This window comes from Hydrogenophaga luteola (genome assembly GCF_042648585.1).
Classification (GTDB): domain Bacteria; phylum Pseudomonadota; class Gammaproteobacteria; order Burkholderiales; family Burkholderiaceae_C; genus Hydrogenophaga; species Hydrogenophaga luteola.
The window spans coordinates 502685-720137 of sequence record NZ_JBHRXX010000001.1 but is presented as its reverse complement, the minus strand read 5'-3'; the positions used below and the strand labels follow the sequence as shown (position 1 = coordinate 720137).

Below are 217453 nucleotides of genomic sequence, written 5' to 3'. Positions count from 1 at the left end.
AAGGACTGGAAGATCAAGATCCAGGACACCGTGGCCGACAACGCCTCGTGCGGCGTACTCACGCTCGGCGGCCTGCGCAAGAGCCCGCGCGACCTCGACCTCGCGCTGGCCGGCATGGTGCTGGAGAAGAACGGCGAAATCATCAGCACGTCCTGCGGCGCCTCGGTGCAGGGCTCGCCGGTCAACGCAGTGGCCTGGCTGGCCAACACGCTCGGCCGCCTGGGCATCGGCCTCAAGGCGGGCGACATCATCCTCTCGGGTTCGCAGTCCCCGCTGGTCCCCGTGGTCGCGGGCGACAGCCTGTACTGCAGCGTCGGCGGCCTCGGTGGCACGTCCGTGCGTTTCGTCGCCTGAGCGGGAAGGAAACCAGCACATGAAACTCGACAACAACACCCTCGCCCAGCTCGCCGAACACCTGGAAAGCGCCGAGCTGAAGGCGCACGACGTCACCAAGATCACCGACGAGTACCCCGACATGGACTGGGACGACGCCTACGCGATCCAGGACATCATCCGTGCGCGCAAGGAAGGCCGTGGCAACAAGACCGTCGGCCTCAAGTGCGGCCTGACCTCGTACGCCAAGATGAAGCAGATGGGCGTGGACACGCCGGTGTTCGGCTTCGTCAGCGACTACATGGCCTGCGCTGAAGGCAGCGACATCCGGACCGCCGAACTCATCCACCCCAAGGTCGAGGCCGAGATCTGCGTCGTCACCAAGTCGGCGCTCAAGGGCCCGGGCTGCCACGTCGGCGCCGTGATGGCCGCGATCGACTTCGTGATCCCCGGCGTGGAGATCATCGACAGCCGCTACCGCGACTTCAAGTTCGACCTCAAGAGCGTGATCGCCGACAACACCTCGGCCTCGCGCTTCGTCATCGGCGGCCGCTCGCGCCGCGTGGACGAGCTGGACCTGCGCACGCTGGGCGTGGTGCTGGAGAAGAACGGCCAGATCGTGGCCATGGCCGCCGGCGCCGCCGTGATGGGCCACCCGGCCGCCGCCATCGCCGCCCTGGCCAACCACCTGGGCGCACGCGGCCAGGAGATCCCGGCCGGCAGCTTCATCATGACCGGCGGCGTGACCGAAGCCATTGCGGTGCAGGCAGGCGACAGCGTGAACGTGCGCTTCCAGGACCTGGGCACCGTGGCCATGCGCTTTGCCTGAGGAGACACCATGGCCCGGCTCGACCCCCTGCCGCGGGACGCGGCGCCCGAACTGGACGACGACTTTGCGTTCTTCGAGCGCACGCTGGGCTTCGTGCCCAACAGCCTGCTGACGATGGCGCGGCGCCCGTCCCTGGCGCGCGGCCTGATCGCGCTGTCCCGCGGCGTCTACGACCCCAAGGGCGAGGTCGACCTGGGCCTCAAGCGGCTGCTGGGCCACACGGCGAGCATGGCCGCCGGCTGCCTCTACTGCCGCGCCCACACCGGCACCAGCGCGATGCGCCACGGCGTCTCGGCCGACAAGCTGGCCGCGCTGCCCGAGTACCACCGCAGTCCACTGTTCAGCGAGGCCGAGCGCGTGGCGATCGACTTTGCCTTCGCCGCCGCCAGCCAGCCCAATGCGGTGGACGATGCCCTGTTCCAGCGCTTGCAGGCGCACTGGACCGAGGGCCAGATCGTCGAGATCCTGGGCGTGGTCAGCCTGTTCGGCTACTTCAACCGCTGGAACGATTCGATGGCCACCACCCTGGAACGCGACCCCCTGGAACTGGCCGACAAACACCTGAGCGCCAGCGGCTGGCAACCCGGCAAACACGCCCCCGGCCCCTGAGCTGGCCGGCGGCATCCCCCTTTCGATTCAACTGGAAACCTCAACGATGAAGAAGATCAAGTGCGCCCTGATCGGGCCCGGCAACATCGGCACCGACCTGCTGGCCAAGCTGCAGCGCAGCCCCGTGCTGGAACCCGTGTGGATGGTGGGCATCGACCCCAACTCCGACGGCCTCAAGCGCGCCAAGGAAATGGGCATCAAGACCACCGCCGACGGCGTGGACGGCCTGATCCCGCACATGAAGACCGACGGTGTGCAGATCGTGTTCGACGCCACCAGCGCCTACGTGCACGCCGAGAACTCGCGCAAGGTCAACGAACAGGGCGCGATGATGATCGACCTCACGCCCGCGGCCATCGGCCCCTACTGCGTGCCGCCGGTCAACCTCAAGCAGCACGTCGGCCAGCGCGAGATGAACGTGAACATGGTCACCTGCGGTGGCCAGGCGACGATTCCCATGGTCTACGCCGTCAGCCGCGTGCAGCCCGTGGCCTACGGCGAGATCGTCGCCACTGTGTCGTCCAAATCGGTCGGCCCCGGCACGCGCAAGAACATCGACGAATTCACCCGCACCACGGCCGGCGCGGTCGAGAAGGTGGGCGGCGCCAAGAAGGGCAAGGCCATCATCGTGATCAACCCGGCCGAGCCGCCGCTGATCATGCGCGACACGGTGCACTGCCTGGTCGAGGGCAAGCCCGACGAGGCCGCGATCACCAAGAGCGTCCACGACATGATCAAGGAAGTGCAGAAGTACGTGCCGGGCTACCAGCTGGTCAACGGCCCCGTCTTCGACGGCAACCGTGTCTCCGTCTTCATGGAGGTCGAGGGCCTGGGCGACTACCTGCCCAAGTACGCCGGCAACCTCGACATCATGACCGCCGCCGCCGCGCGCACGGCGGAAATGTTCGCAGAGGAGATTCTCAAAGGCGAACTCGTTCTCGAACCCGTCGCCGCTTGAAGGAGAAGACAACCATGAGCCAGCAAAAAATCACCCTGCACGACATGACCCTGCGCGACGGGATGCACCCCAAGCGCCACCTGATGACGCTCGACCAGATGAAGAGCATCGCCTGCGGCCTGGACGCCGCCGGTGTGCCGCTGATCGAGGTGACCCACGGCGACGGCCTGGGCGGCTCCAGCGTCAATTACGGCTTCCCGGCCCACAGCGACGAGGAGTACCTGGGCACCGTGATCCCGCTGATGAAGCAGGCCAAGGTTTCGGCCCTGCTGCTGCCCGGCATCGGCACCGTCGACCACCTGAAGATGGCGCACGGCCTGGGCGTGCACACCATCCGCGTGGCCACGCACTGCACCGAAGCCGATGTGAGCGAGCAGCACATCACCTACGCGCGCAAGCTCGACATGGACACCGTCGGCTTCCTGATGATGGCCCACATGAACAGCCCCGAGGGTCTGGTGAAACAGGCCAGGCTGATGGAAGGCTACGGCGCCAACTGCATCTACATCACCGACTCGGCCGGCTACATGCTGCCCGGTGACGTGAAGGCCCGCCTGCAGGCAGTGCGCGATGCGCTCAAACCCGAGACCGAGCTGGGCTTCCACGGCCACCACAACCTGGCCATGGGCATCGCCAATTCGGTCGCCGCCATCGAGTGCGGCGCCAACCGCATCGACGCCGCGGCCGCCGGCCTCGGCGCGGGCGCGGGCAACACCCCCATGGAAGTGCTGGTCGCCGTGCTCGACCGCATGGGCGTGCAGACCGGCGTCGACGTCTGGAAGATCCAGGATGTGGCCGAAGACCTGGTGACGCCCATCATGGACTTCCCGATCCGCATCGACCGCGACGCGCTCACCCTGGGCTACGCCGGCGTGTACGGCAGCTTCCTGCTGTTCGCCAAGCGCGCCGCCGTCAAGTACGGCCTGTCGGCGCGCGACATCCTGGTCGAGCTGGGCCGCAAGAAGATGGTCGGCGGCCAGGAAGACATGATCGAAGACACCGCGATGACCATGGCCCGTGCGCGCGATGCGCGCGAGCAGCGGCGCGCTGCCTGAGGAGACAACCACCATGCCATTCGCACAGATCTACATGCTCGAAGGCCGCACGCCCGAGCAGAAGAAGGCCGTGATCGAGAAGGTCACCCAGGCGCTGCACGAGGCGACCGACGCGAAGAAGGAAACGATTCGCGTCTGGATCCACGAGATGCCCAAGGAGAACTGGGGCATCGCGGGCGTCAGCGCCAAAGACCTCGGGCGCTAGGGCCCGCGCCATGACCGCGCCCGGCGCGGTGGCCGAGGCCGCCGAACGCATCTGGGCCGCCCGCCAGGCCGGGCGCACGCTGGACGCCGAGGCCACCATCGGCTCGCCCGACCTCGCCACCGCTTACGCCATCCAGCGCGTGCTGCTCGGCCTGCGCCTGGCCGCCGGCGAGCGCGTCGTCGGGTGGAAGCTGGGCTACACCTCGGAGGTGATGCGCCGCCAGATGGGCATTGACCGACCCAACATCGGGCCGCTGACAGACTGGATGCTGCTGGCCTCGGGCGACGCGGTGCACGAGCGCCTGGTGCAACCGCGGGTCGAACCCGAGATCGGGCTGCGCCTGAAGACCGCCCTCGACGCGCGGCAGGCGCCCGTCGACCGCCACACCGTGGCCGCCGCCGTGGAAGGCGCCTACGCCTGCCTCGAAGTCGTGCACTCCACCTGGACCGGCTACCGCTTCAACCTCGAACAGAACACCGCCGACAACTCGTCCGCCGGCCAGGTCGTCGTCGGGCCGCGCCTGCCGGTGACCGACCTGATGGCGCTCGACACCGTGGCGGTGCGCCTGCACGACGGCAGCGACCACACGCTGGGCCAGGGCGTGGGCGCCGACGCCGACGGCCACCCGCTGGATGCTGTGGCGCGGCTGGCGCGGGAACTGGCTGCGTTCGATCAGCGGCTGGAGGCGGGGGATTGGGTGATTACGGGTGGGTTGACCAGAGCTTGTGCGCTGGAGGTGGGTGGGCGGTTGGTGGGGGTGTTTTCGGTGATGGACGTGAGTGCAATTGACCTATCAGTTCACCGTCGCTGACGGTATCAACTACATCAGCAAATCGCTGGCACAATCTGAAATCAATGCGAATAACGCGGTGAAAATTTTTTTCGAAGGTGGCATCACTAACCCATAGCTTCTGGCCAACTTTTGACGTTAAGGAGACATGTGTCAGGTATGTCTAGCACATGGTTGGAACTTCTCGTTCACCCCTTATGGCCGTTCTTACTAGCCTCTCCCCTGACAGAACAGCCCACAAACTCAACCCCTGTTTGAGCGACTAATCCATGCCCATCACTCCTGATCACGAGATACAGGCCTTCATAAAGGCATACGTCAGCGAGCTACAGAGTGACAGCGCAGCAATTTTTGCAGGCGCGGGCATGTCCAAGGCGGCAGGCTATGTTGATTGGCGTGAGCTCCTCGCAGAAATTGCGCAGGAACTGGGCCTAGACATAAAGCTTGAGCATGATCTGATCGCAGTGGCGCAGTATCACGTCAACCAGCGAGGAGGCAATTCCGATGGAGTAGCAAAAAAGATCCTCCAAGAGTTCAGCGAGCAAGCCGAACCTTCAGAAGTCCACCAGATCATCGCGCGCCTGCCTATCGGCACATACTGGACAACCAATTACGACACGCTGATTGAGGAGGCCCTACGTGCAGCGTTTCGTGTTGCTGACGTAAAACACAAGATAGAGCAGCTGACCAGCACCAAGCCCAAACGCGATGCGGTGGTCTACAAGATGCACGGCGATGTGTCAGATGCGCACTCAGCGGTGCTCTACAAGGCGCAGTATGAGCGGTACCACGTCGAGAAGGCACCGTTTATCACGGCTTTGCTAGGCGACCTCGTTTCGAAGACGTTCCTATTTGTTGGCTTCAGCTTTAGCGACCCAAACCTTGACTACGTTCTGAGCCGTCTGCACATCTACGGCAATGCCAAGCGCACACACTACTGCATCATGAAAGCAGTCGTCGCAGAGGACCCAAGCAATCAGGCTCTCGAGGAGCGCCGACAGGAGCTACGAGTAAATGACTTGAAGCGTTTCGGGATTCAAACCCTGCTGGTCGCCGAGTACAGTGAAATTCCAAGGATCCTGAAACGAATTGAAAGCGGGTTCAGGAAAAGGACTGTGTTTTTCTCGGGTAGTGCCGAGGAGTATGGCAGCTGGGACCGGCAGACTGCCCTCGCCTTCGTGCACAACCTTTCAATGGAGTGCGTGAAGCAAAACTGCAGAGTAGTAAACGGATTCGGTTGGGGCGTGGGTAGTGCCGTCATCAATGGTGCCCTCGAAGCAATCTATGGAAACCCCCAGAAATTTTCCGAAGACCAGCTGATCGTGCGGCCGTTCCCGCAACACGGTGGGAACCTGAAAGAACTATGGGAGCAGTATCGCCAGCGAATGATCTCGCTGGCAGGTGTGGCTGTTTTTGTCTTTGGCAACAAGCTGGACGACACGCGCAACCTCGTGCCCGCCAACGGGGTTCACCGCGAATTTCAGATAGCCATGGAAAACGGTCTGGTGCCTATCCCAGTGGGTGCTACCGGTTACGTTGCCGAGGAATTGTGGAACGAGACTCTTAGGGATCCTGCCAAGTACTATCCAGGTATCGAAGGCTGGATATTGCCAATCATTCAGGAGCTTGGACGAAAGGACCTCAGCCCGGACCAGTTGACGAGGCACATTCTGGAAATCATCCGTCGTCTGAACAAGTGATTCATTGGCGCAGCGTATCGTTGCCTACAACGTGACTCTGAAAACTGCTGCGCTCCTTTAACTTGTTACCGCGCAAGTAACTCGATGCTGAAGTATCAGAAGAAAGGCGATACATAGTCATGACTATCAACCAGTCGGTACTACGCGGCGCGGGAAGCTTGGCTACTACCAAGCTCAATGCCAACATCGGTCAGAGGACTGCATTTCTCTGTCACAGCCATCACGACCGGCTGCTCGCCTTAGGACTGCAGGCTCTGCTCAAAACACACGGAATGGATGTCTATATTGACTGGCAGGACAGTGCGATGCCGGACAAACCATCCGCAGAAACGGCTAAGCGGCTACGCAGTCGAATTCAACAGTGTTATTGGTTCCTCTTTCTCGCGACCCAATGGTCTATGAGGTCACGTTGGTGCCCATGGGAGCTTGGACACGCAGATGGCGTCAAAGCAAACGAACGAATCCTTGTTGTACCCACTTTCGACGACAGCGGATCCTATGGCTCCGAGTACATTGACCTTTATCGACGCATTGAATTTGCTAGTGACGGCCGCTTGGCGGCCTTTCCCCCTGGCCAAAATAGTGGCCAATATGTTTTCTCGCTTTGATAGCCATGGCACGAAAAACCTTCTTTAGCTTTCACTACAAACCGGATGTCCAGCGTGCGCAAGTAGTGCGCAAATCGCAGTTCTTCAAGGATCATGGTGAAGCCGGGTTCTATGATGCATCTGCGTTTGAAAAGACGAAGAATGAAGACCCAGAACGCCTCAAGCGCTTCCTGCGTAAGGAGATACAAGGCACAAGCGTAATCTGTGTCTTGATCGGCGCAGAAACCGCATCACGCCGATGGGTGCGGTTTGAGATCTTGCAGGCGTTGTTCGACGGTCGCGGGCTAATGGGCGTCAGGATCCATTCGATCGCCAACTTCGAAGGGACAACGGCCAAGGCTGGTGACAACCCGTTCGATCTCCTGGGTGTCTACTGCAAGGATGACGAGATCCAAGTAGTCGAGCGCAAGACGATAAGCGACAAGTGGACCTACACCTCTGACTTCGGTAAGCAGCTGCTTGATGATTGGCCGTACACATCCAAACTTCCACCAACTGGGTGCACAGCTCTTAGCAAATTCTTTTCCATCTACAGCTGGGCTAATGATTCTCACGAGAGAATTGAGGGATGGATTGAAACTGCAGCTACACAGGCAGGCTACTAGGCTTAGGATGTCTTTGCATTGAAATACCTGTGCCCGCACCATATGTTGGACTCGGTACCTATCGGACGAAACGCCACCAAGGCGTAAAAACAGCCGACCAACAAGTGATTGGATTCTTAACTCGCTCAGTACCCACCCGACGCCGCAGCCAGTCCCTTTGAAGCCCCCACACTGAACCGCTGCACCAACCCGCTCGCCGCCTTCACCAGCAGCGTCGTGTCCACCCCCACCGCCACGAACAGCGCGCCCGCGTCCAGGTACTGCTGCGCCAGCGCCGGGTCGGTGGCGAGGATGCCGGCGGCTTTGCCGGCGGCGCGCACGGTGGCGATGCCGTCGAGGATGACCTTCTGCACCTCGGGGTGGCCGGGCTGGCCGCGGTGGTCCATGCTGGCCGAGAGGTCGGCCGGGCCGAAGAACACGCCGTCCGAGCCCTCGCGTCTCGCCCTGCACCAACAGGCACATCTGGTCGTTGGCTTGGTTGAGATACTTGTACTAAAAACTGTTTTTATATACAGTATTCAAGCACTCTTTCTTGTACCAAACCATTTGGAGGACCCCACCATGCTGGATCACATGACATTTCGCGTGACGAACATCGCCAAGGCCAAGGCCTTCTACAGCGCGGCCCTGGCGCCGCTGGGCTACAGCGTCTGTTTTGAGGGGAACTACGGTTCCAACATGGTCGGCTTTGCCTACCCGGACGCCGCCGAGCCCGACGGCAAGAAGGCCGACGTCTGGTTCATCGACGGGCCTTCGCCCTACGGCGGGCCGGCGGCCACATCGGGTTGCCATCTGGCGTGGCGCGCCAGCAGCCGCGCGCAGGTGGATGCCTTCTACCAGGCGGCCCTGGCCGCTGGGGGCAAGGACAACGGCGCGCCCGGCCTGCGCCCGCACTACCACCCCAATTACTACGGCGCCTTCGTGATCGACCCCGAGGGCAACAACGTCGAAGCGGTCTGCCACCTGCCCGAGTGAGCGACCGCAAACACCGCCCGCGCCTGGTCCACCCGCCGGGCCATGATGCAGCCGGGCACGTGGTCGTTCACCAGGCCCATGGCCTGCATGAAGGCATAGACGGTGGTGGGCCCAACGAATTTCCAGCCGCGCTTTTTCAGGTCTTTCGCCAGCGCCACCGCCTCGGGTGAGGTGGACACGGTTTGAGGTGGCGCGGCTGTGGCGCGGTCCCCCTCGTAGCGCCAGAAGTAGGCCGCCAGTGAACCGCACTCTGCCTGCAGTTCGACGGCACGACCGGCGTTGTGGATGACGGCTTCGATCTTGCCGCGGTGGCGGACGATGCCTTCGTCATGCAATAGGCGGGCGACCTGGCGCTCGCCATAGGTGGCCATGCGGTGAAAGTCGAATCCGTCGAAAGCCTTGCGGAAGTTCTCGCGCTTGGCGAGGATGGTTCGCCAGCTCAGGCCCGACTGGAAGCTCTCCAGGCAGAGCTTCTCGAACAGGCGGATGTCGTCGCCCACCGGAAAGCCCCATTCGTGGTCGTGGTACGGCTCGAACTCCGGCGCGGCTGCGCACCAGCGGCAGCGCGGCTGGCCGTCGCTGCCGTTCACGGTCTGGGCTTTGTTCATGCGATTCCCCCGCTGCTAGCGAGCAGTTCAGACAGGCCTTGCTTCATGACCGAGGGGGCGACGGCGTGGATGTCGGCCGCCACCACGCCGTGCAGCACGAAGGGGTCTTGCGCGACGCGGGCCTGAATGGCTGCGGCATCGGTGCCGGTGGCGATCACCAGGCCACCCTGTGCGTTTTCTAGCGAGCCGGCCATGAGGAAGCTGCCGTCGGCCATGCCGTCCTGAATCCACTGCTTGTGCCCGGCCATCCACTGGCCCGCCTGTGCACGGTTCGGGCCGAATCTCAGAAAAACGATGAACACGGTGGGGCTGGTTGGGTTCATGAGGCGGTCTTTCGTCGAGGCCGTTGGGCGGGCCCCGCAGGAGGGACAAGGGTGGCGAGCCAGGCCGTGATCAGGTCCACCTCGCGCTGGATGAAGGCTTCGTCGTGAAAGGCGTTGGCCAGCGCTGCGATGCCCTGGCTGCGCGCCAGCAGGTGCATCGCCAGCGCGTCGGCGTGTTGCGCCAGGCCCAGCTCATTGAACTGGGTGCGCAGCCAGTCGCGGAACTGACCGAAGATCATGCCGGCGTCGCCCTGCGCGGGGTGGTCCAGCTTGGCCAGCTCGGCACACAGCGTGCCAACCGGGCAACCGTAGCGCTGGATGTCGTGCCGGTTGCGCACCAGCATCTCGGCGAAACAGCGCAAGCGGTCCACCGGCGTGGCGGCGTCCTGCGTCCAGGAGGCCAGCATGGACTGGGTTCTGTCCGAGCGCAGCGCGATGACCGCCGCCAGGATGTCGTCCTTGGTTCTGAAGTGGTAGTAGAAGTTGCCGCGCGAGAGGCTGACGGCGTCGGCGATGTCGGCGAAGGAGGTCTTCTCGAACCCCCGCTGGTAGAACAGGGTGTCCGCCGCTTCGACGATCCGCTCTCGGGTGGAGGGCACGGTTTCAGCGGCGCTCATGGTGGCGTGGGCATCGTGGTTGGGACGTTCTAGGACAGTTGGCCTAGGCAGTATAGGACGATCATCCTAATCCCAGCAATGTACATGACTGCACGAACGATGTCGGTAGGCCTCAACCCACGCCGGCCCTGGATGCATCGACACATCACCCACGGCGAAGCCCCGCAACACCCTTCATCTGAAACCGCCGCTTGTAGTGTCCCGGAGTCTGGCCCGTCTCGCGAGCAAACAGTCGGGAGAACGTCGCCAGGTCCTGATAGCCCACCGTCGCGACGACTTCGGCCATCGGCATGGCGCTGAGCTCCAGCAGGTACTTGGCCCTTTCGATGCGCGCTTTCTGCAGCCATTGCAGCGGTGTCATGCCGGTCTCCTGGCGGTACCGCCGCAGCACCGTGCGTGACGTGACGTGGAACTCGTCGGCCAGCGCGCCCAGGTTGTACGCCTCACTGAGCCGGCTCGTCAGCCACCGGTTGACCTGGCCTGAAAACGGCGCGCGGTTCTGTGGGATCAATGCGTTGTCCACATAGGCGCGCTGGCTGACGCGCCCCCCATCGATCAGCGCCAGCTTGCCCACCGCGCGGGCCACCGCGACGCCGAAGTTCTCGCGGATCAGGTGCTGGCCCAGATCCATCACGCTGCTGACGGCACCCGTGGTAGTCACGCCTCCGTCCGACACGAGCACCGCGTCCTTCTCGATCTGCACGTCGGGATACCGGTCCTGGAACTCGTTGACAAACGGCCACGCGGTGGCCGCACGCCGCCCCTGGAGCACACCCGCTTCCGCCAGGACAAAGCTGCCGATGCAGACCGAGGCCAGCGCAATGCCCTGCCGATGGAAGCGGCGAATCGCCTTCAGCTCCTCACCCAGATGGGCAAAGCGTTCGTCCCATTCACCGAACCGGGACACCTCCAGGCCGGGCACGACGATCAGGTCCGGTCTCCCGCGCAGGCGCTGCGCCACCACGCTGAGCCCGCCGGCGATCGCCACCGGGCTCGCCCGGAGGGTGACGAGCCTGACCCGCAGCGCGTCGACCCGAGCCGGCTGCATGTGGCTGGCCAGGTGGTTGGCCATCAGCACCAGGTCGGTCAACGCAAACACCTCCATGCCCATGCAGCCGGGATAGACGAGGACCGCGACTTCCTTGCCCATGCGTTTCTCCAGATGTCACTAATGCCCAAAATATAGTCGGTAATGACAATGGCTTGCCACGCGCTCAAAGGACAAGATCGTGCCCTCAGCAACCACTGATTCGAGGCACACACATGCGACTGACGATCCTGCTCTTTGATGGGTTTACGGCACTGGACATCGTGGGGGGCTACGAAGTCCTGGCCAACGTTCCCGGGGTTGAAACAGAGTTCGCCGCCGCGCGGCGCGGGCCCGTCTGGGCAGACACCCGGCGCCTCGCACTGACCGCGTTCAAGACCTTCGACGAGATTGACCGGACCGACATCGTCTATGTGCCTGGCGGCCCTGGCGTCACCCCGGCGTTGAACGACCCGACCCTGCTCGACACCATCCAGCGGCTGGCCACCGGCGCCACCTGGACGGTCGGCATCTGCAACGGTGTGGAGCTGCTTGGCAAGGCCGGCCTTCTGCGGGGCAAGCAGGTCACCACGAACTGGGTGGCGCGCGACAAGGTGGCCAGCCACGGCGCGATCGTCGGCACCCGCCGGTACGTCCGCGATGGCCAGCTCATCACCGGCGCAGGCGTCTCAGCCAGCATCGACGCAGGTCTCTTCCTGGCCGGGCTGCTGGCGGGCGAACAGGTGGCCAGGACGCTGCAGCTCGGCATCGAGTACTACCCCGATCCTCCGTTCGGCAACGGGACGCCCGACACCGCATCTGACTTTGCCAAGTCCATCGTCCGGCAGTTCGAAGCCGAAGGTGCCGAGCGCATCCGCAGCCTGACCGCACCCGCCTGAACCGGACACCCACTCTGGAAACCCCATGGACTACTTTTTCTCCCCGCTCGCGTGTTCCTTCGCGGGTCACGTGATCATTCGCGAGGCTTCGCTGCCCATCGAGATGCAACCGGTGTCGCTGCTGCGCAAGCAGACAAAAGACGGCGTGCCGTTCGACACCATTTCGGCCAAGAGTCAGGTCCCGGTGCTGCGCTTTGACGACGGGCGCATCGTCACGGAGAACAGCGTCGTGCTGCAGGTGCTCGCCGACATGGCGCCCGACCACGGCTACCTTCCGCCGCGATCCACCACCGCCGGACAAGCCACGCTTGAATGGCTGAACTTTGTGGCGTCGGAAGTGCACAAGCACTGCCTGTACCCGATCTTCACCAAGGGCGTACCCGCGGAAGTGCGGGCGTGGGCGAAGGACAACCTGGTCAAGAAGCTGGCCTACGTGACCCGGCAGCTTTCGCACACGCCGTACCTCGCCGGCAATGCCTTCACGATCGCCGACGCGTACTTCGGCTGGGCGCTGATGCTCACCCTGCGCGGTGGACTCTTGGAGCCGCAGGGCGACCTGCTCGCCTACTGGGACCGCCTGCTGGCGCGGCCTGCCTTCACGGCTGCCATGGAAACCGAAGAAGCACTTTTCAGCCAATTCGCTTGAACCTGGAGAGACCCTGTGCCCCACCTGATCGAAGCGTTCACGGCCGCCATCGAGCGCTCAAACGCGCTGAAGAGCCGACCCGACAACACCGTGCTGCTCCAGTTGTACGGTCTCTACAAGCAAGCGACCGAAAGCGACAACGCCACACCCAGACCGGGGTTCACCGACATGAGGGGACGCACCAAATGGACCGCCTGGACGGAATGCAAGGACCTGTCCAAAGAGGACGCCATGCAGCGTTACATCGACCTGGTCACCAGGTTGGAATGAAAGCCGCCCGACCTGGCAAATCGGCACATCGACTGGATGGATTCGAGCTCGCGAACAGGTGGACACCTTCTACAAGGCGTCCCTGGCCGCCGGCGGCAAGGACAACGGCGCGCCCGGCCTGCGCCCGGACTACCACCCCAACTACTACGGCGCTTTTGTGATCGACCCCGACAGCAACAACGTCGAAGCGGTCTGTCACCTGCCCGGGTGAGCAGCGCCAGACGCAAGGTTCCGCCAGAAACATCGTCGGTCGGCAGACCGTCGTCACACGACGCCTTCAGGGCACACGCATTCAATCAACAGAAAACCAGAGCGGCTCCGGTTTTGATGGACGCCTCGCAGCCCCGAATCAGTCGGATGCAGCTGAACGACTCAATGCCGAACTGCTGCCAGCGCAACTTCCCTGCCCCGGGTGCGCTGGCGGCCTCCCAAACTTCGTCCGACTCGCAATTCAGGTCTTCCGGAAGCTCAAGCACGCGAGCAAGGGCCTTGCACTCCGCCAGCAGGCGGTGAGCGGATCCGATTGCACCGCCGACATCGTCAAACAGTTCCCCAGGATCGATCACACGGACAAAGTCCACGGGGACATAGAACCCCTCTGCGTCGCCGTGCAGCATCAAGTGCTGAAACGGCAAATCACTGATATCGCCATCGCCTACCGCCTCGTAATACCTCTCCACAACCGGATCGTCGTCAGGGGCTTCGAGAGATGGTGTGTAAAGCGGTTGATCCAGGGCCACATAGGCGGCGAGCCGACGGAGGTGGTGAAGGCCTGAATATCCAACCATCTCACAGGAAAACCAATCGTCTTCCGGTAGATCTGGTGGTTCGGAATATCCCGAAAGTCCCTGGCGTTCCAGACATGCCTCGACTGCTTTGATGCGCCCAATGAATTCATCAGCAAACTCTGGATCTTCTTGCCGTACATCTGCAAGATAGCCCACCATCAAACCAAGCCCCATCACGCTCCCCTTTCGAAAACTGGCTGGAAGCGCGAAGTGTGCATCAAGGCCGCCAGCGTCCGTTCCAGAGGTGATCTAGGTCACGCGGCAGTTCAGTACCCGCCCGAAGGCGCAGCCGGCCCCTTGGTGGCGCCCGCGCTGAACCGCTGCACCAAGCCGCTCGCCGCCTTCACCAGCAGCGTCGTGTCCACCCCCACCGCCACGAACAGCGCGCCCGCGTCCAGGTACTGCTGCGCCAGCGCCGGGTCGGTGGCGAGGATGCCGGCGGCCTTGCCCGCGGCGCGCACGGTGGCGATGCCGTCGAGGATGACTTTCTGCACCTCGGGGTGGCCGGGCTGGCCGCGGTGGCCCATGCTGGCCGAGAGATCAGCCGGGCCGAAGAACACGCCGTCCACGCCCTCGGTCTCTGCGATGGCCTTCAGGTTGTTCACCGCGGTCACGGTCTCGGCCTGCACCAGCAGGCACATCTGGCCGTTGGCCTCGTTGAGGTAGTCGTCCACCTGGTTCCAGCGCGAGGCGCGCGCGAGCGCCGCGCCCATGCCGCGGATGCCTTCGGGCGGGTAGCGCATGGCCTGGACCATGAGCGCGGCCTGCTCGGCCGTGTCGATCATCGGGATCAGCAGGGTCTGCGCGCCGATGTCGAGGTACTGCTTGACGAGGGCCACGTCGGCCTGCACCGCGCGCACGACGGCGTGGGTCTTGGTGTACGGGGCGATGGCGCGCAGCTGGTCGAGCGCGGTGCGCGGGTCGTTGGGCGCGTGTTCGCCGTCGATGAGCAGCCAGTCGAAGCCGCAGCCGGCCAGGGCCTCGGCCACGTCGGGCGAGGCGAAGCCGACCCAGCAGCCGATCTGGGGTTGGCCAGCTTTCAGGGCATCGCGGAAGGTGTTCTGGGGGATCTTCATTGCGGTGTCTTCGTCGGTTCGGGGTAAAGGCCGCGCATTTGCCCCATGAGGCGCGTGAGGCCCATGAGCGCGTCCATGTTCGGCGTGGCTTCGCCCAGGTGCTGGCCGATCTCGCGCACGGCGCCGACCAGCGCGTCGAGTTCGATGGGGCGGCCGGCTTCCACGTCCTGCAGCATCGAGGTCTTGAACGAGCCGAGCTTGCGCGTGAAGCCGTGGCGGTCTTCGGGGCTCTGCTCGATGGGGATGCCGATGCGCGCGCCAATGGCCTGCGCCTCGCGCATGACGGCGCTGCAGAAGCCGCGCACCAGGTCGTCATCGAGGATGCGGTCGCAGGGCGCGCCGGTGATGGCGGAGACCGGGTTCATGGTCATGTTGCCCCAGAGCTTGAACCAGATGTCGCGCTGGATGCGCTCGCTGACCGTGACGGCGAAGCCGGCCGCGCCCAGCAGATCGGCCAGGGCCTGCACACGCGGGCTCACGCCGCCGGCTGGTTCGCCGATGATGAGCTGGTTGTTCTTGATGCGCTCGATGCGCGCGGGCTGCGGCGCGGCGGCGCTGGCGTGCACCACGCAGCCGATGACCTGCGATGTGGGGATGTTCACAGCGGTGACGCCGCCGGGGTCGACGGTGTGGAGCTGCAGGCCGGCAGCTTCACCCGGCAGGCCGTCGAAGAACCACCAGGGCACGCCGTTCATCGCGACCAGCACGACCGTGTGCGGCCCCATGAGTGCGCGCACGGCGGGGGCGACCACAGGCATGGCCGGGCCCTTGACCGAGACGACCACCAGGTCCTGCACGCCCAGGCTCGCCGGGTCGTCGCTGGCGTGGACCGGCACGGTGTGTTCCGCGCCGTCGGCGTCCACCCAGGTCAGGCCCTGCTCTTGCAGGGTGTGCAGCGTGTCGCCACGCGCCACGGCGGAAAGCTGGATCTGGCCGGCTGGCAGGCGCGAGCCGAGCCAGCCGGCGAACAGGCCGCCGATGGCACCGACGCCGACGATGGCGACCTTCTGGAATGGTTGTTCACTCATGCGCGATACCCCGGGTCAATGCGGTCGATCAGGCGCTGCATGGCGGCGAACGAATCTTCGCCCGCGCCGTACTTCGGATTGAAGTTCAGCGAGTCTCGCACGCAGCCTTCCAGCACCGGCACCGGGATCTGGCGTTGCTGGCCCAGCGTGGCCGAGGCCACCTGGATCTCGCAGGCGCGCTGCACCAGCCACAGGAGGTTGAAGGCCTGCGGCAGCGTGCCGCCAATGACGACGGGGCCGTGGTTGCGCAGCAGCAGCACGCGCTTGCCACCGGCTGAGGCCAAGATGCGCGCGCCCTCCTCGCGGTGCACGGTGATGCCCTCGAAGTCGTGGTACGCCACCTGGCCCCAGAGCTGGGCGGCGTAGAAGTTGGTGAAGGCGAGGCCCTCTTCGCTGCAACACACGGCCATGGTCGGCGTGGTGTGCACGTGCATCACGCAATGCGCGTCGGGCAGGGTGGCGTGGATGGCGCCGTGGAAGGTGAAGCCGGCGGGGTTGATGGGCCAGTCGTCGTTGCCGATGATGTTCCCGTCCACATCCACCTTGACCAGGTTGGACGCGGTGACCTCGGTGTAGTGCAGGCCGAAGGGGTTGATGAGGAAGTGGGCGTCCGGCCCCGGCACGCGCAGCGAGATGTGGTTGTAGATCAGCTCGGCCCAGCCCAGGTGGGCAAAGATGCGGTAGCAGGCGGCGAGTTGCACGCGCGCCTGCCATTCGGCGTCGCTGAAGCGGGTGGGCTTGAGGAAGGCGTCGGCCATGCGGGGTCTCCAGTCTCTATATATATGTGTGTGCTCAGACGAAGCGGAAGCGCAGGCAGCCGAGCGGGCCGTAATCCGCCTCGAACAGGTCGCCCGCTTTGGCAGCCACGGGCCGCGTGAAGCTGCCGGCGAGCACGATCTCGCCGGCCTGCAGCGTCTCGCCCCATGGCGCGAGCTTGTTGGCCAGCCAGGCGATGCCGATGGCGGGGTCGCCCTGCACGCCCGCGGCCAGGCCCGTCTCTTCGACCGCGCCGTTCTGCCGCAGGATGGCGCCGCACCAGGGGCGGTTGGTGCTGTGCGGGTCGGCGCGGAAAGCGGGGTCGCCCGCGCCGATCACGATGCCGGCGTTGGCCGCGTTGTCGCTGATGGTGTCGTAGACCTTGCGCATCACCTTGGTGTGGCGGTCGAACTGTTCGATGCGCGCGTCGATGATCTCGATGGCGGGGGTGATGTAGTCCGTCGCGGCCAGCACGTCTTCGATCGTGGCGTTCGGGCCGGCCAGCGGCGCCTTGAGCACGAAGGCCAGCTCGACCTCGACGCGCGGGGCGATGAAGTTCTTGACCGGAATCTCTAAGACCTCGCCGGCTTTCGCGGTGTAGAGCATGTCGTCGAGCAGGGTGCCGTAGTCGGGCTCGTCGATCTGGCTGCTGATCTGCATGGCGCGGCTGGTCAGGCCGATCTTGTGGCCGATGACCTTCTTGCCGGCGGCCTTCTCCAGATCCACCCAGGCGCGGCCGATGCGGTAACCGTCTTCGACGGTCATGCCGGGGTGGCGCTTGGAGAAGTGCTCCACCTGGGTGCGGGTCTGCTGGGACTGCTGCAGCTCGGCGGCGAGCTGCTGAACGAGGGCGTCGTCGAACATGGTTGTTTTACGTCTTGTTGAAGAGCGGGTGCAGGGAGCTGTTCTTGGCGTCGAAGACCTCGTGGCCTTCGTCGACCTGCACGGTGATGCCAATGGGGCGCTTGGCCAACTGTTCGGCGAAGCGCTCCCTGACGCAGGCGTTCAGCGCCTCGCCCACGCGCTGGTGCACCACGGCACTGCGGCCCTTGGCCATGCGCAGGTTCATGTAGACGAAGGCGTAGTCGCCGCCCAGACCCGCAGCGATGCCGGCCGCGCCGCCGTCGGACACCGCGCAATGCGCGGCGGGGTAGGCCAGCACACGCGTGCCGCCGGTGGGGAAAACCTGGCGGTCCTGCTCGTCGCGCACGGCGAGCATGGTGTCGGCCAGCGCGCGGCAGAGGCCCGTCATGTCGACGCCGCCTTGCGCTGCCGGCTTGTCGAGGTTGGGGGTGTAGAGGATGACGAGGTGGGGCATGGGGTAGCCTTGATTCAGAGGCGCGAACTCACGAGGCTGAAGCCATCGGCGGCCGAGGCCTGCGCCTTGGGAATGGCTTTGCCGGTGACGGGCGTGACCGGGAACACGGCGTTGATCTGGCCGGTGCCCGACGCGCCGAAGTACGGCGTGATGACCTCGGCCTTGCCGTCGTACTCGCTCCAGCCCAGCACACCCATCATCATCGCGGTGTCGTGCATGAAGCCTTCGCCGTGGCCCTTGGATGCGTACTCCGGCAGCATCTCGCAGAAGTCCTTCCACTCGCCGGCCTGCCACATGCGCACGACCTCGTCGTCCAGGTGCTGGAGGAAGGGACTCCAGACCTTGAAGGCGAATTCGGGCGCGAGGCCGTTCTGCGCGAAGCGGTGGCTGAGGCTTCCACTGGCGAGAAAGGCCACGGTGCCGTCGTAGTGGTCCTCGACGGCCTTGCGCATGGCCCAGCCCAGGCGCGCGCTGTCGTTGAGGTAGTGCACGGTGCACAGCGCCGAGACCGAGACGGCCTTGAAGTGCTGGTCTTCGTTCATGTAGCGCATGGGCACGAGGGTGCCGTATTCGGGCTGCAGCGTGGTGGCGTGGTGGGCGAGGGTTTCGACGCCGTGTTCGTTGGCAACTTTGGCGAGCAGCTGGCCCAGCTCGGGGTTGCCTGGGATGGCGTAGCCCATGTTGCTGATGAAGTGGGGCAGCTCGTTGCTGGTGTAGGTACCTTGCCAGTGGGGGGCGCAGTTGAGGTGGTAGCTGGCGTTGACGAGCCAGTGGGTGTCGAAGACGACGATGGTGTCGACGCCGAGTTCCTTGCAGCGACGTGCGATTTCTTTGTGACCGTCGATGGCGTCCTGGCGGGAGCCTTTGCGAGGACCGTCGAGTTCGCTGAGGTACATCGAGGGGACGTGGGTGATCTTTCCTACGAGTGCTACTTTGCCCATGGCGTCTGTCTCCGTTGGTGCTTCGTTGTTTGGTTGCCGTTGGTTGGCTGACTGGTGTGGGGAGAAGGCGGCGACGGGTGTGTGCCTCCGCTCATGTCCCCCGGGTTTTGCTGTGCAAAACCCTCCTCCTTTACTTCGCTGCGGCACACACCCATCACCGCCTTCTCTCGCTGCGCATCGGCGCTCCAACCGTTGAGTGCCAGCATCACTTCTGGCTGGGAGGACCGGGGTACCCGGTGCAGCGAAGTAAAGGAGGAGAAACGGGCAAAGCCCGTTTCGGGGGACATGAGCGGAACCGGGTACCCCGGTCCTCCCAGCCCGCCCAGGCAGCTGCGTGAAACAGCAGAGGGGAGCAAATCAAACTCCCCAATGAGGAATGTGATGCGAACCCAGAGAAACGGCGACGTTCTTGGGCTCCAGGAACACCTCGTAACTCCAGGTCCCGCCCTCGCGCCCCGTGCCCGATGCCTTGGTGCCGCCAAACGGCTGCCGCAGATCCCGCACGTTCTGCGAGTTCACGAAACACATGCCCGCTTCCACGGCCGCCGCCACCCGGTGCGCCTTGCCGATGTTCTCGGTCCACACATAGCTCGACAGACCGTAGGCGATGTCGTTCGCGATGCGGATCGCGTCCGCCTCGTCCTTGAACGGAATCAGGCAGGCCACCGGGCCGAAGATCTCGTCCTGCGCGATCTTCATGCGGTTGTCCACGTCGGCGAACACGGTCGGCCAGACGTAGTTGCCGGCCTGCACATGCGCCGGCAACTCGGCCGCGTACGACGGCCGGTCCAGGCCGCCGCACAGCATCGTCGCGCCCTCCTTCGGCCCCAGCTCGATGTAGCTGCGCACCTTGGCCAGGTGGCCCTGGCTGATCATCGGGCCGATGGTGGTCTTCTCATCCAGCGGGTCGCCCACCACGATGCGCTTGGCGCGCTCGGCGAACTTCGCGGCGAAGTCGGCGTAGATGCTCTGCTGCACCAGGATGCGCGAGCCGGCGGTGCAGCGCTCGCCGTTGTTGCTGAAGATCATGAAGATCGCGGCGTCCAGCGCGCGGTCCAGGTCGGCATCGTCGAAGATGACGAACGGGCTCTTGCCGCCCAGCTCCATGCTGAACTTTTTCAGGCCCGCGGCCTTGACGATGCGGTTGCCCGTCGCCGTGGAGCCGGTGAAGCTGATGGCGCGCACGTCGGGATGGGCGCACAGCGGCTCACCCGCTTCCTTGCCGAAGCCGTGCACCACGTTGAGCACACCGGCCGGTATGCCGGCTTCGAGCGCCAGATCGCCCAGGCGCGCCGCGGTCAGGGGCGAGAGTTCGCTCATCTTCAGCACCGCCGTGTTGCCGAAGGCGAGGCAGGGCGCGACCTTCCAGGTGGCCGTCATGAAGGGCACGTTCCAAGGGCTGATGAGCGCGCACACGCCGACCGGGTGGAACAGCGTGTAGTTCAGGTGCGTGGGCGTGGGGTAGGTGTGGCCGTCGACGCGGGTGCACATCTCGGCGAAGTAGTAGAAGTTGTCCGACGCGCGCGGGATCAGCTGCTTGCCGGTCTGCGCGATCACCTGGCCGGTGTCTTCGGTTTCGGTGCGGGCGATCTCGGGCACGTGCTTCGCGATCAGGTCGCCTAGCGCGCGCACCTTCTTCGCGCGTTCGGTCGCGGGCAGACCAGCCCAGGCGGGGAAGGCGTCTTTCGCGGCCTGCACCGCGGCGTTCACTTCCGCTTCGGTGCCCGAGGCGACTTCGGCGAGCACGCCCTGCGTGGCCGGGTTGATCGTTTCGAAGTAGTCGCGGCCGGCGACGGTCTTGCCGTTGATGAGGTGGTCGATGCGTTGGGTCATGCTTTGCTCTCAGAGGTGATCGTGTTGGTCAATGCGCCGATGCCGTCGATCTCGGTGACGATCACGTCGCCGGGCTGGCAGTCGACCACGCCGTCGGGCGTGCCGGTGAGGATGAGGTCGCCCGGCATCAGGGTCATGAAGCCGCTGAAGTACTCGATCAGCGTGGCGACGTCGAAGATCATGTCTTTCGTGCTGCCCTGCTGCGTGACGTTGCCGTTGACCGTGGTGCGCAGCGCCAGCGCCTGCGGGTCGGGCACATCGGCCGCATCCACCAGCCAGGGGCCGATGGGTGTGCAGGTGTCGCGGTTCTTGACCTTGAGGTTGGGCCTGTACCAGTTCTCCAGGTAGTCGCGGATCGCGTAGTCGTTGGCCACCGTGTAGCCGGCCACGTACTTCAAGGCGTCGGCCTTCTTCACGCGTTGGGCGGGCTGGCCGATCACCACCGCGAGTTCGCACTCGTAGTGCATGAACTGCACGCCGTCGGGCCGCACGGTGAATGCGCGGTGGCCGATCAAAGAAGCCTCGCCCTTGACGAAGGCCAGCGGCTCTTCGGGGGCCTTGAACGCGAGCTCCTTGGCGTGGTCGGCGTAGTTCAGGCCCAGCGCGAGCACGGTGCGCGGACGGTTGATGGGCGCCAGCGGCGGCAGCCAGACCACTTCGTCGAATCCGACGCGGCGGCCTTTGAAGGCTGGCGTCAATAACTCCAGCTCACCGTTGTTCTCGACGGCGTCGTGGACCGCGCCGGCCCATGCGATGCGGGCGTGTTTCATACCGCCTCCTGCACAAAGTGGTTGACCAGCGGCGCGAAGCCGGTGGCGGTGATCTCGACCGAATCGCCGACCTTGGCGCGCGGTCGTGAGCCGTCCTCCAGGCAGTCGGTGCCGACCATCAGCACATCCCCCGGCCGCATCGACTGGAAGGCGTTCACGTCGGCCCACAGCGTGGCCGCGTCGCGCACCAGGTCGGCCAGCGCGGTGCGCTGGCGCATCACGCCGTCCACGCGCAGCTCCAGCACCAGCGCGGCGAGTTCACCCAGGTCCGTGAGCGGCCGCAGCGCATCGCCCACGCCGAGGAAGCCGTCCACGCAGCGGAACTTCACCGGCGGGCGGTAGTAGCTCTCGTGCGGAATGGCCACGTCGTTGAGCAGCACGGCGCCCGCCACGCGGCCGCCGTCGCCCGCCACCAGACCCAGGCTGGCCGCAACCTCGACCTCGGCCACGCCCTTGGGCAGCGCGATGGCCTGGCCGCAACGCGTGAAGGTGTTGGCGGTCTTGATGTAGAGCACCGGCGCGTTCGGCGGCGCCTTGTATGGCGCCTCGTGCATGCGCGGCGCCCACAGGGCGTGTTCGCGCCGGAAGTTCAGCAGCGTGCCGTAGACGGTGCCGCCAGGTAGGTAGGTGTGGGTGTTCATGGGTGGTTTATTCCTCGATGTCGTCGGCCTCGACGCCGCCGGGCGCTTCGAGCGCGATCACGTCGTCCAGCAGGTCATAGAGCTGCGCCAGGCGCTGCTTGCCCAGCTGCGCCTCCATCCACTGGTAGTGCGACTCGATGGTCAACGACAGCTTGCGCACCAGCTTCAGCCCCGCGGGCGTGGCGCGCACCACGGTGCGGCGCGCGTCCTGCGGGCAGCGGTTGCGGGTGATCAGGCCGTCGCGTTCCATGCGGGTGAGCACGCCCGTGAGGCTTGGGCCGAGCAGCAGCGCCTCGCGCGCCACGCGGCCGGTCTCCACGCCCGCCGGGTCGCGGGCGTGTTCGCCCAGCACGCGCAGCACGCGCCACTGCTGGTCGGACAGGCCGTGCTCGCGCAGGCTGGGCCGGGTGTGCTGCATCACGGCCTCGCGCGCCTCCAGCAACAGGCGCGGCAGGTTGCGGTGGACAAAGGAAGGGGAGTTGTCGTCGATGGCCATGGGTCGGTGCGATTTATTTAATATGTTAAATGTTTTTCCAGGATTCACAAAACCGGGGTTAACCCGAAGGCTTTGGTGGCGGCCGACAATTGCGGCATGAACACGCTCGCCCAACGCCTGAACGTCGATCACCTGCTTCTGCAGGCGCCCATGGCCGGCTCTCAGGGCTCGGCCCTGGCGCTGGCGGTCTGCCGCGCCGGCGGCATCGGCGCCCTGCCCGCCGCCATGCTCACGCCCGAGGCGCTGGTGCAGGAGCTGACCGCGCTGTCGCAGGGCACCACCCGGCCCTGGAACGTGAACTTCTTCTGCCACACGCCGCCCGCGCCCGACGCCGCGCGCGAGGCCCGCTGGCGGGAGGCTCTGTCCCCCTTCTATGCCGAGGCCGGGCTGGACATTGCCGCCGTGCCGGCCGGCGCGGGGCGTGTGCCGTTCAGCCACGCGGTGGCCGATCTGGTGGAGCCGTTCCGCCCGCCCATCGTGAGCTTCCACTTCGGCCTGCCCGCGCCGGATTTGCTGGCTCGGATCAAAGGCTGGGGCAGCGTGGTGCTGTCCTCGGCCACGACGGTGGAAGAAGCCATCTGGCTCGAAGCCCAGGGCGTGGACGCAGTGATCGCACAGGGCTCGGAAGCCGGGGGTCACCGCGGCATGTTCATGACCGACGACCTCACGACCCAGGTCGGCACCTTCGCCCTGCTGCCGCAGATCGCGGCCACCGTGCAGGTACCGGTGATCGCAGCCGGTGGCATCGCCAACGCGGCGGGCGTGCGCGCGGCGCTCGCGCTGGGTGCGGCCGGCGTGCAGGTGGGCTCGGCCTACCTGTGCAGCGACGAAGCCCTGACCTCGCCCATCCACCGCGCCGCGCTGCAGAGCGATGCCGCGCGCCACACGGCGCTGACCACGCTGTTCAGCGGCCGGCCGGCACGCGGCATCGTCAACCGCGTGATGCGCGAGCTGGGGCCCTTGAACCCGGCTGCGCCCGCCTTCCCCACCGCCACGGCCGCCATCGCGCCGCTTCGCGCGCACTGGGAGAAGCAGGGCCGCGGCGACTTCTCACCCCTGTGGAGCGGCCAGAACGCCAGCGGCTGCCGCAGCGCACCGGCGGCCGAGATCACGGTCGCGCTGCTCCAGGGTTTCGTTTAGATCCAGCCGGGGTCGCCGTCGCTCGGGCGCGTTTCGCGCAGGCGGTTCAGCCAGCGCTTGAGCCCGGCCGGTTCCTGCACCTGATCCAGGTCCTGAGTCAGCCGGGCCACCGACGACTCCAGCGCGGCGACCTGGTTCAGCAACTGTTGCCTGAGCGTGTTCGGGTTGGCCACCTGGCCGGGCGGCAGCTCGAACTCGGCCGCGAGCTGAGCTTGCCGCGCAGCGCGTTCGCGCTCCAGTCCCGCCACCTGCTGCTTGAGCAAGAGCGTCAGTGCGGCCAGCCGGTCGTCCGCCAGACGCGAGACCGCGGCGGGGTCGGCCAGTTCGGCGCGCAGCTGGATCTGCATCAGCGTCACCAGGTCCTTGCGCGCGTAGGCGGTGTTGGCCTCGCTCATCAACGCGGTCTTGCGCTGGCGCTCGGCTTCGTCGGGCTCACGGTCGGGGTGCAGGGCGCTGGCCAGTTGGCGGAACAGGGTGCGCAGCTGGGTCTCGGCGTCGGCCGCCTGCGCCTGCACCTCGGCGGGTCGGCTGCCCGCCTTCTGCCGGGCCTTGCGCGCCTGCGCCCTGGCCTGGCGGCGCGCCTGCTCTTCGTCGCGCGCCTCGCGCAGCCGCGCCATGCCGGCGCGCACCAGCTCGTCCATGGACAGCTCGTCCCCGTCGGCGGCCAGCGGCTCGCCCAGGGCGGCCTCCAGGCGCGCACGCATCGCATCGGCCGCGGCCTGCTTCTTCTGCGCCAGGGTCTGGCGACTGTGCCGGTCGTGCAGGGCCACCATGTCGGTCTCGCCCTCGTCGGCCAGGGTCTGCGCCAGCGCGCACAGCGCCTCGGTGGCCGTGTCCTGTTGCAGTCGGCTCAGCGCCTTGCCCTGCAGGTGCCCCTCCAACGCCAGGGCGAGCGCACGCATCTGCTCGCGCTGCTGCCGCTTCAGAGGCGAAAGCCAGCGGTGCCGCTCGGTCCGGTGGGCCTGGCCCAGAACATCCAGCTCGTCCAGCTGCGCCCGGAGCTTGTCGACCCGGGTCAGCTGCAGGTTGAAGGCGCGGGCCGCGGCCGACAGCGGCTGCTCGCCCGGCGCCAGGGCCTGCAGGGCGGCCGCGGGGGCAACCAGGCTCGAAGAAGAGGTTTTGCGGGCGGAAGACACAGGGTGCGGCGGGCAGGTGGGATCGGCAGAGACGGACCCTGCGGGGTGTCGACTATATTGCCGGCCACATGGCCAAAGAAAAGACGATCTACACCTGCAACGAATGCGGCGGCACCAGCCCGCGCTGGCTGGGCAAATGCCCGCACTGCAACGCCTGGAATACGCTGATCGAGTCGGTCGCCGAATCCAGCGCCCCCACCAAGAACCGCTTCGCGGCGCTGGCCAAGACGGCCGAGGTGACCACCCTGGCCGACATCGAGGCCACCGACGTGCAGCGCACGCCCACCGGCCACGACGAGCTGGACCGGGTGCTGGGCGGCGGCGTGGTGGAGGGCGGCGTGGTGCTGATCGGCGGCGACCCGGGCATCGGCAAGTCGACGCTGTTGCTGCAGGCGCTGGACGCGCTGCAGCGCGCTGGACAGAAGACCCTGTACGTCACCGGCGAAGAGTCGGGCGCCCAGGTCGCGCTGCGCTCGCGCCGGCTCGGGCTGGACGGTTCGCAGGTCCAGGTGCTGGCCGAGATCCAGCTGGAGAAGATCCTGGCCACGCTGTCGGCCCACAAGCCCGCGATTGCGGTGATCGACTCGATCCAGACCGTCTACTCCGAGCAGCTCACCAGCGCGCCGGGTTCGGTGGCGCAGGTGCGCGAATGCGCGGCCCACCTCACGCGCGCGGCCAAGGCCAGCGGCACCGCCATCGTGCTGGTGGGCCACGTGACCAAGGAAGGCGCGCTGGCCGGCCCGCGCGTGCTGGAACACATGGTCGACACCGTCCTGTATTTCGAGGGCGACACACACAGCAGCTTCCGCCTGATCCGCGCCATCAAGAACCGCTTCGGCGCGGTCAACGAGATCGGCGTGTTCGCCATGACCGAAAAAGGCCTCAAGGGCGTGAGCAACCCCAGCGCGATCTTCCTTTCGCAGCATTCGGAACCCGTGCCCGGCAGCTGCGTCATGGTGACGCTGGAAGGCACGCGGCCCATGCTGGTGGAGATCCAGGCGCTGGTGGACAGCGGTGGTCCGTCGCCGCGGCGCCTGTCGGTCGGCCTGGACCGCGACCGCCTGGCCATGCTGCTGGCCGTGCTGCACCGCCACGCCGGCGTGGCCTGCATGGACCAGGACGTGTTCGTCAACGCTGTCGGCGGCGTGCGCATCAGCGAACCCGCGGCCGATCTGGCCGTGATGCTGGCCATCACCAGCAGCCTGCGCGGCCGCGCCCTGCCCAAGGGCTTCATCGCCTTCGGCGAAGTGGGCCTGGCTGGCGAGGTGCGCCCCGCGCCGCGTGGCCAGGAGCGGCTCAAGGAAGCGGCCAAGCTGGGCTTCTCCGTCGCCGTCGTGCCCAAGGCCAACGCGCCGAAGAAGAACGACAAGGCCTTCGAGGGCCTGACCATCCACGGCGTGGACCGCATCGAAGAGGCCATGGAACTGGCCCGCAGCCTGGCCTGACGGACCGGTCTACGCAGATTCCGCAGTTTCCGGGCGCAACACCCCACGGACAATGGCAGCATGAACCTCCAGCGCATCGCCGTTCCCCTGCTCGTCATCGGTTTGCTCGTCTTCGCAGGGCGCCAGTACGGCTGGGCGGGCGTCGCCGCCGTGGGCGGGGGGCTGGTGATGTGGCTGCTGCTGCACTGGACGCGGATGATGACGGTGATGAAGCGCGCCGCGGAACGGCCCATCGGCTGGGTGGCCAGCGCGGTCATGCTCAACGCCAAGCTCAAGCCGGGTGTGAACCTGATGCACGTGATGGCCATGACGCGCTCGCTGGGCGAACGCCTGAGCGCCGAGGGCGAACAGCCCGAGCGCTACCGCTGGACCGACAACGGCGGCTCGACCGTCACCGTCACCCTGCAGGGTGGCCGGGTGACCGCCTGGGAACTGCATCGCCCGCCGGCCGAGGGCTGACAGCACCCGGGTCCGCGCCGGGGCGGGCACCTAAAATGCGTGTTTCTGCGGCGCCAGACCGCGCCTGAGACACCCCATTTTCAAAGGACCCCGCATGAGCCCCGTGATTCCCTCGATGTCCGACCGCGACGGCAAGATCTGGATGGACGGCCAGATGGTGGACTGGCGCGACGCCAAGATCCATGTGCTGACCCACACGCTGCACTACGGCTGCGGCGCCTTCGAGGGCGTTCGCGCCTACAAGACGGCCGACGGCAGCACCGCGATCTTCCGCCTGGAAGAACACACCGACCGCCTGTTCAACAGCGCCAAGATCCTGCGCATGGCCATCCCCTTCACCAAGGAACAGGTGAACGAGGCGCAGAAGGCCGTGGTGCGCGAGAACAAGCTGGAGAGCTGCTACCTGCGCCCGCTGACCTGGATCGGCGACAAGAAGCTGGGCGTTTCTCCGAAGGGCAACACCATCCACCTGATGGTGGCGGCCTGGGCCTGGGGCGCCTACCTGGGCGAAGAGGGCCTCAAGCGCGGCATCCGCGTCAAGACCAGCAGCTACACCCGCCACCATGTCAACATCACCATGACGCAGGCCAAGGCGGTGAGCAACTACACCAACTCCATCCTGGCCAACATGGAAGTGACCGACGAGGGTTACGACGAGGCCCTGCTGCTGGACAGCTCGGGCTTCGTGTCCGAAGGCGCGGGCGAAAACATCTTCGTGATCAAGAACGGCGTGATCTACACGCCCGACCTGTCGGCCGGTGCCCTGAACGGCATCACCCGCAACACCGTGTTCCACATCGCCAAGGACCTGGGCCTGGACATCGTGCAAAAGCGCATCACGCGCGACGAGGTCTACATCGCCGACGAGGCCTTCTTCACCGGCACCGCCGCCGAAGTCACCCCGATCCGCGAACTCGACCGCATCACACTGGGCGAAGGCAGCCGCGGTCCGGTCACCGAGAAGATCCAGTCGGCCTTCTTCGACATCGTGGGTGGCCGCAATCCCAAGTACGCCCACTGGCTGAGCAAGGTCTGAGGAGCATTCCCATGAGCACTTCTTCCACCATCGAACTGGCCGCCAAGGACCTGAACCCGCAGGGCGGCGTGTTCTGTCCCAACCCCAAGGCCGACATGAAGCTCTGGAACAGCCACCCCCGGGTGTTCCTGGACGTGGCCCGCACGGGCCAGGCCCGCTGCCCGTACTGCGGCACGGTGTACGCCCTGAAGGCCGGCGAAGTGGTGGCGCACGGACACTGAACATGAGGACGGTGGGCAGCGTCGAGGTGGTGGTCTCGACCTACAACCACCCCCGTGCGCTGGACCTGGTGCTGCACGCGCTGCTGCGGCAGAGCCAGTCGGACTTCCGGATCTGCATCGCCGACGACGGCTCGGGGCCGCAGACCACCGAACTGATCGCCGCGTGGCAGCAGCGCCTGGGGCCCCGGTTGCGCCACATCTGGCAGGCGGACCGCGGCTTTCGCAAGAACCGCATCCTCAACAAGGCCATCGCCAGCTCCACCGCCGATTACCTGGTCTTCCTGGACGGCGACTGCCTGCCGTCCGAGCACTTCGTGGCGCGCCACCTCGCGCTGGCGCGGCCCCGGCGCTTCTGCACCGGCGGCGTGATCCGGCTGACGCTGGCCGCCAGCGAAGCAGTGCAGGCGCCGGGGGTGGACTCGGGCGAGGTCTTCACGCCATCCTGGCTTGCCTCGCACGAGGCTCTGTGCAGCACCAGCGCCCGGCTCAAAGCCGGGCTCTACCCACCCTGGGCCTCGCACCTGGCCGAGCGCCTGACCACCGTGCGTCGCACCTGGAACGGAGGCAACAGCTCGACGGCGCGCATCAACCTGATCCGGGTGAACGGGTTCGATGAGAACTTCGGCTACGGCGCCGAGGACATCGAGCTGGGTTTCCGCCTCAACAACGCAGGCATCCGGGGGGTCCACCTGCGGTACTCGGCCCCGGTGCTGCATCTGGAACACCGGCGCGACTATGCCCACCCGGACGAACGCGTGCGCAACAAACAGGCGGCGCGCCAGGCCCTGCGACAGGGCAAGACCACCACGGCCCACGGCATCGTCGAGCTCTGAGCGGCCGTGCAGCGGCCAAAAAAAAGCCACCTTGCGGTGGCTTTGAAGTCCTTGGAAGGACGTCGTTGGGAGACCAGTGCGAGCGACGTTTTGGATTTGGATGTAGGCCGTCACTCGCTTTGTTGTGACAGCAACGTTGAAATTGTGCGTTGCGACACGATTTCCGGCCATCCCCTGTTTGGGGGAGAACTGTGGACCTTTGTTGCAATTCGCTCAAATACGAGGCAGCAAATCAGCACGAAATGCTGCCAAGGTCACAGTAACGTGACAAATTGCACACTCTGGCGACCAACAAAATTTACAGCCAGTTACAGTGGCAATTCGACCACAAAGCGAGCTCCGCCGCCGGGGCGGTCTTCGCAGCGCACGCTGCCCAGGTGCCGCAGGGCGATCGACCGCACCAGCGACAAACCCAGACCCACCCCACCCACGCTCTCGCTGGCGCCCGGCAACCGGTAGAACGGCTCGAAGATGCGTTCCCGCAGTTCGGCAGGTACGCCCGGCCCGTGGTCCTCAACGCTCACCCGCACCAGCGCCTGACCACCCGGCGCCGTGATCCGGTCGATGCCCAGACGGGCCGGCTCAGCCGCCCCTCCCGATTCCGGCCGGTGGCCGTAGCGCCGTGCGTTCTCCAGCAGGTTGCGCAGCAGTCGGCGCAGCAGCTTGGGATGGCCCTGCACCAGCACCGGCGAGATGCCGTCGGCCACGTCCAGGTCGGCCCCGGTGCGCGCGCACTCTTCGGCGGCCAGCCCCACCAGGTCGACCTCCTCGGTCGGCCCCAGCGCCGAAGCCTCATTGGCATCGCGCAGATCCAGCCGGCTGGCCATCAGGATCTCGTCGATCAGCTGGTCCAGCTCGTCGATGTTGCGCGCGATCTCGGCCCGCTGTGCGGCCCGCGCCGGGTCGTTGCCCAGCAGCTCCAGTCCGATGCGGATGCGGGCCAGCGGCGAACGCAGCTCGTGCGAGGCATTGGCCAGCAGGGTCTTGTGCGAGAGCATCAGGGTCTGCACACGCTCCGCCGCCGCGTTGAAGCGCTCGGCCAGGAACGCCACCTCGTCCTGCCCGCTGACCGGCAGGCGGGCGCTGAGGTCGCCCTGCCCCCAGCGTTCCACGCCGCGCTGCAGCCGCTCCAGCCGCTGGGTCAGGCGCCGCACGATAGGGTAGGCACCCAGCGCCACCGCCAGCCCGACCAGGCCCAGCAGCCAGGCGAAGCCGATGGGCGACTGCAGGCCGAACAGGCTGCGCCGCCCCGGCGCTGGCGCGCCCGGCTGCCGGTTCGGGCGCGGCAGCTGGATGTACAGCGTCTGGCCGTCCTTCATCTGCACCTGGAACTCCAGCCCCTGACCAGGCACCCGCACCGCCTGCGCCGGCGCCTCACCCACGATCTCCCCGGCGCCATTGCGCAGCACGATCTCGCGCGCGATCCGCGCGTCGCGCTCCTCGCGGTCCCGGTCCAGCGCCATCTGCCAGAGCCAGCCGACAACCAGGGTCAGCACCGCCACGGCGGCCACGATGGCCAGCCAGATGCGCAGGTAGAGCTTCTGACCGAGCAGGCTCTTCATTCAGTCCTGCTGCTTGGCGAAGACATAACCCACCCCGCGCACCGTCAGGATGCGCTTGGGCTCCTTGCTGTCGGCCTCGATGGCGTTGCGAATGCGGCCGATGTGCACGTCGATGCTGCGGTCGAAGGCTTCGAGCTCGCGTCCGCGCACCGCCTCCATGATCTGGTCGCGCGTGAGCACGCGACCCGCGCGTTCGGCCAGCGCCACCAGCAGGTCGAACTGGTAGGAGGTCAGCTCGCAGGCCTTGCCCGCCACCTGCACCGTGCGCGCATCGCGGTCGATTTCCAGCGAGCCGAAGCGCAGCACCGGCGTGGCGCGGGTCGTGGCCGCAGCGGAGGTCGCCTCCCCGCGGCGGCGCAGCACGGCGCGGATGCGGGCCAGCAGCTCGCGCGGCTCGAAAGGCTTGGGCAGGTAGTCGTCGGCGCCGAGTTCGAGACCGATGATGCGGTCCATCGGGTCGCCCTTGGCGGTCAGCATCAGCACCGGCACCCGCGCATTGCCGTTGGGCAGGGAGCGGATGCGGCGGCAGACTTCCAGCCCGTCGATGCCCGGCATCATCAGGTCCAGGATCACCAGCTCGGGCTGCAGCAGCGGCAGCTGCTCCAGACCCTTTTCGCCGTCGGGCGCGTGGGTGACCTCGTAGCCGGACTGGGCCAGGTACTCGGTGACCATCTGCGCCAGACGCGCATCGTCTTCGATCATCAGGAGGCGGGTGGGGGTCGGGGCGTTCATGCAGCCAGTTTAAGGTGCCCCCAGGGGCCGCCGCTTTGCGGGCCGGGGACCCCGCATGGTCACCCAGGCGCGTGAACCCTTTGTCTCGCTCACGTAAAGTTGCCGCCATGTTCACGCCCGACGCCCCCGCCCTGCCCGCCCGCTCGCTGCCCGGTCTGCTGCAAGGCCTGACACGGACGCAGCCCGACACCCCGGCCATCCGCTGGCTCGACACCGCAACGGACACCCGCAACGAGTGGAGCTTTGGCCGGCTCAACGCGGTCGCCGATGTGCTGGCCCGCTGCTTCATGGTGCTGGGCGTGCGACCGGGCGACCGGGTCGCCTGGCTGGGCCTGAACCACCCTGCGCTGATCGCCGCGCTGTTCGCGCTCGGGCGTCTGGAAGCGGTGCTGGTGCCGCTGAACACCCGGCTGGCCGTGGCCGAGTGGAGCGCTGTGCTGGACGACTGCACGCCGAAGCTGCTGGTGCACGACAACTCATTCAACGAGGCGGCCGGCGTCCTCTGCGACGGCCCGGGCTGCCCGGTCGACCTCACGCTCGACCACCTGCTCGCGTGCACACCGTCCACCCTGCTGCGGGAAGCGCGGGCCGAGGCCATGGACTGCCCGGCGCTGCTGGTCTATACCTCGGGCACCACCGGCACGCCCAAGGCCGCGGTGCACACCCAGGGCAACCTGCTGGCGAACATGGCCATCGCCGCGCAGGTGCAAGGCCTGACGGCCGAGGACACGGTGCTCACCGTGCTGCCGCTGTTCCATGTCGGCGGCCTGTGCATCCAGACCCTGCCAGCGCTCTCGGTCGGCGCCACCGTGCTGCTGCACAGCCGCTTCGACCCGGCGGCCACGCTGCGCGCCATCGCACAGGAGCGGCCCTCGCTGACGCTGCAGGTGCCGGCAACCTTGCAGGCGCTGACGGGCCACCCCGACTGGGCTTCGACCGACCTCACCTGCCTGCGCACGGTCTGGGCCGGGTCCTCGGCGCTACCGCCAGAGCCGCTGAAGGCCTTCATGGCGCGGGGCATCCCGGTCAGCAACGTCTATGGCAGCACCGAAACCGGCCCGTTCTCCATTGCCCTGCCCCCGGAGCACGCCGCCACCCACATCGGTTCCTGCGGCTGGCCGGCGCCGGGCGTGCAGATCCGGCTGCTGGGCTCCGATGGTCGACCCGTGGAACCTGGCCAGGTCGGCGAGATCGCGGTGCGGGCGCCCAACGTGGTCGCGACCTACTGGCCCGACCTGCCCGCGCTCGACGCAGACGGCTTCTTCCGCAGCGGCGACCTGGCGCAGCAGGCGGAGGACGGTAGCTTCACCGTGGTCGGCCGCGCCAAGGACATGATCATCTCCGGCGGCGAAAACATCTACCCAGCCGAGATCGAGAACCTCATTGCCCAGCACCCGGCGGTAGCCGAATGCAGCGTGGTGGGGCAATCCGACGCGCGCTGGGGCGAGGTGGCCGTGGCCGTGGTGGTGCTGCGCGACCCGCAAGCTTCAGCCGACGGCTGGGACGCGCCGCTGCGCGCATTCCTGGACGGCCGGCTGGCGCGCTACAAGTGGCCGCGCCGCTGGGTGCGGCTGGAGACCTTGCCGCGCACCGCGCTGGGCAAGGTCCAGAAAGCGGCGCTCAAGGCTTTGCTGGAGACGCCGGCGCCGAACTGACCCGCGTGGCCAGCCAGATCAGCACCAGCACCGGCAGGCCCAACAGCGAGGTCGCGGTAAAGAAAGTCGGGTAGTCGTAGGCATCGACAAACGCGCCCGAATAGCCCGCCAGCCATTTGGGCGCCAGCAGCATCATCGAGCTGAACAGCGCGTACTGCGTGGCCGAATAGCTGACATTGGTCAGGCTCGACAGGTAGGCGATGAAGGCGGCCGAGGCCACGCCCGCGCTCAGGTTGTCGGCCGAGACGACGGCGATCAGCGCGGTCACGTCGTGGCCGTGACCCGCGAGCCAGGCGAACAGCAGGTTGCTCGCCGCCGACAGGATGGCACCCAGCATCAGCACCCGCATCACGCCCAGCCGCAGCGAGAGCGCGCCGCCGATGAAGGCGCCGACCAGGGTCATGATCACGCCGTAGACCTTGGTAACCGCCGCCACCTCGTCCTTGGTGTAGCCCATGTCCACATAGAACGGGTTGGCCATGATGCCCATCACCACGTCGCTGATGCGGTAGACACCGATCAGCGCCAGGATCAGCAGCGCGTGCGTGCCGTAGCGTTTCAGGAAGTCGGCGAAGGGTTCGACGAAGGCGCCTTTGAACCACTCGGCCGCATTGCGGCTGGGCGGCAGCGCCACCTGCGCCGGCTCACGCGAGAACAGCACCGTGACCACGCCGACCAGCATGCTCGCCGCCATCACCAGGTAGGCCGTGGTCCAGGCGGCGTTCTGGTAGAGCGCGCCGGGCGCCGGCTTCACCGCATCGACCACAGCCGCGGCAGCCTGGGCCACAGGCGCCACCTCGGCCCGCGCCGCCAGCCAGAGCACGCCCGCGCCAGCCCAGATCATGGCCAGCCGGTAGCCGGTCTGGTAGGTGGCAGCCAGCGCACCCTGGTGGGCGGCGTCGGCCGACTCGATGCGGTAGGCGTCCAGCGCGATGTCCTGCGTGGCCGAGGCAAAGGCCACGGCGAGTGCACACCAGACCACCGTGTCCAGCTGCGCGCGCGGATCGGCGAACGCCATGCCCGCCAGCGCCACCATGATCGCGAGTTGCGACAGCAGCAGCCAGCTGCGGCGGCGGCCCATGGCGCGGGTCAGCAACGGAATCGGCAGCCGGTCGACCAGCGGCGACCAGACCCATTTGAAACCGTATGCAAGACCGACCCAGCTCAGGTAACCGATGGTGGTGCGGTCCAGGCCGGCCTCGCGCAGGCGGAAGCTCAGCGTGCCCAGCACCAGCAGCAGCGGCAGGCCGGCGGAAAACCCGAGTGCGAACATGCGCAGACTGGCGGGCTCCAGGTAGGCCCGGAGCGTGTCACCCCAGCTGGGCCGGGGCGCTGCTTCGGAGTGGGTGTCTGGCGACGCCGGCGTGACGGATGACTGGTTCATGAACAGGACGGGCGCGTGGCCATGGTTGAGGCCCGTGGCAAGTGACAGGGGCTTTGCCTATTATTGGCTCATGTGTTTTCTCTGCGACCTCAAACAGCGCTCACCCGATGCCCCGGCCGCCGGCCCCTGGCAGGCCCGGCGCGCCTTCCTGCTCGCCGCATCTGCGGCGGCGGCCGCACCGGCCATGGCCCAGGTCGACGTCGGCAAGGCGTCGAGCATGCGCAAGCTGGTGCCCGCCGAAACGATTGAAAAAGCCGGCGCCCAGCAGTTTGTGGCCACGGTCCAGGAGGCGAAGAAGCAGAACGCGCTGAAGCCCGCCGACCACCCACAGACCAAGCGCCTGCACGCCATCGCCAAGAAGATCATCCCGTTCACCGCCGCCTGGAACCCGCGGGCGAAGGACTGGCAGTGGCAGGTGGCGCTGATCAACAGCGACCAGATCAACGCCTTCTGCCTGCCCGGCGGCAAGATTGCCTTCTACACCGGCATCCTGAACAAGCTGCAGCTCAGCGACGACGAGACCGCGATGATCATGGGCCACGAAATGGCCCACGCACTGCGCGAACACGCGCGTGAGCGGCTGGCCAAGAGCAGCGCCACCAACCTGGGCCTGCGCCTGGGCGCCGAACTGCTGGGCCTGGGCAACCTGGGCGCGGTCGCCGCCGACATGGGCTCGCAGCTGCTGACGCTCAAGTTCAGCCGCGAAGACGAGAGCGAGGCCGATCTGGTCGGCCTGGAACTGGCGGCGCGCGGCGCCTACCAGCCCAATGCCAGCGTCAGCCTCTGGCAGAAGATGGCCAAGGCCGGCGGCGGCAACGGCATCGCCTTCCTCTCCACCCACCCCAGCGGACCGGAACGCATCAAGCAGCTGCAGGCGAACGTGCCGAAGGTGCAAGGGCTGTACGAGCAGGCCCGGCGGGGCTAGCATCCGCCGGTCGGCGACCGCCGACGCCCACCCGAAGGAGACACCCCATGAAAGCCCTGGTGACCGCGTCCGCCCTGCTGTTCTGCTCGGCGGCCTTTGCCCACAACTGCCCCAACGAAATGAAGGCCATCGATGCCAAGCTCGGCGCCAGTCCGAGCATGTCCATGGCCGACATGGACAAGGTGAAGTCCTTGCGCGCGCAAGGCGAAAAAATGCACAAGGAAGGCAAGCACGACGAGTCCATGAAGGCGCTCGGCGAAGCCAAGAAGATGCTCGGCATCTGAGCCGCCGCGAGGGGGCGGCCGCTCAGGCCGCCTTCACGTAAGGATTGAACCGCCGTTCCTCGCCCAGCGTGCTCTCCGGCCCGTGCCCCGGGATGAACACCGTGTCGTCCCCCATCGGCCAGAGCCGTTCCTTGATGCTGGCGATCAGCTGCGCGTGGTTGCCCTGCGGAAAATCGGTGCGGCCTATGCTGCCGGCGAACAGAACATCGCCGACGAAGACCCGCTGCGCCTCGGGCGAGTGAAACACCACGTGGCCCGGCGTGTGGCCCGGGCAGTGCCGCACGTTCAGCGTGCAGCGCCCGATCTGCACCGTGTCGCCGTCGGCCAGCCACCGCGTCGGCGTGAAATGGCCCGCTGGCGGGAAGCCGAACATCCGACTCTGCTGCGGCAGGCCGTCGATCCAGAACTGGTCGCCGGGGTGCGGGCCGATGATGGGCAGGTCCAGCCGCTCGGCCAGTTCGGCCGTGCCGCCCGCATGGTCGATGTGGGCATGGGTCAGCCAGATGGCCTTGAGGGTGACGCCCAGCTGTTTCGCCGCGTCGAGCAGCCGGTCCAGATCGCCGCCCGGATCGATCACGGCGGCGTTGCGGGTCTCATCGCACCAGACGATGGAGCAGTTCTGGGCGAAGGCGGTGACGGGGATGGTCTGGTAACGGAACATGGTGGGTCGGCGTCGCAAAAGACATGGGGCGGTGGCCCCGCACTGGATTCTCCCTCACGCCGGTCAGCGAACCAGGGAGCGCGCGCCGGCCCACTGCCCCTGGCGACAGAGCTGCTGCATCGTCTCCACCGCCAGTGCGGCCACCGCCTGGCAGGCCGTGGAGCGCGGAATGTGCGCCGAGCTGCACACAGCCAGCACCCGCTCCAGAGGCGGATGGCCCACCGGCGTGGCACGCAGCTGGCCCGCGTCGATGTCGGCTTGCAGGGGCATGACCGGCAGCAGCGTGCGGCCCAGGCCGGCCAGCAGCGTGGTGCGCAGGATGCTGATGGAACTGATGTCCGCCTCGACCCGCGGCGGCGGCAGGCCCGCAGCGGCAGCGGCCGCCTCGATGATCGGGCGCACGCCGTGCGGGCTGGCCGGCAGGATCAGCGGCTGAGCCAGCGCCTGCTGCAGGCTCAGCGTGCGACTCCGGCGCCCCGTTCTGGGCGCACTGGCCGGCTCGATCAGGCAGAGCTGCTCGCTCAGCACTGGGGTCACCGAAAAGCCCCCGAGCTGGCCATCGTCAAACAGCACCGCCAGCTGGATCTGGCCGGTGCGCAGCTGGCGCGACAGGTTCCCGGTCAGTTCCTCGGTCAGCTCCAGCGTCACCCGGGGAAAGCGCTGACGCACCTCGCGCAACAGCGGTAGCGCCAGGGCGCTGGAGGCGCTGTGTGGCAGGCCGAACACCACCGTGCCTTCGGGCTCCTGGCTCGTGCTGCGGGCGCTGGCCACGGCCTCCTCTGCCTGGCGCAGGATCGACACGGCGTGCGGGAAGAAGCGCTGCCCGGCTTCGGTCAGCCCGACGCCCCGCCGGGAACGCTCGAACAGGCTCACACCGAGCTCACCCTCCAGCTGCGCCAGCTGGTGGCTCAGCGCCGACTGCGCCACGAACACGCGCTCGGCCGCTTTGGTGACGCTGCCACTGTCGGCGATCGCCACGAAATAGCGCAACTGTCTGAGTTCCATCGCATGCACCGATCCATCTGTTTTCAAGATGGTAGTGTGAATGCTCTGTATTGGACAGATGACCCCGCCCCGCGTTCAATACACCCACCCCAGCGGATACCCGTCCTGCCCGCCACAAGTGGTCAGTCAGCGCCCCACCCGGCCAGCACGGTCGTCAGCAGCACCGCTCACCGGCGGTGTGGCCCCGGGTTTTGGGCTGCGACTCAGAGCTTGAAGTCGTATTCGATGGTGATCGGGGCGTGGTCGCTGAACTTCTCGCCCTTGTAGATCGCCTCGCTGCGCGCGGTCTCGGCGAACGCCGGGGTCGCGAGGTGATAGTCCAGTCGCCACCCCACGTTGTTGGCATAGGCCTGCCCCCGGTTGCTCCACCATGTGTAGCAGGTGTCGGTGGTATCGGGCTGCAGCCGGCGGTAGACGTCGATCAGCCCGCCCTCGTTCAGCAGCTTGGTCATCCAGGCGCGCTCTTCCGGCAGGAAGCCGCTGTTCTTCTGGTTGCTGCGCCAGTTCTTCAGGTCCTTTTCCTGGTGGGCGATGTTGACGTCGCTGCAGATCACGAACTCGCGCTTCTTCTTCAGAGCCATCAGGTGCGGGTACATCAGGTCCAGGAAACGGTACTTGGCCTCCTGCCGCTCGGGGCCAGACGAACCGCTGGGAAAGTACACGCTGATGACCGAGAACTTGCGCTTGGGCGTGTCGAAGCGAAGCTCGGCCCAGCGGCCCTCGGCGTCGAATTCGCCACCGTCAAAGCCGATGACCACGTCGCTGGGCTCGTGCCGGGTGTAGACCGCCACGCCCGAATAGCCCTTCTTTTCCGCGAAATGGAAGTGCCCTTTGAGGCCGACCATCTCCTCGAACCGACCGGCCACGTCGGTGGCCTGGGCCTTGACTTCCTGCACACAAATACAATCCGGCGCATGCCCGGCGAGCCAGTTTTCCAGCCCTTTGTTGCTGGCCGAACGGATGCCGTTGAGGTTGAGGCTGGTCAGTTTGAACAAGGATTTCCCCATGTCGTTGGATGCGGGCGCCACAGGCGCCGGTGCAAAAAAGGATTCGCTGGCCCAGGACTTCGTGCAGTTCTGTGTGGACTCGGGCGTGTTGCGCTTTGGCGAGTTCAAGACCAAGGCCGGTCGACTGTCGCCCTATTTCTTCAACGCCGGACTGTTCGACGATGGCGCCAAGCTCGGCCGGCTCGCGCAATTCTATGCACAGGCCCTCGTCGACAGTGGCATTGAGTTCGACATGATTTTCGGCCCCGCCTACAAGGGCATTCCGCTGGGCGCCGCCGTGGCCATCGAGCTGGCCCGCCTGGGGCGCAACGTGCCCTTCGCCTACAACCGCAAGGAAGCCAAGGACCATGGCGAAGGCGGCACGCTGGTCGGTGCACCGCTCAAGGGCCGGGTGCTGATCGTCGACGACGTGATGAGCGCCGGCACCGCCGCGCGCGAGTCGATCGCGCTGATCCAGGCCGCCGGCGCGACGCCGCACGCTGTGGCCATCGCTCTGGACCGGCAGGAGAAGGCCACCGAGAAGGCGGCTGACGGCACGGTGCGGGACGTGGACCACAGCGCCGTGCAGTACGTACAGAACGCCCTGGGCCTCAAGGTCTGTGCCATTGCGAGGTTGGAGGATTTGCTGCAGTATCTGACGAGCCATACGGGAGCCGAACTGAACCAGCACCGGGACCGCGTGCTGGCCTACCGCGAACGCTACGGCGTTGCCTGAGGAAACGCCTTGATCCGATCTGTGCCCACCGCCGCCACTGCCTGTCGCCACTGCCTGGCTGGTGCAGGCCTGCTGTGGCTGGCCCTGGCGGCCCCGCTGGCCGCGGCCCAGGAGAAGAACAGCGGCGGCATCTACAGCTGTGTGGACAGCAAGGGCCGGCGCATCACCTCGGACCGCCCCATCGTCGACTGCCTGGACCGGGAACAGAAGGAACTGGGCTCGTCGGGCACGGTCCGGCGAGTGGTGCCACCCAGCTACACAGCCGAAGAGCGAGCCCGACTCGAAGAACAGCGCCGGGCGGAAGAACTGGAACGCTCGCGGCTTGCCGAAGAGCGGCGGCGCGAGCGGGCCCTGCTGATCCGCTACCCCAACCAGGCCATGCACGACAAGGAGCGTGCAGAAGCGCTCAAGCAGATCGACGAGGTCATCGAAGCGGTGAAAAAGCGCGTGACCGAGCTGGGCAGGCAGCGCCAGGAGATCGACCAGGAGCTGGAGTTCTACCAGAACGACCCCAAGAAGGCGCCTGCCTGGCTGCAGCGCAAGCTGGAGGACAACGTCCAGCAGATTCAGGTGCAGAACCGTTTTCTGAACGACCAGAATCTGGAAAAGCAGCGGGTCAATGCGCGCTTCGACGAAGAACTGGTCAAGCTGCGCGCGCTCTGGGGGAAAAAGTAACCCCCTGCGCCGCTGACGCGGCTTCCCCCCTGAGGGGGGGACAACACCAGTGGACCGGCGGAGCCGGATCCACGGCGTTCACTTGAAGCAGGCACGCGCTCCAGGCGCGCCCCATAAGATGGAGCGCGTTGGACCTCTCAACCCAGCTTTTGCTTCAGCAGCTCGTTGGCCTGTTGCGGGTTGGCCTTGCCCTTGCTGGCCTTCATCACCAGGCCGACCAGGGCGTTGAAAGCCTTGTCCTTGCCGGCGCGGAACTGCTCGACCATGGGGGCGTTGGCGGCCATGACCTCGTCGATGATTTTTTCCAGCGCGCCGCTATCGTTCATCTGCTTGAGGCCCTTGGCTTCGATGACAGCGTCGACGTCCTGACCATCACCGGCCCACAGCGCGTCCATCACCTGCTTGGCGGCGTTGTTGGAGATGGTGCCGTCGGCGATGCGTTTGAGCAGCGCGGCCAGCGTCTCGGCGCTGACGGGCACCTGGGCAATGTCCTTCTCTTCGTTGTTCAGGCGGCGCGAGACCTCGCCCATGATCCAGTTGCTGGCCATCTTGGCCTGGCCGCTGGCCTTGGCCGCCGTCTCGAAGTAGGCCGCCATGGCCGGGCTCTGCGTCAGCGTGGTCGCGTCGTACTCGGGCAGGCCGTAGTCGGCCACCAGGCGCTCGGCCATCTGGCGCGGCAGTTCGGGCATCGCGGCCTTCACCTCGTCCACCCAGCTGCGCGCGATCACCAGCGGCGGCAGATCCGGGTCGGGGAAGTAGCGGTAGTCGGCCGCGTCTTCCTTGGTGCGCATGGCACGGGTCTCGCCCGTGTCGGGGTCGAACAGCACCGTGGCCTGCTGGATGGCGTGGCCGTCCTCGATCTGCTCGATCTGCCAGCGCACTTCGTAGTCGATGGCCTGCTGCATGAACTTGAACGAGTTCAGGTTCTTGATCTCGCGGCGCGTGCCCAGCGGGGCACCGGGCTTGCGGACCGAGACGTTGGCGTCGCAGCGGAACGAGCCTTCCTGCATGTTGCCGTCGCAGATCCCGATCCAGGTCACGATCTTGTGCAGCTCTTTCGCGTAGGCCACGGCTTCGGCACTGGAGCGGATGTCGGGCTCGGTCACGATTTCCAGCAACGGCATGCCGGCGCGGTTGAGGTCGATACCGCTCTGGCCGATGAAGTCCTCGTGCAGGCTCTTGCCCGCGTCTTCTTCCAGGTGGGCGCGCACCAGGCGCACGGTCTTCTTCTCGTCGTCGAGGAAGAAGCTCACCTCGCCGCCCTGCACCACCGGGATCTCGAACTGGCTAATCTGGTAGCCCTTGGGCAGGTCGGGGTAGAAGTAGTTCTTGCGCGCGAACACGCTCTGCTCGGCGATGTGCGAACCCAGCGCTAGGCCCAGGCGGATGGCATGTGCCACCGCTTCGCGGTTCATCACCGGCAGCGTGCCCGGCAGCGCCAGGTCCACCGCGCAGGCCTGCGTGTTCGGCTCGGCGCCGAAGGCCGTGGGCGCGCGGCTGAAGATCTTGCTCTTCGTCGCCAGCTGGGCGTGCGTCTCGAAGCCGATCACGACTTCGTAGCCTTGCACCAGCAGGGAAGCTTGTTTTTTCTCGCTCATGTTCAGAAGCCCTCCGGCGTCTTCGTGTGCCAGTCGGTGACGCGCTGGAACGCATCGGCCGCCTGCAGCAGTTCGGCCTCACGGAAGTAGTTGCCGATAAGCTGCAGGCCCACGGGCAAATGGCTTGCACCGAAGCCAGCCGGCACGCTCATGCCGGGCAGGCCGGCCAGCGAAGCCGGCAGCGTGAAGATGTCGGCCAGGTAGTTGGCGACCGGGTCGTCGCTCATCTCGCCGATCCTCCAGGCGGTGGTCGGCGCGGCGGGGCCGGCGATCACGTCGCACTGCGAGAAGGCGTCCTGGAAGTCCTGCGCGATCAGGCGGCGGATCTGCTGCGCTTTCAGGTAGTACGCGTCGTAGTAGCCGTGGCTCAGCACGTAGGTACCGATCATGATGCGGCGCTGCACCTCAGGGCCGAAGCCCTCGCTGCGCGACTTCTTGTACATGTCGATCAGGTCGTCGTACTGCGCGGCGCGGTGGCCGAACTTCACGCCGTCGAAACGGCTGAGGTTGGACGACGCTTCGGCCGGCGCGATGATGTAGTAGACCGGGATCGACAGCTCGGTGCGCGGCAGCGAAATGTCGACCAGCGTGGCGCCGAGTTTTTCGTATTCACTCAGCGCGGCGCGCACGGCGGCGACCACGTCGGGCGCGCAACCTTCACCGAAGAATTCTTTGGGCAGACCGATGCGCAAGCCCTTGAGCGGCTGTGCGGAGGTCGCGCCTTCGCGCGGCGCACCGAGCAGACGGGTGTAGTCCTCGGCCGGGTGGTCCAGACTGGTGGAGTCGCGGTCGATGTCGGGGCCGGCCATGGCGCTCAGCAGCGTGGCGCAGTCGGCGGCGCTGCGCGCCATCGGACCGGCCTGGTCCAGGCTGGAGGCGAAGGCGATCATGCCGTAGCGCGAGCAGCGGCCGTAGGTGGGCTTGATGCCGGTGACGTTGCAGAAGCTGGCGGGTTGGCGGATCGAGCCGCCGGTGTCGGTGCCGGTGGTGGCGGGCGCAAGGCGCGCGGCCACGGCCACCGCCGAACCGCCCGATGAGCCGCCCGGCACACGGTCGGTATCCCAGGGGTTGCGGGCCACGCCATAGGCCGAGTTCTCGTTGCTGCCGCCCATGGCGAACTCGTCGCAGTTGAGCTTGCCCAGGGTCACGGCGCCGGTCTTGGCGAGGTTGGCGACCACGGTAGCGTCGAAGGGGCTCTGGTAGCCCTCGAGCATCTTCGAACCGGCGGTGCTCGGGAAGCCCTGGGTGACGAAGATGTCCTTGTGCGCCAGCGGCACGCCCAGCAGCGGGCCGCGCTCGCCGGCCGCGATGCGCGCATCGGCGGCTTTGGCCTGCGCCAGCGTTAGGTCTTCGTTGAACGACAGGTAGGCACCCAAGCTGGCGTGCTGTTTCGCGCGTGCCAGCAGGGCCTGCGCAGCTTCTACGGACGAGGCTTGTTTAGCGGCAATGGCTGCGGCCAGTTCGGCCACACCCATTTCGTGGATCTGCTTCTGGCTCATTCGATCACCTTGGGCACGAGGAACAGGCCGCGCTCAACGGCGGGTGCGCTTTGCTGGTTGGCCTCGCGGTTGTTGGGCTCGCTGGCCACATCGGGGCGCAGGCGCAGGCTGACGTGGTCGATCACGGCCGTGGGATGGGCCAGCGGCTCGACGCCGGTGGTGTCCACCGCGTTCATCTGCTCGACGATGTCGAAGAAGCCGTTGAGCTGGGTGAGCATGCGCTCGGCCTGGGCCGGGGGCATTTCCAGCCGGGCCAGGTTGGCGATGCGGCCAATGTCGGTCAGGGTCAGGGACATGACGGGGAGTGTTGAGACGGTCGGTCGAAAAATCAGGCCCGGGCGCAGCGCGAGGCGGCTGAAACGGCCTGTAAGGAGATGATTTCGCCCCCGTTGCGCACAGTTATGCACAGGGGATACGGTATTATCCAAGGTTTGGCGACCCCGACCGCCCATCGGGCCGTTTTTGTCGCTGAATCAAGGACTTAACCGGATTTTCTCCGACCCGCACCCGGCGGCGGCCACACGAAGCGGCGGTCGCGCCCCACAGGATTTTTCGCACCATGTTTGAAGCGTTCCGTCGGAGTTTCTCGACCGACCTGGCCATTGACCTCGGCACCGCCAACACCCTGATCTACGTTCGCGGCAAGGGCATCGTGCTCGACGAGCCCTCGGTCGTCTCGATCCGGCACGAAGGAGGCCCCCAGGGCAAAAAGACCATCCAGGCCGTGGGCCACGAAGCCAAGGCCATGCTGGGCAAGGTTCCCGGCAACATCGAGGCCATCCGCCCGATGAAGGACGGCGTGATCGCCGACTTCACCGTCACCGAGCAGATGCTCAAGCAGTTCATCAAGATGGTGCACCCGCGCTCGATGTTCAAACCGAGTCCGCGCATCATCATCTGCGTGCCCTGCGGCTCGACCCAGGTCGAGCGCCGCGCCATCCGCGAGTCGGCCCTGGGCGCCGGCGCCTCCGAGGTCTACCTGATCGAAGAACCGATGGCCGCGGCCATCGGTGCCGGCCTGCCGGTATCGGACGCTTCTGGCTCTATGGTGGTCGACATCGGCGGCGGCACCACCGAAGTCGGCGTGATCTCGCTGGGCGGCATGGTCTACAAGGGCAGTGTGCGCGTCGGCGGTGATCGTTTCGACGACGCGATCATTGCCTACATCCGCCGCAACTACGGCATGCTGATCGGCGAACCCACCGCCGAAGCCATCAAGAAGAACATCGGCTCGGCCTTCCCTGGCTCCGAAGTCAAGGAAATGGAAGTCAAGGGCCGCAACCTCTCCGAGGGCGTGCCGCGCAGCTTCACCATCTCCAGCAACGAAATCCTCGAAGCCCTGACCGATCCGCTCAACAGCATCGTCTCGGCCGTCAAGAGTGCGCTGGAACAGACCCCGCCCGAGCTGGGCGCCGACATCGCCGAGCGCGGCATGATGCTGACCGGCGGTGGTGCCCTGCTGCGCGACCTGGACCGCCTGCTGGCCGAAGAAACCGGCCTGCCGGTGCTGGTGGCCGAAGAGCCGCTGACCTGCGTGGTGCGCGGCTGCGGCATGGCCCTGGAGCGCATGGAACGCCTGGGCACCATCTTCACCAGCGAATAAACGCGCGCCGGTTCACCGGCCCCGTCGAGAGCCCACCCCGCCATGCCACTGGGCACCCTGGACCGCACCCCACCCCCGTTTTTCAAACAGGGACCGTCGGCCCTGTCCAAGCTCATGGTGTTCAGCGCGATCGCGCTGTTCCTGATGGTCGCGGACACCCGTTTCCGCATCACCATGCCCCTGCGGGCCGCGCTCGCCACGGCCCTGTATCCGATGCAGTGGCTGGTGATGCAGCCGGTGGACGCCGCCCGCCAGGCCGGCGGCTACTTCACCAGCCTGCACACCGCGCAGCAAGATGAGGCGGATGCCCGCCGGCGGCTGGCCGAGCAGGCCGAGCGTGCGCTGCAGGTCGAACAGCTGGTGCTGGAAAACCAGCGCCTGCGCGAACTGCTGGTGATGCGCGAGCGCATCACCACACCCGCCACCGGGGCACAGGTGCTCTACGACGCGGCCGACCCCTATTCGCGCAAGGTGGTCATCGACCGCGGCCAGACCCACGGCATCGTGCCGGGCTCGCCCGTGATCGACGACAGTGGCGTGCTGGGCCAGGTCACACGCGTCTACCCCCTGGTGTCCGAGGTCACGATGCTGATCGACCGAGACCAGGCCATCCCCGTGCTCAACACGCGCACGGGCGTGCGCAGCGTGGTCTATGGCCAGCCCGCAGAAGACGGTGACGGACTCGAGCTGCGCTACACGCTGGCCAACGCCGACATCAATGAGGGCGACCTGCTGACCACCAGCGGCGTCGATGGGGTCTACCCGGCGGGCCTGCCGGTGGGGCGCATCACCAAGGTCGAGCGCCGCGCCGAGTCTTCGTTCACCCGCGTCAACTGCGCGCCGGTGGCCCGCATGCAGGGCGCCCTGCACGTGCTGGTGCTCACGCCCGTGGGGCAGTCGCTGCCCGCGCCGCCAGCGGCCCAGGCCAGTGCCGGCAAGGGAACGCCCCCCGCCACGGCCACCCCATCCGAACGCGGGAGGGCCCCATGATCATGCGCCCCGGGCAGCAGCTGCTGCTGCCGGCCAACCCGGTGTTCATCTGGAGCAGCCTGATCGGCGCACTGCTGATCAACATCCTCATGAACATGGGTCTGCTGGGCCGTGCGGCCTGGACGCCCGACCTGCTGGTGGTGACCCTGGTGTTCTGGAGCGTGCACCAGCCACTGCGCATCGGCGTCGGCACGGCCTTTTTCTTCGGTCTGGTGATGGACGTGCAGCAGGGCGCGCTGCTGGGCCAGCACGCCCTGGCCTACACCGTGCTGGGCTACTTCGCGGTGTTCATGCACCGGCGCCTGCTGTGGTTCGACGTGCCGACGCAGGCGGTGCAGGTGCTGCCGCTGTTCTTTGCGGTGCATGCCCTGGAGCTGCTGGTGCGCCTGATCGCTGGCGATGGCTTCCCGGGCTGGAGCCATTTGCTGGCGCCGGTGATCGAAGCCGTGCTCTGGCCGGTGGCCTCGGTGCTGCTGCTGGCTCCCCAGCGCCGCGCGCCGGACCCGGACGACAACAGACCCCTCTGACATGACCGAACTCAGAAACGTCGAAGCCGACCTGGCGCAGTTCCGCACCCGGGTGGTGGTGGCGGGGCTGGCGGTGCTGTTCGCCTTCGGCCTGCTGGCCGCGCGCATGGTCTACCTGCAGGTGCTGCGCCACGAGGACTTCGACGCCCAGGCCGAAAGCAACCGCACCGCGGTGCTGCCGGTGGTGCCCAACCGCGGCCAGATCCTGGACCGGCACGGCCGCGTGCTGGCCACCAACTTCTCGGCCTACACCCTGGAAATCACGCCTTCCAAGGTGGAGGACCTGGACAGCACCATCGAGGCGCTGGGCGAGCTGGTCGACATCCAGCCACGCGACAAGCGGCGCTTTCGCAAGCTGCTCGAAGAATCGCGGCGCTTCGATTCGCTGCCCATCCGCACGCGCCTGACCGACGACGAGGTCGCCCGCTTCACCGCGCAGCGCTACCGCTTCCCCGGGGTGGACGTGCGCGCCCGCCTGATCCGCCACTACCCCCACGGCGAAGTGGCCAGCCATGTGATCGGCTACATCGGCCGCATCAACCAGCGGGAGAAGGAAAGTATCGAGGAGTGGCCGGAAGAAGACCAGGCCAACTACCGCGGCACCGACTACATCGGCAAGCTGGGCACCGAGCAGCACTACGAGCGCGAGCTGCACGGCGTTACCGGCTTCGACCGCGTGGAGACCTCGGCCGGCGGCCGCGCGGTGCGCTCTCTGGCCAACACGCCGGCCACCCCGGGCAACACCGTGGTGCTGGCAATCGACATCAAGCTGCAGAAGCTGGTGGAGGACATGTTCGGCGAGCGCCGCGGCGCGCTCGTGGCCATCGACCCGCGCAACGGCGAGGTGCTGGCCTTCGTGTCCAAGCCCACTTTCGACCCCAACCTGTTCGTCGAGGGCATCGATTCCGAGAACTGGAAGATCCTCAACGAGTCGATCGACAAGCCCCTGCTCAACCGCGCGCTGCGCGGCACCTACCCGCCCGGTTCCACCTACAAGCCATTCATGGCCCTGGGCGCGCTGGAGACGGGCACGCGCAGTGCCTCCGCCGTCATCAACGACCCGGGCTACTGGATGTTTGGCAACCACCGCTTCCGCAGCCACGGCGACGGCGGACTGGGCGCGGTCGACATGCACCGCAGCATCGTCAAGTCGAGCAACGTCTATTACTACTCGCTGGCCAACGAGATGGGTGTGGAGGCCATGCACGACTTCATGGCGCCACTGGGCTTCGGCCAGATCACCGGCATCGACCTCAAGGGCGAGGTGCGCGGCGTGCTGCCCAACCAGGAGTGGAAGCGCAAGACCTACAAGCGGCCCGAGCAGCAGAAGTGGTACGCGGGCGAAACCATCTCGCTGGGCATCGGCCAGGGGTACAACAACTTCACCATGCTGCAGCTGGCCCACGCCATGGCCACACTGGCCGGCGGCGGCGTCAAACGAACGCCCCACCTGACGCTGGCCACCGAGAACGTGGTGACGCGCGAGCGCACGCCCCTGCCCACGCCGACCGAAGTGAACCTGGGGTTCAAGCGCCAGAACATCGACACCGTGCTGCGCGCCATGCACGGCGTGACCGTCGAAGGCACGTCGACGCGCGTGTTCGCCGGCGCCGGCTACCTCAGCGGCGGCAAGACCGGCACGGCCCAGGCGGTGACCATCGGCCAGAAGGACCGCTACGACGCGCGCAAACTCGAAGAACACCAGCGCGACCACTCGCTCTACCTGGCCTTCGCGCCCCTGGAGAACCCCACCGTGGCGCTGGCCGTGGTGGTCGAGAACGCCGGTTTCGGCGCGGCCGCTGCGGCGCCCATTGCGCGGCGCGTGTTCGACTACCTGCTGATGGACCAGTACCCCAACCCGCAGGACCTGGCGGCGGTGCAGAAGGGCGAAGCCGGCGCCCCCATCGGCACCCCGCTGAAGGCCAGCGAAGTGCCCTGGATCAGCCCCTGAGATTTCAGCGGAGCCAGGCGTCGTAGCTGGTCTTGAGGATCAATGCTGACACGACGACGATGAACGCCGCGCGCACGAAGCCGCTGCCGTGCTTGAGCGCCAGCCGCGTGCCCAGCAGGCTGCCGATCACGTTGGCCGCGGCCAGCGGCAGCACGTAGTGCCACCAGATGTGTCCCTTGAGCGAGAACAGGATCAGCGCCGCGAGGTTGGAGGCGGTGTTGAGCAGCTTGGCGCTGGCGCTGGCGTGCAGGAAGTCGTAGCCCAGCCAGCGCACGAACAGGAACACGAAGAAGCTGCCGGTGCCGGGGCCGAAGAAACCGTCGTAGAAGCCGATGAGCAAGCCCAGCGTGCAGGCGGCCAGCATCTCGCCGCGGGCGGTGAAGCGCGGTGTGTGGTGCCGTCCCAGGTCCTTGCGCATCAGGGTGTAGCCCAGCACCAGCAGCAGGATCAGCGGAAGCGCCTTGCGCAGGAACTCGGGCGAGATCACCGTCACCGTCCAGGCGCCCGCCATGGCGCCGGCAAAACACACGGCCACCGCCGGCAGCAGCGCATGCCAGGGCATCTGCACGCGCTGCGCGTACTGCGCGGCCGCCGCCGCCGTGCCCCAGATCGACGCGCTCTTGTTGACACCGAACAGGGTGGCCGGGTGGGTGGAGGGAAAGATCGCGAACAGGGTGGGCGTGAGGATCAGGCCACCTCCGCCCACGATCGAATCGACGAAGCCGGCGAACAGCGAGGCCAGCGAAACCAGAAACAATTCCATGCGGCGATTGTCGCCGCCCGTGCATCAGGCCCTGGGCAGTTCCAGCACGAACTCGGCCCCGCCGCCCTCGGTGTTGCGCGCGGTCAGGCGCCCGCCGTGCTGCTCGACGATGCCGTAGCTGATCGACAGGCCCAGCCCAGTGCCCTTGCCCACCGGCTTGGTGGTGAAGAAGGGATCGAAGATGCGCAGCAGGTGCTCGGGCGGAATGCCGGGACCGTTGTCGCGCACCGTCACGCACACGGTGGGCCGGTCCGGCTCGCCGGTGCAGCCCATCTCCACCCAGACCATGGGTTCGGGCACCGTGGACAGCGCGTCAAAGGCGTTCTGCAGCAGGTTCATCATCACCTGCTGCAACTGGCCGGCGCTACCGAGCACGGTGCAGGCCTGCAGCGGCACCCAGCGCACCGGCACCGGCGCGGGCCTGCCCTTCTGCACCCAATGGATGGCGCGCTCGATCACCTCGACCAGGTTCACCGGCTTGCGCTCTTCGGGGTCCATGGCCGAGAAGCGCTTGAGCCCGTGCACGATGTCCGCCGTGCGCTGCGCGCCCTCGAGCGTGCCATCGATCAGCGAAGGCAGGTCGGCCAGCAGGTGGTCGATGCGCAGCTTCTCGCGCTGCTGTTGCAGCAGGGCCTCGGGCTGGTGGGCGTGAAAGGCCGCGATGTAGCTGCGCAGGCGCTCGCTGTACTTGCTCAGCGCGTGCACATTGCCCAGCACGAAGCTGATCGGGTTGTTGAGTTCGTGCGCCACGCCGGCCACCAGCTGGCCCAGCGAGGCCATCTTCTCCGAATGCAGCAGCTGCTGCTGCGTGCGCTTGAGGGCCTCGTGCGCGGCGCGCATCTCGTGATACGCGCGCTTGAGCTCGGCCGTCGGCCGTCCGACCCAGACGGTGCCCAGGCGTTTGCCGTTGGCACCGACGCGCGGCGTGCAGTTCGCGTCCACCGGCACCGGCTGGCCCTGGCGGTCCAGCAGGTTGAGTTCGATGCCCTGCCCGCCGCGCGGCGCCTCGCTGCGGTCCATGGCGGTGCGCGCCGCCAGCACGCTGGCCTCATCGGCCAGCAGGTCCGCCAGGCTGGTGCCGCGCAGCTGGTCCTCGCGCCGGCCCACCAGCTCGCACAGGGCCGCGTTGGTCTGTTCGATCAGTCCGCGCTCGTCGCAGACGATGAGCACATCCGACATGGCGCTGAGCACGCTGAAGATGAACTGCTGCGACTGCTCCAGCTCGCTGTTCTTCTTCTCCAGCTCCACCTCGTCGTCGATCAGCCGCGTGTAGACCTCGTCCATCTTCTGGATCACGTCCAGCCAGGTCGATTCGTCCACGCCCTCCATGGGCGCAGTGGGCAGCGGACTGGGCGCGCGGTCCTTGCTCATGTCAGTGAACGGTGCAGACCATGCAAGGGTCGAAGGAACGGACGATGTGCTGCACCGCCACCGGTGTCTTCTCGCCGTCGCGCACCGGCGCATCCACCAGGGCCTGCTCCAGCGCCCCTGGTGTGCCCTGCGCGTCGCGGGGCGAGAAGTTCCAGCTCGTGGGCGCGACGATCTGGTAGTTGGCAATGCGGCCGCCGCGCACCACCAGCCAGTGGCCCAGCGCGCCGCGCGCGGCTTCGGAGAGCCCCACGCCGTGTCCTTCGTCGGGCAGATCGGCCGACACGCAGAAGGCCTCGGTCGGTCGGATCGCCATCAGCCACTCTTCCATCATCGGCAGCACGCGCGCGAGTTCGAGCACGCGGCCCAGCACGCGCGTGAACACCGTACCACCGCGGCGCGCCACCGCATCGCGCAACAGCGGGTGGGCGCTGGCGAGCTGGCGCGCGATGGCGCCCGTCTCGACCACCTCGCCGCCCAGGCGCGGCGCCTTGTTCCAGGTGTAGGCGCCGGCCTTGTCGGGCTCGGGCCGGGTCAGACCGTAGAGCGGATGCAGCGGCTCGCGCGCCTGCGCCAGCCAGGCGTGGGTGGCGTCCTCGGTGATGGCGTGCGCGTCCACCACGTCGAGGCGCTGTGCATCGCCTCGCCACAGGCCCTGCGCCAGCCCATGGGTGCCGTCCGGTTGCGCGTAGGCGCCGTAGCTCAGGTAGCGCCCCGGTCCGGGTCCGAGCGTCTGCAGCGACAGGTCCTGCACCAGCGTGAGGAAGAAGCGCAGGTCGCCGCCCAGCGGGTCGCGCGCGTGCCAGGCCCAGAGCGCGTCCTCGCTGTCCAGCGCGGTGAAGGACTCCAGCGCATCGCCGATCAGCTGCCGCTCCAGGAAGGCGCGGAATTCGCGCAGCTTGGCCAGCAGGCGCACCCGCTCGGCCGCGTCGATGGGGCGCGTCGAGCCACCGGGCTCGACCGACTGCGTGTGCGGCCATTTGCCGCCCAGGGTGCCCAGCAGCGTGAACCAGCGCTGGCGCGCCGCCGTGGCCGCGCGCACCTGCTCGCCGGAATCGGGCGCGAAACGGCGCACGGCCTCGGCGTGCCAGGGGCGGTCCGCGTAGACCGGGCGCACGAAGTCGGGCATGAAGAACAGGTAGAAGTGCGTCAGGTGGTCGGCCAGGTTCTCGGTCGCCAGGATCAGGTTGGTCGCGTGCTGTCCATTGGGAGGCATGGCGATGCCGCCGAGGTCGGCCAGCGCGCGCGCCGCCGCTACCGATTGCGAAACCGAGCAGATGCCGCAGATGCGCGGCACGTAGACCAGCGCGTCGTGCGGCGCCTTGCCCTGCAGGATCTGCTCGAAGCCGCGGTACATGGTGGCGTTGACCTGAGCCGAACGCACGCGGTCGCCCTCGATCTCCAGCGCGACTTCAAGATCGCCTTCGACACGGTTGAACGGTCCGACGAGCAGGCGGGAAGTCATTTGAGGCGCGTCCTTCGGATGGCGGGCTTCTCCACCAGGTGGTCCGCCACCGCGTTGTGCTTCACCCGTTTGGGCGTGGCGCTCTTGGACAGCGAGGCCAGCGCCACGAACCAGGCCTTGGGCATGTCGGTGGGCAGACCGACCGGGATGCCGGCGATCTTGGGCGTCTGGTGGAAGGGATGGCCCGGCTCCTGGAAACCGGGCTCGGTGCAGGCGATGCAGGCGTAGCCGCCGCGGGTGCAGCTGCCCTCGCCGTTCCAGGGCCGGATGTTGCAGTCGGCGTGCACCTGCGTGCCCTTGCAGCCCATGTGCTCCATCATGCAACCCAGATCGGACGGCTTTTCGGCGCTGGCCTTGAACTCGTAGTACTCGTTGCGCGTGCAGCCGTGGTGCACCAGCTGGTCGGCGTAGAAGCGCGGGCGGGCCAGCGGGTCGAGGTCGTCGGCGCTGAACGCATTCGCGGCCAGCGCCATCAGCGTGTCGATCACCCAGCTCGGGTGCGTCGGGCAGCCGGCCACGTTGATCACCGGAAGACCGCTGCCGCTGCGGAAGTCGGCGCCCAGCAGGCCGCCAGGGCGGTCGTCCTCGTACTGCAGGCCGCAGGCGTCGGTGGGGTTGTCGCCGCCGGCGGTGATGCCGCCCCAGGCCGCGCAGCTGCCCACGGCCAGCACGTGTTTCGCTTTCGCCGCCAGCTCGCGCACCCAGTGGATCATGGGCAGGCCGGTGCCCGCGAGCATGTGGAAACGGCCGCTGCCGTTCGGGCCGCGCAGCAGCGAGCCCTCGACGCACAGCGCATCCAGCCTTGTCCTGTCGTCGAGGACCGATTGCAGCAGCTCCAAGACATCTTCACCACTGGCCAGCGACAGCGACGGATGCCAGAGCATGTGGATGCCTGCGTCGCGCAGGTGGCCCTGAAAATCGGTGGTGTCGGCGCACAGCAGCGACATGCTGCAGCCGCCGCAGCCACCCGATTGCAGCCACAGGACGTTCATGCGGGAGCCTCCTCAGGAACGGGCTCGCCTTGCAGCCAGCGCCACACCCAGGCGAAGGAACGTTCCAGATCGGCCAGCGCTTCGACGCTGGGGGCGGCTCCCAGTTCGAAAGCGGAAGCTCGGATGGCCAGCAGGATCGCGGGTGGCGGCGGGTGGCCGTGCAGGTCCTGATAAACATGCAGCACCGCTTCGGGCGCCAGCGCGTGACTGCCGATGCCACCGCCCCGCGCCGCTTGCAACGCGCGCACGGTGAACGGCTCGTCAAGGTCCAGTGCCGCGTCGACAAACAGGATGCGCTCCCGGCCCACCAGGTCCAGCGCGTGTTCCACCTGCAGCTGGAAGTCGGTCAACACCTCGACGCGGTTCGACAGCCCTGCTGTACGCGCATGGTCGAGCAGACGCTCGGCCAGCAGCGGCCCGAGCGCGTCGTCACCACGGCTGGGATTGCCCCAGGCCAGCACCAGCAACGGCGGCACTTCGTTCTTCATTGCGCGCGCTCCATCGGGTGCGGCGTGGCGCCACGCTGCGTCTCGCCGGTGGACGAGCGCAGCACGTGGTCCAGCACCTCGCCATCAGCCCCCCGCAATGTCACCGACAGCGGCATCTGGCCCAGCGCGTGCGTGGCGCAGGACAGGCAGGGGTCGTAGGCGCGGATGGCGACTTCGAGGTGGTTGAGCAGCGGCTCGGTGATGGTCTGGCCGTCCAGGTACTGCAGCGCGACGGAGCGCACCGCCTCGTTCATGGCCTGGTTGTTGTGCGTGGTCGAGACGATCAGGTTGCAGCGCGTCACCAAGTCGTCGTCGCCCACCTCGTACTCGTGGATCAGCGTGCCGCGCGGCGCCTCGATGATGCCCACGCCGCTGCGCTGGCGCTCACCCGTCGCCATCAGCGGCCCGCCGAGGATGGCCGGGTCGTCCAGCAGCTGCGCGATCACTTCGACGCCGTGCAGCAACTCGATCATGCGCGCCCAGTGCGTGGCCAGCACGGCGTGCACCGGCCGGCCGCCGTGCGCGGCCACGAAGGCCTGGCGCCGCGCTTCGGCGCGCGGGCTCGGGATGTGGTCGCAGTTCTGCAGCCGGGCCAGCGGGCCGACCCGGTACCAGCCGGCGTCCGGGCCGAGCGTGCGCCGGTAGGGAAACTTCATGTAGGTCCAGGGCTTGACCGCCTCGTCGATCAGCTCGCGGTAGCGCTGGTCCTCGAAGCCGTCCACGGCAACGCGCCCGTCCGCCTCGCGCAGGCGCAGCGTGCCGTCGTAAAGCTCCATCGCACCGCCGGGGCCGATGAGGGACATCATGGCCGCGGGCGTTTCACCGAAGTGCGCGTAGGCGGGCGGCAAGCCGGTGTGCAGGCGCTCGGCCAGGTCCACCGCGCCCTCGGCCCATGCCAGCACCTCGGGCAGTTGCGCTCGCAGCGCATCGCGATCCTCGCGCGCCACCGCCCGGTTCATGCCGCCGGGCACCGAGCCGGTGCCGTGCACCCGTTTGCCGGATGTAATGCGGATCACCTCCTGGCCGAACTTGCGCAGCATCACGCCCTGTCGCGCCGCCTCGGGATGGGCCATCGCGACACCCACAATGTTGCGCTGCGCGACATCGGCACCGAAGCCGAACAGCAGGTCGGGCGAGGACAGGTGGAAGAAGTGCAGCGCGTGGCTCTGCACGATCTGGCCGTAGTGCATCAGCCGACGGATGCGGTCGGCGGCTTCGGGCACCGGCCAGCCGCCGACCACCCGATCCAGCGCCTTGGATGCCGCCAGGTGGTGCGAGACCGGGCAGATGCCGCACAGGCGCTGCACCATGACCGGCACCTCCCAGTAGGGCCGGCCGACGATGAACTGTTCGAAGCCGCGGAACTCGACAATGTGCAGCCGCACCTGCTGCAGGCGCTGCTGGTCGTCCAGCAGCAGCGTGACCTTGCCGTGGCCCTCGACGCGCGAGACCGGGTCGATGACGATGCGGCGCAGGCCCTGCGGGTCGGCCGCGGTTTCGAGGGAGCGGGTGGACTCAGTCATAGCGAATGAGACCTTTGTTGAGTTGCGGTTCGCGCCCAGCCATCAGGTCCTGCAGCAGCTGCCAGAAAGCGTCGGCCGGCGGCGGACAGCCGGGCAGGGCGTGGTCGATCTGCACCACCTCGTGGATCGGCCGCACGCGGTTGAGCGGCAGCGGCAGCTCGGGGTCGTTCGGAACCTCGCCGTAGACTGCCTTCATCATCTCGCCCACGTCCAGGTGGTTGCGCAGCGCGGGCAGGCCGCCGGTGATGGCGCAGGCACCCACGGCCACCAGCACCCGGCACTGGTCGCGGAAGGCGCGCAGCACCTCCACGTTCTCGGCATTGCACAGACCGCCTTCGATCAGGCCGATGTCGCAGGGGCCGACGGTCTTGATGTCGGTCAGCGGCGAGCGGTCGAAGGTGATGTGCTCGATCAGATCAAACAGGCGCTCGTCGATGTCCAGGAAGGACATGTGGCAGCCGAAGCAGCCGGCCAGCGAGACCGTGGCCACACGCCACTTGCGGGGGGTCGCTGTTGTGTTCATCCGCGCGTCTCCGCATCGTCGAAGGTCCGCTGGCCGTAGGGCTGGGCAAAGCCCACGCGCTTGGGCAGCAGCGCGCCGACCGGACAGATGTGGGCGGCACGGTCGGTCACTTCGAGCGCACTGTCTCCCAGATGGCCGCTGGCGCTGTCGATCAGCAGCTTCGCGCCGATGCCGTGGCCACCGATGGCGAACACCCGCTTGCCGTCGAGTTCGTCGCTGGCGCGCACGCAGAGCTGGCAGAGGATGCAGCGGTTGGGCTCGAACCAGACGTCGGGGTGGCTGGCATCCACCGGACGTTCGGGGTTGAGCGCCTCGTAGTGCAGCTCGGTCATGCCGGCGCGTTCGGCCTGGTGCTGCAGCTGGCAGCTGCCGCTCTTCTCGCAACCGGGACAGAAGTGGTTGCCCTCGACGAACAGCATCTGCAGCAGGTGCAGGCGCCGGCTCTTCAACGCATCGGTGTGGCATTCGACGCGCTGGCCGGCGACGGCGGGCGTGGCGCAGGCCGCCACCGGCCGTCCATCGGCCACCACGGTGCACAGCCGGCAGGAGGCGCTGGCCGAAACGCCTTCGTGCCAGCACAGGTGCGGCACCTCGTGGCCGGCGCGCTGCGCCGCCTGGAGGATGGTGTCGCCTGCTTGCAGCGGGACCGGCTCGCCGTCGAAGTCGAAGGTGCTGCTCATACCGAATGGTCCGTGGAAAGGTGCGCGCCCGCGTCGGTCCGCCCGGTCGCGCAGCGGGCCGAAGACAGCTCGGCATCCAGATCGATCTCGGGCTGGAACTGCGCCGCCGTGCTGCGCTGCGCGTAGGCTTGGCCGAAGTGGGCCAGGGTGTCGCGCAGCGGGTTGCAGGCCGACACGCCGAGGCCGCAGTGCGTGCCGCTGTGCAGCAGTTCGTCCAGCTCGTGCAGGCGCGCGATGTCGAAAGCCGAGCCGCGACCGGCCCCGCGTTCGTTGGCGAGTTTGTCGAGCCGGCGCACCACCAGTTCGGTGCCGACGCGGCATGGCGTGCACAGGCCGCAGCTCTCGTGGGCGAAGAAGCGCGCGAAGTGCCGCGCGACCTCGAACAGGTCGCGGGTGGCGTCGAACACCATCAGGGCTCCGGCGCTGGGCAGGTCCTCGAAGGCGATGGCGCGGCCGAAGCCGCTGGCCGGCACACAGCTGCCCGACGGGCCACCCACCTGCACCGCTTGCGGATCGCGCGCACCGCAGTCGGCCAGGATCTGCGCCAGCGGGGTGCCCAGCGGGTACTCGTAAAGGCCGGGGCGTTCGCAGTCGCCCGAGACCGAGTGGATCTTGGTGCCGGTGGACTCGGCAGTGCCGAGGCCGGCCCACCAGGCGCCGCCGCGGCGTGCGATGTGGGCCACCGCGACCAGTGTCTCGACGTTGTTGACCACCGTCGGGCGGCCGAGGTAGCCGCGCTGCACCGGAAACGGCGGGCGGATGCGCGGCGTGCCACGTTTCCCCTCCAGCGACTCGATCAGCGCCGACTCTTCGCCGCACACGTAGGCGCCCGCGCCGAGGTGGATGGCGATGTCGAAATCAAAACCCGCCACGCTGCCCGCGTTGCGCCCCAACAGGCCCTGGGCACGGCGGCGTTGCAGCACCGCTTCGAGGTGGCCCAGCAGGAAGCGGTATTCGCCCCGCAGGTAGACCAGGCCGGTCTGCGCGCCGATGGCGCGCGCGGCCACGGTCATGCCATCAAACAGCTCGTCGGCGTGGCGATGGAGCAGCACCCGGTCCTTGAAGGTGCCGGGCTCGCCCTCGTCGGCGTTGCAGACCACGCAGCGCTGGCCGTCGGGCGCGTCGGCCTCGGCACAGAAGCGCCACTTGCGCGCGGTCGGAAAACCCGCGCCACCGCGGCCGCGAAGGCCCGAACGCTCGACCTCGACCAGCAGCTCGGCGGGTGCGTGGGCCAGCACGGCGGGCAGGTCCGGCGCACCGGCGAGCAGGCCCTGCAGCAGCACGTCGGCGCGGCGGACGTGGTCCTGCACCGCGAACCACTCGGCCGGCCAGTCCGCGGGCGGCACGCCTGCCAGCAACAAGTCGGCCAGCTGGTCCACGCGCGCAGCGTCCAGCCGCGTGACCACCTGGTGGTGGTTGACCAGCAGGGCCGGCCCCTGGTCGCACAGGCCGGTGCAGGAGCAACGGTCCACGCTGAAGCTCCCTTGGGCATCGGCCTCGCCGGGAGCCACGCCCAGGCGTTCGCACAGCCGCTGCATCAGCGCCTCGCTGCCGGCCATGCGGTCGGTGATGTTGTCGGAGAACAGCACATGCACCCGGCCCACGGGCTTGAGGTGGAAGAAGCGGTAGAAGCTGGCCACGCCCTCGACATGGGCCAGGGTCAGGCCCAGCGCACGCCCGATGTGGGCCAGCAGATCGCGCGGCAGCCAGTGCGTCCGGGCCTGCGTCTCGCGCAGCACCTGCACCAGCGCGTGCGGGTCGTGGTGCCAGCGGGCCAGTACCGTGTCGGCTGCGTGAAAAGCGCTGGGCTGGTCGAAAGCGGTCATGGTTTGTCGAGACCGAAGCGTTGCATCTTGGCCCTGAGACCGACCCGCGAAAGACCCAGTTCCGCCGCCGCTTTGGTCTTGTTCCAGCGGTGGCGCAGCAGGGTCTCGCGCAGCACCATCGCCTCGATCACGTCCAGGCGCTCGGTCAGGCTGCCGCTGGCCGGCAGGGCGGCCGTGAGGTCCCCGCCGCCACCGGCCGCGCGGCCTTGCAGCACACGCGGCGAAAACGCCGCCGGCGGCAGCTCGGTGCCGTCGTGCAGCGCCAGTGCGCGGCCGATCTCGTTGCGCAGCTCGCGGATGTTGCCGGGCCAGGGATAGGCCAGCAGGCAGGCCAGGGTCTCGTCGGTGAGCCCCGCGCCCGGATGGCCGAGTTCACCCGCCACGTCCTGCGCGATCTGGCGTGCGATCGGCGGGATGTCGGCCACCCGCTCGCGCAGCGGCGGCACGGTGAGGGTCACGGCCGAGAGCCGGTAGTACAGGTCCTCGCGGAACAGGCCTTCGCGGACGCGCTGTTCCAGGTTGCGGTGGGTGGCGGCGATGATGCGCACGTCCACCGGCACCGGCCGTGGCGCGCCCACAGGCCGCACCTCGCCTTCCTGCAGCACGCGCAGCAGCTTGACCTGGAAGGCCGGCGAGGTTTCGCCGATTTCGTCGAGGAACACGGTGCCGCCATCGGCGCGCTGGAACAGGCCGGCGTGGTCCTCAAACGCGCCGGTGAAGGCGCCGCGCTTGTGGCCGAACAGCTCGGATTCGAGCAGGGTGTCGGGGATGGCGGCGCAGTTTTCGACCACGAACGGCCCGGTCAGGCGCGGGCTCGCGTAGTGGATGGCGCGCGCCAGCAGTTCCTTGCCAGTGCCCGATTCGCCCAGCACCAGCACCGGGATGTCGTAGCGCGCCGCGCGCTCGGCCATGCGGCAAATCAGGTCCAGCGGACTGCCCGGCGCGCGCACGATGCGCTCGAACCCGAAGTGGCTCCTGGCCTGCGCCATCTGCGTGGCGGTGCGCTGGCGCAGCACGCGGGTGCTGGTGCGCAGCTCCAGGTCGAGGCGCGCGGTCTGCTGCTGCAGCTCCTGGGCCTCCACCGCGTTGCGCACCGCATCGAGCAGGTGGTCGGGCGACCAGGGCTTGAGGATGTACTGGTAGATGCCGGCCTCGTTGATGCCGGCGATGATGTCTTCGCTGTCGGTGTAGCCCGAAATGACGATGCGCACAATGTCCGGCCACTGCTCGCGCACTTCCTTGAGGAAGTTCACCCCGGTCATGCCGGGCATGCGCTGGTCGCACAGGATCACGCTGACCGGCTGACGCTGCAGCAGGCCGCGCGCCTCGTCGGCGCTGCTGGCGGTGAACACGGTGAAGTCCTCGTCCAGCGTGCGGCGCAGCGCGTCCTGCGAACGCACCTCGTCGTCGACCACCAGCACGGTGGGCATCACGTCATGGAGCGGGGGTGGGGTCATCGGTGCACCGCCAGATGACGCGGCGTCCAGGCGTGCGGCAGCTTGTGCACGAAGTGGTGCCGGGCCACGTGGTAGCTCGGGTCGAAGCCGTAGAAGTTGCGGTGCATGCGCGCCAGTTCCTGTTCGCGGTAGCGGGCCAGCGGGCAGTGTGCCTCGTCGGCGGCACGCCGGGCCTGCTTGGCCGCCACCTGTTCGCAATGATTGTAGGAGCCGGCCAGCGCCAGCGCGCGTTCGATGACGCGGGTTTCGTAGCCCTCACGCGGCCCGTCGTCGCAGGCGTCGATGAGGCCGATGCGCTGCGCGTCGGCTGCCCGCAGCGGCAGGCGGCCGGCCATCAGCTCGCGCGCGCCGGCCTCGCCCAGGCGGCGCGGCAGCAGGTAGGTCCAGTATTCCGACCCGTAGAGGTTGCCCATGTTCTTGTAGTGCGGGTTGAGCACCACGCCCTCGTGCGCCCAGACCTGATCCGCAGCGAGCGCGAGGAACACCCCGCCCGCGCCCGCGTTGCCGCACATCACGCTCACCGTGAGGCGGTCGGTGGTTTCCAGCACGGCCAGCGCCACGTCGTCCATGGCCTGGATGTTGCGCCAGGATTCGTCGGCCGCGCTGTCGCCCGGGCGGTGGGCCGCCGCCTCGATGCTGTTGAGGTCGATGCCGTTGCTGAAGAAGCCCTCACCGCCCAGGAGCAGCAGCACCCGGGTCGGGCGCTGCCGAACTTCCAGCAGCGCATCACGCAGGCGCTCGCAGCGCTCGGTGCTCATGGCGCCATTGCAGAAATCGAAGCTCAGGCAGCCCACGCGTGCGCCCTCAGGACCGTGCTCGGTGTAACGCAGCTCCGCCCATTCGCCATCGGCGCGCATCAGCGGCGCAGGGCGCTGCGGCAGCGCTGCTGCTTCGGAGGGGAACAACCCGGCCGCCACCTGTTTGAAGTGACCCTGGCCCGGCGCGGTGCCGGGCGGATCGGCGCGCCGCGCCTGGCCGATCCACACGCCGCCATCGACCGTACGGCGCAGCAGCGCGCCGTCGCGCACCGCCAGCAGCTCGCCCGGCGCGCGATCGGTGAATTCGGCGATGGCCGTGGCGCTGGCCTCGTGGGCATCGCCGAGGTAACAGGCCTGACCCCAGAGTGCGTCGAGCACACCGGGCTGGCCGTCGGCGCAGCGCAGCCGGGCCATCACGGTGGCGGTGTCGTCGCGAGACCAGTGAATGGCGCGGTCGGACTGGCGCATGGCAGGGCGCCATTTCGGCGATGCGAGGGCCGCCGGCGGCGCCTCGCGCTCGCCCGCTGCAAAGCGCTCGACCGCTTCCAGCGTGGCCTGCAGGGCGGCGCGCGTGACCTCGCGCCGGTACAAGCTGCCCTTGGTCGCCGGGCGCATGTCGAAGGCGGCTTGTGCCCAGACCGGGCCGGCGTCGAATTCGCCGTCGGCCTGCAGCACGGTCACCCCCCAGGCCCGCTCGCGGTCGCGCACCGCCCAGTCCAGCGCACTCGGCCCCTGGTCGCCCGGCGGGCCGGGGTGCACCACGAAACACGGCACACGCTGCCAAACCGAAGCCGGGATGCGGCGCTTGAGAAAAGGCGCCAGCACCAGGTCGGGCCGGGCCAGCGCCACGGCTTCTTCGGTCACGCTGTCGGCGATGTCCAGCTCGACGCTGAGCTGGTGCCCGCGCGCGCGCAGCTCGGCGTACAGCCGCTGGCTGAGGCTGTTGAAGCTGTGGCAAAGCAGCAGGATGCGCAGGGACATGGTGTGGCGGTGCGGCGTGTTCAGTGGCGCAGGGCGTCGATCTCGCGCTCGGCCTGCTTGCGGCCCATGTAGATGGCGAGCTTGGCCTGGATGGCGTCCAGCGACGCGAGGTACTGCGCGATGCTCCGCGCGGCCAGCAGGTCCTGTGCGACGGTGGGCGTGTCGGGGCCGAAGTGCGGCTGCAGCGTCTGATACGCGCGGCGCTGCAGGGCCAGCAGGCGCTGCGGCTCGTCGGTGTCGGGCGCCGGGACTGGCGGCGTGGCAGCCGGTGGCGCGGCCTTGGGCGCGGCCGGTATCGGCTCGATCAGGCGCAGCGACAGCAAGGTGTCCAGATGCCCACGCACATCGCCCAGGCCTTTGGCCAGCAGGGTCTGCACGCTGTCCACACCGTTGACCAGGATCAGCAACTGCCGCGTGGCAGGAGCCAGCCCGGCCTGCCGCTGCGCGATCTCCGCTTTGCCGCTCTCCGTCTTGCGAAACACCAGACCAGACATCCCACGTCTCCTCGTCTCTTGTTTTCATTAAGCCCGCCGCGCGCGAGGTACCCCGTCCAGTGGCACCGCGGAACCGGCTTTGCCGGGCCGCCAGTGCCGCCCCCTGGGGGGTGACGCCGCAGGCGGCGCGGGGGGGGTCAACATATTCTGGGCAACTGCTCCCCGCTCAGCCAGTCCACCACCCGCCGCCCGCCGAAGCGCGTGGCCATCTGCACGAATTGGTGCGGATCGGTGGTGACCTCGCCGATGCTCGCGGCGTCCTGCCCCAGTGGATGGGCGCGCATGGCGGCCAGCACCGCTTCGGCCGCCTCGGGCGCCACCACCGCGATCAGCTTGCCCTCGTTGGCCACGTACAGCGGGTCCAGGCCCAGCAGCTCGCAGGCCGCGTCGACCTGCGGCTTGACCGGAATAGCGGCCTCCTGCAGCAGCATGCCCACGCCGGACTGGCGCGCGACCTCGTTGAGCGTGGTGGCCAGACCGCCGCGCGTGGGGTCGCGCAGCACGCGCACCGCGCCGGGTGCCGCCGCGAGCATGGCGGCCACCAGGGTGTGCAGCGCGGCGGTGTCGCTCTCGATGGTGGTCTCGAAGGCCAGCGACTCGCGCTGCGAGAGCACGGCCACGCCGTGGTCGCCGATGCTGCCCGAGACCAGCACCACGTCGCCCGGCCGCGCGTTGCGACCGCTGATGGACACGCCCGGCGGCAGCACGCCGACGCCGGTGGTGCTGATGAACACGCCGTCGCCCTTGCCCTGCTCCACCACCTTGGTGTCGCCGGTGACCACCGGCACGCCGGCCTCGCGCGATGCCGCGGCCATGCTCTGCACGATGCGCTGCAGGTCGACCAGCGGGAAGCCTTCTTCGATGATGAAGCTCGCGCTCAGGTACAGCGGCTTCGCACCACTCATGGCCACGTCGTTGACCGTGCCGTGCACCGAGAGGCAGCCGATGTCTCCGCCGGGGAAGAACAGCGGCGAGATCACATGGCCGTCGGTCGCCATCACCAGCCGCCCCTCGGCGGGGTCGAAGGCCGGCAGCGCCAGCACCGCGCCGTCGTCGCCCTGGCGCAGGAACTCATTGTCGAAGGCGGCCAGGAACAGCTCCTCGATCAGCTGCGCCGCGGCCTTGCCGCCCGCGCCGTGGCTCATGTCGATGCGGCCGTTCTTGATGTCCAGCGGGCGGATGTAGTTTTTCTTCACGGGCTTGGGGGCGGGCGCCTCACCAGCGCCGGCTTGGTCGTGTTCGGTTCTCATGGCGTGACCTCCTCGGAGGCGGTGGCGGCGACGATGGGAATGTCGCGAAAGCGCCCGTAGGTGTAGTGCGCCGCGCAGGCGCCTTCGCTGGACACCATGCAGGAGCCGACCGGGTTCTCGGGCGTGCAGACGGTGCCGAAGATCTTGCAGTCCGTCGGCCGTTTCACGCCGCGCAGGATGGCGCCGCACTCGCAGGCCTTGTTGTCGGGCACCGACTGGTAGGCCAGGTCGAAGCGGCGCTCGGCGTCGAAGGCCGCGAAGGCCTCGCGGATCTTGAGTGCGCTGTAGGGCACCTCGCCCAGGCCGCGCCACTCGAAGCTGGGCCGCAGCTCGAACACCTCGGACACCAGGGCCTGGGCGCGAAGATTGCCCTCGGGCGTGACGGCGCGTGTGAACTCGTTCTCTACATGGGCGGCGCCGCGGTTGACCTGGCGCACCAGCATCAGGATGGCCTGCATCACATCCAGCGGTTCGAAACCCGCGATCACCACCGGCTTGCGGTACTCCTCGGCGAAGTGGTCGTAGGGGGCAGAGCCGATCACGATGCTCACGTGCGCCGGGCCGACGAAGCCGTCGATGGGCACGGTGCCGAACTGACGCACCTCGGGCGATTCGAGGATGTGGGTGATGGCCGAGGGCGTGAGCACATGGCAGCACAGCACGCTGAAGTTGGCCAGCCCCTCGCGCTGCGCGTCGCGGATGGCCAGCGCCGTGGGCGGCGTGGTGGTCTCGAAGCCGATGGCGAAGAACACCACCTCGCGCTGCGGGTTCGCACGCGCGATGGCCAGCGCGTCGGCGGCCGAATAGACCATGCGGATGTCGCCACCGCGCGCCTTGGCCTTGATCAGCGACAGGCTGTCGCTGGCCGGCACGCGCATGGTGTCGCCATAGGTGCAGACGATGGCGTCGCGCTCCAGCGCCAGGCGGATCGCCAGGTCGATGCGGCCGATGGGCAGCACGCAGACCGGGCAGCCGGGGCCGTGGACCATGCGCACGTTGGACGGCAGCAACTCCAGCACGCCGTAGCGGCTGATGGCGTGGGTGTGGCCGCCGCAGAACTCCATGAAGCTGTAGGCGCGTTGCGGGTCGGCCTCGGCGCGGATGCGTTCGCCGATCTGTTTCGCCAGCTCGCCGTCGCGGAACTCGTCGATGTATTTCATGACGGCACCTCCGCGCCGGTCATGGTCTGCATCTCGGCGAACAGCGCCAGGGTCTTCTCCGCCTCTTCCGGGTCGATCATCCCGATGGCGTGGCCCACGTGCACGATCACGTAGTCGCCGACTTCGGCCTCGGGCACCAGGGCGATGGAGATGGGCTTGCGGATGCCGCCCAGGTCGACCACCGCCTGGTCGTGGTCGCGCTTCTCGACGAGGCGCGCGGGAATGGCTAGGCACATGGGACGGTCTCCTCAACGTGGGGTTCTTGTCGTGGGGTCTGAAGCTGCTGCGCGGCCACCCAGGCCTGGCCGATGGCGAGGCCTGCGTCGCCGCAGCCTTGGTCGCCGGTCTGGAACACCTGCAGTCCGGCGGCCTGCAGCCGCTGCACGGTGCGCTCGCGCAGGATGCGGTTGAAGAAGCAGCCACCGCCCAGGGTGGCGGTGCGGATGTCACGCGCGCGGGCCGCAGCGATCAGGGCCTCGCTCAGCGCGTCGGCCAGGGCCAGGTGGAAGCCGGCCGCCGCGGTATCGGCATCGGGCGCGTCGAACAGCTGCGCCAGCACGGGGCGCAGGTCGATGCGGCCATCCGCATGCAACACCGCGCTGGGCAGCGGTGGCAGGTCGGGGCGCGCGGCCAGCGCGGGGGTGGCGGCCTGTTCGAGCGCGATGGCCGCCTGGGCCTCGTCCTGCTGGTGGTGGCACAGGCCGAGTGCACCGGCGGCGGCGTCGAACCAGCGGCCGGCGCTGCTGGTCAGCGGGCAGTTCAGGCCCTTGTCCAGCATCTGGCGAACACCCGCGGCCACGGCCTCGCCCACCACCGGGGCGAAGCGCGGCACGATCTCGTCGCCACGGCCCAGCGCATGCAGCGCGCTCGCCGCCATGCGCCAGGGTTCGCGCGCCGCGCGGTCGCCGCCGGGCAGGGCCAGCGGCTGCAGGTGGCCCAGGCGCTCCCAGCGCGCGCCATCGAGCCACAGCAGTTCGCCGCCCCAGGCGGTGAAGCCGTTCGCCGGGCCGCCCCAAGAACGGCTGTCCCCCTCTGGGGGAACAGGCGAAGCCTGGCAGGGGGTGTCTGTTTTTGCTCCCAGGCCAACGCCATCGAGTGCGAGACCGACCACCGGGCCTTCGATGCCGTGTTCGGCAACCACCGCCGCCAGGTGCGCGTGGTGGTGCTGCACGCCGATGGCGGGCACGCCCAGCGCATCGGCGGTGGCGATGGCCAGCTGCGTGCTGAAGAAGTCGGGGTGCAGGTCGTGTGCGATGGCCTGCACCGGTGCTCCGGCCTCCTCAGCCTGCCGCGCCAGCGCCTGCACCGATCGCTCCAACGCGTCGCAGGCCGCCGGGTCGCTGAGGTCACCGTGCACCGGCGACCAGTGCGCGCGGCCGTTCAGAACGAGGCAGGCCGCGTTCTTGAGCCAGGCGCCGACGGCGAGCACGGAGGTGGACATGGTCAGTGGGTGTGAACGGAGTGATCCAACCAATTCAGCCAGGCGTCCATGCCTTCCCCGGTCGTGGCGGACAACTGGATGACTTCAATCGCGGGGTTCACGCGCCGCGCCAGGTCGATGCAGCGCGCCACGTCGAACTTCACGTGCGGCAGCAGGTCGGTCTTGTTGAGGATCATGAGCTGCGAGGCCGCGAACATGTCGGGGTACTTCAGCGGCTTGTCCTCGCCTTCGGTCACCGAGAGGATGGCCACCTTGGCGGCTTCGCCCAGATCCCACACGGCGGGGCACACCAGGTTGCCGACGTTCTCGATGAACAGCAGGCTGTGGTCGCCACCATGGTGGTGAGGGTGGTGGTCGTGACCATGTGAGTGGTCATGACCATGGTCATGCGTGTGGTGTTCGTGCGTGTGCAGCTGCGCAAACGCCTCGGCCACCATGGGCGCGTCGAGGTGGCAGCCCTTGCCGGTGTTGACCTGGATCGCCGGCGCGCCGGTGGCGCGGATTCGGTCGGCGTCGAAGCTGGTCTGCTGGTCGCCCTCGATCACCGCGACGTGCAGGCCGGGCTGGCGCTGCTTCAACGCTTCGATCGTCGCGCAGAGCAGCGTGGTCTTGCCCGACCCCGGGCTGGACACGAAATTGAGCGCCGTGACGCCATGCGCCTCGAAATGCGCGCGGTTCTGCTGCGCCACGCGGTTGTTCGCGCCCAGGATGTCGGTCTCCAGCTTGATCGCGCGTTCCTGGCTCATGCCGGGCACCGACACCCGGGCCGCACCGGCCCCGAAGTGCAGGTCGCCGTTGGCCGGGTTGACCGCCACCACACCGGCCTCGCCGTCCCGGGTCCGCACATGCCGGGCATGGGCCGGGCTGTTGTCACTGCATCCACACACGACGCACATGGTCGGTCTCCTTCAACGTTGTTTCAATCATCACTCACGCGCATGTCCACCACGCGCAATTCCATGCCGCCCGTGGGCTGCAGCTGGTGACCGCCGCAGGCCGGGCAGGCGTCGCCGCGCTGCGCGATGGCCACGGTCTGCGCGCAGCCCATGCACCAGGCCTGGCCGGGCGGTTCGTCGATCTCGATGCGCGCGCCGTCCAGCAGCGTGCCGGGCGCCAGGCTCTCCAGCGCGAAGCGCAGCGCGCGGATGTCCACGCCCGCCAGCTGGCCCGCCTCCAGCCGCAGCTCCAGCAGCCGCGAAAAGCCTTCGCGCCGCGCCGTGTCTTCCACCAGCTGCAGCACGCCGCCGGCCAGGCTGGCTTCATGCATGGGTCACCTCCCCGTTCACCGCGGGCGCGGCCTCGACCTCGAACGGCACACAGGGGTCGAACGCTGCCATCAGCAGGTTCAGCTGGCGCGTGCGCAGTGCGGGCGGCAGGGTGTTGTCCAGCGCTGAGATGCGGTGCGCCACCTCGCCGGCCGGGTGGAAGTTCCACTCGGTCGGCGCCAGCACGCGGCAAGCGCGCACCACGGGAACATCGGGTTCCAGTTCCACCTGGTGCACCAGCAGGCCGCGCGCCATCTCGACCCAGGCCAGGCCCTGGCCCTCGGCCGTGTGCAGCGCGCCGTGGCGCAGCCAGCCACCGCCCTGCGCCGGCCCGTCCGGCAGGCACAGCCGCACCAGTTCGGCCAGCCGGCTGCCCAGCTGGGCCCAGGGTGTGAGCGGCAGGCCGTCGTCGGTGCTGTGCAGGCGCGCCCAGGGGCCGGTGTGGGCGCAGGCACCGTGCCAGAGCGGCTGCAGGGCAAAGCCCGGTTTGAGCGCCAGCGCAGCGGCCAGGGTGCGCAGGTTGTCGTCGCGGCCGTGCACGCGCAAGGCCAGCCCCATGTCGAGTCCGCGCCCACTGTCGGCCTCGCGCGCGCCGCGCACCAGCGCGGGCAACCAGCCGTCGTGGCGCGTGCTCCAGTCGAGCAGCCAGTCGGCGCCGCAGGCCTGCCAGGCGCGCAGCCAGGTGGCCGCTGGCATCTGCAGACATTCGCGCTGCAGCCAGTCGAGCGCGGCGGGCCAGGGGTCGTCGCCGTGCGCGGCCGGTCGGAGCAAGGGGCAGGCCTGCAGCGCGCGCAGCGCGGCGCCCTGGGCATCGCCGTTTGCCGGCCCCAGCAGGCGCGGCCAGTCCAGCCCGATGCGGCGCACATGCTCCTGCGCGGTCTCGTGGCGCAGGCGCTGCGGCACGTTGTCGGGCGCGGGCCCGGCATCCGGCTGCGCCGCGTTGATCGCGAGCTGGGCGCAGAGCCGGTGCGCGTGGCTGCAGAGGTTGAACAGGCCGGCCAGCAGGCCCGGCAGCGCGGTGGCCGGCTGACCCTGGCCGAGCCGGCCGGCCCAGTCGCGCCGACTGCTTTGCAGCGCCTGCGCCAGCGGCGCACCGGGGCGCACCCGAAGGCGGCCGGCGACATCAGGAATGGTGTTCATGCCGAGGCTCCCGGCGCGTTGCGGCGGCCGGTGAAGAAGGCACGGCGCGCGGGCACTGGTTCCGCGACGGGTGCAGGCTCGGGTGCGGGCCGCACCAGGGCCAGCGAGGCCAGCGCTGTTTCACGCGCCTGCTCCTGCGACTGGAAGCCGCCCATGGGCGAGAACAGCGCGCAGGTCTCGTGGAAGCCCACCGCCGGGTCGTGTGCGCCGATGAACTCGAAGCGCTCGCAGCCGAAGTCGTGCACGGCCTTGCGAGCGACGCGGCCGCCGTGGCCCTCCACCGCCTGCGGCAGGCGCACCAGGCTCATGAACCACGGCGTGATGAGCACGCCCCCGGCCACGGTCCGATCCTCGTCGCACCACTCGAAGCCAACCGCCTCGACCGACAGCGCCGGGTTCAGGATGGGCACGCCCTGCATGCGCTCGGTCTGCACGAGGCGGTAGAAATCAACCAGCGCGGACACCCGGTGTTCCATCTCAGTCGTTCAGAAGAAGAAACTGCTCAGCGTCGCAGTCGCAGTTGGGGCAGCGCCAGTGCGGCGGCAGCTCGGCGAAGGGCGTGCCGGGCGGGATCTGCCACTGCGGGTCGCCGACCGCGGGGTCATAGACCCACCAGCAGATCTTGCACTCCAGACGCGAGCCGGGCCGCAGCACCTCGCGGTTGCCGAGGTAGCTGCCTTCAAAGCCCTTCGCAGACTTAGCGCTCGTTCGATCCGGCGCCGGGCCGCCCCAAGCCGGATCAGCCCCCTCGGGGGGCAATGACCCGCGCAGCGGTGGAGTGTGGGGGTTCATGTTCGCTCCAGATAGCCCACAACGTCCTGCAGCCGCTCGTGCGAGTCGCGCAGGTCTTCCGGCGCCGCCATCGCGACCTCGGGCATGTCCACCACCTCGACCGTGTTGAGGATCACCTTGTCCATGGAGTTGTAGTACACCACGCGCCAGCAGTTCGGCAGCCGCGTGTTCGAGATGCGGCAGTTGCCGTAGCCGCGCGAGAGCAGCAGCACGCGGCCGGTGCCCAGCTGGTGGTCGAGGTAGCCGATGTCCTCGGGCGTGACCGGCAGCAGCGTCAGGTTGATCACATGCGAGCTGCGGCCCAGCTGCCAGCGCGCCACCTGGTCGCGCACCTCTTCCACCAGCAGGGGCGCGTTCTGCACATTGGGCGGCAGGGGGCCGAGCCAGGGCTGGTACTCGCGCTCGGCGTCTTCCGCGGCCACCACCCGCAGCAGGGCCGGCACCGGCCCGACCTCGATCACATCGTCGACCAGCGCGGCGCCGTTGAAGGTCATGAGGCGCCAGACCCCGGCGAACACCGATTCCTGGATGCGCACCTCCAGCGGCGAGGACTCCTCGCGCACGATGGCGCTGGCCTCGCCCTCGCCCATCACCTGGTTGACCAGCAGCCGGTCCTCGGGCGGCAGGTCCAGCAGGCTCACCTGTCCGCCGGCCGCGCCGTCGGCGGCCTGGTCCAGCAACGCCAGCACCCGGACCAGGGCCCCGCGCGCGGCCGCGCGGCCGGCGATCTCCTCGGGCTCGGGCAGCATGGGCGCGCGGTAGGTGTCCATGTCCTTGGGCATGGGCAGGTAGTCGAGGTGCTCGTCCTCGGTCTGGGTGCCGGGGCCGAGGGCGACGACGGGAATGGGGAAGGCTTTCATGCGGTCTCCTGGTGGGGGGTTCGGTCGGCGGGCTCAATGGCAGCTGCTGCCGGCGCCACCGGTCTGGCTGACCACCGGGATGCCGATGGTGGGCGGGCGCGAGGGCGGCATGGCCAGGGCGGCGGCGACGCCAGACAGGTACACGTCCCAGTCCTGCATACCGGCGATGGCGGTGACGTACTGGCCGTCGCGGAAGAACAGCAGCGAGGGCCAGCGCTGCGAGCCGTAGCGGCGCGCCACCGCGTCCTCGCTGTCGCGCGGCACCACGGCCACAGCAAAGCGGTTCGGGAAGGACTTCATCAGCTCGGGCAGCACGGCCGCCACGTCCACGCCTTCGGGAAAGCGCACCGGGTCGCCGGCCAGCAGCACGACGCGGTCGCCGCCGCCGGCGGTCCAGTCGGCCACGCTGGTCTCGTCGACCCAGGCGGCGCCGAAGTCGCGGGCCAGGCGTTGCACCAGCGGTGCGTGGGCTTCTGTGGTCTCAATCATGTTGTCTCCTTGTGTTCAGGCGCCCGTGAGCGCACGCATTTGTTCGGGGCTCATCTGTGACGGCAGGGCGAAGTCGATGCCGCCCGAAAGGTCGGCGCCCTGCATGGCACCGAGCACGAGGTCCAGCGCGACGTTCACCTCGGCCGCGCGGTCGGCGTCGATGGCCTCGCGCGCGTCGTCCAGGAACACCAGCAACCAGTCGCCCGGCGCCACATCGCCGACCAGGGCGGTGTTGATGCGGCGGCGCTCGCCGCGGCCTTCGCACAGCGCGAAGCGGCCGTCGACCTCGATCACCTGCATGGGGATGCCGATACACATGTCAGTGGTTCTCGGGGAAGAAGCGTTCGTCGCCCAGACGGCAGGCGGCCTCGGCGGCGGGGCGCTGCGCCTCGTAGGCGGTCAGGGCCAGCTCGTCCAGCGTCACGGCCTCGCGCGGGGCCAGCGGGGTCTGGCGTTCCACCGGGCGCGCACCCCAGCGTTCGAGTTCGGCCACGCCCAGCGCCAGCGCGGTTTCCATCGCGGCCTTGACGACCGGGCGCAGGCTGCCGCCGTAGTCTTCCAGCTCCTGCGGCTGGCAGCCGATCAGCAGCACGCGCTGCGGGTACTTGCCGGTCAGCGTGGCCAGCGACAGCACCTCCTGGAAGCCGGTCTGGTGCAGGCTCATCTTCTTGGCGCCCATGAAGCGCGGCACCTCGTCGTCGCGCACCTCTTTCAAGGTGCCGGGTTCGAGACCGTAGTCGATGGCGTCGAAGATCAGCAGCGCGTCGGCCTCCTGCACGTGCTGGATCAGGTACAGGCCCTGCGTGCCGCCGTCGATGAGCTGCACATGGTCGGCGAACTCCCAGCGACGCTGCAGCGCTTCGATGCAGCGCACGCCGAAGCCTTCGTCGGCCCAGAGCAGGTTGCCGATGCCCAGTACGACGATGCGGGCCGGCGAGGTGTCACCACCGGGGTGACAGGTGGATTCGGTCGGAATGGCGCTCATGGCAGGCAACCCTGTATGAAATCAGCGGGGGGAAGAGGACTTGGCCGAGCCCGATGACAGGCGCTTCCAGGCGTGGAAGCTGTCCCAGGCGGCCTGCTGCGCGAGCCAGAAGCCGGCGTCGATGCCGAACTGGCGCGCACAACGGATGGCGGTGTCGGGCGACATCGCCCGCTGGCCGTGCACGAGCTCGTGCAGGCGGCGGCGCGAGAGGCCCAGCAGCCGGGCCGCCTCGCTCTGGTTGAGCGAGAGCGGCGCCAGGCAGGTGCGCGCCAGCAGCCGCCCCGGGTGCAGCGGCGCGCGCACCGGCACACCACGCGGGGGAATCGACCAGCTGGCGGCGACCTTGTTCACGACGTCAATCCTTGAAGGTCCGACGGCCGGAAATCATCGTGGACACGATGGACTGGCGGCCCATGATGTCTTCGCGGATCGCGGCGTAGACGTGCAGGGTGATGAAGATGATCATGGCCCACATGCCCAGGCGGTGCCAGGTGTGCACGTCCTGGCTCTGCCCGAACAGCGGGATCACCCAGCCGAACAGCTTGTCCTGCCACGAGCCGGCCTGCGAGCCTTCGCTGTAGAGCGCAAAGCCGGTGAGGATCATGAAGATCATCAGCATCAGGAAGCCCGAGAACATGGCCAGCCGCGCCAGCGGGTTGTGGCCCACGTAGCGGCCAGGCCGCGGGATGATGAAGGCGTACCACTTGAGCATGGTGAGGATCTCGCCCCAATAGGCCTTCTGGAACAGCGGCACCCAGAACAGCTCGCGTGCATGGTGGTTGCCCACCAGCGCCCAGTAGGCGCGCCCGATCAGGCCGATGGCCAGGATGTAGCCGGCCGTGAAGTGCGCGAAGCGGATGTAGCCCATCAGGTAGTTCGCGCTGGCCTCGCCGGGCATGGTCGGCAGGGGTTTGCCGATGAAGTAGCCAGTGAGGCACAGCACGGTGATGGCGGCCACGTTGACCCAGTGCCAGACGCGCACCGGGGCTTCGTAGACGTAGACCGACTTGGTGGACTGGCCGTGCGAGACAGCGCTCTCGTCGATGCCGGTGACATCGGCCAGGCGCTGCTGGGCCAGTTCTTGTGCGGACAGGGAGGACATGGTGATCTCCTGTGCGAGGGGTGGAACCGTCAGGCGGCCAGCTGGCCGAAGAGGACCAGGCCGGCGCCGCCGAGCAGCGCGCCCAGACCACCCAGGGCCAGACCGCTGCGCGCGGCCAGCCAGCGGCGGATGGACAGGCCCACGCCCACGCCGCCCAGGTGCAGGGCCGCGGTGGTGGCCAGGAAGCCGATGGCGTAGCCGGCAAAGCCGGTGGCGGGCGTTTCTGCGCCATGCGCCAGGCCGTGCAGCGAGGCCGCCGCGGCGACCAGACCCAGGCCCAGCGGTGCGGCCATAGGACGGCGGGCCAGCACCAGCATGGCGCCGAACAGCACCACCGACAGCGCCACACCGTGTTCCAGGAACGGCAGCGTCACGCCGGCGGCGCCCAGCGCGGCGCTGGTGACCAGCGCCGCCAGGAAGGCGGCCGGGCCCTGCCAGGCCTTGCCCTGCGGCAGCGCGCTGACCGACCAGACGCCCACGGCCACCATGGCCAGCAGGTGGTCCAGTCCGAAGGGATGCACCAGGCCTTCCATCAGGCTGGTGGTGCCATGGCCCGGGTGGGCCTGTGCGGCGCCGGCCAGGCCGGCCAGCAGCGCGGCGGTGGCCACGCGACGGATGTGTTTCGCTTGCATGTGTTTCTCCTCGTCGTTGTTCCGTGGGCCGCTCAGCGCACCGTGACGCGGGCCATTTCCTGGCCGTCCGGGCTCATCACGTGGGTGGAGCAGGCCAGGCAGGGGTCGAAGCTGTGCAGGGTGCGCAGGATCTCCAGCGGCTGCTCGGGGTTGACCATGGGCGTGTTCATGAGCGAGGCCTCGAAGGCGCCGATCTGGCCCTTGGCGTCGCGCGGCGAACCGTTCCAGGTGGTGGGCACCACGCACTGGTAATTCTCGATCTTGCCGTCCTTGATCTTGATCCAGTGGCCCAGCATGCCGCGCGGTGCAGCGACCGTGCCCACGCCCTTGGCTTCCTTGGGCCAAGTGGCGGGGTCCCACTTCTCGACGTTGGCGGTGGACGTGTCGCCGTTCTTGATGTTCTGCACCAGCTGGCGGAAGTCGTCCATCATCATCTCGCCGCAGTACTGGCTCTCCAGCGCACGGGCCAGGGTGCGGCCGATGGTGCTGGGCAGCATCTGCTTGAGCGTGTAGTTGGTCTCCGGCAGGCCCAGCGCCTTGGGGATGGCGCTGTTGATGGCCACGGCCGAGCTCTCCAGCTGCTCCTTGACACGCTGGCAGTACTTGTTGCCCTGCAGAGCGTGGGCGTAACCCAGGATGTAGCGCGAGAGCGGGCCGACCTCGACCGCGTGGCCGCGCCAGCGCGGCGACTTGATCCACGAGTACTTGGCCGACTCGTCGAGCTGCTCGATCTTGGTGCGCGTGCCCTTGAAGTTCGGGCCTTCGGGCTTGTAGTTGGGCTCGGTGATGCCGTCCCAGGGGTGCAGGCCTTTGCTGTCGTTGCCGTAGGTGTACCAGCTGTGGGTCACGAACTCCTGCACCTGCTCGGGGTCGCGCGGGTCGATCGGTTCGATCTTGTCCCAGTTGCCGTCCAGGATCACGCCGCCGGGCAGCTGGTGCGTGCTGTGGTCGTACGGCACCTTCTCGTAGGTGCCGTAGTCGGCCACGTTGGTGGCCGAGAGGCCACCGCCGTAGAGCCAGCCGGCCTGCTTGTAGATGGTGCCGATGGCCAGCACGTCCGGGATGTAGACGTTGTTGTTGAACTCGATCATTTCCTTGATGCGGGCTTCGACGAAGTTCAGGCGCTCCATGTTGATGGGCGCGCCGGCAGCGCCGTCGCCGTCGAGGTTGATCGCGCAGGGCACGCCACCGACCATGTAGTTCGGGTGCGGGTTCTTGCCGCCGAAGATGGTGTGCACCTTGACCCATTCCTTCTGCAGGTCCAGGGCCTCCAGGTAGTGGGTCACGGCCATCAGGTTGGCCTCGGCCGGCAGCACATAGGCCTTGGAGCCCCAGTAGCCGTTGCTGAACGGACCCAGCTGGCCGCTTTCGACGAACTTCTTGAGACGGTTCTGCACGTCGCGGAAGTAGCCGGGCGAGCTCAGTGGGTGCGAGGGCGAGACCAGGTGCTGCAGGTCGCTGGTCTTCTTGGGGTCGGCGTTCAGGGCCGAGACCACGTCCACCCAGTCCAGCGCGTGCAGGTGGTAGAAGTGCACCGCGTGGTCGTGGACCTGCAGGGTCTTGGCCATCATCTCGCGGATCAGGTGGGCGTTCAGCGGGATCTTGATGCCCAGTGCGTCTTCCACCGCACGCACCGAGGTCAGCGCGTGGCAACCGGTGCAGACACCGCAGATGCGCTCCACGAAGGCCCAGGCATCGCGCGGGTCGCGGCCTTTCAAAATCACTTCCAGGCCGCGCCACATGGTGCCGGTGGAGACGGCGTTGCGGATGACGTTGTTGCTGTCGAGGTTGACCTCGCAGCGCATGTGGCCCTCGATGCGGGTCACGGGGTCGACCACCACGCGGCGGCCGGAGTTGTCGAGCTTGAAGCCCTGCGTTTCGTAAGCACCCATGTCGTGTTCTCCTGGCCTCAGGCGTGGTTCTTCGATTTCTCTTTGGACGTGTCGCGCGCCCGCTTGGCCACCGAGATGGCGGCGTGCGCCGCGACCGCGGCGCCCACCACGCCGGCCGCCGTGCCACCGATCTGGTCGGCGTTGGCCTCGATGCCGAAGGCGTGGATGTCGGTCAGGCGGTCGTAGAACGAGCCCTTGTCCCAGAAGCCGTCTTCGGAGCAGCCGATGCAGCCGTGGCCGGCCTTGATCGGGAAGCTGGTGCCTTCGTTCCACTGCACGGTGGAGCAGGCGTTGTAGGTGGTCGGGCCCTTGCAGCCCACCTTGTAGAGGCAGTAGCCGCGGCGAGCGGACTCGTCGTCCCAGGCTTCGACGAACTGGCCGGCGTCGAAGTGCGGGCGGCGGTAGCACTTGTCGTGGATGCGCTGGCTGTAGAACATCTTCGGGCGGCCCTGGCGGTCCAGCTCGGGGATGCGGTCAAAGGTCAGCATGTAGGTGATCACGCCCGTCATCACCTCGGGGATGGGCGGGCAGCCCGGCACCTTGATGATGGGCTTGTCGGTGATGACCTTGTGGATCGGCGTGGCCTGGGTCGGGTTGGGCTTGGCGGCCTGCACGCAGCCCCAGCTGGCGCACGAACCCCAGGCGATGATGGCCTTAGCGTCCTTGGCGACATGCTTGAGCTTGTCGATGAAGGGCTTGCCCGACTGGATGCAGAACATGCCGTCTTCGTTCAGCGGCGGGTTGCCTTCCACCGCCAGGATGTACTGACCCTTGTACTTGGTCATGATCTCTTCGAGGATCGCCTCGGCCTGGTGGCCGGCGGCGGCCATCAGGGTGTCGTCGTAGTCCAGGCTGATCATGGAGAGCACCACATCCTTGGCCAGCGGGTGGGCCGAACGGATGAAGGCCTCGGTGCAGCAGGTGCACTCCAGGCCGTGCAGCCAGAGCACCGGGGTGCGCGGCTTGTTCTCCATGGCGTGGGCGATCTGGGGCACAAAGCTCGGCGCCAGCCCCAGCGAGGTGGCGGTGAGCGAGCAGTACTTCATGAAACTGCGGCGCGAAATGCCTTTGCGGCGCATGACCTCGTAAAAGGTTTCCATCTGGTGGTGTCTCCGTGGGCTGTGTGGGGCGGATCCGGGTCCCGCCCGCAAACGCTGGGAATGGGCAGGTGTGTGACCGTTCGCAATCCGCGGGCCACGATGTGGCCACCAAGGGAAAACACCGACAATGGCTTGTAAACCGTTGTCAGGAAACAAATATTTTCAAAGACCGGTAGATCGCCATTGCCATCCACCATTCAGGATATTCTTAATCCTTCCATTTCCTGAAACAAAATGGAAGTCAAACTTCCACCCAGATATCCAGCCACCGCTCGCCGCATGGACAAAAAAAAGCCGACCCGCAGGGGTCGGCTGATGATTCGGTGCATCTCTTGGGACGCTGAAGGATTTGTTCTGGATAGGACTGGGTTGTCTCCTCGGTCCCCCGCGGTCGCGGCGTCTGGCGCCGTTTGCGAGTGGCGGTACTGTAGCCGCCCGCACCAGACCCGTGCATCCGGGCTTTCCCTTGGTGCCCGGGACCGATGGCACAGGAAATGCAGCGCAGCGCGCGTCGTTGGAAGAGGAAAACACCATGTCGCAAAACGATGCATTCGCCGCCGCCGCCCACCTCCACGTGTTGCTGCGCCGCAAGACCGGCCGCGTGACCGATACCGAGTGGATGGTGAACAACGTGGAATATGCGCAGGCGGTCGTGAGCTTCGCCCGCGAGCGGGCGCGCGAAGACGGCCTGGACGAGCTGCTGCCCCTGGCCGAGCGGCTGGAATCGCTGGTGATTCCGGTGCGCCGGCCCAGTGCGCCGGTGTCGGCACCGGCGCCCCTGGCAGCGGCCGGTGATCCCAGCGCCCGCTACGTCGGCCGTCTCAGATAACAAGTCCCCACGCTCCACCGCTGCGCGGGTCGCTGCCCCCCAAGGGGGCGCGAATTCAGCTTGGGGCGGCCCGGCGCTGATTTCCTGGCCGCCACGCTCAGCCGCGGCTTCTCAGGCGGCCAGCGCCACTTGCAGCGTCGCCACGAATCCGTCGCCGACGCTGCCCTCGACGGTGGCGAGCTGGCGCACGGCGCCGTCGTTGCCGAACACGTTGTCGCTGGCGAGCGAGACGCCGGCGAAGTGGTTCACGCTGGCCGCATAGCCGGCGGCCACGCCGTACACCTGCTCGCAGGCCTCGGCCGGCAGCGCCAGCTGGGACACCAGGCCATGGTCGCCGGTGACCGAATCGTCCAGTGCGTCGTCCAGGCTGTCGTAGACCTGGAAGTGGATGTGCGGCCAGCGGCCGCTGTAGCAACCCGGAAAGATGGTGGAAAAGCGCACCACGCCGTCCTCGTCGCTGACCTGAACCCCGCGCAGGTAGTTCTCCTGCGTGTGCCCGCCCGAATACAGGGAATAGCTGCCGTCGCGCGTGCAGTGCCAGAGGTAGACCGCCCGGCCGGCCAGCGGCGCGCACGACGCCGCCACATCGACCAGGGTGAGCTGCACCGTCAGGGGCACCCCCAGGGCCAGGCCGTCGGCACCCCCCACGCTGCGGCGGATGTCGCTGCGCACGATGCCGCTGAGCGTCAGCGCGTTCAGGCGCTGGCCGGAGGCGCTGGTGCCGTCGGCCGGGTACGGCCCCGCCGTCTCCCCGGGTGTGGTGCTGCAGCTGCCGGCAATGCCCGAGTCGCTGATGTCGTCGTCCGTGTCGCCGCCCCCGCAACCCGGCAGGGCCAGCAGTGGGGTGGCGCCCAGCACCGCGCCCGAGAGCCAGCGAAGGCTGCCGCGGCGGTCGATGCGCTGACGGGTCAGGGCGTTCAGGTCGTGTCTCAATCCATGGGGGGTCATCGGGTTCTCCGCAGGGTCTGCTGATTCAGTGGTGCCGCTGGGCGGGCGCGCGGTCCAGGGCCAGGCCCAGGGTGAGTTCGGCGCGCAGGCCGCCACCGCCCAGGTCGGCCACCACACGGTCCGGCCGCAGCGTGCGGGTGTGCTGCATGTCCAGGCACGGCGGCTTGCGCAGCGTGGGCAGGGCCAGCGGTGCGATCTGCAGCGCCTCTTCCTCTTCTGGCGGCAATGTGGGCAGCAGCAGGCAGCCATCAGCGCGCGCCACCACGTGCCGGCCGTCGTTGAAATAGACCCGCAGGTAGACCGGCACGCTGTTGTCGAGGTAGCGGCCGGGGTAGACGGTGTGGAAGCAGAGCTCGCCCTGTTCGTCGCTCAGCTGCACACCCCGCATCAGCGCGACGGTGCGCAGGTCGTCGGCGGCCGTGTCCAGGGTCCAGCAGCAGGGGTCGTAGTGCCAGATGTAGACCGCCGCGCGCTGGACCGCCTGGCCACCACTGTCCTGCAGGCGCAGCGCCAGGGTCAGCGGCACGCCGGGGCTCTGGTGGGCCAGGTCGCTGCCCCGCGCCGGTGACGCATCAACGAACTCGCGCACCGGGTAGGGCCGGTGCGTGGGCTGCACCGCCAGCAGCGCCCTGGGCGGATGCAGTGCGACGGCGGGGGCCTCACGGAAAGTGATGGGAGGAAAGGCATGGGGCACGGTGTTCATGCCCCGGATGCTGGTCCGCGCCTGTGAAGCGGATGTCGGCAGTGTGTGTCTGCCCCGACACAGGCCGCCACCCCGGCGGGCGAATCAGGCCGCCGGCAGGACCAGGGTGGCGCGCAGGCCGCCCTCGGCCCGGTTCTCCAGCAGCAGGCGGCCGCCCTCGCGCTGCGCCAGGTCGTGGGCAATCGCCAGACCAAGACCGCTCCCCGAGGCGCCCTCGCCGCTCGACAGCCGCACCCAGGGCCGCAGCACTTGCGGGATGAGTTCGGGCGCAATGCCCGGGCCGTCGTCGTCCACCGTCACCCGCACATGGCCATCGGCGCCGTCACCAGCCAGCCGGACGTCCAGCCGCGCTACCCGCCCGTAGCGCAGCGCGTTGTCGACCAGGTTCTCCACGATGCGGCGCAGCGAGGCCGGACGTGCGAGCACCCGCATCGGTGGCGCCGCTGCCGGGAGAGCGGCCAGCGTCACCGCCTGCCCCTGCTCGGCACGGTCGTCGACCAGCGACTGCAGCAGCGCCCCCAGGTCCATCCGCGCTGGCGGCGCGCCGGTGGACTGCTCGCGTACCACCGCCAGCGAGGCGTCGATCAGCTCGTCCATGGCGCGGATGTCCTGCGCCGCGGCCTGCGCGGCCGCCTGCGGCAGCTGCTCCAGCCGCAGGCGCAGCCGGGTGAGCGGCGTGCGCAGGTCGTGCGAGACCGCCGCCATGTGCAGGCTGCGCTGCTCGAACTGCAGTTTGAGTGCCTGCGCCATGCGGTTGAAGGCCTGCGCCGACGCTCGCACCTCGGCCGTGCCGCGGCCCTCGTCGAGCGCAGGCGGATCGCGGCCTTCGGCCAGGCCCTGCGACAGCTTGGTCGAGGCCTGGGCCAGCCGGCGCATTGGCGCCGAGAGCCAGCGCGCGCCGATGGCCGCGCCCACGCCGATGAGCAGCGCGCGCAGCGCAAAGTCCAGCCAGAGGCTGCGCGTGGGCATGCCCGGCAGCGGCTGGCTGTTGCGCAGCGGAAGGTCCGCCATGGGCACGGGTGGTGGCGCACCCCCGTTGCGCGGCCCGCCGACTTCCAGCGGCCCCACCGGTGGCAGCGACGGCAGCGGCGGCAGGGCCGACACGCCCTCGGACGGCAGACGGGCGACCCAGCCGGTACCGGCCGGCGAGACCACCGAAAAGGCGAACAGGTGGCTGATCACCAGGGTCACCCACATCAGCAGGAACAGGCGCAGGAACAGGGTGTCGATGCGGCGCAGGCGTTCGCGCCAGGCGGTGAGGTTCACGGCGCGGCCCTCCGGGGTGCAAACAGGTAACCCGTGCCCCGCAGGGTGCGGATGAGACCGTGCTGCGCGTCGGGATCGCCCAGCTTGTGGCGCAGGCGCGAGACGGCCAGGTCGATGCTGCGCTCGTTGGCCTCCACCCCCGGCGCACGGGTCAGCTCCAGCAGCCGGTCGCGCGAGAGCGCCTGGTCGGGGTGGTCGACGAAGGCCACCAGCAACCGGTACTCGGCCGCCGAGAGCGTGTGCATCACGCCCTCGGGGTCGTAGAGCCGGCGCTGCACGCGGTCGAAGCGCCAGCCACCGATGCGCACCGCCACCGACGCCTGGGCCTGGGCCTGGGGAGTGGCCCAAGCACCGCGCCGCACGGCGCGGATGCGCGCCACCAGCTCACGCGGCTCGAAGGGCTTGGGCAGGTAGTCGTCGGCGCCCAGCTCCAGACCCAGCACGCGCGAGAGCGTGTCGCCCTGCGCGGTCAGCATGATCACAGGCAGACTGGGCTGCACCCGCTTGACCCACTGGCACAGGTCCAGCCCGCTTTCGCCGGGCAGCATCAGGTCCAGCAGCAGCACGTCGACATCGTGCGACGGCAGGCGCTGGCGCATGGCCGCACCATCGGCGACCGCGTCCAGCCGCATGCCGAAGGGCTGGAGAAAACCGGTGAGCAGTTCGCGGATGCTGGGGTCGTCGTCGACCAGCAGGCAGCGGATGGGAAGGGGGGAAGCAGCGGGATCGGACATGGCGAGTGCAGGCTCGGCGGGCGCGCCTGCGGCGCCCGCCAGGGCGCCAGTGTAGGCAGCCCACCCCGCGGCAGCGAGCCTGTGTCCGGATCTTTACTGACCGGACACGATCCAGCGCGCCGCCTTCTCCGCAATCATCAATGTGGGGCTGTTGGTGTTGCCACTGGTGATGGTCGGCATCACGCCCGCGTCCACCACGCGCAGCCCGGCCACGCCGCGCACCCGCAGGTGGCTGTCGACCACGGCCATGGCATCGTCCCCGCGCCCCATCCTGGTCGTGCCCACCGGGTGGAAGATGGTGCTGGCGATGTCGCCGGCCAGCCGCGCCAGCTCTTCGTCGCTCTGGTACTGCACGCCGGGCTTGAACTCCTCAGGCCGGTACTTCGCCATCGCCGGCTGTTCCACGATGCGGCGCGTCACGCGCAGGCTGTCGGCCGCCACTTTCCGGTCGTCCTCGGTGGCGAGGTAGTTGGGCGCGATGGCCGGCGCGTCCTCTAAGCGCGGCGACTTGATGCGCACATGGCCGCGGCTGCTGGGGTTGAGGTTGCAGACGCTGGCGGTGAAGGCCGGGAAGGGGTGCAGCGGCTCGCCAAACGCATCCAGGCTGAGCGGCTGCACGTGGTATTCGATGTTGGCGTGCGGCTGCGACGGGTCGCTTTTCGTGAAGGCGCCGAGCTGGCTGGGCGACATGCTCATCGGCCCGCTGCGCCGCAGCGCGTATTCCAGGCCGATGGCCGCCTTGCCCCAGAGCGAGTTGGCCAGGGTGTTGAGCGTCTTGGCGCCCTGCACCTTGTAGACCGAGCGGATCTGCAGGTGGTCCTGCAGGTTCTCGCCCACGCCGGGCAGGTGGTGCACCGGCGCCACGCCCGCGGCCTGCAGCACCGCAGAGGGGCCGATGCCCGAGAGCTGCAGCACCTGCACCGAACCGATGCTGCCAGCGCTGAGCACCACCTCGCGCGTGGCCGCCACGCGCACGCGCTGGCCGTGGCTCACCAGATCGGCGCCGGTGCAGCGCAGCGCACCCGCCGCATCGCGCTCCAGCCGCAGGCGCTCCACCTGGGTCTGTGTCCACACCGTGAGGTTGGGCCGGTGCATCACCGGGCGCAGGAAGGCCTTGCTCGCGTTCCAGCGCCAGCCCGACTTCTGATTCACCTCGAAGTAGCCCACCCCCTCGTTGTCGCCGCGGTTGAAATCGTCGGTAGCCGGGATGCCGGCCTGCACCGCCGCCTCGGCGAAGGCGTCGAGCACGTCCCAGCGCAGGCGCTGTTTCTCGATGCGCCACTCGCCCGTGCTGGCCACGCTGCGGTGGCCGTGCAGCGCGGCGAACCCGGCATCGCCCTGGCCTTCGGTGTAGCGGTCGAGCCGGTGGTGGTCCTCATGCGCCTTGAAGTCCGGCAGGCAGCGTTCCCAGCGCCAGTCGCTATCGCCTGTCAGCCGCGCCCACTGGTCGTAGTCGCGCGCCTGGCCGCGCATGTAGATCATCCCGTTGATGCTCGAACAGCCGCCCAGCGTCTTGCCGCGCGGGTAGCGCAGCTTCCGGCCGTTCAGCCCCGGATCAGCCTCGGTCTGGAAGAGCCAGTCGGTGCGCGGGTTGCCGATGCAATAGAGGTAACCCACCGGGATGTGGATCCAGTGGTAATCGTCCTTGCGGCCGGCTTCGATCAGCAGCACGCGCCTGGACGGATTCGCCGAGAGCCGATTGGCCAGCAAGCAGCCGGCCGTGCCGGCGCCGACGACGATGTAGTCAAAGGTGGTGGCGGCTTCGCTCATGCGCGGGGTCTCCTCGTTCGTCATTGGTCGGGCTCATGACGCAGCCCGGTAAACGTTCGGCACTGTGCCCGATTCGCCCTTCGACTTCCAATGAAATCCACCAAGCCTAGGTATAAGCTCGGCAAATAATGAACCCACCCGCCCGCCTGCCAACCACCGACCCGCAGACCCTGCGCGCCTTCGTCGCCGTCGCGCGCGAAGGCAATGTCTCGCGCGCCGCGTTGCGCCTGCACCTGAGCCAGCCGGCGGTGAGCCTGCAGCTCAAGACCCTGGCCGAGGCCACCGGGCTGCAGCTGTTCACGCGCACGCCGCAGGGTATGGCGCTCACTCGCGACGGCGCCGCCCTGCTGCCGCTGGCCGACCGTGCGCTGGCCGCCCTTTCGGACTTCGGCCAGGCCGCCGCCGCGCTGCACCAGACCGTACGCGGCACGCTGCGCATCGGCACCATCCTCGACCCCGAATTCACCCGCCTGGGCGCCTTCCTCAAGCAGTTGGTCGAAACCGCGCCGCAGGTGCACACCGAACTGGGCCAGGGCATGAGCGGCGACGTGCTGGCGCGCATCGCGCGCGGCGAACTCGACGTCGGCTTCTTCCTCGACCTGCCGCAGGACCCGCTCGGCCCACCCTACCGGCTGCGCGCGCTGACCCGCTTCACCTACCGCGTGCTCGCGCCCGCCGGCTGGGGGCCGCAGGTGAAAGGCCGGGACTGGAAGGCGCTGGCCGCCCTGCCCTGGCTCGCCACGCCCCCGGCCAGCGCCCACCACCGGCTGCAGCGCCGCGTGTTCGGCCCGGGGTCGCTCACCGGCATCGAACCGCGCCGCGTCGCGCTGGTCGATCAGGAGGCGTCGATGCTGGATCTGGTGAAAAGCGGTGTGGGCCTCAGTCTCGTGCGCGACGCGATCGCGATGCGCGAGGCGCAGGCGCACGGCCTGGTAGTGGCGGACCAGGTGGCGCTGGAATGCGACCTGGGGTTCGTGTGCCTGGCGGAGCGAGCGGGAGAACCGGTGATCGCGGCGGCGCTGGGGGCGTTGGATGCGGTGTGGGGGTGACAATCAGTTCAGTCCAACACCTCATCAGACCATGCTGTTCGGAGACCGACGCACCTTTGCCATAGAAGCCATGGTGGAGCCACATCTGCAAGCGCCATCGGCGGCGTGGGGTCGCTTGTGTATCTGGTGTGAGGATGTATGTATCGGCGACTTTGCTGAAGAGCATTGCGGCTTGTACGACAGCTATGACGGCTTCCGGTCAGTTTTGGCAAATCTCCATTCTCTGTGGCGCGCCGAATTTGCCGACTTGTCCGACCGAGACCTTTGGAATCTGCTAGACGAAAAACTCTACGGCCATCACGGAGATGTCGCCATCGAAGACAACCGCACGATGGCGCAGATAACCCAGGATGCGCAGACCTATGGCCGATTCAACTTTCTCACCAACTGGGGCGAACAGTTCGATCGGGACGGCAAATCTTTCATCGTGTGTACCCCCGAGCAACAGGTCCGCATCCTGAATCTGTCCCTTCCTCCATCCAAGGGCATCGTTTTGCGCGTCTCGATGTTCCCTGTATCCGCTTCCATACGCGCTTTTCTCAAGTGGTTCGAAGGCGAGGCTGGTCGCCTCGGCCATCCTGTGGCATGAAGCCGGATAGGCCACGCTGCCCCCGACAGCCCAGGTTGAACGCATGACGACAGAGCCTGTCTACTTCTACACAAAGAACGACCCGTTCTACGAACTGTCCAATTTCGCTCCGTTCGGATTTGAATACGACGGCGTCTACTGGCCAACGGTGGAGCATTTCTTTCAGGCGCAGAAGTTCCTCGACCCTGGACCCTGAACACCGCGAACGCATTCGTCGCGCGTCCAGCCCCAGAGATGCGCGAGCACTGGGGCAAAGCCGCGCATTCCCATTCGCGCAGACTGGGAGGCGGTTCGCGAAGACGTGATGTACCAAGCGCTGCGCCTCAAGTTCCAGCGCCCGGCGCTCCAGTCGCTCTTGCTTGGCACCGGCACCCGGCCGCTGGTGGAGGCCTCACCATTCGATCACTTCTGGGGTGCCGGCCAGGATGGCTCTGGGCAAAATCGGCTTGGTCACTTGCTGGAGCGACTGCGCCAGGAACTGACCGCCCACAAACCCAGCTAAGCCTCCTATGAATCAACAAGTTGTATTCATCGATGTCGACGAAACACTGGTGAGATCCGTAGGAACGAAACGGATTCCCATGCCCTCGGTTGTCACTCAGGTACGTCGGCTGCATGCGGAGGGCGCGACCTTGTTCCTATGGAGCTCGGGCGGGAGCGACTATTGCCGGGAGACCGCCAAAGAACTGGGGCTCTCAGACTGTTTCACCGGCTTCCTCCCCAAGCCAACCGCGTACATCGATGATCAGCCTGTTCAAGAGTGGCGCGGTTGCCGGCATTTCTATCCCATGCAAGCGGCCGATGCCTGAACCTGGCGTTCACCCGAGCACCTTCTCTTCTTCACGCCCATGCTCTCCCGCATCCACCACGCCGCCATCATCTGCTCCGACTACGAGCGCTCCAAGCGCTTCTACACCGAGGTCCTGGGTCTGAAGGTCGTTGCGGAGAACTTCCGCGAAGCGCGCAATTCCTGGAAGCTGGACCTGGGCCTGCCGGACGGCTCGCAGGTGGAGCTGTTCTCCTTCCCTGGTGCGCCGCCGCGCCCGTCGTACCCCGAGGCGCAGGGCCTTCGGCACCTGGCGTTCGTGGTGGAGGACGTACCGGCCTGCAAGGCGCGGCTGGAGGCGCAGGGGGTGGCGGTGGAGCCGGTGCGGGTGGACGAATACACCGGTCGGCACTTCACCTTTTTCAGCGACCCGGACGGTTTGCCACTGGAGCTGTACGAGGCTTGAGGCCTATGAATCCAGCGCCGGGCCGCCCCAAGCTGGATTCGCACCCCCTCGGGGGGTAGCGACCCGCGCAGCGGTGGAGCGTGGGGGCCTAGTTCAGCTCCATCACCCGCGCCGGAAAGTCGTAGTTCTCGTCCAGCGCACGCGCCGCCATCACCGGCAGCATGTGGGTGATGAACACCTCGCCGACCCAGCGGCGAACGACTGGATCGACCGGATTGGTCTTGGCGTGCAGGGTGAAGGCGCAGAAGCGGGTGATGCCGATGTCTTCGGTCAGGCCCAGTGGCACGTGCGGTGCGCGCAGCTGGCCTTCGGGCAGGGCGTGGGTGGTCTCCAGCCGCCAGGCGCCGAGCATGCGGTCGAAGTGACCGACGGTGCCCTTGCGCCAGATCTCGGCGATGTAGACGTTCCAGGCGCCGGGCTCCTCGGTGATGAAGCCCCAGTCGAACTCGTGGATGGCGTCGGGCTCGGTGTCGAAAACGCCGACCTCGCGCACGTCGTCGCGCATCGCGAACTCGGTGAACATCGCGCCAGGCCCGGTTGGGCGGTCGTCGATGAAGCGGTTGACCGCCACGGGGTCGGCCACGAACAGGGGCTCGGGCTCGCTCCAGGCGCGTTTGGCGCGGTTGAGCAGGCGCGCGGTGGCGTCCACGCTCTTCTGGGCGTTGATGATCCAGTCCATGAAGGTCTTGCGGCCTTCGGGTTTGGACAGTTGCTCGACCGCCTGGTCGAAGGCTGCGTCGTCCTTGAGGTAGCCGTCTTCTCGCAGGCGCAGCACGATGTCCAGCAGCGAGTTGCGGGTGATGTGCTCCAGCGTGTAGGCCAGATCACCGCCCGGATAGTCGGTCATGGTGCGACGGATCCAGTCCATCGTCGCCTCGTGCGACAGGCCTTGCGGCGCGCGCGGCAGGTCGTTGAAGAGGGCGCGCAGCACGCGCACCGTGTCCAGATCGCTGGCCATGTCGGTCCCGGTGTCAGAAAGAGAAGTGAAAGCCCGTGCCGGCGCGCCACAGCGGCGAACCAAGCCCAGTGGACAGCATAGCCCCGGGCACCCGGGGTTGAATACCCGGAAAAGTCACGTATTTGCGGTTCAAATGCAGGCCATGAACGCTTTGACCCCTTCCCCCTACCGCATTCTTTTTGTCTGCATGGGCAACATCTGCCGCAGCCCCACCGCCCACGGCGTGTTCGAGGCCAAGGTGCGCGAAGCCGGCCTGGCCGAGCGGGTCGAGGTCGATTCGGCGGGCACCCACAACTACCACGTGGGCGCCCCGCCCGACCACCGCAGCCAGGCGCACGCCCAGCGGCGCGGCTACGACCTCTCGAACCAGCGCGCGCGCCAGCTGACAGCGGACGACTTCGAGGCCTTCGACCTGGTGCTGGTGATGGACTGGGACAACCACGTGGCGGCCGAGCGGCTGTGCCCGCCCCGCCACATACGCAAGCTGCGCCGTTTTGCCGAGTTCTGCGAGCGGCACGACAGCCCCATCGTGCCCGACCCGTACCAGGGTGGCCCGGACGGGTTCGAGCACGTGCTCGACCTGGTGGAGGACGGCAGCGAGGGGCTGCTGGCGCATGTGAAGCGCCAGCTGGGCCTGGCGCCTTGACACGTCCTGCCCATCCGTCCGGCCCTATTCCCTGAACGTCAGCTTGGCATCGTTGGCGATGCGCCGGTAGAGCACCATGTCCTGCTGGACCGCGCTGCCCAGCGCCAAGGGCGACCCGCTGGAGGCGGTGATGCCCAGGTCTTCCATCTGTTTGACCAGGCCAGGGTCGGCCAGAGCCGCGTTGACCGCCTTGTTCAACCGCTCCACCACCGCAGCCGGTGTGCCCACCGGTGCGAACAGGCCCAGCCAGGACCCGAGGACAAAGTCCTTGAGGCCGCTCTCGGCCGCCGTGGGGACGAGCGGCAGGCGCGGGTCGCGGTGTTTGCCCGTGACCGCGACGATCTTCACCTTGCCCGCGTCGGCGTAGGACTTGGCGGTGGCGTCGAAGGTCAGGTCCAGCACCCCGCCGGCGACGTCGATGATGGCGGCCGCGGTGGACTTGTACGGCACATGGACCATCTCGGTGCCCGTCAGGCTCTGGAAGAACTCGCCAGCAAAGTGGGCCCCGCTGCCCATGCCCGCGCTGCCGTAGCTCAGCTGGCCGGGGTGCTTCCGGGCGTGGGCGATGAACTCGCCGAGGGTGTTGACGGGCAACCGGTTGCTCACCACCACGGGCAGGCCGTAGGTGCCCACCAGGGCCACAGGCGCCAGCGCCTTCACCGGATCGTACTTCACCGCCGTGTCCGTGATGGGCAGGATGCTGTAGCTGGGGTTGGTGAACAGCAGGGTCGTGCCGTCCGGGTCGGCGCGCATGACGGTCTCGGAGCCGATGCGCGAACCCGCCCCAGGGCGGTTCTCGATGACCAGGGTCTGTGCCAGCGACTTCGACACGCGGTCCAGCACGCCCCGCGCCACCTGGTCGGTGATGCCACCGGCCACGAAGGGCACGATCACCTTGATGACGTTTGCACCGGATTGCGCTGACGCCGCGGCTGTTGCGCCGAGCATGGCCGCGCCGGCAAGTGTCTGGAGCAGGCGGCGCCTGGAGGGATCAAACATGGGAGTCTCCTGGTTGTGAATCGAGAGCTGGACGATCAGTGGTTGTCGATGCCGTCCCAGCACAGGTACTTGATTTCAAGGAATTCGTCGATGCCGTACTGGGAGCCTTCGCGCCCCAGGCCGCTCTGCTTGACGCCGCCGAAGGGCGCGACCTCGGTGGAGATCAGGCCGGTGTTGATGCCCACCATGCCGGACTCGATGGCCTCGGCCGTGCGCCAGATGCGCGAGGCGTCCCGGCTGAAGAGGTAGGACGCCAGGCCGAACTCGGTGTCGTTGGCCATCGCGATCGCCTCGTCGTCGGCGCTGAAGCGGATCAGGGGCATCACGGGGCCGAAGGTCTCCTCGATCGCGACGGCCATCTGGGGCCTCACGTCGGCGAGCACCGTGGGCTCGTAGAACCCGCCGCCCAGGGCGTGTCGCCGCCCGCCGGTGAGCACGCGCGCCCCCGCTGCGACGGCGTCGGTCACGTGCGCCTCGACCTTGCGCACGGCGGCCGCGTCGATCATCGGACCAATCTGCACGCCCTCCTCCAACCCGTGGCCGACCTTCAGGTCTGCCACCCGCTCGGCCAGGCGCCGCGCCAATTCGTCGTGGATGCCGTCCTGCACCATCACGCGGTTGGCCGCGATGCAGGACTGGCCGGTGTTGCGGAACTTGGCCACCAGGATGCCTTCCACGGCCAGGTCCAGGTCGGCGTCGTCGAACACGATGCAGGGCGCGTTGCCGCCCAGCTCCATCGAACATTTCTTGATGGTGGCGGCGGACTGCTGCAGCAGCACACGGCCGACTTCCGTCGAGCCGGTGAAGGTGAGCTTGCGCACCAGGGGGTGCGCGGTCAGCACGCCGCCGATAGCGCGCGTGTCGCTGCCGGTGACCACATTGAACACGCCGGCCGGCACGCCGGCACGCAGGGCGAGTTCGCCCAGGGCCAGCGCCGTCAGCGGGGTCTGGCTAGCGGGCTTGACCACCATGGTGCAGCCCGCGGCGAGCGCCGGGCCGGCCTTGCGGGCGATCATCGCGGCCGGGAAGTTCCAGGGCGTGATCGCCGCGCAGACGCCGATGGGCTGCTTGAGGGCGACGATGCGCTGCGTGTCCTTGGGAGCGGGGATCACGTCGCCGCGCACGCGCTTGGCTTCTTCGGCGAACCACTGCACGAAGCCGGCGGCGTAGTCGATCTCGCCGCGCGCTTCGGCCAGGGGCTTGCCTTCCTCCAGCGTGATCAGCGTGGCCAGGTCGTCCTTGCTGTCCACGATCAGCTGCCACCAGCGGTACAGGATCTGCGAACGGTGTTTGGCCGTGGTCTTGCGCCAGCCGCGGAAGGCTTTGTCCGCCGCTTCCACGGCGCGGGTGGTTTCGGCTTCCTTGCAGCGTGGCAGGCGGGCCAGCAGCGAGCCATCCGCCGGATTGAAGAGGTCCGAGGCGCCGTGCGGCGTGTCGGTGATCCAGTGGCCGTCGATCAGCGCGGCTTCGCGCCAGAGGCCGGGGTCCTTGAGCAGGGTCTTCATGGTGCGCATCCGTTTCAGGGTTCGAGCCGCTCGTAGATGAGCACCTCGGTCGCGCAGACGAAGAACGACTGCGCGGGGTCGTAGAACGCGCACCCGGCTTCGGCATTGATCGCCAGCAACGCGCTCTCGTACGCCCGGAACGTGCCCACCGAAGCGGTGCTGTCGAACCACAGGCTGCCCACGCCTTCGTAGATGGGCACGTCCTTGGCGCCGAAGTACGCCAGCATCGGATTGAACTCACTGACCTGGCGGTTGTGCACGCAACGCCGGATCGAGGCGGCGGCCAAGGGCGACGCGGCCAGCGCGCGTTCGTGCGCCCGCGCCCAGCGCTCGAAGAACGCCGGCAGCGCCAGGCCTTCGGCCATTCGCAGGTACTGCATGACCTTGGCGCCGACCGCGCGGCCGGGCTGCGGCACCGGCTGTTCGGCCTCCACTGCCACCAGGCTGAGCGTGCGGCTGGCGTCGGCGAAGTTGGCCGCGTCGGGCCCCACCTTCGTGCGCACATGCTCGTGTGCGAAGTTGGCCTGCATGTCCTGCGGGCTGTCCCACCACAGCTCGGTGATCGAGTCGCGCGCCATCGTCATCGTGTGCACGCTGTCGGCGCTGCTGCCGAACGCTCCGTCGAAGACGTGGTTCTGCACATAGCGGCGCAGCTTGGCCGGATGCTCTTTCGAAATCGCGCCGTGCACATGCTGCACGTAGGCCAGGTACTCGGCATGCGTCATGCCGGGTTTGCGGCAGATGGCTGCCATCATCTTGATCATGGTTGCTCCTTGGCTGGTCGGTGTTGCCTTCAGCAGGGATGACGGCCGGTCATGAACGCCGAGTCGGGGTCGGACGTGACCTCGCAACCCGAGGCCACCAGGCCCTGGCGCAGCGACTTCATGAATCGGTCGGGGATGCGCAGCGTGGGCGCGCGAAGGGGGCCGCCGTTGAAGCCGGCCAGCCAGTCCTGGTACTTCCACTGCGTGCGGTTGAGCGCGCCGATGGCCGGCGCCGACGCGGCCGAGGCCGCGGTGTTGGCCTGGCGCGCCGGGTTCACCTTCCAGTACAGCTGCATCGCCTCCTCCCAGCGGCCTCTGCGCGCCAGCTCAAACGCGCGCGGGTAGTAATCGCCCATCCACTGGGTGTTGCTGGTGCCCGAGAACTGCAGCTTCATCAGGCTCATGAGCGGGATCGCGTCGGCCTCGATGGGGCAGCTGATCACCACCTCCTCACGGAAGTGGTGGTACATCTCGCAGATGCCGGCGGGCAGCGGGAAGCCCTGCTCCGACTTGATGGCCACGATGTTCGGGCAGTCCGCCAGGAGGCGCCGCACCAGTTCCACCGACATGCCGGCCGGGTGCACGCGCTCGAAGCCCCAGGTCGGAATGGGGAACAGCATCACGCCCAGGTCGGTGGCGTCGCAGAAGGCCTTGGTGTAGTCATAAATCTCCTGCTCGCTCGTCGGCCAGAAGTTCGACGGATACGACAGCAGCACCAGGTCGGCGCCGGCCTTCTCGGCCAGCTTCACGGCCTCGATGTTGTCGGCCAGCGTGCCGAACGCGGCATGAAAGAACAGGCCCAGCTGGCCACCGGCGGTGTCGCGCGCCAATGCGGTGAACTGCGCGTTCTCTTCTGCGGTGATCGCGACCTCGGAGCACAGCAGCGTGTAGCGGAAGCCCAGCTTCTTGGTCAGCTCGATGTCGTGGCGGATGCCGCGCTCGTTCAGACGCTTGCAGTCGGCGCTGAAGCTGGGGATGGTGACGGCGGAGCAGCCCACCAGATGTTCACGGGCCCAGGCGCGGGCGTCGTGGCGTTGGTAAGAAGCCATGGTGTTCCTTTGGATGGAGGACGGTTACTTGGAAACGGGGACGATGCTGTGGGCGAGCGGTGTGCCGATGCCCTGTTCGCGGGCGCGGGCCAGCAGCATCTCGGCGGTGACGACGTCCTGCAGGGCGGAGCCGACGGACTTGTAGACCACGATGTCGAAGGCGTTCTGGCGCACGACCTGGCCCGACACGAAATCACTGAGCGAGACCAGCCTGGACGACACATCGATACCGGCCAGGTGCGCGGCCAGCAGGTCGCCGGTGTCGTGCGCCACTTCGTCGACCATGTCGGCGACGATGAGTGCGGCCCGCGCCAGCACCTGCTCGTCCACCTCCCGCTGCTCGGGCAGGGTGGAACCGACGGACACCACGGTCATGCCGGGCTCCAGCCACTCGCCCCGCAGCACGGGTGACTCGTCGCGGCTGCGCGCGGCGCAAAGCACCACGTCGGCGCCTCGCACCGCGTCCTGCGGGGAAGCCACCGGCACCACCTCCAGAGAGGTTTGGCTGCGCATGTCGGCGGCGAAGCGCTCGCGGCTGGCGGGCGTGGGGCTGAAGACCTGGACAGCCGCCAGCTCGCGGACCGAGGCCAGGGCCAGCAGCAGGCCGCGGGCCTCGAAGCCCGCGCCGATCACGGCCACGCGCAGCGGGCGCTGCGGCGCCGCGGTGTCGACGGCGACCGCGGCCGTGGCGGCTGTGCGGATGCCGGTGATCCGGTTGCCGTCGATCAGGGCGCTCAGGCCCATGGTGGTCTGGTCAAACAGCGAGATGAGGTAGCTGGCCCGGCGATGCGTCATCGACGCCGAGATCAGCTTGCAGCCCAGGTGGCCGCCCGAGGGCGACACGGCGGTGAGCGCGCGCAGCCACAGGCCGTCGCCGCGGGCCATGGAACGCGGCGGCACCATGGCCGGGCTCACGTGGCCGGCGTAGGCCTGGCGCAGCGCGCGGATGGCCAAGGGCCAGTCGGCCAGACCAGCCACGTCGGCATCGGAAAGGAAGAGGGTCGGCGGCACGGCGATGGCCGCATCGGGGTGGGAAGTTCCCAAGGCATGTCTCCTGTGAATGGAGACGCATGCTAGGGATCGGTGCCCCTCTGAGCGAGCCTCTGGACGCGAAAGCAGCTATCCGGAATCCGGATGGCTGAACGCACGGGCCTTACGGCGTCAGCAAGGCGGGCGCCGTTTCCAGGATGAGCCGGGACACCTCGCGCAGGGCCTGCGTGGAAGGCCGGTGCAGCGTGGTGCCCAGCACCACCGAACGGGGCAGCACCGGGTCGACGATAAGCAAGGTGACCAGCCGCTGGCGCTGTGGTTCGCTCAGCTGGCCCGCCGTGATGGCCAGGCCGCCGCCGTGCGCCACGATCTCGTGCTGTAGGTGGATAGAGTCGGCCTCCGCGGCGGCCGTCAGCGCCGCGCCGTGCTGCCGCGCCAGCGTCTCCAGCCGCGCGCGCAGCGGGTGGGGGTGCGAGGGCAGCACCAGGGGCAAGGTCAGCACGTCCCTGAAGGCGATGGACTGGCGCCCCGCGAGCGCGTGCCCCACGGGAACAACCAGCAGCAGCGGCAGCGTGGTCAGCACCGGCTCGTCTGCACGCGCGGTGTGGTCCTCGCGCAGCAGCAGCGCGAGGTCCAGCCGGCCTTCGTTGAGCCACTCTTCAAGCTGCGCGCTGGAGCCTTCGGTGATGTGCAGCTGCACCTCCGGGAAGCGCTTTCTGGACTCGGCAAAGAGCGGGCCGGCGAGCAGGGCCACGGTCGAGGGCAGCAAGCCGAGACGGACCTCGCCCATGGGAACGCCCCGGCTGGTGCGGATGTCGTCGGCAAGCTGTTCGGCCTCGCGGATCAGCGCCTTGACACGGGGGTAGATGCGCTCGCCCAGTTCAGTCAGCACCACCCCGCGGCCGGTCCTTCGGAACAGCCGGCTGCCGGACTCCGCCTCCAGCTGGGCGATGTGCCGGCTGACCACCGACTGGGGCAGGTCCAGCGCGGCCGAGGCGCGCGACAAGCTGCCCAGTTCAGCGACCTTCGCGAACAGGTGCCACTTGGAATCGAGGATGGTCTGCAACCGCCCTCCTTCAACCCAGCGCCAGCGCCTGTCGCACCAGCGCATCCAGGTCGGCGTCGGCCCTGAAACCCGCGGCCTCGGCGCGCGGCGTGACCAGCGGCGGGAAGCGCCCGAACAGGGCCTCGATGCGCTCATCGGGCGCCCAGCGCACCAGGTCGGCGGCGGGCACTCCGTGCACACGGCCGACCGCCTGCACCAGATCGGCCATGGCAAAGCGGAGCGTGGGCAGCGTCAGCACCCGGTGGGCCCCACTGGCCGCGACATCGAAACAGGCCGCGTGCTGCAGCTGCCCGACCACACAGGGCAGCGACGAGGCCCAGGTGGTGGCCCCGGGCGAGGTCGGGCAGGTGAAGGCCCGGCCCGCCGCCAGTTCGCGGATGAGGTCGCTTAGGAAGGCCGAGAGCTGGCCCGTGCGCGCAGGCGGGCGGGCCAGCACGCCCGGAATACGCACGGCCCGGCCGTCGATCCAGCCGCGCCGGCTGAAATCCTCGACCCACAGCTCGCCGATGCGCTTCTGCGTGCCATAGGTCATCTGCGGGCGGGTGGGCGAGTCGTCGTCCACCAGTGCGGGCAGGTGGCCAAACACCGCGATGGAGCTGGCGAACACGAACACCGGCGCGCCATGGCCGGCGGCCACCTGCTGCTGGCCGTGCTCCAGCAGGGTCTGCGTGGCCTCCAGGTTCACACGGCGCGCCAGCGGGTAGTTCTGTTCGGCCGTGCCGCCGGGGATGCTGGCGAGGTGGTACAGCGCGTCGATGGGCGGCCCGCCGCTCAGGGCGTCGCGCAGCCAGCCGGCGTCGCCCATGTCGCCCCCGCAGTGCCGCACGCCGTCCGGCGGCTGACCTTCGAGCGCCAGGTCCAGCAGCGTGAGCCGGGTCACGGCCCGGTCGCCCAGCAGGCTGCCGGGCATCAGGCGCTGCGCCAGGGCCCGCCCCAGAAACCCCGCCGCCCCCGTGATTAGCACATGCATCGCGGAGCTCCCTTCACCCCGCCACCACGCGCTGGTCGATCACGCCGAAGGGGCCGGGACGGCCATCCTCGAACACGGCCTGCATGCGCACGCGGTCGCCAAACTTCATGAAGCCGGTGCGGATCTCGCCCTGATCGATCTTCTCGATCACTCGGCGCTCGGCGATGCAGGCCGAGCCCGCACTGCGCGCCACATTGCTGACCGTGCCCGAGCCGACGATGCAGCCGGCGGTGAGGCGGCGCGTGCGGGCGGCGTGGGCGATGAGCTGGCCGAAGTGGAAGTTCATCTCGCCGCCGTGCGGTTCGCCGAAGCGCTCGCCGTTCCACTGCACCTGCAGCCGCATCTGCACCCGGCCGTCGCGCCAGGCACCGCCCAGTTCGTCGGGTGTGACCGCCACCGGCGCGAAGGCGGTGGAGGGCTTGGCCTGCAGGAAGCCGAAGCCGGTCTTCATCTCGTGCGGGCCCAGCGCGCGCAGGCTCCAGTCGTTGATCTGCACGACCAGGCGCACGCAGGCCAGCGCGGCCTCGGGCGAGGCGCCCATCGGCACCGGCCCGGTGACCACGCCGAACTCGCCCTCGAAATCAATGCCATCGGCCTCACTGGGCAGGGGAACGTCGTCGTGCGGGCCCAGGAAGTCGTCGCTCGCGCCCTGGTACATCACCGGCACGCTGTCGAACAGCGGGATGGGCGGCGAGTTGAAGGCTTCCTCCATCAGGCGGCCGTGGTTCAGGAAGGCCGACCCGTCAAGCCACTGCGGGCTGCGGGGCAGCGGCGCCGTGCAGGCGGCCGGGTCGAAGTCGATAGCGCCAGGCGCGGCGCCGGCGTTGAGCGACTCGTACAGGTCGGCCAGTGGCAGGGCCACGGCGTCCCAGCGCTGCAGGGCGTCGAGCAGGCTGCTCGCGACGGGTGCGGCGCGCACCGCGCGGGTAAGGTCACGGGAGACGAGCAGCAGGCTGCCGTCGCGCAAGGTGGCGAATTTCATCGGAACTCCTTCAATACCATCAGGCCAGGGACCGGGCGATGGCCGGGTCGTAGGTGCCGTCGATCAGCACGAACAGCATGCGGCAAGGCTTGCCCGAGCGGTTGGCCCAGGCGTGGTTGGTGCCGCGCTGCACGACCACGCTGCCGGGCTTGAGAAGCACCTCGCCCTCGTCGAGCACCAGGGTCATCTCGCCCTCGATCACCACGCCGTAGTCCACGCTCTCGGTGCGGTGCATCAGCGGGTGCGGCGAGTGGGCCTTCACGGTCGAAGCCTTCTCGTCCCCGATCTGGGCGAAGGCGTCTTTCATCTTGCCGGCGCCCTGCGCCAGGAACTCCGCCGTGTCGGGCGGGATGTCAACGAAGCGCATGCGCGTGCCCTGCTTGGGCGGCGGCAGCATCAGCGGGCCGAGCGTCGGGTCGGCGCCGTTGTCCACCAGGGCCGGTGTGGCGGCGGTGCTCCAGACCTCGTGAAACAGCGTGCCCGGAATCGCGGTGATCTCGACCACGGTGGGCAGCGGGCCGTTGCTGGTGACGACGGCCTTGCCGTCGGCGGAGTGGCCGGTGACGACGCGGTGGATGGGGGGAAAAGACATGAGGAACTCCTTTGGAATAGGGTCGTGGGCGGACAAGTTCGACAGACGCATCACTCCGGCACGGCGGTCAGCGCCGGAGGCGCCCTTCAGCATCTAGCATGGGTACTCTCGACGAAGGGCCGGGGCTGGCGCTGCGGCACGAACAGCGTTCATGCCGCAGCTCCGGTCAGGCCAGAGGGAGGCTCGGGCGCTTCTTCCGTCGCCTCGACATTCAGTGCCTCCTGCTCCTGCGCACCGATCTGAAAACCGGCGATGACGCCCTGCAGCTCGGCGGCCCGCTGTTGCAACGAGGTGGCGGCAGCAGTCAACTGCTCGGCCAGTGCCGCGTTCTCCTGCGTACTGCCATCCAGCTGCTGTATCGCGCTGTCAACGCGGGCCAGCACCTCGCTCTGCTGGGCCGTTTTGGTGGCGACGCTCTCCACCGTTTGTGCCACGCCGCGGGAGATATCGACCAGGCGGTCCACGCTGTCATTCACATCAACCACGCTGGCCGCACCCTGGCCCACACGCTCGGACGCCTCGGCACTCAAACCCCTGATCTGACCTGCAGCCCCCGCTGCGCGCTTGGCCAGTTCGCGAACCTCGTCCGCCACGACAGCGAAGCCGCGGCCATGCTCGCCCGCACGCGCAGCCTCGACCGAGGCATTGAGCGCCAGCAAGTTGGTCTGAAAGGCAATGCCATCGATGACTTCGACAATCTGCGTGATGCGTCGCGCAGCAACCTCGATGGACTGCATCTGCGTCTTCAGACGTGCCACCGCAGCGTGGCCCAGTTGGGCATCGCTTTGCGCGCCGCCCGCAAGGGCGGCGGCCTCACGCGCGGCGTCCACTCCAGCAGCCAAGGTCGAGCGCAGACCGCGCGCGGCTGAAGCTGTCTCGGCCAGATGCGCAGCGGCCTGTTCGGTTCGGTCGGACAAGTGCTGGCTGCCGGCCCCGATCTCGGCGCTGGCAGCCAGCACACCATCGGCCGAGCCTGCCATGGCACGCACGGTCATGCGCAGGCGGTCCTGCATCGTCGCCATTGCGTTGGCCAAACGGCCGAACTCGTCGAGGCGCCCGGTGTCGACCGGTGTATCGAGCCGGCCTTCGGCGATGGACTCAGCCACGCCGACGGCCGATGCAATCGGCCGCGTGATGCCACGCACAAGTCCTATGGCCATCAACAGCGCCGCTGTGATGGCCAATGCGCCGACGCCAGCAAGCCCCAGCGTCGCCAGGCGCTGGCGCTGCATGGCCCGGTCGAACTCGGCACGGGTGGCCTGGCTGGCGCTTTCCACCAGTGTGTCGATCAGACCACGCCACCGGGCCTCGGACGTTTCAGCCGGCAGCATCAGCGCCAGCGCCCCCTCCCCCCCTGCGCCACCCTGCATGCTGTTCATCGCAGACTGGTATACCGGTGTGATCGACTCGCGCAGCTGACGCACTTCCGCCAGCGCGTCACTCATGCCGGCCTCCTCATCGACATCGACCAACACGGCAGCAAGCGCGGACTCGGCGGCAAGGTACTGGCTCTCGGCCTCTTTCAACTCAGCCAGCTGGATCTTCAGGTCCTCGGGATCGCTGAGCACCAGCATGGCCCGCAGCCGCTCCATCCACTTCAACTGCGCGGAATGCAGCCGATGTGCGAGATCGCCGCGCTGGCCGTGGCCTTGCACGATGGTGTTCAGCTGATCGCCCATTTCTCGCAGTTGCCACACGCCTCCGCAAGCCAGCACCAGCAGCAGCGCGACCAACGAACCGACACCCAGCCACAAGCGCTGGCGCACACCCATCGGACGCTTGTGCCAAGGCACTTTCGAGCCAACCAGCTTCATGATTCGAAAATGGCCACCGCACGCGTCCAGCCGGCCGACGCACCACGGATCTTGTGCGGAAAGCAGCTGATGGTGAACCCGGTGGACGGAAGGGCCTCCAGGTTGTGCAGCTTCTCCAGGTGGCAGTAGCCGATGTCGCGCCCGGCCTTGTGGCCTTCCCAGATCAGGGCCTTGTTGCCGGTCTCGGCCACCTTCTTCGCGGTGTACGAGAACGGCGCGTCCCAGCTCCAGGCGTCAGTGCCCGTGAGGCGCACGCCGCGTTCGAGCAAATACATGGTGGCCTCGTAACCCATGCCGCAGCCCGCGCCCAGGAAGTCGGGGTGGCCGTAGCGGCTGCCGGCGCGGGTGTTCACCACCACGATGTCCAGCGGCTCCAGCGTGTGGCCGATGCGCGCCAGTTCCGCCTCGACATCGGCCGCGGTGGCCACGTAGCCATCCGGGAAGTGGCGGAAGTCCAGCTTCACGCCGGGCTGGAAGCACCATTCCAGCGGCACCTGGTCGATGGTGATGCTGGGCCGGCTGCCGCCGTTCTTCGCGTCCTGCGTGGAGTGGAAGTGCCAGGGTGCGTCCAGGTGGGTGCCGTTATGGGTGGTCAGCGTCACCCATTCGGCGGCCGCGGCCTCGCCGTCGGGGTAGTCCTCGGCGGTGGTGCCCGGCAGCATGGCCATGAACTCGGGCAGGGTGTCGGCGTGCTTCTGGTAGGTGATCTTCGGCGCCAGCGGGGGCGGGTCGGACAGCACATCGTTCTCCAGGTAGATGGAGAGGTCGACGAAGCGGCGCTGGGGTTTCATGCGGGCTCCTGGGCGAGGGAAGAAGGTGCATGCCCCGGCAGGCGGGACATGCACAAGACGGCCAGGCTGCCGATCAGCAGCGCCGCCAGACCCAGACTGCCGTAACCGGCCGTCTTGACAAGGGTTCCACCGAGCACCGGGCCGATGGCCGCGCCCACCATCAGCATGGCGGGCGTGGCGGCCATGGCGCGGCCGCTGGGTTCGAGCCGGGCCATCAGGCCGAAGGCGAAGGTGTGGGTGAAGATCATCACCGCCGCGAACACCGAGGCCGCTGCCGCGTAGGCGTAGAAGCCAGGTGCGTTCATGATGGTCGCCGCCAGCAGGGCCTGAATCACCGGCCCCACCAGCAGCACACGGCGCGCGCTCCAGCGCTTCTCGAAGAAGGCCGCCAGCGCCGCCGGCAGCAGGTTGACGAAGCCCAGCACCACCAGCACGCCGGTGATGGCGTTCAAGCTGAAGCCGCGGTCGTTGCCCACGCGCTCCAGGAAGCTGAAGGTCATGGACTGCACCAGGGCCATGGCGCTGATGCCCAGGATGCCGAACCACACGGCGCGCGGAATGGCGGCCACCGGCGCACCCCGGTTGGTATCGGCATCGCGCTCGGGCTCGGGAAAGCCGATGGCGCAGACCAGCGCGGCCAGCAGCATCACCGCACCAAAGATGGCGAACAGCATGTAGCCGCCGGCTGCGGCAATGGCCTTGGGCGAGGCGCCCAGGAACAGCACAGCGAACACGCCCAGGCCCACGCCCACGATGGCGAACTTCAGGTGCGGGTTGGCGCTGCGGGCGATGGTGCCGTGGGTGGCGCTCAGCGCCGCGCCCGCGGCCAGGCCACCCACCGCGTGCAGCGCCGCCATGGTGGTGTAGTCCAGCGGCTGCGACAGCACACCGAAGCAGGTGGCGGCGATGGCGTAGCCACCCGCGGCCACCCAGCGCCCCTTGACGCGCTGGAAGCGCGAGGCCAGGAAGACGCTGGAGAGCACGGCACCGATCAGGAACAGCGTGACCAGGCCGCCGGCCTGCTGCGGGTCGAGCTTGTAGTGCTGGATCAGGGTGCCGACCCAGACGGGCAGCGCGACGAGGTCGACCATGCCGGCGCAGTGCGCCACGATGAGGGCCACATGGCCGAAGGTGCTGGTGGAACGGGTGGTCATGGCGGTCTCCATGTCAGATGGGTTGGGCCAACGCCATCAGCGAGTCGCGCATGATGCGGCCGTGTTCTTCCTTGTCGCCACCGGCGACCTCGATCTCGCCCAGGCGGGCCGAGTTCTGCACCACCATTCGGCAACGCTCCCAGCGCCGCTCCTCGAAGGCAGCCAGAGCATCGCCCAGCGCGTCCGTGCGGCCCAGTTCCTCGGCCAGCACCAGCGCGTCCTCGATGCCGATGCAGGCGCCCGAGGCCAGGTGCGGCGTGGTGGCGTGCACCGTGTCGCCGATCATCACCACGCGGCCGCTGAACCAGGGCCGCGGCATCAGCAGGCCTTCGAGCGGGCGGTAGACGATCTGCGAGTCCGGCCCGATCTGGTCGCGGATGGTCTGCAGCGCCGGTGCCGGGAAGTCGGCCAGCAGGCCGCGCAGGTGGGTGGCGAAGGTGGCCGGGTTGACGTGCTCGTTGGTGGGGCGTGGCTCGGTGACGAAGAGGTACATCTCGGTCTTGGAGACCGGGTTCACGCCGGGTTTGATCCGCGGCCCCATCCACATGACGCAGGTTTCGATGTCGGCGGGGCGCGGCAGCACGGCGCGCCAGACGGCCTGCCCGCTGTACTGCGGCTTCGGCGCCTGCGGGAACACAGCCTCGCGCACCTTGGAGTACAGGCCGTCGGCGCCGATCACCAGGTCGTAGCGCTGGCGGGTGCCGTCGGTGAAGCTCACCTCCACGCCCTCGGCGTCCTGCTCGATGGCGGTGAAGGTGCAGCCCAGGCGCACGTTGACACCACTGGCTCGTGTGGCGTCGGCCAGGATGCGTGCCAGCACCGGCCGCATGATGGCGCCACCGCCCGGAATGTCGGGGCCGGCGATGCGCGGCGTGGGCAGCTCGGCCACCTTGGGGCCGTGCGGCAGGCAAATTTGCACGCCGTCGGCGGCGTTGCCGTGCTCCAGGAAGGCGTCCAGCACGCCCAGCGTGCGGAAGGCGCGCAGGGTGGCGCCGCCCAGGCTGATGCCGGCGCCGTAGCTGCGCCAGCCGGGGTCGATCTCGACCAGGTCGACCTCGGCGCCCTGCTTGCGCAGCTGGATGGCGGCGGACATGCCGGAGAAACCTCCGCCGATGATGAGGATGCGGGATGCGGAGCGGGTCATGTGGTTGTCTCCAAGGGGTGTTGGGGAGCGAGGTGGACCTCGCCGTTGTTGTGGATATGCAAAGTGACGGGCGTGAGCGATTCGCCCAGACACGGCCCGAGCGTGCACAGGCCGGTGGCGATGTCGAACTGTGCGCCATGGGCCGCGCAAACGATGTGCTGGCCCGTGCCGTCGAGGTAGGCGTCCTTGCGCCAGGCCATGGGCGTGTCGTGGTGCGGACAGGCGTCGCGGTAGGCGAACAGCCGCGCGCCCTGGCGCACCACGAGCACCGTGTCCTGACCCGTCTGGTGAGGGTCAAAACCCCGGGACGCACCGTCGGGCAGTTGGTCGATGTGACACAGCCTCATGGTCGGTGGCCTGGGGTGCTTCAGTGCGCGGGGGCGCCGGGCGGCGGGCCGGACGGTGCCCACTTCTCGCGGTGCTGGAACAGGAACAGCTGCGAGGCGTCGGCGCCCATGGGCACCTCGCGCGGCGACCAGCGCTCGTCGTGCCGGTCCATGTCGGCGTCGTACTCGACGTGGCAGCCCAGCGGCGAGTTGAAGTACCAGAACCAGTTGCTGCCGAACTTGTGGCGCCCCGGGCCCCAGAAGCTCTGGTAGCCCTTCTCCACAAACCGCGAGCCCGCCAGCATCAGATCGGTGGGACCGCCCATGTGGAAGGTGAAGTGCTCGCAGCCTTTCATAAAGGGCGGCGTCTGGATCATGAAGAGGCTGTGGTGTTCGTGCGTGCCGGCGGGCCGCAGGAAGGGGCCCACGCCGGTGAAGCGGTCGGTGCAGACAAAGCCCAGCCGACGGTAGAAAGCCTCGGCCTTCTCGGTGTCGGGCACGAAGTACACGACGTGCGAGAGCGAGCGCGGCAGGGCCGGCGCGTTCTGGTCCACTGCAACGGTGTTCGCCGGCCGCTGCACCGGCGCGCCCGGCGCGTTCACGGTTTCGGCCGGCAGGTCCAGCGGGCGGCGCACGCTGACCTGGAAGGCCAGCGCAAAACCCAGGTCGTCGTGCGAGCGCACCACGCCACCCTCGTGCGTCACCGTGCGGTCCTTCGAAAGTTCGGTGGCGATGCCCTGCAGCGTGGCCGCATCGGCCACGCCGTAGACGGTTTCGCGCAGCATGCTCGCGGTGCCCAGGCCTGGCGGCAGCGACGGGTCGTCCTTCGCGCGGAGCACGACGGCGGTGCCGTCGAGTGCTTCGAAGCGGTCGCCGCCAGCGTCGCGCAGGCCGTAGTCGATGAGGTACTGGCGGCAAGCGGCGAGGTCGTCCACGCCAAAGACCAGGGCGTCGAGTCCGATGATGTTCATGTGAGGTTCCCTTGTGTGCGGTGGTGTGTGTGGTGTTTCAGGCGGCCGAGCGGCCGCCCAGGGTCTGTGCCACCCAATCGGCGATGTAGTGGCCGGCGTTGATGCTGTTGTCGAAGCTGGCGTGCTGCACGCCGCCTTCGCGGTCGGTGAAGATCTTGAGTTCGCGCTTGGGGCTGTTGACGAGCTGTTCGTAGGTGCGGTGCGCCCACTTGAGCGGGATCTGTGAATCCTTTTCACCATGCGTCACGAGGAACGGCACGCGGATCTTCTCGACCACACCGTCCAGGTGCACGTCTTCGGCGATGCGCATGAAGTCGTCGATGTCCTTGGCGCCCCAGACCCAGCACACATGGGCCCAGTAGTGCGGCACGGGGAAGTCGCCTTCCTTTTCCAGACGGCGCTTCTGCACGTCGCGCCAGTCGTGGTTGGCGCCCCAGGCCACGCCGCAGGCAAAGCGCGGCTCCATGGCCACCACGCGCGGGCAGTAGTAGCCGCCCAGCGACACCCCCTCGCAGCCGATGCGCTTCGGGTCCACCTGGGGGTGCTGCTCCAGCCAGTCGACCACGCGGCTGGCCCAGTGTTCGGCGTCGTAGCGCGCGGTCAGGCCCTGCAGGCGAAGGGCTTCGCCGGTGCCGGGCTGGTCGACCATCAGCGAGGACACGCCACGCTTGGACAGCCAGGCGGGCAGGCCGACCAGGTACTTCATCTCCTTGGTGGAGTCCAGGCCGTTGAGCTGCACCAGCAGCGGTGCGCGCTCGCCGGGTCGCAGGCCTTCGGCCGGGAAGTACAGGGCGGAGATGTGCGAACCCTCGTAGGGGATCTCGACGCGCTGGACGCGGTCGCGCATCAGGCTGGCGCCCTTGTGGAACAGCGCCAGTTCGCGCTGGTAGAGGTCCAGGCGGCCGGGGGCATCGTGCGCCTGCAGACGCTCGGCCGTGATCAGGTAGCCGGACGCGCGGCGGTACTTTTCGCCGGCGGAGAAGGTGCGGCCCTTCGCCTCGTCTTCGGCAGCCAGCGCACACAGCTGGTCGGCCATCCGGACCCAGGTTTCGCGAAAGGCCTGGGTGCCGGCGGCGTCGGGGGCTTTGGCGGCCTCCTGCAACGGACCGCACATGGTTTCGATCTCGCCCATGCGCGCGCCCATCTCGATGGCGAGGTTGACCGAGAGGTTCCAGACGTAGTTGGTGGGGAAGTACTTGAACATGGTGCTCACTTGGAAGGGGTTTTGGCGGCGCGCGGGCCGATGCCCAGCGTGCCGAAGAAGACGGCGGTGGGCTCGTCGCGGAAGTCGGGCACGAAGCGGAAGCCGTGGATCAGGCCGTTGCCCACACGCACGATGTCCTGGCCCAAGATGCGTTCGGCACCGGCCTGCGTGTACAGCGGGCTGCGCACCTCCAGATCGGCCGTGACGGTGTCGCCAGCGGTGCGGCGCTTGACGAGGGTCAGCTTCGCCTGCGGCTTCACCACGGTGGCCTCGATGTAGTGCGCCAGGCAGGCGGGGTTGTCCATCTCGGGACGGCAACCGACGAAGTCGGAGCGCTCCACGTCGGGCGCGATCAGGGCGCGCACCGCCGCCATGTCGCCCGCATGTACGGCGGCCACGTATCGGTCGAACACGGCATCGGGCGACTCCGCGGCGCCCGCGCCGGACGCACTGGCCACGATGGACAGGCCCAGCAGCGATTGGCGGAGCAAGGAAGGGATCATGGCGAAGTCCTCAGGTGAAAAGCGGTGGATGCGGACGCCGGGGCAGCGGCGGCCTGCGCCCGGGGCTTGAGCAGGAAGTGCGCGAGCGCGGGCAACAGCACCAAGGCGCCGAGCATGTTCCAGAGGAACATGAAGGCCAGCAGCAGGCCCATGTCGGCCTGGAACTTGATCGGGCTGGCGACCCAGGTGATCACGCCGACCGCGAGCGTGATGCCCGTCAGCATCACGACCTTGCCGGTGAACAGCAGGGCCCGGTAGTAGGCGTCCGACAGGCTCTTGCCTTCGCGCAGCTGGGCCAGCGTGATGGACAGGATGTAGAGCGCGTAGTCCACGCCGATGCCCACGCCCAGCGCGATCACCGGCAGCGTGGCGACCTTCACGCCCATGCCCAGCGCCACCATCAGCGCCTCGGCCAGGAACGAGGTCACCACCAGCGGCAGCACCGCCACCACCACCGCGCGCCAGGAGCGGAAGGTGATGAAGCACAGCAGCACCACGGCGCCGTAGACCAGCAACAGCATGGTGCGCCAGGCGTCCTTGACCACGATGTTGGTGGCCGCCTCGATGCCGGCGCTGCCGGCGGCCAGCAGGAACTGCGTGTCGGCGGTGTTGTTGACCCGGGCGAAGACCTCGACGTGGTCCACCACGCGGGCCAGCGTGTCGGCCTTGTGGTCGCGCAGGTAGACGTAGACCGTGAGCAGCCCGCAGGCGTCGTTGTACAGGCCGCGCGGCGCACCGGCCGTCACCGTGTTGAGCATGTCCTGGTTGGGCAGGAACTCGTACCAGCGCGGGTTGCCTTCGTTCAGGCCCGAGAGCACGCGGCGGTTCAGCAGCGCCAGGGTGTTGGTGTTCTCCACACCGTCGATCTGGCGCAGCTCCCACTCGAGCGCGTCGATCTTGTTGAGCGTCTCGTAGGCCGAACACCGGCCCTCGGGCGTCTTGACCATCACGGCCAGCACGTCGCTGCCCGCGCCGTAGGCTGCGTTCATGAAGGCCACGTCGCGGTTGTAGCGGCTGTCTGCGCGCAGCTCGGGCGCACCGGGGTCGAGGTCGCCGATCTTGAGCTGCGTGCTGGCCGCGAAACCGCCCAGGCCCATCACCAGCCCGGCCAGCACCGCCACCGTGGCCCAGGGGCGCTGCGTGAAGCGGTCCAGGAAGGCCCACATCGGGTGTTTGGCGGCGCCGGAGGCGTCGGCTTGCTCGGCGCGCAGGCTGCGCGCGGCGGCTGTCGGACTCACGCCGGTGTAGCTCAGCAGGATGGGCAGCAGGATGAGGTTGGTGAAGATCAGCGCCGCCACGCCGATGGACGCGGCGATCGCCAGCTCTCGGATGACCTGGATGTCGATCACCAGCAGCACCGCGAAACCCACCGCGTCGGCCAGCAGGGCCGTGAGCCCGGCCAGGAACAGGCGGCGGAAGGTGAAGCGCGCGGCCACGAGTTTGTCCACGCCGCGGCCCACGTCCTGCATGATGCCGTTCATCTTCTGCGCGCCATGGCTCATGCCGATGGCGAAGACGAGAAAGGGCACGAGGATGGAGTACGGGTCCAACGCGTAGCCCAGCAGCGGCAGCAGCCCGAGTTGCCAGACCACCGCGACCAGCGAGGCCAGCACCACCAGCAGCGTGGAGCGCACGCAGCGCGTGTACCAGAACACCATGGCGGTGGCGATGGCGACCGCGATGGCGAAGAACACCAGCACCGCCCGCACGCCGTCGATCAGGTCGCCCACGATCTTGGCGAAGCCGGTGATGTGCACCGTGACGCCTTCGGCCTCGTATTTCGTGCGCAGCGCGTCGAGCTGGGTGGACAGTCGGGCGTAGTCGATGGCCTGGCCCTCGGCGTCCTTGGCAAGCAGCGGCACAAAGATCACCGACGACTTCGCGTCGCGCGCCACGGTCTGGCCGATCTCGCCCGAGCGCGCCACGTTGGCGGCGAGTTGCTGCAGCTTGGCCGGTGAGCCGTCGAAGCCGTCGGGGATCACCGGCCCACCTTCGAGTCCATCTTCGGTCACACCGACCCAGCGCGTGCTCGGAGTCCAGAGCGACTTCATGCGCGCGCGGTCCACGCCGGGCAGCAGGAACACCTCGTCGGAGAGGCGCCGCAAGGTGTCCAGGTACTTCGCGTCGTAGATGCTGCCTTCAGGCTGGGCCACCGCGATGCGCACCGCGTTGCCCAGGCCGCTCAGCTCGTTCTGGTGTGCCAGGAAGTTCTGGATGTAGGGATGGCTGGTGGGGATGGTCTTTTCGAAGCTGGCGTTGAGCTGCAGGCGCGTGGCCTGCCAGCCCAGCAGCAGCGTGACCAGCGCACACAGCAGCACCACGATGCCACGGTGGTTGAACAGCGCGCGCTCGATCAGCGAGCCGGAGCGTGGATCGAATGTCTGAGTGCTCATTGAAGCGCTCCCGCATCCACCGGTACCACGCCGGCCACGCCCAGCGTGAGCAGCGGCCCGCCCTGCAGCGGCAGCAGGGCCGCGGGCATGGGTACCGGGGGTGCCTTCAGCGGCACCAGCGCGTCGCCCTGCAGGCGCAGCACCACGCCGGCCTGGCTGGCCAGCAGCAAGCCGCCGTCGGCCGCGGTGGCCATGGCGGTGATGGTGGCCGGCACCGGCGACGCCAGCTGCGTCCACTGCGCGCCGCCATCGGTGGAGCGCCACACGTTGCCGCGCAAGCCGGCCAGTACCGCCTGGCCGTCGGCGCGGATCTCGCCGGCGAACCAGCTGCCTTTGTAGGGGGAGTTCATGGCTTGAAAGGTCTGGCCGCCGTCGCTGGAGCGGGCCAGCAGGCCCTGCTCGCCGGCCAGCAGCAGGGTGTCGCCCGCGCGCCGCGCCACATACCAGTGCAGGGCCTTGGGGTTGGGCAGGCGGTCCATCCAGGGCGCCCAGCTCTCGCCGCCGTCGGCGCTGTAGAAGGCCAGCCCGTAGGCGCCCACTGCAAGCAGGCGTTTCGCATCCCACTGCAGCACGTCGAGGAAGGGTTTGTCGGGTCCGTCGGCGACCAGGCGCTCCGCGTCCTGCTGCGCGGCGGGCGTAGTGGCCGTGGCCTTGGCGATTTCGGCCAGGCGCCGGCCGTCCAGGCGCAGGCGCCAGCTGGCGCCCGCGTCGTCGGTGGTCAGCACCGTGCCGCCGTGACCCACGGCCACGCCGTGTTGATCGTCGGCAAAACGCACCATGGTCAGCGTCACGCTCACAGGGCTGGGGGCCTGGCGCCAGGTCGTGCCGCGGTCGTCGCTCAGGGCCACGATGCCGCGCTCGCCCACCGCCACGGTGCGCGCACCGGCCTGCGCCGCCGCGAGCAACACGGCGCGCTGCGGCGCCTTGACGCTCAGAGCCGGACGCTGCAGTGCATCACCGACCGGCGGGCCGGCCAGCGCAGGGCCGGCACCGGCCACCGCGCACACCACGGCCAGGAGAAAGGGCAGACGCATGGTGCTTCCCGCTCAGCGCACGCCGTCGCCGGCCATGGCGTCGGGGGTGAAGAAGCTGTCCGGACGGCGCGGCACGATCTTGTAGTGCTGGTTGCGCTCGTTGACCACGCCGCTGGCGTACCAGGCGCCCGAGATCAGGTCGTTGAAGCCCCACTGCTGCTGCGGCGTGGTGGCCGGCAAATCGGGCATCACCACCGGGTGCGACCAGATGGTCTTCCACAGCTGACCCTTAGCGTCCCAGCGGTCGCCCAGCACGGCCACCCAGGTGTCCTCGTCCACGTAATAGCGGCTCTTGGGCGCCTGGTGGCGCTGGCCGGCCTTGAGCGTGGCCTCCACCACGTAGACGCGGTGCAGTTCCCAGCGCACGTGGTCCGGGTTGAGGTGGTTGGCCAGCAGCACGTCGCTGTCCTTGGCCGGGGTGTGCAGGCGGTTGCTGTTGTAGGGAATCAGCATTTCTTGCTTGCCGACCAGCTTCCAGTCGAAGCGGTCGTTACGACCGGCGAAGACGTCGACCTCGTCAAAACTGGCCACACCGGCGCTGGCGGGGGTGGGCGTGTCGCAGCAGGCGTTGGGCAGCTTGCGCACGCGGCGCTGGCCGGTCAGGTAGACCCACGAGGCGCTCTTGTCCTGGTCGAGGTTCAGAACCCCGGTGATGGCCTCGCCGGCCCGCACCGGCGGGCCGCTGTTGACCAGGCGGATCGCCCAGTACCCGCCATTGAACTTGTCGGCGTCGCCGTTGGCGTAGTAGGGCATCTGGAAGTCGCCGCGCCCTTCGACGGACAGCACGCGCTGGCCACTGGCCGTGCCCAGGTAGCCGCGGAAGTCGGCCTGCCAGGCCTCGCCGCGCCAGTGCAGCTCGTGGTTGGCCATGACCTCTTCACCGGTCTTGGGGATCGGGAACGGGATGCCGCCGAAGGCACCGGCGACGACGCCGCCCTCGATCTTCGCGCTGGTGGCGTTCTTGAAGGTGTTGTCGTAGACCCATTGTGGCGCCGCCGCGGTGCGGTGGGTCTTGTAGACGTCGACGCGGAAGGTCTGCGGGTACTTCTTGAGCAGGGCCTGGGTGCCCTCGGTCAGCTTGGCCGCGTGCTCGGCCATGTTGGCGGCCGTGATGCTGTAGAGCGGCTTCTCGTTCGCAAACGGATCGCCGCGGCGGCCGCCGTTCTTGAAGCCCGGAATGGGCGTGGTGTAGCCGCCAGTCCAGGCCGGGATGCTGCCGTCCTTGTTGCCGGCGCGCTCGGCGCCCAGCGGGGTCAGGTCGGTCTTGAGGCGCGCGGCCTCCTGGGCGGTCACGCCGGCGTGGGCCGTGCCCAGGGCGAGCAGCAGCGCCGCCGCCGTCCACAGTTGCGGTTGTTTCATGTTGGTCTCCTCAGTCAGAAGGTGGTGCGCAGCGACACGGTCAGGTAGTTCCGGTCTTTCAGCGCCTGGCGGTACACGGCGTTGTTGGCGGCGTCCAGCGTGGGCGCCGCCTTGCCCAGGAAGTGCACGTAGTTGATGGCCAGGTTCCAGGACCCGAGGTAGACGGCGTTGAGCCCCAGGCTCAGGTCACCACCACCGTCCACGCCGAAGCCCGGCCCCACGGCCGAGGACTTGCCCTTGGTGTAGCCCAGGCCGATCGACGGCGAGAGGTCCAGACCGGGCAGCACCTGGCGGTAGCTGGGCGAGAACACCATGCGCGTGGCCACGGCCGACTTGTCGGCGTTGGGGTTGAGCATCTGTTCGTTGCGCGTCACCTTCAGCCGGGTGTTCCAGGCCACCTCGCCCACGAACGAGGCTTCGCGCGACAGGAACGACGGGCCCAGGGACGCGATCCACGAGACCTGGGCGTGCGCCGTCTCGCCCACGGCGTAGCCCGGGTTGCTGTTGTTGTTCAGGCCGGTGTTGACGCGGATGGTCGCGAGCGAGGCCTGGCCCGAGCTGGCCAGCGGCGTGTTCTGGCGCACCGAGACCTCGCCCGCCAGCCCCCATTCGCCGACCGACTTGGCAAAGCTGGCGCCGAAGGCGCGCACGCCCTCGTGGTACATCCAGCGGTAGCTGCTGGGCACCAGCGCCGGCGGCACGCCGTTGAGCACGGTGTTGATGTTGCTCGGCGTGGTGGCGTGGTAGCGGATGGCGTAGAGGCCGAAGTCGGTGTCGAGCGACGGCGCGCGGAACCGCAGCTGAACGCCGCCCTGGCCGCTGTCCCTGGCGTCCAGGTCGGGCTGACGCTCGAAGCTGGCCGTGGGGCCGGCCAGGATGCGCTCGGCGCCGGGGCCCAGCGAGTCGCTGCCGGAGAGGTAGGCACCCGCCGGCATCAGGCGGGTCTTCTCCCATTCGTAGGCGAGGTAGGCGCCCAGGGACACGTCGGGCGTCAGCTGCACCTGGCCGGAGAGCTTGCCGGTGGGGCGCGCCACTTCCTTGAAGGTGGCGTTGGGCACCGACAGCAGCTTGATCAGGTCCAGCGGCGCCTGGCCACCGGCGATGCCGTTGGCACCGAAGAACAGGCTCTCGCCCCAGAGCAGGGTGTGGCGGCCCAGGCGGGCCGAGGCGGGGCGGTCACCCAGATCGAACTTGCCGTAGACGAAGGCGTCGAGCAGCTCGCCCTTGCGGCCCATGAGGTCGCGGGTCTCGGGTGCGAACGCGGTGCCGGGGCGGTGGTTGGCGGTGAAGCCGGCGTTGTCGGTCTTGCCGTTGTAGACGCTGTCGTACCAGGCCGCACCGCTGAGGCGGGCGCCGTAGCCCGGGCCGGCCAGGTCCAGCTCGGTCAGCAGGTCCAGCCGGTTGGACACCAGGCCCTTTTTGAAGTTGTTGTCGCCGTCGTCCTGGTTGACGGTCAGCGGCACCTGCGCGGACAGCGTGGGCGACGCGTCCTTCAGGCGCTGCATCAGGCTGTACTTGACGGTGTTGTCCCAGCGCAGGGTCCAGTCGGGGTTCCCCGTGTCGATCTCGATCGCCTGGGCCGCGGGGGCGGCCAGCAGCGCGAGCAGCAGGGGCGTGAGGGTGCGGCGTCCGTGCGTCCGGCGCGGGGCGGCGGGTCGGGCATTCGCTCGATCGGGCATGGCTTGTCTCCTTGTTGTCGTGGGCTTTCGCTGGCCTGGACCACTTGATCCAGATCAAACGAGCCGCGACTTTAGGGAGCCATCAACGCCCTGGGAAATGGATTGTTCCGATCCTTTCCATCCACTTTTGAAATATCAGGGCAAACCCTTGTGCCCTTTGCGCATCGCCTGGCCCCCCGGTCGGGGCTGATGCACACTTGCCGCCGACACCCCACCATGCGATTCAAGAAACTCGACCTCAACCTGCTCGTCGCACTCGACGCCCTGCTGACCGAAAAGAACGTCACGCGAGCGGGCGAACGCGTGTTCCTGAGCCAGTCCACCATGAGCAACGCGCTCTCGCGGCTGCGCCAGTACTTCGACGACGATCTGCTGGTGCAGGTGGGCGGGCGCATGGAGCTGACGCCGCGCGCCGAACTGCTGCACGAGGCGGTGCGCGACGTGCTGGTGCGCATCGACACCACCGTCGCCGCGCGGCCCGCTTTCGACCCGACCGAGTCGGAGCGCGAGTTCACGCTGTTCGTGTCCGACTATTCGATGGAGGTGCTGATCCCCGGCATGCTGGCGCTGGCCCACCAGCGCGGCAGCCGGGTGCGCTTCAACTTCAAGCAGCAGGTGGGCCAGCCCCACCGCAGCCTGGAGCGCGGGGAGGCCGACCTGCTGATCATTCCGTCGAACTTCTGTTCACCGGACCACCCGCTGGACCCGCTGTTCGACGACCGCTTCGTGTGCGTGGTCTGGCAGGACAGCCCGCTGGCGCAAGGCACCCTGACGATGGAGCGCTACCTGCAGGCGCGCCATGTCGCGATGGTCCCGGCCGACGGCGGTCTGCCGGTGTTCGACACCTGGCTGGCGAACGACCACGGCCTGAGCCGCGAGATCGGCATCACCACCTACAACTTCAGCGCGATGCTGCACCTCGTGGTCGGCACCGACCTGATCGCCACCTCGCACGCGCGGCTCGCTCACCTGCTGCGGGGCACGCTGCCCATTGCGCTGCTGCCGGTGCCGCTGTCGATGAAGAAGCTGCAGCAGTCCATGCAGTGGCACAAGTACCGTAGCCGCGACCCGGGCCTGATCTGGCTGCGCGACCTGCTGCGCGAGGCCGCGGCCGGCATGGGCCCCTGCCCTGGCGAGCCGGGCTCGCCGCTCACGCCGATCCGCTAGGGCGCTCGGGCAGACGGATGGCGGCAAAGCGCTGCTCCATCTCGCGCCGCATGGCCTTGCGCAGTTCCGCCCCTTCGTGCCGACGGCGTTCGTCGGGGGTGAACGGCCGCAGCGGTGGCACGGCCGTGGGCTTGCGGTCTTCGTCGACCGCGACCATGGTGAAGAAGCAGCTGTTGACGTGGCGCTTGTCCTGGGTGCGGATGTTCTCGGCGATCACCTTGATGCCGACTTCCATGGAGGAGGTGCCGGTGTGGTTGACCGAGGCCAGAAAGGTCACCAGCTCACCCACGTGGATCGGCTGGCGGAACATCACCTGGTCGACGCTGAGCGTGACCACATAGGTGCCTGCGTAGCGGCTGGCGCAGGCGTAGGCCACCTGGTCGAGCAGCTTGAGGATGGTGCCGCCGTGCACGTTGCCGGAGAAGTTGGCGGTGTCGGGCGTCATGAGCACGGTCATGCTCAGCTGGTGGGCGGGGAGTTCCATGGGGTCTCTCGGGTGGCGGTGTTGAGTCGATCAAAGCAGTGATCGTGCCAGTTCTGGCTGCCAGTTGGCTGGCAGGGCGACAGGCGTTCGATAGAGTCGCGGCATGAAAACAGTCTACGTAGCCGCCAACGCCCTGGAAGCCCACATGCTGGCCGATGTGCTGAAGCAGGAAGGCATCACCGCCCAGGTCATGGGCAGCTTCCTGCCGGGCGCGATGGGTGAGCTGCCGGCAGCCGGTCTGGTGCGGCTGGATGTCGATGAGGTGGACTTCGAGCGCGCCCGGGCCGCCATCGCGCGCTGGGAGGCCACGCAGGTGGCGGAACCTGCGACGCATGCCGCCCGCACGGTGGTGAGCGGGTCGCGCTGGCGCTGGGGGCTGGGCGGACTCGTGCTGGGCGCAGGTCTCTGTCTCGCTGTGGTCCGGCTGCCCACGGGCCAGACCGAGTTCGATCACAACCGGGACAGCCTGGTGGATGAGCGCTGGGAGCTCTCGCTGGCCGACCAGATCGTGGGGGTCGTACAGGACCGCAACTTCGACAGCCGCATGGACCTGCGGCTGCACTACGACGCTTCGGGCGTGCTGGACACCGAGGAGCGTGACGACGACTTCGACGGCCAGTTCGAATCCCGCACCTGGTACCGCATGAACCAGGCCCAGAGGACCGAGGCCGACACCGATGGCGACCGCCTGATCGACTCCGTCACCCACTACACCCATGGCGTGCCCACCCGGATGGACACGCTCGAACCGCGCAGCGGCCAACCGGTCCGGATCGAGCACCTGCGCCTGGGGCGGCTGGACAAGGTCGAGCGCGACACCGACCTGGACGGCGTGCTCGACACCCGGGAGCACTACAACGCGCTGGGCCAGATCACCCGCACCGACCGGATCGCGCCGACGCCCTGAAGCGGTTCAGGCCGACGCCTCAGATGGGGACCAGCCCCTGCCAGAGCATCCACGCCGCGCCGCCCATCAGCACGAGCCCGACCCCGCGCATGGCGCCGACCTGCGCCCGGCCGCTGCCGCGCAGGGCCGCCTGGGCCCGGTCCGCGCCGAGCACGACCAGGCCGTAGACGGCCGCCTGCGTGACCGCGACGATGGCGCCCATCGCCACCGCCTGCGGCAGCACCGGGCCCAGCTCGGGCCGTGCGAACTGCGGGAACACTGCGACCATGAACAGATAGGCCTTGGGATTGAGCAGACAGGTCACCAGGCCCTGCCGGAAAGAGGCGGCGGCCGGTCGTGACCGGCTGGCGCCCACCTCGCCCAGCGCCGAAGCGCCTCGCACCAGCGACCCGCCGATCCAGCCCAGGTACAGCGCGCCCCCAACCAGCATCAGCGTGAACAGGCCGGGCACGGATTTCATCACCAGGCCCACGCCCAGCGCAGCCATGACCGTGTGTGCCACACCGCCCGCCACGATGCCCGCGAGCGCCGCGGCGCCACCCTGTCGGCCATTGGCCAGCGTGCTGCCAAGCACGAACGCCATGTCCATGCCCGGCAGGGCAATGATGCCCAGCACCAGAACGAAGAACAGCCAGAGGTGGGACAGGTCGGAGAGCATCAGGTTTTCCATGGACCAGCGTGGTGAGGGATGACCGGCGCATACTGCGCCTCTTACCATGACACCTTCTGTCATGTTTTAGCGATGCACCATCGCCCGGCACCATGCAAGCCAGCCGACTGCTTTCGATCCTCATGCTGCTGCAGTCGCACGGCCGCATGACCGCGCCCGCACTGGCGCGCACGCTGGAGGTGTCCACCCGCACCATCCTGCGCGACATCGACCAGCTCTCGGCCGCCGGGGTGCCGGTGTGGGGCGAGCCGGGGCGCACGGGCGGGTTTCAGCTGCGCGAGGGCTGGAGCACCACGCTCACCGGCCTCACCGAACCCGAATCGCAGGCGCTGCTGCTGGCGGGGCTGCCGGCAGCAGCCACCGATCTCGGTCTGGGTGCGGCAGCCACTTCTGCACGTTTGAAGATGGTCGCGTCCTTGCCGGCCGAATGGCGGCAGCAGGCCGAGCGCGTGGGCGCGCGGCTGCACATCGATCCGGTGGACTGGTACCGCAGCAGCGAGACGCCTGAGCACCTGCGTGGCCTGGCCGACGCGGTCTGGCATTCGCGCCGTATCGCGGTGCGCTACGAAAGCTGGCGTGGCACGGTTGAGCGCGAACTGGAGCCGCTGGGGCTCGTGATGAAGGCAGGCACCTGGTACCTGGCCGCGCGCACCTCTGGGCAGGATGCGGTCCGCACCTACCGGATTTCCGCGGTGCAGTCCCTGCGGCCGCTGCCCACCCGGTTCCGTCGCCCTCGCCAGTTCGATCTGGCGGCACACTGGCAAGCCTCGATCGACCGCTTCGAGACCGGCCTGCGGCAGCTGCAGGCGGTGGTCAGCGTCTCGCCACGGGCCCTGGGCTGGCTGCGCAACGAGCGCCACCCCTTTGTGCCAGGCGCGGTGCCGGCCGGGACAGCACCACGACCGGGCTGGACCACGGTGCAACTGCCCGTCGAATCGATCGAGCAGGGTGCCCGACGCCTGCTGTCCTATGGCGGCGAGGTGGAGGTGCTGGCACCAGCGGCCCTGCGGCGGCGGATCCTCGACGAGCTGGTGTCCGTGCAGGGGCGCTACGGCCAGCCCCGCTGACAGGCACCTTCCTTTGTGTGCCTACAGTTTTCGCACCAGCCGCCGATAGCTCCTTTGGGCCATTGCGCCCAGCCCAACCGGACCCACACCATGACCTCGCCCATCGGATCGTCTGCCTCCGCCATCGGCCTGAGCGGGATGCGCGCCGCGCAGCTGCGGCTGGACGTGGGCGCGCACAACATCGCCAACGCCCAGACACCCGGCTTCCAGCGCCAGCAGGTGGTGCAAACGGCCAACCCCGAATCGGGGGGCGTGACGGCGCGCGTCGAGCGCGAAGCGCAGGCCGCCGCAGAAGGTGGCGACCTGGGCCATCTCGCCGATGACCTGGTCGGCGGCAAGATGGCGCTCTACAGCTTCGCCGCCAACCTGCAGGTGGTGAAGACCGAGCAGGACATGCTCGGCACCCTGTTCGACGAACGCGTCTGACGCGCCCCGGCCCTCAGGCCAGGTAGTCGCGCACGCACGCCTCCTGCGTGACCATGCGCCATCCCCGCCACAACAGGCGGGCGGATGTCACGGGCGGCCGCCCACCGTCTTCCCAGCGCTGCGCGCCCGGCCTACGATGGGCCCGCTTCGGCGCATCCTCTCTCTAACTTCAAGGAGCTGACATGGCAGGCTGGTACGAACTCTCTTCGAACGACAAGGGCAAGTTTTCCTTCGTCCTGAAGGCCGGCAACGGCGAGGTGATCCTGCGCAGCGAGCAGTACGACACCAAAGCCTCGGCCGAGAACGGCATCAAGTCCGTGCAGACCAACAGCCCGCAGGAAGTGCGCTACGAGCGCAAGGACGCGTCCGACGGCCGCTGCTACTTCAACCTCAAGGCGGGCAACCACCAGGTCATCGGCACCAGCCAGATGTACAAGGACGCCGCCGGCCGCGACAACGGCATCAAGTCGGTCCAGACCAACGGACCGAGCACGACTGTCAAGACGGCCTGAGCTCGGCGCAGAGCCGGCCCCGCACCGCGGTCATGCCGCGGTAGGTCACCACGGCCTCGCTCATCGAGGCCAGCGCCTCGGCCAGTTCGGCCGCGCGCCCGGGCGCGACGGCCAGCACCTGCGCCAGCGGCGCCACCATCACGCGGATGAAGAACACCCCGCGCCGCAGCGCGGGCAGCGGCAGCGTGGTCTGGCGCTCGACACGGAAGAACACCCGATCGATCAGACGCCCCGAAGCGCCAGGCGCGTCGGCGGCGGCGAGCGCGTCCTCCCAGCGGGCGCGGCGCGTTTCGGGATGCTGGGCCAGATCGCCGTTGGGTGTGAGCAGCCAGACGTGGCGCAGCATCGGCGCCTGCCGGAACGCCATGTCGACAATGCCGCGCGCGCCGGCCTGCAGCAGCGCGTTGTCGGCCACCGGCGCGTGGATGGCCATGAAGTCCAGCCCCAGCTTCTCGGACGGGTTCCAGTTCGACGGAAAACACACTGAGAGGAAGTGCGCCCGGAAGCCGTCGCCGGGCTCGTCGTGCAGGACCACGAAGTCCTCTTGCATGTCCTCGGCCAGAGCGCGGGTGTCCGGTGCAATGGCGACCCCGGTCTGGGCGGCGTAGGCTTCGGCGATGGCCTGCAGCACCGCCGGTTCGGCCTGGCCAATGTGTGACAAGCCGTGATGGGTTTGCAGCACCGCCCGTTTGCGCGCGGCGTAGATCGGCGCCAGGCCATCCCGCACGAAGAGCGGCGATGGCGGCACCTCGGTTGCCGGTGCCAGGCGGGCGAGCCCTGGTCGCATGCGGAACGGACTCACCACAGGCCAGGGCATTTCATCGGCGGGAGTGCTCACTTCGGTGTCGCGCACAACAGCGCTCCTTTCATCAAGACATGCGGAAATAGGCTTGAAACACCTGTTACTCAAATCCACATGCGGCATAAGGTTATTTAAGTGCCCCGGGCCTAGCCTCACCTGGCGCAAGTTGCGCACCACGAACAACAGGAGAAGCTATGAAAACCCCAGTTGAGCACAGGAGAGGCGCGGTGTGGGTGGCGGTGGCCGCCAGCATCGTCCTCGCAGCCTGCGGCGGCGGCAGCGGAGATGACGGCGCGGCAACGACCAAGTCCAGCCCGCCCCGCTCCACCATCTCGCCCCTTTCCAGCACCACGGCGCCAGCCGCCACCGTCGCAGCCAGCACCGAGGGCCGGTTGCTCGCGTCCAACTGCTTCCAGTGCCACGGCACGAACGGCACGGGCGGCTTCGACAGCATCCGGGGCGGCGAGGCCGAGGAGATCACCGAGTTCCTGACCAAGACCGCCAGCAAGGACATCATGGCCGCGCACGCCCAGGGCTACACGCCCGCGCAGCTGCAAAAAATCATCGCCTACCTCCAGCAATGAACCGGGAGCCCTTCATGAACACCTTCAAGATCACGAACGAGCTCTCGCGCCGCCAATGGATGGCGGTGGCCGCCGGTGGCCTGGCCGCGGGGCTGGTCCCGCTGACGGGCCGGGCCGACGGCGACCGCGCCCCGTCCCGACGGCCCAACACGCCCACCGCACCGCTGGCCACCACGGCCATCTCGGGCAAGAAGGTCGTGGTGGTGGGTGGCGGCATGGCCGGCATGACCGCGGCCAAATACCTGCGGCTGTGGGGCGGCAAGGGCCTGGAAGTCACCCTGGTCGAGCCCGAGGCCCTCTACACCTCCAGCATCATGAGCAACCTCGTGCTCAACGGCAGCCGCACCATCGCCGGCCTGCAGTACAGCCGGGAGACCCTGGCCCGTCGCTACGGCGTGGTCGCCCGGACCGGTCGCCTGACCGCGATCAACCGGGCTGCCCGTTCGCTCACCCTGTCCGACGGCAGCAGCCTGGGCTACGACCGGCTCGTGCTGGCACCGGGCATCAGCTTCGACGACGCCTACGGCCTCACGACAGCGGACTACGATGCACGCACGCCCCACGCCTGGCGCGGCGGCGCACAGACCACGCTGCTGCGCCAGCAGATCACGGCCATGCAGGACCGCGACATCTTCGTCATGACCATTCCCAAGGCTCCCTACCGCTGCCCACCCGGCCCCTACGAGCGGGCCTGCGTGGTCGCCGACCACCTCAAGTCCAGCGGGCGCGCCGGCTGCCAGGTCGTGGTGCTGGACGAAAACCCGGTCATCCAGGCCGAGCGTCACACCTTTGAAACCGCCTTCGCCGGCCTGCACGCTGGCGTGATCCGCTACATCCCGAACGTCACCGGCATCCAGATCGATCCGGCGAGCAAGGTGGTGACCTACGTCGACGGCGTTGGCGGCACACAGGTGATCAACGCCCGGGTGGTCAATCCGATCGTGCCGCACCGCGCGGCGGGCAGCGAAGCCGGCGGCTGGCTGGCACAGGCCGGCCTGAACAACAGTGCCGACGGCCGCTGGGCGATGGTCAACGTGCTGAGCTACGAGTCCACGCTGGTGGGCGCCGAGGGCATCCACGTCATCGGCGACGCCTCGTCGTGCGGCATGCCCAAGGCCGGGCACGTGGCCAACCAGGAGGCCAAGATCTGCGCCGATGCCATCATCCGTTTGCTGAGCGGCGCACAGCCCGATCCGCAGCCGGTGGCCAACTCGGCCTGCTATTCGCCCATCACCGCCAGCAGCGCATCGTGGCTCACGGCCGTCTACCAGTACGACCCCATCGACCGGCGCATGAAGATCGCCAGCAACGGAGGCCAGACCCTGGTCAACGGCGTGGCGGCCACCGCCACCGAGGCCGCATCGGTCAGCCAGGAGAACTTCAAGGACATGGGCACCTGGTTCAACACCTTGATGAAGGACACCCTGGCCTGAGGGACCAAGGCCGCCCCACGAGCTTCCAGCCGCGCGTCAGCGTGTTCTGGGACTCGTGACCATGCCCTGGCCGGCGGCCCAGGCGTGGATGTCGTCGCGGCGAATGGCGGCGGCCATCAAGCCGGGGAAGGCATCCGGTGTGCAGGCAAAGCTGGGCACGCCCAGTGCCGCGAGCTTGGCGGCCAGCGCGTGGTCGTAGCTGGGTGCGCCTTCGTCGCTGAGGGCCAGCAGGGTGATGAACTGCACCCCGCTCTCGATCAGCTCGTTGGCCCGCCGCAACAGCTGGGCCTCCACCCCGCCTTCATACAGGTCGGAGATCAGCACCAGAATCGCGTTGCGCGGCTCCCGGATGATGCTCTGGCAGTAGGAGACGGCGCCGTTGATGTCCGTGCCGCCACCCAGCTGCACCCCGAACAGCAGGTCGACAGGGTCGTCCAGCTGTTCGCTGAGATCGACCACCGCGGTATCGAACACCACCAGCCGTGTGGACACCGCCGGCAGCGAGGCCATCACGGCGCCGAAGATGCTGGAGTACACCACCGAGGCCGCCATGGAGCCGCTCTGGTCGATGCAGAGAACCACCTCGCGCTGAGGCTTGCGCGCCTTGCGCCCGTACCCATGCAGGGTCTGCGGCACGACGGTCCGGAGGTCGGGTTGCCAATGCCTCAAGTTGGCGCGGATGGTGCGGTTCCAGTCGATCTCGTTGTGGCGCGGACGACGGTTGCGCTGGCTGCGATCCAGCGCCCCGCTGACAGCGGAGCGCATGGGCTCTTCGAGCCGGGCCAGCAAGGCGTCCACCACACCGCGCACCACCATGCGCGCGGTGTCGCGGGTCTTGGCCGGAATGACCTTCGACAGCGCGATAAGGTTGGCCACCAGATGCACGTCGGGCTGCATGCCCTTGAGCATTTCGGGCTCCAGCAGCATGTCTCGCATGTTCAGCCGCTCCAGTGCGTCACGCTGCATGACCTGCACCACCGAGCCGGGAAAGTACTTGCGTATGTCGCCCAGCCAGCGCGCCACACCGGGGGCCGAGCCCTCGCGGCCGCTCCGGCGTTCCCTGGCGCCCAGACCGCCAGGCCCTGTGGGGTCGTACAGGGCCGACAGGGCCTGATCCATCTCGCGGAGCTCACCGGAAAGCGAACCGCAGGCCTGATCGGCCTCCCGGCCCAGCACCAGACGCCAGCGGCGCAGGCGCTCGGCTTCGGGCACGGGGGCGGTCTCGGAGGGGGGGTGTTCGTTCATGCGCCGAGTCCCATCAGTTGACGCAACAAAGGCAAGGGCAGCAGCGCCCGCCCAGCATCCCATTCGCCAAGGTCGGTGGCCACCGGTCTGGCGGTCGTGCCCTGGCTCGCACGTTGCGAAAGCTCGTGCCGCTCGCTGGATTCGAATGCACTGAAGCTGCGCCGCAGCAGAGGCAGCACCGCCAGAAAGTGCTCCTCCTTCAGGGTCGCCAGCCAGGCGTCCAGGAGCCCCCATGCCGAAGCGTCGTGCAGCAGCACCGTGGCGTTGCGGTTGAGAAAGCCATCGAGCCAGGCCGCAGCCTTCGCCGGATCGGCGCCGCGGGACAGGTGCAGTGACATGGCGCGCGCCACATCGTCGGTGCTGCAAACGCCCGCCTCCAGCAACAGGCGCCGGCTCAGCCCCTGCAGCAGCGGATGCACACCCACCCACTCGGCCAGCTGAAGCAGGGCGCGCTGCCAGGCACTGGTTTGTTCCGCGCTGTCGCGCAGGCCGATGGCTTTGTGGGCCGCGAGCATGCGCTCGCGCAGCGCGTTGGCGGCGTCCTCGTCCAAAGCGCTCGCCGCCAGTGGCAGGCCGATCGCGGCGCGCAGGATGAGGCCGTCGAGCACCTGCGCCACCAGCGCCGCATCGGTCCCACGCACATTGCCATACCGGAACACATTGGCCAGTGGCGGCAGGGCCGAGAGCAGCTGCACCGTGTCGCCGTTCACCGCCGCCCGATCCTGCAAGGCCCGCGTTGCGGCTTCCACCGCTGGCGCCAGGTCGGCCAGCAGGGCCTCGTCCACCAGCCGGGCGAGTTCATCCAGCCGCTGCAGATCCGTGCAGCGGTCCACGGTCCTGGCCGAAGCCGCCTGCGCAATGGTCTGCCCCCAGCGGCTGGCCTCGATGACGCGCAAGGCAAACTCCGGTTGCCACTGCAAGCGCCAGACCTCATGAAAGCTGCCCCGCGCCGAACGACCCACGGTGGCGACGCTGCCCCACGGGATGTCCAACAGGTTCAGCCTGTGAAGCAGCTGGCTGCGAGCGAGATCGGTGGGCTGGCGCAGATCCAGGTCGAGCGTTTTCTGCAGGGCCTCGGGCTTCAGGCGCAAGGATTTCTGGGCCCGCTCCAGATCGCGCTGCAGCGGTACCGTGGGCACACTGGCGGGCACCTGGCCGAGGCGGTCGCCCACCAGCAGCTCGTCTCGGATGAAGGTCAGCACCGCATCGTCGCCCATGGACAACACGGCACAGGTGGCTTCCTGCAGTTCTTCAAGGCTGGGCGCCGGACGACCTCTCATGGCGGCCAGCGCTTCGGCCAGCCGCGTGGCTTCGATGAGGTGGGCGGACGAACAATCCAGATCCCGCTCGCGCATGAGCCGGGCGATCCGCGCCAACCAGGCCGAGGCCCGCTCCAGTGGCGGCCCCGGGTGGCGCCAGAGGTGTTCGTACCAGCCAGGAGACTGGATGCCCGCACCGTAACCACTGGCGCTGGCGAGGTGGCGATGGCTCCACGGCACCCAGGTGACCTGCACCTTGAGCTTGGGGAGGGCTTTGAGCAGCGCGGCATCGTCGCGCACCTTGACGTCGGCCTGCAGCCCGGCCAGGTGCCAGGCACCACAGACCACGGCGATGCGCTCGAAGCCCTCTTTCTGTGCAGCGCGGATGCACTGGCGCATGTGCGCCTCGCGCAACCGCTCGCGTTGCGCATGCTCGGCGCCGCGCGCGGGATCGCCCAGTTCCTGCCGCAGCGCGACCATGGCCTCGTTGATCGCCGGAAACAGCGCATCCGCCCCGCCCCGCTCCTCGATGAGTTGGTTCCACCACGCCTCCCCGTCTTCAAAACCTGCCGCCCGCGCCAGCCAGGACAGTGGGTCGTCTTCCGCCGCGGCCGGGCTGTCTTCGGAAAGCTCCGCGTCACCTGTGTGCGAAGGTGCACCCTCAGGCGCCTCGGCGGCCGCCTCCTTGCGCGCCTTCTCCAGACCAAAGTCGATGGCCCGTGGCAAATCGATGAACCGCAGCGGTACCCCCGCCCGGGCAGCCCATTGCATGGCCTGCCACTCGGGAGAAAACTCGGCAAAGGGGTGGTAGACCGCGAGCCCGGGTTCATCCGGGCAGTAGCTCAGCAGCGCCACCGGCGGTTGCATGTCCTCGGCGATGGACAGGGGCACCAGTGCATCGGCCTCCGGCGGCCCCTCGACCAGCACACAGTCCGGCTGCAAGGCCAGCAACGCCTCGCGCAGGCTGCGCGCGCAGCCGGGGCCGTGGTGGCGCACGCCGAAGTAGTGCAATGAACTCATCGTGGACGGGTCTCTCGGAAATGGCCGAAGTCAACCGAGATCGCGAAAGGCCCGGTACAGGTCTTTCCAGTCGCTGCGCTCCTTGACCACCGCCTCCAGGTACTCGCTCCACACAACGGCGTCCTGCACCGGGTCCTTGACGATGGCCCCGATGACCCCCGAGGCCATGTCGTGCGGCCGCAGCACACCGTCGCCAAAGTGGCCCGCCAGCGCCATCCCGTTGTTGATGACCGAAATCACTTCGGCGGTGGACAAGGTGGCGCTGGGCGACTTGACCTGGGTTTTCCCGTCTTCGGTCTTGCCGTTGCGCAGCTCGCGGAAGATCTGCACGATGCGCCGCACCTCCTTGAGCGCGGGCGGCTCGGCGGGCAACTGCAGCGCACGGCCCATGTCGGCCACGCGCCTCATCACGATGCTCACCTCTTCCTCCTCGCTCGAGGGCACGGGCAGCACCACGGTGTTGAAGCGGCGCTTGAGAGCGGACGACAGCTCGTTGACGCCTTTGTCGCGGTTGTTGGCCGTGGCAATGACCGAGAAGCCCCGAACCGCCTGCACCTCTGTGCCCAGCTCGGGGATGGGCAGCGTCTTTTCCGACAGCACGGTGATCAGGGTGTCCTGCACATCGGCAGGAATGCGGGTGAGTTCTTCGACCCGCGCGATCTTGCCCAGGCGCATGGCGTTCATCAGCGGGCTGGGTACCAATGCCTTTTCAGACGGGCCGTGGGCCAGCAGCTGGGCGTAGTTCCAGCCGTAGCGCAACTGCTCTTCGCTGGTCCCCGCCGTGCCCTGGATCAGCAGCGTGGAGTCGCCGCTGATGGCGGCTGCCAGATGCTCGGACACCCAGGATTTCGCAGTACCCGGCACGCCATAGAGCAACAGCCCGCGGTCGGTGGCCAGCGTGGCGACGGCCACCTCCATCAAGCGCTCGTTGCCCACGTACTTGGGGCTGACTTCGAAACCATTGTCCAGGCGCCCACCCATGAGGTAACGCACCACGCCCCAGGGCGAGAGTGCCCAATTGGCGGGGCGGGCACGCTGGTCCTGGCGCGCCAGCTCGGCCAGTTCTTCGGCGTATTGCTGTTCGGCATGGCGCCGCATCACGGCATCAGACAGGGCGGTGGGTGTGGTGGTGTTCATCGGATGGTTTCCAGAGCTTCTCGGGTGGCGATGATCTGCGCCAAAGCGTGCATGACTTCGGCCATGGCCGCGGTTTCGTCGGCGCTGCGCGGCAGTGCACGGAGGGCCGGCAATGCCGAGGCATCGACGATGCAGCACAGATCGGGGAGGTGGTTGCGCAGCACCCATTGCTGGTGCGCGTCTTGTGTCGCCAGCCGGTCCTGAACCCAGGCCACCAGGCGGCTTGAAACACCCGGACTCAGGCGCGCCCAGGCGTTTGCGGGTTGCAGTTGGCAGGCCGTCACCAACTCGGGCAACACGGCCGCAGCCCCGGCTCCCCCTTGTTGCAGCAGACGGTCCCAGTGCGCGTCGCGTGCAGCGCGGGACAACAGGGGCACCAGACGGTGGGTGTCCAGGCCCTGGACCGCATCCGGCGACGCATTGACAAAAGCATCGGCCCAGTTGCCATCGGGTGCGGCCAGCAGCACCTCGAACCAGGCCCGGGCAAGTGCCTTGTTCCAGTCGCCTTGGGCGCTCCAGGACAGCAGTTCCTGGGGCGTCATGCCGGTGTGTTCGGTCCACCAGTTCAGGGGCACCCGACTGGCCAGCTGGTACAGCCACCAGGCGCGCTCGCCCAGAATCTCGTGCGTGGGCTTTTTCGCCTCGACCTGATCGGCCGCCCAGTCGGCCGCAGCGGCAACGGGCGCCGCGACCACCCAGCGCTGCTGAATCAACCCTCTGCGCTGGACGACCAGCGATGCCATCCGGGCCATGGCGCGTTGGGGATGGGCGGCCAGGGGCAGTCTGAGCAACAGACGCAGCGCGGCCTGGCGCACCTCGCGCCCGCGATCGGCGGTCCGCAGGCGTTCGAGCAGCGGCTCGTCCTGCATGGAGAGCCCCACGCTCAAGGTCTGAACCAGTTCAAGGCGCTCGTGCGCCGCCAGCTCGGGCAGGACGGCGATCAGCCGCTCGCGGGCCACGTCGGGCGCCGTGCTGCGCTCCTGCCGCAGGAAGGCGCTGCGCTGTTCCAGATTGCCTTCGAGCCACACCACCTCATCGTTCTGGCGGGTGGTCTGCACACTCACGGCGTGTTTCCAATCCTCTCGCTGCGCAGCCAGCCAGGCCCCCGTGGTGCCCAGCACCGGCGCCAGCCATGGCCTCAAGACCGTCGCCCGGCGACTGGCGTCGAGCACAGTCGGCAGCAAGGCCGCGGGCAGTCGCAATCCACGCTGCGCGAGCGTGGCCAGACACTCCCCAGCCAAGCGCACCGGCCCCTGCTGAAACACCCAATCCATCAGCCCCATGAGACGCGTGTCCTCCAGCGGCGGCTGGATTTCCGGATCGGCGCCGGGTCGGGCCTGCACGGTCACAGGCCGACCCATGGACCCGGCCAGATCACAGAGGGCCAGCACACCACTGACGCGCAGCAAGCCGGTCGCGGGGGGCGTGTCTCCGCCGCGCGCCTCGGCGATCAAGACGCCGAGTGGACCCTGCCAGACCGGCCAGCCCCCTGCGTGGCGGTCGGTCCCCACCAGCGCCATGGGCAGCAAAGGAGCGAACACGCTGCTACTCATGTGGGTGTGCGGAGCCACCGGGCGCCGTCTGGTCGTCGCGCCATGCGCTCATCGGAAAAAAAGCTTCCCCATCCCATTCACCCGCGAGATGAACAGGATGCCCACCACTGGTCGCCAGCAGTTGCCATCCAAAATTCTCTTCCGTGCGAACGGGCAGGTCTTGTCCCTGCACCACGCAACGCCATCCCGTCGCGGTGCGCTCCAGCGTGGCATTCCGCAACACCAAAGGGTGCATGGTGGTCCAGGGTGAGGCGGCCAAGCGCCGGGCGATCTCGTCCCATTCTTGTCCCAGCGTCGCATTCGGCCAGGTCGCAGCGCCGAGCCGCTCGGACTCGCTGCACCGTGCGCGCAAGCCCGCCGCTCCAGGGAAAAAATGCAACGTCGCCCTGGCGCTGCTCCCGGGTTCCCAGGCCTGCTCGAATCCCCGCCCCCCGTAGGAGTGGTCCAGCAGCAGCGCACGCCGCTGGCTTTGCTGGCCATGCAACCACACGCGCCGCTCGATCAGCTTGGGTTCGCGCTGTTCCTGCACCACTCCCAACACAGACCAGGTGTCGTCGACGGCATCGCCATGCGCAACCACACTGTCTTTGTCCACGGGCCACCCAACCACCTCGCGCAAATCGGCCTGCACCGCCTCGGGCAAGCTGGCGCGGCGCTGCACGCCGTCGCAGGCCAGTTGCAGCAAGCCCAGTCGGCGCATCACCTGTTCGGGCCAATCAGCGCCCTGGCGAACCCGCTCGGCGGCCTCAAGCAGACGCTGACCCAGACCCGGCGCCTGGCCGTCCACCATCCGGGCGGCCATGGTTCGCCACCCTTCCAGCGATCCGGCCCCCAAAGAGCCCAGGCCCTGGGCCAGTTGGTCGGCCATCCAGCGCTGCAGCTCCTGGGCAGCGCCATCGATCCGCTCCCAGCGCTGGATCTCGCGCGGGCTTGCGCTCGCTGGCTCAGCCGATGGCGCATGGGCTTTGCGCTCTTCCCGCTCCTCTTTCTTTTTTTCTTTTTGTTCTCGGGAAGTCAGCCACTCATCCACCCAGGCGGGGCGGGTCGGCTGGAAACGACCTGGATCGGCCACTCGAAGCAGCAGCAGCGCCAGACCGTGCTTGCAGGGGAACTTCCGGCTGGGACATGTACAACGAAACGCGGGCCCCGACAAATCCACCTGCGTCTGATAGGGCTTGGACCCGCTGCCCTGGCACTCCCCCCACACCGCTGCAGCATCGGCGCCGAGCAGGGGCCATTTGGCGGGTGCCACCAGACCACGTGCGGCTTTGACGGACGCCTCGTCGGGCGCCAGCGCGAGCACAGAAGCCGTGTCCTGCATCACACCTCCTTCGCCAGCCATCGGGCACAGGCCCCACATCGCCACGGATCAATCAACCGGACCCCAGAACCCAACAGCTGCTCCCCAAACGTGATGTTGCTCTGAAAAACATTCTACGGACGAGCGCGGCACAGCCTTCAGGGCACCACCGAGGCCAGCAGCTTCTGCACCAGCGGGTGCTGCACCTTGCGCGCCGTGCCGATGGCGTAGAAGTGCTCCTGCACGCCTTCGCAGGGCGCGAACCACTCCAGTCCGTAGCCGCTGGAGAGCTTCTCGCGCATGCGCTCGGACGCGGGAAACACGCCCATGCCCGACGAGCCAAAGGTGACCAGCAGCGCGCTGTCCTCGAACTCGCCGACCACGTTGGGCAGCACGCCCTGCTGTTCGAACCACTGGTCGATGCGCATGCGCACCGAGGCGTGGGCGCTGGGCAACAGCACCGGCACCTCGGACAGGCAGCGCGGGAAGTCCTTGCGCGCCTGGGCCAGCCATTCCTTGGGCGCGTACCAGCCCAGCGGCGACGAACCCATGGCGTGGCTGTAGAGCTTGAGGTTGGGGTTGGCCGGCGCGGGCCGGTCGGACAGCACCACGTCCAGCCGATGCAGCGCCAGGTCGGCCAGCAGGTCATCGAAATCGTCCTCGTGGCACACCAGTCGCAACCGCGGCTCTTCCAGCGCGGGCGCCAGCAGCTCGCGCACCGCCAGCTTGGCCAGTCCGTCCGAGATGCCCACCACCAGCCGCACCGAGGTCTGGCTGGTGGCGTCGCGCACGGCGGCATGCAGGTGCTCACCGAGGTGGAAGATCTGCTCCGCCACCTGCAGCGCGGCGTGGCCCGCATCGGTCAACGCCAGCCCGCGGCCCGCTGGCTTGAACAGCGCATGGCCCAGCGACTGCTCCAGCAGCCGCACCTGGGCGCTGATGGTCTGCACCGCCATGCCCAGCCGCGCGGCGGCGTGCGACATGCCGCCCTCCTTGGCCGTGACCCAGAAGTAGTAGAGGTGCTTGTAGTTGAGTTCCTGGTTCATTCTTCGCCTTTTTAGGAAAAATTGTTCGCCATTGTCTGCTTTTTATAAAGATCGTGGAACCCTATCTTTCAGCCTCCCTTTGTTCCCTTTCAGGAGAACCCTCATGGCACAAGTCCGTCGCTTCCCTTCCCTGTCCACCGGCAGCTCCCTGTCGCTGGACCGTCCGCAGGCCGCGAAGGTCCTGCGCAACACCTACGCCCTGCTGTCGCTGACGATCCTGTTCGCGGCCGGCATCGCGGCCCTTGCGGTCGCCAACAGCTGGCCCGCGCCCGGGCTGATGATCACGCTGGTGGGCTACTTCGGCCTGCTGTTCGCGGTGCACAAGCTGCAGAACAGCGGCTGGGCCCTGCCCGCCGTGTTCGCACTGACCGGCTTCATGGGCTACACGCTGGGCCCGCTGCTGGCCCGCACGCTGGAGCTGCCCGGCGGCGCCGGCACCATCGTGGCCGCGCTGGCCGCCACGGGTGCGACCTTCGTCGCGCTGTCGGCCTATGTGCTGACCACGCGCCGCGACTTCAGCTTCATGGGCGGCTTCCTGTTCGCTGGCATGGTGATCGCGATCGTGCTGGCGCTGGTGGCCTACTTCTTCACCATGCCCGCGCTGGCGCTGGCCGTCTCGGCGATGGTCGCCCTGCTCTCGGTTGGTCTGATCCTGTTCGAGACCAGCCGCATCGTGAACGGCGGCGAGACCAACTACGTGCTGGCCACGGTCGGCCTGTTCGTCTCGGCCTTCAACCTGTTCACCAGCCTGCTGAGCCTGTTCGGCATCGGCGGCAACGACTGAGCGTTTCTGCAACCCAACCCACCAGGAGTCCCGCATGAAAGCCTATCCCGTCAACAGCCCCGAAGCCGCCGCCCGCGTTCTGGCCATGGCCATGCTGGCCGATGGCCAGTATTCGATGACCGAGATCCGCTCGCTGGACCGGCAGCAAGCACCCGAGCGACTGGGCCTGAGCCCCGAGGCCTTCAAGGCGGTGGTGGACGGCTTCTGCCAGGACCTGCTGCTGGCCGGCGGCGGGCAGTGGACCGGCGCGGTCGACCCCGCCATCCGCGACCAGCTGATGAGCGAGGTCACGGACCGGGGCCTACAGGACCTGATCCTGCTGCAGTGCGAGACGCTGATGCTGTCCGACGGTCACCTGGCCGATGGCGAGGTGGAGCTGCTGGATGCACTGAGCGCGGCGTGGCGCCGACCGGTGCTGGTGTGACGCCATGAAAACACTGATCTGGAGTCTCACCGCGCTGCTGGCGACCTTGTGGACCGGCTTCATCGCCGTCGTGCACCAGCTCACCGGCTGGCTGCTGTCGGCCATCGACACCGGGTCGCTGCAGGGCGCGGCAGGCACGGTTGGCGGACTGGCGCTGCCGCCCGTGCCCGCCTGGCTGGAGCCCTGGATCGACACCGCATCGATTGCCGCGCTGCAGTCGTTCGTGGTGTCGCTGGTGGAATGGCTGGGTGCGGTGATGCCCTCAGGCGATGCCCTGATGGCCTGGGTCGGTCCGCTGCTGTGGGTCGGCTGGGGCTTGGTGCTGGTGCCGATGCTGGCCATCGCCGGCCTGCTGCACTTGCTGGTCGGTCGCGCCACGGCGCAGCAGACCGGCGTGAGGCCCGTGGGCGCATGAACGCCACACAGGGGCGCGTCCGGTGAACGAGGGCATCGCGCAGCGCCTGCGCGGCGCAGCCACCGAGGCGCCGCAGGCCCTGCGCCTGTCGCTGCGGGAGCTGCTGCAGCTGCACGGCGAGGGCTCGGGCGCGGTGCTGCTGATGCTGATGGCGCTGCTGAGCACAGTGCCCATCGCCGGCGCGGGCACGGTACTCAGCCTGGGCATCTTCGCTCTGGCCGGCGCCTGGCTGCGCGGGCGCGACACCCTGCCCCTGCCCGAGCGGCTGGCGCGGCTGACCCTCAACGAAACCTGGACGCGCCGCTGCCTGCATGGCCTCGCCTGGACCTACGAGCGCGCGGAGCGGTGGATGTGCCCGCGCTGGCAGGCGCTGTGCCACACGCGCGCCCGGTTCTGGTGGGCGCTGTGGATCGCGCTCATGGCGGCGCTGATCTTCCTGCCGTTGCCGCTGGGCAATGTGCTGCCTGGCACCAGCCTGATGCTGCTGAGCCTGGGCTGGCTGTTCCGCGACGGCATCGCGCTGCTGCTGTCCGCAGCCACCGGCGCGGTGGGCGTGGGCTACGCAATTTCGGTCGGGCACCTGGCCTTCGCGGCCTGGCACCACGCAGGGGCGTGGCTGGGTTTCTAGAGTCGCGAGAAAAACACGGCACTCATCACCAGCCCGGTGACAATCACGCCGCGACGCACCCAGGCCACTGGCAGCGCCTTGGACCAGCGCGCGCCGAAGTAGCCGCCCGCCGTGGCGGCAACCATCATCAGCAGGCCCTCTTTCCAGGCGATGGCGCCCGCGACCACAAAAGCGGCCACGGACAGCCAGGACAGCACCAGCGAGTTGAGGTTCTTGAGCGCGTTGACGGTGTTCAGCCGCGTCTCGCCTGCCACCGTGTACAGCGCCATCAGCAGGATGCCCAGGCCGCCGTTGAAATAGCCACCGTAGATGGCCACCGCCATCAGGCCCGGTTCGCGCCAGCGCGCCAGCCCGTGGCCACCGGCCGATGCCGCCTGCGCCTTGCGGGCGATGGCCGGACCGGCCGCAAACAGCACGGTGGCGAACAGCAGCAGCCAGGGCACGATGCCGGTGAACAGCTTGGCCGGGGTTACCAGCAGCAGCAGCGCACCCGCCACACCGCCGATGGCCGCGATCAGCATTTCGCGCCGCAACCGCTGCGTCGGCAGCTCGCGCAGTTCGGCCTTGAAGCCCAGCGTGCTGCCCAGATAACCGGGGCTCACCGCGAGCGCACTGGTGGCGTTGGCGACGATGGGCGGCACGCCGGTGAACACCAGCGCGGGAAAAGTGAGGAAACTGCCGCCGCCAGCGATGGCGTTGAGTGCGCCCGCGCCGAACGCGGCGGCCGCCAGCAGCGGCGCAGAAGTCAGGAGGTCCAGGCCGGGCTCACTTGGCGGCGGGGATGGCCACGTAGCGGAATCCCTTGCCGCGCATGCAGTGAGCGACCATCTGCTCGCGCTCGTCCTCGGGCACCTTGGCCAGACCGACCTGGTACTGACAGTCGGAGAGCTGGGTGTAGGTGTCGTCCTTGCTGGCCTTGGGCTTGACCCACTCCGCCTTGGGAGCGGACGAGCAGGCGACCAGGGACAACAACAGGGCAGCGGCGAGGACGGTCTTCATGGATGGAGCAGGGTCGGTTTTCAGAGGGAAGCCAGCATACCAAAGCCCCCCGTCCCCGAGCTGCAACCAGATGCATCGCCCCGCGGGCGGCCGGTCTATCGCGAGCGGCCGAGCTTGTCCTGCAGACGCCCCAGCACCTCGCTGACCGCCTGCGGGTCGGCTGCGGCGCCACCGCAAGCGGTCAGCTCCTGCTCGGCCAGCGAGAGGTTCAGCCGCACATAGGTGCTGTCCAGCGCGTGCCGGGTGGCCAGCAGTTGCTGGGCGATCTTGGCGCAGTCGGCGCCCTCCTCCAGCAGCTTCTGGAGGCCGCGCACCTGGCCCTCGGCACGGCGCAGCCGGTGCATGAGTTCGGCCTTGCGTTCGGTGGCGAGGGTGCGTGGGGCGGTCATGGTCGGCTCCGTTCGGGGTTCAGGCAGACACCGGCGTGATGGCGGCCACCGGCTCGGGCGCAAGCAGCGAACCGTCGCGCAGACCCCGGACCGTGGCGAAGCCCAGCCACAGCACCACCATCGAGGTCGCAGCCAGCAGCAGCACAGCCGCCGTTTGCATCAGACCGCCCGCCTGGTCCTGCAGCGCCACCAATCGCAGGGTGAGCGTGGTGAAAGCCGCGAGCGGGAACGACAAGGCCCAGAACGGAATGCCGAACGGCTGCGCCAGCGCCCGCTTGAGCACGGGCAGCACCCACAGCAGGAAGAACAGCGCGATGCCCCACATGCCCTGCACCGCCCACAGCGGCGCCTGCGCGCGCTCCACCTGTTGGGCCAACACCAGCCCGATCACGGCCGGCGGGGCGACGGAGATCATCCACGCCGGCAGGAGGCGGTCGGGCAGCGGACTGTGGGCGAGGCGCCGCACCAGGACCAGCGCCAGCACCACCGGCCAGAAGAACGCGCCGATACCGAACTGAGCCGCTGCCCAGCCACCATGTCCCAGCGGCACGCCCGCCAATGGCGCCAGCACGTTGCCGACCACCGGGATCAGCAGCACCGGTGTGACCGCCGGCCACAGTCCGGTGTTGCCCGGCGCGGCACCGTTCACGGGCGCGAGCCAGCGCCCCAGCACCCAGAGCGTGGCCCCGAACTGCATCAGACTGCCGAGCCACCAGACGGCGCGCCACAACCTGGCCAGTTCGCCCGAGGCGCCTCCCAGCGCCACACCCACGGTCGCCAGCAGCAACAGCGACACCGGGAACGCCGCCACGAAGGCATGGCGCACCGGGTGCTTCAGGTCTTCGGCCAGCGCCGCTGGGTAGCGCTGCCAGCGCAACAGCGAGGCCACCATCAGCACGGCAAACACCACCAGCGCCACCAGCCCCGCCACCAGCGCCAGGCCTTCGGCCATATCGCCGAACAGCGGCGCCGCGCGGTGCCACGCCAGCGAGAGGCCGCACAGGCCCATGACCAGCGAGAACCAGCCGGGCATAAGGAACTTCAGGGGCGTGGGTGAAGACATGGTGACAGGGCCTGCGTGGGTTCAGATCAGTTGCACTTGCCGCTCGAGCAGGCGGACCCGCCCTCGGGCACGCCCATCTTCCTGAAGAGGATCGCGGGCGGGCAGAAGCCGGTAACGCCCGACTGCGCCAGGTTGAAACCGGCGAAGGCGGTCAGCGCGAGGAACCACTCGCTGACGAAGATGGGGCTGCCGTGGTAACCCAGGGCGAGCGAGACCAGCACGACGGTGCCGGCCATGATGCGGATGAGGCGTTCGACGGTCATTTCAGACTCCTTGAAAAAAATGGAAGCACACAGGGTCACGCCGCTTCGTACTTCTTGCGGTACATGGCGTAGTAGAGAACAGGGATGACGACCAGGGTCAGCATGGTCGACACGGCGATGCCGAAGATCAGCGCAATGGCCAGGCCGTTGAAGATCGGGTCGTCGAGGATGAAGAAGGCGCCCATCATGGCGGCCAGGCCGGTCAGCGCGATGGGTTGCGCGCGCACCGCGGCCGACTGCACCACCGCCTGCGCAAAGGGCACACCGCGTTTCGTTTCCAGCTCGATGAAGTCCACCAGCAGGATGGAGTTGCGCACGATGATGCCGGCCAGCGCGATCATGCCGATCATGGACGTGGCGGTGAACTGGGCCTGCAGCAGCGCGTGGCCGGGCATCACGCCGATCATGGTCAGCGGGATGGGCGCCATGATGATCAGCGGCGTGAGGTAGCTGCGGAACTGCGCCACCACCAGCAGGTAGATCAGGATCAGGCCGACGCCGTAGGCGGCGCCCATGTCGCGGAAGGTCTCGTAGGTGATCTGCCACTCGCCGTCCCACTTCACCGCGTACTGGCGGTACGGGTCCTTGGGCTGGCTGATCCAGTACTCGCCGAGTTCGCCGGTGTTGGGCAGCGCGGCGTCCTTCATGGCCGGGCGGATGCCGAACAGGCCGTACAGCGGCGAGTCGAGTTCGCCGGCCATGTCGCCGAACACATAGGTCACCGGCAGCAGGTCTTTGGTGAAGCGCGGCTGGTCGATCACGCCGCGCTCGACGGTGACCAGCTCGGACAGCGGCACCATGGCGCCGTTTGCGGCTTTCAGCGGCAGGGCGAGCACGGCGTCCAGACCGACCTGCGCCTCGCGCGGCAGCTGAATGCGCACCGGCACCGCGAACTTGGCGTGGCCGTCGTGCAGCCAGGCGGCGTCGGCCCCCGAGAGCGCGGCGTACACGGTCTGCGCGATCACCTGCACCGGGATGCCCAGCGACTCCGCGCGCTGGCGCTGGATGCGCAGGAAGGCACGCGGTGCGTTCTCTTTCAGCGAGGTGTCCACGCCCACGATGTCGGGCGTGCCGGCAAAGGCCTTCGCCACGCGCTGCGCCAGCTCGGCGCGACCGGCCTGGTCGGGTCCATAGACCTCGGCCACGATGGGCGACATCACCGGCGGGCCGGGCGGCACTTCCACCACCTTCACGCGTGCGCCGTGGGCGGCGGCGATCTGCTCCAGCGCGGGGCGGTGGCGCTGCGCGATGGCGTGGCTCTTCTCGCTGCGGTCGTGCGCGCCGATCAGGTTGACCTGCAGGTCGCCGCCTTCGGCCTCGGCACGCAGGTAGTACTGGCGCACCAGGCCGTTGAAGGTGATGGGGCTGGCCGTGCCGGCGTAGCCCTGCACGTTGGCCACCTCGGGCTGCTGCGCGAGGAAGGCGGTCATGTTCTGCAGCGCGGCGGTGGTGCTTTCCAGCGGGGTGCCGGCGGGCATGTCCACCACCACCTGGTATTCGCTCTTGTTGTCGAACGGCAGCATCTTGAGCACCACCCCAATGGCCGAAGTGGGCACCAGCGCCAGGCCCACCGACAGCAGCAGCGCCGCGATGATGCCGGCTAGCAACAGCCAGCGCTTGCGGGCGCTCTGCAGGAAGGGCGTGAGGATCCTGGTGAAGGTGTTCTGCAGCGCGCTGGTGAGCTTGCCAGGGCCGTGCGCCGCGTGGCCTTCACCGGTCTTGGTGAGCTTGAGCGCGAGCCAGGGCGTGACGGTGAAGGCGATGGCCAGCGAGATCGCCATGCCCATGCTGGCGTTGATCGGGATGGGGCTCATGTACGGGCCCATCAGACCGCTCACAAACGCCATGGGCAGCAGCGCCGCGATGACGGTGAAGGTGGCCAGGATGGTGGGCCCGCCCACTTCGTCGACCGCGCGCGGGATGATGATGTGCAGCGGCTCGTCGGGCGTGAGCATGCGGTGGCGGTGGATGTTTTCCACCACCACTATGGCGTCGTCCACCAGGATGCCGATGGAGAAGATCAGCGCGAACAGCGAGACGCGGTTGAGCGTGAAGCCCCAGGCCCAGCTGGCGAACAGCGTGGCGGTGAGCGTGAGGATCACGGCAGCGCCGACGATGACCGCCTCGCGCCGGCCCAGCGCCAGGCCCACCAGCACGATCACGCTGGCGGTGGCGAAGATCAGCTTCTGGATCAGCTTGTTGGCCTTGTCGGCCGCGGTCTGCCCATAGTCGCGGGTGATGCTGACCTGCACGTCGTCGGGGATGACCGTGTTCTTCAGGTTCTCCAGCCGCTCTGCGGCGCCGCGCGCCACGTCCACCGCGTTCTCGCCCGGCTTCTTGGTCACGGTGATGGTCACGGCCGGGTGGTTCTGGCCCTGCTGGCCGGGGTGCGCGGCATCGGCCGCGCCGGGGGTGAACCACACGTAGCGCTGCGGCAGCTGGGCACCGGCCTCCACCCGCGCGACCTCGCGCAGGTAGACCGGGCGGCCGCCGCTGACACCGACCACGATGTCGCCGACGTCTTTCTCGTTCTGCAGGAACTCACCGGTTTCCACCGACAGCATGCCGGGCTCACCCGGGGCCGGGTTGGGATTGACCACCGAGCCCGAGGGCAGGGCCTGATTCGCCGCCGCGATGGCCCCGTGCAGCTGCTGCACGCTCACGCCGCGTTCGCGCAGCTGGTTCGGGTTCAACCACACGTGCACGGCACGGCCAGGGCCGCCGATGGTGACGACCTCGCGCGTGCCGGGCACGCGCTTGAGCTCGGTCTCCACGGCGTGCGCGACGCGCTCCAGGTCGTGCGCGCTTTGCGCATCGGCCGTCCACAGCGTGGCGGCCAGCACCGGCACGTCGTCGATGCCCTTGGGTTTGACGATCGGTGTCATCACACCCAGGCCCTCGGGCAGCCAGTCCTGGTTGGCATTGAGCACGTCGTACAGGCGCACCAGCGCTTCGGTGCGCGGCACGCCCACCTTGAACTGCACCGTCAGTACTGCGACGCCGGGGCGTGCCACCGAATAGCTGTGTTCGATGCCCTGGATCTGCGAGAGCACGTGTTCGGCCGGGGCGGCGACCATCTTCTCCACGTCGGCGCTGGATGCGCCCGGGAACGGGATGATCACGTTGGCCATGGTCACGTTGATCTGCGGCTCTTCCTCGCGCGGCGTGACCAGCACGGCGAACAGCCCCAGCAGCAGCGCGACCAGCGCCAGCAGCGGCGTGATGGCGTTGGCCTGGAAGGCCCGCGCCACGGTGCCGGAGAGGCCCAGCTTCTCCAGCAGCGATGAATCTTGGGGTTGGCTCATGGCGGCGACCTCTTACTTGGCGGCCGGCTGCGCACCGGACAACCCGGCGCGCACGGGATCGAGCGCCACCTGGTCGCCGGCCTTCAGGCCCGCCAGCACCTCGACACCGTCGCCGTGCGTGGCGCCGGTGCGCACCGCGCGCAGCGCGAAGCCTTTGGCCGACTCGCCCTTGGCGGTGACGACGTAAACACCGGTCAGCTCGCCGCGGCGCAGCAGGGCCGTGACCGGCACCACCAGGCGCTGCGGCACGGCCTGGGCGGCGCTGCCGATGAAGCGCACCTTCACCTGACGGCCCGGCACCTGGCCGGCGCCGTCGGCGTCGCTGAGGTTCAGGCGCCACTCCACGGTCTGCGACACCGGGTCGGCGGCGGGCACGGTGGTCTTGCTGGCAGGAACGACCCAGCGGTCGGTGCCGGGCAACTGCACCTCGACCTGCTGCGCCGCCAGTGCCAGCGGCTGCATCGACGCCGGCACATGCACCACCGCGCGGATCGGCTGCGGCGCGTAGACAGTCAGGATGGGCGCACCCGGCATGGCCAGGGCGCCGGCTTCGGCGTGCGTCGCCAGCACCCAGCCGTCCCAGGGCGCGGTCAGGCGGGTGAAGCCCTGGGCCACGCTGGCCTGGGTCTGGCCGGCGCGGGCGGCGGCGGCACCGGCCTCGGCGGCGCGGTACTGGGCCAGCGCCGAATCGAGTGCGGCCTGGGCGATGAAGCCCTGCGCCCGCAGCTCCTTGGTGCGCTCGTAGGCCGCCTTGGCGTTGGCCAGGCCGGCCTGGGCCTGCGCGACACCCGCCTGCGCCTGGGCCACGCCGGCCTGGGTGGCCCGGTCGTCTATGACGGCCAGCACCTGGCCGGCCTTGACGCGGTCACCGGCCTTGACCGACAGCGTGGCGATGCGCCCGCTGGCCTGGGCCGACAGCACGCTCTGGCGCACCGCCTGCAGGTTGCCGTCGAACTCGGCGCGGCCCGCCACGGCCTGTGCACCGACGGCGATCACGGGCACCTGGGGACCCGTGGCGACCGCCGCGGGATCGGCGGCCTGGGCGGCGCCCACGACCAGCAGGCCGGACGCCAGCAGCAGGCGCGCGGCGCGGGCCGGATTCAGGGACAGAAGCAACGGGGCGTGTGCATGAGCGGGCATGGCAATCTCCTATACCTGCCGCAGTATACACATATACCCCCAGGGGTACAATAGCCTCCCCCAAACCGCCTATCGGCGGCCACCGGCGTCAGCGGCGCTGCCGCGCCAGCACCCAGGCCGCCCCGAAGAAGCTCAGCGCCGCCGCCACCAGCACCGCGTAGGCCGCGCGCAGGCCGAAGTGTTCGGCCAGTTCGCCCATCAGCAAGGCGGCGATCTGCGCCCCGACGGTGAAGGAAATCATCAGCAGGGCCGACAGGCGCGGCGCCTCCTGCGGGAAGCCGCGCAGGGCGATGCCCAGCAGGATGGGGAAGCCCACCGAGACGCCCAGGCCGGTGAAGTAGTTGCACAGCGCCAGCCAGACGAAGGGCGCATCGGCCGGGCTGAGCCAGACGCCCGTGATCGCCAGCGCCGCCAGCGCGCCCAGGCCCTGGATCTTCTGCTCCATGCTCCAGCGGCTGTGCACGAAGGCCTGCCAGACCCGGCCCGTGACCATGCCGGCCATCAGGAAGCCCAGGGCCATGCGGGCCACCTGGTCGCTCTCTCCCAGCGCCTCGGTGGCGAAGCTCACGAACCAGAAGTACTGGCCCCACTCGCACAGGCCGCTGCACACGCCGGCGAACAGCACCCAGCGCACCACCGGCTGGCGCAGCAGACCGCCGTAGTCCAGCGGCTGGCGCACCTGTCCGGTCGCTTCGGCATGCGCGTGGTCGCTGCGGAAGGCCACGGTGCGCAGGTAGCGGCGCTGCAGCGTCATCAGCAGCATCACCAGCGCCATGAAACCGAACACCACATAGGGGCCGCGCCAGCTCGGGTTGGCCGCCAGCACGGCCGCCGCCATCAGGGGCGAGAACATGGTGCCCAGGCTGTAACCCACGTCGACCAGGCTGATGATGCGGGCGCGCTGCTCGGGCTCGTCGCTCAGTTCGGCCAGCAGGCCGTGGCCAACGGTGAACAGCGCGGTCTCGAAAGTGGCGATGGTCACCATGAAGAAGGCCAGCCAACCGAAGCTGGGTGCCAGCAGCACGCCCCCCAGCGCCACCACCACGGCGGCGGTGTAGGCGCGCAGCAGGCGGCGCGGCGGAAAGCGCTTGGCGATGGCGCCACCCAGCAGCGAGCCGACGGCGCCACCGGCGCTCCAGATCGCCATCAGCCAGCCCATCTGCTGGAAGGACACGCCCATCTGGGCGCGCAGGTTGGGCGTCACCGCCCCCAGCAGCGCCCCGAAGATGCCCCATGTGAGGGCACAGTACAGGATGATCCAGGCGACATAGGGCAGGCCGCGCAGGGTTTTCAGCGGGGCGGACAAGGCGGAGGCAACGGCGTTCACTTCGGGCTTTCGATCGATCAATGCAATCGATTGTCCTGCCAGCGCGTCCCAAGTCCGTGAGGTGCTCTGCAAATAAACCCGCTTGGTAACCGGTCACTGTCGTGTGCACGGCCAGGATGCGGTGGAACCGGCTTCGCCGGGCCACTCGCATCGCCCCCTGGTGGGTGACGCCGCAGGCGGCGCGGGGGGAAAATCACATGAACGGCACGCGTGGTGCGACCGCGCAAAGCAGTTCATAAGAGATGGTGCCAGCCGAACGGGCCACCTCGTCCACCGGCAGTTGCGCCCCCGTGGACGGCGAGACGCCCCAGAGCACGACCTCGCTGCCGATGCCGGCCGGCACGCCGGCGGCGTCCAGCGGCGCCAGGTCGACGGTGATCATGTCCATGCTGACGCGGCCGACGGTGCGGGTGCGCACGCCGTTCACCAGAACCGGCGTGCCGGTGGGCGCATGGCGCGGATAGCCGTCGGCGTAGCCGCAGGCGATGACGCCGATGCGCATGGGCTGCTCGGCGGTGAAGGCCGAGCCGTAGCCCACAGTGTCGCCGGGCTGCAGGCTCTGCACGCCGATGACTTTCGTGGTCAGGCTCATGGTGGGTTTGAGGCCCCAGCCGGCGGCGGTGTTCTCGGGGTGGTCGGGCGCGCCGCCGTAGAGCGCAATGCCCTCGCGCACCCAGTCGGCCGCCAGCGTGCTCACGCCCACGCCGCGCAGCGGGCTTTGCGCATGGCGCAGGATGGCGGCGCTGTTGCACAGGCTGCGCTCGCCCGGCAGATCGGCGGTGGCGGCCTCGAAGGCGGCCACCTGGTGGGCGATGCCGCGCGGACCGTCGGCATCGCTGAAGTGGGTCATCAGCGAGATCTCTTCCACCTGCGGCAGCGCGTTCAGCCGCGCCCAGGCGGCGCGGAAGGCGTCGGGCCGGAAGCCCAGGCGGTTCATGCCGCTGTTGAGCTTGAGGAAGACGCGGTGCGGGGTGTGCGTCTTGTGCGCGGCCAGCCAGTCGATCTGTTCGGTGCAGTGCACCGCGTGCCAGATGTTCAGACGCGAGCAGAGCTCCAGGTCGCGCGGCTCGAACACCCCTTCGAGCAGCAGCAGCGGACCGCGCCAGTCGAGCGCGCGCACGCGCTCGGCCTCGGCTAGGTCGATCATGGCGAAGCCATCGGCGCTGCGCAGGGCCGGGAACACGCGCTCGATGCCGTGGCCGTAGGCGTTGGCCTTGACCACAGCCCAGACGCGGGCGTCGGGCGCACGCACGCGGGCCTGGTTCAGGTTGTGTTCAAGCGCTTCGGGATGGACGGTGGCGAGAATCGGGCGGGGCATGGCAGAACCGGTCGGGGGTCCGGGAGAAAAAGTCGGCGGAAAGCATCGACTGTCGCACAAACCCACGGCAGCACCACCGTCCCCGCAGGGCGATTCATGTGGAAGCAGCGCGGCTTCTACAGCTTCTCAAAGTTCACGTACACCATGGTCTGGTTGAGCAGCTGGTAGGCAATTTCGCCGAAGGTCATGGGACCGGTGATCGGCCCGGTGCGCTGGCCCTCCAGCTGGCCATAGAGGTAGTTGAGGATGCAGTTGCAGCTCCAGCGCGCCCCCAGCGCGTCGCCCGGCAGCGACTGCACAAACGAGCGGGCGTAGTCGGGCACCGGTTCGGCGATGCGGTACTCCACGTCGTCGAACACCGGGGCATAGAAGTCCACGCGCCCGGCGGCGGCGTCCACGGCCTTGAACGAGACATTGATCATCGCGCCCGAGTAGTCGGCCACCAGCGGCAGGCGGGTGTCGAAGCCCTGTTGCGCCAGGTACTGCGCCAGATTCACCAGCTGCCCGTTGACGAAGCATTCCTGCGCCGAGAAGCCGGTGGACGGAAAGCGGATGGCGTCGCCGCCGCCCGGCCGGAACAGGTTGAGGATGTCGATGCGCGGGTAAATCGACTCCGGCAGCGGTATGTGCACCGCCAGCGCCCTGTCGTGGCTGAAGACCAGGGTCTGGCCGTTGGCCACCACCGGTGCCGCCTGCCCCAGATCGTCCAGGTGCACGCCCGCGATCCAGCCCACCAGGGGCTTTATGTACATGTCCTCGAAGGCCGGGGCCTCGCGCGCGAAGCGCGAGTGCACCTCGGAGAAGGCCGGCACGATCAGCACCGTCAGCCCGTGGGCCGGTGCGTCCAGCGCCACCTTGTGCAGGTTGCCGACGTCGTACCAGCGCAGGTGGGGCGTCCCTGCGTGTGTGGGCAGATCGGTCACGAAGAGCTTCTGGCGCGAGGTCTCGCCACCGTCCTGGGCCATGAAATACGGGATGCTGCCGGCCAGCCAGTTGCCCGGCGGTAGTCGGCGCAGCAGGGCCTCGTCGGCCGCGATCGAGAGGTAGGCGCCGCTGCGGATCGCCACCAGGGTGTCCTGCAGGTCCATCAGCGTGCCGCTGACGGGCCGCACCGGCGGGGTTCGGGATGCGTTCATGTCGGGTCAGCCCAGCCGCAACTGGTCCAGTTCGTGGGTGAGCACGCGCTCGTTCTTGACGAAGTAGCGGTGCAGCTCCTTGAGCTTGAGCAGGCGCACCTCCTCGTCGTGGATCAGGTCGAGCTGCGAGCGCAGCTTGGTCAGCATCAGCTTGAGGCTGAGCACCTTGATGTCCAGGCTCAGGTCGCCGTCGAGCAGGCGCAGCCAGACCGGATCGGTCACATCGGGCACGGCGGTGTTGGCCGGCGCAGCTCCGGCGGGCGTGGCCGCGGGCGCGGGCGCTGGTTCCGTCTGGCGCGCCACGGGCTCGGAGCCCCCGGCGCGCCCGGTGTCCAGCGCATAGCGGTAACGCCAGACGTCCTGCAGGCTCAGGTCCAGCAGCGTGCACACCGACTGCAGCGGCACGCCCTCGCCGAACAGCGCGAACACCCGCGCCGCCAGCGCCCGGGTGAACGGCATGCCGGGCTCGCCCATCCAGCCGATGCCCCTGGACTCGACCCCGTGCGGCAGGCTCACGTGCAGATGAAAACGGACCGGCCCGATCGCCAAGTGCTGCCAGACCGCCACCTCCCCCGCCGGCACCGCCTTGGGCCGGCCGAACCAGCCGCGCTCGGGCTCCTGCCCGATCCAGACGTCGCAGCGGCGTTTGCGCACGTCCAGCCGGTAGTCGCGAACTTCCCAGGGGCGCTCTATCAACAGCAGCTGCCGCAGCAGCGCCTTGTCGATGCTGATCATGTGGGGTGTCTCCTCATTGGTATGAGAAGGCCGGCCGCAAGACCCGTTCCAGCCCAGTCTTGCGCCAAACTGACACACCCGGTACCGCTTCCCGCGGCGCCACTGCCACCCGGCGCAACAAGCCCCCGCACCGGGGTGGGACGGCCCGGGTGGCGTGCTATAACCGCCGCATCGTTGGAGACAGCCCGAGGCCCACAGCAGCCGCCACATCCCCGGACCCCGAACGCCGGCCACAACAAGACCCTCGATGAAGCGCGGCTTCTACACCATCATGACGGCGCAGTTCTTCAGCTCACTGGCTGACAACGCGCTGTTCGTGGCCGCCATCGAGTTGCTGCGCAGCCGCAACGCCCCCGAGTGGCAGAGCGCCGCCCTCGTCCCCCTGTTCGCCCTGTTCTATGTCGCTCTGGCCCCGTTCGTGGGCGCCTTCGCCGACGCGCGGCCCAAGGGTCAGGTCATGTTCATCAGCAACGCGATCAAGGTCGCGGGTTGCCTGCTGATGCTGGTGGGTGTGCACCCACTACTGGCCTACACCCTGGTGGGCCTTGGAGCCGCCGCCTACTCACCGGCCAAGTACGGCATCCTGACCGAGCTGCTGCCGCCGTCCCAGCTGGTCAAGGCCAATGGCTGGATCGAGGGCCTGACCATTGCCTCGATCATCCTCGGCGTGCTGCTGGGCGGCCAGCTCGTGGGCCCCTACCTGTCGTCGCTGCTGCTCTCGGTCGACGCGCCCGGGCTGAGCACCGGCATCGACCACCCGGCCGAGGCCGCCATCGCGGTGCTGGTGAGCGTGTACGCGCTGGCCGCGGCCTTCAACCTTCGCATCCCGCTGACCGGCGTGACCCCGCGGCCCATGCCCCGGAACCCGCTGGAGCTGCTGCCCGATTTCTGGCGCTGCAACGGCCGGCTCTGGAAGGACCACCTGGGCCAGATCTCGCTGGCCACCACCACGCTGTTCTGGGGCGTCAGCGGCAACCTGCGCTACATCGTGCTGGCCTGGGCCGGCGCCGCGCTGGGCTACACCACCACCCAGGCCTCCAGCCTGGTGGGCGTGGTGGCACTGGGCACCGCGGTGGGCGCGGTGGTGGCGTCACTGCGCATGCGGCTGGACCAGGCCACGCGCGTCATGCCGCTGGGCATCGGCATGGGCCTGCTGGTGATCCTCATGAACTTCATCGACAACGTCTGGGTGGCCGCGCCCTTCCTGGTGCTGCTGGGCGGCCTGGGCGGCTTCCTGGTGGTGCCGATGAATGCGCTGCTGCAGCACCGGGGCCACAACCTGATGGGCGCGGGCCGGTCCATAGCGGTACAGAATTTCAACGAGCAGGCCTGCATCCTGGTGCTGGGCGCGCTCTACAGCTTCTCCACCGGCATGGGCCTTTCGGCCTTCGCCGCCATCACCATCTTCGGCCTGATCGTGGCCGGTTTCATGTGGCTGATCATGCGGTGGCACCGCCACAACCAGCGGCACCACGGGGTGGAGCTGGAGCGGCTGCTGGAGATCGCCCGCCGGGACGACCTGCACGGCTAGAAGTTGATGTTGGTGCGCTCGAAGCCGTCCAGATTGACCAGCCGGTGCTGCGCCAGCACCTTGTAGAACTCGGCCTCGCCCACTGAGCGGGAGAGGTAGGCGTCGCAACCGGCCAGCCCCGCCTTGATGCGGTCCATGCTGCCCGCCGTGGGCGCGAACATCATGACCACCGGTGCGCTGCCATTGGGCAGCTTGCGCTGCTTGGCGCTGCGGCAGACCGAGTAGGCGTCGGCCTCCCCCTTGATGCGATCGATCGCCACCAGGCGGTAGGGGTGCTCCTTGAGAAGGGCCAGCGCCTGGGGCGCCTCGCGCGACCAGTCGATGTTCAACCCGTAGCGCTTGAATCGTTTGTGCAGGATGCGGCCTTCCACCAGACTTTCGGCCACCAGCAGCACGTCGCCGCGCTGGACCTCCGGTACCGGCGCCGCCGTCCGGCTGTTGCGGGAGCGCATCGAACGGGACGCTGGCGCGCGGGAAGGCGGCGCGGGTGCTGGCACCGGGTCCAGCGCCCCGAAGTCGGTGACCCGCACCACCCCGACCGGCTGGGAGGGGGTGGGCGGCATGCGTGTCATCGCATGGCGCAGCACCGGTGGCGCTGCGCTGGGCTGGCGCTCACGAACCATGGGCCGCGTTGCCGGGAACTCGGTGTCGGGCGAGCGGCGGCGCGTGCGCGCCAAGGGCGGCGGCGCCATGGCTCCGGTCAATGGTTCGGTGGCGGCAAAGCCGCGATCAGCCCCTTGGCGCGGCGCCACAGCGGCGGTGGGTGCAGCGGCCGACCGCGCCCGCGCGCCTACCAGCTCGTCCAGCGCCGCCAGCACGCCCACCAGCTTGACCGGCTTGCGCTGCAGCGGCCAGCCCGTGCCCGCATCGGTGTGGCCGATCAGCAGCACCCTGCCCTGCAGCTCGGCGTGGCGCACCAGGTGCACGGCCTGGGCGTTGTCGGCATTGACCACCAGGACCTGGGCGTCCAGCACCTCGTCCTGCACCACGTAGGCCGGTGGCCGACGTGCCGCCAGCCGGAAGAACGACTCGAATGTGGCCGATTCGCTCTCGGGAAAACCGACCAGGGCCAACGAAAATGAGCCTGCCATTCACCTCTCCACCGAATACAAAGGGACTACCCAACTGCCACGAGTATGCCCGCTCGGCCGTCCCGGGCTCTGTTCCGGTGTGCATGCAGAACGGCGCAACGTGACACAGTTCCAGCCTGAGCAGTCCGTGTGAAACGGGCCGCACACCCCCACCCCCACATGAGGAGCGCTTCCGGTGTCCAGCATCTATGACTTCCAGGCCCAGTCCATCGACGGTCGGCCGGTACCGCTTTCGAAGTACCGCGGCCAGCCCCTGCTCATCGTCAACACCGCCAGTGCCTGCGGCTTCACCCCACAGTTCGCCGGTCTGGAGCAGTTGCACCAGACCTACGGCGAACGGGGTCTGGTGGTGCTGGGTTTTCCGTGCAACCAGTTTGGCAGCCAGGACCCGGGCAGCGACAGCGAGATTGCCACGTTCTGCCAGCGCAACTACGGTGTGAGCTTTCCGATGATGAGCAAGATCGATGTCAACGGCGCCGAGGCCCACCCGCTGTACCGCTGGCTCACCGCCGAGGCGCCCGGGCTGCTCGGCAGCAAGGCCATCAAATGGAACTTCACCAAATTCCTAGTGGGCCGGGACGGCCGCGTGATCAAACGTTACGCACCACAGGACGCACCCGAGAAACTGGCCGGCGACATCGAGGCTGCGCTGGCCTGAATCAGGGCCGTACAACCCACATCTCTGTCCGATCTTTCACGCCATACGCAACACCAGGGGCTTTTCACGCGACCGAATTTCTGTGAACCTGAGGGCTGCGTTGTGATCCAACGTTGCAACCCTACAGGAGGTCGCCATGGACGTGATCAGCAGCTTCAGTGCCCGCTTCGAACGCACCCGCGAAGAAGAGATGTCGCTGGAGGAGTATCTGGCCGAGTGCAAGCGCAACCCGCTGGCCTATGCCACCCCGGCCGAGCGAATGCTCAAGGCCATCGGCGAACCGCAGATGGTCGACACGCGCAACGACCCGCGGCTCTCGCGCCTGTTCGCCAACAAGGTCATCAAGGTCTACCCGGCCTTTGCGGAGTTCTACGGCATGGAGGACTCGATCGAGCAGGTCGTGTCCTACTTCCGACACGCTGCGCAGGGCCTCGAAGAGAAGAAGCAGATCCTCTATCTGCTGGGGCCGGTGGGCGGCGGCAAGAGTTCCATCGCCGAACGGCTCAAGCAGCTGATGGAGCTGGTGCCTTTCTACGCCATCAAGGGCTCGCCGGTCAACGAGTCACCGCTGGGACTGTTTGATCCGGTGGAAGACGCGCCATTGCTGGAAGAGCAGTTCGGCATCCCGCGGCGGTATCTCAACCGCATCATGAGCCCCTGGGCCGTCAAGCGGCTGGAGGAATACGGTGGCGACATCCGGCGCTTCCGTGTGGTCAAGCGCCACCCCTCGGTGCTGCGCCAGATCGCGGTCAGCAAGACCGAGCCGGGTGACGAGAACAACCAGGACATCAGCTCGCTGGTCGGCAAGGTGGACATCCGCAAGCTCGAAACCTATGCACAGGACGACCCCGATGCCTACAGCTACTCGGGCGGCCTGTGCCTGAGCAACCAGGGCCTGATGGAGTTTGTCGAGATGTTCAAGGCACCCATCAAGGTGCTGCACCCGCTGCTGACGGCCACGCAGGAAGGCAACTTCAAGGGCACCGAAGGTTTCGGTGCCATCCCGTTCGACGGCATCGTGCTGGCGCACAGCAACGAGAGCGAATGGAAGGCCTTCCGCAACAACAAGAACAACGAGGCCTTCCTCGACCGCATCTACATCGTCAAGGTGCCGTACTGCCTGCGCGTGTCCGAAGAGATCAAGATCTACGAGAAGCTGATCCGCCACTCCTCGCTCTCGCAGGCCACCTGCGCGCCGGGCACGCTCAAGATGATGGCGCAGTTCTCGGTGCTCACGCGCCTGAAGGAGCCGGAGAATTCTTCGCTGTACTCCAAGATGCAGGTCTACGACGGCGAGAACCTCAAGGACACCGACCCGCGCGCCAAGAGCTACCAGGAGTACCGCGACTTCGCCGGTGTCGACGAGGGCATGAACGGCATCTCCACGCGCTTCGCGTTCAAGATCATCTCCAAGGTCTTCAACTTCGATTCGACCGAGGTCGCCGCCAACCCGGTGCACCTGATGTATGTGCTGGAGCAGCAGATCGAGCGCGAGCAGTTCCCGCAGGAACTGGAGCAGAAGTACGTCGGCTTCATCAAGGAGCAGCTGGCGCCGCGCTACGCCGAGTTCATCGGCAAGGAGATCCAGACCGCCTACCTGGAGAGCTATTCGGAGTACGGCCAGAACATCTTCGACCGCTACGTCACCTACGCCGACTACTGGATCCAGGACCACGAGTATCGCGACACCGATACCGGCGAAGTGTTCGACCGCCAGTCGCTCAACGCCGAGCTGGAGAAGATCGAGAAGCCCGCGGGCATCAGCAACCCCAAGGACTTCCGCAACGAGATCGTCAACTTCGTGCTGCGCGCGCGCGCCAACAACGCCGGCCACAACCCGCTGTGGACCAGCTACGAGAAGCTGCGCACGGTGATCGAGAAGAAGATGTTCTCCAACACCGAGGAGCTGCTGCCGGTGATCAGCTTCAACGCCAAGGCCAGTGCCGACGAGGCCAAGAAGCACGAAGACTTTGTGACGCGCATGGTGGCCAAGGGCTACACACCCAAGCAGGTGCGCCTGCTCTGCGAGTGGTACCTGCGCGTGCGCAAGTCCAGCTGACCTCGGAGGCCGGCGTCCAACAGGAACATCCATGCTGCAGTCCATCATCGATCGGCGGCTGGCGGGCAAGAACAAATCCATCGGCAACCGGGAGCGCTTTCTGCGCCGGTACCGCGAGCAGATCGGCGAGGCGGTGCGGCGCGCCATCAGCGGGCGCGGCATCCGCGACGTCGAACGTGGCGAGGAGGTCCACATCCCGCAGCGCGACCTGTCCGAGCCCGAGTTCCGCCACGGCCCCGGCGGCAAACGAGAGGTGGTGCACACCGGCAACCGCGAGTACCTGACGGGCGACCGCATCCAGCGGCCCCAGGGCGGCACCGGACAGGGCAGCGGGAGCGGCCAGGCCAGCGACAGCGGTGAGGGCGAGGACGACTTCACCTTCGCGCTCAGCCGCGAAGAGTTCATGCAGGTCTTCTTCGACGACCTGGCCCTGCCCAACCTGGTCCGCACCCAGTTGGCGCAGGTTCCCGAGTTCAAGAGCCGGCGCGCCGGTTTCACCAGCAGCGGCACACCCAACAACCTTCACATCGTGCGCTCCATGCGCGGCGCCTACGGCCGGCGCATCGCCCTGGGCGGTGCCGTGCGGCGCGAGTGCGACGAGCTGGAAGAACGCATCGCCGAGCTGCGCCGCCGTGGCGACGACCCGGTGGTCCGCAGCGAGCTGATCGAACTGGAGGCGCGGCTCAAGCAGCTGCACTGGCGCATCGAGCGCCTGCCCTACATCGACCCGATCGACCTCAAGTTCCGCAGCCATGTGCGGGTGCCGGTGCCCAGCGCTCGCGCCGTGATGTTCTGCCTGATGGACGTTTCCGGCTCGATGGACGAGCAGCGCAAGGACCTGGCCAAGCGCTTCTTCGTGCTGCTCTACCTGTTCCTGACCCGGCACTACGACCAGATCGATCTGGTGTTCATCCGCCACCACACCCAGGCCCAGGAGGTCACCGAGGACGAGTTCTTCCACGCCCGCGAAACCGGCGGCACCGTGGTCTCCAGCGCGCTGGAACTGATGGACCGCATCGTGCGCGAGCGCTACAACCCGCAGGAGTGGAACATCTACGGCGCTCAGGCCAGCGACGGAGACAACTGGATGAACGATTCGCCCAAGTGCGCCGAGCTGCTGAGTTCCCGCCTGCTGCCGGCCTGCCGCTATTACGCCTACATCCAGGTCACCGAAGAAGAGCAGAACCTGTGGCAGGCCTACGAGGCGCTGAGCCAGGCACATCCGAATTTCGCGCTGCGCAAGGCCTCGGCCGCGTCGGACATCTACCCGGTGTTCCGCGACCTGTTCCGCAAGGAAGGAGCGCCCGCATGAGCGGCCTTGAGCACCCCCTGCCGATGCTGCCCCGGCCGGCCGAGCCCCTGCCTGGCCCCAGCGACTGGACCTTCGAGTTGATCGAGCGTTACCACGAGGTGATCGAACGCACTGCGCGCCGCTTCGGCCTGGACACCTACGCCAACCAGCTGGAGGTGATCACCGCCGAACAAATGATGGACGCCTACGCCAGCGTCGGCATGCCAGTGAACTACCGCCACTGGCGCTTCGGCAAGGAGTTCATCCTCACCGAGAAGAACTACAAGCGCGGCCACATGGGGCTGGCCTACGAGATCGTCATCAACAGCGACCCCTGCATCGCCTACCTGATGGAGGAGAACACGATGGCGATGCAGGCGCTGGTGATCGCCCACGCCGCCTACGGCCACAACAGCTTCTTCAAGGGCAACTACCTGTTCCGCATGTGGACCGATGCCAGCGCCATCGTCGACTACCTGGTCTACGCGCGGAACTACATCGCCGAGTGCGAGGAGCGGCATGGCATCGACGCGGTGGAAGACCTGCTGGACTCCTGCCATGCGCTGCAGAACCACGGTGTGGACCGCTACCGCCGACCCAGCCGCAAGTCGCTGGCGCAGGAACTCGCGGCGCGCAAGGACCGCGAGGCTTACGCCCAGCAGCAGGTCAACGAGCTGTGGCGCACGCTGCCGCGACGCGCCGAGGCCGAGGGAGACGCCCTGGCGATCAAGCGCTTTCCGGCCGAGCCGGAAGAAAACATCCTGTACTTCATCGAGAAGAACGCGCCGCTGCTGGAGCCCTGGCAGCGCGAGGTGATCCGCATCGTGCGCAAGATCGCCCAGTACTTCTACCCACAGCGCCAGACGCAGGTGATGAACGAGGGCTGGGCCACCTTCTGGCACCACCGGATCCTCAGTGAGATGTACGACAACGGCTTCCTGACCGACGGCGTGATGATGGAGTGGATCAAGTCGCACACCAACGTGATCTTCCAGCCCGGCGTCGGCGACCGCCGCTACAGCGGCCTCAACCCCTACGCCCTGGGTTTTGCGATGTACACCGACATCAAGCGCATCTGCGAAGACCCCACCGACGAGGACCGGCAGTGGTTCCCCGAACTGGCCGGCACGCCCTGGCTTCCCGCGCTGGACCACGCCATGCGCAACTTCAAGGACGAGAGCTTCATCGGGCAATACCTCAGCCCCCGGCTGATGCGCGAGTTCCGGCTGTTTGCCCTGGTCGACGATGACCAGCAGGACACCCTGGAGGTCAGCGCGATCCACGACGAAACCGGCTACCGGCGCGTGCGCGAATCGCTGTCGCGCCAGTACGACCTGGGCTCGCGCGAGCCCAACATCCAGGTCTGGGACGTCAACCTGCGCGGCGACCGCTCGCTCACGTTGCGCCACACGCAACACAACGACCGCCCTCTGCACGAAAGCGCGGGCGAGGTGCTCAAGCACGTGGCCCGGCTGTGGGGCTTCGGCGTGCAGCTGGAGAGCATCAACAGCAAGGGCGAAGTCACCCTGCGGCGGGAGGTCCCGGTGCGGGCCTGACTCAGTGCGCGGTGCTGTGCCCGGTCTCGCGGCGCAGCAGATCGGCCAGCGTCTTGCCCGGCTCGACCGGAAACACCGCCTCGCCCACCCGCACCGCCTCCATGCGGTCGAGCCGGAAGTTGCGAAAATCCTGGCGCTGCTCGCACCAGGCCGCCAGCGTCCAGACCCGGCCCCAGTAGAAGCAGCCCAGGGGCCGCACCTGCCGCTCGGTGCGGCGTTCGCCCAGGTCGACGTAGCGCAGCGTCACCCGGCGGCGCGCCTGTGCCGCCTCGCGCAGCAGCTGCAGGCGCTGGCCCAGAGCGGGCTCCAGCCCCACCGGCGCGATCAGCAGGGGCTGGCGCTCCACCTCGGCCCGCACGCCAGCGGGCAGGACCGAGAGCACGCGCGACATGGCGTCCGACGCAGCCAGCGCCATCGCCGGGTCCAGCCACTGCTGCGCCAGCCGGGTGGCCAGTGCCAGGGCGCGCGCCTCGTCGACGGTGAACATCAGCGGTGGCAGCTCGAAGCCCCGGCCGAGCCGGTAGCCCACGCCCGCCTCGCCCTCGATGGGCACGCCCTGCGCCTGCAGGTCGGCCACGTCGCGGTAGACCGTGCGCACCGAAACCTCCACACGCTCGGCCAGCCAGGCGGCGGTGGACAGGCGGCGGCCACGGATCAGCTGGACCAGAGCAAAGAGTCGGTCGGCGCGGCGCATCGGGATCAGGTGCCACCCGGCCCGGACCGCAGACGCGCGCGCTCGTCCGCCGACAGCACCTGCGGCGTGGCGACCGGTGCGCCCGCCGCATCGAAGAACGGGGTGTTTCTGTAGCGTCCGGACAGCCGACTGCCCAGGACCATGCCCAGAATCGTCCACATCGTCGGGAGCAGACCGGAGGTCCGGGGCTTGGGTTCGCCGAGGGCACTCTGCGTATTGACGCGCGCACCCACGGAGCCGAACGATGGCTCCAGCGGCGCGCTGTCGAGGCACTGGACCAGCAAGCCGGTGAACGGCCGGTCGTGGCGGGCCAGGGTGTTGCCGATGGGCGTGCGGCAACACGCGGCGTACCAGCGCAACATGCCCTGGGGAGACAGGCGCATCACCGCCAGGTGCCCGGCGCCCTGGCTGATGCGGATGCGGTGCGGCGCCAGCTGCACCACGTCCGAGCCACCCTGCGCATCTAGCATGCGCCCGACCGGGTCCAGAAAGCGCGCAAACGCCTGGCAGTCCTTGCAGTAGCAGACCACACGGGTGTTGCGGCCCTCCAGCGTGACATGGCCCTGCAACAGTCCGCAGCGGCAGCGCAAGGGGTGGGTGGCGGTGGTCATCGGTTCTCCCAAGGTCGATGTGGCGGGCTCATTGTGCGGGAACCGCAGCGTCCTCCGGCCCCGGTGCCGGGGTCGGCGCTCACGCCAGCGCGTGCAGGCCCACGCGGTTGCCTTCGCTGTCGATGATGTGGGCGAAACAGCCCATGCCCTCGGGCAGGGTCACCTTCGGCTGGGCCACGCGGCCGCCCGCAGCTTCGGCGCGCGCGATCCAGGGGTCCAGCGCGTCGCCGGCATTGAGGTAGACCAGGGTGCCCTGGTCGGCGGGCCGCATCGCCGGGTTGCTGAACAGCGCCCCGCGCACGTCGGTCTCGCGTTCGCCGGGAAACACGGCCAGCTCCTGACCGGGTCCTCCGAAGGCCTCGCGTTTGAGGGACTGGCGGGTCAGCGCCTCGTAGAAGCGCACGGCGCGGTCCATGTCGGCGACCGGGATCTCGAACCAGTTGAGGGTGTGTGCCATGAAAGACTCCAGGTGGTGGTTGAACAGAACCCGGAGTCTGCGGACCCCCTGCTGCCAACGCCTTGTCAGCAGGCTGGCAGCGGTTGCATCAAGACATCAGAGCAGCTCTTGCGGGATGTTGCCGCCGTTGGCCGCGATGTGGCCCAGCACCTGCTTGTGCAGCCACATGTTCATCTTGGCCGAGTCGGCCATCAGCTCGTCGGGGCAGTACAGCTCCTTGGCCAGTTCCTTGCGCGCGGCCAGGCTGCTGTCCAGCCCCAGCAGCTTGAGCAGGTCGACGATGGAGGTCTTCCAGTTGAGCTTTTCGGGGTGTTTGGCGGCCTTGTCGGTGAGCAGGGCCATCACGTCCACCATGGCGATGGGATTGACCACCGGCGCGGCTGGTGCCGCAGGGGCCGCGGCGGGTGCGACAGTGGGGGCGGGTGCGGGCGCTGCGGCGGCGGGCGGGATGATGACCGGCGCGGCGGCCGCTTCCTTCATGCCGAGTTTTTCGAGGATGTTGCTGAAGAAACCCATGCTGCTGCTCCTGTGGCGTCGAGTGAAGGGAGGTGTGTCGGGCCGGACGCGGTCGGCCTCGGAGGGACAGCATAACGGCGGGAGTGCCACGAAAGCATGACAATTCGTCTCCGCCGGCCAGGCCCCGCCCACAGCGTGAGGCAGTGCCCGCCCCTGTGCCGCGGGCGCCACGGGCGCGGATGGCGCCCGCGCATCGCCGATCAGGGCGCCAGCGCGTCGTCCAGCAGTTCGATCCAGTGCCGCACCGGCGTGGCCGTGCCGCTTTGCAGGTGCGTGATGCAGCCGATGTTGGCGCTGGCGATCACCGCGGGTTGCAGCTCGTTCAGATGGCCGAGCTTGCGGTCGCGCAGCTGGTAAGCCAGTTCGGGATTGAGCACCGAATAGGTGCCAGCCGAGCCGCAGCACAGGTGGGCTTCATTGCGCGCCACCTGCACGGTAAAACCCAGCGCGGCCAGGTGCTGCTCGACACCACCCTTGAGCTTCTGCCCGTGCTGCAGGGTACAGGGCGGGTGGAAGCCGATCACCTTGTTCGCGTCGGGCTTCTGCGCCAGCTGGAGTTTCAACACCGGCACCAGCGCGGGCAGCAGCTCGCTGAGGTCTTTCGTCAGCTCGCTGATGCGCGCGGCCTTGGCGGCGTACGCCGGGTCGTGCTGCAGGATGTGACCGTACTCCTTGACCGTCACCCCGCAGCCGGAGGCGTTCATCACGATGGCCTCGACACCCGCTTCGACGTGCGGCCACCAGGCGTCGATGTTGGCGCGCATCTGCGCCGTGCCACCGTCCTGGTCGTTGAGGTGGAACTTCACCGCGCCGCAGCAGCCCGCCTCGGGCGCCACCACGGTCTGGATGCCGGCCGCATCCAGCACGCGCGCGGTGGCGGTGTTGATGTTGGGCATCATGGCCGGCTGCACGCAGCCCGCGAGCATCAGCACCTTGCGCTGGTGCGTGGCGGTGGGCCAGCGGCCGGCGTCCTGCTTCGCCGGCACCTTGTTCTTCAGTGTTTCGGGCAGCAGGCCACGCACCAGCTGGCCCAGCTTCATCGCGGGACCGAAGGCGGGCGAGGTCAGGCCTTCCTTGAGCAGCCAGCGCACCGCCTTTTCTCCCGCCGGGCGCGGCACCTTGGCGTCCACCACCTTGCGACCGATGTCGACCAGATGGCCGTAATCGACGCCGCTGGGGCAGGTGCTTTCGCAGTTGCGGCAGGTGAGGCAGCGGTCCAGGTGCAGCTGGGTGGCGCGCGTGGGCTGCGCGCCTTCGAACACCTGCTTCATCAGGTAGATGCGGCCGCGCGGGCCGTCGAGTTCGTCGCCCAACAGCTGGTAGGTCGGGCAGGTGGCGGTGCAGAAGCCGCAGTGCACGCACTTGCGCAGGATGGCTTCGGCGGCGATGCCGTCGGGCGTGCCTTGGAATTCGGGGGCGAGTTGGGTTTGCATCGTGGGTTCAGCCCATCTTGTTCTGGTTGAAAAGACCCAGCGGGTCGAACGCCTCGCGCAGGCGTTTCGAGATCGCCTGCAGCGCCGGGCTTTCGGCATCGAAGCGGCGCACGCCGGGCGCGCCATCGGCGCCGGCGCGGAACAGAGTCGCGTGGCCCTGCATCCTGGCCGCGGCCGCACGGATCGGCGTGGCCGCCGAGGCCGGCGCCCAGAGCCAGCGTTGCGCGCCCTGCCATTCGATCAGCTGCGCAAATGGCAACTCCAGCACCGGCGCGGTCTGGGGCAGCGACAGGCGCCACAGGCACAGGTCCGGCGAGGGAGCGTTGAAGAACGGCAGGGTCTGGTCGCGGCAGGCGGCCCAGTCGGGCCCGGCCTGGGCGTTGTCCATGCGCTGGCCGCCCGCCTCGCGCGCCAGCTGTTCGCAGGCAGCCTCCACCGCGGCCACGGCGCCGCGCAGGCGCACGAACAGCAGCTCGGGACGGTCGGCGGCGGTGTCGTCCTGCACCCAGCAGGAGGCATTGAGCGGCAGCGGCTGGCCGCCCCAGCGGTGCAGCTGCTCCAACGCCTCGTGCTGGCCCATGTGGAACACCAGCGTGGCCTCGGCCGGCGCCACCGGCAGCACCTTGAGCGAGAGATGGGTGATGACGCCCAGCGTGCCCATGGAGCCGGCCAGCGCGCGGCTGATGTCGTAGCCGGCCACGTTCTTCATGACCTGGCCGCCGAAGGTCAGCCACTCGGCCTGACCGTTGATGAACTGCGCACCCAACACGTAGTCGCGCACGCCACCCGCCGTGGCGCGGGCCGGGCCGGCGAGACCGGCCGCAACCGCGCCGCCGATGGTCGATGCGGCGCCGAAATGGGGCGGGTCGAACGGCAGGTGCTGGCCTTTTTCGGCCAGCACCGCTTCGACCTCGGTCAGCGGCGTGCCGGCGCGCACGGTGATCACCAGCTCGCTGGGTTCGTGCGCGACGATGCCGCTGAAGGCGCGCGTGTCCAGCGGCTGGCCGCTCACCGGTTCGCCATGGAAGGCCTTGGTGTCGCCGCCACGGATGCGCAGCGGCGTGCGCGCCGAGACGGCGGCGCGGACCTGGTCGATCAGCGCATGCGGGGTGTCGTTCGTGGGGCTGTTCTGCATGGCCGCCATGGTAGCGGCGGGGCCCCTGGCGGCCTTTGAATTTTTTGCACGGCCGGCTGCAATCGGAGCGGTCCTGCCCCTGCTTCAGCGCGTGTGCCCCAAGCAAGCACCGGCGTTGGGCCGGCCACGGCACTCGCGCTTGAGGCGCTTCTCGCGTGCGGCGGGTTTTTCGCTGGACGGCGCATCGATGAAGGTGACGCGGGCCGGCAGGCGGCGCTCGGTCTTGGGCGCCTGGCTGGTGGTGCCGGCCTGAAGCGGCAACGCCGTGGCCAGGGTCAGCGCGAGCACGGCCAACAATGGCATCGGTTGTGCGGACATGGGTTCCTCCTGAAGTGTGTGACAGCGCGCATGCTCGCGCCTGCTTCAGGCCCTGTCTGTGATGCATTTACCAGACGAAAAAAGACCCGCGGCCTTGCGGCGCGCGGGTCGAACATCCAAAGGAGGCAATCGTTCGCGGGATCAGCGGTTGTAGGCGGTTTCGCCGTGGCAGCTGATGTCCAGACCTTCGCGTTCCTGCTCTTCGGTCACACGCAGGCCCATGGTCAGGTCGACGATCTTGTAGGCGATGAAGGCGACGATGGTCGACCACACCATGGTGATGACCACGCCTTCGGCCTGGATCAGCAGCTGGCTGGCGATGGAGAAGTCGTCGCCCTTGACGCCGCCCAGCGAACCGGCGGAGAACACGCCGGTCAGCAGGGCACCGACGATGCCGCCGACACCGTGCACGCCGAACACGTCCAGCGAGTCGTCGGCACCGAGGATCTTCTTCAGACCGGTCACGCCCCACAGGCACAGGAAGCCGGCGACCAGGCCGATGATGATGGCGCCCATGACACCGACCGTACCGCAGGCGGGGGTGATGGCCACCAGACCTGCGACGGCACCGGAGGCAGCGCCCAGCATCGAGGCCTTGCCCTTTGCCAGGGCTTCACCCACGCACCAGGCCAGCACGGCGGCGGCGGTGGCCATCAGGGTGTTGATGAAGGCCAGGGTGGTGCCACCGTTGGCTTCCAGGTTGGAGCCGGCGTTGAAACCGAACCAGCCCACCCACAGCAGCGAGGCGCCGACCATGGTCAGGGTCAGGCTGTGCGGGGCCATGGCTTCCTTGCCGTAACCGATGCGCTTGCCCAGGACATAGGCGCCCACCAGGCCGGCCATGGCGGCGTTGATGTGCACCACGGTGCCGCCGGCGAAGTCCAGCGCGCCCTTGTCGAACAGGTAGCCGCCAGCGCCCCAGACCATGTGGGCGATCGGCAGGTAGCTGAAGGTGAACCAGATGGCGCAGAACAGCAGCACGGAGCCGAACTTGATGCGCTCGGCGAAGGAGCCGACGATCAGCGCGCAGGTGATGCCCGCGAAAGTGCACTGGAAGGCGATGAAGATGAACTCGGGGATCATCACGCCGGCCGTGAAGGTGGCCGCAAGCGAATCGGTGGTGACGCCCTTGAGGAACAGCTTGTCGAAATTACCGTAGATCAGGCCCTCGCCGCCGAAGGCGACGCTGTAGCCGTAGACGGCCCACAGCACGGTGATCAACGAGAACACCACCATCACCTGCATCAGCACGGACAGCATGTTCTTGCTGCGCACCAGGCCGCCGTAGAACAGGGCCAGGCCCGGCACGACCATCAGCAGCACGAGGATGGTGGAAATCATCATCCAGGTGACGTCGCCCTTGTCCACCGTTTCTTTCACGGCTTCGGCGGGCGCGGCTTCAGCCGCAGCCGGTGCAGCCTCGGCGGTGGCAGCGGGTGCTGCTGCAGCGTCGGCGGCCGGTGCTGCCGCAGGAGCGGCCTCGGCAGCAGGGGCGGTGGCGGCCGGTGCATCGGCGGGCTTGGCGGCGTCCTGGGCCATGGCGGAGAACCCGCCGAACATAAGGCCTGCCCCCAGGAGCAGGGAAGCGATCAGTTTTTTCATTTGGGTGCTCTTTCTGATGCGGGTGCGGGAATCAGAGGGCTTCCTTGCCGGTCTCGCCGGTGCGGATGCGAACCACTTGTTCGAGGGGAGTGACGAAGATCTTGCCGTCACCGATCTTGCCGGTGCGGGCAGCGCCTTCGATGGCTTCGATCACGCGGTCGACCAGGGCGTCGTCGACGGCGGCTTCGATCTTGACCTTGGGCAGGAAGTCGACGACGTACTCGGCGCCGCGGTAGAGCTCGGTGTGCCCCTTCTGGCGGCCAAAGCCCTTGACTTCGGTCACGGTGATGCCCTGCACGCCCATGCCGGAAAGCGCTTCGCGCACTTCGTCCAGCTTGAACGGCTTGATGATGGCGGAAACCATTTTCATGCTGTGTTACCTCTTCTAGGGTGGGACGGTGTCGGGGCGGGGCCGGGTGACACCACGGGTTGATGCAATCGCTTACAGCCCAATGCACGGACCGTGCCAGCCGGCCGCCCACCCCGGCGCCCAAGGGCCATCCCAGAGGGAAAACGTCCTCCCGACGGGGGCTGCGGCCCACCCCGGGTGCATGACATGATCCCGGCGCCGCGGCCGCAGAGCCGCACCAAACATGTGCATGCAGGTGTCCGGCGGACCATGCACCGAAACAGGGATGGAGGACGGGATGGGTTTGTCATTGGTGCACAGCCGCGCGCTGATCGGGCTGGAGGCGCGGCCGGTGCAGGTGGAGGTGCACCTGGCCAACGGGTTGCCCAGCTTCACGCTGGTGGGTCTGGTGGACACGGAAGTGAAGGAGGCGCGCGAACGCGTGCGCTCGGCGATTGCCAACGCTGGGCTCGAATTCCCCAGCAACAAGCGCATCACGGTCAACCTCGCCCCGGCCGATCTGCCCAAGGACTCGGGCCGCTTCGACCTGCCGATCGCGCTGGGCATCCTGGCCGCTGCGGGCCAGATCGACAGTGCCAAGCTGGCCGGCTGGGAGTTCGCGGGCGAGCTCTCGCTGGGTGGCGAACTGCGCCCGGTGCGCGGCGCGCTGGCCATGAGCCTGGCGCTGCACCGGGATGGTTCCACGGGCACGCCCACACGGCTGGTGCTGCCCCCCGGCAGCGCCGAAGAAGCGGCGCTGGTGCCGCAGGCCCAGGTGTGCCGCGCCCGCCACCTGCTGGACGTGGTGGCGCAGTTCCTGCCCGAAGGGGCTGCGGGCGCCGGCGATGCACCACCCGACGACACGGGCTGGGCGCGCCTGTCGCCCACGCCGATCAGCACCCGCGAAAGTTACCCCGACCTGGCCGACGTCAAGGGCCAGGCGGGTGCGCGCCGGGCGCTGGAGATCGCGGCGGCGGGTGGCCATTCGCTGCTGATGGTGGGCCCGCCCGGCTCGGGCAAGAGCATGCTGGCGCAGCGCTTCGCCGGCCTGCTGCCGCCCATGGATACCACCGAGGCGCTGGAGTCGGCCGCCGTCGCTTCGCTGGCCGGGCGCTTCCGGCTGGAGGCCTGGGGCCTGCGCCCCACCTGTGCGCCGCACCACAGCGCCAGCGCCGTGGCCCTGGTGGGCGGCGGCTCACCGCCCCGGCCCGGCGAGATCTCGCTGGCGCACCACGGCGTGCTGTTCCTTGATGAGTTGCCGGAGTTCCCGCGTGCCGCACTCGAGGCCCTGCGCGAGCCGCTGGAGAGCGGCCACATCCGCATCTCGCGCGCGGCGGTGCAGAGCGAATTCCCGGCGCGCTTCCAGCTCGTGGCCGCGATGAACCCCTGCCCTTGCGGCTTTCTGGGCCACCCGAGTCAGCCCTGCCGCGACACGCCCGATCAGGTGGCGCGTTACCAGGGCCGGTTGAGCGGCCCGCTGCTGGACCGCATCGATCTTCATATAGAGGTGCCCGCCCTGCCGCCGCACGACCTGCTGCACAGCCGGGCCGGCGAACCCAGTACCACCGTGCGCGACCGCGTGGCGGCGGCGCGGCAGCGCGCAGAGGAACGCCAGGGCCAGAGCAACCAGGCGCTCTCTGGCCAGGCGCTGGACCGGCACGTGATGGCCGAACCCACCGCGCTGAAGTTCCTGCACACGGCTGCCGCGCGCCTGGGCTGGAGCGCGCGCAGCACGCACCGCGCGCTGCGCGTGGCGCGCACCATCGCCGACCTGGCCGGCAGCGAGTCCGTGGGGGTGTCGCACATCGCCGAAGCGGTGCAGTACCGGCGGGCGCTGCGCTCAGGGGGCTGAGCCGCCGATAGCATCCGGTTGAACCGGGGGTTCGGGCCGCTCAACTGGGGCGGCACCAAGGCGGCGCACAAACGTGGCCTTCGCACGCGCGGACCGCAGGATGTAGACGCAACCCACCAGCCCGAAAGTAGTCATGGTCAGGTCCTTTGCCAACGTCGCGCCGTCCATCACCTCGTCTCCGACGAAGAACGAGGCCACCAGAATGACAAGGCCCACGACACCGAACACCCCCTGCAGCCACAACGTCAACCGAGGAACGCTGGACCGGCGCCCAAAGTACAAGGCCAGTTGCACCACGAAGGGCGTCAGAATAAGCACCAGAAGTCCTAGGCTGAACAGATCGACCCACGTGGTCCCGGGCGTCGCTCCAGGCGCCCCCGCGGACCGCAAGAGGGACCAGACGCCGCCCATGATCATCGAGACGGATGGCCACGATTCCTTCAGCGAAGTCGCGACGCAGAGCACCAGGAAGACGCCGTACGCCCACAGCCAGCCTCCCAGCGGCAGGCCCGGAGTGAAAGGCGAAGGCGACGCGGGGGGCGGGTTGTAGCGGTACACCTTGCGGGCAACCCAGAAGCACGCCGCGACCACGAACAAAAAGTACAGCGCCACTGGCACACCTATCGATTTCAGGACGAGAGGCGGCTCAGCAACTTGCGCAGGAGGCGTCGCAGCTGCCGATGTGGGAGGGAGCCTGAGCCGCATCGCCGCTCGCGCCTCTTCCAGTTTCTTCACGTAGTCGGCCATGTCCTCTGTCTTGACGTGATCGCTCAGCGATGTGTAGCGACTGACCTGCGTCAGCAGGCGCGGCGTGGTGGTCAGCGTGTACGTGAACTCGAACGCCGGATGACGAACCTCCGAGTGATCGGGTTCGACGCGCCAATCCTGTGGCAGAAGCACATCGGTGATGGTGTCGAGTTGGGTCATGTGTCCGATGGCCAGCGGCGCGTTTCGGACCTTTTCGTCCGGCTCCTGCAACTGGCTGAGCATGTCGGGAGTCCTGACCCAGGCGTGCAGCACGCCCGGCTTGCCTCCGTCGCTCCAAAAGTCTTCTATGCGGTAGCGCTCCACCAGCTTGAGGGTGTTGTTGTGCTGATCGTCGTCAACGCTCATCGGGCCTTCGCTCACCACACCCGGGTAGTAGCCGGCATAAAAGTTGAGGTACTGGCGCTGCAGCTCGTCCCGGTTGCTGCGCGAGAGCCTGTCACGCATCCGTTCGGCGCTCAGGCCCTGGAACTCCGTGGTGATGGTGGCGGTGACCGGCTGTCCAAGCCCCTGGGTCGCATCAAACACGGTGCTGATGCTCCGCGCGTACCGCGTTGCGTCACTGCGCGGCATGGGTTCCAAGTCTTGCGTGGAAGGATCGATGACCAACGCAACCCCGAAGTAAGGCTGGCCAATGGCGTCCAGCCGCCCCAGCTGTGGATAGCGCGTCGGGTCGATCCAGTAGATCTGGCCATTGACCAGCACCCGCACCAGCACGTGGTCAAAGGCCCCCGGCGACGGAACGCGCTGCGCCAGGCCTTCCCGAATGCGGGTGTTGACCAGCGCCGCCCGAGCCTCGATGCCCAGCGCCTTGAGCATGGTCAGCGTCAGCAGCGTCTTGTCTTTGCAATCCCCAAAGCGGCGCGCCATCACCGTCGCGGGTGGGCTGGGGGTGTAGGAGCCCACGCCAACGTCCACGCTCAGGTACCGGATGTTCTTCTGCACGTACTGCAGCACGGCGGCCACCTGGTCGCGCGGATCGGACAAGGTCTGCCGGATGCGCTCCACCTCGGCTCGCAGCTCACCACCGGGCAACCCGGGTGGCGCGTACAGCGGCACCGCCCATCGGCTCACCTCGGACCAGTCCCGGAACGAGCTCCACTGCACGTAGGGATAGGGATCGAACCACACCGGTGCATCGTCGCTCACGCGCAGACCCGGCACCTGCTTTGCGGTCCATTCATACTGCCGCACGCCGTCCTGTTGGCTCTCGACAGCTGGTGTGCCCAGGTGCATGTTCCTGAACGTGATGGGGCGTTCGGCTGGCCACAGCAGGCGCATGTACAAGGTGTGCGCAGGATCGCGCCACTGCATGTCGAAGCCGCCGAAATGGCCTCCCTTCATGCTGGGATTCACGCCCCGAACGGAATAGGCGTACTCCACAACGTCGCCCACACGCACGTCCTGCACCAGCAGGCTGGCGGTCAAGCGTCCGTCCAGGATGAGCGCCTCCAGCTCCTTCTCGCGCTGCAAGGTCCGGATCGGCACAGTGACCAATTGCGAGATGACGCGACCATTTCGATGCACAGAGAGGGTGTGCAACTGCAACTGCTGGAAGCTGGGGTCAAAGTCGATGTCGATGCTCGCAGCATGCTCCATCCCTTTTTCGTTCACCACCTTGATCGCGAACCGGTTGAACTGTTGCCGCTCATTGCCCGAGACCCGGGTCTGGCGATCGACCAGCAGGTAATACACGCCGCTGCGGATCTGTTCCATCGGGGCGGAAGCGTCCACCTCCAGAGCGACAGGTTTGACCCACGCTGGCGTCGCTGCCTTCGAGGGTTTCGCAGAAGCCGCGTGGGACGATCCCACGGCCCACCAGACAGCCACCACCAGCACGCCCAACAAACGGCACAGACCACGCATCTGTGCCACCAGACTCAACCTCTGCATCCCAACTCCCCCTGAAGATGGCGCCCTGACAGCGGCGCGCGATTTGTAATGAATTGTAGGGAGATGACTGCTCAGGCGCCCGGCGCACGCTCGCCCTCAGCGCCGCGGCGGCTTGCCCCCGGCCCGCGCCTTGGCGGACGACAGCGCCTTCTTCTTCTCGGGCGGCGGCGGGCGCTGCACCCAGGCCTTGACCCACCAGCCCACGAACATACCCGCCACCAGCACGGCCCAGAACAGCCAGGCGTCCATGGCTTCGACGCCGCTGCGCAGGTTCATGCCGAACACCGCGCCCACCGCCATCAGCGGCGCCGTCCAGGCCGCCAGGGTGTTGAGCTTTTCCTGCGCGCGGTGGTTGGCCAGTGCAGCGCGGGTCTGCGCCTCGGCCTGTTGAGCCAGCCGAAAGTTCAGCGCCAGCTGGGCGTCGGCCAGCAGCAGCTCCAGGCCCCGCTGGATCTCTGCGCCGCGGTCGCGCGCGGTGATCAGCTCGACATCACTTTTGACCGCCTCGCGCGCGGCCTGCAAGGCGGCGTGCAGGTTGACCGCTGCGCGGGCCATGGGCCGCACGCGCTCGATCAGGGCGAACAGGTCGGCGGCGTCGTCGGCCTGGTCGTAGGCGGCCAGGCCCTTCGCCAGCCGCTCTTGATAACTGTCCAACAGCCTGCGCAAGGCCTGTTCTCCGCCGGGCTGGCCGTGAAACGCCCAGGCGCCGTCTGGCGTGCGCAGGAACACCGCGTGCTCGCGGGCACCGCCGGCGCTCTGGGGCGGCTCGTGCAGGACCAGCAGCAGGTGCCCGTCCTCGTGGATGGCACGCTGGGCGCCGTAGCTCTCGCGCCCGAGGCGGCGTTCGATGGCCTCAGGCAAGGGCCAGCTGTAGTCGGGACGGGTCATGGCGCGGCTCCCTTCACTGTGTGCCCAGTTGCCGCCAGAGGCTGTCGAAGGCCTCGCCGAACTGCCGCAGCAGCGCCGGGTCGTTGCTGAGCACCAGGTTCTCCTCGTTCTCGGCGGCGGCGCTGCGGGTCCAGTTGTAGCTGCCGTTGAGCAGCCAGCGCCGGTCGAACAGCGCGAACTTGTGGTGCATGTGGGCGGCGCTTTGGTCCATCCGCACCGCCACGCCCGCATCGCGCAGCGCGATCACGTCGCTGCCGCGGTCGAAGGCCTTTTCGTTGTCGGTGATCAGGCGCACCGCCACGCCGCGCCTGTGCGCCGCCAGCACCTCGGTGCTGATGCGGTCGTCGGAGAGGGTGAACACGCAGAGGTCGGCGCTCTGGCGGCAGGCGCGCAGCTGGCCGGTGATGGCGCGCAGGCAGTCGTCACCAGGGCTGAACCAGGCCTGGGCCCGGTACGAGCCGCCGGCGGTGCGCGAGACGTCCAGTGCCCGCACCACGCCTTCCAGCCAGCGCACCAGGGCCAGCGGGTCGGCCGCGTCCACCTCATCCAAATGCCGGCGGACCAGGTCGAAGGCCTGGTTGCGCAGCTGGCGCAGGCCCTCCTCCGGCAAACGGGCCGAGCGCAGCGACTCGGTCAACAGGCGCTTTTCGTCGTCGGAGAGGCGCACGTCGTCCAGGCTGCGTTGCAGCTGGTCCAGCAGCTGCGGCACGGTGGCGGCGGGCGCCGTCATGACTGGGACACGGGCGGCTGGCCCGGCTTCTGCGACTGCGCCTCGGCGTGTCGGGCCTTGACCTCTTCGAGCTGGTTGGCCACGCGCTCAACCTCGCTGCGGATGGAATGGTCCATCTTCAGCCGCCGCTCGGTCGCGGAGATCAGCGGCAGCAGGATGGTGCGGTAGGTGACCGCAATCTCCAGCACCGCCTCTGCCAGGCGCAGGGCCTCCGAGGTCTTGCCGTCCGGGGCGTCCTCCGGTTTCTTCAATCCGTCGACCGCGCGCGCCACATCCAGCAGACCCGCGGTGATGCGGGTGCCGGCGTCGGTGTCGCTGCCACCGAGCTTGCGCTGGCGCACGAACTCCTCGCAGATGGCCTCCCAGCGCCGGGTCTCGTCGGCCGTCGGACTGCCCAGCAGCTGCGCGAGCTTGAGCAGGTTTTCCTCGGCGCCGGTGGTCAGCGTCTGGGCCTCGCCGCGGTAGTGGTCGCGCAGCAGGGCGTCGAGCTCGTCGTCGCGCATCTGCGGCGTGATCTGCGCCGCGAGCTTGGTCATGTTGCGGTAACTGCCCTGCAGCTTGAAGGGCGGCTCGGTGCGGTAGTCGTCCTTCTGCGCCGCCGACTCGATGTAGCTCAGGTTGACCTTGAGCAGCAGGTCGCGCGCACGGAACAGGCGCTTGAACAGCTCGGTGAGTTCGTCCAGCTCGGCCGCGCCGTAGGCGTGCGAGAACGCGGTGGACGGCACGTCCTGCCCCTCGGCGCGCTGCACCAGCCGGTGCACGTCCTTCGGGTCGCGCGAGGACAGCGGCAGCAGCACCGGGTTGGCCGTCAGCGCGTTCTCCAGGTAGGACAGCGCGAACAGCGCCTCGCGCCCCGAGAGCACATCGCCCAGGTTGTAGATGTCGGCGCGGTTGGCCAGCATGTCGGGGATCTTGAACACGTCGCCCGACTCGGTGTAGGGGTTGCCCGCCATCACCACGGCAAAGCGCTTGCCGCGCAGGTCGTAGCTGCGCGGCTCGCCGTTCCACACGCCTTCGATGCGGCGCGTGCCGTCGGCCAGGGCGATGAACTTCTGCAGGAACTCCGGGTTGGTGTGCTGGATGTCGTCCAGGTAGAGCATCACGTTGTTGCCCATGGCCAGACCGAGGTTGAGCTTCTCCAGCTCCTGGCGCGCCGCACTGTGTTCGGCGCTGGCCGGGTCGATGGAGACCACGTCGTGGCCCAGCGCCGGGCAGTTGATGCGCACGAACACCATGCCCAGGCGGTCGGCCACGTACTCCATCAGCGTGGTCTTGCCATAGCCGGGCGGCGAGATCAGCAGCAGCATGCCCATGCGGTCGCTGCGCGCGGCATCGCCCGCCGCGCCGATCTGTTTGGCCAGGTTGTTGCCAATCAGCGGCAAATACAGCTCGTCGATCAGGCGGTTGCGCACGAAGGTGGACAGCGGCTTGGCCTGGAACTGGTGCAGGCGCAGGCGCTTCTTCTCCTCGCTCACCAGCTCGTGGCGCACGCGGTGCCAGGCCTCGAAGGCGGGCACGATGCGTTGCTGGTGGTGCAGGAAGCGCCGCCAGAAGTCGTTGAGATTGAGGTCCAGGGCCCCCTGCGCCACGCGCGGGTGTTCGCCCAGCAGGCCGTCCACGCGCTGCTGCAGCACCGCGTTCAGGCGCTCGCGCGGCACCGGCAGGCAGAGCACGCCCGCCGCTTCGTCCCCCCAGCCCTGTTCGTGCGGGGCCTGGGCGGCGGCGAAGGCACCCACCCATTCGCGGGCGCGGTGCCAGCGCTCGGCGGGCAGGCAGGCGTCCAGGTCGCGTTGCCAGTCGGCCCAGCGCCCGCTGCGCTCCAGCTCGCGCCGGAACGCCTCGGCCAGGTCCTGCGCCGGGCCGGACACCACCCATGCGGACGTGCCGCCGTCGTGCGCGGCGAGCTGGCGCACCAGGTAGGCGGCGGCCTGGGCGCAGCGCGTGGCTGCCTGTTCTTCATCGATCGTCACACCACCCAGCGCGGGCTGGAACTCGTCGGCAAAGCGCTGCAGCGCGGTGGCGCAGTCGGCCTCCACCGCCTGCAAAGCGTCCTGGGTACCGAAGAGCTGCTGCATCTGCAGGGCCGCGCGGGCGCGCCGATGCAGCGCGTCGCGCTCGTTCACGAAGCGGCCGTGCTGCCAGTAGAGCAAGGCCAGGGTGCGCTCGGTCGGCCCCCAGGCCAGCAGACCGGCGGCGTCCTGCATGCGCACCAGCGCGGCGGCCAATCGGGCGGCGTCCTGGTCGTGCACGCCCTTCTGGTAGCCCTCCTGGTAGCGCGTGGCGGCGAAGCGCTGCAACAGGGCCAGCAGTGGTGCGGCGTCGTCGGAGCCGGCCGCGGCCTCCCCCGACTCCGTGGCCGCCGCGACGAGGCTGGGCCAGTCCAGCCCATCGCGCGCCTGCAGCGCGGCCTGCACCACGCAGCCCGCGAGGTACTCGGCGCGGGACAGCTCAGCCGTCTCGGACACCAGGGCCTGGTCCCAGCGCGCCTTGAGCGCTTCGAGCCGCGGGTCCTGCACCGGCGCCAGGTAGTCGGTGCCGGTGATCTGGAAGCTCAGGCCGCCCTGGTGCGGCACCAACGAGAGATCCAGCGGCTGGCGCTGAATGGTGAAGGCGTGGCGGCCGAAGCGCAGCGTGTTGCCGTCGGCGGCCACCAGCTCGCCCTTGTCGCGCACCGCGCGCATCGCCTGGTCGCGCGCGGTCTTCAGGCGCGTGGCGATGTCGTCGGCCTGCACCTGCGCGCCCAGGCCGCGCAGGTCGGCCATGAGCTGCTGCAGCTTGGCCAGCAGCGGGTCGCCCGCGAAGTAGGCGTGGATCTGGGCGATGTCGGTGAACCCGGCCACGCGGCGTGGAATGCCGTCGAGGATGCGACCGGCCGCCTCGCCCACCGCCTGGGCGCGGCGCTGGCGCGCTTCCACCAGCGTCTGGCGCCGCGCGGCCAGGGCGTCCACCACCGCCTCGCGCTTGGTGGCCACGTCGGTGATGAAGACCTCGTGGTCGGCGAAGCGCCCTTCCAGCTCTTCGAGCTGCGCGAGCAGGCGGGTCAGCGCCTCGTCGCACTTCTCGGGCGTGTCGGCGAACTCCAGCGCGTTCTCGACCGCCTGCCCGAACAGCTTGAACTGCGCGCCGAACTCGGCCGCGGCCTCGGTGGCGCCCAGGCTCTTGCGGCGGCTGCGGGCCTCGGCACGCAAGCGGTTGATGTCGGCGTACAGGGCAGAGATGCGGTCCAGGATCGCGGTGCGCACCACCGCGTCGCCGCCTGGCAGGCTGCCCAGCTGCTCGGTCAGCAGGTCCAGCCCGGCGGCCTGTTCGTCCAGCGTGGCCAGCAGCTTGCCCAGCGCGGGCGATGTGCTGGCCTGGGCCAGGGCCGCGGTGGCCTGCACCAGCGCCTGCTGGTGGCCGTCGAACGCGCCTTTGTCGGCCAGAAAGGTCATGGCCTTGTGGCCCACCTGCAGTTGCTGCTCCTGCAGCGCCTGGTCCATGGCCTCGATGGCGGCGGTGTCGGCGTAGCGCAGCTCGCGCAGCGGCTGCAGGCGGCCGCGCCGCTCGCGCAGGCGGGCCAGCGCCTGCACGAAGTCGTCGGGCTTGCGCCACAGGGTGCTGGCGATGTCGGTCAGCAGGGCGTGCTGCTCGCCTTCGGCCTGCTGCAGGGCCCGCGCCGTTTCACGGCGGATGCTGTCCACCTTCTCGAACTCGGCCAGGGTCTGGCGCGCGCCATCGACGATGGCCTGCAGCTCGGTGCCGATCTGCTGCGCCTCGGTCTCGCCGAGCCAGAAGTAGGCGTCGCCCACGCGGGTGCACTGGCGGATCAGGTCATCGTAGGCGGTGCGCGTGGGCACCTGCTCGCGCACCGCGCGCGCGATGCCCATCAGGTCGGACACGCCGCGCACCAGCTCGGCATTGCCCACCTTGGCGAAGAAGCCGGTGCCGCGCGGCAGCGAGGCGGCGTGCTCCTCGCTGGCGAATGGCGTCTGCCACAGCTGCATCGGGTGCACGCGCGTGGGCTCTTCGCTGTCGGCCAGGAAGACCAGCATGCGCCCGTCGGGGAAACGCGCGTAGCCGTGCGCCACTATGGGCGCGGCCAGGGTCTTGTTGATCAGGTGGTAGCTGAACAGCACATAGTGCCCGCCGCCCGGCTGGTAGAAGACATAGAGCACCTCCTCGCCGTGCGGCGAGCGCAGCACGCGCTTGATGCGCAGGCTGCTGCTGAGCGCCGGCGGCAGATCGAAACGCTTGTACTCGCCCGACTGCAGGTACATGCCACCGGGGAAGATGATGCCGTGGTCCTCGGGCAGCTGCACGCAGGACACACCGATGGCGTCGATGCGCTCGACCTTCTGCGTGCGGGTGTTGAACACCAGATAGCGCGTCTGCGACTCGCGGTAGGGCTTGACGCGCAGCAGGATCAAGAGGCCCAGGCGCGCCCAGGCCACCTCGGCGTCCACCAGCGCCTGGTGCTTGTCCTCCACCGGCTCGCTGTAGATGCCCAGGCCTGTTTCGGTGTTGTTCTCGACCTTGACCGTGAGGTCGCCGCCCAGGGTCTCGACAAAGATGGTGTCGAGCACGTTGATGTGCGGGTACTTGCCGCCGACGTGGTCTTCGCGCGTGGCCACGGTCCACTCGAAGTCGTGGGTCGGCGGCAGCGCCATGTCGCGCTCGCCGCGGTTGTCTACGTAGCGCACCGCGCCACCGGGCTCGATGCTCCAGCGGAACACGCGCAGGTCGTGCAGCTGCTGACCGATCTGGAAGGCCGCGAGCAGCTTGTCCTGCGTCACGCGCAGTTGCAGCAGCGTGGCGTGTTTGTAGTAGGCGTGCAGCTCGCGGAAGTCGGCCAGAAAACGCGGGTCGTCGAGGAAGCTGCCGGCCAGCGGCACCGCCTCCAGTTCGTCGGCGCCGTCGTGGTCGGCCAGGCGGTAGAGCGCGAACACATCGCCCACCGCGGTCTCCTTTTTCAGGCCGATGAAGACGTTGTAGCCGAACAGCAGCACGTCGCCGATGCGCACCAGGTCGCGCGCGACGCAGTTGTTCTCGGTGCGCGCGCGGGTGCGCAGCAGCAGCTTCTGCTCGGAACGGCCGAACGCATTCAGGCGCGCCTCGTTGAGGGCCTGGGCCTTGCCCAGCAGCGCATCGCCCTGGGTCGTCAGGCGCTTTTTCAGCAGCTCGTAGCTGCCGCCTTCGGCGACCAGGCGCTCGACGTCGTCCTGGGTTGCAGCGGGGGCGCCGCTGGCGGTGTGTTCATCGGACATGGATTCTCTTGCGAAGGGGTTTACCAGCCGCTGCGCAGCAGGGCCAGCAGCGTTTCGCGCTGCGGCTGCGTGGCCAGCCAGGCGCGCACACGCGCCAGTTCGTCGATGCAGGCGTCGCCGTGGCGCGCGCGCAGTTCCGCCTCGCGCCGCGCCTGCGCGTCGGCGTCGCGCAACTGGCGCTGCCAGCCGTCGGACAGGATCTCACCCAGGCGCGTGGTCAGCCCGGCCGCCACCAGGGCGGCCCACTCGCCGTCGTCCAGCCAGACCCGCTGACAAGCGCTGCATCGGTCGAGGCGGAAATCGGGCGAGCGGCCGACGCGCAAGCGCTCCATCCAGCGCTGGCAGGACGGGCAGGCTCGCGCCTTGTCCTCAGTGGCGGGCGCGGGACGCAGCGCAGGCAGGTCGGTGTCGTCGGCCGCCGCCGGCTCGGGCTGGTTCGCCACCCAACGGCGGTAGTCGTCCATGGCGAGCCAGTGGCCGTGGCAGTCGCCGCAGGTGTCGGCGCTCAGACCCGGCGCCAGCGCCTCGGGGCGCAGGATGGAAGCGGCTGCACAGACGCAGCGGTAGGTGGTGGCCATGCTTGCTTCCTTCTGGGCGCTCAGGACTTGCCCATGCCGTTCAGCAGCGTCTGCAAGGCCGCCTTCTGGCTGTCGTTGCCTTCGCGCATGACCTTGGCCAACAACCCCGCCACGGTGAGGTTCTGCAGCTCGCCCGAGGAGCTGCCCAACGCGCCCAGCAGGTTCTGCAGGTCGGGCACCACGTCGCGCTCACCCGCGAGCTGGTCCTTGAACGCCACCTGCAGCGTCTTGCTCTTGTTCACCACGCCGTCGATGCCCTTGCCCACGGACAAGGCACCGACGAAGCGGTCGAAGTAGTCGCCCTGGCCGCCCACGATGTCGATCTTGGCGTTGGACAGCGCGGTGCCCAGCACCTCGGCCTGCTCGCGCGCGATCGAGGTCTGCGCGTCGATGCCCTTGACGGTTTCCACGTGCGCCTTCTCCAGCTGCATGCGGAATTCCTCGTGGGCGCGGGTCTCGCCGCTCATCGCGCTCATGGCCTCGAACTTCTCGCGCAGGCCCTTGGCCTCGGCCTGGAAGCGCGCCTCGATGGTGGCGGCCTCGGCCTGCCCGGCCTTGACCACGGCGTCGGCATCGGCCAGACGCACCTGCACCTCGGCCAGGCCCAGCTTCTCCTTGCCGGTGGCCTCGGCCTCCATCTTGGCGCGCACACCCACGGCCTCGGCCTGCGAGCGCAGCTCGATCACCTGGGCCTCGGCCTGGCCTTCCTTGAGCGTGGCCTCGGCACCCGCCGCGCGCACGTGCACGTCGGCCATGCCCTGCTTCTCCACCGCGTCGGCGGTGACCATGGTGACCTTGGCCTGCGCCAGACCCGGCGCGGCGGTGATGGCCTCCAGGCCTTCGGCCTCGCGCTTCTTCGCTTCGGCCTCCTTCTCGGCGACCTTCAGGCGCGCCTCGGCCAGTGTGGTTTCTTCGGTCGCCTTGTGACGCGCCTTGCGCTCCTGCGCCTCGGCGGCCTTCACTTCAATGATGAGTTTCTCTTCGGCCTGGCCCTCGGCCATGATCACGGTCGACTGCTTGGTGCGGTCGGCCTCGGCCACCACACGCAGCTCTTTGATCGCCTCTTCCTGCTCGGCCACGGTGCGCTCGACCACGATGCGCTCGCGGATCACGTCCGCAATCGCCTTCTTCTGCACCTCGACCGCCTTGTCCTTCTCGATCTTCTGCAGCGTCACTTCCTTCTCGCGGTCCACCACCTCCAGCTCGCGGGCGCGGATCACCTTTTCTTCTTCGATGGCCACCGCGCGCTTGCGGTTGTTCTCGGCCACTTCCTTCTCGCGCAGCACGTTTTCCTGCTGTACCGAGACCGACTGTTCGGCCTGCAGGCGCGCCAGCTCGGACTTGGTCTTCTCTTCGGCCTGGATCTTCAGCGTCTCGGCCTCTTCGCGCGCCTTGACGGTGGCCACCTCGCGGGCCTGGCGGGCCTGGGCGTCGGCGGCCTGGCGCTCCAGTTCCAGCAGGGATTCCTGGGTCTCGACGTTCTTCTTCTTGATCTGCAGCTCTTCGTTGCGGCGCAGCTCGTTGGTGCGCACGTGTTCGGTGGCCGTCAGCTCGGTGATCTTCTTGATGCCCTGCGCGTCCAGGATGTTATTGGCATCCAGCTTGGACAGCGGCGTCTGCTCCAGGTAGTCGATGGCGGCGTCGTCCAGCACATAGCCCGAGAGGTCGTTGCCGATCTGGGCAATGATCTCGTCGCGGAAGCGATCGCGCGCCTGATACAGGTCGACGAAGTCCATGGCCTTGCCCACGGTCTTGAGCGCCTCCGAGAACTTGGCCGAGAACAGCTCTTCCAGCGTCTCCTGGTTGGAGGCGCGCTCACAACCGATGGACTGCGCGACCTTGAGCACGTCGTCGGCGGTCTTGTTGACGCGCACGAAGAACTTGACCTTGATGTCGGCGCGGATGTTGTCGCGGCAGATCAGGCCCTCGTTGCCCGAGCGGTCGATCTCGATGGTCTTGACCGAGATCTCCATCAGCTCCGCCTTGTGGATGATGGGGTAGACCATGCGCCCGGTGAAGGTCACCTCGGGCTCGGCCCGCAGCGTGTTGATGATCAGTGCATGGCCCTGTTCGATCTTGCGATAGAACTTGGCGAACATCGCGATGAAGCACAGCAGCAGGAAGGCTGCGATGCCGGCGGAAACGAGGATGGGCTCCATGGGATTCCTTCTGGTCTTGTGGAAACGGGAACGGGAAACGAACGGGTGCTTGCGTCAGGGCTGGGCCTCGACCAGGTAACGGCCGGACGCTTCGTCGTAGTCGAGGATGCGCGTCACGTCGCCCTTGGTCAGGCGGTTGGCGTCGGGCGTCCAGACGCTGATCTGGATGTTCGCGCCGCGCTGCGCCACCTGGGCATAGCCCGAGCGCTGGTCCACCTTGAGGCTGAGGATGGTGCAGGGCTGGCCGATGAAGCTGGCGTTGCCCACCGCCTGGTGGGTGACGAAGAGGCCGCGCAGCGGGCGGATCAGGCGCGCGGTGATGAAGATGGCCAGCGCCACGCTGACCAGCAGCACGCCGGTGCCCACCAGCAACTGCAGCACCATCGTGGGCACCCAGGGCATCAGCCATTCGCCGGCCAGACAGCTGATGGTCCAGGCCACCAGCACCAGCAGGCTCGCCACCACCGAAAACGGCACGCCGTTGAGGCCCAGGGCCACCACGTAGCCGGCCAGCGTGGACAGCTCGCCGGGGTCGCCGTCGGCCTGCAGCTCGACATCGATGCCGGAGGACTCGAAGTCCACCCAGCCCACGAGTGCGAGCAGCCAGTACACCAGCACCACCAGCAGCAGCGCGCTGAGCACGGCCGTCGGGTACCCGGTGGCAGCCTCGATCAATCGGTCCATCCGCTCCTCCCTCTTGTCAAACGTTGTGCGGCTTGTTGTGTTGTGCGCCGCGTGGGTGGTGGTCTAGCGCGTCCTGGTCGAGCCGGCGAACCGGATCAGGTCCTGGGTCACGCGTTCCTTGATCGCCAGGCGATCTCCTTCATCGAGGCCGTACCGCTGGGCCAGCAGGGCGTAGTCGTGGGCCGTCAGCGACACGGTCAGCCGGGGGCGCTTGGGGCGCGTCGACACCGAGAGGTCGAGCACCTGGCGGATCTGGTCGGACGTGGACAGGTTGTTGTGAAAGGCGGCGGTGCGGATCGCGTCCATCACCGCCAGCTCCACATCGAACGCGACCTGGACAGCGCGCAGCGCCTGGTCCGATCCGCTCCAGCGCGCCGGCTTGCGGGTGACCATCACTGGGCGCCGGGTTCGGCCGGCTGGTCGCCGCCGCGGGCCGCCTGGCGGGCGCGGATGCGCGCCATCACGTCGTTCTGGCGCTTGGCCTCGTCCCCCACGCCCGCCGCCGCGAGCTTCTTCTCCAGCGCGCCCTGGCCGAACTCGTTGTTCAGCTGCTCGGCCGCGGTCATGCGGTCGGCGAGGTCTTCGTGGCGCTGCTTGATGCGGTCCAGCGATTCGCGCGCGCTCATGAGCTTGGAGCCGCCCTGGCCGATGTTCTCGGAGATCGAGCGCGTAGCCCGGTACACGCTTTCGGTGGTCTTGGCGACGCCGATCTCGCGCTCGTGCTCGCGGATGCGCGCCTCGGCCTGCTTGATCAGGTCTTTCAGCCGCGTCACCTGCACCGCGTAGGCGGCGTGCGCGCGGGTCTGCTCGGCCAGCTCCTGCTCCAGGCCGCCGACCTTGCCGGCCACCTCTTCGGCCAGCGCCTCCTGCGACTTGTCCAGCGCCTCCACGGCCAGCCCTTCGTAGCGCTCGATCTCGGCCTGCAGCTTCTCGATCTGGCGCGCGCTCTGCATCTCCTTGGCCATCACGCCGGCCAGGTCGTCCTTGGCTTGGGCGATGCTGTGCTTGGCGTCCAGGATTTCCTGCTCATAGATGCGGGTGGCGTTGGCGTCGACCACGGTCTCACCGATTTCCCGCACGCTGCCGCGCAGCAGGGTCATCACTTTTTTCATCACGGACATGGCGTACTCCTGGGGTAGGGGGTCACTTGAGGAATTCGGACAGCGCATCCAGCGCGTCGAGGGCGTTGTCGCTGAGCACGACTATTTCCTCGGCAATGTCCTGTGTGCGGGCCTGCCGGCTGAGCGCTCCGAACAGCACGAAGCGGTCACCCACGCGGCCAAACGACGACAGTGGCACCGCGGGGTTGAGCTCCAGCAGCGTCTGCAGCAGTTCGGCGCGACGCTCGGGCCGCACCTCGTCGTCGGCCCAGAGGTAGCACATGCACAGCAGCTGCGAGTCCGAGGTGGTCACGAAGATGGGCAGTTCCTGCCGCCCTTCGATGCTGACCTGCACCACCGGCACATCCCCCGCAATGGGTTGCAGGTTCACCACCATGCCGCCGGTGGTCTGGGCGATCATGTCGTCGAGTCCCTGGAGTTTTTCAAGCAGCTGCTTCATGGTGCCGGTGTCCTTGGCGTTGATGGGTGAGCGCAAGAATAGGAGGCTCGACATAACATGTCAAGCCGGATCGAGGGCTTGGTTTTTTCACCACACACCGACGACGACGGCCGGCGGGCTGGCCTGGATCAGCGGTACTCGGCCTCGCGGCGCCGCGCTTCGTCCATCTGGCGGAAGCGCACGCAGACCGGGTCGTTGGCAAACACCGCCTTGCCGCATTCGCGGATGCGGCAGAAGTCGCGCGCGAGCACGTTGCCGCTGTCGGCGCACAGCTGGTCGACGCCTGCGACGGATCGCACGGCCGGAGGTGGCGGCGGCGCTGCAGCAGCGGCCACCGGTGCGGACTCGGCGGGCGCGGCCGCCGCCACGGGTGCGGACTCGGGCGTTCCCGAATGGGCGCTTACGGCCGCTGCAGACGTTGCGGCCGCCCGCCGCCGCGCGTCGTCCAGTCGTTTCTGGTCCAGTGCCAGCTTCTGACGTTGCTGTTCCTGGGCGGCCGCGCGCTCCCGGTCCTGCTGCTCCAGCAGTTCGACCGAATGGCGCAGCCGGTCGACCGCGGCAGCGGCTTCAGGGGTGTTCGGCGATGCGGCGCCTGCGCCCACTGGTTCCGCCGCAGTTGGCGGGGCGGTGGCTGTTGGCGTGGCAATCGAAGACGCTGCGGGCGCCCCCGCCAGGGGCGCGGCCTGCACCGGCGCCGGCGCGGACTGGTGGGCGCCCAGCCACCATCCAACGGCCAGCACCACCGCACCTGCGGTCATTGCACCTGCCCAGCGCAACCATGCGGGTCGTTCGGCGCTCTCGCCCGAGCGCTTGCGACGACGGGCGCGGCGCAGCGCGCGGTTGGCACGCTCACGCGCCACCTCGTCGGACGCTGCGTCCCCGCCCGGCCGGTCCAGCGGAGAGGCACAGCCCCGGCAGAACCGGGCCTGGTCCCGGTTTTCCTTGCCGCAGGAAGGACACACGATGGACATGACGATCAGAGGGTGGAGCTGGGACGGCTTGGCGTTGTAGCACAAGCCCCAGCCTCCCTGCCCGGCGCGCCGACGGGCTGTCGGACGGTCGTGGCGAACGGAAGACGTCAATGACCACTGGCCGAGCTTCTGCACACAATGACCACGCCCTTCCATCGATATGCTGCTACCCCATGCACACCCTGGCCCAAGCTTCCCTTTTGATGGTCGAAGATCATCCGATGCTGAGGGAGTCACTGATCGACTACCTGAGAACGCAGTTCCCCATGCTGGAACTCCGAGAAGCATCTGGCCTGGAGGAGGCGTGCCAAGCCATACGCACCAGCAGCCCTGACCTGATCCTTCTGGATCTGAACCTGAGGGACGCCAGCGGGTTCACGGCGCTCACCGTTTTGCGCAGCGCCTGTCCAAACGCGGGAATCGTCGTGGTCTCCGGGGTGGTAGACGAGGGCATGGAGCTGCATCTGCGAGAACTGGGCGCTGACGCATTTGTTTCGAAGTCTGGCCGACGAGACGTCTTGTTGTCGACCCTGAGACCGCTTCTCCTGCGCTGCGAGCTCGCGCGCACTCCGACCACACGATCAACCTCGTCCCCCAGCCTTACCCCACAACAGCTGGTGGTGCTCGCCCAACTGCTCGAGGGCCATTCCAACAAGGAGATCGCGCGACGCACCGGCCTGTCCAACGGTACGGTTCGCAACTACGTCTCTGAGGTCTTCATTGCCTTTGCCGTGCACAGTCGCAGCCAGCTACTCGCCATGTTCCGCAGTTGAGGCATGCAATGAACACCCATGCCCTTTCCGATCACATCGATTCCGAGCGACTGCGTCGCTTTTTTTCCCAGAACGTTCGATCACTGCCCACCACGATCTACCCGGCGATAGCCATCTGGCTCTTCTTTCTGTGGGTCACCCGGTCACCCGCGTGCCTGCTTTGGGCGGTCCTCATCCATGCGTGGCAGGCACGGCGCATCCTGGCTGGCCCACGACCAGGCCATGCCTCCGAGAACCTGCAGGGACTGAAACAGGGCGAGCGAAGTGCCGTGCGCCATGTGATGGCCTTCGCTGTTCTTTGGGGACTGGCGCCATGGATGCTGATGTCCCCGGGCGATCATGCCCAGCTGTCGGTCATGCTGCTGATGTTGGTGGGCGTCATGGCTGGATCAGCCAACGGCCTGGCGTTCTCGCTGAATGCCGGCTGGGTGTTTCAGGCCACGCTGGGAAGCATGCTGATCGCCTGGTTGCTGTGGCAGCGAACCTGGGTCGACACCGTGCTCGCGGTGTCAGTCGGTGTGTTCACTGGCACTCTGATGCTGATGTTCCGAAACCAGCAGCGCAACCTGACCGCGCTGATCCGCGCTCGCCTCGAGCAAGAAGCGCAAGCGCGCGTGCTGGCCGAGCAGAAACTGGAACTGGAAAAACTGAACCAGGAACGGAGCCGGCTGTTTGCCATGGCCAGTCACGACCTGAGACAACCCGTGCAAGCGCTCAGCCTGCAGGCCAAGGCACTGGAATTGCGTTTGGCGCATCCGCCGGACGCGGACGCAGCTAGGCGCATGGGCGACGTGGCTCAGACAGTTCTCCAGTCGATTGACTCTCTTCTGGATCTGCACCATCTTGAGAGCCTGTCCCTGCAGGCTCCGGACGAAAGGTGCGATGCCGAAGAGCTGCTGTTCGCAGCCTCGCAGATCTGGAGTGAGCTCGCCGGCCGAAGAGGACTGTCGCTGCGCTTTCACGGGCAGGCGCTCACACTTTGGGCGCCAAGGGTCACACTGGTTCGCGTACTCAACAATCTGATCGACAACGCCCTCAAGTACACACAGGATGGTGGTGTGCTGGTGGCCATGCGTCGCCGTCAGCGTGGGGGGCGTGCGGCTGTTCGTCTGGAGGTGTGGGACACCGGACCAGGCATTCCGAGCGAACATCAGCCTCAAGTGTTCCAGGCCTCCTTCCACCGCGTGCACCAAAAAACACACACCCTGCCACCGCAAGGTTTGGGGCTTGGCCTGAACGCGGTACATCGGGTGTGCAATCACCACGGTTGGCCACTCGGCTTCCGTTCGTGTCCAGGACGCGGGTCATTGTTCTGGTTCGAAGTGCCGGTGGTCTCTGACGCACCAGAAGTGCACATGACAAATGTCACTGGCGCCTGACAACTGTGCTTCCTAGCATCTGCTCCATGGACACATCAACCCAAGGAGTACACATGCATTTGCGCTTGCGCCGGCTTCTCTTCGCCGGTCTGTTATCTGTCTCGTTCACTCTGACAGCCTGCGGTGGTGGCGGAGGAGACGCTGATGAAGGGAGCACAGGACTGACCGGGAACTGGCAGGCTGAAGCGAATGCCTTGCTGGCCGCAAACACGGCCAATGTTGGCAGCACCGGCGTGACCTGCACCGGAACGATGTTGCTTCGCTTCCAGTCGGATGGTGGTCTTGAGCTTAGCGGGGACCCGGTGTGCTCCCGCGGCGCGGTGTCAGGATCGGGCACCATCGTGACCACAGCGCGTTACAGCACCAGCGGCAACCAGCTGACCATCAGCGGGGCTGTGACATCCGGAGGTGTCACCATCGGGGGCGGCACCATTCCAATAACGTTCCTTGGCAACGGCACCGCCACCTACTCCATCAATGGCAATACGCTTTCGATCAGCTTCACCAACGGCAGCGTAGGCGATGTCACCCAAACTTGGAGCCGCTCCGGTAGCTGAGCTGCTCGACTACAGGTTGGGGCCCAACCAGCGCTTGAGATCGCCGACCGCCACGCCGCTGCGCGCGGCGAGATCGGCCACCTGGTCTTCGCCGATCTTGCCGACATTGAAGTACTGGCTGTCCGGGTGCGCGAGGTAGAAGCCGCTGACGCTCGCGGCCGGTGACATGGCCAGGCTCTCGGTGAGCTGCATGCCGATCTCGCTGGCCTGCAACAGCTCGAACATCTGGCGCTTGACGCTGTGGTCCGGGCAGGCCGGGTAGCCCGGCGCCGGGCGGATGCCCTGGTACTTTTCCTTGATCAGGTCTTCGTTGCTCAGGGCCTCACCCGCCGCATAGCCCCAGAGGTCGGTGCGCACGCGGGCGTGCATGCACTCGGCCAGCGCCTCGGCCAGGCGGTCGGCCAGGGCCTTGAACAGAATGGCGTTGTAGTCGTCGTGCGCGGCCAGGAACTGCTGCTCCTTCTTCTCCACGCCCACCCCGGCCGTCACCGCGAACAGGCCCACGTAGTCGGCCGTGCCGGCAGGCGCCACGAAGTCGGCGAGACAGCGGCTGGGCCGCGTCACACCGTCGATGGTTTCTTTCTCGGTCTGCTGGCGCAGGCCGTGCCAGGTCAGCACCGGCTGCTGGCGGCTCTCGTCGGCGTAGAGCGCGATGTCGTCCGCGTTCACCCGGTTGGCCGGGTACAGGCCGATCACCGCGTTGGCCGTCAGCCATCGGCCTTCGATGATCTTCTTCAGCATGGCCTGCGCATCGGCGAACACTTTGCGCGCCTGCTCGCCCACCACCTCGTCGTTCAGGATGGCCGGGTACGGCCCGGCCAGGTCCCAGGTCTGGAAGAACGGCCCCCAGTCAATGTACTTTTCCAGCTCGGCCAGGTCGAAGTTCTTGAACATCCGCCGGCCGATGAATTTGGGCGCCACAGGCGGGTGCGCCACGAAATCGACCGGCGTGGCGTTGGCGCGCGCCTGGGCCAGCGGCCACAGCGGCACCTGCTTCTTGTTGGCGTGCTGCTGGCGCACGCGCTCGTAGTCGGCGTTGAGTTCGGCAAGCGTCTGCTGGCGGTTGTCGCCGATCAGGCTCTGCGCGACGCTGACGCTGCGAGAGGCATCGGGCACGTAGACCACCGGGCCGTCGTAGTGCGGCGCGATCTTCACCGCCGTGTGCACGCGGCTGGTGGTGGCCCCGCCGATCAGCAGCGGGATGCCCTTCTCGCGGAAGTGCGGATCCTTCTGCATCTCGCCGGCCACGTACTGCATCTCTTCCAGGCTGGGCGTGATCAGGCCCGACAGGCCCACGATGTCCGCGCCCTCTTCCTTGGCCTTGGCCAGGATCTCGTGGCACGGGACCATCACGCCCATGTTCACCACCTCGAAGTTGTTGCACTGGAGCACGACGGTGACGATGTTTTTTCCGATGTCGTGCACGTCGCCCTTGACGGTGGCGATCACGATCTTGCCCTTGCTCTTCACGTCGCCGCCGGCCGCTTCGAGCTGGCGTTTTTCTTCCTCGATGTAGGGCAGCAGGTGGGCCACCGCCTGCTTCATCACGCGCGCGCTCTTGACCACCTGGGGCAGGAACATCTTGCCGGCGCCGAACAAGTCGCCGACCACGTTCATGCCGTCCATCAGCGGGCCTTCAATCACGTGCAGCGGGCGTCCGCCGTCGGCCTTGATGGCCTGCCACATCTCCTCGGTGTCTTCGGTGATGTGCTCGTTGATGCCGCGCACCAGGGCGTGCGTCAGGCGCTCGCGGATCGGCAGCGCGCGCCACTCGTTCTTCTTGGAATCGTCCTTGGCCGCGCCCTTGGCGCTCTCGGCCACTTCCACCAGGCGCTCGCCGGCGTCGGGCCGGCGGTTCAGCACCACGTCTTCGACGCGTTCGCGCAGCGTGGGCTCCAGCTCGTCGTACACACCGACCATGCCGGCATTGACGATGCCCATGTCCATGCCCGCCTGGATCGCGTGGTAGAGGAACACGGTGTGGATGGCTTCGCGCACCGGGTCGTTGCCGCGGAAGCTGAACGACACGTTGCTGACGCCGCCCGAGACCTTGGCGCCCGGCAGGTTCGCCTTGATCCAGCGCGTGGCCTCGATGAAGTCGACCGCGTAGTTGTTGTGTTCCTCGATGCCGGTGGCGATGGCGAAGATGTTGGGGTCGAAGATGATGTCCTCGGGCGGGAAGCCCACCTCGTCCACCAGGATGCGGTAGGCGCGCTCGCAGATCTCGATCTTGCGCGCGTAGGTGTCGGCCTGACCCTGCTCGTCGAAGGCCATGACCACCGTGGCGGCGCCGTAGCGCTTGATCAGGCGTGCCTGGCGCTTGAACTCGTCGACGCCCTCCTTCATGGAGATCGAGTTGACGACGCCTTTGCCCTGGATGCACTGCAGGCCGGCCTCGATCACGCTCCACTTGGACGAGTCGATCATGATCGGCACGCGCGCGATGTCGGGTTCGCCGGCGATCAGGTTCAGGAAACGCACCATGGCGGCCTGGCTGTCAAGCATGGCCTCGTCCATGTTCACGTCCACGATCTGCGCACCGTTCTCCACCTGCTGGCGGGCCACCGCCAGGGCGTCCTCGTAACGGCCTTCCAGGATCATGCGGGCGAAGGCCTTGGAGCCGGTGACGTTGGTGCGTTCGCCGACGTTGACGAACAGGCTGCCCTCGCCGATGCGCAGCGGCTCCAGGCCGGACAGCAGCATGGGAGGGACAGAGACAGGGGCGGACGGGGATGGGGCAACGGCAGACATGGGGCTCACCAGGAAGGGTTCGAAAACTGGTGAGCGCCGTTGGTGCCGGCGGGGCCGGCGGGGGCGGTGAACGCCCGGAACCTCAAGCCTGACGACCGTTGCGAGAACGGCCGCTGCAGCGCTCCTTGAGAGCTCGCGATTTTAGCCGGCCGCGAGCTGGCACCTCGGCTGGTGCGATGTTTGCTTGCTCGGGCAACGCCATGCCCCACCGCACCGACCCCGACGCCCCCGGCGCCCTGCCCACCGACTGGCATGCGCAGGAGCTGCTGCTCATGCGCGAGGTGATGAAGCTGGTGGGCCGCAGCCTGGCGCCCGCCTATGTGCTGCGCGAGATGCTGCACCTGATGAGCGAGCTGCTGGGCCTCAACCGCGGCCGCATGGTGCTGGCCGACGAGGTGGCCGAGGGCGGCGAGCGCACCGCCTCCGTCCGCCACGCCTACGGCCTGACCGCGCCGGAAGCGGCGCGCGGCGTGTTCCGCTGGGGCGAAGGCATCACCGGCCGGGTGCTGGCCAGCGGCCTGCCCGCCATCGTGCAGGACGTGGACGCCGAGCCGCTGTTCCTGTTCCGCACCGTGGCGCGGGCCGACCTGCCGCCGCAGACCGTGGCCTTCATCGCGCTGCCGATCGAGGTCAACGGCGCCACCGTGGGCGTGCTCGCCTGCCACCGCATCCGCAGCCGCCAGCGCCACCTCAACGACGACCTGGCCCTGCTGCGCATCCTGGCCACGCTGGCCGGCCAGCTGCTGCGGCTGGAACAGCTGGTGGCCGAAGAGACCCGCCAGCTGGCCGCGCGCAACGAGGCGCTGGAACGCGCGCTCGACGTCGGCAGCGCCCGTTACGGGCTGATCGGCCGCTCGCCCGCGCTGCTGCAGGCACTCTCCGAGCTCGAACGCGTCTCGCAGTCGCAGGCCACGGTGCTGCTGCTGGGCGAGTCCGGCACCGGCAAGGAGCTGTTTGCCCGCGCCGTGCACCTGGCCAGCGGCCGGCGCGACCAGCCCTTCATCAAGGTCAACTGCTCCGCCATCCCCGACACGCTGTTCGAGAGCGAACTGTTCGGCCACGAGCGCGGCGCCTTCACCGGCGCCCACAGCGCGCGCCCCGGCTGGTTTGAGCAGGCGCACGGGGGCACCATCTTCCTCGACGAAATCGGCGAACTGCCGCTGGCCCTGCAGGCCAAGCTGCTGCGCACCCTGCAGGAAGGCACGCTGGTGCGCCTGGGCGGACAGCGCGAAATCCGCGTGGACGTGCGGCTCGTCGCCGCCACCCACCGCGACCTGGCGCAGGAAGCCGCCGCCGGCCGCTTCCGCCAGGACCTGTACTACCGGCTCAACGTCATCCCCATCCGCCTGCCCAGCCTGCGCGAGCGGCGCGAAGACATCCGCCCCCTGGCCCTGCACTTCACCAGCCGCGCCAACCAGGCCCACCAGCGCAACGTGCACCTGGCCGCCGACGCGCTGGAGCGGCTGGAGCGGCTGGACTGGCCCGGCAACATCCGCGAGCTGGGCAACGTGATCGAACGCGTGGTGCTGCTGGCCGACCAGCCCGTGGTGCACGCCGGTGACCTCTCGCGCTTCCTGCCCGAGGCGCTGCCCACCCCGCCCCGCCCGGCCCCGCGCCAAGCGCCGCCAGCCGAGACCACCGCCGCGCCGCTGGTGCGGCCTTACCAGAGCGCCGACTCGCACGACGCGCAGACCCTGCAGGCTGCGCTGGCGCAGCACGGCGGCAACCAGTCGCGCGCGGCGCAGAGCCTGGGGCTGACGCTGCGGCAGTTCAGCTACCGCCTGCGGAAGGCGGGGGTGCGGTAAGCCCCACACTAGGCCACCATGAAAACCATCGACGAAATGCTGCACCTGGCCCTGCTGACCCCGGACGAGCACCGGCAGATCAGCCACTGGATCGCCCAGGCCAGCTCGCCCGACGAGATCCTGAAAATGCCGCCGCCGCTGTGGCGAGCGGTCGAGCGAGCCAGCGCGGTCATGGGCGTCGACGACGACCTGATGCGGCCGCCGGCGCTGGATGATGGCGGCCTGGTTTGCGGGTAGAAGTCGCGCGAGTGTGCCGCCTGGCCTCACCGCACTGACCACAGTGCCGCGACACCGACCGCGTACAGCAGGCCGATCACCAGACAGATGCCTGAAGACACCAGCCAGAATGTGGTGGAGTTTTCCGGGAAGCTGGGCCGCAGCCACGGAAAGGCGATGGCCCGCGCGAGGAACACGGCGCTGATGAGACACAACGCCACTTCGGTGAAGGGCAGTTCGGGAACCAGCCCGGCGCCGGAGAAGGCGTACAGCGCCCAGACGAACAGCACGCTGGCGATGACGAGGGTGATGAGCGTTGGCTTCAGTTTGCCCGCCTCGACGGCCCGCGCCATTCGTTCACCAGCCCCCATGAACCGATAGGCCCTGGCGCCGATCGCGATGCAGGCCAGGTGCGCCAGTGACGCGACCACGACCAGCAGGCCTGCCAGAGCCAGCGAAACGGAGCCGATGGTCATCATGGACGCGGAGCCTCGCGCTCGAAGCGCTGCTCATTGACCACAGTCCCCCATTGCGAGCCAGGACTCTGGTGGACCAGCCTGAAGCCACACGACTCGTACAGGTGCCTCGCTGCCCCAAGGCCTTCAAAGGTCCAGAGGTAGGTCTTTCGGTAATTCCTGGCGTCCGCGAACGCCAGTGCCTGGGTGAGCAGACGGCGGCCGATTCCATGACCTCTGAGCTTGTCCGAGGTGATGAACCAGCGAAGGTGAGCCCCGGCCTCATGCGCGTTGGAACCATCGAGGATGACCGAGCCTTCGACCTCCGGGGCGCGTGCGAGCCAGATTCCATCTCGTTCCGGAACGTAGGCAAGGCAGAACTCGCTCAGCTCACGCGCCACCTTGGCCTCGAACGCGACGCCGAAACCGTGTGAGGCGGCGTAGTAGGAGGCATGAAGCTGCGCAATCCGGCCAATGCAACCGGGTTCGTAGCCTTCAGAGACGACGGGCGTCATGAGCGGGTGAATTGCGAGGCAACCGTTTGACGTTGGTGGTGGCCAGGAGCGACAGCCCTTGGCCGCCATTCGAGATGGGTGGAGTTAAGCGGCGCGGGGCTTTGCATTGGAAATGCTTTGGATGAGGCCCTTCGCGAAGGCAAGCCGCTCCTCGCTCTGACATGAGACCCAACAAGACATAAGCGTGCCTGTCGCCGCGAGAGTACCGGCCAAGCGATAGACCGTTGCATCGGCTTCGCTCTCAGCCAGGACATGACCAAAACCGAGCCAGCCCTGGCCGGCAAGGGTGGCGGGATGCTCGGAACCCAGAAGCTGCTCGGGAGGTGCGTGCTCTGCAACCTCAAGAATGTGAATGTCAAGGGCCCAGTCGGCTCCCCAAGCGGACCAAGAACCATCATCGTTGACTTGGTGATATGACGGAGGGAGTTGCAGGGACCACCCAGCCCACAGGACAACCTGACCACCGGTTTCCAGAAGTGTTGCCATGGCTTTCGCGACGCCTAGCGTTGGAATTCAGCGGGCGCCGAAGGCGAACCGCTGGAACGATGGGTTGGGCAGTGCGTCGGTGGAAGTACCTGGCTGAGTGATGGCACGGCTAGAACCAGCGTTGATGCATTTGAGAAAGAAACTCATGAGACAGCAGTACGCCTGACTCTGAGCCGATGACTGAATCAATGCCGCACTTTGGACATAGAGCCGTTTGTCCGTTATCTACCCACTCAGTGATTTCTGTCGGTGCGAACGTGCCCAGACAGTAAAAGCACCCGCATTCGGTGCTCGCCTCAACCTGACAGCGATGCTGCGACGAAAAATGATGCGCGGACTCAACGTTCATATCTGTTATGCCCAACTTTGATTTAAAGCGGCAAAACGGCGGATAACACCGTGAGGAGTCGTTAAACAAAGTCGCAAGGCACCCAAAAACATGTTTGAACTCAATCCTGTAGCGCATCGGTCTGAATGCGTGATCCGGTTTAACAGATCCGACAAACCTGACTGATCGTCGCTCGCGTCTGCGCACCAGTCTAGCGGCGAGTCGCCGGCTTGTGCGACAGATCCTTCCGCCGTCCAACAAAGCATTGGCGACGGCAAGGAAGCCTCGGATTGAACGCCGGCGCCAGATCGCCTGAGGGCGTCCCTCAATGTGTCGACATTTTGTCAACCCAATGTCGAACCCAAGCGCTTCCGCACTCCGACCTCCACCCACGCCCATCCCGATAACCCCAACAAAATCAACAGTTTCCCTGCGTTGACCTCCCCCGCACCGCCCTGGCACAGCGGTTGCGATGAAGGGCTCAGGCCATCTTGCCTTTGCCCTGATTCAGAGGTCCCCATGAGCATTGAAGCCACCCTGATCGCACCCGATCAACTCGCCACGCTGCAGGCCGCGGAACCCGTCGTGGTCATCGACACGCGCGACGCCGACACCTTTGCCGCCGGGCACATTCCCGGCGCGGTGAACCTGCGCGAGGTGTTCACCTTTCTCGCCACTTCCTCGCCCGAAGGGCTGAAAGAACTGAAGGCGACCTTCGCCGACGCGCTGGGCAAGGCGGGCCTGTCGGGTGCCGAGACGGCGGTGTTCTACGAAGACGCGATGAACAGCGGCTACGGCCAGTCGTGCCGCGGCTATTACCTGCTGACCTGGCTGGGCTACCCCAGGATCAAGGTGCTCAACGGCGGCTTCAGCGCCTGGAAGGCGGCCGGCCTGCCGGTGTCCACCATGGCGGCCACGCCCGTGCCCGCCACCTTCCCCGATCTGCCCATGGCCGACGTGATGCTGACCCAGGCCGATGTGCAGGCCGCGCTGGGCACCAGCACCGTGCTGCTGGACGTGCGCGATGTGGACGAGTGGATCGGTGACAGCTCCTCGCCCTACGGCAAGGACTTCGCGCCGCGCAAGGGCCGTCTGCCGGGCGCGAAGTGGATCGAGTGGTACCGCTTCATGAAGCCCTCGGCCGCGGGCCCGGTGTTCAAGACGCCCGACGAGGTGAAAGCCGAGTGCGCCACGGCCGGCATCGCGCCCGACGACACGGTCTATCTCTATTGCTTCAAGGGCGCGCGCGCGTCCAACACCTTCCTGGCGCTCAAGCAGGCGGGGTTCACCGACGTGCGCATGTACTTCGGCTCGTGGAACGAGTGGTCGCGCGACCCGAGCCTGCCGATCGAGACCGGCCTGCCGATGGCCGCGCCGGCCAACAAGCCGCAGCTGGCCATGGCCGCCTGACCCTTTTTCTTTTTCAGCTTTTCAACCCCGGAGACACCATGTCCGACACCGAGACCCTCGCCCCCACCACCGTCAAGGCCTACCTGCGTCCCATCGACGCCAAGGGCCTGGCCGAGTTCGCCGCCGGCGGCAAGGCCAACCCGGCCCGCCGGGGCACCAACAAGGTCCACACCGTGATGGAGGGGCAGTACCGCTCGCTGAACTATGTGGGCGAAAAGCACTGCGTGGTGGTGGACGAGCCGCTGCACCTGTTCGGCGAGGACACGGCGCCCGCGCCGGGCGAGATCGTGCTGTCGGGCCTGGGCGGCTGCATCGCCGTGGGCGTGACGGCGGTGGCGACCTGGAAGGGCGTGAAGCTGAGCCGTCTGGAGGTGTTCCTCGAAGGCGACATCGGCAACCCGGCCGCCTGGGGCGCCGGCGGTGCGCTGGAGAAGACGCCGCCGGAGATGGGCTTTCAGGCGATCCGCGTGAAGGTGCTGGTGGAAGGCGACGCGAGCCGCGAGGTGCTGGACGAGATCGTGCAGCACGCGAACTTCTATTCGCCGGTGGCCAACACGATGCGCAACCCGATCCCGTTCGAGATCTCGATGGCCTGAGAGCATTGACATGAACCCCGCCGACCTGCCCCCCGAACTCGCGGCGCCGCCTGCGGACCTGATCGCCGCCGTGCGCGCCATCGCGCAGGGCCCGCTGGCCGAGCAGGCCTACGCCATCGACCGCGGCGCCTACCCGGCCGATCTGATGAAGCGGCTGGCGGCGGCGGGGGCGATGAGCGCGCACCTGCCGCGCGCCGACGGCTCGCCGGGCGACTACGGCCAGGCGATCCTGGCGATGGCGGAAGCGTCAAAGGTCTGCGGCGCCACTGGCTTCATGATGTGGTGCCAGGCCGTGGCGGGACTGTACATGCAGGCCTCGGGCAACCCGGCGCTGACCGGCGAGCGGCTGGCGCGCCATGTGCGTGGCGAGACGCTGGGCGGCACCGGCCTGTCGAACCCGATGAAGAGCTTCGCGCAGATCGAGAGCCTGCTGCTCAAGGCCACGCCGGTCGAGGGCGGCTACCTCGTCAACGGCGCCCTGCCCTGGGTCAGCAACCTCGGGCCCGACCACTACTTCGGCACCATCGCGGCGGTGGTCGACGGCAGCGGCCAGACCGTGCGCGAGATGATGTTCATGCTGCGCTGCGACGCGCCGGGCGTGACGCTCAAGCCATGCCCCGAGTTCTCGGGCATGGAGGGCACGGGCACCTACAGCGTGCAGTGCAAGGACCTGTTCGTCGGCCGCGACGACATCGCGGCCGACCCGGCGCGGCCCTACATCGCGCGCATCCGCGGCGGCTTCGTGCTGCTGCAGTGCGGCATGGCGGCCGGCATCGTTCAGGGCGCGATCGACAGCATGTGGGCGGTGGAGGCGCAGCTGGGCCATGTGAACCAGTACCTGGAAGACCGGCAGGCCGAACTGCAGGCGGAGTTCGACGCGCTGGTGGCGCGCATCATGAAGCTGGCCGAAACACCCTTCGACACCTCGACCGACTACTTCATCGACGTGCTGGACGCACGTGCGCACGGCGCCGAGCTGGCGCTGCGCGCCGCCAACTCCGCGCTCATGCACCAGGGCGCGCGCGGCTACCTGATGAGCAGCGAGGTGCAGCGCCGCGTGCGCGAGGCTCAGTTCGTGGCCATCGTCACCCCGGCCATCAAGCACCTGCGCAAGGAAATCGCGCGGCTGAGCGCAGAAGTGATGCCGGCATGAACAGGCCCTTCCAGACCTACATCTGCGACGCCTGCGGCTACCTCTACGACGAGGCGGTGGGCGACCCGGACAGCGGCCTGGCCGCGGGCACGCGCTTCGAGGACATCCCGGACGACTGGTATTGCCCGCTCTGCGGCGTGACCAAGGACGACTTCACGCTGTACCAGGCGCCGAGCATCGAAGCGCTGCGCGCGCGCGCCGGCAGCACCGCCCCGGTCGCGAAACGCGGCGGCACGCCGGGTGTGGTCATCGTCGGCGGCGGCCGCGCCGGCTGGCAGATGGCCGAGGCCCTGCGCGCGCTGGACACGGACCTGCCCATCACCCTGGTCAGCGCCTGCGCGGCCGACGTGTACGACAAGCCGCTGCTGTCGGTGGCCATGGCGCGGCAGATGGACCCGGCCCGGCTGGTGAAGGAAACCGGCGGCGAGGCCGCGAAGCGCCTGGGTGTGAGGCTGCTGGCCCACACCGATGCGGTGCGCATCTGCCCCGACACGAAAAGCCTGCGCACCACGCGCGGGCCGCTGCGCTACGACCATCTTGTGCTCGCGCACGGCGCGACGGCCGCGCTGCCCCCGCCGCTGCCGGCGGCGCTGGTCTGGCGCATCAACCACCTCGGCGCCTACCGGCGGCTGCGCACGGCGCTGGGCGAGTCGCCAAAGGACGTGGTGATCGTCGGCGCCGGCCTGATCGGCAGCGAGCTGGCCAACGACCTGGCGCTGGGCGGCCACCGCATCACGCTGCTGGACGTGACCGGCGAGCCGCTGGCGCGCTGGCAGGCCGACGCGGCCGGCGCGCAGCTGCTGGACGCGTGGCAGGACCTGCCGATCCGCTTCGTGGGCGGCGTGCAGGTGGCCGGCGTCGAGAAGATCGACGGCAAATACCGCCTCACCACCGCCTGCGGCCGCAAGTTCGCGGCCGACCAGGTGATCGCTGCCGCCGGCCTGGCGACGCCACCGCGCCTGGCGCAGAGCGCCTCGCTGGCCTGGGACGGCGGCATCGCGGTGGACGCAGCCACGCTGCAGACCAGCGACCCACACATCCACGCGCTGGGCGACTGCATCACCGTCGCCGGACAGGCCAGCCGCTACATCGAACCGATCGGCCGCCAGGCCCGCACCATCGCCGCCCAGCTCTGCGGCCGCGAGCCGGTGCCCTACGAAGCCAGGCCGGCGGTGGTGCGCGTCAAGACCACCACGCACCCGATGACGCTGCATTGAAGGGGACGCGGCGGGCGCCCCTTAAGCGCTGGTCTCCAACTGGCTGGTTTTGCGGTATTCTTACCGGATCGTCATCGATCTAAATCGAACCAGACATGCCAGCCACCGCCACCCTCTCCAGCAAGTTCCAAATCTCGATTCCCAAAGCCGTTCGCGACGAACTGCACTGGGAAGCCGGGCAGGAGTTCGTCTTCATCCCCAAGGACAAAGGGGTGCTCATGATGCCGGTGCCTGGGCTCGACGAGCTGGCCGGCATCGCCAAAGGCGCCCGCCAGGACGGCTACCGCGACCGCAAGGATCGCTACTGATGGCCGCGCCTTTGCGCGTCGTCGACACCTCGGCCTGGATTGAATGGCTCATCGGCTCGGCGGTGGGCAAGAAGCTGGCGAGAGAGTTTCCTGAGAAGCCCCTCTGCATCGTGCCCACCATCGTGCAGCTGGAGCTGAACAAATGGCTGTGGCGTGAATTGGGCGAGGCACAGGCCGACCAGGTGATCGCCTACACGATGAAGTGCCGGGTGGAGCCGCTGGACACCGCGACGGCTTTGCTGTCTGCCGACCTGCACCGACAGCACAAGCTCGCGACCGCCGATGCCATCGTCTATGCGACGGCGGTGCAGCACGGCGCCGAGCTGCTCACCTGCGATGCGCACTTCAAAGGCCTGCCGGGCGTGGTGCTGTTCGCCAAGTCGGCAGGCACTTGACGCTGCCCTGACACAGGCCCCGGCGCCTGTGTTGAGACGGATCAGAGACCAAGCTGGCTCAAGCCGGGATGATCGTCGGGCCGGCGACCCAGCGGCCAACGGAACAGCCGCTCACTGTCGTGGATGGGCAGGTCATTGATGCTGGCGTGGCGCTCTTCCATGTAGCCCAGCGCATTGAACTGCCAGTTCTCGTTGCCGTGCGAACGGAACCACTGGCCCGAATCGTCGTGCCACTCGTAGACGAAGCGCACGGCGATGCGGGAGCCGGTGAAGGCCCAGAGCTCCTTGATGAGCCGGTAGTCGAGTTCCTTCGACCACTTGCGCACCAGGAAGGCGTGCACCTGCTCGCGGCCCACCGGGAACTCCGCGCGGTTGCGCCAGCGCGTGTCCTCGGTGTAGACCTTGACCACGCGGTCGGGGTCGCGCGAATTCCACGCGTCCTCGGCGCCGCGCACCTTCTGCGCGGCGGACTCGGCGGTGAACGGCGGCAGCGGCGGGCGCGGGTCCATCAGTACTGCTTGTAGGGCAGGAACTTGCCCGACATCACGATGTTCACCCGGTCGCCGTTGGGGTCGGCCTGGCGCTGCAGGTCCATCTTGAAGTCGATCGCGCTCATGATGCCGTCGCCGAACTCTTCGTGGATCAGTTCCTTGAAGGTGGTGCCGTACACGTTGACCAGTTCGTAGAAGCGGTAGATCAGCGGATCGGTCGGCACGCTGGTGGGCAGGGAGCCCTTGTAGGGCACGACCATGAGCCACTTCTGCTCTTCGGCGCTCAGGCCAAAGATCTTGCCCAGCACCTTGGCCTGCGCCGGTGTGGCGGTCATCTGGCCCAGGCAGAGGGCCGTGGTCCATTCCTTGGACTGGCCCACCTTCTTGGCCACATCGGCCCAGCTCAGGCCCTTGCTGACTTTGGTGGAGATGATCTTTTCGGTGACGGCGAGTCGGGTCATGGTGTGGCCTCGTTGCTTGTGGGAAAGGGAAGGAAAAAGCAGGTCAATGGGCTCGCGCACGCGAGACCAGAAAATCCACGATGTGGTTGCGCAGGTCGTAGTAACCGTCGAGGTGGTGCAGCTGCGCGCGCGTGCGGCTGCGCGGCAGCGGGTTGACCACCACCTCGGCCAGTCCGCCGGGCCTGTAGCCCTGGTCGGTCTCCTGGCCGTTGGTCATGAGCAGGATGCGGTCAGAGAGGAGGATGGCCTCGTCCACGTCGTGCGTGATCATGAACACGGTCTGCTGCGTCTCGCGCACGATGCCCATCAGCTCGTCCTGGATGGTGCCGCGCGTGAGCGCGTCCAGCGCGCCGAAGGGTTCGTCGAGCAGCAGCATCTTGGGCTGGATGGCGAAGGCGCGCGCAATGCCCACGCGCTGCTTCATGCCGCCCGAGAGCTGGCTGGGCTTCTTGTCGATGGCGTTCGACAGACCGACCAGCGCGACGAACTTCTCGACGTGGGCGCCGATCTGCGCCTTGTTCCAATCCGGCCAGCGCGACTTGACCGCAAACGCGATGTTCTGCCGCACGGTGAGCCAGGGCATGAGCGCATGGCTCTGGAACACCACGCCGCGCTCCAGGCTGGGCCCGGCGATCTCGCGGCCGTCCATGAAGCAGTGGCCGCCGGTGGCGGTGTCCAGCCCCGCGAGCACGTTGAGGATGGTGGTCTTGCCGCAGCCGCTGTGGCCGATGATGCAGACGAACTCGCCCTGCGCGATCTCGAACGACACGTCGGCAAACACCGGCTTGTCGGCCTGGAAGGCCTTGGCGAGCCGTTCAACCTTGAGGAAACCGGACATCGGAAAACCCTTCTGATGGGCAGCGGCCGCCGGGGCCGCGGTGGTCGCGAGGGCGGCGCCCTCGCGCACGCTGGTGTCACTCCACATAGGTCACCGCCTTCTGAAGCTGCGCGAACATCAGGTCCAGCAGCATGCCGACCACCCCGATCAGCAGCACCGCGAAGATCACGTTGGTCAGCGACAGGTTGTTCCATTCGTTCCACACGAAGTAGCCCACACCGGTGCCGCCGACCAGCATCTCGGCCGCCACGATCACCAGCCAGGCGATGCCCATGCTGATGCGCATGCCCGTCAGGATGGTCGGGGCCGCGGCGGGCAGGATCACCTGGAAGGCCTTGCGCAGCGGGTTGACCTCCAGCGTGCTGGCCACGTTGAGCCACTCACGCTTGACCGAGGCGACGCCGAAGGCGGTGTTGATCAGCATCGGCCAGATGGAGCAGATGAAGATCACGAAGATGCCGCTGACGTCGGAGTCCTTGAGCGTGTAGAGCGCCAGCGGCATCCAGGCCAGCGGGCTGATGGGTTTGAGCACCTGCACGAAGGGGTTGAAGGCCTTCTGCATCAGCGGCGACATGCCAATGGCAAAGCCCAGCGGCAGCGCCACCGCCATGGCCAGCAGGAAACCCAGGCCGACCCGGCCGAGCGAGTGCGCGAGCTGGATGCCGATGCCCTTGTCGTTCGGGCCCTTGTCGTAGAACGGGTCGGACAGGTGCGCCCAGCTGGCCTTCGCCACCTCGATCGGCGGCGGGAAGCCGGCGCTCTTCTGCGCACCGGGGTCCTTGCCCATCATCTTGGCGTACTCGATCTCTTCGGCCGTCATGCCGGCCGACGAGCCACCGACCGACGGGCCGGAGGTGCCGAGTTGCCAGGCGCCCACGAAGCACACGAACAGCAGCAGCGACACCACCGCCGCGCGCAGGTTGAGACTCACCGTCTTCATGGTCAGGCCGCCTTGGCGATGGCGAAGCTCTTGAGGTATTCCTCCGGCTTGGCCGGGTCGAAGGCCTTGCCCATGATGGTGTGCTTGGCGTAGGTCGGGCCAGCCTTGAACTCCATGCCCAGGTCCTTCATGTGCTTGCGCGCGTCGGTGATGAGGAACACCTTCTCGGCGATGGCCTTGTAGTCCACGTCGCCCTTCACATAGCCCCAGCGCTTCATCTGGGTGAGCATCCACACGGCCATGCTCTGCCACGGCATCGGGTCGAAGTCGGCGCGGTCCGGCACGTTCTGCACCTTGCCCAGGCCGTCGGCGAACTTGCCGCTGAGCACCTGGTTGAGCACCGCCTCGGGCTGGTTGAGGTACTGCGCAGGCGCAATGACCTTGGCGATCAGTTCGCGGTTCTTGGGCTGGCGCGCCATGGCGGCCGCGTTGAGCACGGCCCGGTAGAGCGCCGCAAAGGTGTTGGGGTTCTTCTGGATGAACTCGGTGCTGGTGCCGAAGGCGCAGCAGGGGTGACCGTTCCAGAGGTCCTTGGTCAGCACGTGGATGAAGCCGACCTCGTCGAAGACTGCGCGCTGGTTGAACGGGTCCGGGCCAAGGAAACCGTCGATGTTGCCGGCGCGCAGGTTGGCCACCATCTCGGCCGGCGGGATCACGCGCAGCTGCACGTCGGTGTCGGGGTTCAGCCCGGCCTCAGCCAGGTAGTAGCGCAACAGGAAGTTGTGCATCGAGTAGTCGAACGGGATGCCGAACTTGAAGCCCTTCCAGTTCTTCGGGTCTCGGTTGTCCTTGTGCTTGAGGCTCAGGGTAATGGCCTGGCCGTTGATGTTCTGGATCGTGGCCACGTTCATCGGCGTGGCGTTGCTGCCCAGCCCCATGCTGATGGCCAGCGGCATGGGCGAGAGGAAGTGCGACGCGTCGTACTCCTTGTTGATCATCTTGTCGCGCACCAGTGCCCAGCCGGCGGTCTTGGTGACTTCGACGTTCAGGCCCTGCTTGCTGTAGAAGCCCAGCGGGTGGGCCATGATCAGCGGCGTGGCGCAGGTGATCGGAATGAAGCCGATCTTGAGGTTGGTCTTCTCCAGCGCGCCCTTGTCCTGCGCCATGGCCTGCAGGCTGGCCACCGGCAGCACGCTGGCGATGGCGGCCATGGCCGTGCCCTTGCCGACCGCGCGCAGGAAGCGGCGGCGCTCTTCGTCGTGCGGGAAGATGGCCTTGACCAGCGTGGCCTCGATGAACTCGTTGCTGTAGGCCTCGAATTCGGCGGTCTCGCTGCGGGCGCGCAGCTCACGAGCGGCTTCGTCGGCCACCACCTCGGCGTGATGGTCGGCCAGCGTGTGATCGCGTCCGCACGTGCACTTCATCATGAGCGGACGGTCGGCGTTGTAGGGGTCGAAGAATTCGGACATGACGCACCTCGTGAGTTGATGACGGGTGTGTCTTGCAAGCGGCGGGCCACGGCAGGGGCCGGCGAGGACCATCGGTGCCTGTGTGCTGCATTTCGTGGAGGCTCCGACGATGCCGTGTAGGGCCAGCCCTACAAAACCGGGCGTTTCAGCCGCCTGGGCGGTGGCGCGCGTGGCGCTCGGCGTACAGCGCGAGCTCCACATCGTTCTTGGTGCCGGTCTTTTCGAGGATGCGCGCACGGTAGGTGCTCACCGTGTTGGGCGCCAGCCCGAGCTGCGCACCAATTTCGCTCACGGTCTGGCCCTGCGTGAGCAGGCGGTAGACCTGGTGCTCGCGGTGCGACAGCGCCTCCGGGCCGGCCTGCGCGCTGCCTTGCCCCACGGCGGTCGCCAGCGCCTCGGCGGTGGCGGGCGTGAGGAACACGCCCCCCGCGGCCACCTTGCGCACCGCGGCGAGCATGTCGTCGGGGTCGGCGCTTTTGTTCAGGTAGCCGCTGGCGCCGAGCTTGATGCAGCGCACCGCGTACTGCTTCTCGGGGTAGGTGCTGAGCATCAGCACCGGCAGCTTCGGGTGCGCGCGCTTGAGTTGCTGCAGCACGTCCAGACCGTCGATGTCGGGCAGGGCGATGTCCAGCAGCACCAGGTCCAGGCCTGCACTGCCCAGCAGCTGGGCCACCTGCGCGAGCACCTCGGGGCCGGTCTGCGCCTCGGCCACCACCCGCACGTCGGGCGCGTCGGCCAGGATCTGCTTGAGGCCTTCGCGCACGATGCGGTGGTCGTCGCCGATCAGCACACGCAGGGTGTCGGTGAGCACGCCGGTCATTTCTGTTCTCCTCCAGGAAGGCCCAGCTGCAGGTGCATGCGGGTTCCCTGCCCGGGCGCGCTGGCGATGTCGATGCGGCCGCCGAAGTGCCGCGCGCGTTCGCGCATGCCCATCACGCCGTAGGCGTCCCCCGCCTCGAAGGCCTGCGCCGGCGCGCCGATGCCGTCGTCCTGCACCGTGAGCGAGAGCTCGCCCGCGGCCACGGCGATCGCCACCTTCAGGTGGCGCGCCTGGGCGTGACGACCGACGTTGCTCAGCATCTCCTGGAAGATGCGGAACACCGCCATGGCCATCGGCTCGGGCGGCTCGGGCCAGGGGTGATCGGGGTCCATGTCCATGCACCAGTCCAGTGCCAGCTCGGCCGACTGCACGAACTCCTGCGCCTGCCACTCCAGCGCCGCCCACAGGCCCTGGTGGTCCAGGATGCTGGGGCGCAGGTCGGTGATGATGCGGCCGACGTTGTCGACGGCGCTCTCGATCAGGCGGCTCATGTTCTGGCACTTGCAGCGCATGCGGCCGCGCATGTCCTCGGCGTCCTCCGGGCTGCGCCGGGTCTGCTCGGACAGGCGCTTGTCCATCCAGTTGACGTCCATCTTGAGCGCCACCAGCAGGCTGCCGAGCTCGTCGTGCACCTCGCGGGCGATGCGGGTGCGCTCTTCCTCGCGCACGGTCTCGGACCAGGCGGCCAGCTCGCGCACGCTCCGCAACGCCGTCTCCAGCGCGAGCGTGCGCTCGCGCACGCGCTCCTCCAGCTGGTCTTTGGCGCGCTGCAGCGCGTCGGCCGCCCGCTTGCGCTCGGTGATGTCGACGAAGGTGACGACGGCGCCGCGCACCTGGCCGTCCTCGATCACCGGGTGGCTGGAGTACTCGACCGGGAATGACGATCCGTCGCGGCGCCAGAACACCTCGCTGTCGATGCGGCAGGGCAGGCCGCGGCGGAAGGCGTTGAAGATCGGGCACTCGGCCTCGGGGTAGGCCGAGCCGTCGGGCCGGGCGTGGTGGGTCAGCCCGTGCATGTTGCGGCCGATCAGCTCGTGCGGCTCGTAGCCGATGAGCCGCGCGCCCGCCGGGTTGATGAACACGCAGGCCCCGTCCAGGTCCACGCCGTAGATGCCTTCGCCGGTGGAGGCCAGCAGCAGCGCGACCGGGTCGCGCCAGGAGCCGACCGCGGGCGAGCGGTCCAACCGGGCAGGGGCTTCGAGGGTCATGACACCGCCCAAGCAATCGATGTGCCCGAATCGCGGGCGACCCGGGCCGCCCCCCGGAAACCCTGAGCCCGCCCTCGATTTTGATAGTCAATAATTGATTGCTGATATTTGACCGCCGGTGCCCGCCCATGACCCGTCTTTCGCTCCGCCTCCTGTGCTGCGCCGTCTGGGCCGGTGTCGCCGCGATCGCCCACGCCGTCGAGGTGAAGTTCCAGCCGGTGGCGCCAGGCATCTACGCCTTCATCGGCGAGAAGTCCGGCCGGACCTACGCCAACGAGGGCCTGAACGCCAACATCGGCCTGGTGGTCACGCCGGCCGGTGCGCTGCTGATCGACAGCGGCGCGAGCTGGCAGGGTGCGCAGCAGCTCCACGCGGCGGTGAAGAAAGTGACCGACCAGCCGGTGAAGTGGGTCATCAACACCGGCGGGCAGGACCACCGCTGGCTGGGCAACGGTTACTTCATCGCCCAGGGCGCCGAGGTGATCGCGCACGCCAGCGGCAAGGCGGACCTGCTGGCCCGCGGCGGCGACCACCTCGCCGCCCTCCAGCCCGCGCTGAAGGAGAAGCTGGACGGCACCGTCCCCAACCTGCCCACGCGCTGGCTGACCGGCAACGACGAAACCCTGAACCTGGGCGGCATGGCCATCGAGGTGAAACACCGCGGTGGCGCCCACACACCCGGCGACCTGATGGTCTGGCTGCCGCAGCAGCGCGTGGTCTTTAGCGGCGACATCGTCTACGTGGACCGCATGCTGGGCGTGATCCCGGTCAGCCACACCGGCCGCTGGCTGCAGAGCTTTGCCGCGATGGAAGCATTGCAGCCGGCGCGCATCGTGCCCGGCCACGGCGAGGTGTGTGATCTGCCGAAGGCGCAGGCGCAGACGCGCGACTACCTGCAAGCGCTGCGCACGCACATGAAGAAAGCGGTGGAGAACGGCGAGGACATCGGCACCGCCATCAAGGGCTTCGACGCGAAACCCTGGCTGGGCCTGCTGAACGCGGCCGAGCTGCACCCGGGCAACGCGAGCCGGACGTACCTGGAACTGGAACGGGAGTGAGGCGGGCTCAGCCGCGCGCGTCGAAGGCCATCACCGCGCGCGCCACCTGGCCCAGCGGCATCACCTCGTCCACCGCGCCCAGGGCCACCGCTTCCTTGGGCATGCCGTAGACCACGCAGCTGGCCTCGTCCTGCGCCACGGTGCGGGCGCCCTGGTCATGCAGTGCCTTCATCCCGCGCGCACCGTCGTCGCCCATGCCGGTGAGGATGATGGCCAGCGCGTCGCGGCCGGCGCAGTCGGCGGCCGATCGGAACAGCACGTCCACCGAGGGTTTGTGGCGGTTCACCGGCGGTCCGTCGGCCACGCTCACGTAGTACTGGCCACCGCTCTTGCGCAGCTGCATGTGGCGTCCGCCCGGAGCGATCAGCGCCACACCGCGCTCCAGCCGGTCGCCGTCGCGCGCCTCCCGCACCTCCATCGCGCACAGGCCGTCCAGCCGCTGCGCATACATCGCGGTGAACTTCTCGGGCATGTGCAACACGATGGCCATGCCCGGGCTGTCGGCCGGCAGCGAGGTCAGCACCGATTCGATGGCCTGGGTGCCGCCTGTGGAGGCCCCGAGCACGATCGGCTTGTTGACCGAGAGGGCATGCAGGCCGGCCAGCGGCGGGCGGGGGGCCGTCGCCGCCATCGGGGCGGGTGCGGGAGTGCGGCGCGGGCGCGAGCGCGCGGCGGTTTTGAGGGTCTGCAGCAGCTCTCGGCGCGATTCCTCCAGGAACTGCTTGAGGCCCAGGCGCGGCTTGGCCACCACGGCCACCGCACCGGCCGCCAGCGCGTCCAGCGCCATGCGGCTGCCATCGGTGGTCAGCGTCGAGCAGATCACGGTGGGGATGGGTGACTCCTCCATGATCTGACGCAGAAAGGTCAGGCCATCCATACCGGGCATCTCGATGTCCAGCAGCAGCACGTCCGGCCGGTTCTTGCGGATCGCCGGACCGGCCAGCAGCGGGTTGGGCGCACTGCCCAGCAGCTCGATGGCGGGATCGTCCTTGATCAGGTGCATCAGCGTCTGCCGCACCACCGCCGAGTCATCCACCACATACACCTTGATTGACATGTCGCTTCCTCAGACCATCACGCTGGTCACTTGTGGTTCTTCGGGCCCCACGGTCCAGGCAAGGCGGCGGTACACCAGGCCCCCGAGGTCCTGCAGCAACACCTGGACCCCACGCCCGGCCAGGGCGTCCAGCACCCACTCGGCGTTTCGGTCCCCCACGCCACCGCTCGGGTAGTTCTGCGGGAACATGTTGCCGCCGCCATAAACATAGGCTTGGCACAGCGCAGGCCTGATGCCGCGCGAGAGCAGCAGCGCCTCCATTGCCGCCAACGCCAGCGGGCCGAAGGCGCAGCTCTCCTGGCGCCGGTGGACCGGGTTGCTGGCATGCACGATGTGGCACATGGCGCCCACACTGCGGCGCGGGTCGGTCATGATCACGGCCACGCAGGAGCCCAGCAGCGTTTCCATCCGCTCGCCGCGATCGGCAATTGCCAGTTGCCCCGGGTGCAGCGTGTGCACGCGAATACTGGGCATCTGCACGCGCAGGTGGGGCGAGGGCGCGCGCACAGGCGCTCGCGCCGCCTCCGCCAGCGCCAGGTGTTCATTCACCCAGACACCTTGCGAAACGCTCCGGGACCGAGCGTCTGCAGCGAAGTCTGGCAGGGTACGCGGCCCTCGGCCGTGCCGATGAAAAACAGGCCGCCAGGGCGCAGGTGCGCCAGCACACGGTCGACCACGGCACTCTTGGTCGGGGCGTCGAAGTAGATCAGCACGTTGCGCAGGAACACCACGTCAAAGGGCCCGAGCCCATCGATGGGCTGGCACAGGTTGACCTGGCCAAAGCGCACGTGATCGCGCAACTTGTCCTTGACCTGCACCAGACCCTCGGCTTCGCCCTCCCCGCGCAGGCAGTGGCGCCTGAGGCGTTCGGGGCTCACATGGCGCAGCCGTTCCTCGGGAAAGATGCCCTGGGCGGCGCTGCGCAGCACACGGTCGCTGATGTCGGTGCCCAGGATGCTCCAGCCCGCTCCGATGACACTCTTGAGCTGCAGGTCGGCCAGCAACATGGCGGTGCTGTAGGCCTCGTCGCCGAACGACGAGGCCGCACTCCATACCGCTACCGACGCGGGCCGGGTCTGCAGCAGCTCGCTTTCGATCAGGTCGAAGTGCGCCGGCTCGCGGAAGAAGTAGGTCTCGTTGGTGGTGAGCAGATCGATCGCGACCTGCAGTTCGCCCTGGTCGTCGTTGCTGGCGATCAGCGCCGCGTACTCCCGAAAGCCACCGAGGCCCAGGCGCTGGATGCGCGGGCCCAGTCGGGAGGACACCAGTGGCCGCTTGGAATCGGCAAACGACAGCCCGCACAGCTCGTGCATCAGGCCGGTGATCTGGCGGTAGCTCTGGTCGCACAGCGGGGTCATACCGGCTCCGCCTCTTGCGCGGCCTCGCACAGTCTGGCCATCTCGTCGACGTCGAAGGCCTTGTCAGGGTCGAGGATGATCACGAAGCGTTCGGCCAGTTTGCCCATGCCGCGGATGAAGTCGCGCCGCACCCCCGAGCCAAAGCTGGGCGGTGGCTCGATCTGCGCGGCGGGGATGTCGATCACCTCGCTGACCGCATCGACCAGCAAGCCGAGCTCGACCCGTTCGCCTTCTCGCTGCGAATCGAAGATGACAATGCAGGTTTTCTTCCCTACCTGCGTCACGGGGTGACCGAAACGCGCATGCAGGTCGATCACCGGCACCACGGCGCCGCGCAGATTGATCACGCCGCGCACGAAGTCGGGCATCAGCGGCACGGTGGTCATGGGCCCGTACTGGATGATCTCGCGCACGGTGCGGATGTCCATCGCGAACACCTCCTTGCCGAGCACAAAAGTGAGGAACTGCTGGCCGGTGGACGCGGACTCTCCTGCCAGGGTGGTCTGTGACGCCATGTAGACCCCGCTCAGTAGGGACGGAAGTTACCGCCAGCGGCCGCACGAGGCACTGGCGCACCAGCCACGGCCGCCATGCGCAGGCCACCACCGCCGTAGCTGCGGCGACCGCTGTCGCTGTTGGCCGCGCGCCGCTCGACACGGTCGCCACCACCGCCGCTGCCGGTGGACGAGAAGAACGACACCGTCTGCTGCAGCTGCTCGGCCTGACCGGACAGCTCTTCGGACGTAGCGGCCAGCTCTTCGGACGCGGACGCGTTCTGCTGCGTGGCCTTGCTCAACTGGCCCATGGCGCCGCCGATCTGCGTGACCGACTGGCTCTGTTCGCTGGACGCGGCGGAGATCTCCTGCACCAGTTCGGAGGTGCGCTGGATCGAGGGCACGATCTCACCCAGCAGCTTGCCGGCGCGCTCAGCCGTGTCCACGCTGTTGGTGGCCAGGTCGCCGATTTCCTTGGCTGCTTCCTGGCTCCGTTCGGCCAGCTTGCGCACCTCGGCCGCCACCACTGCGAAGCCCTTGCCGTGCTCGCCGGCACGGGCCGCCTCGATGGCGGCATTGAGCGCCAGCAGGTTGGTCTGGTAGGCGATGTCGTCGACGATGCTGATCTTGGCCGCGATCTGTTTCATGGCCTGCACGGTGCGGGTCACGGCTTCGCCGCCCTCGCCGGCTTCCTTGCTGGCCTTGGTGGCCATGTTGTCGGTGACACGGGCGTTGTCGCTGTTCTGCGAAATGGAGGCGGACATCAGGTCCACCGACGAGGTGGTCTCTTCCACCGACGCCGCCTGCTCGCTGGCGGCCTGAGACAGGCTCTGCGCGGTGGCGCTGACCTGGTTGGCCGCACCGGTCAGTGCTTCGGCGGCCGAGCGCACCTCGTCCATCACGCCGGACAGCTTCTCGCAGGTGGCGTTGGCATCGTCCTTCACCCGCTGGAAAGTGCCCGCGTACTCGCGGTCGATGCGCTGACTCAGGTCGCCACTGGACATGGCGCTGAACACCCGCACCACGTCCCCGAACACCTCTTCGCTGGTCTCCAGCAGGGCATTGATGCCTTCGCACAGGGCCAGCGGCGCGCCACTCTTGCCTTCCAGCGGAATGCGCTGGTCCAGCACGCCTTCGCGGGCGGCGCCGGTGGCGGCCTGGGCCTGCTCCACGGTCAGGGCCAGCATGGCGGCGGCGCGCACCTGTGCGGTCACGTCGGTGGCGTACTTGACCACCTTGAACGGCTTGCCATTGGTATCCATGATGGGGTTGTAGGACGCCTGGATCCAGATCTCCTGGCCGCCCTTGGTGATGCGCTTGTACTGGCCGGCGTCGTACTCGCCGCGGCCCAGCTTGTCCCAGAAGGCTCGGTATTCGGCGCTGCTGCGGTAGGCCGGTTCCACGAACAAGCTGTGGTGCTGCCCCTGGATCTCGGCAAGCGAATAGCCCACGGCGTTCAGGAAGTTGGCGTTGGCAGTGAGGATGTTGCCCTTGAGGTCGAACTCGATGACGGCCTGGGCCTTGCTGATGGCATCCAGCTGGCCGCTGAAGTCGGCCGCTTGCAGTTTCTGAGCGGTGATGTCGGTGGCGTACTTGACCACCTTGAACGGCTTGCCGTTCGTGTCCATGATGGGGTTGTAGGAGGCCTGGATCCAGACTTCCTTGCCGCCCTTGCCGATGCGCTTGTACTGGCCGGCGTCGTATTCGCCTCGGCCCAGCTTGTCCCAGAACAGGCGGTATTCGGCGCTGGAGCGGTAGGACGGTTCGACGAACAGGCTGTGGTGCTGGCCCTGGACCTCTTGCAGCGAGTAGCCCAGCGTGTTCAGGAAGTTGGCGTTGGCCGTGAGGATGTTGCCCTTGAGGTCGAACTCGATCACCGCCTGCGCCTTGCTGATGGCGTCCAGCTGGCCGCTGAAATCAGCCGCCTGCAGCTTCTGCGCCGTGATGTCGGTGGCGATCTTCACCACCTTGGCCACGCGGCCGTTGTCGTCCCTGACCGGCGCGTAGGTGGCCTGGATCCAGATGTCCTTGCCGGTCTTGGTGATGCGGCGGAACACGTCGGTCTGCGTCTGGCCGGCATTGAGCGCGTTCCAGAAGCCCGCATAGGCCGGCGTGGCGGCGTAGGCCGGGTCCACGAACAGGCGGTGGTGCTGGCCGACGATCTCTTCGGCGCGGTAACCCAGCGCCTGGCAGAAATTGGCATTGGCCTTGAGCACGGTGCCGTCGGTCCTGAATTCGATGTAGGCATAGGCCTCGTCGATTGCGGTGAGAACACCGGAGGCTTCCGCCTTGAGCTGGGCATGTTGCTGCTCCACCGCTGTCAAGCGTTCCTGCTGCTCCTTCAGCGCGCGGGCGCCCGCGTCGAGCTGGTCACACAGCTGGGCCAGTTGCTCACCCGCCACGAGCCGGGCCAGGAAGGGGAAGTCGTTCGTCGTCATGGAGATGCTCCTCAGGATTGCGGGGGGGTGGCCAACGTGGCGCTCGGGGATGACAGGCAGACGGCAGACCGTCCGGGCGGATGCATGGCCAGCTGACACAGCGAGGCCACGTCGAAAATCAGGGCCACGTCGCCGTTGCCGAGAATGGAAGAGCCGGACATGCCGCGCAAACTGCGGAACATGCGGCCCAGTGGTTTGATGACGGTCTGGTGTTGGCCGAGCAGCTGGTCGACCATCACGCCGTAGCGGGTGCCGCAGGCGCGGATGACGACCACGCTGACGCGGTCGGGCTCGGCGGATTCCAGGGCGTAGAGCGTGCGCAGGTTCACCACCGGCAGGGGCTGGCCGCGCAGTTCGACCACGCCCCGGCCGCTGGCGTCCAGCGCGGTGTGGTCGGTCCGGCTCTCGATCACTTCGACCACCGCGTCGAGCGGGAAGATGAAGCGCGAGTCGCCGACGCCGATCAGGAAGCCGTCGATGATGGCCAGGGTCAGCGGCAGGCGGATCTCGATGGTCGAGCCCGCGCCCTCCTCGCTGGTGAGCTGCACCGTGCCGCGCAGCGCTTCGATGTTGCTGCGGACCACGTCCATGCCGACGCCGCGGCCGCTGAGGTTGGTCACCTTCTCGGCGGTGGAGAAGCCGGGTTCGAAGATGAGCTTGAGGATGTCGGCGTCGGCGGGCACCACGCCAGGCTCCACCAGTCCCCGTTCCCAGGCGCGCGCCAGCACCTTCTGGCGTTGCACGCCCCGCCCGTCGTCGGTGATGCGGATCAGGATGCTGCCAGACTCGTGGCAGGCCGACAGGATGAGCCGGCCCTGCGCGGGCTTGCCGGCGGCCATGCGCTGCTCCGGTGTCTCCAGCCCGTGGTCCAGCGCGTTGCGCACCAGGTGCATCAGCGGGTCGGCGATGCGCTCGACCACCGACTTGTCGAGCTCGGTGTCGCCACCGACGATCTCCAGCTGCACCTCCTTGCCCAGCTCGGCGGCGGTGTCGCGCACCACGCGGCGGAAGCGCGAGAAGGTCTCGCCGATGGGCACCATGCGCAGCTGCAGCGTGCCGTTGCGGATTTCCTCGATCAGCTGGTTGATCTGTTCGTTGGCCTCGATCAGCGAGCCCTGGCGCGACTGACGGGCCAGCAGCGAGGCGCCGGCCCCGGCGATCACCAACTCGCCCAGCAGGTTGATCACCGCGTCGAGCCGGTCGGCCTGCACGCGGATGAAGCGCTGCTCTTCGCCGCCTTCGCGCGGCTTGGCGTTCGCCGCCGGTGCCCGGGCGGTCTCGGGTGTGGCGGGCGCGGCGGATGCGGTATCGGCCGGCGCGGTCACCGCGACCATGGCGGCCGGTGCGCAGGCCTGCGGCGGCGCCGGCGGCGTGATCTGCAGCGTACAGTCCTCGCGCACGAAGCTGAAGGCGGCCTCGATGGCCGCCTGGTCGGCCGTGGTCTCCAGCTCGAAGCCAAAGGCCAGGTGGCAGCTTTCGGGATCAAGCGTGTCCAGACTGGGCACGGAGGAGCGGTCGCAGTGGATGCGGGTGATCGCGCCCAGGCCGCGCAGGTAGTTGAGGATGGCCAGCGGGTCCATGCCGTTGCGGAAGGTGTCGGTCAGGAAGCCGACCTGCAGCGTCCAGACCCGGGCGGCGCTGTCGCCACCGGCAACGCCCTCGGGCGCAGGCCCTGCCACCGCAGAGGCCGCTGACGCATCACCACTGAAGGCCTGCAGGCGCGTTTCCAGGCTGGCACGGGCCGCGGCCTCGTCGGCGCTGACCGCGCCGCCCGATTGCGCCAGGCGGATCAGGAAGCGGATCTGGTCGTTGCACTGCAGCAGCAGCGTGCCCATGTCGGGCGTGAAGCCGACCAGGCCGTCGCGCAGCCGGTCCAGCAGGGTCTCGACGTGGTGGGTGAACGCCACCACCTCGTCCAGACCAAAAATGCCGGCCGAGCCCTTGACGGTGTGGGCGCAGCGGAACAGCGCGCCCAGCAGCTCACCGTTCTCGGGCTGGTCTTCCAGTTCCAGCAACAGCTGTTCGATGGCTTCGAGCTGTTCGCCCGACTCGCTGATGAAGGCGGGCAAAGCCTCGGCGATGAAGCTCTGGTCGGCGTCCTGTGTGCTCATGCGGTGACTCCCTCATCGGCGGTACGTTCGGACAGCCAGTCGGTCAGCCCGAGGGCGGCACAGGCCTCCACCAGCGGTGTGCTCGGCTGGGCCAGCCGCAACGCCTGCGAGCGGTCCTCCAGCGACCGGGCCAGCGACAGCAGCAGCTGCACGCCGGCGGCGTCGACCTGGTCGACCGCGGAGGCCTCCAGCGTCCAGGCGTCACCGCCACTGGCGGTGTTGTCGGCCAGCCAGGTGCGCGCCTGGGCGCACAGCTCGCTGGCGGTGTAGATGGTCAGTTCGGAGGGCAGGCTGCGCTGGGCGTCCATGGCAACCCCTTCACGGCAGGATCAGCTTGGACACCGCGTCCAGCAGCTGCGGCGGGTTGAAGGGCTTGACGATCCAGGCCTTGGCGCCCGCGGCCTTGCCCTGCTCCTTTTTGGCGTCCTGCCCTTCGGTGGTGAGCATCACCACCGGGGTGAACTTGTGGCGCGGGTGCTTCTTGACCTCGGTCACGAAGGCGATGCCGTCCATGATCGGCATGTTCACGTCGCTGACGATCAGGTGCACCTTGCCCGCCTTCTCCAGCTGGGCCAGGCCTTCCTTGCCGTCGCCGGCTTCGAGCACGTCGTAGCCGGCGCGGTTGAGGGCCAGCTTCACCACCAGGCGCAGTGAGCTGGAGTCATCGACGATCAGTATGGTCTTGGCCATGGAACGCTCCCGGAGGTGGTCAGAAGAAGGTGGTTTCGGTGCTGCTGCCGGCAGAGCCCGCCGAGCCGCCGGAGGCGGCCTGCCGCTGCTCGTCGGTGGTGTAGCCCGCGGTGAGCAGGGCCTCCCATTCGCTGGCGTCGGGCACGCGGCCATCGGCCAGCGCGCCCTGCAGCCGATCGGCGGCCTGGGCCATGGAGTTGCGCACCTGGTCGAGGATCTGGTGCACGCGGTCCTGGAACTGGAAGGCGATCATGAGTTGCTCTACCTCGGCCTTGACCATGGCCCCGCGCTGGCGCAGCTCGGCCGCACGGGCATTGAGGTCGGAGACGGTGCTGTCGACGCGCGCGATCACGTCGTTGACCAGCTGGCCGGACGAGTTCACCGCCTGGGCGTCGCGCTGGGCGTGGGCATCGGCGCCCTCCAGGGCATGGCGCACGCGGGTGCCAAACTGGCTCACCTGCTCGGCAATGTTCTTGCCCGTGGTGCCTGATTCGGTGGACAGGCGACGCACCTCGGCGGCCACCACCGAGAAGCCGCGTCCGCTCTCGCCGGCGCGCGCCGCCTCGATGGCGGCGTTGATCGAGAGCAGGTTGGTCTGCCGGGCGAGCTTGCTCACGTCCTCGGCCATCTGCGCCAGGCTCTGCGAGGCGGTCGAGAGCGAGCGCACCGAGCCCATCATGCCGTCGCGCGAGGCAACCAGGTGCGAGAAGGTGTCCAGCAGTTCGCGCAGCTGCCGCTCACAACCGCCGAGCATGGCGGCCCTGGCGTCCACCTCGGCGGCGGAATCGCCGGCCTCACCCTCGGGGGAGACGATGGTGTCGAGCGCCTGGAGGATGGTGGTGAAACCGCCCAGCAGGGTCTGCGTGGCCTCGTGCATCTGGTCCTGCGCGGTGCCCAGATGGGTCGACCACAGCGCCGACGCCTGGCTCAGGCGCTGCGCCACCTCTTCCAGGACGGGCGCCGCCGCCGGCCGGGACGAGGCGGGCAGCAACCGGGCGAAGGGCTGCATCAGCCAAGCGCCGAGCCCGCCTGACCGTTCCGCCAGCAAGGCATAAGGGTGCAACAGGACACGCATACCAAAGTGCTCGAAGTGAGTGAATGAGCAGTGATCCTGTCGACCAGACGCACTCAGTCGTAACAAATCGAATCACCGGTCTCTTCACTATCGACCAGTTGGCAGCGGGCTTAACCCCCAAAATCACTGGGGATTTACCGCTTCATTCCGCGAAGGGTTCAGGGCAGCGGATGCAGCGGCACGACGCGCCGCAGGGGTCGTTCGGGCTTCTCCGCCCGCGCGCGCAGCTGGCCACAACCGCCGTCCACGTCCTGCCCGGCGGACATGCGCAGCTTGGTCAGGATGTGGCGCCGGTGCAGTCGGCGCGCCATGTCGGCCGCCTTCTCCCAGCTCGGCCGCGTGAAGGGCATGCCTTCGGTGGTGTTGTAGGGAATCAGGTTGAGGATCGCGTACTTGCCCGTGAGCAGGCGCACGATGCCCTCGATTTCCTCATCGCCGTCGTTGACGCCTTCCAGCAGCGTCCACTGGTATTGAATGGGGTAGCCGGTGGCGCGGGCGTAGGCCTCGCCGGCCTCGACCAGCTCTTCGGGCGAGAGCAGCGGCGCGCGCGGCAGCAGGTCGCGGCGCAGCTCGGCCCGCGTGGTGTGCAGCGACAGCGCCAGCGCCGGCTTGACGGCGCCGCGCGGCAGTTCCTCGAACACGCGCGGATCGCCAACGGTGGAGAACACCAGGTTCTTGTGGCCGATGTTCCCTGCCGTGCCCAGCAGCTCAATGGCCTCCATCACGTTGTCCAGGTTGTGCGCGGGCTCGCCCATGCCCATGAACACCACCTTCTTGACCGGCCGGCGCGTGCGCGCCAGCGCCACCTGGGCCACGATCTCGGCGCTGCCGAGCTGCCGGATCAGCCCCGTGGTGCCGGTCATGCAGAAGCGGCAGCCCACCGCACAACCCACCTGGGTGGACACGCAAAGGCCCGGTGTGCGGTCGGGCAGCAGCAGCACGCTTTCCACCAGCTGGCCGTCGCCCAGCTTCACCAGCAGGCGCTCGGAGCCGTCCTCGCCGGGGTGGGCCGATGCGAGTTGGGCGAGGCCCGCCAGTTCGGCTTCGAGCGCCGGCAGCGCGGCGCGCAGCGTGGCCGGCAGGAAGTGTTCGATCTGCCGCTTGCCCGCCGTCTGCGGCAGGGCGTTGCTCCACAGGCGGAGCACGCGGTGCTGGTGTTTGGGCAGGGCGCCGAGCGACTGGAGCCGCTGGCGCAATTCATGAATGCGCATCCCCGGATTGTCCCTGAGGGTCGCGCTGAACGCCCGGCCGGCAGAGAATGCGCCATCAGAAGGAGACTCCCCCGATGAAGTCCGTGTCATTCATCCAGCGCAACACGCAGGGCCACTGGGTCGGCGACGGCTTTCCCGTGCGCACCCTGTTCTCGTACAACGACGACCCCGCGGCGTTCTCGCCCTTCCTCATGCTCGACTACGGCGGCCCGGTGGTGTTCGAGCCGACCACGAAGCGGCGCGGCGTCGGCGCGCACCCGCACCGTGGCTTCGAGACCGTGACCATCGTCTACGACGGCGAGGTCACGCACCGAGACTCGTCCGGCGGCGGCGGCACCATCGGCCCCGGCGAGGTGCAGTGGATGACTGCGGCCGCGGGCATCGTGCACGAGGAGTTCCACAGCGAGGCCTACGGCCGCCGCGGCGGCCCCTTCCGCATGGTGCAGTTGTGGGTGAACTTGCCGGCGCGCGACAAGATGGCGCCGCCGGGCTACCAGGGCATCACGGCCGCGCAGATCCCGACGCTGCCGCTGACCGATGTGCACGGCGCCGACGCCGGCACGGTGCGGCCCATCGCCGGCACCTTCGACGGCACCACCGGACCGGCAAACACCTTCACCCCCATGCAGGTCTGGGACGTGCAGCTGAAAGGCGGCCACAGGGTGACGCTGCCCGCGCCCGAAGGCCACACCACGGTGCCGCTGGTCTACCAGGGCCGGGTGAAGACGGCCGACGGCCAGGAAGCCGGCGACGCGGAAATGATCGTCTACACACGCGACGGTGCAGGCGTGCAGCTCACCGCCCTGGCCGACACCACGCTGCTGTGGCTGTGCGGAGAGCCGATCGACGAGCCGGTCGTGGGTTACGGGCCCTTCGTGATGAACACGCCGCAGGAGATCCAGCAGGCGTTTGTCGATTTCCAGTCCGGTCGCATGGGGAGGCTTTGACATGTTGGAGATGCTGATCACTGCCCGCCCTGGCGACCTGGGCCACGGCCTGACCGTGCGGCGCGTGCTGCCCTACGCCAAGCGCCGGCACGTCGGTCCCTTCGTGTTCATGGACCACGCCGGCCCGGTTACGCTGGCGCCCGAACACGTGCGCGCCGCCGACGTGCGGCCGCATCCGCACATCGGCCTGTCCACCGTGAGCTACCTGCTCAGCGGCATGATCACCCACCGCGACAGCCTGGGCATCCGCCAGGACATCAAACCCGGCGACGTGAACTGGATGACCGCCGGTCGCGGCATCAGCCATTCCGAGCGCTTCACCCACCCCGACTCGTTCGCGGGCGGCGGGCTGGAGCTGATGCAGTTCTGGGTCGCGCTGCCCGAGGCCGACGAGGAATGTGAGCCCGCCTTCACCCATTACCCGCAGGCCCTGATGCCCGAGCAAGAGGCCGACGGCGTCTGGTGGCGCCTGTTCGCCGGCAGCGCCTATGGACACAGCACGCCGGTGCGCACCCATTCGCCGCTGTTCGCCTTGCACGCGCAACTGCAGCCCGGCGCCACCCTGGCCCTGACCGGCGGTCACGCCGAGCAGGCGGTGTACGTGGCGCGCGGTGCGGTGAGCCATGGCGACACCACAGCGGAACCTGGCCAGCTGCTGGTCTTCACCGGCGAGGGTGATGCGGTGACGGCTGGCGCCAACGGCGCCACGCTGATGGTCTTCGGCGGCCAGCCGCTGGGTGAGCGCCACATGTTCTGGAACTTCGTCTCGTCGAGCAAGGAGCGCATCGAACAGGCCAAGGCGGACTGGCGCGAAGGCCGCTTCGCGCTGCCGCCCGACGACCACGACGAGTGGATCCCGCTGCCCTGAAACGCCGCGCGCATTCGGTCACACCGGGTACCAGGCCGCCACGGCACAATGCCAGCATGTCCCTCTTTGACCGACTGTTCGGCGCGCGCGGCCGGGAACACCCCGAGTCGCGCCTGCCCGCCGACCGCCAGGCCGCCGTGGACGGTTCGTCCACCGCGCACGAAGCCGCCCGCCTGCTGCGCGCGCCCACCGCGCTGATGCAGCTCAGCGAGGACGAGGCGCTGACGGTGGTCGGCTTCATGCGCCCCCGGCGCTTCAAGAGCGGCACAACCATCATCCGCCAGGGCGAGGCCACCGACACCGGCTACATGGTGCTGGTGCTCGAAGGCGAAATCACGGTGGAGACGCTGATCGCGCGCCGCGTCAACCCGGTCACCGTGACCGTGCTGGGCCCGGGCAGCCTGATCGGCGAGATGGCCCTGGTCGACGGCGGCGCTCGCTCGGCCTCGTGCACCGCCAGCACCGACGTGGTCTGCGCCGTGCTCACGCGCGATGCTCTGGAGGCGCTGACCGCCGAACAGCCCGCCACCGCCGCCAAGCTCATGACCGCGGTGGCCCAGCGCCTGGCCGAGCGCCTGCGCGACAGCGGGCACAAGCTGAAGGTCTACAGCCAGCTGGTGCAGACCATGCAACAGGAAATCGACTCCCTGATGCCGACGCCCGACAGGCGCCGGTGAGACGACGAAAAGGCCCCGGTTTCCCGGGGCCTTGTGATCAGGTGTTGGGCGCGGTCTTGGCGCTCCAGATCATGGTGATGGCCAGGATGCCCAGCACCACGCCCAGTGACACCGCCACCGGGATCTTGAACACGTCGATCAGCATCATCTTGGTGCCAATGAAGACCAGGATCACGGCCAGCCCGTAGTTGAGCAGGTGGAAGCGGCTGGCCGCGGCCTGCAGCAGGAAGAACATGGCGCGCAGGCCCAGGATCGCGAACACGTTGCTGGTCAGCACGATGAACGGGTCCTTGGTGATGGCGAAGATGGCCGGGATCGAGTCCACCGCGAAGATCACGTCGGTCAGGCCCACCATGGCAATCACCATCAGCAGCGGGGTGGCGATCTTCTTGCCGTTCTCGACGGTGAAGAACTTCTCGCCGTCGAACTGCTTGCTCACCGGCATGACACGGCGCAGCAGCTTGAGCGCCGGGTTGTCGTCCAGGCTCTCTTCCTTGCCCGCAGCCCACCACATCTTGATGCCGGTGAGGATCAGGAAGGCGCCGAACACGTAGAGGATCCAGTGGAACTGCTCCAGCAGCCAGGCCCCCACCAGGATCATGATGGTGCGCAGCACGATGGCGCCCAGGATCCCGATCATCAGCACCCGTTTCTGGAAGGCCGGTGGCACGGCGAAGTAGGTGAAGATCAGCAGGAAGACGAAGATGTTGTCGACCGCCAGACTCTTCTCGATCAGGTAGCCGGTGAGGAATTCCAGCGACTTCTCGTTGGCCATCGCGGTGGAACCGGTGGTGTCCTTGATGGCCCACCACAACAGGCCGTTGAAGAGAAAGCTCACGCCAATCCAGGCCAGCGACCAGTTCAGCGCCTCCTTCACGCCCACGGCGTGCGCGCCCTGCTTCTTGAGCACGACGAAATCGACGAACAGGGCCACGAGGACGAAGGCGACGAAGACGCCCCAGAGCCAGAGGGGTGCAATGGTTTCCATGATGGACAGGACCTTTTCTTGAGGACGGTGTTGATCGGATGAAGAACACCCTCCAAGGTCTGGCCGGGACCGGGCATGGCGCCCGGCCCGGAGCATCCGGCGGCCTGTCGGAGAAGGCCGCGTACTGACGGATGCCCCACCCGCCGAGGCCGGACGATGCGTCCGGAGGCGGGCTGGTTACTCCCCTTGATGGGAGCCGCGATTGTGGGGGCAGAGTTCCGCTCTCACAAGGCGAAGGTCACTCAGAAAAAAAAGGAATATCAACGCTCTTGGACAGTCTTTCGCCCCACTCGCCTGTATTCAATCCCGTCTGAAGAATCGTCTCCACAACCGAGTGATTGGATCCGGAGGATTTCGACTGGCGCCTTGCTGAATGTTGTCCAGTCCACGGACAACAAGATATATGCCCGCTGTCAATAGAAGAAGAAAGGCATCTGGAGTCCAGATGGACGAGCCGGGCACGTGCCGATACACAGCCACGACAACTCCCACCATGATTTCGGAGGCGCCATACAACACTCGTGACCACTGGCGAACCGCGAAAAGAAAAAGTCCAAAGAGCAAAACCATCAAGCCAACAACTATTGGCCCTTGTTTGCTTAGTTCAGTGCTAAGCCATGGATAGGCATCATGGGCTGCAACACCAACGCCATAGGTGGCTACTGCAAAAGGAACAGCGCTCGAAAGAATGCGAATGAAATGCCGGAAGCTTGGTTCAGGTGGCTTCGAACCCGGCTTTGAGGCCAAGCTCATTGACAGGTGGATGAAGAAGAGCATCCATACAAACGTAAGGACTGCCGTGGAAAGCAGGTAGTCCTCCGGAGTTCTAGTGGCGATTGAATACGTAACACATGCCAATACCAAGCCACTCAGAACCCCGAAGCAGCCCTTCAAAAGAAGTGGAAAGGGTGCCTCAACTTCTTTTCCAGTCATGTCAAGTCGACTGTCGGGATTACTCGCGTGAGCTAGAACTCAAGCTTCTCTGATCAGGCTGCATCTTTGTAGAACATCGCCCGCCCCACCGCCCGCGGCGCCTGCGTCGCCACCGCCTCGTGGATCGCGCCGATGTGCTGCGGCGTGGTGCCGCAGCAGCCGCCCACGATGTTCACCAGGCCCTCGGCGGCGAACTCGCGCAGCAGGCGGCTGGTGACGTCCGGCGTCTCGTCGAAGCCGGTGTCGCTCATCGGGTTGGGCAGGCCGGCGTTGGGGTAGCAGCTGATGAAGGTGTCGCCCGCGACCTTGGCCAGTTCCTGGATGTAGGGGCGCATGAGCGTGGCACCGAGCGCGCAGTTCAGGCCCACGGCGAGCGGCTGGATGTGGCGCACGCTGGCCCAGAAGGCGGTGACGGTCTGGCCGCTGAGGATGCGGCCGGAGGCGTCGGTCACGGTGCCACTGATGATGACCGGCAGGCGCTCGCCGCTCTTTTCAAAGAACTCGTCGATGGCGAACAGCGCGGCCTTGGCGTTGAGCGTGTCGAAGATGGTCTCCACCAGCAGCACGTCGGCGCCGCCCTCGACCAGCGCCTCCACCTGTTCGTAGTAGGCTGCGCGCAGCTGCTCGAAGGTGACGTTGCGGGCGCCGGCGTCGTTCACGTCGGGGCTGATGCTGGCGGTCTTGGGCGTGGGGCCCAGGGCGCCGGCGACGAAGCGCGGCTTGTCGGGCGTGCTGTACTTGTCGCAGGCTTCGCGGGCGATGCGGGCCGAGGCCAGGTTCATCTCGCGCGCCAGGTGGGCCATGTCGTAGTCTTCCTGCGCGATGGTGGTGGCGCCGAAGGTGTTGGTCTCGATCAGGTCGGCACCGGCCGCGAGGTAGCCCTCGTGGATGTCGCGGATCACGTCGGGGCGCGTGAGGCTCAGCAGTTCGTTGTTGCCCTTGACGTCCTTGTAGAAGTCCTTGAAGCGCTCGCCGCGGTACTGCGCCTCGCCCAGCTTGAAGCGCTGGATCATGGTGCCCATGGCGCCGTCGAGGATGGCGATGCGTTGGGACAGGATCTGGGGCAGCGCCTGGGCGCGGGTGTAGACGGGCGTTTTCATGATCCCGCGATTGTAGGAAACGCCCCCCGGCCGGCCGTTGTCAGGGGCTTCGGCGCCGGTCTTGTTTTCTATACTGCGCCGCTTCCAGGAGGTGTGTCGTGCAACTGCGTGTGGGCCCAAGGGCCACTGGCCCCTGCCGCTGGGCATTCGTCTGGAGCCTATGCGCCCTGCTGGCGGGCTGCGACCGGATCGGCTTGTGGGGCACGGAGCGCAGCCACACGGTGTTGGCGGTGATCGAGCGCGCGCCGGGCCCGTTCGGGCATGTGAGCTGGCACGCGGACTACCGCGCCGAGGATTGCCCGGACGGTGCGCCATCCGGTGGCGGCGACCTGAGCGTGGCGCTGCCGGTCACCCACAAGGGCGAGCACCACTACGAGACCACCGTCCCCGCTCGCCCCGCGGCCGGCACGGGACAGGACCGCTGCCGCTGGCAGCTGGTGTCGACCTCGGCCCGTTTGGCAGCCACCAACGCCGAAGGCGACGAGGTCTTCGAGGCCCGCCTGACGGCCGAGCAGCTGGACCGGGGGCGGCCGCTGGTCCTGTACTACTGGCGCGGCACCTACCCCCGCATGCCCGGGGCAATCATCACCCGCTCGCTCGGGGAGCCGGACCGCCAAGTGTTCCGTCCCGAGTTCCAGAACCAGCTGTTCACGATCACGCTGACGCCCCGGGCCGCCCAATGAGCCGCCTGCTGCTTCCGGGGCTGGGCCGCAGCCTCAACGACAATACGCTTCCATGAAACACCTGCTCCCGACCGACGCCTGGGCCTGGCTGCAAGACCAGACCGCACAGCGCGCCGCCCAGGGCCTGGAGCCCCCGCTGTTCGTCGACGTGCGCATGGAGATCGAGTCGCTCTACGTCGGCCGGCCGCCCGGCGTGGTGCACATCGCCTGGTACGAGTACCCGGACCTCACCGCCGACCCGCAGGCCTTCGCCGCCGCGGTGGAGGCCGAAGCGGGCGACAAGGACCGCCCGGTGCTGCTGATCTGCCGCAGCGGCAAGCGCACACAGGACGCCGGTGCCGCGCTCGAAGCTGCCGGCTTCACCGAGGTGCTGCACGTGGTGCACGGTTTCGAAGGCGATCTGGACGACCAATTCAAGCGCAGCACCCTCAACGGCTGGCGCTTTGACGGCCTGCCCTGGGAACAGATGTGATCGACATTTCCTCCGAAGGCGAAACGCTGGAAGCCTGCGCCGAGGTGCTGCAGGCGGTCTTCGGCTACGAGGCCTTCCGTGGCCCGCAGGCGGGCATCGTCACGCACGTCAGTGACGGCGGTGACGCCCTGGTGCTCATGCCCACCGGCGGCGGCAAGAGCCTGTGTTACCAGATCCCGGCCATCGTGCGCCAGCGTGCGGGCCACGGTGTGTCCATCGTGGTCTCGCCGCTGATCGCGCTGATGCACGACCAGGTCGGTGCCCTGCTCGAAGCGGGTGTGGACGCCGCCTTTCTGAACTCCAGCCTGACCAGCGACGAGGCGCAGCAGATCGAGCGCCGCCTGCTCAAGGGCGAGATCACCATGCTCTATGCCGCGCCCGAGCGGCTGACCACGCCGCGCTTCCTGGCGCTGCTCGATTCGCTGCACGAGCGCGGCCTGCTGAGCCTGTTCGCCATCGACGAGGCGCACTGCGTGAGCCAGTGGGGCCACGACTTCCGGCCCGAGTACCGCGAACTGGCCGTGCTGCACGAACGCTACGCGGGCGTGCCGCGCATCGCGCTGACGGCCACGGCCGACGACCTGACGCGCGAGGACATCGTGACGCACCTGCAGCTGCAGGACGCGCGGCGCTTCGTCAGCAGCTTCGACCGGCCCAACATCCGCTACACCATCGTCGAGAAGAAGGACGGCACGCAGCAGCTGCTGCGCTTCATCCGCGACGAACACATGAACGCCCAGGGCCACGACGCCGGCATCGTCTACTGCCAGTCGCGCAAGCGGGTGGAAGAAGTCGCCGCCCTGCTGTGCGACCACGGCCTGAACGCCCTGCCCTACCACGCCGGCCTCGAAGCGTCGGTGCGCCAGAAGCACCAGGACCGCTTCCTGCGCGAAGAGGGCCTGATCATGGTCGCCACCATCGCCTTCGGCATGGGCATCGACAAGCCGGACGTGCGCTTTGTCGCCCACCTGGACATGCCCAAGAACATCGAGGGCTACTACCAGGAGACCGGCCGCGCGGGCCGCGACGGTGAGGCGGCCGACGCCTGGATGGTCTATGGCCTGCAGGACGTGGTGAACCAGCGCCGCATGATCGACGAGAGCCCGGCCGGCGACGCGTTCAAGCAGGTGCTGCGCGGCAAACTGGACGCGCTGCTGGCGCTGGCCGAGGCCAGCGACTGCCGCCGCGTGCGGCTGTTGTCCTACTTCGGCGAACCCAGCCAGCCCTGCGGCAACTGCGACAACTGCCTCTCGCCACCGGCCCTGCAGGACGCGACCGAGGCCGCGCGCAAGCTGCTCTCCTGCATCTACCGCGTACAGCAGGCCAGTGGCACGGCCTTTGGCGCCGGGCACCTGATGGACATCCTGCGCGGCAAGGTGACGGACAAGGTCACGCAGTACGGGCACGACAAGCTCAGCACGTTTGGCATCGGCGCCGACCTGAGCGAGAGCCAGTGGCGCGCGCTGCTGCGCCAGCTGATCGCGCGCGAGGCGGTGCGGGTGGACGACGCCCCGTACAACACGCTGCACCTGACCGATGGCGCCCGCCCCATCCTCAAGGGCGAGGCCCAGGTCTGGCTGCGCGAGGTGACCGAGTCCAGGGGCGCCAAACGCAGCAGCCGCAAGGCCGCGCGCGACGCGGTGGCGCCCGACGGCCAGCCGCTGTCGCTGTCGGAGCGCGAGTGCCTGGACGCGCTCAAGGCCTGGCGCGCCGAGGTGGCGCGCGAGCACAACCTGCCGGCGTTCGTGATCTTCCACGACGCCACCCTGCGCGCCATCGCAGCCCAGAAGCCGCGCTCGATGGCCGATCTGGACGGGATTTCCGGGATCGGCCAGAAAAAGCGCGAAGCCTACGGTGCTGAGGTGCTGCGCGTGGTGAGTGCTTTCGATTAAAGCCGGCCGGCTTGGCGCCGATACGGCTGTCAACCATCGTCTGACGCCCCGACCGCCCGTCGGAATTGAGGGTGTTTTCCAGCCCATTTCCCTCAAGACCCCGCCCCCTGCGCCGAAAAAACGTGGGAAGCCGGTGAAGTGCCGGCGCCTCGACTTCAGCGGAGACCGTTCATGTTTTTCAAGCTGCCCTGGTTTGGGTTTGGACAGAAAGAAGCCAGCTACCACGACACCCAGGTCCTGGAAATGGATTTCCTGGTGAGCGAATTCGAAGATGCGGTGTCCGACATCCAGGACCCGCTGCGCACGCGCCTGCACGCCGCCCTGCTGGCCTGCCGCAACCCGCAGGACCTCTGGTTCCTGCGCGGCAAGCTGTTCAACCTGATCTCCAAGCACCACTGCGAAGGCGTGGCCCACCAGCGCGTCTCCCGGCTGGACCAGAAGCTGCGGTTCTTCGTGAACCACCACCCGGACCACACGCCCGAGGAGCTGCCGTCGGGTCCGATGGCCCTGTTGCACTGACCGGGGCACGCCCGGTCACAGAAGCCGCCGCGCGCCTTCGGGTGCGGGCGGCTTCGCCATTTCTGGCGCGACCGGCAGCGGGTGCCCGGCCCAGGGCAAGGCCATCGTGGCGTTCCTAGAATCACAGCCATGTCCCACGCGCCTCTGCTCATCCTCAAGACCGGCTCCACCCACGCCCACATCCGTGAACGTCTGGGCGACTTCGACGACTGGATCGCTGCCGGACTGCGCGCAGGCGGTGCCACTGCGCTGGCAACCCACGATGCACAAGTCGACGGGCTGCCGGACGCACCGGAGCGGTTCTCTGGCGTGGTGCTCACCGGTTCGCACAGCATGGTCAGCGAGCGCGAGCCCTGGAGCGAGGCGCTCGTGCCCTGGCTGCAGGCCGCCGTCGCCGCCGGCGCGCCGGTGCTGGGCATCTGCTACGGCCACCAGCTGCTGGCGCACGCGCTGGGCGGCGAGGTGGCCCACCACCCTGACGGTGTGGAGATCGGCACGGTGACGGTGGAACGGCACCCGGTGTCGGCCGGCGACCCCTTGCTGGGTGACCTGCCCGAACGCTTTCCCGCGCAGGCGGTGCACTGGCAATCGGTGCGGCGCCTGCCCGCCGACGCGGTGCTGCTCGCCGGCAGCGCGCACGAAGCACACCACGCCTACCGCATCGGTGAACGCGCCTGGGGCGTGCAGTTCCACCCGGAGTTTTCCGACGAGGCGCTGCGCGCCTACCTCGACGGGCTCGGCCCAACGCTGGCCCAGCAGGGGCTGGATGCCGCTCAGATCGCCAACGCGCTCAGACCCACACCCGAAGCGGCTTCGGTGCTGCCCCGATTTGCGCGGTTGGCGTTGGCGTGATCAGTGAACGAAGCCCATGCCGCGGGCTTCGCGGACCTCGGGCTTGATGCGGTGCTCGGCTTCGAGCTGGGCCAGGAACTCCTCCGGCGGCAGGGTCTCGGCCAGGATCTCGACCTGGCGCTTGACCGCCGCAAAGTCGCCCGGGCACAGCTGTTCCAGCTTGGCCAGCCTTGATCGGATGGCGTCGGTCAGGCCGGCCTCGTCACCGCCCAGCGCCTCGACCACGAACATGCGCTCGCGCTGCTCCTTGCGCAGCGGCTTGAACCGGATCTTGAAGGTGAAGCGCCGCAGCGCCGCCTGGTCGATCGCGTCCATCAGGTTGGTGGTGCAGACGAAGATGCCGTTGAAGCGCTCCATGCCCTGCAGCATCTCGTTGACCTCGGTCACCTCGTAGGTGCGCTGCGCGCCGCGCCGGTCCTGCAGGAAGCTGTCGGCCTCGTCCAGCAGCAGCACCGCCTTCTCGGCCTCGGCCTCGCGGAACATCGCTGCCATCTGCTGCTCGGTCTCGCCGACGAACTTGCTCACCAGGTCGCTGGCGCGGCGGATCATCAGCGGGCGTTCGAGCTGTTTGGCGATGTGTTCGGCCAGCGCGGTCTTGCCGGTGCCGGGGGCGCCGTGGAAACACAGGCAGCCATGACCGCGCGCCTTGAGCGCCTCAACGATGCGGCCGATCTCGTAGCGCGATTCGACGTTGAGCATGTCCAGGCTGTACTGCGTGACCTCGGGCCGCTGGCCGGCGTCGGGCTGGCGACCCAGTGCCAGGTCGGCGTTGCGCAGCTGACGCTCGATCAGTTCGTCCAGCGTCGGTCCGGTGTCGGCCGCCACCTTCTTGCGCCGACCCGGCGTCTTCACCGGCGCAGCCGCCAGATGGGCAAAGCGCACCGCGGTGCGGATCTGCGCCGGCGTCAGGCCCTTGCGCGCGGTCAGCCGCGCCACCAGGCCTTCGGACACCGGCTCGCCTTCCAGCGTCTTGCGCACCAGTTGCTCGCGCGCGCCGGGCGGCGGGCTCTTGAGTTCGAGGTGGTAGGCGAAGCGGCGGCGAAACGCAGGATCGATCTGTTCGATGCGGTTGGTCACCCAGACCGTGGGCACCGCGTTGGATTCGAGGATCTGGTTGACCCAGGCCTTGCCGCTGACACTGTGGCTCTGCGGCGCCGGCACCTGCTCGGCACGCGCCATGAACTGGGCCGCCTCGCTGCTGATGGGCGGGAACACGTCCTCCACCTCGTCGAACAGCAGGGCCGAATGCGCGGTGCCCTTGAGGAAGACCTGCGCGATCTGCAGCGAGCGGTAACGGTCGCGACCGGACAGCGCATTCCCGTCGCGGTCGGCGTACTCGACCTCGAACAGCTCCAGCCCGGCGGCCTGCGCGACTACGCGCGCCAGCTCGGTCTTGCCGGTGCCGGGTGGCCCGTAGAGCAGGATGTTCACGCCCGGCTCTTTGCGCGCCACGGCTTCGCGCAGCAGGCCGCTGAGCAGTCGCACGTCATCGGCCACGTAGTCGAAGTCCTTGGGGCTGAGCGCCGAACGCGCGGCCGGGCGGGTGAACACCGCCATCAGCTCGCTTTCGCTGCGGTACTCGCGCATCAGCACCGGCGGCAGCTTCTCGCTGACCTTCATGAGGTCGGCCAGGTCGGTGATGTTGTGTTCGGAGATCAGGTTCTCCACCATGCCGATGCGTTCGAGCCGCGAACCGGCGCGCAGCGCCTCGCCGACCTCGCTGGCCTTGACGCCGGCCACGTCGGCGATGGCCGCGTAGGCCTCGGGCGCGTTGTTGACCTTGAACTCGACCAGGATCGAGCGCAGGTCGCGCTGGTAGCGCGCCAGCGTGCCGTAGAGCAGCAGCGCGCGCTCGGCGCGGTTGAGCTGCAGCAGGTTGGCCAGCGCGTCGATGTTCTTTTCCACCAGCGTGCTCTGCTTCTTGAGCGCCTGGTTGAGCCAGTCGCCGGTCACGGCCAGCACCGACAGCAGGTCCTTGGGCGACTCCTTGGCGTATTCGTCCAAGTAGAAGAACAGGGTGCCCTCTTCATACGGCCCGCGCCAGATGCCATAGCGCTCCATGAAGGCGGCCGTCGACAGCTGGTCATTGCCGGTCCAGAGTTCGTTGTCCTTGCAGCGGCGGGCCAGGAATTCGCGCAGGCGCGTGAGCACGGTCATCGGCCACACCAGGTGGCGGCCGGCCAGCGCCAGCAGGGTGTTGAGGTCGCGGCGCACATTGAACCGCTGCCCCTGGCGGGCGGCGAGCGTGAGCACGAAATGCGAGCACATCAGGTCGAGCACCGGCGCCTGGCGCAGCCCGGACGGCACGAACACGCGCGCATCCGAGGCCGGGCTGTGCCGGGGCTCAGGGCTCGGGCGCACTTCAGCCGGACGCGGCGTCGCCGGCGTGGCGCGCTGCAACAGGCGTTTGCTCATGAGGACACCTCCAGTCTTGACAACGGGGCATTCGGTCCGTATTGCGGAATTGAGCGGACCATAACCCAGCTTGATCCATCATGGAAGAGCATGATCCAGCGCGGTCCGAAGAGTTGTGGGGCCTTTCCCGTTCACTTGTGACAATCGTCCCGCGGCACAATCGCCCGATGCTGGAAAAAAGAGACATCGATGCCGCCGCTGAGCGCCTGAACGGCCAGGTGCTGGACACCCCCTGCGTGGAATCGCGCACGCTTTCGCAGCTCACAGGCTGCCAGGTGTTCCTCAAATTCGAGAACTTGCAGTACACCGCCTCATTCAAGGAGCGCGGCGCCTGCAACAAGCTCTCCCAGCTGTCGGCCGACGAACGGGCACGCGGCGTGATCGCCATGAGCGCTGGCAACCACGCCCAGGGCGTGGCCTACCACGCGCAGCGCCTGGGCATCCGCGCGGTGATCGTGATGCCGCGCTTCACGCCGGGCGTGAAGGTGGAGCGCACACGCGGCTTCGGCGCCGAGGTCGTGCTGCACGGCGACACGCTGGAAGAGGCCCGGGCCCATGCCTACGGGCTGGCCGATCAGCAGGGGCTGGTGTTCGTGCACCCCTACGACGACGATGCCATCGTCGCCGGCCAGGGCACGGTGGCGCTGGAGATGCTGCGCGCGCAACCCGACATCGACACCCTGGTGATCGCCATCGGCGGCGGTGGGCTGATCGCCGGCATGGCGACCGCGGCGCGCGCGATCCGGCCCGACATCC

Annotated in this window: 223 protein-coding genes, 3 pseudogenes and 1 riboswitch (2 of these 227 cut by a window edge); of the genes and pseudogenes, 76 read left to right on the top strand and 150 right to left on the bottom strand. The window is 68.1% G+C overall.

The window, feature by feature from the left end; all coding sequences use genetic code 11:
- From dmpE to ACFOPI_RS03480, 10 genes are all read left to right on the top strand, one after another.
- A protein-coding gene (dmpE, locus tag ACFOPI_RS03525; RefSeq protein WP_382170826.1) for a 2-oxopent-4-enoate hydratase crosses the window boundary here: on the top strand, positions 1-354 show its 3' portion. 432 nt of this gene lie to the left of the window's left edge; the window shows 354 of its 786 coding nt (coding positions 433-786); its start codon lies beyond the left edge, outside the window; the stop codon is at positions 352-354.
- Positions 355-373: 19 nt separating this feature from the next.
- Entirely contained in the window at positions 374-1162 is a 789-nt protein-coding gene (gene dmpH / locus ACFOPI_RS03520) for a 2-oxo-3-hexenedioate decarboxylase (protein ID WP_382170823.1), read from the top strand.
- A 9-nt stretch (positions 1163-1171) separates the two neighbouring features.
- On the top strand, positions 1172-1771 hold the full coding sequence (locus tag ACFOPI_RS03515) for a carboxymuconolactone decarboxylase family protein (RefSeq protein ID WP_382170820.1): 600 nt from the start codon (positions 1172-1174) through the stop codon (positions 1769-1771).
- A gap of 46 nt (positions 1772-1817) precedes the next feature.
- Complete coding sequence (locus tag ACFOPI_RS03510; RefSeq protein ID WP_382170818.1) at positions 1818-2729, top strand: acetaldehyde dehydrogenase (acetylating); 912 nt, start codon at positions 1818-1820, stop codon at positions 2727-2729.
- Between the two features lie 14 nt (positions 2730-2743).
- Positions 2744-3784: a 4-hydroxy-2-oxovalerate aldolase gene (gene dmpG, locus ACFOPI_RS03505; protein ID WP_382170816.1), complete on the top strand. Its 1041-nt coding sequence runs from the start codon at positions 2744-2746 to the stop codon at positions 3782-3784.
- Positions 3756-3989 (top strand): 2-hydroxymuconate tautomerase, encoded by a 234-nt coding sequence (locus tag ACFOPI_RS03500; RefSeq protein ID WP_382170813.1) that lies wholly within the window; start codon positions 3756-3758, stop codon positions 3987-3989. Before dmpG ends, ACFOPI_RS03500 begins: the two co-directional genes overlap by 29 nt.
- 10 nt (positions 3990-3999) lie before the next feature.
- Entirely contained in the window at positions 4000-4800 is an 801-nt protein-coding gene (locus ACFOPI_RS03495) for a 2-keto-4-pentenoate hydratase (protein ID WP_382170811.1), read from the top strand.
- A gap of 248 nt (positions 4801-5048) precedes the next feature.
- Positions 5049-6479, top strand: a complete 1431-nt coding sequence (locus ACFOPI_RS03490) for an SIR2 family protein (RefSeq protein ID WP_382170808.1) — start codon at positions 5049-5051, stop codon at positions 6477-6479.
- Between the two features lie 119 nt (positions 6480-6598).
- Positions 6599-7087, top strand: coding sequence for a toll/interleukin-1 receptor domain-containing protein (locus ACFOPI_RS03485; RefSeq protein WP_382170805.1), 489 nt, complete (start codon positions 6599-6601; stop codon positions 7085-7087).
- Positions 7088-7092: 5 nt separating this feature from the next.
- On the top strand, positions 7093-7692 hold the full coding sequence (locus ACFOPI_RS03480) for a TIR domain-containing protein (protein ID WP_382170802.1): 600 nt from the start codon (positions 7093-7095) through the stop codon (positions 7690-7692).
- Positions 7693-7817: 125 nt separating this feature from the next.
- On the opposite strand, the gene ACFOPI_RS03475 is transcribed toward ACFOPI_RS03480, so the two are convergent.
- Positions 7818-8111: an aldolase/citrate lyase family protein gene (locus ACFOPI_RS03475; RefSeq protein ID WP_382170799.1), complete on the bottom strand. Its 294-nt coding sequence runs from the start codon at positions 8109-8111 to the stop codon at positions 7818-7820.
- A gap of 142 nt (positions 8112-8253) precedes the next feature.
- Between ACFOPI_RS03475 and ACFOPI_RS03470 the strand changes: the two genes are divergently transcribed.
- Positions 8254-8667 (top strand): VOC family protein, encoded by a 414-nt coding sequence (locus ACFOPI_RS03470; RefSeq protein ID WP_382170796.1) that lies wholly within the window; start codon positions 8254-8256, stop codon positions 8665-8667.
- Here the strand turns inward: ACFOPI_RS03470 and ACFOPI_RS03465 are convergent.
- The 4 genes from ACFOPI_RS03465 to ACFOPI_RS03450 all read right to left on the bottom strand — a co-directional run bounded on the left by ACFOPI_RS03465 (position 8601) and on the right by ACFOPI_RS03450 (position 11365).
- A complete protein-coding gene (locus tag ACFOPI_RS03465; RefSeq protein WP_382170793.1) occupies positions 8601-9275 on the bottom strand; it encodes a DNA-3-methyladenine glycosylase I in 675 nt (224 codons plus the stop codon). The genes ACFOPI_RS03470 and ACFOPI_RS03465 overlap by 67 nt on opposite strands.
- Positions 9272-9598 carry a YciI family protein gene (locus ACFOPI_RS03460; protein ID WP_382170790.1) on the bottom strand — a complete coding sequence of 109 codons (327 nt, stop codon included), beginning with the start codon at positions 9596-9598 and terminating at the stop codon, positions 9272-9274. The genes ACFOPI_RS03465 and ACFOPI_RS03460 overlap by 4 nt, the downstream gene beginning before the upstream one ends.
- Positions 9595-10215: a TetR/AcrR family transcriptional regulator gene (locus ACFOPI_RS03455; protein ID WP_382170787.1), complete on the bottom strand. Its 621-nt coding sequence runs from the start codon at positions 10213-10215 to the stop codon at positions 9595-9597. The genes ACFOPI_RS03460 and ACFOPI_RS03455 overlap by 4 nt, the downstream gene beginning before the upstream one ends.
- A 145-nt stretch (positions 10216-10360) precedes the next feature.
- The gene (locus ACFOPI_RS03450) at positions 10361-11365 is read right to left on the bottom strand and encodes a GlxA family transcriptional regulator (RefSeq protein ID WP_382170784.1); all 1005 of its coding nucleotides are present in this window, start codon (positions 11363-11365) and stop codon (positions 10361-10363) included.
- A 113-nt stretch (positions 11366-11478) separates the two neighbouring features.
- Here ACFOPI_RS03450 and ACFOPI_RS03445 point away from each other — a divergent pair, with 113 nt between their 5' ends.
- From ACFOPI_RS03445 to ACFOPI_RS03430, 4 genes and pseudogenes are all read left to right on the top strand, one after another.
- Positions 11479-12141 (top strand): DJ-1/PfpI family protein, encoded by a 663-nt coding sequence (locus ACFOPI_RS03445; protein ID WP_382170781.1) that lies wholly within the window; start codon positions 11479-11481, stop codon positions 12139-12141.
- Between the two features lie 25 nt (positions 12142-12166).
- Positions 12167-12787 (top strand): glutathione binding-like protein, encoded by a 621-nt coding sequence (locus ACFOPI_RS03440; protein ID WP_382170778.1) that lies wholly within the window; start codon positions 12167-12169, stop codon positions 12785-12787.
- A 15-nt stretch (positions 12788-12802) separates the two neighbouring features.
- Positions 12803-13057 carry an acyl-CoA-binding protein gene (locus ACFOPI_RS03435; protein WP_382170776.1) on the top strand — a complete coding sequence of 85 codons (255 nt, stop codon included), beginning with the start codon at positions 12803-12805 and terminating at the stop codon, positions 13055-13057.
- Positions 13058-13106: 49 nt separating this feature from the next.
- Positions 13107-13268: pseudogene (locus tag ACFOPI_RS03430) on the top strand (VOC family protein); the annotation flags it as partial.
- Positions 13269-13353: 85 nt separating this feature from the next.
- Here the strand turns inward: ACFOPI_RS03430 and ACFOPI_RS03425 are convergent.
- The 11 genes from ACFOPI_RS03425 to hpaR all read right to left on the bottom strand — a co-directional run bounded on the left by ACFOPI_RS03425 (position 13354) and on the right by hpaR (position 22704).
- Positions 13354-14019, bottom strand: coding sequence for a hypothetical protein (locus tag ACFOPI_RS03425; protein ID WP_382170773.1), 666 nt, complete (start codon positions 14017-14019; stop codon positions 13354-13356).
- 92 nt (positions 14020-14111) lie between these two features.
- Complete coding sequence (gene hpaI, locus ACFOPI_RS03420) at positions 14112-14921, bottom strand: 4-hydroxy-2-oxoheptanedioate aldolase (protein WP_382170771.1); 810 nt, start codon at positions 14919-14921, stop codon at positions 14112-14114.
- Positions 14918-15949 carry a 2-dehydropantoate 2-reductase gene (locus ACFOPI_RS03415; RefSeq protein WP_382170768.1) on the bottom strand — a complete coding sequence of 344 codons (1032 nt, stop codon included), beginning with the start codon at positions 15947-15949 and terminating at the stop codon, positions 14918-14920. Before ACFOPI_RS03415 ends, hpaI begins: the two co-directional genes overlap by 4 nt.
- Positions 15946-16707 carry a class II aldolase/adducin family protein gene (locus ACFOPI_RS03410; RefSeq protein ID WP_382170765.1) on the bottom strand — a complete coding sequence of 254 codons (762 nt, stop codon included), beginning with the start codon at positions 16705-16707 and terminating at the stop codon, positions 15946-15948. The genes ACFOPI_RS03415 and ACFOPI_RS03410 overlap by 4 nt, the downstream gene beginning before the upstream one ends.
- Before the next feature lie 34 nt (positions 16708-16741).
- Complete coding sequence (gene hpaH / locus ACFOPI_RS03405) at positions 16742-17569, bottom strand: 2-oxo-hept-4-ene-1,7-dioate hydratase (RefSeq protein WP_382170762.1); 828 nt, start codon at positions 17567-17569, stop codon at positions 16742-16744.
- Positions 17570-17576: 7 nt separating this feature from the next.
- The gene (locus ACFOPI_RS03400) at positions 17577-18023 is read right to left on the bottom strand and encodes a 5-carboxymethyl-2-hydroxymuconate isomerase (protein ID WP_382170759.1); all 447 of its coding nucleotides are present in this window, start codon (positions 18021-18023) and stop codon (positions 17577-17579) included.
- A 14-nt stretch (positions 18024-18037) separates the two neighbouring features.
- The gene (gene hpaD, locus ACFOPI_RS03395; RefSeq protein ID WP_382170756.1) at positions 18038-18964 is read right to left on the bottom strand and encodes a 3,4-dihydroxyphenylacetate 2,3-dioxygenase; all 927 of its coding nucleotides are present in this window, start codon (positions 18962-18964) and stop codon (positions 18038-18040) included.
- 357 nt (positions 18965-19321) lie between these two features.
- Complete coding sequence (gene hpaE, locus ACFOPI_RS03390; protein WP_382170754.1) at positions 19322-20797, bottom strand: 5-carboxymethyl-2-hydroxymuconate semialdehyde dehydrogenase; 1476 nt, start codon at positions 20795-20797, stop codon at positions 19322-19324.
- On the bottom strand, positions 20794-21567 hold the full coding sequence (locus ACFOPI_RS03385; protein ID WP_382170751.1) for a fumarylacetoacetate hydrolase family protein: 774 nt from the start codon (positions 21565-21567) through the stop codon (positions 20794-20796). Before ACFOPI_RS03385 ends, hpaE begins: the two co-directional genes overlap by 4 nt.
- Positions 21564-22208, bottom strand: coding sequence for a fumarylacetoacetate hydrolase family protein (locus ACFOPI_RS03380; RefSeq protein WP_382170748.1), 645 nt, complete (start codon positions 22206-22208; stop codon positions 21564-21566). Before ACFOPI_RS03380 ends, ACFOPI_RS03385 begins: the two co-directional genes overlap by 4 nt.
- Before the next feature lie 7 nt (positions 22209-22215).
- A complete protein-coding gene (gene hpaR, locus ACFOPI_RS03375) occupies positions 22216-22704 on the bottom strand; it encodes a homoprotocatechuate degradation operon regulator HpaR (RefSeq protein WP_382170745.1) in 489 nt (162 codons plus the stop codon).
- Positions 22705-22800: 96 nt separating this feature from the next.
- Between hpaR and ACFOPI_RS03370 the strand changes: the two genes are divergently transcribed.
- A complete protein-coding gene (locus tag ACFOPI_RS03370; protein WP_382170742.1) occupies positions 22801-23844 on the top strand; it encodes an NAD(P)H-dependent flavin oxidoreductase in 1044 nt (347 codons plus the stop codon).
- Here the strand turns inward: ACFOPI_RS03370 and ACFOPI_RS03365 are convergent.
- On the bottom strand, positions 23841-24980 hold the full coding sequence (locus ACFOPI_RS03365) for a hypothetical protein (RefSeq protein WP_382170739.1): 1140 nt from the start codon (positions 24978-24980) through the stop codon (positions 23841-23843). The genes ACFOPI_RS03370 and ACFOPI_RS03365 overlap by 4 nt on opposite strands.
- 68 nt (positions 24981-25048) lie before the next feature.
- Here ACFOPI_RS03365 and radA point away from each other — a divergent pair, with 68 nt between their 5' ends.
- From radA to ACFOPI_RS03340, 5 genes are all read left to right on the top strand, one after another.
- Complete coding sequence (gene radA, locus ACFOPI_RS03360; RefSeq protein ID WP_382170736.1) at positions 25049-26425, top strand: DNA repair protein RadA; 1377 nt, start codon at positions 25049-25051, stop codon at positions 26423-26425.
- Between the two features lie 60 nt (positions 26426-26485).
- On the top strand, positions 26486-26884 hold the full coding sequence (locus ACFOPI_RS03355; RefSeq protein WP_382170733.1) for a glycerate kinase: 399 nt from the start codon (positions 26486-26488) through the stop codon (positions 26882-26884).
- Between the two features lie 94 nt (positions 26885-26978).
- Complete coding sequence (locus tag ACFOPI_RS03350; protein ID WP_382170730.1) at positions 26979-27920, top strand: branched-chain amino acid transaminase; 942 nt, start codon at positions 26979-26981, stop codon at positions 27918-27920.
- 11 nt (positions 27921-27931) lie between these two features.
- Complete coding sequence (locus ACFOPI_RS03345) at positions 27932-28141, top strand: zinc-finger domain-containing protein (protein WP_382170727.1); 210 nt, start codon at positions 27932-27934, stop codon at positions 28139-28141.
- A 2-nt stretch (positions 28142-28143) separates the two neighbouring features.
- Positions 28144-28974 carry a glycosyltransferase gene (locus tag ACFOPI_RS03340; protein ID WP_382170724.1) on the top strand — a complete coding sequence of 277 codons (831 nt, stop codon included), beginning with the start codon at positions 28144-28146 and terminating at the stop codon, positions 28972-28974.
- 308 nt (positions 28975-29282) lie between these two features.
- On the opposite strand, the gene ACFOPI_RS03335 is transcribed toward ACFOPI_RS03340, so the two are convergent.
- The gene (locus tag ACFOPI_RS03335; RefSeq protein WP_382170722.1) at positions 29283-30536 is read right to left on the bottom strand and encodes an ATP-binding protein; all 1254 of its coding nucleotides are present in this window, start codon (positions 30534-30536) and stop codon (positions 29283-29285) included.
- Positions 30537-31268, bottom strand: coding sequence for a response regulator transcription factor (locus ACFOPI_RS03330; protein ID WP_382170719.1), 732 nt, complete (start codon positions 31266-31268; stop codon positions 30537-30539).
- A gap of 107 nt (positions 31269-31375) precedes the next feature.
- Here ACFOPI_RS03330 and ACFOPI_RS03325 point away from each other — a divergent pair, with 107 nt between their 5' ends.
- Positions 31376-32923, top strand: a complete 1548-nt coding sequence (locus ACFOPI_RS03325; protein WP_382170716.1) for a class I adenylate-forming enzyme family protein — start codon at positions 31376-31378, stop codon at positions 32921-32923.
- Here the strand turns inward: ACFOPI_RS03325 and ACFOPI_RS03320 are convergent.
- Positions 32889-34307, bottom strand: coding sequence for an AmpG family muropeptide MFS transporter (locus ACFOPI_RS03320; protein WP_382170713.1), 1419 nt, complete (start codon positions 34305-34307; stop codon positions 32889-32891). The two genes, ACFOPI_RS03325 and ACFOPI_RS03320, sit on opposite strands and share 35 nt — an antisense overlap.
- 70 nt (positions 34308-34377) lie before the next feature.
- Between ACFOPI_RS03320 and ACFOPI_RS03315 the strand changes: the two genes are divergently transcribed.
- The gene (locus ACFOPI_RS03315; protein ID WP_382170710.1) at positions 34378-35232 is read left to right on the top strand and encodes a M48 family metallopeptidase; all 855 of its coding nucleotides are present in this window, start codon (positions 34378-34380) and stop codon (positions 35230-35232) included.
- Positions 35233-35279: 47 nt separating this feature from the next.
- A complete protein-coding gene (locus ACFOPI_RS03310; RefSeq protein ID WP_382170707.1) occupies positions 35280-35516 on the top strand; it encodes a hypothetical protein in 237 nt (78 codons plus the stop codon).
- A 22-nt stretch (positions 35517-35538) separates the two neighbouring features.
- On the opposite strand, the gene ACFOPI_RS03305 is transcribed toward ACFOPI_RS03310, so the two are convergent.
- From ACFOPI_RS03305 to ACFOPI_RS03295, 3 genes are all read right to left on the bottom strand, one after another.
- Positions 35539-36177: an MBL fold metallo-hydrolase gene (locus ACFOPI_RS03305; protein WP_382170704.1), complete on the bottom strand. Its 639-nt coding sequence runs from the start codon at positions 36175-36177 to the stop codon at positions 35539-35541.
- A 63-nt stretch (positions 36178-36240) separates the two neighbouring features.
- Positions 36241-37182, bottom strand: coding sequence for a LysR substrate-binding domain-containing protein (locus ACFOPI_RS03300; RefSeq protein ID WP_382170702.1), 942 nt, complete (start codon positions 37180-37182; stop codon positions 36241-36243).
- A gap of 203 nt (positions 37183-37385) precedes the next feature.
- Positions 37386-38177 carry an exodeoxyribonuclease III gene (locus tag ACFOPI_RS03295; protein WP_382170699.1) on the bottom strand — a complete coding sequence of 264 codons (792 nt, stop codon included), beginning with the start codon at positions 38175-38177 and terminating at the stop codon, positions 37386-37388.
- Between the two features lie 10 nt (positions 38178-38187).
- On the opposite strand from ACFOPI_RS03295, the gene pyrE reads away from it, so the two are divergent.
- Positions 38188-38904 (top strand): orotate phosphoribosyltransferase, encoded by a 717-nt coding sequence (pyrE, locus tag ACFOPI_RS03290; protein WP_382170697.1) that lies wholly within the window; start codon positions 38188-38190, stop codon positions 38902-38904.
- Positions 38905-38913: 9 nt separating this feature from the next.
- Positions 38914-39579, top strand: coding sequence for a DUF4124 domain-containing protein (locus ACFOPI_RS03285; protein WP_382170694.1), 666 nt, complete (start codon positions 38914-38916; stop codon positions 39577-39579).
- Between the two features lie 137 nt (positions 39580-39716).
- Here ACFOPI_RS03285 and gatB read toward each other — a convergent pair whose 3' ends face one another.
- The 3 genes from gatB to gatC are packed head-to-tail and all read right to left on the bottom strand — an operon-like array spanning position 39717 to position 42972.
- Positions 39717-41177, bottom strand: a complete 1461-nt coding sequence (gene gatB, locus ACFOPI_RS03280) for an Asp-tRNA(Asn)/Glu-tRNA(Gln) amidotransferase subunit GatB (protein WP_382170691.1) — start codon at positions 41175-41177, stop codon at positions 39717-39719.
- A 2-nt stretch (positions 41178-41179) separates the two neighbouring features.
- Positions 41180-42676 (bottom strand): Asp-tRNA(Asn)/Glu-tRNA(Gln) amidotransferase subunit GatA, encoded by a 1497-nt coding sequence (gene gatA / locus ACFOPI_RS03275; protein ID WP_382170688.1) that lies wholly within the window; start codon positions 42674-42676, stop codon positions 41180-41182.
- Positions 42673-42972, bottom strand: coding sequence for an Asp-tRNA(Asn)/Glu-tRNA(Gln) amidotransferase subunit GatC (gene gatC, locus ACFOPI_RS03270; RefSeq protein ID WP_374409972.1), 300 nt, complete (start codon positions 42970-42972; stop codon positions 42673-42675). Before gatC ends, gatA begins: the two co-directional genes overlap by 4 nt.
- Before the next feature lie 263 nt (positions 42973-43235).
- On the opposite strand from gatC, the gene ACFOPI_RS03265 reads away from it, so the two are divergent.
- Genes ACFOPI_RS03265 through mrdA form a run of 4 tightly spaced genes read left to right on the top strand, consistent with a single transcriptional unit; the run spans position 43236 to position 47747 of the window.
- A complete protein-coding gene (locus ACFOPI_RS03265) occupies positions 43236-44279 on the top strand; it encodes a rod shape-determining protein (RefSeq protein ID WP_066256228.1) in 1044 nt (347 codons plus the stop codon).
- 42 nt (positions 44280-44321) lie between these two features.
- Positions 44322-45269, top strand: coding sequence for a rod shape-determining protein MreC (gene mreC / locus ACFOPI_RS03260; protein WP_382170684.1), 948 nt, complete (start codon positions 44322-44324; stop codon positions 45267-45269).
- Positions 45266-45796, top strand: a complete 531-nt coding sequence (gene mreD / locus ACFOPI_RS03255; protein WP_382170681.1) for a rod shape-determining protein MreD — start codon at positions 45266-45268, stop codon at positions 45794-45796. Before mreC ends, mreD begins: the two co-directional genes overlap by 4 nt.
- A gap of 1 nt (position 45797) precedes the next feature.
- On the top strand, positions 45798-47747 hold the full coding sequence (gene mrdA / locus ACFOPI_RS03250) for a penicillin-binding protein 2 (protein ID WP_382170679.1): 1950 nt from the start codon (positions 45798-45800) through the stop codon (positions 47745-47747).
- A gap of 4 nt (positions 47748-47751) precedes the next feature.
- Here mrdA and ACFOPI_RS03245 read toward each other — a convergent pair whose 3' ends face one another.
- The 30 genes from ACFOPI_RS03245 to ACFOPI_RS03100 form a co-directional block, all read right to left on the bottom strand.
- Positions 47752-48510 (bottom strand): sulfite exporter TauE/SafE family protein, encoded by a 759-nt coding sequence (locus tag ACFOPI_RS03245; protein WP_382170676.1) that lies wholly within the window; start codon positions 48508-48510, stop codon positions 47752-47754.
- A 24-nt stretch (positions 48511-48534) separates the two neighbouring features.
- A complete protein-coding gene (locus ACFOPI_RS03240; RefSeq protein WP_382170674.1) occupies positions 48535-49881 on the bottom strand; it encodes a sensor histidine kinase in 1347 nt (448 codons plus the stop codon).
- A gap of 1 nt (position 49882) precedes the next feature.
- Positions 49883-51343: a nickel-dependent hydrogenase large subunit gene (locus tag ACFOPI_RS03235; RefSeq protein WP_382170671.1), complete on the bottom strand. Its 1461-nt coding sequence runs from the start codon at positions 51341-51343 to the stop codon at positions 49883-49885.
- Positions 51340-52335, bottom strand: coding sequence for an NADH-quinone oxidoreductase subunit B family protein (locus tag ACFOPI_RS03230; protein ID WP_382170669.1), 996 nt, complete (start codon positions 52333-52335; stop codon positions 51340-51342). The genes ACFOPI_RS03235 and ACFOPI_RS03230 overlap by 4 nt, the downstream gene beginning before the upstream one ends.
- Positions 52332-52823 (bottom strand): hydrogenase maturation protease, encoded by a 492-nt coding sequence (locus ACFOPI_RS03225; protein ID WP_382170667.1) that lies wholly within the window; start codon positions 52821-52823, stop codon positions 52332-52334. The genes ACFOPI_RS03230 and ACFOPI_RS03225 overlap by 4 nt, the downstream gene beginning before the upstream one ends.
- A complete protein-coding gene (locus tag ACFOPI_RS03220) occupies positions 52820-54346 on the bottom strand; it encodes a Ni/Fe hydrogenase subunit alpha (RefSeq protein WP_382170665.1) in 1527 nt (508 codons plus the stop codon). Before ACFOPI_RS03220 ends, ACFOPI_RS03225 begins: the two co-directional genes overlap by 4 nt.
- Positions 54339-54869: an NADH-quinone oxidoreductase subunit B family protein gene (locus tag ACFOPI_RS03215; protein ID WP_382170663.1), complete on the bottom strand. Its 531-nt coding sequence runs from the start codon at positions 54867-54869 to the stop codon at positions 54339-54341. Before ACFOPI_RS03215 ends, ACFOPI_RS03220 begins: the two co-directional genes overlap by 8 nt.
- Positions 54866-55549 (bottom strand): 2Fe-2S iron-sulfur cluster-binding protein, encoded by a 684-nt coding sequence (locus tag ACFOPI_RS03210; protein WP_382170661.1) that lies wholly within the window; start codon positions 55547-55549, stop codon positions 54866-54868. Before ACFOPI_RS03210 ends, ACFOPI_RS03215 begins: the two co-directional genes overlap by 4 nt.
- Positions 55546-57375 (bottom strand): NAD(P)H-dependent oxidoreductase subunit E, encoded by a 1830-nt coding sequence (locus tag ACFOPI_RS03205; RefSeq protein WP_382170659.1) that lies wholly within the window; start codon positions 57373-57375, stop codon positions 55546-55548. The genes ACFOPI_RS03210 and ACFOPI_RS03205 overlap by 4 nt, the downstream gene beginning before the upstream one ends.
- Positions 57372-58805: a sigma-54-dependent transcriptional regulator gene (locus ACFOPI_RS03200; protein ID WP_382170657.1), complete on the bottom strand. Its 1434-nt coding sequence runs from the start codon at positions 58803-58805 to the stop codon at positions 57372-57374. The genes ACFOPI_RS03205 and ACFOPI_RS03200 overlap by 4 nt, the downstream gene beginning before the upstream one ends.
- A gap of 23 nt (positions 58806-58828) precedes the next feature.
- A complete protein-coding gene (locus ACFOPI_RS03195) occupies positions 58829-60571 on the bottom strand; it encodes an enoyl-CoA hydratase-related protein (protein WP_382170655.1) in 1743 nt (580 codons plus the stop codon).
- Positions 60572-60591: 20 nt separating this feature from the next.
- Positions 60592-61065, bottom strand: a complete 474-nt coding sequence (locus tag ACFOPI_RS03190) for a hypothetical protein (protein WP_382170654.1) — start codon at positions 61063-61065, stop codon at positions 60592-60594.
- Positions 61066-61202: 137 nt separating this feature from the next.
- Positions 61203-62315 carry a hydrogenase expression/formation protein HypE gene (hypE, locus tag ACFOPI_RS03185; protein WP_382170652.1) on the bottom strand — a complete coding sequence of 371 codons (1113 nt, stop codon included), beginning with the start codon at positions 62313-62315 and terminating at the stop codon, positions 61203-61205.
- Positions 62312-63475: a hydrogenase formation protein HypD gene (gene hypD / locus ACFOPI_RS03180; RefSeq protein WP_382170650.1), complete on the bottom strand. Its 1164-nt coding sequence runs from the start codon at positions 63473-63475 to the stop codon at positions 62312-62314. Before hypD ends, hypE begins: the two co-directional genes overlap by 4 nt.
- Positions 63472-63711 carry a HypC/HybG/HupF family hydrogenase formation chaperone gene (locus ACFOPI_RS03175; RefSeq protein WP_382170648.1) on the bottom strand — a complete coding sequence of 80 codons (240 nt, stop codon included), beginning with the start codon at positions 63709-63711 and terminating at the stop codon, positions 63472-63474. The genes hypD and ACFOPI_RS03175 overlap by 4 nt, the downstream gene beginning before the upstream one ends.
- Entirely contained in the window at positions 63702-64916 is a 1215-nt protein-coding gene (locus ACFOPI_RS03170) for a Kae1-like domain-containing protein (protein ID WP_382170646.1), read from the bottom strand. Before ACFOPI_RS03170 ends, ACFOPI_RS03175 begins: the two co-directional genes overlap by 10 nt.
- A 2-nt stretch (positions 64917-64918) precedes the next feature.
- On the bottom strand, positions 64919-65812 hold the full coding sequence (gene hypB / locus ACFOPI_RS03165; protein ID WP_382170644.1) for a hydrogenase nickel incorporation protein HypB: 894 nt from the start codon (positions 65810-65812) through the stop codon (positions 64919-64921).
- 23 nt (positions 65813-65835) lie between these two features.
- Positions 65836-66183, bottom strand: a complete 348-nt coding sequence (locus tag ACFOPI_RS03160) for a hydrogenase maturation nickel metallochaperone HypA/HybF (RefSeq protein ID WP_382170642.1) — start codon at positions 66181-66183, stop codon at positions 65836-65838.
- Positions 66176-67321, bottom strand: a complete 1146-nt coding sequence (locus ACFOPI_RS03155) for a hypothetical protein (RefSeq protein ID WP_382170640.1) — start codon at positions 67319-67321, stop codon at positions 66176-66178. Before ACFOPI_RS03155 ends, ACFOPI_RS03160 begins: the two co-directional genes overlap by 8 nt.
- Positions 67318-67785, bottom strand: a complete 468-nt coding sequence (hybE, locus tag ACFOPI_RS03150) for a [NiFe]-hydrogenase assembly chaperone HybE (RefSeq protein ID WP_382170638.1) — start codon at positions 67783-67785, stop codon at positions 67318-67320. Before hybE ends, ACFOPI_RS03155 begins: the two co-directional genes overlap by 4 nt.
- A 13-nt stretch (positions 67786-67798) precedes the next feature.
- Entirely contained in the window at positions 67799-67975 is a 177-nt protein-coding gene (locus ACFOPI_RS03145) for a rubredoxin (RefSeq protein ID WP_382170947.1), read from the bottom strand.
- A gap of 134 nt (positions 67976-68109) precedes the next feature.
- Positions 68110-68973 (bottom strand): hydrogenase expression/formation protein, encoded by an 864-nt coding sequence (locus ACFOPI_RS03140; RefSeq protein ID WP_382170636.1) that lies wholly within the window; start codon positions 68971-68973, stop codon positions 68110-68112.
- A gap of 33 nt (positions 68974-69006) precedes the next feature.
- Positions 69007-69462 carry a hydrogenase gene (locus ACFOPI_RS03135; protein ID WP_382170634.1) on the bottom strand — a complete coding sequence of 152 codons (456 nt, stop codon included), beginning with the start codon at positions 69460-69462 and terminating at the stop codon, positions 69007-69009.
- A 15-nt stretch (positions 69463-69477) separates the two neighbouring features.
- Positions 69478-69780, bottom strand: a complete 303-nt coding sequence (locus tag ACFOPI_RS03130) for a HypC/HybG/HupF family hydrogenase formation chaperone (RefSeq protein ID WP_382170632.1) — start codon at positions 69778-69780, stop codon at positions 69478-69480.
- A 1-nt stretch (position 69781) separates the two neighbouring features.
- Positions 69782-70447, bottom strand: coding sequence for a HyaD/HybD family hydrogenase maturation endopeptidase (locus ACFOPI_RS03125; protein WP_382170630.1), 666 nt, complete (start codon positions 70445-70447; stop codon positions 69782-69784).
- Positions 70448-70468: 21 nt separating this feature from the next.
- On the bottom strand, positions 70469-70798 hold the full coding sequence (locus ACFOPI_RS03120) for a HigA family addiction module antitoxin (protein ID WP_382170628.1): 330 nt from the start codon (positions 70796-70798) through the stop codon (positions 70469-70471).
- 4 nt (positions 70799-70802) lie between these two features.
- Entirely contained in the window at positions 70803-71549 is a 747-nt protein-coding gene (cybH, locus tag ACFOPI_RS03115) for a Ni/Fe-hydrogenase, b-type cytochrome subunit (RefSeq protein ID WP_382170626.1), read from the bottom strand.
- 29 nt (positions 71550-71578) lie between these two features.
- Positions 71579-72181, bottom strand: coding sequence for a HupE/UreJ family protein (locus tag ACFOPI_RS03110; protein ID WP_382170624.1), 603 nt, complete (start codon positions 72179-72181; stop codon positions 71579-71581).
- Positions 72182-72213: 32 nt separating this feature from the next.
- A complete protein-coding gene (locus ACFOPI_RS03105) occupies positions 72214-74073 on the bottom strand; it encodes a nickel-dependent hydrogenase large subunit (RefSeq protein ID WP_382170622.1) in 1860 nt (619 codons plus the stop codon).
- A gap of 17 nt (positions 74074-74090) precedes the next feature.
- Positions 74091-75173: a hydrogenase small subunit gene (locus tag ACFOPI_RS03100; RefSeq protein WP_382170620.1), complete on the bottom strand. Its 1083-nt coding sequence runs from the start codon at positions 75171-75173 to the stop codon at positions 74091-74093.
- A 532-nt stretch (positions 75174-75705) separates the two neighbouring features.
- On the opposite strand from ACFOPI_RS03100, the gene ACFOPI_RS03095 reads away from it, so the two are divergent.
- Positions 75706-76002 (top strand): hypothetical protein, encoded by a 297-nt coding sequence (locus ACFOPI_RS03095; protein ID WP_382170618.1) that lies wholly within the window; start codon positions 75706-75708, stop codon positions 76000-76002.
- Between the two features lie 111 nt (positions 76003-76113).
- On the opposite strand, the gene ACFOPI_RS03090 is transcribed toward ACFOPI_RS03095, so the two are convergent.
- The 5 genes from ACFOPI_RS03090 to ACFOPI_RS03070 all read right to left on the bottom strand — a co-directional run bounded on the left by ACFOPI_RS03090 (position 76114) and on the right by ACFOPI_RS03070 (position 81423).
- Complete coding sequence (locus tag ACFOPI_RS03090; RefSeq protein WP_382170617.1) at positions 76114-76950, bottom strand: dioxygenase family protein; 837 nt, start codon at positions 76948-76950, stop codon at positions 76114-76116.
- A gap of 25 nt (positions 76951-76975) precedes the next feature.
- The gene (locus tag ACFOPI_RS03085) at positions 76976-77653 is read right to left on the bottom strand and encodes a hypothetical protein (protein WP_382170615.1); all 678 of its coding nucleotides are present in this window, start codon (positions 77651-77653) and stop codon (positions 76976-76978) included.
- Between the two features lie 84 nt (positions 77654-77737).
- Positions 77738-78919 carry an ATP-binding protein gene (locus tag ACFOPI_RS03080; protein ID WP_382170613.1) on the bottom strand — a complete coding sequence of 394 codons (1182 nt, stop codon included), beginning with the start codon at positions 78917-78919 and terminating at the stop codon, positions 77738-77740.
- On the bottom strand, positions 78916-79653 hold the full coding sequence (locus ACFOPI_RS03075) for a response regulator (protein WP_382170611.1): 738 nt from the start codon (positions 79651-79653) through the stop codon (positions 78916-78918). The genes ACFOPI_RS03080 and ACFOPI_RS03075 overlap by 4 nt, the downstream gene beginning before the upstream one ends.
- Positions 79654-79746: 93 nt before the next feature.
- Positions 79747-81423 (bottom strand): GMC family oxidoreductase, encoded by a 1677-nt coding sequence (locus ACFOPI_RS03070; protein WP_382170609.1) that lies wholly within the window; start codon positions 81421-81423, stop codon positions 79747-79749.
- Positions 81424-81551: 128 nt separating this feature from the next.
- Here ACFOPI_RS03070 and ACFOPI_RS03065 point away from each other — a divergent pair, with 128 nt between their 5' ends.
- The 6 genes and pseudogenes from ACFOPI_RS03065 to gloA2 all read left to right on the top strand — a co-directional run bounded on the left by ACFOPI_RS03065 (position 81552) and on the right by gloA2 (position 84293).
- Positions 81552-82472 (top strand): LysR family transcriptional regulator, encoded by a 921-nt coding sequence (locus tag ACFOPI_RS03065; RefSeq protein ID WP_382170607.1) that lies wholly within the window; start codon positions 81552-81554, stop codon positions 82470-82472.
- A 31-nt stretch (positions 82473-82503) separates the two neighbouring features.
- On the top strand, positions 82504-83061 hold the full coding sequence (locus tag ACFOPI_RS03060) for a hypothetical protein (RefSeq protein WP_382170605.1): 558 nt from the start codon (positions 82504-82506) through the stop codon (positions 83059-83061).
- A gap of 43 nt (positions 83062-83104) precedes the next feature.
- A complete protein-coding gene (locus ACFOPI_RS03055; RefSeq protein WP_382170603.1) occupies positions 83105-83257 on the top strand; it encodes a hypothetical protein in 153 nt (50 codons plus the stop codon).
- Between the two features lie 39 nt (positions 83258-83296).
- Positions 83297-83563: pseudogene (locus ACFOPI_RS03050) on the top strand (NADAR family protein); the annotation flags it as partial.
- A gap of 7 nt (positions 83564-83570) precedes the next feature.
- On the top strand, positions 83571-83870 hold the full coding sequence (locus ACFOPI_RS03045) for a DUF705 domain-containing protein (RefSeq protein WP_382170601.1): 300 nt from the start codon (positions 83571-83573) through the stop codon (positions 83868-83870).
- Positions 83871-83909: 39 nt separating this feature from the next.
- Positions 83910-84293 carry an SMU1112c/YaeR family gloxylase I-like metalloprotein gene (gloA2, locus tag ACFOPI_RS03040; protein ID WP_382170599.1) on the top strand — a complete coding sequence of 128 codons (384 nt, stop codon included), beginning with the start codon at positions 83910-83912 and terminating at the stop codon, positions 84291-84293.
- An 88-nt stretch (positions 84294-84381) separates the two neighbouring features.
- Here gloA2 and ACFOPI_RS03035 read toward each other — a convergent pair whose 3' ends face one another.
- On the bottom strand, positions 84382-85251 hold the full coding sequence (locus ACFOPI_RS03035; RefSeq protein WP_382170597.1) for a hypothetical protein: 870 nt from the start codon (positions 85249-85251) through the stop codon (positions 84382-84384).
- Positions 85252-85393: 142 nt separating this feature from the next.
- On the opposite strand from ACFOPI_RS03035, the gene ACFOPI_RS03030 reads away from it, so the two are divergent.
- A complete protein-coding gene (locus tag ACFOPI_RS03030) occupies positions 85394-85897 on the top strand; it encodes a low molecular weight protein-tyrosine-phosphatase (RefSeq protein ID WP_382170595.1) in 504 nt (167 codons plus the stop codon).
- 24 nt (positions 85898-85921) lie between these two features.
- Here ACFOPI_RS03030 and ACFOPI_RS03025 read toward each other — a convergent pair whose 3' ends face one another.
- The 21 genes from ACFOPI_RS03025 to ACFOPI_RS02925 form a co-directional block, all read right to left on the bottom strand.
- On the bottom strand, positions 85922-86896 hold the full coding sequence (locus tag ACFOPI_RS03025; protein ID WP_382170593.1) for a Bug family tripartite tricarboxylate transporter substrate binding protein: 975 nt from the start codon (positions 86894-86896) through the stop codon (positions 85922-85924).
- Positions 86897-86931: 35 nt separating this feature from the next.
- Entirely contained in the window at positions 86932-88401 is a 1470-nt protein-coding gene (locus tag ACFOPI_RS03020; RefSeq protein ID WP_382170591.1) for an NAD-dependent succinate-semialdehyde dehydrogenase, read from the bottom strand.
- Between the two features lie 14 nt (positions 88402-88415).
- Positions 88416-89165 carry an EthD domain-containing protein gene (locus ACFOPI_RS03015; RefSeq protein ID WP_382170589.1) on the bottom strand — a complete coding sequence of 250 codons (750 nt, stop codon included), beginning with the start codon at positions 89163-89165 and terminating at the stop codon, positions 88416-88418.
- A gap of 29 nt (positions 89166-89194) precedes the next feature.
- On the bottom strand, positions 89195-90214 hold the full coding sequence (locus ACFOPI_RS03010) for a dihydrodipicolinate synthase family protein (RefSeq protein ID WP_382170587.1): 1020 nt from the start codon (positions 90212-90214) through the stop codon (positions 89195-89197).
- 24 nt (positions 90215-90238) lie between these two features.
- The gene (locus ACFOPI_RS03005) at positions 90239-91258 is read right to left on the bottom strand and encodes an ornithine cyclodeaminase family protein (RefSeq protein WP_382170585.1); all 1020 of its coding nucleotides are present in this window, start codon (positions 91256-91258) and stop codon (positions 90239-90241) included.
- A 109-nt stretch (positions 91259-91367) separates the two neighbouring features.
- Positions 91368-92270 carry a LysR family transcriptional regulator gene (locus ACFOPI_RS03000; protein WP_382170583.1) on the bottom strand — a complete coding sequence of 301 codons (903 nt, stop codon included), beginning with the start codon at positions 92268-92270 and terminating at the stop codon, positions 91368-91370.
- A gap of 10 nt (positions 92271-92280) precedes the next feature.
- Positions 92281-93240 carry an NAD-dependent epimerase/dehydratase family protein gene (locus tag ACFOPI_RS02995; protein ID WP_382170581.1) on the bottom strand — a complete coding sequence of 320 codons (960 nt, stop codon included), beginning with the start codon at positions 93238-93240 and terminating at the stop codon, positions 92281-92283.
- 13 nt (positions 93241-93253) lie between these two features.
- The gene (locus ACFOPI_RS02990) at positions 93254-94222 is read right to left on the bottom strand and encodes a fumarylacetoacetate hydrolase family protein (protein WP_382170579.1); all 969 of its coding nucleotides are present in this window, start codon (positions 94220-94222) and stop codon (positions 93254-93256) included.
- A 19-nt stretch (positions 94223-94241) separates the two neighbouring features.
- Positions 94242-94814: a cupin domain-containing protein gene (locus ACFOPI_RS02985; protein ID WP_382170577.1), complete on the bottom strand. Its 573-nt coding sequence runs from the start codon at positions 94812-94814 to the stop codon at positions 94242-94244.
- 149 nt (positions 94815-94963) lie between these two features.
- Positions 94964-96628: a methyl-accepting chemotaxis protein gene (locus ACFOPI_RS02980; protein ID WP_382170576.1), complete on the bottom strand. Its 1665-nt coding sequence runs from the start codon at positions 96626-96628 to the stop codon at positions 94964-94966.
- Positions 96625-97419, bottom strand: a complete 795-nt coding sequence (locus ACFOPI_RS02975; RefSeq protein WP_382170574.1) for a cyclase family protein — start codon at positions 97417-97419, stop codon at positions 96625-96627. The genes ACFOPI_RS02980 and ACFOPI_RS02975 overlap by 4 nt, the downstream gene beginning before the upstream one ends.
- Entirely contained in the window at positions 97416-98573 is a 1158-nt protein-coding gene (locus ACFOPI_RS02970) for an MFS transporter (RefSeq protein WP_382170572.1), read from the bottom strand. Before ACFOPI_RS02970 ends, ACFOPI_RS02975 begins: the two co-directional genes overlap by 4 nt.
- Positions 98574-98586: 13 nt before the next feature.
- Complete coding sequence (locus ACFOPI_RS02965) at positions 98587-99717, bottom strand: FAD-dependent oxidoreductase (RefSeq protein WP_382170570.1); 1131 nt, start codon at positions 99715-99717, stop codon at positions 98587-98589.
- The gene (locus ACFOPI_RS02960; protein WP_382170569.1) at positions 99714-100064 is read right to left on the bottom strand and encodes a Rieske (2Fe-2S) protein; all 351 of its coding nucleotides are present in this window, start codon (positions 100062-100064) and stop codon (positions 99714-99716) included. The genes ACFOPI_RS02965 and ACFOPI_RS02960 overlap by 4 nt, the downstream gene beginning before the upstream one ends.
- 20 nt (positions 100065-100084) lie before the next feature.
- Positions 100085-101014: a VOC family protein gene (locus tag ACFOPI_RS02955; protein WP_382170567.1), complete on the bottom strand. Its 930-nt coding sequence runs from the start codon at positions 101012-101014 to the stop codon at positions 100085-100087.
- A gap of 37 nt (positions 101015-101051) precedes the next feature.
- Positions 101052-102218: an alpha/beta hydrolase family protein gene (locus tag ACFOPI_RS02950; RefSeq protein ID WP_382170944.1), complete on the bottom strand. Its 1167-nt coding sequence runs from the start codon at positions 102216-102218 to the stop codon at positions 101052-101054.
- A 5-nt stretch (positions 102219-102223) separates the two neighbouring features.
- Positions 102224-102721, bottom strand: coding sequence for a nuclear transport factor 2 family protein (locus tag ACFOPI_RS02945; protein ID WP_382170565.1), 498 nt, complete (start codon positions 102719-102721; stop codon positions 102224-102226).
- Positions 102718-105114, bottom strand: a complete 2397-nt coding sequence (locus tag ACFOPI_RS02940; protein WP_382170563.1) for an efflux RND transporter permease subunit — start codon at positions 105112-105114, stop codon at positions 102718-102720. Before ACFOPI_RS02940 ends, ACFOPI_RS02945 begins: the two co-directional genes overlap by 4 nt.
- Positions 105111-106148 (bottom strand): WD40/YVTN/BNR-like repeat-containing protein, encoded by a 1038-nt coding sequence (locus ACFOPI_RS02935; RefSeq protein ID WP_382170561.1) that lies wholly within the window; start codon positions 106146-106148, stop codon positions 105111-105113. The genes ACFOPI_RS02940 and ACFOPI_RS02935 overlap by 4 nt, the downstream gene beginning before the upstream one ends.
- Before the next feature lie 12 nt (positions 106149-106160).
- A complete protein-coding gene (locus ACFOPI_RS02930; RefSeq protein ID WP_382170559.1) occupies positions 106161-107507 on the bottom strand; it encodes a DUF1329 domain-containing protein in 1347 nt (448 codons plus the stop codon).
- 14 nt (positions 107508-107521) lie between these two features.
- Entirely contained in the window at positions 107522-109186 is a 1665-nt protein-coding gene (locus tag ACFOPI_RS02925) for a DUF1302 domain-containing protein (RefSeq protein WP_382170557.1), read from the bottom strand.
- Positions 109187-109402: 216 nt separating this feature from the next.
- Between ACFOPI_RS02925 and ACFOPI_RS02920 the strand changes: the two genes are divergently transcribed.
- Positions 109403-110353 (top strand): LysR family transcriptional regulator, encoded by a 951-nt coding sequence (locus ACFOPI_RS02920; RefSeq protein WP_382170555.1) that lies wholly within the window; start codon positions 109403-109405, stop codon positions 110351-110353.
- On the opposite strand, the gene ACFOPI_RS02915 is transcribed toward ACFOPI_RS02920, so the two are convergent.
- Positions 110337-110837, bottom strand: coding sequence for an acyl-CoA thioesterase (locus tag ACFOPI_RS02915; RefSeq protein WP_382170553.1), 501 nt, complete (start codon positions 110835-110837; stop codon positions 110337-110339). The genes ACFOPI_RS02920 and ACFOPI_RS02915 overlap by 17 nt on opposite strands.
- Before the next feature lie 103 nt (positions 110838-110940).
- Here ACFOPI_RS02915 and ACFOPI_RS02910 point away from each other — a divergent pair, with 103 nt between their 5' ends.
- The gene (locus ACFOPI_RS02910) at positions 110941-111744 is read left to right on the top strand and encodes a putative signal transducing protein (protein WP_382170551.1); all 804 of its coding nucleotides are present in this window, start codon (positions 110941-110943) and stop codon (positions 111742-111744) included.
- 19 nt (positions 111745-111763) lie between these two features.
- On the opposite strand, the gene ACFOPI_RS02905 is transcribed toward ACFOPI_RS02910, so the two are convergent.
- The gene (locus ACFOPI_RS02905) at positions 111764-112414 is read right to left on the bottom strand and encodes a LysE family translocator (protein ID WP_382170549.1); all 651 of its coding nucleotides are present in this window, start codon (positions 112412-112414) and stop codon (positions 111764-111766) included.
- A 92-nt stretch (positions 112415-112506) separates the two neighbouring features.
- On the opposite strand from ACFOPI_RS02905, the gene ACFOPI_RS02900 reads away from it, so the two are divergent.
- The 3 genes from ACFOPI_RS02900 to ACFOPI_RS02890 all read left to right on the top strand — a co-directional run bounded on the left by ACFOPI_RS02900 (position 112507) and on the right by ACFOPI_RS02890 (position 114419).
- The gene (locus tag ACFOPI_RS02900) at positions 112507-113481 is read left to right on the top strand and encodes a helix-turn-helix transcriptional regulator (RefSeq protein ID WP_382170547.1); all 975 of its coding nucleotides are present in this window, start codon (positions 112507-112509) and stop codon (positions 113479-113481) included.
- Positions 113482-113571: 90 nt separating this feature from the next.
- Entirely contained in the window at positions 113572-113907 is a 336-nt protein-coding gene (locus ACFOPI_RS02895) for a flagellar basal body protein (RefSeq protein ID WP_382170545.1), read from the top strand.
- Positions 113908-114089: 182 nt separating this feature from the next.
- Positions 114090-114419, top strand: a complete 330-nt coding sequence (locus ACFOPI_RS02890; protein WP_382170543.1) for a YegP family protein — start codon at positions 114090-114092, stop codon at positions 114417-114419.
- Here the strand turns inward: ACFOPI_RS02890 and ACFOPI_RS02885 are convergent.
- A complete protein-coding gene (locus tag ACFOPI_RS02885) occupies positions 114406-115272 on the bottom strand; it encodes a heme-dependent oxidative N-demethylase subunit alpha family protein (RefSeq protein ID WP_382170541.1) in 867 nt (288 codons plus the stop codon). The two genes, ACFOPI_RS02890 and ACFOPI_RS02885, sit on opposite strands and share 14 nt — an antisense overlap.
- A 143-nt stretch (positions 115273-115415) precedes the next feature.
- On the opposite strand from ACFOPI_RS02885, the gene ACFOPI_RS02880 reads away from it, so the two are divergent.
- Both ACFOPI_RS02880 and ACFOPI_RS02875 read left to right on the top strand, forming a co-directional pair.
- Complete coding sequence (locus ACFOPI_RS02880) at positions 115416-115805, top strand: c-type cytochrome (RefSeq protein WP_382170539.1); 390 nt, start codon at positions 115416-115418, stop codon at positions 115803-115805.
- Positions 115806-115819: 14 nt separating this feature from the next.
- A complete protein-coding gene (locus ACFOPI_RS02875; RefSeq protein WP_382170537.1) occupies positions 115820-117238 on the top strand; it encodes an FAD-dependent oxidoreductase in 1419 nt (472 codons plus the stop codon).
- A 36-nt stretch (positions 117239-117274) separates the two neighbouring features.
- Here ACFOPI_RS02875 and ACFOPI_RS02870 read toward each other — a convergent pair whose 3' ends face one another.
- From ACFOPI_RS02870 to ACFOPI_RS02845, 6 genes are all read right to left on the bottom strand, one after another.
- The gene (locus tag ACFOPI_RS02870) at positions 117275-118483 is read right to left on the bottom strand and encodes a vWA domain-containing protein (RefSeq protein WP_382170535.1); all 1209 of its coding nucleotides are present in this window, start codon (positions 118481-118483) and stop codon (positions 117275-117277) included.
- Complete coding sequence (locus tag ACFOPI_RS02865; protein WP_382170533.1) at positions 118480-120762, bottom strand: DUF5682 family protein; 2283 nt, start codon at positions 120760-120762, stop codon at positions 118480-118482. Before ACFOPI_RS02865 ends, ACFOPI_RS02870 begins: the two co-directional genes overlap by 4 nt.
- Positions 120763-120792: 30 nt before the next feature.
- Entirely contained in the window at positions 120793-121899 is a 1107-nt protein-coding gene (locus tag ACFOPI_RS02860; RefSeq protein WP_382170531.1) for an ATP-binding protein, read from the bottom strand.
- Positions 121896-123440, bottom strand: coding sequence for a DUF5691 domain-containing protein (locus tag ACFOPI_RS02855; RefSeq protein ID WP_382170529.1), 1545 nt, complete (start codon positions 123438-123440; stop codon positions 121896-121898). Before ACFOPI_RS02855 ends, ACFOPI_RS02860 begins: the two co-directional genes overlap by 4 nt.
- A gap of 4 nt (positions 123441-123444) precedes the next feature.
- Positions 123445-124773: an SWIM zinc finger family protein gene (locus tag ACFOPI_RS02850; protein ID WP_382170527.1), complete on the bottom strand. Its 1329-nt coding sequence runs from the start codon at positions 124771-124773 to the stop codon at positions 123445-123447.
- Positions 124774-124910: 137 nt separating this feature from the next.
- Positions 124911-125798 (bottom strand): LysR family transcriptional regulator, encoded by an 888-nt coding sequence (locus ACFOPI_RS02845; protein ID WP_382170525.1) that lies wholly within the window; start codon positions 125796-125798, stop codon positions 124911-124913.
- Between the two features lie 103 nt (positions 125799-125901).
- On the opposite strand from ACFOPI_RS02845, the gene ACFOPI_RS02840 reads away from it, so the two are divergent.
- Genes ACFOPI_RS02840 through ACFOPI_RS02825 form a run of 4 tightly spaced genes read left to right on the top strand, consistent with a single transcriptional unit; the run spans position 125902 to position 128049 of the window.
- Entirely contained in the window at positions 125902-126582 is a 681-nt protein-coding gene (locus ACFOPI_RS02840) for a Bax inhibitor-1/YccA family protein (RefSeq protein WP_382170523.1), read from the top strand.
- A gap of 34 nt (positions 126583-126616) precedes the next feature.
- Positions 126617-127006, top strand: a complete 390-nt coding sequence (locus tag ACFOPI_RS02835; RefSeq protein WP_382170522.1) for a hypothetical protein — start codon at positions 126617-126619, stop codon at positions 127004-127006.
- A gap of 4 nt (positions 127007-127010) precedes the next feature.
- The gene (locus ACFOPI_RS02830) at positions 127011-127421 is read left to right on the top strand and encodes a hypothetical protein (RefSeq protein ID WP_382170520.1); all 411 of its coding nucleotides are present in this window, start codon (positions 127011-127013) and stop codon (positions 127419-127421) included.
- A gap of 22 nt (positions 127422-127443) precedes the next feature.
- Positions 127444-128049, top strand: coding sequence for an exopolysaccharide biosynthesis protein (locus tag ACFOPI_RS02825; protein ID WP_382170518.1), 606 nt, complete (start codon positions 127444-127446; stop codon positions 128047-128049).
- Here ACFOPI_RS02825 and ACFOPI_RS02820 read toward each other — a convergent pair.
- From ACFOPI_RS02820 to ACFOPI_RS02770, 11 genes are all read right to left on the bottom strand, one after another.
- Entirely contained in the window at positions 128046-128798 is a 753-nt protein-coding gene (locus tag ACFOPI_RS02820; RefSeq protein WP_382170941.1) for a sulfite exporter TauE/SafE family protein, read from the bottom strand. The genes ACFOPI_RS02825 and ACFOPI_RS02820 overlap by 4 nt on opposite strands.
- Before the next feature lie 16 nt (positions 128799-128814).
- Positions 128815-129048: a hypothetical protein gene (locus ACFOPI_RS02815; protein ID WP_382170516.1), complete on the bottom strand. Its 234-nt coding sequence runs from the start codon at positions 129046-129048 to the stop codon at positions 128815-128817.
- 95 nt (positions 129049-129143) lie between these two features.
- Entirely contained in the window at positions 129144-129437 is a 294-nt protein-coding gene (locus ACFOPI_RS02810; protein ID WP_382170514.1) for a metal-sensing transcriptional repressor, read from the bottom strand.
- A gap of 19 nt (positions 129438-129456) precedes the next feature.
- Positions 129457-130500: an SLAC1 anion channel family protein gene (locus tag ACFOPI_RS02805; RefSeq protein ID WP_382170512.1), complete on the bottom strand. Its 1044-nt coding sequence runs from the start codon at positions 130498-130500 to the stop codon at positions 129457-129459.
- 26 nt (positions 130501-130526) lie between these two features.
- On the bottom strand, positions 130527-130763 hold the full coding sequence (locus ACFOPI_RS02800) for a YgaP family membrane protein (RefSeq protein WP_382170510.1): 237 nt from the start codon (positions 130761-130763) through the stop codon (positions 130527-130529).
- 35 nt (positions 130764-130798) lie between these two features.
- The gene (locus tag ACFOPI_RS02795; protein WP_382170508.1) at positions 130799-134068 is read right to left on the bottom strand and encodes an efflux RND transporter permease subunit; all 3270 of its coding nucleotides are present in this window, start codon (positions 134066-134068) and stop codon (positions 130799-130801) included.
- Between the two features lie 12 nt (positions 134069-134080).
- A complete protein-coding gene (locus ACFOPI_RS02790) occupies positions 134081-135208 on the bottom strand; it encodes an efflux RND transporter periplasmic adaptor subunit (RefSeq protein ID WP_382170506.1) in 1128 nt (375 codons plus the stop codon).
- Between the two features lie 88 nt (positions 135209-135296).
- Entirely contained in the window at positions 135297-136535 is a 1239-nt protein-coding gene (locus ACFOPI_RS02785; RefSeq protein WP_382170504.1) for an MFS transporter, read from the bottom strand.
- 193 nt (positions 136536-136728) lie between these two features.
- On the bottom strand, positions 136729-137853 hold the full coding sequence (gene alr / locus ACFOPI_RS02780) for an alanine racemase (RefSeq protein WP_382170502.1): 1125 nt from the start codon (positions 137851-137853) through the stop codon (positions 136729-136731).
- A gap of 116 nt (positions 137854-137969) precedes the next feature.
- Complete coding sequence (locus tag ACFOPI_RS02775) at positions 137970-138989, bottom strand: DUF6976 family protein (protein WP_382170501.1); 1020 nt, start codon at positions 138987-138989, stop codon at positions 137970-137972.
- Between the two features lie 6 nt (positions 138990-138995).
- Entirely contained in the window at positions 138996-139724 is a 729-nt protein-coding gene (locus tag ACFOPI_RS02770; protein WP_382170499.1) for a hypothetical protein, read from the bottom strand.
- 247 nt (positions 139725-139971) lie between these two features.
- Here ACFOPI_RS02770 and lplT point away from each other — a divergent pair, with 247 nt between their 5' ends.
- A complete protein-coding gene (gene lplT, locus ACFOPI_RS02765; protein ID WP_382170497.1) occupies positions 139972-141255 on the top strand; it encodes a lysophospholipid transporter LplT in 1284 nt (427 codons plus the stop codon).
- Here lplT and ACFOPI_RS02760 read toward each other — a convergent pair.
- Positions 141252-142346, bottom strand: coding sequence for a hypothetical protein (locus ACFOPI_RS02760; protein ID WP_382170495.1), 1095 nt, complete (start codon positions 142344-142346; stop codon positions 141252-141254). The genes lplT and ACFOPI_RS02760 overlap by 4 nt on opposite strands.
- A 175-nt stretch (positions 142347-142521) precedes the next feature.
- Between ACFOPI_RS02760 and ACFOPI_RS02755 the strand changes: the two genes are divergently transcribed.
- The 4 genes from ACFOPI_RS02755 to ACFOPI_RS02740 all read left to right on the top strand — a co-directional run bounded on the left by ACFOPI_RS02755 (position 142522) and on the right by ACFOPI_RS02740 (position 147910).
- A complete protein-coding gene (locus ACFOPI_RS02755) occupies positions 142522-143004 on the top strand; it encodes a glutathione peroxidase (protein ID WP_382170493.1) in 483 nt (160 codons plus the stop codon).
- A 136-nt stretch (positions 143005-143140) separates the two neighbouring features.
- Entirely contained in the window at positions 143141-145063 is a 1923-nt protein-coding gene (locus tag ACFOPI_RS02750) for a PrkA family serine protein kinase (protein ID WP_382170491.1), read from the top strand.
- 31 nt (positions 145064-145094) lie between these two features.
- Positions 145095-146375, top strand: a complete 1281-nt coding sequence (locus ACFOPI_RS02745; RefSeq protein ID WP_382170489.1) for a YeaH/YhbH family protein — start codon at positions 145095-145097, stop codon at positions 146373-146375.
- Positions 146372-147910: a SpoVR family protein gene (locus ACFOPI_RS02740; RefSeq protein ID WP_382170487.1), complete on the top strand. Its 1539-nt coding sequence runs from the start codon at positions 146372-146374 to the stop codon at positions 147908-147910. Before ACFOPI_RS02745 ends, ACFOPI_RS02740 begins: the two co-directional genes overlap by 4 nt.
- Position 147911: 1 nt before the next feature.
- On the opposite strand, the gene ACFOPI_RS02735 is transcribed toward ACFOPI_RS02740, so the two are convergent.
- The 9 genes from ACFOPI_RS02735 to ACFOPI_RS02695 form a co-directional block, all read right to left on the bottom strand.
- Entirely contained in the window at positions 147912-148604 is a 693-nt protein-coding gene (locus tag ACFOPI_RS02735) for a helix-turn-helix transcriptional regulator (RefSeq protein ID WP_382170485.1), read from the bottom strand.
- A 5-nt stretch (positions 148605-148609) separates the two neighbouring features.
- Positions 148610-149215, bottom strand: coding sequence for a DUF6151 family protein (locus tag ACFOPI_RS02730; protein WP_382170483.1), 606 nt, complete (start codon positions 149213-149215; stop codon positions 148610-148612).
- A 79-nt stretch (positions 149216-149294) separates the two neighbouring features.
- Positions 149295-149672 (bottom strand): VOC family protein, encoded by a 378-nt coding sequence (locus ACFOPI_RS02725; RefSeq protein ID WP_382170481.1) that lies wholly within the window; start codon positions 149670-149672, stop codon positions 149295-149297.
- Between the two features lie 96 nt (positions 149673-149768).
- On the bottom strand, positions 149769-150188 hold the full coding sequence (locus tag ACFOPI_RS02720) for a DUF3597 domain-containing protein (protein ID WP_382170479.1): 420 nt from the start codon (positions 150186-150188) through the stop codon (positions 149769-149771).
- A 200-nt stretch (positions 150189-150388) separates the two neighbouring features.
- Positions 150389-151621 (bottom strand): glycolate oxidase subunit GlcF, encoded by a 1233-nt coding sequence (gene glcF, locus ACFOPI_RS02715; RefSeq protein WP_382170477.1) that lies wholly within the window; start codon positions 151619-151621, stop codon positions 150389-150391.
- Positions 151622-151628: 7 nt separating this feature from the next.
- Positions 151629-152756, bottom strand: coding sequence for a glycolate oxidase subunit GlcE (glcE, locus tag ACFOPI_RS02710; protein ID WP_382170475.1), 1128 nt, complete (start codon positions 152754-152756; stop codon positions 151629-151631).
- A gap of 84 nt (positions 152757-152840) precedes the next feature.
- The gene (locus tag ACFOPI_RS02705) at positions 152841-153074 is read right to left on the bottom strand and encodes a hypothetical protein (RefSeq protein WP_382170473.1); all 234 of its coding nucleotides are present in this window, start codon (positions 153072-153074) and stop codon (positions 152841-152843) included.
- A 141-nt stretch (positions 153075-153215) separates the two neighbouring features.
- Positions 153216-154676 carry an ammonium transporter gene (locus tag ACFOPI_RS02700; protein WP_382170471.1) on the bottom strand — a complete coding sequence of 487 codons (1461 nt, stop codon included), beginning with the start codon at positions 154674-154676 and terminating at the stop codon, positions 153216-153218.
- 31 nt (positions 154677-154707) lie between these two features.
- On the bottom strand, positions 154708-155046 hold the full coding sequence (locus ACFOPI_RS02695) for a P-II family nitrogen regulator (RefSeq protein WP_066256508.1): 339 nt from the start codon (positions 155044-155046) through the stop codon (positions 154708-154710).
- Positions 155047-155323: 277 nt separating this feature from the next.
- Here ACFOPI_RS02695 and ACFOPI_RS02690 point away from each other — a divergent pair, with 277 nt between their 5' ends.
- Positions 155324-156877 carry a YifB family Mg chelatase-like AAA ATPase gene (locus ACFOPI_RS02690; RefSeq protein WP_382170469.1) on the top strand — a complete coding sequence of 518 codons (1554 nt, stop codon included), beginning with the start codon at positions 155324-155326 and terminating at the stop codon, positions 156875-156877.
- On the opposite strand, the gene ACFOPI_RS02685 is transcribed toward ACFOPI_RS02690, so the two are convergent.
- The 11 genes from ACFOPI_RS02685 to ACFOPI_RS02635 all read right to left on the bottom strand — a co-directional run bounded on the left by ACFOPI_RS02685 (position 156866) and on the right by ACFOPI_RS02635 (position 172348).
- Positions 156866-159358, bottom strand: coding sequence for a DUF3857 domain-containing protein (locus ACFOPI_RS02685; RefSeq protein WP_382170467.1), 2493 nt, complete (start codon positions 159356-159358; stop codon positions 156866-156868). The genes ACFOPI_RS02690 and ACFOPI_RS02685 overlap by 12 nt on opposite strands.
- Positions 159359-159631: 273 nt before the next feature.
- Positions 159632-160423 (bottom strand): hypothetical protein, encoded by a 792-nt coding sequence (locus tag ACFOPI_RS02680; protein WP_382170465.1) that lies wholly within the window; start codon positions 160421-160423, stop codon positions 159632-159634.
- Positions 160424-160436: 13 nt separating this feature from the next.
- On the bottom strand, positions 160437-161153 hold the full coding sequence (locus ACFOPI_RS02675; protein ID WP_382170463.1) for a phospholipase D-like domain-containing protein: 717 nt from the start codon (positions 161151-161153) through the stop codon (positions 160437-160439).
- Positions 161150-166396, bottom strand: coding sequence for a DNA repair ATPase (locus tag ACFOPI_RS02670; RefSeq protein ID WP_382170461.1), 5247 nt, complete (start codon positions 166394-166396; stop codon positions 161150-161152). The genes ACFOPI_RS02675 and ACFOPI_RS02670 overlap by 4 nt, the downstream gene beginning before the upstream one ends.
- A gap of 20 nt (positions 166397-166416) precedes the next feature.
- Complete coding sequence (locus ACFOPI_RS02665) at positions 166417-166974, bottom strand: zf-TFIIB domain-containing protein (RefSeq protein ID WP_382170460.1); 558 nt, start codon at positions 166972-166974, stop codon at positions 166417-166419.
- A 20-nt stretch (positions 166975-166994) separates the two neighbouring features.
- Positions 166995-169133, bottom strand: a complete 2139-nt coding sequence (locus tag ACFOPI_RS02660; RefSeq protein WP_382170458.1) for a flotillin family protein — start codon at positions 169131-169133, stop codon at positions 166995-166997.
- A 54-nt stretch (positions 169134-169187) separates the two neighbouring features.
- On the bottom strand, positions 169188-169817 hold the full coding sequence (locus ACFOPI_RS02655) for a ubiquinone biosynthesis protein (RefSeq protein ID WP_382170456.1): 630 nt from the start codon (positions 169815-169817) through the stop codon (positions 169188-169190).
- A gap of 63 nt (positions 169818-169880) precedes the next feature.
- Positions 169881-170210 (bottom strand): hypothetical protein, encoded by a 330-nt coding sequence (locus ACFOPI_RS02650; protein WP_382170454.1) that lies wholly within the window; start codon positions 170208-170210, stop codon positions 169881-169883.
- Complete coding sequence (locus ACFOPI_RS02645) at positions 170210-170938, bottom strand: PspA/IM30 family protein (RefSeq protein ID WP_382170453.1); 729 nt, start codon at positions 170936-170938, stop codon at positions 170210-170212. Before ACFOPI_RS02645 ends, ACFOPI_RS02650 begins: the two co-directional genes overlap by 1 nt.
- Before the next feature lie 22 nt (positions 170939-170960).
- Positions 170961-171413: a YjfI family protein gene (locus ACFOPI_RS02640; protein ID WP_382170451.1), complete on the bottom strand. Its 453-nt coding sequence runs from the start codon at positions 171411-171413 to the stop codon at positions 170961-170963.
- 92 nt (positions 171414-171505) lie between these two features.
- The gene (locus tag ACFOPI_RS02635) at positions 171506-172348 is read right to left on the bottom strand and encodes a zinc ribbon domain-containing protein (RefSeq protein ID WP_382170449.1); all 843 of its coding nucleotides are present in this window, start codon (positions 172346-172348) and stop codon (positions 171506-171508) included.
- Between the two features lie 173 nt (positions 172349-172521).
- Between ACFOPI_RS02635 and ACFOPI_RS02630 the strand changes: the two genes are divergently transcribed.
- From ACFOPI_RS02630 to ACFOPI_RS02620, 3 genes are read left to right on the top strand one after another with little or no spacing between them, the layout of a single operon-like run.
- Entirely contained in the window at positions 172522-173121 is a 600-nt protein-coding gene (locus tag ACFOPI_RS02630; protein ID WP_382170447.1) for a response regulator, read from the top strand.
- 8 nt (positions 173122-173129) lie between these two features.
- Entirely contained in the window at positions 173130-174500 is a 1371-nt protein-coding gene (locus tag ACFOPI_RS02625; RefSeq protein WP_382170446.1) for a sensor histidine kinase, read from the top strand.
- Between the two features lie 26 nt (positions 174501-174526).
- Positions 174527-175057: a hypothetical protein gene (locus tag ACFOPI_RS02620; protein ID WP_382170444.1), complete on the top strand. Its 531-nt coding sequence runs from the start codon at positions 174527-174529 to the stop codon at positions 175055-175057.
- 9 nt (positions 175058-175066) lie between these two features.
- On the opposite strand, the gene metH is transcribed toward ACFOPI_RS02620, so the two are convergent.
- Positions 175067-177808 carry a methionine synthase gene (gene metH, locus ACFOPI_RS02615; RefSeq protein ID WP_382170442.1) on the bottom strand — a complete coding sequence of 914 codons (2742 nt, stop codon included), beginning with the start codon at positions 177806-177808 and terminating at the stop codon, positions 175067-175069.
- Positions 177809-177832: 24 nt separating this feature from the next.
- A riboswitch (S-adenosyl-L-homocysteine riboswitch) is annotated at positions 177833-177941 on the bottom strand.
- Between the two features lie 67 nt (positions 177942-178008).
- On the opposite strand from metH, the gene ACFOPI_RS02610 reads away from it, so the two are divergent.
- Together ACFOPI_RS02610 and ACFOPI_RS02605 are read left to right on the top strand one after the other, a co-directional pair.
- Positions 178009-179613, top strand: a complete 1605-nt coding sequence (locus ACFOPI_RS02610; protein ID WP_382170440.1) for a sigma-54-dependent Fis family transcriptional regulator — start codon at positions 178009-178011, stop codon at positions 179611-179613.
- 18 nt (positions 179614-179631) lie between these two features.
- Positions 179632-179850 (top strand): hypothetical protein, encoded by a 219-nt coding sequence (locus ACFOPI_RS02605; protein ID WP_382170438.1) that lies wholly within the window; start codon positions 179632-179634, stop codon positions 179848-179850.
- 26 nt (positions 179851-179876) lie between these two features.
- Here ACFOPI_RS02605 and ACFOPI_RS02600 read toward each other — a convergent pair whose 3' ends face one another.
- The 3 genes from ACFOPI_RS02600 to ACFOPI_RS02590 all read right to left on the bottom strand — a co-directional run bounded on the left by ACFOPI_RS02600 (position 179877) and on the right by ACFOPI_RS02590 (position 181285).
- Complete coding sequence (locus ACFOPI_RS02600; RefSeq protein WP_382170436.1) at positions 179877-180308, bottom strand: hypothetical protein; 432 nt, start codon at positions 180306-180308, stop codon at positions 179877-179879.
- Positions 180305-180799, bottom strand: coding sequence for a GNAT family N-acetyltransferase (locus ACFOPI_RS02595; protein ID WP_382170434.1), 495 nt, complete (start codon positions 180797-180799; stop codon positions 180305-180307). The genes ACFOPI_RS02600 and ACFOPI_RS02595 overlap by 4 nt, the downstream gene beginning before the upstream one ends.
- An 84-nt stretch (positions 180800-180883) precedes the next feature.
- Positions 180884-181285, bottom strand: a complete 402-nt coding sequence (locus tag ACFOPI_RS02590; RefSeq protein WP_382170432.1) for a hypothetical protein — start codon at positions 181283-181285, stop codon at positions 180884-180886.
- Between the two features lie 847 nt (positions 181286-182132).
- Between ACFOPI_RS02590 and ACFOPI_RS02585 the strand changes: the two genes are divergently transcribed.
- The 6 genes from ACFOPI_RS02585 to ACFOPI_RS02560 all read left to right on the top strand — a co-directional run bounded on the left by ACFOPI_RS02585 (position 182133) and on the right by ACFOPI_RS02560 (position 186692).
- A complete protein-coding gene (locus ACFOPI_RS02585) occupies positions 182133-183023 on the top strand; it encodes a sulfurtransferase (RefSeq protein ID WP_382170430.1) in 891 nt (296 codons plus the stop codon).
- Positions 183024-183061: 38 nt separating this feature from the next.
- A complete protein-coding gene (locus ACFOPI_RS02580) occupies positions 183062-183619 on the top strand; it encodes an OsmC family protein (RefSeq protein WP_382170428.1) in 558 nt (185 codons plus the stop codon).
- A gap of 10 nt (positions 183620-183629) precedes the next feature.
- The gene (locus ACFOPI_RS02575; protein WP_382170426.1) at positions 183630-184772 is read left to right on the top strand and encodes an acyl-CoA dehydrogenase family protein; all 1143 of its coding nucleotides are present in this window, start codon (positions 183630-183632) and stop codon (positions 184770-184772) included.
- Positions 184769-185989: an FAD-dependent oxidoreductase gene (locus ACFOPI_RS02570; protein ID WP_382170424.1), complete on the top strand. Its 1221-nt coding sequence runs from the start codon at positions 184769-184771 to the stop codon at positions 185987-185989. The genes ACFOPI_RS02575 and ACFOPI_RS02570 overlap by 4 nt, the downstream gene beginning before the upstream one ends.
- Positions 185990-186084: 95 nt before the next feature.
- A complete protein-coding gene (locus ACFOPI_RS02565; protein WP_382170422.1) occupies positions 186085-186297 on the top strand; it encodes an AbrB/MazE/SpoVT family DNA-binding domain-containing protein in 213 nt (70 codons plus the stop codon).
- The gene (locus ACFOPI_RS02560; protein WP_382170420.1) at positions 186297-186692 is read left to right on the top strand and encodes a type II toxin-antitoxin system VapC family toxin; all 396 of its coding nucleotides are present in this window, start codon (positions 186297-186299) and stop codon (positions 186690-186692) included. Before ACFOPI_RS02565 ends, ACFOPI_RS02560 begins: the two co-directional genes overlap by 1 nt.
- 41 nt (positions 186693-186733) lie before the next feature.
- Here ACFOPI_RS02560 and ACFOPI_RS02555 read toward each other — a convergent pair whose 3' ends face one another.
- The 7 genes from ACFOPI_RS02555 to ACFOPI_RS02525 form a co-directional block, all read right to left on the bottom strand.
- A complete protein-coding gene (locus ACFOPI_RS02555; RefSeq protein WP_382170418.1) occupies positions 186734-187201 on the bottom strand; it encodes a nuclear transport factor 2 family protein in 468 nt (155 codons plus the stop codon).
- On the bottom strand, positions 187201-187644 hold the full coding sequence (gene cynS, locus ACFOPI_RS02550; RefSeq protein ID WP_382170416.1) for a cyanase: 444 nt from the start codon (positions 187642-187644) through the stop codon (positions 187201-187203). The genes ACFOPI_RS02555 and cynS overlap by 1 nt, the downstream gene beginning before the upstream one ends.
- A 43-nt stretch (positions 187645-187687) precedes the next feature.
- The gene (locus ACFOPI_RS02545; protein ID WP_382170414.1) at positions 187688-188569 is read right to left on the bottom strand and encodes an ABC transporter ATP-binding protein; all 882 of its coding nucleotides are present in this window, start codon (positions 188567-188569) and stop codon (positions 187688-187690) included.
- Complete coding sequence (gene ntrB, locus ACFOPI_RS02540; RefSeq protein WP_382170412.1) at positions 188559-189422, bottom strand: nitrate ABC transporter permease; 864 nt, start codon at positions 189420-189422, stop codon at positions 188559-188561. Before ntrB ends, ACFOPI_RS02545 begins: the two co-directional genes overlap by 11 nt.
- Before the next feature lie 2 nt (positions 189423-189424).
- Positions 189425-190831 (bottom strand): CmpA/NrtA family ABC transporter substrate-binding protein, encoded by a 1407-nt coding sequence (locus ACFOPI_RS02535; RefSeq protein WP_382170411.1) that lies wholly within the window; start codon positions 190829-190831, stop codon positions 189425-189427.
- 145 nt (positions 190832-190976) lie between these two features.
- On the bottom strand, positions 190977-191651 hold the full coding sequence (locus tag ACFOPI_RS02530) for a response regulator (protein WP_382170409.1): 675 nt from the start codon (positions 191649-191651) through the stop codon (positions 190977-190979).
- Positions 191648-192859: a PAS domain-containing sensor histidine kinase gene (locus ACFOPI_RS02525; RefSeq protein ID WP_382170407.1), complete on the bottom strand. Its 1212-nt coding sequence runs from the start codon at positions 192857-192859 to the stop codon at positions 191648-191650. The genes ACFOPI_RS02530 and ACFOPI_RS02525 overlap by 4 nt, the downstream gene beginning before the upstream one ends.
- A gap of 128 nt (positions 192860-192987) precedes the next feature.
- On the opposite strand from ACFOPI_RS02525, the gene ACFOPI_RS02520 reads away from it, so the two are divergent.
- The gene (locus ACFOPI_RS02520; protein WP_382170405.1) at positions 192988-193917 is read left to right on the top strand and encodes an MBL fold metallo-hydrolase; all 930 of its coding nucleotides are present in this window, start codon (positions 192988-192990) and stop codon (positions 193915-193917) included.
- 7 nt (positions 193918-193924) lie between these two features.
- On the opposite strand, the gene ACFOPI_RS02515 is transcribed toward ACFOPI_RS02520, so the two are convergent.
- The 11 genes and pseudogenes from ACFOPI_RS02515 to ACFOPI_RS02470 all read right to left on the bottom strand — a co-directional run bounded on the left by ACFOPI_RS02515 (position 193925) and on the right by ACFOPI_RS02470 (position 204351).
- On the bottom strand, positions 193925-194974 hold the full coding sequence (locus ACFOPI_RS02515; RefSeq protein ID WP_382170403.1) for a protein-glutamate methylesterase/protein-glutamine glutaminase: 1050 nt from the start codon (positions 194972-194974) through the stop codon (positions 193925-193927).
- Between the two features lie 9 nt (positions 194975-194983).
- Entirely contained in the window at positions 194984-195523 is a 540-nt protein-coding gene (locus tag ACFOPI_RS02510; protein WP_382170401.1) for a chemotaxis protein CheD, read from the bottom strand.
- The gene (locus tag ACFOPI_RS02505; protein ID WP_382170399.1) at positions 195520-196332 is read right to left on the bottom strand and encodes a CheR family methyltransferase; all 813 of its coding nucleotides are present in this window, start codon (positions 196330-196332) and stop codon (positions 195520-195522) included. The genes ACFOPI_RS02510 and ACFOPI_RS02505 overlap by 4 nt, the downstream gene beginning before the upstream one ends.
- Complete coding sequence (locus ACFOPI_RS02500; RefSeq protein ID WP_382170397.1) at positions 196329-196847, bottom strand: chemotaxis protein CheW; 519 nt, start codon at positions 196845-196847, stop codon at positions 196329-196331. Before ACFOPI_RS02500 ends, ACFOPI_RS02505 begins: the two co-directional genes overlap by 4 nt.
- An 11-nt stretch (positions 196848-196858) precedes the next feature.
- Entirely contained in the window at positions 196859-198013 is a 1155-nt protein-coding gene (locus ACFOPI_RS24240; RefSeq protein WP_449272011.1) for a methyl-accepting chemotaxis protein, read from the bottom strand.
- Between the two features lie 9 nt (positions 198014-198022).
- Positions 198023-199264: pseudogene (locus ACFOPI_RS24235) on the bottom strand (PAS domain-containing protein); the annotation flags it as partial.
- Between the two features lie 11 nt (positions 199265-199275).
- Entirely contained in the window at positions 199276-201375 is a 2100-nt protein-coding gene (locus ACFOPI_RS02490; RefSeq protein WP_382170393.1) for a chemotaxis protein CheA, read from the bottom strand.
- Positions 201372-201683: an STAS domain-containing protein gene (locus ACFOPI_RS02485; protein WP_382170391.1), complete on the bottom strand. Its 312-nt coding sequence runs from the start codon at positions 201681-201683 to the stop codon at positions 201372-201374. Before ACFOPI_RS02485 ends, ACFOPI_RS02490 begins: the two co-directional genes overlap by 4 nt.
- Positions 201684-201693: 10 nt before the next feature.
- Complete coding sequence (locus ACFOPI_RS02480) at positions 201694-202065, bottom strand: response regulator (protein ID WP_382170389.1); 372 nt, start codon at positions 202063-202065, stop codon at positions 201694-201696.
- 19 nt (positions 202066-202084) lie between these two features.
- A complete protein-coding gene (locus tag ACFOPI_RS02475) occupies positions 202085-203074 on the bottom strand; it encodes a methyl-accepting chemotaxis protein (RefSeq protein WP_382170387.1) in 990 nt (329 codons plus the stop codon).
- Between the two features lie 224 nt (positions 203075-203298).
- A complete protein-coding gene (locus ACFOPI_RS02470) occupies positions 203299-204351 on the bottom strand; it encodes an RNA methyltransferase (RefSeq protein WP_382170385.1) in 1053 nt (350 codons plus the stop codon).
- Positions 204352-204425: 74 nt separating this feature from the next.
- Here ACFOPI_RS02470 and ACFOPI_RS02465 point away from each other — a divergent pair, with 74 nt between their 5' ends.
- Genes ACFOPI_RS02465 through ACFOPI_RS02455 form a run of 3 tightly spaced genes read left to right on the top strand, consistent with a single transcriptional unit; the run spans position 204426 to position 206843 of the window.
- Positions 204426-205298 (top strand): pirin family protein, encoded by an 873-nt coding sequence (locus ACFOPI_RS02465; protein WP_382170384.1) that lies wholly within the window; start codon positions 204426-204428, stop codon positions 205296-205298.
- Position 205299: 1 nt separating this feature from the next.
- A complete protein-coding gene (locus ACFOPI_RS02460; protein WP_382170382.1) occupies positions 205300-206166 on the top strand; it encodes a pirin family protein in 867 nt (288 codons plus the stop codon).
- Positions 206167-206222: 56 nt separating this feature from the next.
- Positions 206223-206843 carry a cyclic nucleotide-binding domain-containing protein gene (locus tag ACFOPI_RS02455; RefSeq protein ID WP_382170380.1) on the top strand — a complete coding sequence of 207 codons (621 nt, stop codon included), beginning with the start codon at positions 206223-206225 and terminating at the stop codon, positions 206841-206843.
- Between the two features lie 37 nt (positions 206844-206880).
- Here the strand turns inward: ACFOPI_RS02455 and ACFOPI_RS02450 are convergent, their stop codons facing one another.
- The 3 genes from ACFOPI_RS02450 to ACFOPI_RS02440 all read right to left on the bottom strand — a co-directional run bounded on the left by ACFOPI_RS02450 (position 206881) and on the right by ACFOPI_RS02440 (position 209864).
- The gene (locus tag ACFOPI_RS02450) at positions 206881-207831 is read right to left on the bottom strand and encodes a TerC family protein (RefSeq protein WP_382170378.1); all 951 of its coding nucleotides are present in this window, start codon (positions 207829-207831) and stop codon (positions 206881-206883) included.
- Positions 207832-208131: 300 nt separating this feature from the next.
- The gene (locus tag ACFOPI_RS02445) at positions 208132-208608 is read right to left on the bottom strand and encodes a hypothetical protein (protein ID WP_382170376.1); all 477 of its coding nucleotides are present in this window, start codon (positions 208606-208608) and stop codon (positions 208132-208134) included.
- A 209-nt stretch (positions 208609-208817) separates the two neighbouring features.
- Positions 208818-209864 carry a homocysteine S-methyltransferase family protein gene (locus tag ACFOPI_RS02440; RefSeq protein ID WP_382170374.1) on the bottom strand — a complete coding sequence of 349 codons (1047 nt, stop codon included), beginning with the start codon at positions 209862-209864 and terminating at the stop codon, positions 208818-208820.
- A 98-nt stretch (positions 209865-209962) separates the two neighbouring features.
- On the opposite strand from ACFOPI_RS02440, the gene ACFOPI_RS02435 reads away from it, so the two are divergent.
- The 5 genes from ACFOPI_RS02435 (at position 209963) to ACFOPI_RS02415 (ending at position 214282) form a co-directional block, all read left to right on the top strand.
- Entirely contained in the window at positions 209963-210547 is a 585-nt protein-coding gene (locus ACFOPI_RS02435) for a hypothetical protein (RefSeq protein ID WP_382170372.1), read from the top strand.
- Between the two features lie 52 nt (positions 210548-210599).
- Positions 210600-211019 carry a rhodanese-like domain-containing protein gene (locus ACFOPI_RS02430; protein ID WP_382170370.1) on the top strand — a complete coding sequence of 140 codons (420 nt, stop codon included), beginning with the start codon at positions 210600-210602 and terminating at the stop codon, positions 211017-211019.
- The gene (gene recQ / locus ACFOPI_RS02425) at positions 211016-212911 is read left to right on the top strand and encodes a DNA helicase RecQ (RefSeq protein WP_382170368.1); all 1896 of its coding nucleotides are present in this window, start codon (positions 211016-211018) and stop codon (positions 212909-212911) included. Before ACFOPI_RS02430 ends, recQ begins: the two co-directional genes overlap by 4 nt.
- Positions 212912-213082: 171 nt before the next feature.
- Positions 213083-213430, top strand: a complete 348-nt coding sequence (locus tag ACFOPI_RS02420) for a hypothetical protein (protein WP_382170366.1) — start codon at positions 213083-213085, stop codon at positions 213428-213430.
- 129 nt (positions 213431-213559) lie between these two features.
- Complete coding sequence (locus tag ACFOPI_RS02415) at positions 213560-214282, top strand: glutamine amidotransferase (protein WP_382170364.1); 723 nt, start codon at positions 213560-213562, stop codon at positions 214280-214282.
- Here ACFOPI_RS02415 and ACFOPI_RS02410 read toward each other — a convergent pair whose 3' ends face one another.
- The gene (locus tag ACFOPI_RS02410; RefSeq protein WP_382170938.1) at positions 214283-216550 is read right to left on the bottom strand and encodes an ATP-binding protein; all 2268 of its coding nucleotides are present in this window, start codon (positions 216548-216550) and stop codon (positions 214283-214285) included. It abuts the gene before it with no gap.
- A 314-nt stretch (positions 216551-216864) separates the two neighbouring features.
- Between ACFOPI_RS02410 and ACFOPI_RS02405 the strand changes: the two genes are divergently transcribed.
- Positions 216865-217453, top strand: the beginning of a protein-coding gene (locus tag ACFOPI_RS02405; RefSeq protein ID WP_382170362.1) for a threonine ammonia-lyase. 611 nt of this gene lie beyond the right edge of the window; only the first 589 of its 1200 coding nucleotides appear in the window; the start codon lies at positions 216865-216867; the stop codon falls past the right edge of the window.

What these genes read in the sequence shown, in the direction of transcription:
- ACFOPI_RS03440 (WP_382170778.1), top strand. Translation starts at nt 12,167, where the DNA reads ATGGACTACTTTTTCTCCCCGCTCGCGTGTTCCTTCGCGGGTCACGTG.
- ACFOPI_RS03485 (WP_382170805.1), top strand. Translation starts at nt 6,599, where the DNA reads ATGACTATCAACCAGTCGGTACTACGCGGCGCGGGAAGCTTGGCTACT.
- lplT (WP_382170497.1), top strand. Translation starts at nt 139,972, where the DNA reads ATGAAGCGCGGCTTCTACACCATCATGACGGCGCAGTTCTTCAGCTCA.
- ACFOPI_RS02520 (WP_382170405.1), top strand. Translation starts at nt 192,988, where the DNA reads ATGACCCGTCTTTCGCTCCGCCTCCTGTGCTGCGCCGTCTGGGCCGGT.
- ACFOPI_RS02610 (WP_382170440.1), top strand. Translation starts at nt 178,009, where the DNA reads ATGCCCCACCGCACCGACCCCGACGCCCCCGGCGCCCTGCCCACCGAC.
- ACFOPI_RS03130 (WP_382170632.1), bottom strand. Translation starts at nt 69,780, where the DNA reads ATGTGTATCGGCATCCCCATGCAGGTGATCGAGGTCGACGGCCGCTTC.
- gatC (WP_374409972.1), bottom strand. Translation starts at nt 42,972, where the DNA reads ATGTCCCTGACCCTGACCGACATTGGCCGCATCGCCAACCTGGCCCGG.
- ACFOPI_RS03415 (WP_382170768.1), bottom strand. Translation starts at nt 15,949, where the DNA reads ATGAGTGAACAACCATTCCAGAAGGTCGCCATCGTCGGCGTCGGTGCC.
- hpaE (WP_382170754.1), bottom strand. Translation starts at nt 20,797, where the DNA reads ATGACCCAACGCATCGACCACCTCATCAACGGCAAGACCGTCGCCGGC.
- ACFOPI_RS03355 (WP_382170733.1), top strand. Translation starts at nt 26,486, where the DNA reads ATGAACCTCCAGCGCATCGCCGTTCCCCTGCTCGTCATCGGTTTGCTC.
- ACFOPI_RS03245 (WP_382170676.1), bottom strand. Translation starts at nt 48,510, where the DNA reads ATGGAATTGTTTCTGGTTTCGCTGGCCTCGCTGTTCGCCGGCTTCGTC.
- ACFOPI_RS02980 (WP_382170576.1), bottom strand. Translation starts at nt 96,628, where the DNA reads ATGAAGCTGGTTGGCTCGAAAGTGCCTTGGCACAAGCGTCCGATGGGT.
- ACFOPI_RS03065 (WP_382170607.1), top strand. Translation starts at nt 81,552, where the DNA reads ATGAACCCACCCGCCCGCCTGCCAACCACCGACCCGCAGACCCTGCGC.
- gatB (WP_382170691.1), bottom strand. Translation starts at nt 41,177, where the DNA reads ATGAGCGAGAAAAAACAAGCTTCCCTGCTGGTGCAAGGCTACGAAGTC.
- ACFOPI_RS02665 (WP_382170460.1), bottom strand. Translation starts at nt 166,974, where the DNA reads ATGGCCACCACCTACCGCTGCGTCTGTGCAGCCGCTTCCATCCTGCGC.
- ACFOPI_RS03380 (WP_382170748.1), bottom strand. Translation starts at nt 22,208, where the DNA reads ATGAACACCCACACCTACCTACCTGGCGGCACCGTCTACGGCACGCTG.
- ACFOPI_RS03160 (WP_382170642.1), bottom strand. Translation starts at nt 66,183, where the DNA reads ATGCATGAAGCCAGCCTGGCCGGCGGCGTGCTGCAGCTGGTGGAAGAC.
- ACFOPI_RS03345 (WP_382170727.1), top strand. Translation starts at nt 27,932, where the DNA reads ATGAGCACTTCTTCCACCATCGAACTGGCCGCCAAGGACCTGAACCCG.
- ACFOPI_RS02945 (WP_382170565.1), bottom strand. Translation starts at nt 102,721, where the DNA reads ATGATCCCTTCCTTGCTCCGCCAATCGCTGCTGGGCCTGTCCATCGTG.
- ACFOPI_RS02585 (WP_382170430.1), top strand. Translation starts at nt 182,133, where the DNA reads ATGAGCATTGAAGCCACCCTGATCGCACCCGATCAACTCGCCACGCTG.
- ACFOPI_RS02955 (WP_382170567.1), bottom strand. Translation starts at nt 101,014, where the DNA reads ATGAACATCATCGGACTCGACGCCCTGGTCTTTGGCGTGGACGACCTC.
- ACFOPI_RS03305 (WP_382170704.1), bottom strand. Translation starts at nt 36,177, where the DNA reads ATGTTCCGTTACCAGACCATCCCCGTCACCGCCTTCGCCCAGAACTGC.
- ACFOPI_RS02570 (WP_382170424.1), top strand. Translation starts at nt 184,769, where the DNA reads ATGAACAGGCCCTTCCAGACCTACATCTGCGACGCCTGCGGCTACCTC.
- ACFOPI_RS03210 (WP_382170661.1), bottom strand. Translation starts at nt 55,549, where the DNA reads ATGAGCAGCACCTTCGACTTCGACGGCGAGCCGGTCCCGCTGCAAGCA.
- ACFOPI_RS02410 (WP_382170938.1), bottom strand. Translation starts at nt 216,550, where the DNA reads ATGTGCTCGCATTTCGTGCTCACGCTCGCCGCCCGCCAGGGGCAGCGG.
- ACFOPI_RS02480 (WP_382170389.1), bottom strand. Translation starts at nt 202,065, where the DNA reads ATGGCCAAGACCATACTGATCGTCGATGACTCCAGCTCACTGCGCCTG.
- ACFOPI_RS03480 (WP_382170802.1), top strand. Translation starts at nt 7,093, where the DNA reads ATGGCACGAAAAACCTTCTTTAGCTTTCACTACAAACCGGATGTCCAG.
- ACFOPI_RS03225 (WP_382170667.1), bottom strand. Translation starts at nt 52,823, where the DNA reads ATGAAGAACGAAGTGCCGCCGTTGCTGGTGCTGGCCTGGGGCAATCCC.
- ACFOPI_RS02890 (WP_382170543.1), top strand. Translation starts at nt 114,090, where the DNA reads ATGGCAGGCTGGTACGAACTCTCTTCGAACGACAAGGGCAAGTTTTCC.
- ACFOPI_RS03410 (WP_382170765.1), bottom strand. Translation starts at nt 16,707, where the DNA reads ATGGCCGACGCCTTCCTCAAGCCCACCCGCTTCAGCGACGCCGAATGG.
- ACFOPI_RS02905 (WP_382170549.1), bottom strand. Translation starts at nt 112,414, where the DNA reads ATGGAAAACCTGATGCTCTCCGACCTGTCCCACCTCTGGCTGTTCTTC.
- ACFOPI_RS02475 (WP_382170387.1), bottom strand. Translation starts at nt 203,074, where the DNA reads ATGCAGCCCTTCGCCCGGTTGCTGCCCGCCTCGTCCCGGCCGGCGGCG.
- ACFOPI_RS03515 (WP_382170820.1), top strand. Translation starts at nt 1,172, where the DNA reads ATGGCCCGGCTCGACCCCCTGCCGCGGGACGCGGCGCCCGAACTGGAC.
- ACFOPI_RS02685 (WP_382170467.1), bottom strand. Translation starts at nt 159,358, where the DNA reads ATGGAACAGATCCGCAGCGGCGTGTATTACCTGCTGGTCGATCGCCAG.
- ACFOPI_RS02600 (WP_382170436.1), bottom strand. Translation starts at nt 180,308, where the DNA reads ATGATGACCATCGGCTCCGTTTCGCTGGCTCTGGCAGGCCTGCTGGTC.
- ACFOPI_RS02835 (WP_382170522.1), top strand. Translation starts at nt 126,617, where the DNA reads ATGAAAGCCTATCCCGTCAACAGCCCCGAAGCCGCCGCCCGCGTTCTG.
- ACFOPI_RS02845 (WP_382170525.1), bottom strand. Translation starts at nt 125,798, where the DNA reads ATGAACCAGGAACTCAACTACAAGCACCTCTACTACTTCTGGGTCACG.
- ACFOPI_RS02450 (WP_382170378.1), bottom strand. Translation starts at nt 207,831, where the DNA reads ATGGAAACCATTGCACCCCTCTGGCTCTGGGGCGTCTTCGTCGCCTTC.
- ACFOPI_RS03470 (WP_382170796.1), top strand. Translation starts at nt 8,254, where the DNA reads ATGCTGGATCACATGACATTTCGCGTGACGAACATCGCCAAGGCCAAG.
- ACFOPI_RS02960 (WP_382170569.1), bottom strand. Translation starts at nt 100,064, where the DNA reads ATGAGGCTGTGTCACATCGACCAACTGCCCGACGGTGCGTCCCGGGGT.
- ACFOPI_RS02770 (WP_382170499.1), bottom strand. Translation starts at nt 139,724, where the DNA reads ATGATCAGCATCGACAAGGCGCTGCTGCGGCAGCTGCTGTTGATAGAG.
- ACFOPI_RS03315 (WP_382170710.1), top strand. Translation starts at nt 34,378, where the DNA reads ATGTGTTTTCTCTGCGACCTCAAACAGCGCTCACCCGATGCCCCGGCC.
- ACFOPI_RS02490 (WP_382170393.1), bottom strand. Translation starts at nt 201,375, where the DNA reads ATGAGCACACAGGACGCCGACCAGAGCTTCATCGCCGAGGCTTTGCCC.
- mreD (WP_382170681.1), top strand. Translation starts at nt 45,266, where the DNA reads ATGATCATGCGCCCCGGGCAGCAGCTGCTGCTGCCGGCCAACCCGGTG.
- ACFOPI_RS02470 (WP_382170385.1), bottom strand. Translation starts at nt 204,351, where the DNA reads ATGCGCATTCATGAATTGCGCCAGCGGCTCCAGTCGCTCGGCGCCCTG.
- ACFOPI_RS24240 (WP_449272011.1), bottom strand. Translation starts at nt 198,013, where the DNA reads ATGCTGGCCCTGACCGTGGAGCAGGCCCAGGCCGCCACCGGCGCCGCC.
- ACFOPI_RS03140 (WP_382170636.1), bottom strand. Translation starts at nt 68,973, where the DNA reads ATGAAAGCCTTCCCCATTCCCGTCGTCGCCCTCGGCCCCGGCACCCAG.
- ACFOPI_RS03030 (WP_382170595.1), top strand. Translation starts at nt 85,394, where the DNA reads ATGAACGCTTTGACCCCTTCCCCCTACCGCATTCTTTTTGTCTGCATG.
- ACFOPI_RS03265 (WP_066256228.1), top strand. Translation starts at nt 43,236, where the DNA reads ATGTTTGAAGCGTTCCGTCGGAGTTTCTCGACCGACCTGGCCATTGAC.
- ACFOPI_RS02580 (WP_382170428.1), top strand. Translation starts at nt 183,062, where the DNA reads ATGTCCGACACCGAGACCCTCGCCCCCACCACCGTCAAGGCCTACCTG.
- ACFOPI_RS03070 (WP_382170609.1), bottom strand. Translation starts at nt 81,423, where the DNA reads ATGAGCGAAGCCGCCACCACCTTTGACTACATCGTCGTCGGCGCCGGC.
- cynS (WP_382170416.1), bottom strand. Translation starts at nt 187,644, where the DNA reads ATGACCCGACTCGCCGTCACCGAAAAGATCATCTCCACCAAAGTCAGC.
- ACFOPI_RS02870 (WP_382170535.1), bottom strand. Translation starts at nt 118,483, where the DNA reads ATGAACGAACACCCCCCCTCCGAGACCGCCCCCGTGCCCGAAGCCGAG.
- mreC (WP_382170684.1), top strand. Translation starts at nt 44,322, where the DNA reads ATGCCACTGGGCACCCTGGACCGCACCCCACCCCCGTTTTTCAAACAG.
- ACFOPI_RS02420 (WP_382170366.1), top strand. Translation starts at nt 213,083, where the DNA reads ATGTTTTTCAAGCTGCCCTGGTTTGGGTTTGGACAGAAAGAAGCCAGC.
- ACFOPI_RS03175 (WP_382170648.1), bottom strand. Translation starts at nt 63,711, where the DNA reads ATGTGCCTAGCCATTCCCGCGCGCCTCGTCGAGAAGCGCGACCACGAC.
- ACFOPI_RS02720 (WP_382170479.1), bottom strand. Translation starts at nt 150,188, where the DNA reads ATGGGTTTCTTCAGCAACATCCTCGAAAAACTCGGCATGAAGGAAGCG.
- ACFOPI_RS03020 (WP_382170591.1), bottom strand. Translation starts at nt 88,401, where the DNA reads ATGAAGACCCTGCTCAAGGACCCCGGCCTCTGGCGCGAAGCCGCGCTG.
- ACFOPI_RS03110 (WP_382170624.1), bottom strand. Translation starts at nt 72,181, where the DNA reads ATGCAAGCGAAACACATCCGTCGCGTGGCCACCGCCGCGCTGCTGGCC.
- hpaH (WP_382170762.1), bottom strand. Translation starts at nt 17,569, where the DNA reads ATGTTCGACGACGCCCTCGTTCAGCAGCTCGCCGCCGAGCTGCAGCAG.
- hpaD (WP_382170756.1), bottom strand. Translation starts at nt 18,964, where the DNA reads ATGGGCAAAGTAGCACTCGTAGGAAAGATCACCCACGTCCCCTCGATG.
- ACFOPI_RS02485 (WP_382170391.1), bottom strand. Translation starts at nt 201,683, where the DNA reads ATGGACGCCCAGCGCAGCCTGCCCTCCGAACTGACCATCTACACCGCC.
- ACFOPI_RS02830 (WP_382170520.1), top strand. Translation starts at nt 127,011, where the DNA reads ATGAAAACACTGATCTGGAGTCTCACCGCGCTGCTGGCGACCTTGTGG.
- ACFOPI_RS03450 (WP_382170784.1), bottom strand. Translation starts at nt 11,365, where the DNA reads ATGGGCAAGGAAGTCGCGGTCCTCGTCTATCCCGGCTGCATGGGCATG.
- hypE (WP_382170652.1), bottom strand. Translation starts at nt 62,315, where the DNA reads ATGAGAACCGAACACGACCAAGCCGGCGCTGGTGAGGCGCCCGCCCCC.
- ACFOPI_RS02920 (WP_382170555.1), top strand. Translation starts at nt 109,403, where the DNA reads ATGCGATTCAAGAAACTCGACCTCAACCTGCTCGTCGCACTCGACGCC.
- ACFOPI_RS02745 (WP_382170489.1), top strand. Translation starts at nt 145,095, where the DNA reads ATGCTGCAGTCCATCATCGATCGGCGGCTGGCGGGCAAGAACAAATCC.
- gloA2 (WP_382170599.1), top strand. Translation starts at nt 83,910, where the DNA reads ATGCTCTCCCGCATCCACCACGCCGCCATCATCTGCTCCGACTACGAG.
- cybH (WP_382170626.1), bottom strand. Translation starts at nt 71,549, where the DNA reads ATGTCCTCCCTGTCCGCACAAGAACTGGCCCAGCAGCGCCTGGCCGAT.
- ACFOPI_RS03105 (WP_382170622.1), bottom strand. Translation starts at nt 74,073, where the DNA reads ATGGGTGCTTACGAAACGCAGGGCTTCAAGCTCGACAACTCCGGCCGC.
- radA (WP_382170736.1), top strand. Translation starts at nt 25,049, where the DNA reads ATGGCCAAAGAAAAGACGATCTACACCTGCAACGAATGCGGCGGCACC.
- hypB (WP_382170644.1), bottom strand. Translation starts at nt 65,812, where the DNA reads ATGTGCGTCGTGTGTGGATGCAGTGACAACAGCCCGGCCCATGCCCGG.
- ACFOPI_RS02690 (WP_382170469.1), top strand. Translation starts at nt 155,324, where the DNA reads ATGGGTTTGTCATTGGTGCACAGCCGCGCGCTGATCGGGCTGGAGGCG.
- ACFOPI_RS02445 (WP_382170376.1), bottom strand. Translation starts at nt 208,608, where the DNA reads ATGCTCTTCTTCATCCACCTGTCAATGAGCTTGGCCTCAAAGCCGGGT.
- ACFOPI_RS02530 (WP_382170409.1), bottom strand. Translation starts at nt 191,651, where the DNA reads ATGACCGGCGTGCTCACCGACACCCTGCGTGTGCTGATCGGCGACGAC.
- ACFOPI_RS03055 (WP_382170603.1), top strand. Translation starts at nt 83,105, where the DNA reads ATGACGACAGAGCCTGTCTACTTCTACACAAAGAACGACCCGTTCTAC.
- ACFOPI_RS02730 (WP_382170483.1), bottom strand. Translation starts at nt 149,215, where the DNA reads ATGACCACCGCCACCCACCCCTTGCGCTGCCGCTGCGGACTGTTGCAG.
- ACFOPI_RS02990 (WP_382170579.1), bottom strand. Translation starts at nt 94,222, where the DNA reads ATGAAATTCGCCACCTTGCGCGACGGCAGCCTGCTGCTCGTCTCCCGT.
- ACFOPI_RS02985 (WP_382170577.1), bottom strand. Translation starts at nt 94,814, where the DNA reads ATGTCTTTTCCCCCCATCCACCGCGTCGTCACCGGCCACTCCGCCGAC.
- ACFOPI_RS03100 (WP_382170620.1), bottom strand. Translation starts at nt 75,173, where the DNA reads ATGGAAACCTTTTACGAGGTCATGCGCCGCAAAGGCATTTCGCGCCGC.
- ACFOPI_RS02935 (WP_382170561.1), bottom strand. Translation starts at nt 106,148, where the DNA reads ATGCGTCTGCCCTTTCTCCTGGCCGTGGTGTGCGCGGTGGCCGGTGCC.
- ACFOPI_RS03320 (WP_382170713.1), bottom strand. Translation starts at nt 34,307, where the DNA reads ATGAACCAGTCATCCGTCACGCCGGCGTCGCCAGACACCCACTCCGAA.
- ACFOPI_RS03300 (WP_382170702.1), bottom strand. Translation starts at nt 37,182, where the DNA reads ATGGAACTCAGACAGTTGCGCTATTTCGTGGCGATCGCCGACAGTGGC.
- ACFOPI_RS03010 (WP_382170587.1), bottom strand. Translation starts at nt 90,214, where the DNA reads ATGGCTTCTTACCAACGCCACGACGCCCGCGCCTGGGCCCGTGAACAT.
- ACFOPI_RS02465 (WP_382170384.1), top strand. Translation starts at nt 204,426, where the DNA reads ATGAAGTCCGTGTCATTCATCCAGCGCAACACGCAGGGCCACTGGGTC.
- ACFOPI_RS02795 (WP_382170508.1), bottom strand. Translation starts at nt 134,068, where the DNA reads ATGAGCCAACCCCAAGATTCATCGCTGCTGGAGAAGCTGGGCCTCTCC.
- ACFOPI_RS02725 (WP_382170481.1), bottom strand. Translation starts at nt 149,672, where the DNA reads ATGGCACACACCCTCAACTGGTTCGAGATCCCGGTCGCCGACATGGAC.
- ACFOPI_RS02680 (WP_382170465.1), bottom strand. Translation starts at nt 160,423, where the DNA reads ATGACCCGTCCCGACTACAGCTGGCCCTTGCCTGAGGCCATCGAACGC.
- ACFOPI_RS03235 (WP_382170671.1), bottom strand. Translation starts at nt 51,343, where the DNA reads ATGACTTCCCGCCTGCTCGTCGGACCGTTCAACCGTGTCGAAGGCGAT.
- ACFOPI_RS02655 (WP_382170456.1), bottom strand. Translation starts at nt 169,817, where the DNA reads ATGGACCGATTGATCGAGGCTGCCACCGGGTACCCGACGGCCGTGCTC.
- ACFOPI_RS03490 (WP_382170808.1), top strand. Translation starts at nt 5,049, where the DNA reads ATGCCCATCACTCCTGATCACGAGATACAGGCCTTCATAAAGGCATAC.
- ACFOPI_RS03310 (WP_382170707.1), top strand. Translation starts at nt 35,280, where the DNA reads ATGAAAGCCCTGGTGACCGCGTCCGCCCTGCTGTTCTGCTCGGCGGCC.
- ACFOPI_RS02590 (WP_382170432.1), bottom strand. Translation starts at nt 181,285, where the DNA reads ATGGCAACACTTCTGGAAACCGGTGGTCAGGTTGTCCTGTGGGCTGGG.
- ACFOPI_RS02925 (WP_382170557.1), bottom strand. Translation starts at nt 109,186, where the DNA reads ATGCCCGATCGAGCGAATGCCCGACCCGCCGCCCCGCGCCGGACGCAC.
- ACFOPI_RS02560 (WP_382170420.1), top strand. Translation starts at nt 186,297, where the DNA reads ATGGCCGCGCCTTTGCGCGTCGTCGACACCTCGGCCTGGATTGAATGG.
- ntrB (WP_382170412.1), bottom strand. Translation starts at nt 189,422, where the DNA reads ATGAAGACGGTGAGTCTCAACCTGCGCGCGGCGGTGGTGTCGCTGCTG.
- ACFOPI_RS02800 (WP_382170510.1), bottom strand. Translation starts at nt 130,763, where the DNA reads ATGACCGTCGAACGCCTCATCCGCATCATGGCCGGCACCGTCGTGCTG.
- ACFOPI_RS02975 (WP_382170574.1), bottom strand. Translation starts at nt 97,419, where the DNA reads ATGAAACCCCAGCGCCGCTTCGTCGACCTCTCCATCTACCTGGAGAAC.
- ACFOPI_RS03385 (WP_382170751.1), bottom strand. Translation starts at nt 21,567, where the DNA reads ATGAAACACGCCCGCATCGCATGGGCCGGCGCGGTCCACGACGCCGTC.
- ACFOPI_RS03370 (WP_382170742.1), top strand. Translation starts at nt 22,801, where the DNA reads ATGAACACGCTCGCCCAACGCCTGAACGTCGATCACCTGCTTCTGCAG.
- ACFOPI_RS03135 (WP_382170634.1), bottom strand. Translation starts at nt 69,462, where the DNA reads ATGATTGAGACCACAGAAGCCCACGCACCGCTGGTGCAACGCCTGGCC.
- ACFOPI_RS02555 (WP_382170418.1), bottom strand. Translation starts at nt 187,201, where the DNA reads ATGGACCCGCGCCCGCCGCTGCCGCCGTTCACCGCCGAGTCCGCCGCG.
- ACFOPI_RS02605 (WP_382170438.1), top strand. Translation starts at nt 179,632, where the DNA reads ATGAAAACCATCGACGAAATGCTGCACCTGGCCCTGCTGACCCCGGAC.
- ACFOPI_RS02970 (WP_382170572.1), bottom strand. Translation starts at nt 98,573, where the DNA reads ATGACCACCCGTTCCACCAGCACCTTCGGCCATGTGGCCCTCATCGTG.
- ACFOPI_RS02750 (WP_382170491.1), top strand. Translation starts at nt 143,141, where the DNA reads ATGGACGTGATCAGCAGCTTCAGTGCCCGCTTCGAACGCACCCGCGAA.
- ACFOPI_RS02700 (WP_382170471.1), bottom strand. Translation starts at nt 154,676, where the DNA reads ATGAAAAAACTGATCGCTTCCCTGCTCCTGGGGGCAGGCCTTATGTTC.
- ACFOPI_RS02645 (WP_382170453.1), bottom strand. Translation starts at nt 170,938, where the DNA reads ATGTCCGTGATGAAAAAAGTGATGACCCTGCTGCGCGGCAGCGTGCGG.
- ACFOPI_RS03335 (WP_382170722.1), bottom strand. Translation starts at nt 30,536, where the DNA reads ATGAAGAGCCTGCTCGGTCAGAAGCTCTACCTGCGCATCTGGCTGGCC.
- ACFOPI_RS02460 (WP_382170382.1), top strand. Translation starts at nt 205,300, where the DNA reads ATGTTGGAGATGCTGATCACTGCCCGCCCTGGCGACCTGGGCCACGGC.
- ACFOPI_RS02865 (WP_382170533.1), bottom strand. Translation starts at nt 120,762, where the DNA reads ATGAGTTCATTGCACTACTTCGGCGTGCGCCACCACGGCCCCGGCTGC.
- ACFOPI_RS03085 (WP_382170615.1), bottom strand. Translation starts at nt 77,653, where the DNA reads ATGAACACCGTGCCCCATGCCTTTCCTCCCATCACTTTCCGTGAGGCC.
- ACFOPI_RS03230 (WP_382170669.1), bottom strand. Translation starts at nt 52,335, where the DNA reads ATGAACGTCCTGTGGCTGCAATCGGGTGGCTGCGGCGGCTGCAGCATG.
- ACFOPI_RS02860 (WP_382170531.1), bottom strand. Translation starts at nt 121,899, where the DNA reads ATGAACACCACCACACCCACCGCCCTGTCTGATGCCGTGATGCGGCGC.
- metH (WP_382170442.1), bottom strand. Translation starts at nt 177,808, where the DNA reads ATGTCTGCCGTTGCCCCATCCCCGTCCGCCCCTGTCTCTGTCCCTCCC.
- ACFOPI_RS02740 (WP_382170487.1), top strand. Translation starts at nt 146,372, where the DNA reads ATGAGCGGCCTTGAGCACCCCCTGCCGATGCTGCCCCGGCCGGCCGAG.
- ACFOPI_RS03220 (WP_382170665.1), bottom strand. Translation starts at nt 54,346, where the DNA reads ATGACTGAGTCCACCCGCTCCCTCGAAACCGCGGCCGACCCGCAGGGC.
- ACFOPI_RS03015 (WP_382170589.1), bottom strand. Translation starts at nt 89,165, where the DNA reads ATGATCAAGATGATGGCAGCCATCTGCCGCAAACCCGGCATGACGCAT.
- ACFOPI_RS02545 (WP_382170414.1), bottom strand. Translation starts at nt 188,569, where the DNA reads ATGTGGAGTGACACCAGCGTGCGCGAGGGCGCCGCCCTCGCGACCACC.
- ACFOPI_RS02930 (WP_382170559.1), bottom strand. Translation starts at nt 107,507, where the DNA reads ATGAAACAACCGCAACTGTGGACGGCGGCGGCGCTGCTGCTCGCCCTG.
- ACFOPI_RS03215 (WP_382170663.1), bottom strand. Translation starts at nt 54,869, where the DNA reads ATGAACACAACAGCGACCCCCCGCAAGTGGCGTGTGGCCACGGTCTCG.
- ACFOPI_RS02575 (WP_382170426.1), top strand. Translation starts at nt 183,630, where the DNA reads ATGAACCCCGCCGACCTGCCCCCCGAACTCGCGGCGCCGCCTGCGGAC.
- ACFOPI_RS02535 (WP_382170411.1), bottom strand. Translation starts at nt 190,831, where the DNA reads ATGTCCGAATTCTTCGACCCCTACAACGCCGACCGTCCGCTCATGATG.
- ACFOPI_RS02775 (WP_382170501.1), bottom strand. Translation starts at nt 138,989, where the DNA reads ATGAACGCATCCCGAACCCCGCCGGTGCGGCCCGTCAGCGGCACGCTG.
- ACFOPI_RS02525 (WP_382170407.1), bottom strand. Translation starts at nt 192,859, where the DNA reads ATGACCCTCGAAGCCCCTGCCCGGTTGGACCGCTCGCCCGCGGTCGGC.
- ACFOPI_RS02625 (WP_382170446.1), top strand. Translation starts at nt 173,130, where the DNA reads ATGAACACCCATGCCCTTTCCGATCACATCGATTCCGAGCGACTGCGT.
- ACFOPI_RS02760 (WP_382170495.1), bottom strand. Translation starts at nt 142,346, where the DNA reads ATGGCAGGCTCATTTTCGTTGGCCCTGGTCGGTTTTCCCGAGAGCGAA.
- ACFOPI_RS02900 (WP_382170547.1), top strand. Translation starts at nt 112,507, where the DNA reads ATGCAAGCCAGCCGACTGCTTTCGATCCTCATGCTGCTGCAGTCGCAC.
- ACFOPI_RS03350 (WP_382170730.1), top strand. Translation starts at nt 26,979, where the DNA reads ATGAGCCCCGTGATTCCCTCGATGTCCGACCGCGACGGCAAGATCTGG.
- ACFOPI_RS02650 (WP_382170454.1), bottom strand. Translation starts at nt 170,210, where the DNA reads ATGGTCACCCGCAAGCCGGCGCGCTGGAGCGGATCGGACCAGGCGCTG.
- ACFOPI_RS02500 (WP_382170397.1), bottom strand. Translation starts at nt 196,847, where the DNA reads ATGGCGTCACAGACCACCCTGGCAGGAGAGTCCGCGTCCACCGGCCAG.
- ACFOPI_RS03500 (WP_382170813.1), top strand. Translation starts at nt 3,756, where the DNA reads ATGCGCGCGAGCAGCGGCGCGCTGCCTGAGGAGACAACCACCATGCCA.
- ACFOPI_RS03190 (WP_382170654.1), bottom strand. Translation starts at nt 61,065, where the DNA reads ATGTCTGGTCTGGTGTTTCGCAAGACGGAGAGCGGCAAAGCGGAGATC.
- ACFOPI_RS02675 (WP_382170463.1), bottom strand. Translation starts at nt 161,153, where the DNA reads ATGACGGCGCCCGCCGCCACCGTGCCGCAGCTGCTGGACCAGCTGCAA.
- ACFOPI_RS03460 (WP_382170790.1), bottom strand. Translation starts at nt 9,598, where the DNA reads ATGAACCCAACCAGCCCCACCGTGTTCATCGTTTTTCTGAGATTCGGC.
- gatA (WP_382170688.1), bottom strand. Translation starts at nt 42,676, where the DNA reads ATGAGCCAGAAGCAGATCCACGAAATGGGTGTGGCCGAACTGGCCGCA.
- ACFOPI_RS03090 (WP_382170617.1), bottom strand. Translation starts at nt 76,950, where the DNA reads ATGACCCCCCATGGATTGAGACACGACCTGAACGCCCTGACCCGTCAG.
- ACFOPI_RS03445 (WP_382170781.1), top strand. Translation starts at nt 11,479, where the DNA reads ATGCGACTGACGATCCTGCTCTTTGATGGGTTTACGGCACTGGACATC.
- ACFOPI_RS03425 (WP_382170773.1), bottom strand. Translation starts at nt 14,019, where the DNA reads ATGGGGCTTGGTTTGATGGTGGGCTATCTTGCAGATGTACGGCAAGAA.
- hpaR (WP_382170745.1), bottom strand. Translation starts at nt 22,704, where the DNA reads ATGGCCATCGACGACAACTCCCCTTCCTTTGTCCACCGCAACCTGCCG.
- ACFOPI_RS03035 (WP_382170597.1), bottom strand. Translation starts at nt 85,251, where the DNA reads ATGGCCAGCGATCTGGACACGGTGCGCGTGCTGCGCGCCCTCTTCAAC.
- ACFOPI_RS03075 (WP_382170611.1), bottom strand. Translation starts at nt 79,653, where the DNA reads ATGTCCGATCCCGCTGCTTCCCCCCTTCCCATCCGCTGCCTGCTGGTC.
- ACFOPI_RS02995 (WP_382170581.1), bottom strand. Translation starts at nt 93,240, where the DNA reads ATGCATGTGCTAATCACGGGGGCGGCGGGGTTTCTGGGGCGGGCCCTG.
- dmpG (WP_382170816.1), top strand. Translation starts at nt 2,744, where the DNA reads ATGAGCCAGCAAAAAATCACCCTGCACGACATGACCCTGCGCGACGGG.
- pyrE (WP_382170697.1), top strand. Translation starts at nt 38,188, where the DNA reads ATGTCGTTGGATGCGGGCGCCACAGGCGCCGGTGCAAAAAAGGATTCG.
- ACFOPI_RS02850 (WP_382170527.1), bottom strand. Translation starts at nt 124,773, where the DNA reads ATGCAGGACACGGCTTCTGTGCTCGCGCTGGCGCCCGACGAGGCGTCC.
- hypD (WP_382170650.1), bottom strand. Translation starts at nt 63,475, where the DNA reads ATGAAATACATCGACGAGTTCCGCGACGGCGAGCTGGCGAAACAGATC.
- ACFOPI_RS02940 (WP_382170563.1), bottom strand. Translation starts at nt 105,114, where the DNA reads ATGAGCACTCAGACATTCGATCCACGCTCCGGCTCGCTGATCGAGCGC.
- ACFOPI_RS03095 (WP_382170618.1), top strand. Translation starts at nt 75,706, where the DNA reads ATGTCGCAAAACGATGCATTCGCCGCCGCCGCCCACCTCCACGTGTTG.
- ACFOPI_RS02670 (WP_382170461.1), bottom strand. Translation starts at nt 166,396, where the DNA reads ATGTCCGATGAACACACCGCCAGCGGCGCCCCCGCTGCAACCCAGGAC.
- ACFOPI_RS03495 (WP_382170811.1), top strand. Translation starts at nt 4,000, where the DNA reads ATGACCGCGCCCGGCGCGGTGGCCGAGGCCGCCGAACGCATCTGGGCC.
- ACFOPI_RS03060 (WP_382170605.1), top strand. Translation starts at nt 82,504, where the DNA reads ATGCTGTTCGGAGACCGACGCACCTTTGCCATAGAAGCCATGGTGGAG.
- glcF (WP_382170477.1), bottom strand. Translation starts at nt 151,621, where the DNA reads ATGCAAACCCAACTCGCCCCCGAATTCCAAGGCACGCCCGACGGCATC.
- ACFOPI_RS03195 (WP_382170655.1), bottom strand. Translation starts at nt 60,571, where the DNA reads ATGTCCCTGCGCATCCTGCTGCTTTGCCACAGCTTCAACAGCCTCAGC.
- ACFOPI_RS02875 (WP_382170537.1), top strand. Translation starts at nt 115,820, where the DNA reads ATGAACACCTTCAAGATCACGAACGAGCTCTCGCGCCGCCAATGGATG.
- ACFOPI_RS02415 (WP_382170364.1), top strand. Translation starts at nt 213,560, where the DNA reads ATGTCCCACGCGCCTCTGCTCATCCTCAAGACCGGCTCCACCCACGCC.
- ACFOPI_RS03465 (WP_382170793.1), bottom strand. Translation starts at nt 9,275, where the DNA reads ATGAACAAAGCCCAGACCGTGAACGGCAGCGACGGCCAGCCGCGCTGC.
- ACFOPI_RS02630 (WP_382170447.1), top strand. Translation starts at nt 172,522, where the DNA reads ATGCACACCCTGGCCCAAGCTTCCCTTTTGATGGTCGAAGATCATCCG.
- ACFOPI_RS03200 (WP_382170657.1), bottom strand. Translation starts at nt 58,805, where the DNA reads ATGCCCACCGTGCTGGTGGTCGACGACGAGGTGCGTTCGCAGGACGCG.
- ACFOPI_RS02635 (WP_382170449.1), bottom strand. Translation starts at nt 172,348, where the DNA reads ATGTCCATCGTGTGTCCTTCCTGCGGCAAGGAAAACCGGGACCAGGCC.
- ACFOPI_RS02880 (WP_382170539.1), top strand. Translation starts at nt 115,416, where the DNA reads ATGAAAACCCCAGTTGAGCACAGGAGAGGCGCGGTGTGGGTGGCGGTG.
- alr (WP_382170502.1), bottom strand. Translation starts at nt 137,853, where the DNA reads ATGCCCCGCCCGATTCTCGCCACCGTCCATCCCGAAGCGCTTGAACAC.
- ACFOPI_RS03155 (WP_382170640.1), bottom strand. Translation starts at nt 67,321, where the DNA reads ATGAACACCATTCCTGATGTCGCCGGCCGCCTTCGGGTGCGCCCCGGT.
- ACFOPI_RS02565 (WP_382170422.1), top strand. Translation starts at nt 186,085, where the DNA reads ATGCCAGCCACCGCCACCCTCTCCAGCAAGTTCCAAATCTCGATTCCC.
- ACFOPI_RS02660 (WP_382170458.1), bottom strand. Translation starts at nt 169,133, where the DNA reads ATGGAGCCCATCCTCGTTTCCGCCGGCATCGCAGCCTTCCTGCTGCTG.
- ACFOPI_RS02790 (WP_382170506.1), bottom strand. Translation starts at nt 135,208, where the DNA reads ATGCCCGCTCATGCACACGCCCCGTTGCTTCTGTCCCTGAATCCGGCC.
- ACFOPI_RS02805 (WP_382170512.1), bottom strand. Translation starts at nt 130,500, where the DNA reads ATGTCTTCACCCACGCCCCTGAAGTTCCTTATGCCCGGCTGGTTCTCG.
- ACFOPI_RS02815 (WP_382170516.1), bottom strand. Translation starts at nt 129,048, where the DNA reads ATGAAGACCGTCCTCGCCGCTGCCCTGTTGTTGTCCCTGGTCGCCTGC.
- ACFOPI_RS02430 (WP_382170370.1), top strand. Translation starts at nt 210,600, where the DNA reads ATGAAACACCTGCTCCCGACCGACGCCTGGGCCTGGCTGCAAGACCAG.
- ACFOPI_RS02895 (WP_382170545.1), top strand. Translation starts at nt 113,572, where the DNA reads ATGACCTCGCCCATCGGATCGTCTGCCTCCGCCATCGGCCTGAGCGGG.
- ACFOPI_RS03125 (WP_382170630.1), bottom strand. Translation starts at nt 70,447, where the DNA reads ATGAGCGCCATTCCGACCGAATCCACCTGTCACCCCGGTGGTGACACC.
- mrdA (WP_382170679.1), top strand. Translation starts at nt 45,798, where the DNA reads ATGACCGAACTCAGAAACGTCGAAGCCGACCTGGCGCAGTTCCGCACC.
- ACFOPI_RS03025 (WP_382170593.1), bottom strand. Translation starts at nt 86,896, where the DNA reads ATGTTTGATCCCTCCAGGCGCCGCCTGCTCCAGACACTTGCCGGCGCG.
- ACFOPI_RS02515 (WP_382170403.1), bottom strand. Translation starts at nt 194,974, where the DNA reads ATGTCAATCAAGGTGTATGTGGTGGATGACTCGGCGGTGGTGCGGCAG.
- ACFOPI_RS02840 (WP_382170523.1), top strand. Translation starts at nt 125,902, where the DNA reads ATGGCACAAGTCCGTCGCTTCCCTTCCCTGTCCACCGGCAGCTCCCTG.
- ACFOPI_RS02965 (WP_382170570.1), bottom strand. Translation starts at nt 99,717, where the DNA reads ATGACCCGCTCCGCATCCCGCATCCTCATCATCGGCGGAGGTTTCTCC.
- ACFOPI_RS03045 (WP_382170601.1), top strand. Translation starts at nt 83,571, where the DNA reads ATGAATCAACAAGTTGTATTCATCGATGTCGACGAAACACTGGTGAGA.
- hpaI (WP_382170771.1), bottom strand. Translation starts at nt 14,921, where the DNA reads ATGAAGATCCCCCAGAACACCTTCCGCGATGCCCTGAAAGCTGGCCAA.
- ACFOPI_RS02620 (WP_382170444.1), top strand. Translation starts at nt 174,527, where the DNA reads ATGGACACATCAACCCAAGGAGTACACATGCATTTGCGCTTGCGCCGG.
- ACFOPI_RS02505 (WP_382170399.1), bottom strand. Translation starts at nt 196,332, where the DNA reads ATGACCCCGCTGTGCGACCAGAGCTACCGCCAGATCACCGGCCTGATG.
- ACFOPI_RS03240 (WP_382170674.1), bottom strand. Translation starts at nt 49,881, where the DNA reads ATGAGCAAGGACCGCGCGCCCAGTCCGCTGCCCACTGCGCCCATGGAG.
- ACFOPI_RS03205 (WP_382170659.1), bottom strand. Translation starts at nt 57,375, where the DNA reads ATGACCGCTTTCGACCAGCCCAGCGCTTTTCACGCAGCCGACACGGTA.
- ACFOPI_RS02705 (WP_382170473.1), bottom strand. Translation starts at nt 153,074, where the DNA reads ATGTCCGCACAACCGATGCCATTGTTGGCCGTGCTCGCGCTGACCCTG.
- dmpH (WP_382170823.1), top strand. Translation starts at nt 374, where the DNA reads ATGAAACTCGACAACAACACCCTCGCCCAGCTCGCCGAACACCTGGAA.
- ACFOPI_RS03400 (WP_382170759.1), bottom strand. Translation starts at nt 18,023, where the DNA reads ATGCCCCACCTCGTCATCCTCTACACCCCCAACCTCGACAAGCCGGCA.
- ACFOPI_RS02915 (WP_382170553.1), bottom strand. Translation starts at nt 110,837, where the DNA reads ATGGAACTCCCCGCCCACCAGCTGAGCATGACCGTGCTCATGACGCCC.
- ACFOPI_RS02735 (WP_382170485.1), bottom strand. Translation starts at nt 148,604, where the DNA reads ATGCGCCGCGCCGACCGACTCTTTGCTCTGGTCCAGCTGATCCGTGGC.
- ACFOPI_RS02440 (WP_382170374.1), bottom strand. Translation starts at nt 209,864, where the DNA reads ATGAAAACGCCCGTCTACACCCGCGCCCAGGCGCTGCCCCAGATCCTG.
- ACFOPI_RS03170 (WP_382170646.1), bottom strand. Translation starts at nt 64,916, where the DNA reads ATGTCCACCTCCGTGCTCGCCGTCGGCGCCTGGCTCAAGAACGCGGCC.
- ACFOPI_RS02810 (WP_382170514.1), bottom strand. Translation starts at nt 129,437, where the DNA reads ATGACCGCCCCACGCACCCTCGCCACCGAACGCAAGGCCGAACTCATG.
- glcE (WP_382170475.1), bottom strand. Translation starts at nt 152,756, where the DNA reads ATGCAGAACAGCCCCACGAACGACACCCCGCATGCGCTGATCGACCAG.
- ACFOPI_RS02950 (WP_382170944.1), bottom strand. Translation starts at nt 102,218, where the DNA reads ATGTTCAAGTACTTCCCCACCAACTACGTCTGGAACCTCTCGGTCAAC.
- ACFOPI_RS02695 (WP_066256508.1), bottom strand. Translation starts at nt 155,046, where the DNA reads ATGAAAATGGTTTCCGCCATCATCAAGCCGTTCAAGCTGGACGAAGTG.
- ACFOPI_RS02595 (WP_382170434.1), bottom strand. Translation starts at nt 180,799, where the DNA reads ATGACGCCCGTCGTCTCTGAAGGCTACGAACCCGGTTGCATTGGCCGG.
- ACFOPI_RS02910 (WP_382170551.1), top strand. Translation starts at nt 110,941, where the DNA reads ATGAAAACAGTCTACGTAGCCGCCAACGCCCTGGAAGCCCACATGCTG.
- ACFOPI_RS03510 (WP_382170818.1), top strand. Translation starts at nt 1,818, where the DNA reads ATGAAGAAGATCAAGTGCGCCCTGATCGGGCCCGGCAACATCGGCACC.
- ACFOPI_RS03325 (WP_382170716.1), top strand. Translation starts at nt 31,376, where the DNA reads ATGTTCACGCCCGACGCCCCCGCCCTGCCCGCCCGCTCGCTGCCCGGT.
- ACFOPI_RS03340 (WP_382170724.1), top strand. Translation starts at nt 28,144, where the DNA reads ATGAGGACGGTGGGCAGCGTCGAGGTGGTGGTCTCGACCTACAACCAC.
- ACFOPI_RS03330 (WP_382170719.1), bottom strand. Translation starts at nt 31,268, where the DNA reads ATGAACGCCCCGACCCCCACCCGCCTCCTGATGATCGAAGACGATGCG.
- ACFOPI_RS02455 (WP_382170380.1), top strand. Translation starts at nt 206,223, where the DNA reads ATGTCCCTCTTTGACCGACTGTTCGGCGCGCGCGGCCGGGAACACCCC.
- ACFOPI_RS03455 (WP_382170787.1), bottom strand. Translation starts at nt 10,215, where the DNA reads ATGAGCGCCGCTGAAACCGTGCCCTCCACCCGAGAGCGGATCGTCGAA.